Here is a 227711-nt window from a genome sequence, read left to right as displayed (position 1 = left end):
TGATCCGCAAAGCGCTCTGGCTTTCGGCAACCTCGGCATTTCTGACGCTTTTCGCCGTCGGCGGCCATGCCGAGGATCGCGTCGTCAACGTCTTCAACTGGTCGGATTACATCGACAGTTCGATCATTGACGACTTCACCAAGGAGACCGGCATCAAGGTCGTCTACGACACCTTCGATTCCAATGAAATCCTCGAAACCAAGCTGCTTGCCGGCGGCAGCGGCTATGACGTCGTCGTGCCCAGCGGCAACTTCCTGGCCCGCCAGATCCAGGCCGGCGTGTTCCAGAAGCTCGACAAGTCGAAGCTGCCCAACATTTCCAACATGTGGGACACGGTTTCGGAGCGCACCGCCAAATACGATCCGGGCAACGAATATTCGATCAACTACATGTGGGGCACGGTCGGCATCGGCTACAACATCAAGAAGGTGCAGGCTGCACTCGGCACCGACAAGATCGACAGCTGGGATATTTTCTTCAATCCCGACAGCCTGGCCAAGCTGAAGGATTGCGGCGTCTATGTGCTGGACTCGCCGGCCGACATCATCCCAGCGGCGCTCAAATATCTCGGCCTCGATCCGAACAGCACCTCACCTGACGACATCGCAAAGGCCGAGGAGACGTTGCTGAAGGTGCGGCCGTATATCCGCAAATTCCATTCGTCCGAATACATCAACGCGCTCGCCAACGGCGACATCTGCCTGGCGGTCGGCTGGTCGGGTGACGTCTTCCAGGCGCGCAACCGCGCGGTCGAGGCCAAGCAAGGCGTCGAGATCGGCTATTCCGTGCCCAAGGAAGGCGCCCAGATGTGGTTCGACCAGATGGCGATTCCCGCCGATGCGCCGCATGCCGCCGAGGCACTCGAATTTCTCAACTACATGATGAAGCCGGAAGTGATCGCCAAGTCGTCCAACTATGTGCTGTACGCCAACGGCAACAAGGCTTCGCAGCAGTTCGTCGACAAGGCGCTGCTGGATGATCCGGCGGTCTATCCGGACGCCGAGACCTTGAAAAAGCTCTATACGGTCCAGCCCTACGATCCCAAGACCCAGCGCCTGATCACGCGCAGCTGGACCAAGATCGTCACCGGCCAGTAAGCAATGCGACATGGTCCCGGCAGCCACCTGCCGGGACCATTCTTCTCTGGGGCAAGAAGCAAAAAAATAGGACGGAGTGGGACATGAAATCGCTTGGCAGCATCCGCAGGGATTTCGCGCCATGGAACGACCCGAACGCCAAGCCATATATCCAATTCGAGAACGTCACCAAGAAGTTCGGTGACTTCACCGCCGTCAACAATCTGTCGCTGACCATTTTCGAGCGCGAGTTCTTCGCCCTGCTCGGCGCGTCGGGCTGCGGAAAGTCGACGTTGCTGCGGATGCTTGCCGGCTTCGAGGAGCCCACCGCCGGCCGTATCCTTCTCGACGGCCAGGACTTGCGCGGCATCCCGCCCTACCGCCGCCCGGTCAACATGATGTTCCAGTCCTATGCGCTGTTCCCGCATATGAGCGTGGAAAAGAACATTGCCTTCGGCCTCAAGCAGGAAGGCATGCCGGGACCGGATATCGAAAAGCGCGTCGCCGAGATGCTGAAGCTGGTGAAGCTAGAGCAGTTCGCCAAGCGCAAGCCGCACCAATTGTCGGGCGGCCAGCGCCAGCGCGTCGCGCTCGCCCGCTCGGTTGCCAAGCGGCCAAAAGTCTTGCTGCTCGATGAGCCGCTCGGCGCGCTCGACAAGAAGCTGCGCGAGGAAACGCAGTTCGAGCTGATGGACCTGCAGCAAAATCTCGGCCTTACCTTCGTCGTCGTCACCCACGACCAGGAAGAGGCGATGACCATGGCCGACCGCATCGCCATCATCGACAAGGGCGAGGTGATGCAGGTGGCGACGCCGGCGGAAGTCTATGAGGCGCCGAGCTCACGCTTCGTTGCCCACTTCGTCGGCAATGTGAACATGTTCGAAGGCAAGGTCGCCGAGCGTGCGGCAAACACCACGCGCATTACCGGCGCGACAGGGGCCCAGATCGTCGTCGAAAACAGCACCGATACAAAGGCCGGTTCCGACATCGTCTTCGCCATCAGGCCGGAGAAGATCAAGGTGTCGTCGAAGAAACCGGCCGACGCAGTCAATGCGCTTGAGGGCGAGGTCTACGACGTTGCCTATCTCGGCGACATGACCGTCTACCACATCCGGCTGGATGACGGGCAGATCATCAGGGCAAGCGCGCTCAACGCGGCGCGAGTCACCGAGGACCCGCTGACCTGGAACGACCGCGCCTGGGTCTCCTTCCGGCCGGATGCCGGCGTCGTGCTGACACGGTAGGGGGCGGCCATGTCCAACATTGCACTCACCGACGCCGGTCCATCGGCCGCGGCCAAACCGTTCCTGATGCGGCTCGGTGCCGGCTTTGTCAGCCGGCTCGTCATCATCGTGCCTTATCTCTGGCTGCTGTTCTTCTTCTTCATCCCGTTCATCATCGTCTTCAAGATTTCGCTGTCGCAGTCGGCGATCGCCATGCCGCCCTACACGCCGGCGCTCGATTTCAGGGACGGCGTGTCCGGGTTCTTTGTCCGCTTCCGCGAACTCAGCGTCGACAATTATGTCTGGCTAACGCAGGACGCGCTTTACTTCAAAGCCTACGTGACCAGTGTTATCATCGCTGCTGTCTCGACGATCCTGACCTTGCTCGTCGGCTTCCCGATCGCCTACGGCATGGCCCGCGCGCCGGCGACGATCCGTCCGACCTTGCTGATGCTGGTTATCCTGCCGTTCTGGACGTCGTTCCTGATCCGCGTCTATGCCTGGATCGGCATCCTCAAGCCCGAGGGTCTGCTCAATCAGATGCTGTTGTCGCTGCACATCATCAATCAGCCACTGATCATCCTCAACACTTACACGGCGATCTTCATCGGCATCGTCTATTCCTACCTGCCATTCATGGTGCTGCCGCTCTATTCGTCGCTGGAAAAGATGGATTACTCGCTGATCGAGGCGGCAAAGGATCTCGGCTGCCCGCCGACATCAGCCTTCTGGAAGATCACGTTCCCGCTGTCGCTGCCCGGGGTCATCGCCGGCTGCCTGCTGGTGTTCATTCCAGCGGTTGGCGAGTTCGTCATTCCCGATCTGCTCGGCGGCTCGCAGACGCTGATGATCGGCAAGACCTTGTGGAATGAATTCTTCGCCAACCGTGACTGGCCGGTGTCGTCGGCCGTCGCCGTCATCCTGCTGCTGCTCCTGATCGTGCCGATCATGCTCTTCCAGCAGGCCCAGGCACGCGCCCAGGAGCAGGACAAATGAACGCCACCTGGAGCCGCTTCAACGTCACCTCGGTCGTGCTGGGCTTTGCCTTTCTCTATCTGCCGATCGTGCTGCTCATCGTCTTCTCCTTCAACGAGTCGAAGCTGGTCACCGTCTGGGGCGGCTTCTCGACCAAATGGTATGCCTCGCTGTTCCACAATCAGGGGCTGATGGACGCCACCTGGGTGACCGCGCGTGTGGGTGTCATCTCCGCCACTGTGGCAACCGTGCTCGGCACGCTGGCAGCACTGACCTTGACCCGCTACACCCGCTTCCGCGGCCGCATCCTGTTTTCCGGCATGGTGTTTGCGCCGCTGGTCATGCCGGAAGTCATCACCGGCCTGTCGCTGTTGCTGCTGTTCGTTGCCGTCGGTCTCGACCGTGGCTTCCTGACCGTGACGCTTGCTCACATCACCTTGACCATGTGCTTCGTGGCTGTCGTCGTGCAGTCGCGCCTGGTGTCGTTCGATCGTTCGCTGGAAGAAGCTGCCTTGGACCTCGGCGCAACGCCGGTAAAGACCTTCTTTCAGATCACGCTGCCGGTCATCATGCCGGCCATCGTCTCCGGCTGGATGCTGGCCTTCACCCTGTCGCTTGACGACCTGGTCATCGCCTCCTTCACCTCCGGGCCTGGCGCCACCACGCTGCCGATGAAGATCTACAGCCAGGTGCGTCTCGGCGTGACGCCGGAAATCAACGCCGCCTGCACCATCCTGATCGCCGTCGTGGCGGTAGGCGTCATCATCGCTTCGGTCGCCAACAAGCGGCGTGAGGTGCAACGCCAGCTCGACGAACAGGCCGCGCAGCGCGGTTGATTGCGTCAAACGAGGGATAGGGCGGTCCCGGTAAGGGTCCGCCTATTCGCCTGAGACGCCGCGGCTGATCGGCGAGATGAACGGCGTGCTCCAGGTGCCGCCGACGAAGAATGACGACTGGTTGGATCCCTGCTGGCCATTGACCGGTGCCGCTGCCGGGTCGGCCTGGGTGACACCCCCCGAAAGCGCCAGCCCGCGTCCGCCGTAAGAGGCGATGCCGGACAGCCAGACCTTGTATTTCGCCGAATTGGCCTCGGCCTTGTCCAGCCTTGCCACACCCTTCGAGATGGTGGCCTTGAGCTCGGCGCCGTCCATCGGCAGTGTCCCGTCCGAGACGTCGTCGAGCGCGAAGAAGCCGCCCTGTTCCGTGTGCTTCAGAAATGCCGGCAAATTGAGCCCGCTCAGCGCGCCCGGCCCGAACGTCGCAGAGACCGAGCCGTCCGCGTTCTCGAAGATCGAGTCCCAGGATTTGCCCGGCCCTTTGAGAATGACCGAGACAGTGCCGGTGCTGGCCGGCACCAGCCGCGTCATTCCGGCCGCGGTGCCGAAAGCGGCGCCGTCAATGTCGGAGGCGAGCAGCCGGATCTCGACCTGCGAGCCCTCCGGTTTGCGGTCGAAACGCAGGCTACTTTGCACGTTGCCGCCAAAGGCCGACGCATCGGAGATATCGAAGACGGCAAGCCCGTTCTTCACCTGCGCCGTGGCGGCGACGTCGGCAAGCTGGATTGCGCCGGCCGAGGCATGCGCCGCTGACAGCCTCAGATCGAGATTGATCCGGTCGGCGAAGCTGGTGTCGATTTCGCCGGGACCGGTCTCGCCGGTCGGCGCCAGCGGCGTGAAGGCCGAAAACAGCGACCTGAGGTCGAGCGTATCGAAGGCGAGTGTGCCTGATATCACCGGCAAGGCGTCGCCGAACGAAAAATCCAGCGCCCCCATTCCCGGGTTGTTGTCGAGCGTCACCGCGGTGTTTTCGAATTTGACGCGGCCGGCGGTCGCCGTGATCTTGCTCGAAATCGAGACCGAACCGATCGCCGTACCAGGAGCAATGCCGGCCTGCGACCATTCCAGCACGCGCCGCAGCGAGGGCGCGGCGAATTTCGCCTGGCCATCGAAATAGGCGTTTTGCGACATGCTGGCCGTGCCGTCGAACGAGAAGCTGGCCGGCGCTGCCTTGAACGAAAACGTGACCGGTGCGGCGCCGCCGGCAAACAGCACCAGCGGCTTGGGCGAGGCGGCATCGACGGTGACGCTCTCGCCGCGCCAGATTCCGGTCGCCGACAAGGTCGCGTTGCTGTTCATCGCTGCCCAGCTCGCCTGGCCGGACAGGCTGGTCAGCAATTCGACGTCCTTGCCGCCGACGGAGGCGACCATACGGCCGTCCCTGAATTCCACGGTGCCGAACGGATCGGCGGGCAGCTTGCTCAGATCCGGCTTCGTCGGATCGGCGTTGACCACGCCGCGCGCCGTGTCGATGGAGCGGGTGATGCGTCCGCCCGTTGGTATGGCGGGCAGGAATATGCCGTTTGCGGCGCGCTGGACCCGGATCGTCGGCCGCACCAGCCGCGCCGTCGAAAACACCACATCGCCCTGCAGCGCCGCCATGGCCGAAAGGTCGACCTCGACCCGTTCGGCCTCGATCACCGGCGGCGCGTCGGTCTCGGTCCACTGCGACAGCGTGACGTCGCTCAATATGGCGCGGAACTTCGGCCACACCTCGATGCGCGGCGAACCGGCGATGGTGACCCTGAATCCGCTCCACGCGCTCATCTCCCAGGCAATGCGATCGCGCACGATCCGGGTCGAGGCAATCAGCGGCAGAGCGGCGACGACCAGCGCGATGACGAGCACGGCAACGCCGATCGCCCATATTCCGCGCCGGATCAAAGGTGATGGCATATTGCCCCGGTTGCTTTCATTCCGATAAAAATCGTCTGACGGGTGTAACCGCCAGTCGTCACCACGCCTTCCAGTCGTCACTACGACTTAGGGCTGAGGCATTTCAAGTCTTTATGGCCCGGCGATGGCAATTGCGCACACATGGCCGAGTTTAGCGGAACAAAATCTTGCTCTGCCGCACGGTGGTAGGCATAAGCGATGCAGCTTCAGCCTGCTACGAGGCGCGGCGTTTTTGGGACAGCGCGCCTGTAAAGCTGAGGCTAGTGCATGTCGCCCGGAAGAGTGCAGCGGTTCCGGGACAACGACGTGCATCAAAACAAAAGCATATCTATCTTGCGACGCGACGGGCTTCAAGGAGGATCGATAATGGCTGCCGAAGCACCGCTCTGGACCCCGACGCAAGACCAGATCGACGCAGCACCACTGACCGCGTTCATGAAGGCAGCAGCGGCCAAAAGCGGCACATCCTTCGCCTCCTACGCCGAACTGCACCGCTGGTCGGTCGAGGATCGCGAGGGCTTCTGGAGCCTGCTGTGGGACTTTTGCGGCATTGTCGGCGACAAAGGGACCGATGCGGGCGAGCCCGTGCTCGTCGATGGCGACAAGATGCCCGGCGCATCGTTCTTTCCCGAAGCGACGCTGAACTTCGCCGAGAACCTGCTGAAGAAGACCGGTTCCGGTGACGCGATCGTCTTTCGCGGCGAGGACAAGATCGAGCGGCGGCTGTCGTGGAGCGAACTGCACCAGCTGACCTCGCGCTTTCAGCAGCTTTTCCTGTCGCTCAAGGTGAAAAAGGGCGACCGCATCGCGGCGATGATGCCCAACATGCCGGAAACCGTCGCCGCCATGCTGGCGGCCGCCTCCATCGGCGCGGTCTGGTCGTCCTGTTCCCCCGATTTCGGCGAGCAGGGCGTGCTCGACCGTTTCGGCCAGATCGAGCCGGTCATATTCATTGCGCCGGACGGCTATTGGTACAATGGCAAGGCAATCGAGGTCGCCGACAAGATCGCTGCCGTTGCAGCGAAGCTCGAAACAGTAGCCAAGGTCCTGATCGTCGACTATCTCGGTACCTCGCGTGACATCGCCGCGGTCATCGATAAGGCCGTGGCGCTCGAAGAGGCGCTGTCACCCTTTGCCGCCAAAGCGGTCACGTTCGAGCGGCTGCCGTTTGCGCATCCGCTCTACATCCTGTTTTCGTCAGGTACCACCGGCGTTCCCAAATGCATCGTCCATTCGGCCGGCGGCACGCTGGTCCAGCACGTCAAGGAACACCGGCTGCATGCCGGGCTCGTCGAAGGCGACCGCTTCTTCTACTTCACCACCTGCGGCTGGATGATGTGGAACTGGCTGGTGTCGGGCCTGGCCTCGGGCGCCACGCTGCTGCTCTATGACGGCTCGCCCTTCCACCCCGACGGCAATGTGCTGTTCAGCTTCGCAGATGCCGAGAAGATGACCTTTTTCGGCACCTCGGCCAAATTCATCGATTCCGTACGCAAGGCCGGGCTCAAGCCGATCCGCAGCCATGATCTGTCGAGTGTGCGGGCTATTTCCTCGACCGGCTCACCGTTGTCGCCGGAGGATTTCCGCTTCGTCTATGACGGCATCAAGAAGGACGTACATCTCGCCTCGGTTTCCGGCGGCACCGACATCGTCTCCTGTTTCGTGCTCGGCGTACCGACGCAACCGGTCTGGACCGGCGAGATCCAGGGTCCCGGCCTCGGCCTTGCCGTCGATGTATGGGACGATGACGGCAAGCCGATCCGCGAGCAAAAGGGTGAGCTGGTCTGCACAAAAGCGTTCCCGTCGATGCCGATCGGCTTCTGGAACGATCCTGAGGGCAAGAAATACCAGGCCGCCTATTTCGAGCGCTTCGACAATGTTTGGTGCCACGGCGACTTCGCCGAATGGACCGCGCATGGCGGCATGATCATCCACGGCCGTTCCGACGCGACGCTCAATCCGGGGGGTGTGCGCATCGGCACGGCGGAGATCTACAATCAGGTCGAACAGATGCCGGAGATCCTTGAGGCGCTGTGCATCGGTCAGGATTTCGACAATGACGTCCGCGTCGTGCTGTTCGTGCGGCTGGCCGCCGGCGTGACGCTGGACGAGGATCTGGAAAAGCGCATTCGTTCCAAGATCCGCAGCGGCGCCAGCCCGCGCCACGTGCCGGCAAGGATCGTCGCCGTCAGCGACATTCCGCGCACCAAATCGGGCAAGATCACCGAGCTTGCAGTGCGCGACGTGGTGCATGGCCGCGCCATCAAGAACAAGGAAGCGTTGGCCAATCCAGAGGCGCTGGAGCTGTTCAGGAACCTGCCGCAGCTGGCTGAGTGACGCGGCGGGATGGTTAACCAGATATGTCGGTCGAATTTACCTAGATTTCATGAGTGGTACACATTCGTAAATTTTTTGGACGGCCGGTAAGGAGTTGTTAAGGCCCGGCGTCGATAGTCGCACGTAACTTGAGGGAGAAATCCCGTTCCTCGTCCCCTGAGGATCAGATTCGCTCAAGCCCCCGTTGTGACAGCAAATCCCATTTAAGGCGTCCTGTTGGACGCCTTTTCTTTGTCCGGGATTCTCGCCCGGGAATGGCCGGCCCTATTCGGCCAGCACCCGCGTCGACGGGAAGGCGACCTCGACCAGCGTCCCTTCGCCCGGCGTCGAGGTGATGGTGAAGCGGGCGCGGTTGGCTTCCACCATCGCCTTGGTCAGCGGCAGGCCGAGACCGGTGCCGTCGCCACGCCCGCGCTTCAGCGCATTGATCTGCTTGAATGGCTTCAGCGCCTGCTCGATCTCGGCATGGCTCATGCCAATGCCGGTATCGCGCACCCGCATGACAACGTCGCCGGAGGTTTCATAGGCGGTCGACACGATCACCTGTCCGCCGGCTTGCGTATAGCGAATGGCGTTGGACAGGATGTTGAGCGCGATCTGGCGCACGCTTCTGAGGTCGGCGACGACTTCCGGCAGTCGCGAGGCGAAGCTGGAGCGAATGATGACACGCTCGCGGTTGGCCTGCGGCTGCATCATCGCCACCGTCTCGGCCAGCGTATCGTTGAGCGACACCGCCTCGTAGTCCATTTCCTGCTGGCCGGCCTCGATCTTCGAAATGTCGAGGAGGTCATTGACGAGATCGAGCACATGGTTGCCCGAGCGGTTAATGTCTCTGAGATAGTCGCGGTAGCGGTCATTGGCTACCGGGCCGAACTTCTCGTCCACCATCAGCTCGGAAAAGCCGATAATGGCGTTGAGCGGCGTGCGGATCTCGTGGCTGATGCGGGCGAGGAAATCGGTCTTCTGCGAGGAGGCGCGCTCGGCCACCGCGCGCGCCTGGGTCAGATCCTCTTCGGCCCGCTTCCACTGCGTGATGTCGCGCACCACGGCGCAGAAGCCGCTGTCATTGGGCAGCCTGCCGATGGTCATGAACAGCGGGATGAAGCGCCCTTGCGCCTCGCGCCCGATCACCTCGCGGCCATCGTTCATCACACTCGCCACGCCGGGCTCGGACAGGCCGTTCAGATAGTCGCGCGCCGCGCGCTGGCTTTCGATGGCAAACAGCGAGGCGAACGGTTTACCGGTGACGTCGTCGCTGTCGAAGCCGAACAGCGCCTCGGCCGGCCGGCTGATCGAGCGGATGTCGCCGTCGCGGCCGATCAACACCACACCATCGGTCGCGGTGTCGATGATGGTGCGCATCTCGGCAATGCGCGCTTTGAGTTCGGAGACATCGGGCTGCGTCTGCTCCTCGGCTGCGAGATGCGCAACCATCGGCGGCTCGTTATCGCCGGTACGTCGCACCACCAGCATCAGCGCCTTGCCGGCGCGCCACGGCACCGAACGCAAAATGGCTTCGATCGGAAATTCCTGGCCCTCGCGCGTCTTCAGTTTGAGTGTGTGGTCGCTTTCGCCGGCCGTTTCTGAATAGGGATCGGCAAACAGCGCGTCGAGCCCGCCGGCGTCGCTCAGGTCCTCAAGCGTGTCATAGCCGGTCAGGCCGAGGAATTCCTCATTAGCGTAATGAAGCTCGTCGCCCGAATGGATGAGCAGCGGCACCGGCAGCTTGCCGAGGATCGACGTGTCAGGGGCCTTGTGTTCATCTCCGGCCGAGAATGCCGAAGGCATGAACCCCTCAAGCTTGAGCGGCGGCACTTTCAAGCGCTGTGGGTCTGCCGGCACTGTGTCCGCATCGCCGGCCTTGTCCCCGTCTTCCACGGCCGAGTCAGTCGCCTCGTCGGACGGCGCCCAATCCTCATTGTCCTCGGCATCGCGGAAATCGGCCGACGTCATGCTGTCGTCTTCACCGGCATTGGCCGGCGTCTCGGCAACAACCGGCTGTGGCTCTGCGGCCTCGACGATCTCTTGGGCTTGCGTATCATCCGGTTCGGAAGCCGGCGCAGGTTCGTCGTTGGACGACGTTGCTTCCGTACTGTTTTCGGTGACGGAGCCTGGTTCGGGATCGGCATAGTCGAGCAGGGAGCGCGACACTGTCGGCGCCTTCGCCTCGCCTGCTTCGCCGTCCGCAAGGCCGTCGACCGGCTGCTCGCCGTCAAGCCGCGCGAGATCCTTTTCGTCCTCGGCATCGCTTTCCGGCGGTTCGGCCTCAGCCGTTTCATTTTCGGGTGCGGTTGCCGATGGTTCAGCCACGGCAGCCGGGCCGGCTTCGCCCGGACTCGAGACCTCGGCGGGCCGCCGGGCTGGCGCGGCTGTTTCAGCCTGGTTCGCCTCGACATGATCCGGCTTGAGCTCATCTGCCTTGGCCTGGTCTGGCGTTACCTGATCCGGATTGGCCGGTTCGGCCTGCTTGGCAGTCTCCGGCTGCTCCGGCGGGGGATTGTCCTTCTTCAGCCGCTCGCCGATTTCGCGGAAAGCGCTGCGCTCCAGCGTCGACAGGCCCCTCTCGCTTGTCGGCTGCTTGTCGTTGGCGGGCTGCCGATGCTCGGCCAGCCGGATGACCTTGTCGGCAAAACGACGTTCCTGCTTCGGCACGATGGTCAGCGCCGGCACTTCGCCCTCGAACGGATCGGCCGCCCTGGGAGCTTCCGCCACGGGCTGTTCCGCCACGGGCTGTTCCGGCGCCGGCTCGGCTGCTGCCGCTGGCGCGCCATTGGGGACCAGCGCCGTGCCGATTGCTTCCGGATCGACCACCGCATCGCCGGCGCGGGCGACGCCGAAACCACGAAAACCTTCGAAGGCGCGGCTGCGGCCATAGACAGGCAGTGCTGCCAGATCGACCGGTATCTTCAGGTCGGAGCCGGCAACCGGCCACAGTACCGAGCGGCCCGACCAGGTGTCGCGCCGTTCAAGCAGGCCCGCGATCTCGCCCGAGGCGTCGAGGCCGAAAATTGTCGCGACGTCCTTGAAGCGGCGGCCGATCACGTCGGCGGCGGCTTTGCCGACAATGTCGCCGAATTCCGGCGACAGCGCGCTGAACTTGCCCTCGGCGTCGGTGCGCCAGACGAAGCGCAGCGGCGGCGCCGAGCGGTCGATCTCACGTTTGGCGGGAGGCGCAGCCGGTGGGGCTGCGTCAGAGGGCAGGGCGGGCGCAGCGGCACTGCTGTCCAACTGCGCACTCTCGGCCGGGGAAACAGAGTCCGGCTCGGCCTGCGCCGGGCTGTCCGGCTCGCCCGCCTGCGGCTCTTCGCCGGCATGGAAGTACCAATGATCGTGTTGCGCCGGCGCGCTGTCATTCGCCGCCTGCTCGCGGCCGGTCGTCTGCTCGCGATGGTCCGCCTTTGTATCGGTGGACGCCGAAGCATCATGCTCGGTGGCAGCCGGACCTGTCTCCCCGACATCAGGTGCGGCCGCGAGTGGGGCGCCCTGATCCCCGCTTGCGGTGGGGTGGTCAGCCACCGCATCCACCGTTACCGCGTTCTCCGCGGCGGCTTGCGCCGGGCCATCGTCGACCTGCGCTGCAGCAGGTTCGGCATCCAGCTCGCCGACAGGATTTTCCTCACCGAGCTGATCCTCGTCGATGACCACCAGCAGATGCCTGGACTCGGTCAGGCGCGCGAAGCCGGCCGGATAGGACGTGGCGCCGCCGGGGACCAGCCGCTTGACGATGCGGTCGTCCTGGCTCGCCACGTCGGCGACAAGCGCGGCCAGCGTCTCAGGCCGGATGGCGAGCGCGCCAAAGCCATCCGAAGCCGCCTCGACAGTGCCGGCGGCGTCGACAAAGGCGATGAAATGGCCGTCTTCGGTAAAGCCGCTGATCGCGCGGGCCGTAATCTCGGCAGCACTGCGCGAGCCGGCCTGCGCTGCCGGCACCACCAGCATGATGGCGCTTTCGCCGTCCGGCATCGTCACCGCACTGGCCAGAAAGCCGACGGCGCGGCTGGTGATGCCGGTCGCCAGCCGTACCGTAATGGCGCGGTCGCTGCCGATCTGCGGGAAGCCCGCGGTCGCCATGATCTGACGCCTGGCGATCAGCGGCAGCTGTGCCGAAGCGCCGATGATGGCCTCGATATCGGGATAGCCGAACACCGCAGCGCCCGGGCCGTTGGCCCAGATCACCTGTTCGAGGTCGGCCGACAGAATCGCGATCGCGTCGCCGGCGGCGAAGCGCTGGCGAACCGCATCAAGCACGGCGACATCGAGGAAAGAGTAGTTCTCGGAAGGCATGCGCTTGGCGGACCCTTTCGGTGAAACCTCTTGGCGAACCTACAAGGCGGGCAATTTGCAGTTAACGCTTTGTTAATAAAAGCCCGCGCGGCGAAGGTCCACAAGCCATCGCGGGAAGCAGGTGGAATCTCTGGCCACTTGGTTAACAGCCTCTCGGAATACCCCTGGATAACCTCTTGGGTGACGCATGGGAAGAAATTTATGGTGCACTGCAACAAAGATATTGCATCGCACAAAAAAACCGCTATATTGCCATCATACATGAACGAGACGGCTTTTTGTCAAAGCCGCTACCCCGAAAGGATGGAAAATGACCAAGGCCAAGACCGCTGAGACCATCGAAAACGTCGAATTCCCGAGCTTCGACGCTTCCAAGGCAACCGACCAGATCCGCGCTTTCGCCGAAAAGGGGGTCGAGCAGTCGAAGGAAGCCTACTCCAAGCTGAAGACCGGCGCCGAAGAGACCCAGAAAGTCCTGGAATCGACCTTCGAGACTGCCAAGACCGTTTCCAGCGACCTGTCGCTCAAGACCATCGCCGCTCTGCGCGCCAATGCCGAAGCCGGCTTCTCGCATCTCGAGGCCCTCATCGGCGCCAAGTCGCTGTCGGAAGTGGTCGAACTGCAGACCGCCTTCCTGCGCAAGCGCGTCGAGACCACCGTCGAGCAGGCCAAGGGCTTCCAGGCTGTTGCTTCGAAGGCTGCCGAAGACGTCTCCAAGCCGGTCAAGACCGCTTTCGAGAAGGCCCTGAAGGACATCAAGGCCGCCTAATAATTGCGCACAACTCTGCGATGCATCAAAACGTCGCATTTCGTCAGACAAATAGGTGTGCGATAGAGTTGTCCAAATGAATACCCGGCGAGTGGAACCTCCTCCCTCTGCTCTCCGGGGTGACCAGCCAGCACCTCCTCCCGCTGGCTCGTAACAGGAAAAGGCCGGCACCTCCTCCCGCCGGCCTTTTTCTTTTGCCGAAGAAACCGGCGCCTGTTGGCAGAACCGGCTTTGCCTTATCAAAGGCCTTGAATTAGTCTCTGATAGACCGTATTGGACGCATCGCCGAACGACAGAGCGGATCTCGGAGAATGAATTTTCACCACGATCTGGCTCAGGCGAACGTGCCGTTGTAGCTCAGATGGTTAGAGCGCCGGATTGTGGATCCGGAGGTCGCTGGTTCGATCCCAGCCAACGGTACCACCGACCTTCCCGATAAGCGCTTGAATTCACTGGAAAATTTTGGCGAACGCTTCGTCCTGGTTGCGCTTTGATGCTGGGCGAAAATCCACACGGGGCGCGCGCCCGATACCGCCAAGCGATCAAGCGCGCCGAATCGCTGGGGTTCGTTTATCGGCCGCTTGCCGAGATTCTGGTCGCCGAGCCGCTCGACACGATCCTGCAGAGGGTCGAGCGCACGATCGGAGCACCCGCCACATCACCATCGGTAAGTCAGCGATCTGCGCCTGGGCGGCGGAAACGCCAAACGCTTGCAGTAGCTTAAGGCACAGATACTCGTTCTCGACGCTGTTGGAGAGATCGATGCCGTTCGGCAGCCGGCCGATCTGCGGCTTCAGGAGATGGGTGGTCGCCGCCGTCCCGATGGGCTGAACCAGCCTCCGTCCTTGCTCACGCTCAGCTAAAGCGTGTCACGATTAATTAGCCTCGTATCCGGCAACCTTGAAGAAGTTTCTGCATTCAGCTGGCTCGAACAGGTGGCAGATATCGCCGAGAGCTTGGCAGAGTGCGTCTTGTTCACAAGCCAGGCGAAACGCGGAAATGGCGCGCTGCCTCGCGGTGACCATGCCCCTCATCGACATACGCACAACGCGCTGACGCAACTCAAGCGGTAGCGGCTTGCCCATCGCGGTCTCCTTTCAACCGCAATGAATCACGAAGGCGTCGTAGCGTTTGGTCGGGGATGATGGTTTTGAAAAGCCCAGCCGAGTCGATTGGATGCATCGTCCGTTTTTCACAGGATGGACAACGCCTGGGATCAGTTTTACGAGTCAGCCCAACCAGCGGAGATGTTCGCGTCCCCAAATGAACAAGATGGACACCCAAAACAGCAAGGGCGGCGACGAGCGCTCGACCGCCACCAGCCTTCTGCGGCTCGGCATACGGTTGAAACTCTCCCGGCAGACGCGTGGGCTGACCTTGAAGGCGCTAGCTGCCGCCGCGAACTGCTCTGAAAGCCTGCTTTCCAAGGTCGAGAACGGCAAGGTCTCGCCCTCGCTTCCCATGCTGCACCGGCTTGTCGAGGTGCTTGGCACCAACATTGGCTGGATGTTCGAGGAATCCGATGGTGAGGAAGGCATCGTCTTTCGGGCTGGATCGCGGCCGTTGATCGCGCTCGATCCGCTTCGGCGCGGCGAAGGCATTTCGCTCGAGCGCGTCATTCCGTATTCGCCCGGCCATCTCCTGCAGTGCAACATCCATCACATCGAGGCGGGAGGTGAGAGCGCCGGCCCGATCCAGCACGCTGGCGAGGAAGTCGGCTACCTCCTGGAAGGTGCGATCGAATTGATGGTCGGCGAAAAGACGTTTCGCCTGTCGGCCGGCGATTCCTTCGTCTTCAATTCCGAACTGCCGCACTGGTACCGCAATGTCGGCGACGAACGCGCCAGCATTTTCTGGGTCAACACGCCCGCGACATTCTGATCGGGCGAGCCGCTCATTTCTCTTCGTTGATGCTAATTCAAGTCACTTGACAAGGAATCAAGTATCTTGAATTATAGCTATGCGCTCAGGCGCCAGGTGAGCCCGATCAAGGGCCTTTTCGAGAAAACCAAGGGGAACCGGAATGCGTCTTACCAAGATCCTTTCAGGCTGCGCCGCAGCCATCGCCATGACCCTCGCCCTCGGCTCTGCTTCCGCCATGGCCGAGACCTATGCGCTGGTGACCATCAACCAGCAGGCCCTGTTCTTCAACCAGATCAATGACGGCGCAACGGCTGCCGCAAAGGCTGCCGGCGTGGACCTCGTCATCTTCAACGCCAACAATGTACCAAGCGCGCAGAACGACGCCATCGAGAACTATATCACCCAGAAGGTCGACGGCATCATTCTCGTCGCCATCGATGTCAACGGTGTGAAGCCGGCCATCACCGCGGCCAAAGCCGCCGGCATTCCGGTCATCGCCATTGACGCGCAGATCCCAAATGGCGACAACGTCGCCTTCGTCGGCGTTGACAACACCAAGGCAGGCGAGGATATCGGCAAGTTCTACGCCGAATACGTGAAGACTAAGCTGAGCGGCACCGCCAAGATCGGCGTCGTTGGCGCGCTCAATTCGTTTATCCAGAACCAGCGCCTCGACGGCTTCAAGAAGGCTGTCACCGACAGCGGCCAGAAGGTCACCTTCCTCGACACGGTCGACGGCCAGAACGTCCAGGACGTCGCCCTGTCCGCCTCCGAAAACCTGATGACCGCCAATCCTGACATGACGACGCTTTACGCGACCGGCGAGCCGGCTCTGCTCGGCGCGGTTTCCGCCGTCTCCAGCCAGGCCCGTACGGGCGACGTCAAGGTGTTCGGCTGGGACCTGACCAAGTCGGCGGTGCAGGGTCTCGAAGAGGGCTGGGTGGTCGCTGTCGTCCAGCAGGATCCGGCCGGTGAAGGCAAGGCTGCCATCGAAGCTTTCGTCAAGCTCAAGAAGGGCGAGAAGATTGACCCGATCATCAACGTTCCGATCACCATCGTGACCAAGGAAAATGTCGGCCAGTTCAAGGACATGTTCAAGTAGTATCCTCCCCGGACCGCTGGGCTGCGCATTGACCCGAGGGTTGCCTGCGCAGCCCGGCGACCAATTGAACATGTCGCGCCCAGAGAATTGGAACCATGATGAGCGATGGCGAGACCTACCGCGTCAGGATGACCGGTATTTCCAAACGGTACGGCCCTATCCAGACGCTGGACGATGTCTCGCTGAACCTGAAGCCTGGCGAAGTGCTCGGTCTGGTCGGCGACAATGGCGCCGGCAAATCCACCTTGAGCAAGGTGCTGTCCGGCGCGGTCATTCCTGATGCCGGCACCATCGAGATCAATGGCAAGGCGGTGTCTTTCTCGTCGCCGGCCGATGCCCGCGCCGCGCGGGTGGAGATGGTCTACCAGGACCTTTCGCTCTGCGACACGGTGGATGTGGCGGGCAATCTCTTCCTCGGCCGCGAGCCGCGTCGCCGCGTTCTCGGCGTCCCCTTTCTCGACAACAAGCGCATGCATGGCGAGACGCGCCAGATGCTCGACCGGCTCGGCATCGTCATTGCCGATACCAAGCTCAAGGTCGAAAACCTCTCCGGTGGGCAGCGCCAGTCGATCGCCATCGGCCGCGCGGCTTCCTTCGATCCGTCGGTGCTGATCATGGACGAGCCGACGGCCGCCCTTGCGGTAGCGGAAGTCGAGGCGGTTCTGGAACTCATCCGCGCCGTCAGCGCCCGGGGCGTCAGCGTCATCCTCATCACCCATCGCCTGCAGGATCTGTTCCTGGTCTGCGATCGTATCCAGGTCATGTACGAAGGCCGCAAAGTCGCCGAGCGCAAGATCGGCGAGACCAGCATCGAGGAGGTCGTCAACCTGATCGTCGGCCGCAAATTCACCGCGCGCTCGGCCCGCGCAAGCCGCGATGAGGGGGTCCAACCATGAACGTTACCTCCGCCGGTGTTGACGCCTCGCCCAAACGCGCTCACAACAGCACGTGGAAGGATGTGGCGTTAGCCAATGGCAGCGTCGTCTCGATTGCGCTGTTCTTCATCGTCGTCTGCGTGGTCTTCTCGCTGATCACCGGTTCCTTCCTGACGACGCCCAATCTGCTCAACATCGCGCGCCAGTCGGCGCCGCTGCTGATCGTTGCGGCCGCGATGACCTTCGTCATCACCACCGGCGGCATCGACCTCTCGGTCGGCTCCGTGCTGGCGCTGACGGCAACGCTGTCGGCGGTTTTCCTGCAGGCCGACCTGCCATGGCCGCTGGTCGTCATCGCCATGCTGGCGCTTGGTGCTGCGATCGGCGCCTTGCACGGCTTCTTCATCGCCTACGAGCGGATACCGCCCTTCATCGTCACCCTTGCCGGGCTCTCCGTCATCCGCGGCGTGGCGTTGCTGATCACCGGCGGCTATTCGATCCCGGTCGAACCGACCAGCTTCTTCGTCAACATCGGCAGGGCCTGGTTTCTCGGCGTGCCGGTACCGGCGCTGCTCGCCCTTGTCGTGCTGATCATTGCCTATCTCGCCTTCAACCAGACGCCGTTCGGCCGCTATGTCACCGGCATCGGCGCCAATACAGAGGCCGTGCGCCGAGCCGGTGTCGATACGCGCTTCATGACGCTCTTCGTCTACATCCTGTCGGGCATGGCGGCGGCGGTGGCCGGCATCATCCTCGCCGCCCGGCTCGGTTCCGGCTCGTCGAATGCCGGCCAGGGTTTCGAGCTTGATGTCATCGCCGCCGTGGTGCTTGGCGGCACCAGTCTGTTCGGCGGGCGCGGTACGATCATCGGCACTGTGCTCGGCGCGTTGACCGTCGCGGTCATCGGCAACGGCTTGATCCTTGCGCATATGTCGCCCTTCCTGACGCCGATCGTTACCGGCACAATCATCCTCGTTGCCATCTGGCTGAATTTCCGGCTGTTCAAGGGCGCAACGCGGAGCCGCTGACATGGATCATCTGTTCGACGACAAGCCAAGGGAACGGGCACCGATCGGTGTTCGCTCCGGCACGGTGATGACCGTTACCGGCCCGGTTGCGATTGCCGATATGGGCGTGACGCTGATGCATGAACACATACTGCTCGATGGCGCGACGTCGTGGAAATGCCCTTGCCATCCCGACGAGAAGAAGATCGCCGAGCAGCCGGTCAGCATGGAGATCATCGGCGAGTTGCGGATGAACCCCTACATGAACCGCGACAACGTCTCGCTCGACGACAGCGACCTAGCCCTTTCGGAGTTGGCGAAATACCGGGCGCTCGGCGGCCATACCATGGTGGATGCGACCAACATTGGCATTGGCCGCGATCCGGTGAAGCTGGCGCGCATCGCCCGTGCCTCGGGATTGCGGATTGTCATGGGGACGGGCTTCTACCTGCAGCACACCCATCCCGACTGGCTGAAAGCGATGGACGTCGACGATGTCACCGAATTCCTCGTCAATGATGTCGGCGGCGGGTCGGCGCAGCCCGAAATCATTGCCGGCATCATCGGCGAGGTTGGCGTCAGCAAGGATTTTACCGACGAGGAGCGCAAGTCGCTGCGGGCCTCCGCCCGTGCGGCCAAGATGACCGGCGTGCCGCTGACGATTCATCTGCCCGGCTGGGAGCGGCTGGCGCATGATGTGCTTGACGTGGTCGAGGCAGAAGGCGCCGATCTCCGGCATACGGTGCTTTGCCACATGAACCCCAGCCACAACGATCTTGCCTACCAGCAAAGCCTCGCCGCGCGTGGCGCCTTCCTGGAATACGACATGATCGGCATGGATTTCTACTATGCCGACCAGGATGCGCAGTCGCCGTCCGACGAGCAGAATGCGCGGGCGATCCGCTCGCTGATCGATATGGGACTGCTCGACAGGATTCTGCTGTCGCAGGACGTCTTTCTCAAGATCATGCTGACCCGCTTCGGCGGTTTCGGCTACGGCTTCATCCTCAAGCATTTCGTGCCGAGACTGAAACGCCATGGTGTCGAGCAGTCGGCAATCGACACGATGCTCATCGACAATCCAAAGACTGTGTTCGCCGAGGGCCTCTGAGCCGCGGCTCCAAAACAAGATAGGGAGACTACATGTCCAGGAAGAAGGTTCTTCTCGCAGGCGAGTCCTGGGTCTCGACCGCGACCCACATCAAAGGCTTCGATCAGTTTCCCACCGTGACATATCACACCGGTGCCGATGAGTTGCTGGCCGCGCTGAAGGACAGCCTGTTCGACGTCACCTTCATGCCGGCGCATGAGGCACAGCGGAACTTCCCGCAGACCATGGAAGCGCTTTCGGCCTATGACGCGGTCGTGCTCTCCGATCTTGGGGCCAACACGCTGCTGCTTCACCCCGATACCTGGATCCACTCCAAACCGACGCCGAACCGGCTGCGCCTGTTGCGCGACTATGTCGGCAATGGCGGCGGCCTGTTGATGTTCGGCGGCTATTACAGCTTTCAGGGCATCAATGGCGGCGCGCGCTATCACAAGACGCCGGTTGAGGACGTTCTGCCGGTCATGTGCCTGCCGGTGGACGACCGTGTCGAGGTTCCAGAAGGCTATGCGCCGGTCGTCGTCGGCCCGCAGACCCATCCGATCCTCAAGGGCCTAGGCAACGATTGGCCGATCCTGCTTGGCTTCAACGAGGTCACGGTCAAGGACGGTTCGGAAGTTCTCGCCACCGTGTCCTCCGACTACCGTTCGCTGCCACTGCTGGTGGCCGGCAAATATGGCCGGGGCCGCACTGTCGCCTGGACCTCGGATGTAGGGCCGCATTGGCTGCCGCCGGGCTTCATCGCCTGGAATGGCTACAAGACGTTGTTCGAACAGATGCTAGGCTGGGCAACGGCCAGGGATTAGCCATGCGCGTCCATGTCGTCGGTAATGTTTGCGTCGATACAACGTTTCGGTTGGACCGGTTTCCGGCGGCAGGCGAAACGCTGAACGCATCGGAACATGCTGACGGACTTGGCGGCAAGGGTGCGAACCAGGCGCTGGCCGCGGCGCGCACCGGAGCCGATGTTCGCTTCCGTGCCGCGATCGGCAACGATCCCGCCGGAGCCTGGATCGCAGAGCAGTTGAGCCGCGATCTCGATGCCAGCCATCTGGCGGTACTGGCACTGCCCAGCGATCGGTCGACGATCATGGTCGATGCGCGCGGCGAAAACCTCATCGTCACCGGAGCCAGTTGCGCCGCCGCGTACAATCCTGTGGCCGACAGCGGTTTTACCCGATCGATCGCACGCGGCGATATCGTAGTATTTCAGGGCAATCTGGGTCCGGATATCACGGCCACTTGCCTGAAGGTGGCGCGGGGCGCGGGAGCGATGACGATCTTCAATCCGAGCCCGCTTACGGCCGACCACACACCGGGCTTGAGCGACGTCAGCGTCGTCATCGCCAACGCGGGCGAAGCGGCGCAACTGACCGGGGCTGGCGACCCTGCCATGGCGGCCCGCGACTTGATCCGTCAGGGCGCCGGCGCTGCCATCGTGACGCTTGGCGCACTCGGCTGCCTGGTCGCCGATGGCGAAGGACGGATCGACCGGATCGCGGCGCCCAGGGTGGCCGTGCTAGACACCAGCGGCGCGGGCGACGTCTTTTGCGGTTGCCTCGCTGGTTGCCTTGCGGCCGGCATGGAGCTCCCCGCGGCAGCGCGGATTGCGGTCCGCGCGGCCGCTGTCTCGGTCGGACGCGCCGGCACGCTTGAGTCCTGCCCCGACAGACGGGAAATGAAAGTGCTTATGGAAACGACGGAAGCGAAAACCGCATGACAAATTCCCCTAACTCCAAACCCATTGGCCAGGTCGCGGATGATGTGCTGCAGTCGATCTTCGGCAGGAGCAAGGTGGTGATCGGCGTTGTTCACCTTGCACCCTTGCCGGGTGCGCCGCGCTACGATGGCGAGGCGGTCGAGGCCATATATCAACGCGGCCTCGACGGTGCGAAAGCCTATCTGCATGGCGGTTGCGACGGCGTGATCGTCGAAAACCACGGCGACGTGCCTTTTGCCAAGCCGGATGACATCGGGCCGGAAACCTCCGCCTACATGTCTGTCGTCTCAGACCGGATCCGCAGAGAACTCGGCCGGCCGATCGGCATCAATGTGCTTGCCAATGCCTCCATTCCCGCGCTTTCGATCGCCAGTGCCTCCGGTGCTTCCTTCGTGCGCGTCAATCAATGGGCCAACGCCTATGTCGCCAACGAGGGCTTTATCGAAGGCGAAGCGGCGCGCGCCATGCGTTTCCGCGCTAGGCTTCGGGCCAACGGTATCCGCATCTTCGCCGACGCGCATGTCAAGCATGGCGCCCACGCGATCGTCGGCGACCGGCCGATCGAGGAGCAGGTCAAGGACCTCGTGTTCTTCGATGCCGACGCTGTGATCGCCACCGGCCAGCGCACTGGCCACGCCGCCGACCTCAGCTACATCAGGATGATCAAGGACGCCGCCGGACTGCCGACGCTTGTCGGCAGCGGGGTGACACCCGACAACGCCAACGATATCTTGGACATCGTCGACGGCGTCATTGTCGCCAGCTCGCTGAAACATGATGGAGTGTGGTGGAATCAGGTCGATCCGCAACGGGTGAAGGCCTTCATCCGCGGCCTCAAGCGGTGACTTTAGTGCCGGAGATCGACGGCGAGCGGCTGCTGGGCCGGCTTGATGCCTTCGCCCGGATCGGCGCGACGCCAGCCGGTGGCGTAAACCGACAGGCGTTCAGCATCGAGGATCGCGGCGCCCGGCGCCTGTTGGCGGAATTGGCGCTCGCGCGCGGCTTCGCGGTTTTCCAGGACGCCATGGCAAACCTTTTCATCCGCCGCGAGGGCACGGATGCCACCCTGCCGCCGCTGCTTATCGGCAGCCACCTCGACAGCCAGCCGACCGGCGGGCGCTTCGATGGAGCGCTCGGTACGCTTTCCGCCTTCGAGGCGCTCGAAGCGCTGGAGGACGCGAGGGCCGAGACTCGGATGTCGATCGAGGTCGTCGCCTGGGCCAATGAAGAGGGCAGCCGGTTTACGCCGGGTGTCATGGGCTCCATGGCCTTCATCGGAGCCGACATTTGCGCATGGCGGTCCATAGTCGGTAGCGACGGTGCGTCCCTCGCAGAGGAGCTCGGGGCAACGATCTCCGCCTTGCCAGAGGCAACCCTTCGCCCCCTCGGCATGCCGATATCCGGCTACATCGAGCTGCATATCGAACAGGGACCATCGCTGGAAAAGGAGCGGTTGCCGATCGGTATCGTCACAGCCGTGCAAGGTACGCGCTGGCTGGAGGTCTGCATTGAGGGCGCCGCCGGTCACGCCGGTACAACCGGCCTCGCCTACCGTAGGGATCCGATGGTCGCGGCCGTTGCCGCGATTCACAGGCTCCAGACGACGATCATGCCGATCGACAGCAGGGCAAGGCTGACGGTGGGCCGGGTGACCGCCCAGCCGGGATCGATCAACGCCATACCGCAGTCTGTGGTCTTCGCCGTCGATATCAGGCATCCGCGGGTAGAGCGGCTCGATGCCATCGAAGCAGAACTGCGCCAGGTGTGCGCGGCGGAGGCAGAAGCTCAGCATTGCACGGTAACGATCAGTCGGTCGTTCGACATGCCGGGGGCAGCATTCTCTCCCGATATGGTCAAAACCGTCGAGGAGGCCGCCAATAGCCTAAAGCTGCCGCACAAACAGATGATCTCGGGTGCATTCCATGACGCGCTGTTCCTCGCCCGGGTGGCGCCTGCCGTGATGATCTTTGTGCCGTGCCGTGACGGGCTGAGCCACAACGAGGCGGAATATGTGGAGCCTGCCCACGCGGTTACCGGCGCGCGGGTTCTGCTTCAAGCGGCCACCGTCGCCGCCTCTTAGGCAGCGACGGTGGCACAGGCGTGCTGGCGTGAAGAGGCAACCCGTGGGACTTCCTGGTGCCCGTCCGTCATTTCGTGACGTCGGCGGGCTGCAACGGGTGGTCAAGGCCGCCGAGCTGCGGCGGATTGATCGCGGACGTACGATCGGCCCACATTCAACACCTGACCCAGCAGAAAAGCCCACCAGATCCCTGGGCCGTCATTGACGCCGTGGGCGATAGGCGGTGACGATCTCGTCGACTTACCGAGATGGACGATCTGCTGGGCTATCGCCTCGGCCACCGGCAGGAAATCCCCACGCCCGCCATAGAGCTTGCCCGTGTCGATCGCGAGCAACTGGCGCCGTCCAGCCGTCCAGCGCTGCTGGACGTTGTCGCACTCGAGGCGTCCACAAGGATGCGTGTGTCCCAACTGTCGCTGCGGTTAATCCTAAAGCCAATGTCGCGCACCATGGAAAGAGACAATCCCGATTGGGCACCCAGAAACTGGTGATGCCGCCGGCAAGGGAAGCCGCTTCGTAGTATTGCGCGACGGCGACGCCAGGCATCATGGCAACGAACCTTATTGCCCAAAGGCATCGGCGCTTTCAAAAATGTCGATAGATGACTGCGAGCCGTTTTGATCCTTCCCGGCCATCGCCAGATGGACGTTGCTACCGCACATTAGCAGAACCGGATTTTTCTCGCCAAAGGCGAAAAATCGAAACGTCGTTCCTTATCTCTATAGATTTTGTCGAATATCGTCTGCCCCGGTTTGGAAATGACCGATGCGCATGCAGGGTCTGGGAGATTGATGAGTTGGCAAGGCTATCGGTTCTCGGAATATCCGGCGGCGTAAGCACGCCATCGCGCACAACCGCGGTGGTGAACGCGCTGGTCAAGGACGTGGCGCTGCGCGTCCCGGCAGACACGGGCCTGATCGAAATCACCGAGGCGGCGCCTTCGCTTTTTGTCGGACTGTCCCGTGGCGCCCTCGGCGCGTCCGGCGAAGCGATTATCCAGCGTGTCGAGAAGGCCGATCTGCTCGTGGTCGGAACGCCTGTCTATCGGGCTTCCTACACCGGCGCCCTCAAGCACCTGTTCGACCTCGTCGACTATCGCGCGCTCGCCGGCAAGACCGTGCTTCTCGCGGCGACAGGCGGAAGTCCATACCATGGCCTGGTTCTCGAACATCAGTTGCGGCCATTATTCGGCTTTTTCGGCGCCGTCACCGTACCGACCGGCGTCTATGGGGCGCCCGACGATTTCATCGGCGCCGAAATCGTCGGCGAGGCGATACGCGAACGCATTTCACGGGCCGCATCCGAAGCGGTTTCACTGCTCAACTCCAACCATGCAAATGCCGCCGCCGCAGCGCGCGTCGGCTGAGCCAACCAAAAAGGGAACAACGACATGACGTCTCATTCCGACGGCCTGAAATTCGCCTACTGGGTTCCGAACGTCTCCGGCGGCCTGGTCATCTCCAACATCGAGCAGCGGACCGGTTGGGACATCGACTACAACCGCAAGCTCGCCCAGATCGCCGAGGCCAACGGCTTCGACTACGCACTGAGCCAGATCCGCTTCACCGCCGGCTACGGTGCCGACAACCAGCACGAATCCGTGTCGTTCAGCCACGCACTGCTGGCCGCCACCACAACGCTGAAAGTGATTGCCGCCGTCTTGCCCGGTCCATGGAACCCGGCGCTGGCGGCCAAGCAGATCGCCACCATCAACCACCTGACCAATGGCCGCGTGGCCGTCAATGTCGTCAGCGGCTGGTTCCGTGGCGAGTTCGCCGCCATCGGCGAGCTGTGGCTCGACCATGACGAGCGCTACCGCCGCTCGGAGGAGTTCATCCGCGCGTTGCGCGGCATCTGGACCGAGGACAATTTTACGCTGAAGGGCGACTTCTATCGCTTCACCAACTACTCGATGAAGCCGAAGCCGATCGATCCGCAGCCCGAGATCTTCCAGGGCGGCTCGTCGCGCGCCGCGCGTGACATGGCTTCGCGGGTGTCCGACTGGTATTTCACCAACGGCAACACGCCCGAAGAGATCAGGAAGCAGGTCGACGATATCAAGGCCAAGGCGAAGGCGAATGGCCACAAGGTGAAGATCGGCGTCAACGCCTTTGCCATTGCTCGCGAAACCGAGGCGGAAGCACGCGCCGTGCTGGACGAGATCGTCGCCAAGGCCAATCCCGAAGCGGTGCAGGGCTTTGCCGACCAGGTCAAGAATGCCGGCAAGGCCTCGCCGGAAGGCGAGGGCAACTGGGCGAAGTCGTCCCTCGAGGATCTCGTGCAGTACAATGACGGCTTCCGCAGCAATCTCATCGGCACGCCGGAACAGATCGCCGAACGCATCCTCAAGCTGAAGGATGCCGGCGCCGACCTGATCCTGCTCGGCTTCCTGCATTTCCAGGAAGAGGTCGAGTTCTTCGGCAAGCGCATCATCCCGCTGGTGCGCGAACTGGAAGCGGCGCGTGACAGGGAGCTTGTCGCCGCCGAATAGGCCAGGGCGCGGCCTGCGGGCCGCGCACTCCTTGAAAATCAGGAACGTGTCATGATTGGTGCTTCGCTGGGAGCCGCCGCATACGAGCGTGCGCCCGAAATCCCCGGCATTCTTGCTGGCGCTGGTCCACTCACGGACACGCGCCCGGCGCGCCTGTCGGCAAAGGTCGATGCGATCCTGACTCTGAGCGGGATTGGCATTTCGTTCGGCGGCGTCACGGCGCTGAGCGATGTCGATCTCGAGGTCAAGAGCGGCGAAATCCGCGCCGTGATCGGCCCCAACGGCGCAGGCAAATCCTCGCTGATCAACATCATCAGCGGCCTCTATCACGCCGACCACGGCAAGATCGCGATCGCCGGCCAGTCATTCTCCCGTGTGCCCGCGAACCGTCTGGCACGTCTGGGCGTCGCGCGCACCTTCCAGAACCTGGCGCTCTTTCCCGGGCTTTCCGTGCACGACAACATCGCGTCGGGCCGCGTCCACACCAGGCGCGCCAGTTTTGTCGAACATATTGCCGGCCTGCCACGCGCCAGGCGCGAAGACGCTGCGATTGCCGAAAAGGTCGACCAGACAATCGCCTTCCTGCATCTGGAAACGGTCGCCGATCAGCTGGTCGCGACGCTGCCCTACGGCTTGCAGAAGCGGGTCGAACTGGCGCGAGCGCTGGTTGCCGAGCCGAAGATCCTGCTGCTCGACGAACCGATGGCGGGCATGACGGCGACCGAGAAAGCCGAGATGGCCGGGTTCGTGCGCGCCGCGCGCGACCGGCATGGCGTCACCATCATCCTGATCGAGCACGACATCGGGGTCGTCATGGGCCTATCCGACCGCGTCGCCGTGCTCGATTACGGCCGCAAGATCGCCGACGGCACGCCGGCCGAAGTGCGCGCCGATCCGGACGTGATCCGGGCCTATCTCGGCACCGCCGAGGGCGAGGATGGCGAGGGCATCTGATGAGCTACTATGATTTTCTCTTCGTTGTCGAAGTGCTGGTCGGCGGCCTGTTGTCGGGAGTCATGTATTCGCTCGTCGCCATCGGCTTCGTGCTGATCTACAAGACGTCGGGTGTGCTGAACTTCGCGCAAGGGTCGATGGTGCTGTTTGCGGCACTCACCTTTGTCAGCCTGGTCGAACGCGGCATCCCGTTTGCGCTTGCGCTGCTCATCACCTTCGCAGTCATGGTCGCGCTGGGTTTCACCATCGAGCGAACCGTGCTCAGGCCGCTGGTGAACCGCTCGCCGATGACACTGTTCTTGGCCACGCTTGGCCTGTCCTACATCATTGAGGGCGCTGCCCAACTGATCTGGGGCACGCAGGTGCACGGGCTTGATCTCGGCATCGACGACACGCCCTTCGAGGTCGGCGGCATCCTGATCTCGTCGTTCGACCTTCTGGCAGCTGGCATCGCCGCAGCGATGGTGGCGGGCTTGAGCGCCTTCTTCTATTGGACCCGGATCGGGCTGGCGTTTCGCGCCGTCGCCGACGACCAGTTCGCGGCCCTTGCCGTCGGACTGCGGCTGCCGCGGATCTGGGGAACGGTGTGGACGGCCGCGGGCTTCGTGGCGCTGGTCGCGGGACTGCTGTGGGGTGCCCGCCTCGGCGTCCAGTTCTCGCTGTCACTGATCGTGTTGAAGGCGCTGCCGGTGCTGGTGCTTGGCGGCTTCGATTCCATCCTTGGCGCCATCGTCGGCGGCCTGATCATCGGCGCCAGCGAAAAGCTCGCCGAGGTCTATCTCGGCCCCTTCGTCGGCGGCGGCATCGAAGGCTGGTTCGCCTATGCGCTGGCGCTGGTCGCGCTGCTGGTGCGTCCCTCCGGCCTGTTTGGCCAGAAAACCGTCGAAAGGGTCTGACCGATGGCCGTGCAAGCGCTCGACGCCGCCAGGCTTCCAATCGACTGGCAGAAGTTCGCCCGGAAATTCGCTTTGCCGGCCGTGCTGATCGTCGTCGCCTACGGCCTGATCCCGGCCTATGCCTCGAGCTATCTGGTTGAGGCGATCCTGCTGCCGTTCCTGGCGCTCAGCCTGGCGGCAGTCGGCCTCAACCTCTTGACCGGCTATTGCGGCCAGCTTTCGCTTGGCTCCTCCGCTTTCATGGCGGTAGGCGCCTTCGCCGCATACAATTTCAACCTGCGGGTGGAAGGACTGCCGCTGGCGGCGACCATGATCCTGGCGGGAATTTCGGCCGCCGGCATCGGCGTCATCTTCGGATTGCCGAGCCTGCGCCTGCGCGGCTTCTATCTCGCTGTCTCGACGCTGGCCGCCCAGTTTTTCGTGCAGTGGGCGTTGACCAAGTTCGGCTGGTTCTCCAACGACAATCCGTCCGGGGTGATTTCCGCGCCGCACCTTGCCGTCGCCGGGTTTTCGCTCGACGGTGCCGCCGGACGCTATTTACTTTCCGTCACCACCGTCGCCTTGCTGACGGCACTGGTCTGGCGGCTGGTCAACAGCGCCACCGGCCGCAATTTCATCGCCGTGCGCGACAATGAAACCGCCGCGCGCATCATTGGCGTGCCGGTGCTGCGGACCAAGCTGCTGGCGTTCGCCATTTCGTCCTTCATCATCGGCGTCGCCGGCGTGCTGTGGGCCTTCACCTATCTGCGCACGGTCGAGCCGGCCGGCTTCAATCTCGACCGCTCGTTCCAGATCCTGTTCATCATCATCATCGGCGGGCTGGCTTCGATACGCGGTGCGTTTCTGGGCGCCGCATTCATCGCCGTCTTCCCGCTCGTTCTGTCTCGGCTCGGCGCCTTCGTGTTCGGCGGCCTGTTCGATTCTGGTGTGCTCGATATGAGCCAGCGCATCGTGCTTGGCGCCCTCATCATCATATTCCTCATCGCGGAACCGAACGGGCTGTCGGCCCTCGTCGACCGCCTGAAACGACGGATCGGCTCAAGGTCCAGCTGAGCGCCGCTCGACATTCTCTCACGGACCCAAAACCTCAGGAGACGCAACTCATGACCTTCTTCAGTCACCTCAAGAAAGCGGCGATCGCCACCGCTTTCGTGCTCGGCGCGACAGCCGTCCATGCCGACGAACAATATTTCCCGCTGCAGAGCTACCGCGTCGGCCCCTATGCCGCGGGCGGCACCGGCTTCTTCGGCGGCTTCATCGACTATCTCAACCTGATCAACATCCGCGACGGCGGCGTCAATGGCGTCAAGCTGACCTGGAGCGAGGGCGAAACCCAGTATGAGGTCGAGAAGGGCGTCGAGGTCTACGAACGGTTGAAGAGCAATCCCGGCATCGCCGCCTGGAACCCGCTCTCGGTCGGCATCGCCTACGCCATGATCGACCGCATCACCGACGACAAGGTGCCGCTTATCACCATCAATCACGGCCGCACCGACACCACCGACGGCCGGGTATTCCCTTACGTCTTCCCGCTGCTGCTCAACCCCTACAGCGAAACATCGGGCATCGTGAACTACATCGCCTCCAAGGAAGGCGGCCTCGACAAGCTCAAGGGCAAGAAGATCGTCGTGCTCTATCACGGCTCGCCCTACGGCAAGGAGACGATCCCGATATATGAGCTGCTGTCGCAGAAATACGGTTTCGAACTGTCGCAGATCGAGGTCCCGCACCCCGGCAACGAGCAGCAGGCACAGTGGCTGACGATCCGTCGCGATCGTCCCGACTATGTCGTGCTGCGCGGCTGGGGCGTGATGAACCCGGTTGCGCTGAAGACCGCGCAGAAGACCGGCTTCCCGGCCGATCACATCGTCGGCAATGTCTGGTCCAACTCTGAAGAGGACGTCATCCCCGCCGGCGACGCCGCCAAGGGCTACACCGCCATCACCACCCAGGCGTCTGGCGCCGACTACCCGGTCGTCAAGGAGATCGTCAAGACGGTCTACGACGCCGGCAAGGGCAATCTCGAGGACAAGAGCCGCATCGGCTCGGTCTACCACAATCTCGGCATCGTCAACGGCATCCTCAATGTCGAAGCCATCCGCATCGCGCAGGCCAAATTCGGCAATCGCACGCTGACCGGCGATGAGGTCCGCTGGGGCTTCGAACACCTCAAGCTCGACCCGGCGCGCGTCGAGGCGCTCGGTGCCAAGGACCTGTTCCACTCGATCAACGTCTCCTGGGACAATCACGAAGGTGATGGCTACGTGACCTTCCAGCAGTGGGACGGCAAGAAGTGGAACGTCGTGTCCGACTGGATCGCGCCGGACTGGAAGCTGCTGCGCCCGATCATCGAGAAGTCGTCCGAGGCCTATGCCAAGGAAAAGGGCCTCAAGATCCGCACGGCCGAAGACGCCGATGCGGTGGTCAGCAACTGAGTTTGAAGAGCTCACGGCCGGCCCGCGGGCCGGCCGTGCCATCCATCTTCGCAGCGGAGTTATCGATGTCCAGCCCGGAAAATCCGATCCTGTCGGTCAGCCGCGTCGAGGCCGTCTACAATGGCGCCATCGCCGCTTTGCATGGCGTTGACCTCTCGGTCGGCAAGGGCGAGATCGTTGCGCTGCTCGGCTCAAATGGCGCCGGCAAGACGACGTTGTTGCGAGCCGCATCCAATCTTCTGCCGGCAGAGCGCGGCGCCGTTACCGCCGGCCGGATCATTTTCGATGGCGAGGATGTTTCAAGGGCAAGCCCCTCGCACCTTGTCCGCAAGGGCCTGGTCCAGGTTCTCGAGGGCCGGCACTGTTTCCGCTCGCTGACGGTCGAGGAGAACCTTCTGACCGGTGCGCTCGGGCGTTCATCCTCGCGCCTTGGCGTGAAGGCCGACCTTGAGCGTGTCTACGCGCTGTTTCCGAGGCTTCTCGAGAAACGGCGCACGCGGTCCGGCCTCACCTCCGGCGGCGAGCAGCAGATGACGGCGATCGGTCGCGGGCTGATGTCGCGGCCGAAACTCTTCGTGCTCGACGAGCCTTCGATGGGGCTCGCGCCGCTGATCGTCGACGAGATTTTCAGCGCTTTGAAGCGGCTCAATCGGGACGAGAGTCTTTCGATCCTTGTCGCCGAGCAGAATTCGGCGGTGGCGCTGAAATATGCCGACCGCGCCACCGTGCTCGAAAACGGAAAAAGCGTGCTGGAAGGGTCGGCTGCCGACCTGCGCCAGCGCGACGACATCAAGACCTATTATCTCGGCGGCGCGCCGCTCCCATTGCAACACTTTCCCCAGGAGACAGCAGCATGACCATCCAATCCAAGCAGCCGTCCGACGCGCGCGTCGCCGTGCCTCCGGTCGAGCGCCCCTCGGCCAAGGCGCATATCATCAAGACCGATGCCGAGGCGATCGCCATCGCCGAAAAACTTGCCATTGAATTCACCAGGGAAGCCTCGAAGCGGGATCGCGAGCGCATCTGGCCGAAGGAAGAGCTGGATGCATTTTCGCAGAGCGGCTTGTGGTCGATCAATGTGCCGAAGGCCTATGGCGGGCCGGAGGTTTCCTATGTGACGCTGTCGAAGGTGATCACCATCATCTCGGCGGCTGATCCCTCGCTTGGCCAGATTCCGCAAAACCATCTCGGCGTGGTCGCCGCCATCCGCACGGTTTCGGACGAGGCGCAGAAAAGGCTGCTCTTCGCCGAGGCACTGTCCGGCACGCGCTTTGGCAACGCGTTTTCCGAGTTCGGCTCCAAGCGTGCCGCCGACTTCGAGACCAAGTTCGTCGATGCCGGTGACCATGTCGTGGTCAACGGCCAGAAATTCTATTCAAGCGGCGCCCTGCTCGCCCATCTGGTGCCGATTGTGGCGCTCGATGACGAGGGGCGCGCCTGGTATGCCATCGCCGATCGCGGCGCGCCCGGACTGACCGTCATCGATGACTGGTCGAGCTTCGGCCAGAAGACGACGCTCTCCGGCACGGTCCTGCTCGACAATGTGAAGGTGGCGAAGACGCATCTCGTCCCCGGCTACAAGGGGTACGACAAACCGACAGCCGACGGACCCATCTTCCAGATCATCCAGGCGGCGGTCGATCTCGGCATCGCCAAGGCGGCGATCGACGAGACGGTCAGCTTCGTGCGTACCAGGTCGCGCGCGTGGATCGACAGCGGCGTCGATCATGCCTGGCAGGATCCCTATACGATCCAGGCGATCGGCGACCTTCGCCTGCGCGCCAATGCGGCCGAGGCTATTCTGGAAAAGGCCGGCCTTGCGGTCGACCGCGCCGTGGCCGATCCTAACGCGAAGACGGTCGCGGAAGCGCAGATCGCGGTCGCCGAATCCAAGATCCTCACCACCGAGATCGCCATAAACGCCACCAACAAACTGTTCGAACTTGCCGGCACGCGATCCACGCTGGCCGAGCACAATCTCGACCGCCACTGGCGCAATGCCCGCACCCACACGCTGCACGATCCGGTGCGCTGGAAATACGCGATCCTGGGGAACTATTACCTGAACGAGGTGAACCCGCCGCTCCACGCCTGGAGCTGAGCGGGAACGCCGTAAAGTCACAAAGGACTATTCATGAGCGCTGCCACCCCCTCCAGGATTAAGGTCCTGTGGTTTCTCCCGACGCATGGCGACAGCCGCTATCTCGGCACCTCCGAGGGCGGCAGGGCGGTCGATCTGCCCTATCTCACCCAGGTCGCCAAGGCCGCCGACGCCATCGGCTATTATGGCGCGTTGCTGCCGACCGGGCGCAGTTGCGAAGACAGCTGGGTGGTGGCGTCGGCGCTGGCGCCGCTGACGCAGCGGTTGCGCTTCCTCGTCGCCGTGCGGCCGGGTCTGCAATCGCCGACGCTCGCCGCGCGCATGACCTCGACACTCGACCGCATCTCCGGCGGGCGCCTACTGATCAACGTGGTCACGGGCGGCGATCCGGTCGAGAACAAGGGCGATGGCATATTCCTCAGCCATGACGAGCGTTATGAGGTGACGCGGGAATTTCTCGACATCTACAAGGCCGTGCTCAGCGGCGAAACCGTAGCCTTCGAAGGCAAGCATTTCCACATCGAAGATGGCAGGTTGCTGTTCCCGCCGGTGCAGACGCCGCACCCGCCTCTCTATTTCGGCGGCTCGTCGGACGCGGCCAATGCGGTCGCCGCCGAGCAGATCGACAAATACCTCACCTGGGGCGAGCCGCCGGCGGACGTCGCCGCCAAGGTCGAGCATGTGCGCGGCCTTGCCGAAAAGGCCGGCCGCGAAGTGAGCTTCGGCATCCGATTGCATGTCATCGTTCGCGAGACCAATGACGAGGCCTGGGCCGATGCCGATCGGCTGATCAGCCGCCTCGACGACAAGACGATCGCCGAGGCACAGAAGGTTTTTGCCCGCATGGATTCGGTTGGCCAGTCGCGCATGAGCCGGTTGCATGGCGGCAGCCGCGACAAGCTCGAAATCAGCCCGAACCTTTGGGCCGGCGTTGGCCTCGTGCGCGGCGGCGCCGGCACTGCCTTGGTCGGTGACGCGGCGACCGTGGCAGAACGGATCGACGAATACCGAAGGATTGGCATCGATACCTTCATCCTGTCCGGCTATCCGCATCTGGAGGAAGCCTATCGCTTCGGCGAACTGGTGCTGCCGCTGCTGCCGCTCGATCACGAAATCTCGACCCGGCCGACGACGGTGAACATGGGACCGTTCGGCGAAACGGTGGCCGGAGATCATCGACCATCGGCGCTGCGCGCGAGCCAGTCTTGAGCGCTTCCCGCAGGGCTGGGAAACTGACGGTCGCCATCATTGGCGGCGGCTTTTCCGGCGCCGCAACCGCGTTTCACCTGGCGCGGCTGCTGCCCGCCGATGCAGCCAATATCGTGGTCGTCGAACCGCGCGAGGCGCTCGGCTATGGTCTGGCCTATTCGACGGCCGATCCCTCGCACCGCATCAACGTGCGGGCGTCCAGGATGACGCTGATCTCAGGTGAGGAGGGCCATTTTTCCGACTGGCTGGAGCAGACCGGCGCTATTCTGGACGATACGCAGGCCATCGCCGCCAGCGGCGCGATTTACCCGCAGCGTCGGGTCTTCGGCCGCTATGTCGAATCCCACCTGCAGCCCTTCCTGCAAAGCAAGGCGATCCGCCATGTCAGGGCCGAAGTTGCTTGGGTCGAGCGCAGTGGCGAGGGCTACCGGCTTGTCCTGTCCGATGGCGCAACGCTTTCCGCCGATGCTGTGGTGATCGCGGCGACGCATCCATTGCCGGCCCTCCCGGCGCCGCTGCGCAGCGTGGCCTCAGTCGCCGGATTGGTGGCCAATCCCTACGACCTCGAACGGCTGCAGGCGATCGGCCGCGACGACCGTGTTCTCATTGTTGGCACCGGTCTGACCTCGGCCGACGTCATTGCAGCCCTCGACCGTAGAGGTCATCGCGGCCGCATCACGGCACTGTCGCGCCATGGCTATCGCTCGCATGTGCAGGCCGCCATGCAGGGCGACCCGATAGGCGACTTCACCAGCCTGCCTTTACGCAGCGCCACGGTGCTGCTCAGGCGCATCCGGGCCACGATCGCGGCAGCGACGCGACAGGGCGAAGCCTGGTATCCGGTCCTCGACGCTGTCCGGCGTCAGGGGCAGTTGATCTGGCAGGCCTTGCCGCTCGCCGAGCAGCGCCGCGTGGTGCGCCATCTTCGCGCGCTCTGGGACGTGCATCGTTTCCGCATCGCGCCACAGGTAGCAGTCGTGCTGGATCGCCGCCTTGACGAGGGGACGCTCGCTTATCGCGCCGGATCGATTGTCGAGGCCGAAGAGGCCGACGGACGTATCCGCGTCACGCAGCGGTCAAGGCGCCGACACGACCTCATCGTCGAGACGTTCGACAGCGTGATCGTGACGACCGGGCCGGCGCATGCGGACATTCTTCGCACCAACACGGCGATTGCCGCCCTTGGACATCTGGGCCTGGTCCGTCTTGACCCAACCGGCCTTGGTCTCGACACCGACAGCCACGGCCGCGCGGTCGGTAAGTCAGGTCACCCGGCCGACACTATTTTCATCAGCGGACCGCTGGCGCGCGGCAGCGTCGGCGAGCTGATGGGCATCCCTGAAGTCACCGCCCATGCCGAGAGCATCGCCACCGAAATTCACCAATGGTTGGGATACCAGACGGCGTTGCGTCGCAGGGCGTCGTGAAGCTGCAAACACGATGAGGCTATCCAGATGACACTAAGCGAACGCATTCTCTCGGATGAAACCCGATCCCCCTGAAATTTGCGATGCGACACCTGGCCGGAGCCGTGTCCGTGGTCACCGCAGGCATTGGCGACGAGCGGACAGGCGCAACAATCACCACCGCCCATTCCCTGTCGGTCGAACCGGAGGTAATGGTCGTCAGCATCAACCTGAGTTCGTCGACATGGGCAGCCATCAGCCGGCATCGGCACTTCTGCGTGAATGTGCTGCGCGCCGACCAGATTGCGATTGCCGACCGTTTTGCTGGTCGAGGCGGCCTCAAGGGGCAGGCTCGCTACGAGGGTGCACGCTGGTCCACCCTTGCAAGCGGCGCATTGGCGCTCGAAGGTGCGCTTGCCGCGGTCGATTGCACCGTCGAGGATACGATAGTTCGCCATAGCCATGCGCTAATCCTCGGCAGCGTTAGGCATGTGGTGAGCGGAGAGCCTGGCCCGGCGTTGATCTATCATCGCGGCGCCTTTCTGACAGCCATGCAAATCTCGGAAAAGTGACGCTCGCGATGCTTGGCCTTCTGGCATACCAGAACCGCGAATGATCCGCGGCGCGGTAGACGTAATTCAAACAACGGATGCCTTGAACCTCCGCAGATCGCCGACTGCACCAACGATTAAGAGGCTTGCTGATCGGAATCGTCGCAGGTCCTTCCTGGGCATTACTATCCGCGCCGATAAGCGGACGTAAAATGGAGGACACGCCACGAACGGCTTGCGTCACCCCCCGAGGCAGTTTGCGGGCGCCGACCGGGCGGGCGGGTTGTATGATGCCCGGCGTGTTGGCCGGTTTAGAATGGAAGCTTGATTTCGCCCACCGAGAGAGGCCTACCGGCCGCTATGAGCGCCGCAACCGTCTCTCTGTCCTGTTGCCGGCGCTTCACGAGGCGGTTCAGCACCCTGTCGAGAGATATCGCCCCGGCGCCGGCTACGGCCAGGACGAACATGCCGCCCGCTATGGCGAGATCCTTTTCGAGATGCAGCAATTCGTTCTGGTTGGCGAAATTGGTGTGGAACAAAGCTGCCGTTGCCAAACAGAACAGTCCGAGCGCCACCGCGCCCAGACGCGTCAGCAGACCAAGGCCGACCGAAAAGCCAGCTCCCAGCTGCAGCGCTATGGTGGCTATTAAAAGCGGCAGGCTGACGCCGAGCGCCGTCATCGCCTTGGCTGCACCGGCGAAATGCGTCGCCAGCTCCAGGCCTTCATGCACGAAGAGCAATGAGAGCAGCAGGCGACCCGTCAGCAGGGTCAAGTCGGTGAGATGTGGTTTCCAGGCGGTTTGTCGTTGTCACCATGGGCTCCATGGGAAAGGAGCAGGCGCCTTGCAGCGCCTGCCTGGTTTTACTTGGTCACCTTGGTGTCGATGGCCTGGTGGAGGTCTTCGAGTTCTTCACAGCCGGCGGGACACAGCTTCTGCAGCGACGCCAACTGCTCGTTGGCCTTGGCCATGTCGCCGGTCTCTACATAGAGTTCGCCCAGATATTCGCGGGCGCCCTTGTGGTCGGGCTTCAGCTCGAGCGCCTTGTTGTAGTAGGTCAGCGCGGTGGTGAAATCGCCGGTCTTGCGCAACGTGAAGCCGAGCAGGTTGTAGACGTCGGCCTGCTGGTTGTCCTGCGCGAGATCACGCAGATCGGCCAGCGCGCCCTTGTAGTCCTTGACCGCGATCTTGGCCTGGACGGCGGTGAGGTCGGGTGCATCGGTGCCCTCGATGTCGTCGACCGCATAGGCCGGCATGATAGTGGCCACGGGAACGATGGTCAGCACGGCAATGGCGCCAAGCAGGCCAAACAGGGCGTGCTTGCCCAGATAGGATTGTTTCATCATCTTTCTCGCTTGGGTTGGGAGCTCGCGCTCAAATCTGAACTGGGGTGAAACCATAGGCATTGCCGTCTTTCACGAAGACGCCGGCGCCGGGGAACGGGAAGTGCGAACCCGAAACACGGATTTTGTCGGCGATCACCCGGTCGATGATCTTGTGGCGGGTGGCGACAGCGGTCGGCCCGTCCTGGTCGTAACTGCCCTGCCACTCCGGATGCGGCGCCAGAAGGGCGGGCACATACATGGTGTCGGCCGAGATCATCAGCTGTTCCTTGCCGGAGTTGGCGAGGTAGACCGAATGTCCCGGCGTGTGGCCGGGCGCAGCGATGATCTGGATGCCGGGTGCGACTTCGGCGCCGTCATTGACCAGCTTCCAGTTCTTCCATTTCGGAAAATTTTCGGCGATGCGCTTGCCCGCCGGCTTGCGGCCTTCCGGCAGCTTGGCCAGCCGGCTGGGGTCGGTCCACCAATTGTATTCCGTGGCGTTGACGATCAGCTCGGCATTGGGGAACACCGGTGCATCGGTCCCCTTTTCCATCAGGCCCCAGACATGGTCGGGGTGGAAATGCGAGATCATGATGGTGTCGATCGTCTTATAGTCGATGCCGGCGGCGGCCATGTTGGCCGGCAGATGGGTGGCATTGGTCTGCCATTGGCCGACGCCCGATCCGGCATCCATCATGATCAGCCTGCCGTTCATCTTGAGGACGATGACGGTGAGCGGGATGGGCATGAAGTCTGTCGTCAGGCCGGCCTTGGCAAGCGCTGCCTTGGTGTCCTCGACGGAAACATCCTTGATGAAGGCCGGGTCGTGCGGCTTGCGCCAGATGCCGTCATAGATGGCGGTGACCTCGATATCACCGACCTTGTATTTGTAGAAGCCGACGGTCGGCTCGACCGACGTTTCGGCGAAGGCGGGACGGGTGAATTCCAGCTTGCCGGCCAGACCGAAGGCGGTCGCGGCGAGCGTGGTTCCAAGCAACGTGCGACGTGTCATCATGAACATAGGTGATCTCCTGCAGCCTTATGGGGTGATGATGGAGAGCCAAAGGTTTGGCTCTCCATCGTGAGTGGTAAGAGAAGATGTTCGGAAGGGTGCCTTCAGCGGCCCCAGATGCCGTCGTTGTTGTGCCTGGTGATGATGTCCTGAACCGACCCCTGGCGCGGCCCGGTCGTCACCATGGTGTCGACGCCGGCTTGGCGCGGGGAGGTGGAAATGGAAGCAGTGGCATTGGTGTCAACGGTAGCGACCGGCTGATTGGAGTTGTTGCCGCCATGGTCGCTGCCGGCAAAGGCAGCGGTTGAGGCAAGCAGCATGGCAGCCACGCTGAGAGCGAGCTTGGTCATTTCGGTAGATCCTTTTTTCGTTTCTTGGGTGCGTGCCGGGAAATTGGCCCCGCTAACAACAAGACCCAGCAGGACATCCCTTTATTCCCGGGCGGCGCGAAATTCTTTTGAGATTTCCCGAAAACAGGGGCCGGCGTCCGCCCCGAACTGGAGCCGACGCTGCACGAGGACGCGTTCGACGTCGGCGCCATGCTGCTGCCGTGGTCTGTCACCCGGGCAGGAACGTCACGGCTAGCGCAGGTCGGCACTCGATATCGGTTGGAGTGCCGACGGTCGGTTATCAGCCGGGGACGACCGCGGCGCGGAAGCGCGCCACGAAGTCGTCGAGCTCCGGCCGCTCCATGTCGGAAATCGCCCAGTATGAGAAGGCGCCATCGCTCCAATGCACAAGCGAAAAACCGCCCTCCGAGAGATCGACCGGGTCGGTAACCACCCCGGCATTTTGCGGCTCGGCCACAAGGGTGATCAGATGTTCGCGGTGGCGATAGACCAGCGCTGGCACCGCCCGGCCGCCGATGACCTCGACCCTGCCACCGATGAGTGCAAATCCGTCCTTGGCCATGTCCGGCGCCGGCGGCGAAAGGCCGAGCCTTGCATCGAGCCATGGCTTTACCGTGTGCCGGTCCGACGAGACGACATCGACAGGGCTGGTCGCCAGCAGGCTGCGTTGGTGGCCGCTGGCTACCCCTGCGGCAAAGCTGTCGGCTACGCTAGGCTGCATCGCCCATTGCGTCGCGCCGCTGGCCAGAACAGCGCTGATCATGATCGAGGCCGCCATGGTGCGCCAGTCGAATGATCCGAAGTTGCGCGCCGACCACCACGTTCGAGCGCACTTCGCCCGTATCGGCGCTCTGGGCCGCAGCACCTCGACGCTGCCGGATGCTGCCATGGCTGCAATGCGCGCGCTGAACTCGTCGCTCACCTGGGGCTTCGGAAGCCTGGCCACAGCCCCTTGCAAGACCATGATGCGGGCATGTTCGGCCGCCAGCTTGGGATCGGCCGCGATGCGCCGCTCGACAGCCATGGCCGCGGCGGCGTCAAGCTCGCCATCTATCAGCGCGTGCAGCATCAGGTTCATGCCTGCGGCGTCCTCGGGCAATCCATCGTTGTGCGCACTCATTGCGCCCTCCCAAGGTCAGAGATCAGCAGGCCACGCGCCCGCGCCAGCCGCGACATCACCGTGCCAATCGGCACGCCCAGCATGGCTGCGATATCGCGGTAGGCGAGGCCATTCACGTCGCGCAGCACGAGCGTTTCTCGAAAGGGTTGCGGCAGGGCGGCGATCGCCGCCTCCAGGGCCGCCACGTCTGTCTTGGCGATCAGGCTCGCCTCCGGGCTTTCGCTCTCACTCAGATCGACTGCGTGAGCGGCGCTCACCTCGTCGAGATCACCGAGGTCGCCCACCGAGACGATGCTGCGCGGGCGATTGCGCGCCAGCCATGTGTAGCACGAGTTGCGAACGATGGTGAGAAGCCAGGCACGTGCATTGCCGCCGGCATAGCTTGCGATGTTGGCATGTGCCTTCATGCAGGCGTCCTGCACGACATCCTCGGCGTCGGTGGCATTGCCGGTCAGCCAGCGGGCCAGCGAAAGCGCGTCGGCGAGATGGGGCATTACCACTTCGCCGAAGCGGTCGGCCCGCGCATTGCTGCTCAGCATCGGTACACCGTCATATGCGCCTCGCCTTGAGCTCGTGTATGTGGCGAGAATGGTCTGCCTTGCGATCGAACCCAGAGGAAACATCCCGGGTCGCCAACTGCGTTGAATGTGAGGGCAAACGTCGCATCGGTGTCAATCACACACTGGACCGCAAACATGCATCCAGATGGATGCTTCTCGAGCACAAGCATTGCCGAATTCACGACCCATTTCGCATCCGCGGCACCTGAGCTTTCCCGATCCCGACCGCGGCAGCACCTTCGGCAGACAGGTGAGCCAGCCGGCCGCAGGCGGCCGACCTATCGCCTTCCAGAGGTCCTGGAACGCGTCGACCGATACCGTCGTGCTCGGCAATGTGTGGGTTTGCAGTGCGGCGTTCCTTCAAGGTCAATCAGCAGCTCATGCATGGAGGACCAGGGCAAGCGGCTTTTTATTCCCGGACAGCGTGATTCTTTCTCGGCAATGTGATTGGTCCGGGCGCCCTGGTTTTGGCATTGCGTTTGATGAAACTACTCGATCGTCCAGTGTCAATCCCAGTCCTGCAGCAGAACCAGCTTATTCGTGAGATGCACTACTGGCTGCTGATAGGTCGCCACGGTGCAGGCATCCACGCGCTCGGGAATCACCGACAGCCATGCAAGCCGCATCGCGCCGGCCGTCGCGCTTATCACCCGCGAGGGATGTTCGAAACAGCTTTGGCAAGAGCCAGATCGCGGCCTAGGTCACGAGCTTAGACTGCCTCCAACCTTGCTGGGGTGGTGCCGACTCCGTGATTGAGAGCGGCATGGAACGGCTGAAACGTTTTTGCGCGGGATTGTAGCAACAACGTGTCGAATTTGGTAACTGCTCGTACGCGAGCCGCTCGCCCCTGGTACTGGGCAAGCGATCTGCACCGGGCAAAAGGGGCAGGGGCTTGAGTACACAGGTTGCGGCGACGGCCAACTGTACGATCCGAATTCGGGCCATGGGATGGATTCCTTGGTTTGGGAATGGGACTGCTCGCTCGCACCCTTGCCCTCGTCACGACGGTGCTAAGGCTGCGGCGGCAGTTAACGTTTCGACCTACTAGGCCTTCATACACGAGGAGCCATTGCGTCGCGCCGGTGGCCAGGAGGTTCGTGGACACGCCAAGCTGCGTGGGTAGTAAGATACTCGATGCCATCACTACGCGGGATTGACGGGTTGAGTGTTCCCGGACTGAAGTTTTTGGACAGGTGGGTTGCCGAGCAATTCCCCATTGCGGCGCCAGACGATCCGATCGCCGCCAGCGACTTGGCAGATCAATTGATGAAAGCGCCGAGAAGCGGCATCGTAGCGCCGGCTTCAACCGCGTGTGGTTATGTACCATGAAGTAGCAGAAAATGTGTTACGCGTTGCGATACCTATTGTGATACAAATTGCCCACCGTTACGAATACAATCCTGTAGAGCCGAAGCCGATCCAGCCAACGGTACCATCGAATTTCCCGCTAAAGTCTTGATTGCCGATCCCGGCGATCCACGGGAGATCAAGACCTGTATGGCGCTGTCGGCAGGGCAGGAAGACCCTGACTGCACACACACCGCGGTGCAGATACCCGCGCCGCATCTAAGGTTTCATTTTACTCCAGCGGTTCGTCGGTCGGCCGAGGCGTCGTGCCTGCCTGACGAGGACGGCCGGCATTGCGATTTGCAACGCGGCTGTCGAGTGGCGATCTGGACGCTTCCTGGGCGCCAGCGGTCTTGGTCGCCGTCGGCTTGGCGCCGGAATCGCTGTCTTCAGCATCGCGACGGGGATGTGGCAGGCCGGCGGCCTCAGGCGATCTGACCGAAGGTGTGGCGGCCGGGTTTGTCGATGCGGGTTTGTCCTTGGCCATTTTCAACTCTCGCCTTTTCAGCATGCAGACGGCCGGACAACAAAGTCGGGCCATTGGACAGAACGGTCAGCCGTGCGGGCGCATCACGACTTTGATGCAGCCGTCCTCCTTGTCGCGGAAGGTTTTGTAAAGTGCGGGCCCGGCCTTGGGGCCAGCCCGATGGGTGATCACGAATGACGGGTCGATATCGCCGTTCCGAACTTTCTGCAGCGATGTCGCGTTCATCCTGGATCGTCGGATCGGCCACCTGTTCGCAACGTATGTCGCCTTTGCCGTGCCATGTGAGGGCCTCCATGTGCTGTTCCTTGACGACAAGCTCTGCGAGCCCGAACTTGGCTTGATGTGAAATGTTCCCGCTTCGAACGAGCATCCTGCCTCAACCCTTGGCGGCCGAGCCGGGTTCGGCCATGCCGCAATGCTGCTCGTCAGGGTGCCGGCCGGCGTGCCATGCGCCGCTGCAACCTGCAGCTTGTTTTTCCAGCCGCTGATCGCCTGCTGCCACCACCGCATCCCTGATCGCTTCGCAGGGCAGAGGTTTGGCGCAAGCGCAGGATCTGCTATCGCGCCAGAATCGCGGCGACAACGAACACGACGGCGGCAACGACGACAAGCGCGACAATGGCCAGCACCGGGCCGTTTTTACTCGGGGCCGGGGCGCGCTCGTCGTCCGGCCGCCGCATCGCATTGGCGAAGCTTGCTTGATTAGCGAAAGCCGGCGTGCCCGTCGCTGCGGGAACCGGCACGGCGCAGGTGTCTGCTGCTTCGGCATCGGTTTCCATAGGCGCCGCCGCCGGGTCGAATCCCGGCGTCTTGTCCTCTGTCACCCCAGACTGAATATCGCCTCTGTCTTCGGCCGGGTTACGTTCGACGTTCATGATGATGCTCCTGCCGCTGGCCCGGGCTTCCCCAACCGCGAGCGGATCAGGATGTTCCATCGGGCGGAATCGCCAACAACGAGGAGCAAATTCAGATAGCCTTCAAACAGATGTCCCTGGTGGCAACGCGAGCCTTGCAACCGGTCAGCACCGGATTGGTGGTCTCGTTGTAGTCGGCCATGGTCGGCAACGCGGCAGATTCGGCAAAGTTCCAGTCTGGCTCGCAATGCCCGCTTACGCACACCGCCGCTCGTTGACCTTGAGCTGGCTCGTTCCAGCCACTCCAACCCAAATTGCCAGTCCGGCTCCCGGCGGCGCGCTGTTTGGATTCCGTGGGAACATCAACAGCGCCAGCGAGTTCGGTATGTGCAGCGAGTTCCCTGTTCGCCGCATGGCCAACATCCGGAGCTCTTGACTGCCCGCGTCTTCGCTCCTGGAGCGCGGGCCACTCCACTTAGCCCAAGGTTGCGATCATGAGCAGAAACATTCCGGAAAAGCGGGCCAGGCAGGGTGGCTTGGGGCGACCGGTCCTTGGCGTGCTCTTGGCAGGCCTTGTCTTGGCGCTCGTTGCCTGGGGGATCGCTGAAATCTATGGCGAGCAGGCTAAGACACCGGCGACACAGCAAAACAGCCGGGTTCCATCGCCAGATACTTACAGCCCAAATCCTGGCCAAACGGACCCTGCAAACTCCAAGGCCGATGATGTGAATGGCGAACCGGTGGACCGAAATCCCAAGCTCGACAAGGATCCCACGCCGCGATCAAGCACTGGCGGGGATCAGCCAGGAACGCCGCCAGCTCAACCTGCTTCGCCATAGCGTTCGCACTAGTTGATAAACACAATTCAAACAGATGCGGAAATGTGGAGCGGCGATTTCAGCCAATTTCAAGAGCCGGGTCTGTCAATAATCGCCGGCGCTCTCTGATAGCTGGGGAGCCACAAAACCTCCGCTGATTCTTACCGCTTGCTGGATGGCACTGGCGGCTCCAGACCGACTGCGCGCTGTGTCACGCCCGCAGACCTTTGCACCTCTGGGCGCTTTTGAACTTGCAAGTCGATGGAATCGGGCAAGCTGGGTGTAGATGATGCAGTCGTCATCTTATCGAGGTGCGGCAGCAACACCATCTTTGCGTAGCGTGGAGGAACCAGATGGCCTCCGAAAACAGCGAATATCCCGCACACGAATAAAGCGAGAAGCAGGGCCGTAAGCACATCTGTGAAAATCTCGACAAATCTCATGTGCTCGCTCCGCGCGTAAGGATCCCGCCGCGCTCTCGACAGTAAGAGCGGCGGGATCCTCAACCGGCGATGAAGGGACTTTGATCGACGGTCTTCTCCTAATGTGGCTTCCGGTTGCGTGTTCCCTGGTTCGGACCTTATCCACCGACTATGGGACTAAGGTCCCGAACCTAAATGGAACCAATGGGGAAGAGCGGAATCCATGTGCCTTTAAGAGGCTCCAACCAGAGGGCACGACGGCTGATCGTCAGCCTCCCGCCAGAGACAGTCCACGGGCGCGCTCGCGCAGCAACGCAAGCAGTTCGTCGCGCCGTGGCTCCGGCGTGTCGACGGGTAACACCAAACACAAGGTCCTTTTGATGACTCCGTGGCCGTCACGGATCGGGGCCGCCATGCACCAGGTGAAACGGTCGGCCAGGGCTGTGGTCTCGCTGAAACCCTGCCGGTGGGCCAAGGCAACATCGGCAAAGAATTCGGCTGGTGCAATGATGCGGCCGTCGGGAAGCTTGTAGTCGCCAGATGGGATGAAGTCCCTCAACTCTTGCTCGTTCATATGGCCAAGGAGCAGCCGCCCGGATGCCGTCCATGGGATCGGCACCTCGACCCCGACATCGCTTGAGATCCGGAACGGGCCCGGCGAATCTCGGCAGTCAAGAACGACGTATTTGTTGCCACGCAGGCCGCATAGCTGGACCGTCTCGCCTGTCTCGGCGGCCAACTTATCCAAGGTCTCGATGATGCGACGGTAATGGGCGTTGTGATGTGAGTAGGCCCAGCCGAACAGATGCATGGCGCGTCCGAAATAGACGTAACCTTCACCGCCGACGTTTTCGAGCATTTCGGCGTCGAGCAGGCTGTTGACGATCTCGTAGGTGGTCGAACGCGGCGCGCCGATCATCTTGGCGATGTCGCCGACGCGCATTGGCGCGCGGTGCCGCAGCAAAGCCTCGAGCAGCATGATGACGCGGTCAATGCCGCGTCGTCGTTCGCCATTGCGCGGCTCCGCGCCGGCTTCCTTCCCGATCGCATCGTTAGTGCCGTCGCTCATGACCATCCGCCAAAATCATTTCGGTTCTCGTCTCAAGGCCCTTGAAAGATGTCAAGGCTCGGTCTAGCATCCAATTTGTCCGATATACAGACACGTTGTCTGAAATACCAGACAAATTAACGAGCCTGACGCAGAGAAATCCCGAGGGGACACACGGTTTCCAGGACCCGGCGACCGACGGGTTTCCTCGCCCTTGTTCTGCACGTCGAGGCCACAACCTCTGAAGGGAACAGTCATGATGAAATCACCGTTTTTCGCATCCGCCAGCGCGCTTTGCCTCGGTCTCGTGCTGAGCTTTGGCGCCGGCTCGGCAGCCAATGCCGCCGCCAACTGCATCAAGGGCGACCGCAAGGCGCCGTACACGATCGGCTGGGCCAACATCTATTCCGTGCCGACCTGGATGAAGCAGACCCAGGGCACGATCGAAGCCGAAGTCGAGAGCCTGAAGAAGCAGGGACTGGTTGACAAGCTCGTCGTCACCGACGCTCAGGGCGATGCCAACGTCCAGATCCAGCAGATCCAGTCGATGATCGATTCCGATGTCGACGCCATCATCCTGATCGCCGGTTCGTCGACCGCACCTGCACGCGTTCTGGCCGATGCCTGCGCCAAGGGCATCGCCATCATCAACTTCGACAGCCTCGTCGATACCGACAAGGTCACCGCCAAGGTCAATACCGATTCTTCGCAGTGGGGCGACCAGGCGGCCAAGTTCCTGATCGACGCTATCGGCGGCAAGGGCAAGATTCTCATCCTCAACGGCCCGGCCGGGGTTTCGGTCAGCGATGACAGGCGCAAAGGCGCCGACGCTGAGCTCAAGGCCCATCCCGACGTGACGGTGCTTGCCGAGACCAACACGCCCTACAACGTCGCGCCGGCACAGGAAGCCGTCACCAGCCTGCTCTTCGCCAACCCCGAGATCGACGGCATCCTGTCGCTCGGCGGCGCTCTGTCGGCAGGCGCCGTGCTGGCCCTCGACAAGCAGGGCCGTGAACAGGTGCCGATCACCGGTGAGAACGCCCGGCAGTTTTTGGAACTCTGGAAAGAAAAGGGCTTGAAGAGCTGGGCGACGATGCAGCCGAACTGGCTCGGCGCCTTCGCCACCTACACCGCCGTTCAGGCGCTGGAAGGCAAGGATGTGCCGGCTTTCGTCAAGATTCCGCTGCCGGTGATCGACAATTCCAACATCGACGAATACCTCGCCCGGGCCAAGGACTTCCCGGCTGACGGCTACATCTTTTCTCCTTACGATGAGGAGCTGTTCAAGAAGCTGCTGGCTCAGAAATAAGCCTGAAGGGTTGTAGCGTTGACAACCATGGCTCCGCTGCTCGCGGCGCGCGGGGTGTCGAAGTCTTTCTTCGGCAACCCCGTCCTGCGCGACGTTTCAATCGCTCTCCAGCCGGGCCGCGTGCATGCGCTGCTCGGCGAGAACGGCGCCGGAAAGTCGACCTTGATCAACCTTTTGTCCGGCGCCTTGAGACCGGATGGCGGGACGATCGAGGTCGATGGACGCGCGGTCTCACGCATGACGCCAGCTGTTGCGCGGCAGGCCGGCATCGCCGTCGTCCAGCAGGAACTCAGCCTGACGGCCAGTCTTTCCATCGCCGAAAATGTTGGTCTCGGCGCCTATCCCAAACGGTTCGGCCTGATCGACTACCGCGAACTCGCTGCGCGGGCGAGGGCCGCATGCGAACTTGTCGGGCTGCACGAGCCGCTGTCGACGCCGGTCGGGAATCTGTCGCTCGGCCGCCGCCAAATGGTGGAGATCGCCAAGGCGCTCTACCGCCGGCCGCGCGTGCTCATTCTCGACGAACCGACATCGTCGCTATCGGCAACCGAAACCAAAATCCTCACCGATCTGCTGCAGCGGTTGCGCGGCGAAGGCATCGCCATTCTCTACATCTCGCACCGACTGAACGAAGTCATGGCGCTGTGCCAGCACGTCACCGTGCTGAAGGACGGCACCTGCACGGCCGACCGCACCCTGGAAGGCACCGACGCCGCCGGGTTGGTTCGGCTGATGGTCGGCCGCGATCCCGGTGATCTTTTTCCGCAATGGCAGCCTTCCAGTTTGCTTGCCGACGCTATCTCCGTCCGAAATCTTTCGGCCGGCCTGATGCGCGACGTCGATCTGGATATCAAAACGGGCGAAGTGCTTGGCATTGGCGGCCTGGTCGGGCAAGGGCAGGAAGATCTGCTGCTCGGTCTCTACGGCGCCATTCCGGCACGGACGGCGTCGGCGACCGTCAACGGCGCCTCCGGCCTGCCCGGCGGCGTGCCGAAAGCCAACGCGCTGGGGCTGGCCTATGTGCCCGCGGATCGCAAGCGCGAGGGCCTGCACCTGATCCATCCCATCATCACCAACATGATGCTGCCCGCCTTTGCCAGGCTGCCGGCGCTGAAGCTGCGCAGCCGCCGCGCAGAGCGCGAGACGGCCAAAAGCCTTGCCGCCCAACTCGGCATCAAGGGTCACCTCGGCCGGGCGGCGCAGGCTCTATCGGGCGGCAACCAGCAGAAGGTGGCGCTGGCGAAATGGATGCCGCACGACCCGTTGGTGCTTCTGCTCAACGATCCGACGCGCGGCGTCGACGTCGAAACCAAGCGTGAGATCTACATGATGCTTCGCAATTTCGCCGCCGCCGGCAAGGCGGTCGTGCTGCTCAGTTCCGACACGCCCGAACTCGTGCACCTTTGCGACCGTGTAGCCATCGTCCGCGAAGGCCGCATCGTCGCCATGCTGGCGCGTGGAGCGCTGAGCGAGGAAGCCATCGTCTCCGCGGCGATGGGCGCCGAACAGCGGAAGGTTGCGGCATGAACACATCTTCCTCCGCCCGGCAGACCGGCGCGCTCTACTGGCCGGTGCAACTGCGTCGCAATGTCGGCGTGCGCAGCCTGTTTGCCGTCGTCCTGGTGTTTCTCATCGCCTATGGCGTCCTCTTTCCGGGTCTGTTCACGGCGTCCGGCTTCGCCAAATTCACGCAGAGCTGGTTTCCATTGGCTCTGGTCGCGATGGCGCAGGCGATCCTGATGCTCACCGGCGGCATCAGCCTGGCCATCGGCGCGACGGTCAGCTTGGGCGCGGTCATCGCCGCGACGACGATGGCCGGGCCGCTGGGCGTCGCCGGGGGCACTGCCGCGGTGGCGCTGACGGGCCTCGGCATCGGGGCGGCGACCGGCTTCATCGTGGTACGGCTTCGGCTGCCGGCCATCGTGGTGACGCTTGCCGGGTCGTTCATCATCGGCGGCGCCGCACTGCTGATCCTGCCGCGGCCCGGCGGCGCAATCCCGGCGTGGCTGTCCGACCTGCTTGCCGGCAACACACCGGCGGCATTCGTGCTGCTGGTGCTCATCGTTCTCCTGTGGAAGCTCTATCTCGCCACGCCGCTTGGCTTGAGCCTCTATGCCGCCGGCGAGAATCCGGTCGGCGCCTATCGCTCCGGCGTGCCGGTCGACGGCGCGCGCATTGCGGCCTATGCGATCAGCGGTCTGCTCTCCACCGGCGCCGGCTTGTTCGTCGCCGCACAGACCGGTTCGGGCGACCCGGTCATCGGCGCCGCCTTTACCCTGAACTCGATTGCCGCTGCGGTGCTCGGCGGCATCGGCTTCCTCGGCGGCCAGGGCACGATGCGCGGCGCGCTTGCCGGCAGCCTGCTGCTCAGCCTGATGATCAGCGTCATGTTCTTCCTCGGCTTCACGCCGGTCGCACAATATGTGGCCCAGGGCCTGATCATCATCGGCGCGGTCGCCATCCCGCAATTCCGCAAGGCACAGCAATGACAGCATGGAATGACAGCGCGGGCGGCAAACGCGCCCTGACGGTCCTGCGCAGCCGGCCGTCTCTCACCGTTGCCATCGTTGCCGCGGTCTGGATCGTGGCGAGCTTCGTTTCGCGCGGCTTCGGCGCTTATGGCCATCTGCGCTATCTGGTGGAGCTCGGCGCCGTCATCGGCCTGGTTGCCGCGGGCCAGACTTTTGTGGTGATCGCCGGCGGCATCGACCTTTCCGTCGCGGCCATCGTCACGGTCAGCGCCGTCAGCCTGCCGCTGCTGTCGTGGCAGGTGGATCCGACCGGCATCACCGCCATTCTTGCCGTTCTGGTGCTGACCACGGCAATCGGCCTGGTCAACGGGCTCGGCGTCGCTTTGCTGCGCGTCCACCCGATGATCATGACATTGGCCATGGCGACATTCTTGCAGGGTCTGTTGATCATCATCGCCGGCGGCAGCGCCGTGACCGCCGAGAACCCGCTGGTCCACTGGCTCGGCAATGGCCGGCCGGCCGGCATTCCCGCTGGCGTATTGTTGTGGGTGGTCGTCTCGGCGATCGTGCTGACCACGATGCATGCGACATCGCTCGGCGCCCGGATTTTTGCCATGGGCGCCAACCCGCTTGCCGCGGCGCTGTCCGGTGTTCCGGTCACGTCCACGACGCTTGCGGTCTACGGCATCAGCGGCTTCTGCTCGGGACTTGCCGGCGTGCTCGTGTTGGGCATGAACGGACAGGGCTATGTCGGCATCGGCGATCCCTATCTGCTCGCCTCGATTGCCGCCGTGGTCCTCGGTGGCACCTCGATCCTCGGCGGGCTTGGCACCTATGCCGGCACCATCCCCGGCGCCATCCTGCTGGTCACCATCACCGCGCTGATCACCGTCGTCAACGCATCGCCCGGCTGGCGCAGCATCCTGTTCGGCTCGCTGATCCTCGGCCTGCTGCTGCTCTCAGGCCGGGAGCAGGCGCGCCGATGACACATCGTCGAGCCGATAGATGCGCCTTGCGTTGCCGAAGAACAGCGCCGTCTGCTCGTCGGCGGAAAAGTCCGCTGTGATGGTTTTGAAGCCGTCATATATGTCATCGAACGAGGCATGCAGGCCGGCGACCGGAAAGTCGCTGCCGAACATGGCGCGACCGGTGCCGAAACAATCGATGCAATGCAGGACGACGGGCTTCAGGCTGTCGAGCGTCCAGTCATGATCGTAGGCGACCAGATCCGATATTTTGATGGCGACGTTGTCGCATTGCGACAGAAGCCGCAGCCCGTCGCGCCATCTCTGCATGCCGTCGGCGTCGCGGTCGATCGGACTGCCGCAATGGTTGAGCACGAATTGCTGATCGGGGAAGGCAGCCGCAAGGCGAGCCGCGCCGGCGAGCTGGCGCGGAAACACCATCAGGTCGAAGGCCAGCCGATGCTGGCCAAGCAAGGCAAGCCCGGCGCGCCAGGCCGGATCGTCCATGATGCCGTCACGGGCCGCAAAACGGCGGGCAGGGTCGGGATCCCAGCTCAATATGTCGCGCACGCCGGCGACACGCTCGAACGCGGCTTGCGCTTCGATCAGCGCAGGCGCCTGGCGATCGGCGAGCGGCACGTGAACGACATAGCGGGCGGCGACGCCGCGCGATTTGTCGAGTGCTTCAAGCCAGCGCGTTTCTCCGATGCAGTCGCCACTCGCCCAGCCGGCTTCGACATGGAGGGTGGCGACGACATTATGCCCTATGGCATCGCGCGCATAATCCCCGGGCAGATAGTTCCGCCGCAAGGGGCCAAGCTCGCCGAGGCCGCCGCGCTCGCCGGCCGTGGCGCCGAGCCAGGGATGCCGTCCCAGGCTGAGATCCCAAAGATGATGATGGGCGTCGATGATCGGTCCGGCGTAAGGTTCTGGCACGTATCTCTCTCAGGCTGTGACCGGCGATCGATTCTGGCTTCGTTCTGCGACGGTGAAAGGGTTAGCATCGGATGACTGAAAACTCACCGGTTCCAGCCCTTTCGGTGCACGAAAATTTTCAGCTCGACGACCGCATCCGCGGCGTGCCTCCCGGCACAACCGGGCTTGACAGCAGCCTTGTCGCGGCCGAGCACTGGCATCCCGCCGATGGACGCATGGCGCTTCCGGTGCTGACCCTCGACGAGGCGGCCTTCTCCGTCAATCGCGACCTGTTCCTGCGCTATGCGCGCGAACACAATGTTGAGATCGCTCCGCATGCCAAGACGCCGATGGCGCCCGACCTTGCCCGGTCGCTGGTCGAGGCCGGCGCATGGGGCACGACGGTCGCCGACATCAGGCAAGCGACAGTGATGCTGAAGGCCGGCTTGACACGGCTGATCATCGCCAATGAGGTTGGCGGAGCCGGCGGCGCCAACCGGCTGGCGGTGCTTGCTGGTGCCTGGCCGGATGCCGAGCTCTATGTCTTTGCCGACTCGGTCGACGCCGTGAATGCGCTTGCCGAGGCCTGGCGCGCCAATGCGGCGCTGCCGCCGCTGCGCGTGCTGGTCGAACTTGGTGCGGGCAGGGCGGGCGCCCGCACCACCGCGCAAGCCGAGGCTATCGCCGATGCGATCACGGCTGCCGGCGGGCGGCTGCTGATCGCCGGCGTTACGACCTATGAAGGGGCGGCGGCGCAACCCGAGCCCGGTCGCACCGATGAGGTGATATCCCGCCTGCTGGCAATGACCGCCGACATGTTCCTGCGGCTGCGTGCCCGCGTCGGCGGCGACGCACCGCTGATCGTCACAGCCGGCGGCTCCGCCTTCTTCGACCAGGTGGTCGCGGCGCTTGCACCCCTCGTTTCCAGCGACGGCAACGCAACGCTGGTGCTGCGCAGCGGCGCCATCTTCTTCCACGACCACGGCACCTATGACCGTTCGCTCGGCGCCCTCGATGCCCGCAAAGGTTTTGCCATAGGCGGCATCAGCGCTTCGGCGCGGCATTCCTTTCGCCCTGCGCTACGCCTTTGGGCCGAAGTGCTGTCGCGTCCGGAGCCGGGCCTTGTCATCTGCGGCATGGGCATGCGCGACGTGTCGTTCGACCAGGGCTTTCCAACGCCGCTCACCGTCTTTCGTGCCTGCAAGCCGCTGCCGATGCCGGCGGCGCGCGCCGAGGTGGTCAAGCTCAACGACCAGCATTCCTTCCTGTCGATTGCACCGAGCGACGACGTGGCCGTCGGCGACGTCGTCGAATTCGGCATCTCGCATCCCTGCACCTGCCTCGACCGTTATCGCGTGATCTTCGGCGTCGACGCGACCGGCCACGTCCGCCACGCTTTCCCCACCTGGTTCGGCTGACCAGATCCCCAAAAAGAGAACCTCGAAAGGATCCGATATGATCAAGTATTTTCAGTCCGGCTCGCGCATGTCGCAGGCAGTCGTCTATGGCGGCCTCGTTCACATAGCCGGCCAAGTGGCCAACGATCGCAAGGCCGGCATCGAAGGCCAGACCAGCGACGTGCTTGCCAAAGTCGAGGCGCTGCTGGTCGAGGTCGGCAGCAGCAAGTCGAAGTTGGTGGCGGTCAACATCTTCCTGCCGCAGATCGGTGATTTCGAGGCCATGAACAGCATCTACGATGCCTGGATCGATCCTGCCCGCCTGCCGGCGCGGGCCTGCGTCGAGGCGCGGCTTGCCGACCCTGATCTCCGCATCGAAATCACCGCGGTCGCGGCGGTCTGACCATGCACACCGGCCTCGCCCACACGCTCGATTTCGACCGCGACGGCAAGACGCTCAGCCATCTAAGCATTCCGTTCTCGATCGATCGCTCGCCCTACTTTCAGGTCAAGGTGCCGATCTGCCTCATCCGCAATGGCGACGGCCCGTCACTGCTTTTGATGGCCGGCAATCACGGCGACGAATATGAGGGCGAGCTGTCGCTGGCAAAACTGGCGCGCCGGCTCGATCCGAAGCGGATCAAGGGCCGCATCACCATCATGCCGATGGCCAACGCCCCTGCGGTGATGGCCGCCAAGCGCTGCTCGCCGCTCGACGGCGGCAATCTCAACCGGGCGTTTCCCGGCGATCCCTCGGGAACGCCGACAAGCCGGCTCGCCAATTTCCTTGAGACGGAGCTGTTTCCTCGTCACGACGTCGTCTTCGATATCCATTCGGGCGGCACGTCGATGGAGCATCTGCCGACCGCGCTGGTCGAACGCAACGCCGATCCCGAGCGCCACCGGCGCGGCGTCGAGCTGATGCGCACGCTCGGCATGCCCTACGGCTTTATCGCTGACAACGGCCAGGCCTCGCCAACCTCGATGGGCGCAGCGCGCCGCGCCGGCGCCGTCGGCGTCAGCGGTGAGTTCGGCGGCGGTGGCACCGCAACGGTCGATTCGATGGCGATCACGGCCCGCGCGCTCGACCGTCTGATGATAGCAATGGGTGTGGTCGACGCGCCGGTTCTTGGCGCGGGCGAAAAGCCTTCGGCGCCGACAAGGCTGCTGTCCCTGTCCAGGCACAGCCAGGGCCTCTATGCCACCCGCCGCGGCTGGTTCGAGCCCGCCGCCAGGCTCGGCGACAGTGTCACTTCAGGACAATTGGCCGGCTGGTACCACGATCTCGAGCGGCTCGATGTTGCCGAGGAGGCCCTGCATTTCGCCGAAAGCGGCTTGGTGCTGTCGCGCCGGCTGCACACGATGTGTGAGGCGGGCGACTGCCTAATGCAGGTCGCAGAGCCGGTCGACGGCTGAGCCAAAGGCAGAGGATATTCCATGCAGCAACTGTCCATGTGGACCTATCCCTGGGACATCCAGGATCTCGGCCTGGAGACGGTCGAACGTGATCTTGTCGAGCGCGCCGGGCTCAACATGATCAGCCTGGCGACATCCTATCATGCCGGGCGCTTCCTGCAGCCGCGCAGCCCGCGCCGCAAGGCCTATTTCCCTGAGGACGGCACCATCTATTTCAAGCCGACCGCTGCGCGCTGGGGAAGTCTAGCCATCCAGCCCAAGGTGGCTGACGTGATCACTGAGGGCGGCGACGTGCTCGGTCAGCTCATCCGCCGTCGCGACGCGGGCGGACTAGGCGTTTCGTGCTGGACGGTCTGCCTGCACAACACCCGCCTGGGCATGCTGCATCCGCAGGCCGTCACCCGCAACGCCTTCGGCGATGCCAACTACTACAATCTCTGCCCCTCCCATCCCGATGCGCGCGCCTATGTCCGCGCGCTGATCGCCGACATCTCGCACAGCTACCGGCCGGACCGGATAGAACTTGAAAGCCCGTCCTTCATGGGCTTTGCCCATGAATACCATCACGAGAAGGACGGTGTCGGGCTGACGCCGGAAGACGATTTTCTTTTGTCTCTGTGCTTCTGTCCGTCCTGCGTCGCCCGTGCGGCAAAAGCCGGCATCGATGCCGAGGCGGCGCGCAAGCTCACCAGGCAATGGATCGTCGAGACCTGCGAGCGTGCGATGCCTGAGCGGCGCTTTCCCGATTTTCCCGCCTGCGGCATCGACGCCTTTGCCCCCTGGCCGGAGCTCCATGCCTATCTCTTGTGGCGATTCGAGCCAGTGACCAGCCTGGTCGCCGAACTGCGCGAGGTAGCCGATCCCACGACGCGGGTCGTCATTATCGATCTGAAAGACGGCTGGCTTGGCGGTTGCGATCTGGCAGCGCTGGGCAAGGTCTGCGACGGGGCGATCCTGTGCGCCTACGACATGCAGGCCGGCGATGTCGCCAGCCTGATGGCGGCCGGCCGTGCGGCACTGGGCGCGGACAAATTCCTCGGCGCCGGCTACCGGCTGTTCTATCCGGAAATGGCCCGCCCCGACATTCTTGCGGCCAAGGTGAAGCCAGCGCTGGCGCCCGGTGTCGACGGCATCAATTTCTACAATTACGGCCTCATTCCAGCCGCGCGGCTCGACTGGATCCGCGCTGTTCGGCAGCCTTGAGCCAGCCGGCCAATGCTCGCCGGCCACGAGGCGTTGAGGCCGGATTCGGGCGCGAGCGCTGCCGGGTTAATCAAATCAGCGAAACCTGAAGCCATCCATGGTGTAATCCGGGTATGCGTCCATCGTGTCGAACAGGTCGAACAGGTCAGGTGTGTCCGCCAATATTCCTGACAGAACCAGCACCGTGGCCACGCCGGCAGCAAGTCCGCCGGCGATGTCGTGTTCGACACTGTCGCCGACGCAGACCACAGTGCCGCGGTCTGGATTGCCTGCCAGCGCTAGTGCGGCGCCGAATATAGTGGGGTAAGGCTTGCCGATACGCGTGACGCTACCACCGAGGTCCTCGTAGAGATCCGCCAGCCGGCCGGCACCGAAGCGCGGCCCCACTGCCGTCAGCATGATCTTGTCAGGGTTGGTGCAGAAGCATGGCACCTGCCGCACCGCAGCCGGCGCAAGAAGTCGGCGATAGTGCTCAAGATCATAGCGGTCGCCCTCGCTGGCCGAAATCAGCACCAGCCCGGCATCGTCACCGTCCTTAGTCAATGCGAACGGCAGACCTTCGATCGCCGAGCGGTCATCGTCGCGGCTTATCAACAGGCATTTCGTGTTTGGCAGTAGCTTTCCGGATACCGCCATGTCGTGGAAGAACTCCCACGCGACCTCGCCGGAAGAAACAAAATGGTCCCAGCTTCCCGGTTCGAAGCCGAGCTTTAGCAGCCGGCTCTCGTTAGGCCCCGCCCGCTTGCCGGAGTTCGAGATCAGCACAATGGTCTTGCCGGCGCGCTTCAGCGCCGACAGTGCTTCCACTGCCCCTGGATAGGGGCTGGCGCCGTCATGCAGCACGCCGAACTGATCGAGCAGGAAAAAATCATAGCGCTCGGCCAGCTGGTTGACGCCGTTGAGGTGTTCGACTGTTTTCGCGCTCATAGAAGCCCCGCCGCGCTTGCGCCCATCAGCGCCAGCCGCGCCGTGCCGGCGGCGGCTTCGTCCGAAAGCGCCGGCAGGAAATCAACACCAAGTCTGCGCTGCCGGATCGCCGTCCAGGCGGCATTCGCCGCACCGCCGCCGACGCTTCTGACCGACGTCAGCTGCGGAGCGCCGAGCTCGGCGAGCCTGTCATAGCCGAGCGCCTCGATCGCGGCGATACCCTCCAACATGGCTTTCAGATAGTCGGCGTCCTCCACCGGTCGCGGCACAAGACGCGGCGGCAGTGCCGGATCGGCGATCGGAAAGCGTTCGCCTGCAGTGGCAAGAGGATAGTAGTCGAGGCCGGTCTCGGTCATCGGGTCGATCGCCATGCTCAGCTCGACGATGCGCGCCAGAGGGAAATGCTGTGTCAGCACCTTGCCGCCGGAGTTCGATGCGCCGCCCGCCAGCCAGACATCTCCAAGCCGATGGCTGTAGATGCCGAAGCGTGGCGCCGAGATAGGCCGGTCGGACAGGATCTTGACGGTCAACGACGACCCCAGCGCGGTGACGCCGTCGCCCATTGCCGCGGCACCTGTCGCCAGGAACGAGGCGCAGCCATCGGTCGTTCCGGCGACGACGGCGATTTCGCGCGGTAAGCCGAACATATCCGCGGCATCCGCGGTGAGTTTGCCGACGACATCGCCCGGCCTGGCGATACCGGGCAGCAACTCCATGCGCATTTCGGTGGCCGCAATCCAGTCCGGCCAGCAGCGGGCCGTGATGTCGTAACCGGTTTTCAAGGCATTGTTCTCGTCGCTGACATCGAAGCGACCGGAGAATTGTCCCGCGATCCAGTCCGCCTGATGCAGCACCGCGGCAACACCGGGCGTGCGCTGGAACCAGAGCGCCTTGGCGAGACCGGACGTCGCCCCAAGTGCGGCACTGGTCGCTGGGGCTTCGCGAGCGATCGCGACCAGAATGGCGTTGTCGGCGACCGTATCGTTGTACATCAGCGGCTCGGCCAGCGGCCGCCCGGCGCCGTCGACCGGCAGCAACGTACCTGAAGTGCCGTCAACAGCGATCGACCGGACCGCTGTTCGGTCGATGCCCGAAAGCAGTTCCGCCAGCGCTGCGCCGACCGCTGACCACCACACTGCAGGGTCGCGGGCATTCCGGCCAAACAACTCGAGCGAAACGGCGGAACGCGCGGCAATGGAAAAATCCGGACGCATGGCGACCGCGCGCGCGCCGGACGTGCCGATGTCGATGCCTATGGCAAGCGGCGTGTCAGCGGCTGGCGGCATTGAGTTTCTGGCGATACTTCTCGGCGTCCCAGTTGACCAGTTCATCGTTCTCGGCGGCGGTGAGGTAGTTCAGCCGCGCTGCAATGTCGATGCGTGCCGTCACGTCGGCAAGGCAGCGTTGCATGGCGTCGGCGCCCGCACTGGCATCGCCGCGCATCAGCACGCCCAGCCCGGGAAACAGGATCGCCACGGGGTTTGTACCGCACCGCTCGATGACGCGCGGCACATCCTCACCGGGCTTTGCCACCACCGACCCCCGACCCAGAAAGATGACGTGATCGGGGTAGAGGCTGCCCCCGGACGCCATGCGGCGGCTTTCGGGATCGATGGCGACCGCGTGCGCCTCGATTTCCGCCGGCAGCCTGTAACCGGTTTTCCCGGCCAGCGCCGCCAATCCCGCAACATCCGGTTCCGCCACTTGGCGCGCCGGCCGCGCCAGAAGCAGCGTGACGCGGCGCAGCAGCACTTCGGCCTCGGCGACGGTATCGGCCGCGACGACCAGCCCGTGATTGGCAAGGATCAGCACGTCGACCCCAGCCTGAAGCCGCTCGGCAATACCCTGGGCAAGCGGCAGGCCTGGCCGGAAATAAGGAACATACGCCCATTTGAGACCATCAAGGCGTCTGGCGGCTTCCACCTCGCAATTGGCCTGTACCGCCAGCGAAATGGTTTCGACGCAATGGACATGCAGGACGACGCGCTGCGGCATCAGCGCGTGAACGGTGGTTTCAATCGAAGGGCGCAGGCGCCGGGCGTTGAGCGTCTCGATGGCGAAGATCTGCGGCTGGTCGGCGGCGCTGTCGCGCTGTTCGACAGCCCTGAGCAGCGGCGCCATCGCCACCGGGACCATGATGTCTTCGGAGAGCGCATCCTTCAGCCATGTGCCGGAAGCCTTGATCCACAGCGTGTCGCCGGCTTTCAGCGAGGTGTTGCCGCCGGCGGCCTGGGTCAGATTTGGATTGCGCCCGATGCTGGCCGAAAGCGCCCGCAAAGCAGCCATTTCCTGCGCATCCGCATAGCTCGCCATGGCGCATTTCCTCTATCAGCTCCGTCAGCCTCGCAGCTTCGGATACCCGTCGTGGGATGTTGATGTGTATCGCAGATGCGAGCGACTTACGTCAATAGTGATCTAATGTCATCAAAGGTTCTTGCAATCGGAAAGATGTTGAGTAAGTTACGTCAAATGCCGTGGCAAAAACGGCTCCTGGGAGGAAAACGATTGAGCGACTCCGGCCGCCAGCGTCAGATCGTCGAGTTGCTGCGGGATCGCCCCTTCGCGTCGGTGCGCGAACTGCAGGAGCAGCTCGGCGTGTCGGCGGCGACGGTGCGGCGCGACATCGACAAGATCGACGAGGCCGGTGAAGCACGGAAGGTCTATGGCGGCATCTCGGCGCTCGACGGCGCTTCACAGGCGGGTGTTGCCTATGCCAGGCCCTATGACGAGAACCGCGACCTCGCGGTCGAGGCCAAGCGGCAGATCGCCGCTCTCGCGGCCACGATGGTGCGCGACGGCGATGCGGTCATCGTGCATGGCGGTTCGACCTGCTTCCACCTTGGGGTCAAGCTGGCTGAGCGCAGCATCCGTCTCTATACCAATTCGATGCCGCTCGCGGCCTATCTGAGCGACCACGGCCATTGCAGCCTGACCGTTGCCGGCGGCGATCTGCATCGTGAGCCGGGCATCATCCATTCACCGACCCAGGCGGAGCCGTTCTACGCATCGAAGTTCTTTCTCGGCGCGCAAGGCCTTGGCCAGGAGGGCGTGCTGGAATCGCACCCGCTGCTGGTCCGCTCCATCGCCGATCTCAGCCTGTGTGCCGACCAGATCGTGGTGCTGGCCGACAGCCGCAAACTGTCGATCCACGCCCGTAACATCGCGCTGCCCTTGTCGCGCATCGGCACGCTGGTGACCGATGACGGCCTGTCCGACGTCGACGCGCGCATGCTGGAAGACGCGGGCGTCATGGTGCGCATCGCTTCGGCTTCGGGAGCCATCCAGTGAAGATGGCCGTCCTCGATTTCGGCAAGACCAATTCGAAGCTGTTCGTCTTCGCTCAGGACGGGCGCATCGTCGACGAGCGCCGGACCCGGCCGAACTGGATGCGCAAAGATGGCTTCAGCGTGCTTGATGAGGCAGCACTTCACAGTTGGGCGGTTCGCGCCGTAAGCGAGGCCTCCGACGTCCATGGCGTACAGGGCGTGATGGTGTCGGGCCATGGCTGCACCTTTGCCCTGGTCGACGAGGCGGCGCTGACGCATCCGATACTCGATTACGAGCAAGAGCCGCCGGCTGATATTGCCGCGCAAATTGATCGCCTCGTTCCGGATTTCACCGAGACCTTCTCGCCGCGATTGCCGCTCGGCTTCAACTACGGTCGCCACATGCTGTGGCTACAGGCGGTGCAACCCGGTGCATTCACGGCCGCGAAATCGATCCTCGGCTATCCACAATACTGGAGCTGGCGGTTTGGCGGCCGGGCGGTCTCGGAAGTGTCCTATCTCGGCTGCCACTCGCATTTATGGGCGCCGCGCAAGCGCGACTTCAGTTCGCTGGTCGATATTGAGGGCTGGCGCGACCGGATGCCCGCTTTCGAGCGGGCGGGCTCGGTTGTCGGCGAGCAACGCCTCGGCGACACGAAGCGGCGGATCGCCATCCACAATGGTGTCCATGACAGCAATGCCGCGCTCCATGCCTATCGCCGGCAGGAGCTTGGCCCGGTCACCGTCGTCTCGACCGGCACCTGGGTCGTCGTGCTTAATCCGGATTGCCTGCTCGACGCGCTCGATGGCCAGCGCGACATGCTGGTCAATGTCGATATCGACGGCGGCCCTGTGCCGACCATCCGCTTCATGGGCGGGCGCGAATTCGCCACGATCAGCGACGGCTGGCAAGGCGCGATCGCGCCGGCGGCAGTGCAGCGGGTGATCAACGCCGGCAGCATGGCGCTGCCGAGCTTCGCGCCGGGCGGACCAATGCCCGGCCGCGCCGGCAAATTGGTCGGCCGCATGCCAAGCGCCGAGGAACGCGCAGCCGTGGCGCTGCTCTACGTCGCGCTGATGGTCGACCTCTGCCTCGACCAGATCCATTCGGACAACACCGTGATCGTCGATGGCGGACTGAACGCTGGCGGCCTGCTCGCCGGGCTAGTGGCGCAACTGCGTCCCAGCCAGGCCTTCCTGCAAGGGGCCACACTGGAGGGCAGCGCCACCGGGGCGGCGGCGCTGGCCTTCGAGACCGTCGGCCGCGAATTTGCCGCGGAAGTGCCGGAGCCCGTGCGTGCCGCAAGCTTCACCGGACTTGCCCGATATCGCGACACATGGCGTGGCCTCATCGGCGAGCAGGGCATCCCCCGCGCGGCAGCGGGAGGCGCACGGTGATTGTCGCTGCTCAGGCCGAAGTCACGCGCCAGCCAGTGCTGGAAATGCGGCACATCTCGAAGACGTTCGGGCCAGTCCGCGCCTTGCAGGACGTGTCGCTGACCGTCCATGCCGGCGAAGTCCATGCGCTGATGGGTGAAAACGGTGCCGGCAAGTCGACTTTGATGAAGGTGCTGTCCGGCGCCTATCGGCCTGATGCCGGCGGCGAGATACTGATCGACGGCGTGCCGGTCGCCACCGGCGACCCGATCAAGGCGCGGGCTCACGGCATTGCGGTTATCTATCAGGAACTGTCGCTGGCGCCCAACCTGACGGTCGCGCAGAACATCTTCCTCGGCAATGAGCCGAGGCGTTTCGGCATCGTCGACCGCGACCAATGCTACCGGCGCAGCAATGAGATCATCAAGCGTCTCGGCGTGTCCTTCTCCGCACGGGCTCAGGTTTCCAGCCTGTCGCTCGGCGAGCGTCAGCTGGTCGAAATCGCCCGCGCGCTTTCGACCAGCGCGCGCATCATCGTCATGGACGAGCCAACCACCTCGCTGACCTCGCGCGAGACCGACCGTCTCTTCGAGGTCATCGCGACGCTGAAGTCGCAAGGCATCGCCATCATCTACATCAGCCACCGCATGGAAGAGGTCTACCAGTTGGCCGACCGTGTCAGCGTGCTGCGCGACAGCGGCTATGTCGGCACACTCGAGCGCGCCGAGCTGAACGCCTCGCGCCTCGTCTCGATGATGGTTGGCCGCGACCTGTCGGCTTTTTACAGGAAGGATCATCGCCCGCCGGACAGCAAGCGCGCGGTCGCCTTGTCGGTGCGCGGCATGGCGGACGGCAATCTCCTGAAGAACTGCTCCTTCGAACTGTACAAGGGCGAGGTGCTGGCTCTGGCTGGCCTTGTCGGCTCGGGCCGCACCGAACTCGCGCGACTGATCTTCGGTGCCGACAGACGCATCGCCGGCACGCTGGAACTCGACGGCAAGCCAGTAACCATCGGCTCGCCAAGCGAGGCACTGAATGCCGGCATCGCCTATCTCACCGAAGACCGCAAGGAACTCGGCCTGTTTCTCGACATGTCGATATCCGACAACATCAGCATGGGCGTGCTGGCCAGGGATGCGCGGCCCGGCGGCTTGCGCGATTTCAAAGCCGCCGAGAGACGTGCTGCCACGGCCGTTTCGGATCTCTCCATCCGCACCAGGTCGGTACAGGCCAATGCCGGTTCGCTGTCGGGCGGCAACCAGCAGAAAGTGTTGCTTGCCCGCCTGCTCGAGACCGAGCCGCAAGTGGTCATCCTGGATGAACCGACGCGCGGCGTCGATGTCGGAGCGAAGTCGGAAATCTACCGGCTGATCGACAATCTCGCCAAAAAGGGCATCGCCATCCTGATGATCTCCAGCGAACTGCCGGAGGTGATCGGCGTTGCTGACCGCGTGCTGGTAATGCGCGACGGCACGATTGCCGGCGAGGTTACGGCGTCCAAAGACCAGCCGCTGCGCCAGGAAGCAATCATGGAACTTGCAACGGGAGCGGCCAAGGGATGACCGACAAGGCGACCGAGATCAGTGGCCAGGTTGTCGGCAGGAGCCGGCGGTTGCGCACCGCCTTCGCCGCCCTTGGCATGCTGCCGATCCTGATCCTGCTGGCGGTCGGCTTCCAGTTGATGAACGCGCGCTTCTTCACCCAGACCAATTTGCTGATCGTCATGCAGCAATCGTCGATCAACATCGTGCTGGCAGCGGGCATGACCTTCGTCATCCTGACCGGCGGGATCGACCTGTCCGTCGGCTCGATACTTGCCGCCTCGGCGATGGTGGCGGTGATGGTGTCGCTGGTGCCCGATTGGGGACTGCTGGGCGTGCCGGCGGCCATTCTCGTCGGCCTCGGCTTCGGCGTCATCAACGGGCTGCTGATCGCCTATATCAGACTGCCGCCCTTCATCGTCACGCTGGGGTCGCTGACCGCTGTGCGCGGCGTCGCCCGCCTGCTCGGCCAGGACACCACGGTGTTCAACTCGGACCTGCCGTTCGACTTCATCGGCAACGGTTCGCTGTTCGGCATTCCGTGGCTGGTCATCATCGCCTTGTCGATCGTGGTGCTGTCCTGGCTGGTGCTCAAGCGCACCGTGCTCGGCACCTGGATCTATGCCGTTGGCGGCAATGCCGAAGCGGCGCGGCTGACCGGCATCAAGGTGCCGCTGGTGCTGCTCTTTGTCTATGGCGTTTCCGGCCTGCTGGCCGGCCTTGGCGGCGCCATGTCAGCGGCCCGGCTCTATGCGGCCAACGGGCTGCAGCTTGGGCAGTCTTACGAACTCGACGCCATTGCCGCGGTCATTCTCGGCGGCACCAGCTTCGTCGGCGGCGTCGGCTCGATCTGGGGTACGCTGATCGGTGGCCTGATCATAGCGGTGCTCTCCAACGGGCTTATCTTGGCCGGTGTCTCGGACATCTGGCAGTACATCATCAAGGGATTGGTCATCATCGTGGCAGTCGCCCTCGACCGCTACAGGCTCCAGGCAGGAGCGAGAACGTGATTGACCTTGGTCGCCGGCGTAAACGACCGGTTTGTGTAACGCACCGTGAGAGGCGCGGGGCAATTGGAGGAAAGCAATGAAGACCATCGCTAAACTGCTCTGCGGCGTCGCACTCGCGGCTGCCGCCATCGCGCCCGCATCGGCCAAGGACCTCAACAAGGTCGGCATCTCGGTCGGCCTGCTCGGCAACCCCTTCTTCGTCGCGACCATCAAGGGTATCGAGGACGCGGCCAAGAAGATCAACCCGAAGGTCGAGGTAACCTCAGTGTCGGCCGACTACGACCTCAACAAGCAGGTCTCTCAGGTCGATTCCTTCATCGCCGCCGGTGTCGACGTGATCATGCTCAATGCGGTCGATGCCAAGGCGATCGGCCCGGCGGTGAAGAAGGCGCAAGCAGCGGGCATCGTCGTTGCCGCCTTCGACGTCTCGGCGCCAGGCGCCGACGTCACCGTGATGACCAACAACGTCAAGGCCGGCGAAGAGGCCTGCCAGTATCTGGTCGACCACACCGGCGGCAAGGGCGACTACGTTATCCTCAACGGCCCGGCGTCGTCGTCGATCCTGGAGCGGGTGAAGGGCTGCAAAGACGTCCTTGCAAAACACCCCGACATCAAGATCCTCTCCGATGACCAGAATGCCGAAGGCTCGCGCGACGGCGGCCTGAAGGTCTTCCAGTCGCTGCTCACCCGCTTCGACAAGATCGATGCGGTGTTTGCCATCAACGATCCGACGGCGATCGGCGCCCAGCTTGCGGCCAAGCAGCTCAATCGCTCGGAGTTCATCTTCACCGCAGTGGATGGCGCTCCCGATATCGAGAAGGAACTCGCTTCCGGCACCTCGATGATCAAGGCCTCGGCTTCGCAGGATCCCTACGTGATGGCTGGCCAGTCGCTGACGATGGCGGCTGAGCTGCTTGCCGGCAAGAAGCCGGCGGAGCCGACCGTGCTGCTCGACCCGAAGCTGATCACGGCCGAGAACCTGAAAGACTACAAGGGCTGGACCGCAGCCCGCTAAGCCTCCCAAGGCCGATGCGGCCGGGGCAACCCGGCCGCATCTCAATTCCAGAAACGGGAGACGATCATGTCGCGCATCGGTATTCATTCCTTCGTCTGGTCGGCGAGTTCGGCGCAAGGCGACCTCGAACGCACGCTGGCCAACACCAGAGAGGCCGGCTTCGACCTGATCGAGTTCTCCTATCTTGACCCGGCCAATGTCGACGTTGGCGGGTTGGCTAGGCGCATCGCCGACCTCAAGCTCGGCGTCGCGATCAGCATCGGCCTGCCGGCCGACGGCGACATTTCGAGTGCCGACAAGGCGGTTGCCGCGCGCGGCGTCGAGATCCTCAACGAGACGATCGCGCTCACCCGCGATCTCGGCGGCCAGAAGATTGGCGGCATCCTCAGCACCAGCCACGGCTTGCAGACGCAGGCGCCGACGCGCGATCAGTGGAACCGCAGCGCGGGGACACTTGCGAAGGTTGCGGAGACGGCCAAGGCCGCCGGCGTCACGCTCAATCTGGAGATCGTCAACCGCTTCGAAAGCAATCTGCTCAACACCGCTTCACAAGGCCTGGCCTTCATCGCGGACACCGGCTCCGACAACATCTTCCTGCACCTCGATACCTTCCACATGAACATCGAGGAGGGCGATGTCGGACTGGCTATCCGCCATGCCGCTGACAAGATCGGTTATGTCCATATCGGCGAGAGCCATCGCGGTTTCCTCGGCACCGGCAATATCGACTTTGCCGCCATCTTCGATGCGCTGACCGCGATCGGCTATAGGGACGACCTCAGCTTTGAATCCTTCTCGTCGAAGATCGTCGACGAGAACCTGTCACGGAAGACGGCGATCTGGCGCAATCTGTGGTCCGACAATATGGAATTGGCCCGGCATGCGCGCGCCTTCATCTCAATCGGTCTGGAGACGGCGCAGCGAAAGGCAGAGCTTGTTGCATCGAGACATCGTCCTTAGCAGGAGCGCGCTGCCAAAGCGCCAATGTTGTCGTTCATCCGGCCCGCGCCTTACGTGCAAGGAATCGACGTCGCAGGCGCTGAGTGTGGCGGAGGCAGTCGAGCGGGGTGACGCTGACGAGAGCTTTCTGATTTTGGCCCACGAAACGCAATAAAATCAACATCTTCATACGCCCTCCGGGGCCATCCGATCTCCATACTGGACGGGGATGACGTTTGACACAGCGCGGCGGAAAGAAGCAGGATGGCTGATAGAGTCGACATCGCATAATGATGTCACTATATAGCGGCGGCTTCGACCGTGTAGCTGTGGCGGTGTACCACGAAGCAGCAGAAAATGTGTTACGCGTTGTGATCCCTATTGTGATACAAATCGGCCGTCGACAGCAGGAAAAGATCGTAAGAACAATAGCATAGAGCCGAAGCCGATCCCGGCCAACGTACCACTCTATCAAACAATCAGAACGTGCTCATTGAACCCTTTCTTCATTCGGCTCTTCGGACCTCCGACAAGATCAACTTGCCGGGCGAAGCCGACTCGGTTCGAATGGCAGCATGCATCCTTTACCGGGTGCGGACGTTTACGGTTACCAACCGGCATAGCCGCCAGGGAAAAGCAGTATGAGTGAACATGCGATCGAGTTCTTGCGCGGATGGATCGGTGAAAAGGTTCACTGCCAGCACTCGCCGGTAAAGATCGAGAAGCAGGCCGAGACCCTCGCCAAGGAGTGCGCGGCCAAGGCCGCTGAGGTCGGCATTCCGCTGGAAGATATCCAGGAAGAAGTCGGCGACATCCAGGAACTGATCGCATCGCGGCTCGAAGAGGCGGCCGAGGCCGACCAGAGCAACGCGGCCAAGCCGTGACGCAACAGGCCTGGCGCCGCCAGGCCTTGTCCTCTATCCAAATCGATCTTTCAGCCAGGCCTTCGGCAGCGCCGGCACGAAATTGCCGTCGCGTCCGCTCATATCCTCATTGGCGACCATTGCATTGAGGATCGCCTCCTCTACGCCTTGCGCCACCGCATCGAAGAACGGATCGATATCGACGTCCGGGATGTAAGCGGCGTTTGCGGTTCGTCCCGACGGTGCAAGTGCTGCTTGCGGATTGGCGGTGGTGAAGGCCAGAAAAATGTCGCCCGAACTGTGGTAGCCGAAGCCGCCTGTCATGGCGATGCCGAGCGGCACGCGCTTTGCCAGCCGCTTCATCTGGTGCGGCAGAAATGGCGCATCGGTGGCGACGATGGCGATGATCGAGCCCTTTTCGGCACGCGGCGTGCCTTCGCGCATCGCCGGCTCTACCAGATCGGGCCCGACGCGGGCGCTGCGCAGTGTGAAATTGCGCCGCTTGCCGAAATTCGCCTGCACGAATACGCCGACCGTATGCCTGATGCCCTGCCACTCGATGATGCGCGATGCCGTGCCCGAGCCGGCCTTGAAGCCAAAGGCAATCATGCCGGTGCCACCGCCGACACTGCCTTCCTCGATCGCTCCACCGGCGGCACCGTCGAGCGCGGCTTCGACATCTTCGAAGCCGACGTGATGACCGTTGATGTCGTTGAGGAAACCATCATAGGTCTCCGCCGCAACCGGCAGGCCCCAGCCGCTGTCGAGCGCCGCCGGCAGCACGCGTTGCATCCAACGCAGCGTGCCGTCGCGGGTGACGCCGCAGGAATGCGTGTTGGTGATCGTGACGGGCAGGTTGAAGGCGCCGACTTCCTCGATAATGTGCGACCCCGTCAACTCGCCATTGCCGTTCTGGCTGAAGACACCGGCAAACACCGGCGTGGCGAGCTCAGCCAACGGCCGCGGCAGGATGGCGGTGACGCCGGTGCGCACCGGCCCCGTGCCAACCTCGAGCAGACCCTCGCCGGAAATCAGCGTCGCATAGCCGACCGATACGCCGGGCACATCGGTGATGGTGTTGAAGCCGCCCGGCGTGCCCTCGAAGGCAATGCCGAAAGCACGGGCGCGCGGCTTGCCCGCCGGCGTTTGAAGATGCGGGTCATGTCCGGTCATGCGGTCCTCTAAAAAAGCGAGCCCTGATTGCCCGGTTCTTTCGGTTTGCTGGCCGTCGGCTTTGCGGCGGGTTTGCTGGCGGGCGGCGTGGCCGCTGGTTTGGCAACGGCCTGCACCCGCTCGGCGTCGCCGGTCGCGACTGCATTTACGGTGCCGTCGGCGAACTCCAGCTGCAGGCCAGCGCCCGGCGCCACATCAACTGCCAGTTTGATCACCGCGCCGTCGGCATCCTTGACCAGCGCGAAGCCGCGCGCCAGCACAGCCTTGTGCGACAGCGTTGCCATCAGCCTCTCGGATTGGACGATGCGGCCGCGCAGTCGCTCCAGCCTGAGCAGTACCGCTTGCGTGCCGCGTCTCGTCAAAGCCGTCAGAAGATGCCTCTGCACGGTTTGCCGCCGTGCCGTTGGCTCGATCGTAATGCGGCCTTGCAGCAAAGCCAGTTGCTGCCTGTGCCGTTGCAGGGATGCTTTCGCACATTTTGGCAACTGATCCGCCGCACGATTCAACTCCGCGCGCCGGGCTCTCGCCAATGCTCGCAGCGCCCCTTGGGCGCGCAAAAGGTTGCGGTCGTTGGTGCGTCGCGCCTCGGCAATCCGCCGGGACAGCGTTGCCGGAGTGAGCTTCACGGCGAAGAACCGAGCTTGCTTTCTTTCGGTGGAGACCATCAGCCCCCGGCTAAGCCGGCTGGCCGCCTCGTCCAGCCGCCGTCGCGGCAGCGCCAGCAACTGGTCGGGCGAGGGCAGCGCGCGGGCGGCCGCACGCGAGGCCTGCCGCTTGCGTTCGAAATTGCGCAAGGTGGCTGCTTTGAGCCGTGCGCCAAGACTGGCTAGTGTCGCTTCGAGGTCCGCTTTCACCGGCACCGCGATCTCCGCCGCACCTGTCGGCGTCGGTGCCCGCATGTCGGCGACGAGATCGATCAAGGTCCAGTCGGTCTCGTGGCCGACGGCCGAAATCACCGGGATGCGCGAGGCAGCGACGGCGCGCGCCAGCCCTTCATCGTTGAACCCCCAAAGGTCCTCAAGGCTGCCGCCGCCGCGCGCCACGATCAGAAGGTCGGGCTGGGCAATCGCGCCATCCCAGGCCAGCGCGTTAAAGCCGTTGACGGCCGCCGTCACTTCCGCCCCCGCCGTCTCGCCCTGCACTCTCACCGGCCAGACTAGCACATGCAGCGGAAAGCGGTCCTTGATGCGATGGATGATGTCACGGATCACCGATCCGGTCGGCGAGGTGACGACGCCGATGGTGCGCGGCATGAAGGGCAGCCGCCGCTTGCGGCCGGCATCGAACAGCCCTTCGGCCTGCAGTCGCCGCTTGCGCTCTTCCAAAAGTGCCATCAGCGCCCCGGCGCCGGCGGGTTCTAGATTGTCGATGACGATCTGGTAGTTGGATTTGCCGGGATAGGTGGTGAGTTTGCCGGTGGCGATCACCTCCATCCCCTCTTCGGGGCGGAATTTCAGCCGGCTCATCGTGCCTTTCCAGACCACGGCATCGAGCCGCGCGCGGTCGTCCTTCAGGGTGAAATAGGCATGGCCGGAAGAGTGCGGCCCGCGATAGCCGGAAATTTCGCCGCGCACCCGCACATGGCCGAAGACATCCTCGACCGTACGCTTCAGCGCGCCGGAAATCTCGCTCACCGTGTATTCGGTGGCATTGGTTCGTGATTCGGATTCTGCGTCGCTCATCGGCCGATTGAGAGGCTGTTGTCGCTCCGCGTCAAGATTCCATAACTTGATCTTAAGCCTGTCCTGATTGACTCTGGGCCAAGGAGGACGCATGAGCGCCCGCAGACAACGCAGCCCGTTGACGTTCCAGGTCACCCTGACGGTGCTGACGCTTGCCGTTTTTGCACTGGCCATCGTTGTCGGCTTCGGCCTTTACGCCACCATGCAGGCCGACCGGGTCTCGCTCGAGCGGCAGAAGGTTTTCCTGGCCAACGGCCTGCAGGACCAGATCGCCGCGGTAAAGCGCGAGCAGGAAAGCGTCGCCGTCTGGGATGATTCCGTTATCAACGCCAAGGCCGGCAACCAGACCTGGATGGCAGAGAATCTCAGCGTCTGGATGTACTCGTATTACGGCCACAACCGGGTCTATGTGCTGGACGACGCCAACCGGCCGGTCCACGCCATGCGCGAAGGCAAGGTCGTGTCGCCTGCCGTCTTTGGCGAGGACGAACCCGCTTTGCGGCCGACCATCGCCAGGTTGCGCCAGATGATGAGCAAGGACGCAAGCCAGGCCGGCGCAAAATTCGTTGCCGACGATCTGGTCTCGCTTGGCGGTCAGCCTGCCATACTCAGCGTCATGCCTCTGGTGCCGAGTTCGGATCGCGTCACCCAGGCATCCGGCAGCGAATATCTGCATGTCTCCATAGAGTTCATCAACGACGCGGTGATCGGCAAGATCGCGCAGAAATATCTGCTGGCGGGGGCGCATCTCCTGCCGATGGCTCAGCCGCTTGGCTCGGCTGCCATTCCGCTTATCGACAAACAGGGTGTCATCCTCGGCTATATTGCCTGGGACCAGGAACGGCCCGGCCTGACGCTGGTGGGCAAGGCCAGCCCGGCCCTGGCTCTGGCCGCGCTGGTTGCGGCGAGCGTGCTCGCCTTTCTGCTCCGGCGTCTGCGCCGTGCGTCATCGGCGCTGCAGACCAGCCAGGCCCAGGCGCAATATCTCGCCTTTCACGACACGCTCACCGGCCTGCCCAACCGGGCACTGTTCGAGGACAGGCTGCGGCGTGCCTTGCTTACCTCCGGCAATGAAAGCAAGGTCGCGCTGCTTTATCTCGATCTAGATCGCTTCAAGCATGTCAACGACACGCTTGGTCACCCGGCAGGCGACGAACTCGTGCGCCAGACGGCGGCCAGGCTTCAGCATACGGTTCGCGACGTCGACACGGTGGCAAGACTGGGTGGCGACGAATTCGCGGTGATCCTGATCGATGTCCGCGACGTAAGGAACGCCGAGGATATTTCCGAGAGGGTGCTGCAGAAACTGCAGGAGCCGTTCAAGCTGATGGACGATCAGGTCTTTATCAGCGCCAGCATCGGCATAGCCTTGTCGACAGGCCCTGATGCCGACGCAGACGATCTGCTGCGCAAGGCCGACATCGCGCTCTACGAAGCCAAGAAGAACGGCCGTGGCCGCTACCAGGTCTTCGCCGGCGACATGGACGACCTTTTGCTGCGCAAGCGCAAGGTCGAGAGCGAGCTGCGTAGCGCGCTGAATGGCGGCACCGGTATCAAGCTCGCCTACCAGCCGGTCTTTGCCAGCGACGGCAAGACCATTGTCGGCGCCGAGGCGCTGATCCGCTGGGCGCATGAGGTCCATGGCGCACTGCCGGCGGCGCAGTTCATCGCCATCGCCGAGGAACGCGGCATGATCGGGCAGCTCGGCGCATGGGCCCTGCTGGAAGCCTGCCGCTTCGCCGTGAAGACCAAACTGCCGTGGCTCGCCGTCAATGTCTCGCCGCTGCAATTGCGCGACGCCGGCTTTGCCGAAGAGGTTGCCTCGATCCTCGCCGAAACCGGACTGGCGCCGAAGCGCCTGCAGCTCGAAATCACCGAAAACGTTCTCCTGGAAAACAACGACACCACCAGAGCGGCTCTGGCAGCCTTGCGCCAGTCGGGCGTCGGCATTGTGCTCGACGATTTCGGCACCGGCTATTCGTCGCTGAGCTATCTGCGCCGCCATGCCATCGACAAGCTCAAGATCGACCGCTCCTTCGTGCGGCTTCTCGACGGCGACGGCAATTCGGGCGCCATCGTCAAGGCGCTGATCGATCTCGCCGGCGCGCTCAAGGTCGAGGTCACCGCCGAGGGCGTAGAGACCGAGGTGCAAAAGGCGCTGCTGGTCGCCATGGGCTGCCAGCAGCTGCAGGGCTACCTCTTGTCGCCGCCGCTGGAGCCGGCGCAATTGGTGGCGCTGCCCGGCCTGTCGTCGGCCAACGCAACGACGGAGGCGGCAGCGTCGGCCTGATCGTTCCTACCAGCCAGGCAGGATCTGGTTCGGCTTGCTCCGCTTCATCTTGGCGAAGGCGAGCGAGGCGAAATCGAAGCTTCCCGTTTCTTCGCCGAGCGGCACGGAAATATTGTCGAGGCTTTCCGAGATGTGTCGGGCCAGAGCGTCGACGATTTCGGGACGCGAGGTCTGGCCGCGCATGATGCCGATGCGGCAGTCGGGCAGGGCGCCAAAACCGTCGGCTTCGCCCAGCACTCGCATGCCGGGCCGCAGCGCGCATTCCGGCAGCACCGAGATCGCCAGCCCCGACAGCACCGCGGCGGTGATGACGGTGGCCGAGAAGCTGGTGAACAGGATTCGATAGTCGCGGTTTTGCCGGTCGAGCACATCGACGGCGGCGCGCCGCCAGATGCAGTTCGGCCGGCCGAAGGCCATCGGCAGCACTTCCTGTTCGTGCGTGGCATGGTTGGCCGAGGTCACCCATAGCAGCGGCTCGCGCCGCACCACTTCCGACTGGCCGCGCGTATCGTTGTGCGTCACCAGCGCAAGATCGAGATTGCCGCGCTTGATATGCTCGACCAAGCCTGGCGTAGGCTCGCAGATGACGGTCAGTTCGACGCGCGGGTTTGACCGTGTGAAGCGTGCCATGATTTCGGGCAGGAACCGGTCGGCATAGTCGTCGGGGGTGCCGATGCGGATGGTGCCTTCGAGCCGCTGGTCATCGAAGGCGGCCAGCGTTTCGCGGTTGAGATAGAGCAGGCGGCGCGCGTAGGAGAGCAGCTTGTCGCCTTCCTCGGTCAGCCTGTTGGTGCGGCCGTCCTTTTCGAACAGCGGCTTGCCGATCCGCTCTTCCAGCCGGCGCATCTGCATCGACACCGCCGATTGCGTGCGCAGCACTTCCTCGGCCGCGCGGGTAAAGCTGCCGGTATCGGCGATCGAGATGAAGGTCTGCAACTGGTCGAGATCGAGTGGCGCTTTCATCGGTCCAATCCATCAGTAGCGTTGATGCTAAAGATTAGAAACATTCGTTGGATTAATCAATCGGTGCGTGGCAAATTCACATTGTCCACATGAAGGCATGTGAATCGAGACCGGAACGGCCGCTGTCCTCAGCGCCGATCGCCTGGTCTTGTCCAGTTCGAGTCTGAAGGAGACCGACATGACCACGTTTGATTTCGCCACCGAGACCTCGCGCATCACCTCGCGTCCGGCCGTTGCGACGCGCGTGGCCAACACTCTTCTCAATGCCTACCAGGCCTGGAAAAATCGCCGCGCCTTCTATCGCCTTGGCGAGATGTCGGACGCCGAACTCGCCGATATCGGCCTGACGCGCTCGGACCTCCATGTCGCCATCGATGTGCCGTTCGGCGCCGATCCGACCGTGAAGCTGCGTGCGATTGCGAGCGATCGTGCCGATACGATCGAAGATCTCGCCCGCCAGATAGCGTGATATCGGGCGCATTGTTTCGGTTGCCGTGAACCTTTCTCAGGCTCGCCGCGACCAACGAGTATAGCAGGCTCCCCACTCCCTGCCGGTTCCCCGCCGGCCAGCCTGCACACTGGCCCGGTCCTCCTCCAGGACCGGGCTTTTCTTTTAAAGCTCCGTGGTCATCGTGCGGTCTGCGCCGCTCGCTTCGTTCCTTGCTCCGAAGCCGCGAAGGTCAGCGCCCAACTACCGCCAACTACCGCCGGTCCATGTCCCGCTTGAACTGGTCGAAGATCGTTTCCACGCCCTTCTGATAGTCGTCGCGCTGCTGGGCGCCGGTCTCGAACATCTTGCCGAAAATATCGTCGAACGGATTGCGTGGCCTGCCGCTCGGATTGGCCTGCGGTTGCGGCGCCTCGCGCTCCTGGGGTGCCTGTCGCGGCTGGGGTGCTTGCGGCTGCTGCGGCGCCGGCTGCCCACCGGGCAGGCCGAAGCCGCCACCACCGCCTTGCCGCATCATCTCTTCAAAAATCTTGCCCAGCGGGTTGTCGCCGTAAGGGCTCTGCGTCTGTTGCGGCTGTGTTGGCTGCTGCGCCCGGCCCTGCGGTTGCTGTGCCGCGCCACCGCCGAACATGTCCTGCAACACTTTGCCGAGCGGATTGTCGCCATAGGGGTTGGGCGCCTGTTGCGGCTGGCTTTGCGGCTGTTGGGCGCCGCCGCCGAACATGTCCTGCAGCACTTTGCCCAGCGGGTTCTCACCGTAAGGATTGGGTGCTGGCTGCGGCGCAGGCTGTGCCCCGCCGCCCGCCTGCCGCATCATCTGTTCGATGATCTCGCCGAGCGGATTGCTGCCACCGCCGAAGCCACCGGCGGCCTGCATCTGACCCCCGGTCAACTGATTTGTCGTCTGTTTGAATAATCCGCCCATCACCATCGAAGCGATGGCCGGCAGCATCTGCTGCAAGATCTGCTGGCTGACGCCGGTCGCCTGCGCAGCCTGGCTGGCCACCGCGCGCGACAGCTCCTTCGAGCCGAACAGATGACCCAGAATGCCATTGCCCTCATTGACGCCTTGCGGTGAGAAAGCCCTGGTCGCGTCCTCGAAATATCTGGCGTGCTGGCCGCTCGCCATCGCCGTCATGAAGGCGCCTAGCCCATAGGGATCGGCGGTGTTGCGTTGCAGCCCTTGCGAGAAGGCCGGCAGCAGAGCGGCGACAGCCGCCTGCGTCTGCTGCATGGAAAGCCCGTACTGCTGGGCAAGCGCCTGCATGCCGTTGCCGTTCTGCGCCTGCGCCAATATGTCGAACAAGGTAGGCATCGGTTTCTCCTCCCGGAAATCCTCGAGGGAGAACCTAGTTCGTTTCGATGTTCGATTGAAGCGGCTTTTGCCGCTGCTCAAGGCGCGACGCTAATACGCATATTCCATGAACACCGGCTCGATCGAGCCGCCCCAGCGCGTGTGGTAGGCCGACAGCATTTCCTCGGCACTGGTGGTACCGCGCGCCACGACTTCGTCCAGCGTGTTGAGGAACGAGGTCTCGTCATAGCCGTCGCGGTTCTTCCTGCCGCGATTTTTGAGCCCAAGGCGCGAAATGGTCATTACATCGCGGCCGATCTCACGCAGCGTCGTGTTGCGGAACGGCGCGGAAATGCCTTGTTCCGGCACCGCATTGCGCATCGCCAGCGTTTCTTCATAGGTCCAGCTCGAAGTCAGCGCCTCGGCGGCGTCGAGCGCGGCCTCGTCATAGAGCAGCCCGACCCAGAAGGCCGGCAGCGCGCAGATGCGGCGCCACGGCCCGCCATCGGCGCCGCGCATTTCGAGGAAGCGCTTCAGCCTGACGTCAGGGAACAGGGTCGACAGATGGTTCGCCCAGTCGCCCATGGTGGGCAGTCCGTCCGGTACTTCATTGCGGGCAACGCCGGCCATGAACTGGCGGAAGGTGATGTGCGTCATGTCGTGATAGTGGCCGTCGCGGATGACGAAATACATCGGCACGTCGAGCGCCCATTCGACATAGTCGGCAAAGCCGAACTCGGGCGAGAAGCAGAATTCGAGCAGGCCCGAGCGTTGGTTGTCGGTGTCGCGCCAGATGTCGCCGCGCCAGCTCTGCAGCCCGTTCGGCCGGCTGTCGGTGAAGGGCGAGTTGGCAAACAGCGCCGTCGACAGTGGCTGCAGCTTCAGCGACACCTGCATCTTGCGGCGCATGTCGGCTTCGCTTTCGAAGTCGAGGTTCACCTGGATGGTGCAGGTGCGATACATCATGTCGAGACCCTTGGTGCCGACCTTGGGCATGTAGCGGGTCATGATTTCGTAGCGCGATTTCGGCATTTTCGGCGTCTCGGCGAGCGACCATTTCGGACTGCCGCCGAGGCCGAGAAAGCGGATGCCCATCGGCTCGGCGATCTCGCGCACTTGCGCCAGATGCGCATTGCCCTCCCGGCAGGTCTGGTGGATCGTTTCCAGCGGCGCGCCCGACAGCTCGAACTGGCCACCAGGCTCCAGCGAGATCGCGCCCTGTCCGGTCGGCTCGACCAGGCCGATGATGCGGCCGTCATCGATGATCGGGTCCCAGCCGAGCTTTTGCTGCATGCCTTCGAGGATGGCGCGGATGCCGCGCTCGCCGCCATAGGGCACCGGCGCGTTCCCGTCGACATAGAAGGGGAACTTCTCGTGCTCGGTCCCGATGCGCCACTTGTCGCGCGGCTTGTTGCCTTCGGCCAGATGCTCGACCAGTTCGTCGATGCCTTCGATTGGCCGGAAATCGGTTGTGTCGCGCGCCATGGGGCCCCCTCTGCGGCTCTCGGAGCCCGCCGGCGCTAAATGGACGAAATGTCAGCAGCCGATCAAGCGAAAAATCCTGAGCCACAGGTCAACAGGAATTGATCTTTACGCCTCTTACCAGTCTCCGACCGTCGCCTGCATCACCGCAAGCGCCGCCACCGCTGCCGTATCGGCGCGCAGGATGCGCGGTCCGAGCGGGATGGCGGTGACGAAGGGGAGCGCCCGCAGCATCTTGCGTTCCTCGTCGGAAAAGCCGCCTTCCGGTCCGACCATCAGCGCCAGTTTCTTTTCCCTCAACCCCTGCAGCGCTGGCAGTGGATTGTTGGTCGAGGCATCCTCGTCGCAGAAGATAAGCCGGCGTTCCTTGTCCCAGCCGGAGAGCAGGCGCTCGAATTTCTCGGCCTCGCGCACTTCCGGCACCGCCAGTATGCCGCATTGCTCGGCCGCCTCGACGACATTGGCGCGCAGCCGGTCGATGGAGGGTTTTGCCACTTGCGTGTGCTGGGTGATCACCGGCTGCAGGATGCCGGCGCCCATCTCGACCGCCTTCTGCACGAGATAGTCGAGCCGGCCCTGTTTCAGCGGCGCGAAGCAATAGATCAGGTCAGGCAGGGGCGGTTGCGGTCTCTGCGAGGCCAGCACCTTCAGCCGCACCGCCCTTTTCGACCTGGTGGCAATCGCCGCCGACCACTCGCCGTCGCGGCCGTTGAAGACCAGGATCTCGGCGCCTTCGCCGAGCCGCAGCACATGCATGAGATAATGGCTCTGCTGCTGGCCGGCATCGAATTCGATGCCTGCCGCGAGGTCGTCCGGCACGAACAGCCGCTGCATCTTGTAATTGGCGCGCATCGCCGAGGAATGGGCGAGGCGGTGCCTGGCGTCAAGTCTCGGCGGAACGATGCCACACCGGTTCAAAACCGTGCCGCAGCACCGAAACGGTCGTGGCCGGTGTGAGCAGGCGCAGCGACCGGCCGGCAAGGCTGTCGAAGGCCGCCGCATCGCCATAGCCTGCGAACGACCAGGGCAGCGCGTTGCCGCCGCGCAGCGCATAGGCCGAGCCGCCATCCGCGATCATCGCTCCGTCCGGCAATTCGGCAAGCTCTCCCATGGTGACATCAGGTGGCTTGCCGCCGGAAGCCAGCCGCTCCTTGTGCAGCCGCTTGTCCACCATTGGCGCGCGCGGTTCGTTTACACCGAAGACTTTGCCGAAACGCCCGACAAAATCCGTGGCTCGCTCACGCCGGCAATAGAAACAGGGACGGTGCCCGGCGGCCAGCGCCGTCACCTCGTCGAGGAAGAACAACTCGGTCCAGCCGGCCCTGCCGCCCGGCCTGTTCCTGCCCATCGGCTCGCGCCGCACATTGCGGAATTGGCAGACGCAGATGATCCAGGCCGGCAAGGCCCAACGCTTTTTCAGCAGCGTCTTGGTCTCAGGATCGTGGATGATGCCGCGATTGCCGGTGAACAGGCCGCGCTCGGATATGGCATGGATGGCGCCGAACGGATCGACCCGATTCTGCAGTGGCATAGCTCTCTCCCGAATACGCATCTTGGCTGCAATACGGGCGACATGATATCGCTCGTCGCGTCATTTCATGTCAGCAGGGTTTTGCGATGCGGGTGCTGGTGGTCCAGAACTACGACAACACCGGCCTTGGCCAGGTTGGTGCCGCGCTCGCCGAAGCCGGCGCCGATCTCGACCTGCGCCGGCCCTACAAGGGCGATGCGCTGCCGGACGACGCGACCGGACACGATGCCATGGTGATGCTTGGCGGCGGTCAGAATGCGCTGGCCGACGATGACTACCCGTATTTCCCGGCGCTGCTCGAACTGACCCGCGATTTCGCCGCCAAGGATCGCTCGGTTCTCGGTATCTGCCTGGGCAGCCAGTTGGTTGCCCGCACTTTCGGCGGTGAGAACCAGATCGGCGGCGCCTCGGAATTCGGCTGGCACAAGGTATCGCTGACGCCGGACGCCAGAACCGATCCGGTGCTTGGCGCACTTCCCCAGGATTTCCCCATCTTCGAATGGCACGACGACACTTTCGCGCTGCCGTCAAATGCGGTGCGGCTTGCCGGCAGCGAAATTGCTGAGAACCAGGCGTTCCGAATCGGCCGCGCCGTCTACGGCTTCCAGTTCCATTTCGAGGCCGACCGGCCGATGGTGAGGGACTGGAGCACGTCCTTCGCGCCGCTGATTGCCGATCGCCATCCCGACTGGCACGATCGCCTCGACAGCGAAATGGCACGCAACGGCCCCGAGGCCGACGCCGCGGGCTTGGCCATTGCCCGCGCCTGGGTGGCGACGATCTGAGACTGGCCGCGCGCAGTCAGCAATTCCAGGAAAAGTGTGAAGCGGTTTTCCGTCCGAAATTGCGTCAGATAAAAGGATAGAGCGGTTCGCCGTAGCGGCGAACCGCTCTATCCGTTGCATAATTGGCACGCGGCGGGGAATCTGCCGGGGACAACTTCTTTCGTCCTTGGTTTGTGGCCGAACGCCATCCTACAAGGCGCGCGCTATGCATCGGCAATGCAATCGCGATGAACCTTCTGTGTGATCCGCGCGACACACCGCCGATACAGAATCGACCTACAAGCGCGAAATCGTCGAAACTTTGAGACGAATTCTCGGTTTCAACCCATTGGTAACCGCCTCGTGCCCAGATGCAGGAAGCTCAACTAGAGATGACGTCCGTGAAAGCAGCGCTTCTGTCCTTTGTCATGCTGTCTGCCATCGTTTTGTGCGGTCTCGGCATTTATTCCGCCGATGCAGCCAACAACCATCAGGCCGTCGACGGCTACGGCGTCACCGCCGCGCTTCGCTAAAACGCTTTTCCCTGCACAGTCAGGATACGCTTGTCCGCGCCGTCCACGGCGAGCGCGCTGAGCATGCCTGACTGCCAGGCGAGTGTGTCGACATTGACGCGGTTCGGCATCACCTCCGCCTGCGGCACCGGTGTGTGGCCGTGCACGATCACCTTCGGGTAAAGCCCTGGATGGTTGTGGAAGACGTCGCGGATCCAGACCAGATCCTGCGGGCTCTGGCTCGCCAGCGGCACGTCAGGCCTGACGCCCGCATGGCATAAGAAGAAATCACCTGATATCAGTGACAATTGCAGCGACCGCAGGAAGTCGACATGGGCTTGCGGTACAGCATTGACCAGTGCCTGGTGTCCCCGCCGTAACGCCTCGGCCTTGCCGAACCAGCTTGCGTGTCCCGCTAGGTCGACACCATAGGATTGTGCCGTCTGCACGCCGCCATAACGGATGAACAGCCCTTCCGGGTCAGGCTCGTCGAGAAAATCGAGGAAGCCGATATCGTGGTTGCCGGCGAGCATCAGATGCCGCGGATCGCGTTTCTGTGCCTCGATCAGGAAGTCTATGACGCCCTTGGACTCTGGTCCGCGGTCGACATAGTCGCCGAGGTGGATGACGCGCCAATCGCTGGTCGGCTTGTATTCGAGTTCGCTCTCGATGCGGCGATGCATGGCGGCGAGCAGATCGAGCCGGCCATGCACGTCGCCGATCGCATAGAGGCGCATGCCATCGGGTGCGCGCGCGTCGAGGTAGTGGATGCCGGTCTCGGTCAAGGCGGCTTCGTCTCCGTGATCCAGCGAGGCTAGGGTCTAATCGGTGAACAAGACCCTATCGCCGCAACTGGTCCTTGCCCATCTCGGTCACCAGCCGTTTGCCGCACAGTGCCAGCGTGATGTCCATCTCCTTGCGGATGATGTCCAGCGCCAGGGTCACGCCTTGCTTGCCCATGGCGCCCAATCCGTACAGGAACGGGCGGCCGATATAGGTGCCCTTGGCGCCGAGGCAAAGCGCCTTCAGCACGTCCTGGCCCGAGCGGATGCCGCCGTCCATATGCACCTCGATCCTGTCGCCGACGGCATCGGTGATCTCTTCCAGCGCCATGATTGACGACGATGCGCCGTCGAGCTGGCGCCCGCCATGGTTGGAAACGATGATGGCGTCGGCGCCGGTCTCGACCGCCATCAGCGCGTCCTCCTTGTCGAGAATGCCTTTCAGGATCAGCTTGCCGCCCCAACGTTCCTTGATCCAGGCGACATCCTTCCACGACAGGTGCGGGTCGAACTGCTCCGTCGTCCACGATGCCAGCGAAGCGACGTCGCCGACGCCCTTGGCATGGCCGACAATGTTGCGGAAGGTGCGGCGCTTGGTGCCGGCAATGCCCATCAGCCAGCGTGGCCGCATGGCGATGTTGGCAATGTTGGCCAGCGTCATCTTGGGCGGCGCCGACAGCCCGTTGCGGACATCCTTGTGGCGCTGCCCCAGGATCTGCAGGTCGAGCGTCAACACCAGCGCCGAGCATTTCGCAGCCTTCGCCCTGTCGATCAGGTCGAGCACGAAATCCTTGTCGCGCAGCACGTAGAGCTGGAACCAGAACGGCTTCTTCGTCACCGACGCGACATCCTCGATCGAGCAGATGCTCATCGTTGACAGCGTGAACGGCACGCCGAATTCCTCTGCCGCCTGCGCCGCCAGCATCTCGCCATCGGCATGCTGCATGCCGGTCATTCCAGTTGGGGCAAGCGCAACCGGCATCGCCACTTTCTCGCCGATCATGGTCGATTCCAGCGAGCGGTTGCTCATGTCGACCAGCACGCGCTGACGGAATTTTATCTTCTGGAAGTCCTCCTCGTTGGCGCGGTAGGTGCTTTCGGTCCAGGCGCCGGAATCGGCATAGTCGTAGAACATCTTCGGCACCCGCCGGCGCGCCAGGTCCTTGAGATCGGCAATGGTGAGGATGTCGCTCATGGTGGTTCCTCGTTAGCCAGTCGTCTTGAAGCCGTCGTCGGCGTCGGAGCGCTGCTTAAGCCTGAGCCGCGACACGCGCTGCCAGTCGCCGCTGCGTTCGGCCTCGAGCATCGAGCGCTCGACATAGGAGATATGGTCCATCGCCGCCTGGCGGGCTGCTGAGGGATCGCCGGCCTTCACGGCTTTGTAGATCGCGCCGTGCTGGGCCAGCAGCGCCTCGCGCGCTCCGGGCACGCTGAACACCAGAAGCCGGTTCTGGAACACGCCTTCAGACAGCAGCCGGTAGCAGGAGCGCAGCGTGTGCAAGAGGATGATGTTGTGCGCGCATTCGCACACAGCATGGTGGAACTCGACGTCGATTTCCGCCTCGTCGTCGAAATCGCCGGTGCGGTGCGCCTCGTCCATGCGCGCCATGATGCGGTCGAGCAGCGCAATATCGTCCGCTGTCGCGCGCCGCGCCGCATATTCGGCCGCAACACCTTCGATCTCGCGGCGGTATTCCAGATAGTCGGTCACCGCCTTGCGGTGCATCGAGATAAGGTCGGTCACCGGCTTGGTGAACAACTGGCCGATGACGTCGGCGACATGGGTGCCGCCGCCGGCCTTGGTGATCAGCAGCCCGCGCCCTTCCAGCGCCTTCAGCGCATCGCGCAGGATCGGCCGCGACACGTCGAATTGGCGCGCCAGCTCGCGCTCGCCCGGCAGCCGGTCGCCGGTGCGCAGCACGCCTTCAAGGATCAGGCTTTCGATCTGCTGCACCACCTCGTCGGCGGTGCGCGAATGCTCGATCCTGGAGAAAATATCGCTCAACGGGGGCCTGGGAAATTGAACCGGTGTCGCGCAAGATAAAGCCAGCGTCGCCAACTGGTCAAATTATTTATCCAATTCGCCCAATCGGGTCGGTCTGCGCGTCGCGCCGGCAGGACCTACGATGCTAGACTTTGGTGTTTACGCGCCTCATGGATTGCCTTTAGAGGACGCCATCACACGAAGGGTCGAGAACAGGGGGACCACCGTGTCGGACGAGACGTCTAACCTCGAATTCCAGCCGCGCGCCCAGGGCAGCGTGATGGGCTTTCCCGCGCATGAGGGACGGCCCGGCGCGATCGGCGAGGTCCATGCCCGGCCGCATCCGCTGATCGAGAAGCCGCGCGTGCTTGTGCAACTCGCCTTCATGACCGAGGGCGGCTCCGGCGTCGACATGGCCGTGCTCTCCGAACTGTCGCGGCGCCTCGGCATCGCGGCGCCCGACCGTCATGCCCGCCACCACGCCATGAAGTGGGGCAAGGGTACGCTGCGCTGGGAGCGGCATACGGAATTCTCGACCTATCTTTGGGAAGGGCCGCTTGCCGAAAGCGGCAGGGCGCAGGAGGATTCTCCTTTCGGCAACGGGTTCTCGCCGCCGGGAACGGTGATCTCAGGCATAAGGCTGGAGATCCGCAAATGGACGCCGGCAAGCGAGAAGCTGATTGCGGCCTTCGACCCGACGAGCCTCTGCTATTCGCTGGTCGAGCGCGGCAATGCGGCCATCGTCACCGATTTCCGCCAGGACGGCGACGGCCTGACCCGCATCCTGGTGCTTGATCGCGGCCTGACGCCGGCGCGGACCGGCGCGCTGTCGCAGCGGCTGATCGACGTTGAGACCTACCGCACGCTTGCCATGCTCGGCCTGCCGCTGGCGCTGACCCTGTCGAGCCGCGCCCGCCGCATTGAAGACCGGTTGGCGCAGACCACGCTGGAAATGAAGGTCGCTGAAACCCGCGACAGCCAGACGCTGCTCGCCGACCTGACCGAGCTTGCCGCTGAACTCGAGGCTGATGCCGCCTCCAGCCTCTATCGCTTCGGCGCCAGCCGCGCCTATGACGGCATCGTTGTCGAGCGGCTGGAAGCGCTGGACGAAGAAGCCGTGCCCGGCTACGACACCTGGGGCGGCTTCCTGCAGCGGCGGGTGGCACCCGCCATGCGCACCTGCCGGTCGGTCGAGGAGCGCCAGGCCAACCTGTCGCGAAAACTGACCCGCGCCACGACGCTGCTGCGCACGTGGGTCGATGTCGAGGTCGAGAAGCAGAACCGCGATCTGCTGGCGTCGATGAACAACCGCGCCCGGCTGCAACTGCGGTTGCAGCAGACGGTCGAGGGCCTGTCGGTGGCAGCAGTGTCCTACTATGTCGTCGGCCTGATCTCCTATCTCGCCAAGGGAGCATCGATCTTCCGCCATGCCATTGCGCCCGAAATCGTCACTGCCGCGGCGGTGCCGGTCGCCATCCTGCTGGTCTGGTGGGGCGTGCGGCGAGTGAGGCGGATGCACTCCGAGCCGGCGAAACATCCGGGGGAGTAGGAGCGCACCTTACCCTCCCCCTTGTGGGGAGGGTCGATCCGCATAGCGGATCGGGGTGGGGGTGCTCGTAAAGAGCTTTCGTCGCGCGGACCCCCAACCCGCTCACTGCGTTCGCGACCCTCCCCACAAGGGGGAGGGTTAAGATTCATAGCGGCAGATTGCCGCTGCGGAAGGCCGGCAGTACGCTCTTTGCCCAATGCGGTGTTTGCAACATCCAGATGTAACTGGTAAAAGATTTTTACCAGCCAAGCGGAGAACGCCGCCGATGTCCGGCCTTGTCATGCCCAAGCCAGACGACGCCACGATGCGAAGGCGGGCGGAGATCGTCGCCGACATGCGCATCATCGTGCCGGGCGAGGGCGTCGTCGACGCCACCAATGAGATGCGCGCCTTCGAAAGCGACGGCCTCACCGCCTACCGGCAATTGCCGCTGGTCGTGGTGCTGCCGGAAACGGTGGCGCAGGTGTCGCGGGTGCTGAAATACTGCAACGACCGCAACATCCGTGTCGTGCCGCGCGGCTCCGGAACCTCATTGTCGGGCGGCGCGTTGCCGCTCGAGGATGCCGTGCTGCTGGTCATGAGCCGCTTCAACCGCATCCTTGCCATCGACTATCCCGATCGCGTCGTCGTCGCTCAGCCCGGCGTCACCAATCTCGGCATCACCACCGCCGTCGAGCAGGAGGGCTTCTACTATGCGCCCGATCCATCCTCGCAGATCGCCTGCTCGATCGGCGGCAATGTCGCGGAAAATTCCGGCGGCGTGCACTGCCTGAAATACGGCCTGACCGCCAACAATGTGCTCGGCATCGAGATGGTGCTGATGAACGGCGAGGTGGTGCGGCTTGGCGGCAATCATCTGGACTCGGAAGGCTATGATCTCCTCGGCGTCATGACGGGGTCCGAAGGCCTGCTCGGCGTCGTCACCGAGGTCACCGTGCGCATCCTGAAAAAGCCGGAGACGGCCCGCGCTCTGCTGATCGGCTTTCCGACCAGCGAGCAGGGCGGCCAGTGCGTCGCCGACATCATCGGCGCCGGCATTATCCCCGGCGGCATGGAGATGATGGACCGGCCGGCAATCCATGCCGCGGAGGATTTCGTTAATGCTGGCTACCCCCTTGATGTCGAGGCGCTGCTGATCGTCGAACTCGACGGGCCGGGCGTCGAGGTCGATCACCTGATCGGTCTCGTCGAAGCGATCGCCTATAGGAACAGCTCCACCACCTGTCGCATCTCGCAATCCGAACAGGAGCGGCTGAGTTTCTGGGCTGGCCGCAAGGCGGCCTTCCCGGCGGTCGGCCGCATCTCGCCCGACTATTACTGCATGGATGGCACCATCCCGCGCAAGGAATTGCCGGGTGTGCTCGCCGGCATGCGCGAACTGTCGGAGAAATACGGCCTCGGCGTCGCCAACGTCTTCCACGCCGGCGACGGCAATCTGCATCCGCTGATCCTCTACGACGCCAACGTGCCGGGCGAACTCGACAAGGCGGAAAGTTTTGGCGCCGACATCTTGCGGCTCTGCGTCAAGGTCGGCGGCGTCTTGACCGGCGAGCACGGCGTCGGCGTCGAGAAGCGCGATTTGATGCCGGAGATGTTCAACCAGATCGACCTCGACCAACAAATGCGCGTCAAATGCGCCTTCGATCCCAACCATCTGCTTAACCCGGGAAAAGTGTTTCCACAACTGCGCCGCTGTGCGGAGCTTGGGCGCATGCACGTGCATCGGGGGCAGCTGGCATTTCCGGATATTCCGAGGTTTTGATGGGGGCGGAATGTCTCACGTCGGCGATCCTTCGCGCCCCCCTCTGTCCTGCCGGACATCTCACCCACAAGGGGGGAGATCACCAGTCATCTCTGCCTTCGCCAACCTTCGACGTTGCTAGAGAGGCGCGGTCGCCAAAGCTGCTAATCTCCCCCCAAGTGGGGGAGATGTCCGGCAGGACAGAGGGGGCGCGAAGGAACTCGACCCATCTTCGCCATGACGACCTTCACCCCCACCACATCGGCCGAGATCCTCTCCACCGTCCAATGGGCGGCGGCGGAAGAGTCACCTTTGGAAATCATCGGCCACGGCTCCAAGCGCGGCATCGGCCGGCCACAGCAGAGCGAACACACGCTCGATCTTTCGAAGCTCACCGGCGTCACCCTCTACGAGCCGGCCGAGTTGGTACTGTCGGCCAAGGCCGGCACGCCGCTTTCCGAGATCGAAAACCTGCTCGCCGAAAGCGGCCAGCAACTCGCCTTCGAACCGATGGATTACGGTCCTTTACTCGGCGGCGAGCCCGGCAAGGGCACGATCGGCAGCGTGCTCGCCGCGAACCTGTCCGGCCCGCGCCGGCTGAAGGCGGGGGCTGCACGAGACCATATTCTGGGAATCAATGCGGTTGCCGGACGCGGCGAGGCCTTCAAGTCCGGCGGCCGCGTCGTCAAGAATGTCACCGGCTACGATCTGTCGAAGCTGATGGCCAACAGCTGGGGCACGCTGGCCGTGTTCACCGATGTCACCTTCAAGGTGCTGCCGGCGGCCGAGACCGAGGTGACGCTTGCCATGCGCGGCCTACTCGACGATGCCGCCTCTGCCGCCATGGCGCTGGCGCTCGGCTCCAGCGCCGAAGTGTCGAGCGCGGCCCATCTGCCCGAACGCATCGCCGCGCGCATTGCCGGGGGCAGTCTAGGCACTGACGCTGCAACGCTGCTGCGCGTCGAAGGGTTTGGCCCATCGGTCGCCTATCGCATTGAGGCGCTGAAGACCCTGCTGAAAAATGCCGGCCCGCTGCAGGAGATCGCAGGTGAGACATCGCATACCCTCTGGCGTGACATAAGGGACTGCACGCCATTCGCCGACCGTAGCGAAAAGCCGGTCTGGCGCGTCTCCATGGCGCCGTCTCAGGCCCATCAGATGGTGCTGACGCTGCGCATGCAGATCGGTGTCAGCGCCTTCTACGACTGGCAGGGCGGGCTGGTCTGGCTGCGCATGGAGGAGGGCGATCCCGAGGCCGCCCTGCTGCGCGGGCTGATCAGAAAGCATCGCGGCGGCCACGCGACGCTGGTGCGCGCCACCCCTTCGTATCGCGCCGCCGTTCCGGTGTTCGAGCCGCAGGCGCCGCATCTGGCCGCACTGTCGGCGCGGCTCAAGGCCGAGTTCGATCCCAAGTCCATCCTCAATCCCGGCCGCATGGCCCAAGGCTAAGATAATGCAAACCAACTTCTCCCTTGCCCAGCTTGCTGATCCGCATGTCGCGGAATCGGAGAAGATCCTGCGCAAATGCGTGCATTGCGGCTTCTGCACCGCCACTTGCCCGACCTATGTGACATTGGGCAACGAGCTGGATTCGCCACGCGGGCGGATCTATCTCATCAAGGACATGCTGGAGAACGGCCGCCCGGCCGACAAGGAGATCGTCACCCATATCGACCGCTGCCTGTCCTGCCTCGCCTGCATGACGACCTGCCCGTCGGGCGTCAATTACATGCACTTGGTCGACCATGCCCGCGCCCATATCGAGGAAACTTACAAGCGGCCGCTGCTCGACCGGCTCACCCGCGCCATGCTGGCCTTCGTGCTGCCCTATCCCGCGCGCTTTCGCGCCGCGCTGAAATTGGCGAGACTCGGCAAGCCATTCATTCGTCTGTTCGAAAAGGTGTCGGCCCTGAAGCCGCTCAGCGCGATGCTGAAGCTGGCACCGGCCTCGATCCCGACGGTCTCGCCAATGGCCTCTTCCGGCATTCATGCCGGGCAGGGGACGAAGAGAGGCCGCGTCGCCATCCTCACCGGCTGCGCCCAATCGGTACTCGACCCCGCCATCAACGAGACGACGATTGCATTGCTGACCAGGCTTGGCGTCGAGGTCGTGGTGCCGCAGGGCGAAGCCTGCTGTGGCGCGGTTGTCCATCATATGGGCCGCGAGGCAGCAGCCCTTGCCTCGGCCCGGCAGAATGTCGATGCGTGGACGCGTGCCATCGACCAGGGCGGGCTCGATGCCATCGTCATCACCGCGTCCGGCTGCGGCACAACGATCAAGGACTACGGCTTCATGCTGCGCCTCGATCCGGCCTATGCCGACAAGGCCGCGCGGGTCTCGGCGCTGGCCAGGGACATTACCGAATATCTCGCAAGCCTCGACCTGCCCGAGCCGGTGCGCAAACCCGGCACCGTCGTCGCCTATCACTCCGCCTGCTCGATGCAGCACGGTCAGAAGATCATCCGCCAGCCGAAGGAATTGCTGTCCAAGGCGGGCTTCGTCGTGCGCGAACCGCGCGAGGGGCATCTGTGCTGCGGCTCCGCCGGCACCTACAACATCCTGCAGCCGGAGATTTCCGCAAGGTTGCGTGACCGCAAGGTGAAGAACATCGAGGCGACCGACGCCGAAATCGTCGCCACCGGCAACATCGGCTGCATCACCCAGATCGCTTCCGCCGCGAAGCTGCCGGTGGTGCACACGATCAAGCTGCTCGACTGGGCCTATGGTGGTCCGAAGCCGGAGGGCGTCTCCGAAGGAAACCTGGTCGCCGCCGAGTAAGCAGCTATTCCGCTGCCAGCCGGTCCACCACGCCATACGTCGCCTGGTAGCGCGCGCGCTGGCGGCTGAGCGCGACCATTGTGTTGCGCAAGAGGATCGCCACAGTGATCGGGCCGACGCCGCCCGGCACCGGCGTGATCCAGGACGCGACTTCCTTCACGCTCTCGGTGTCGACGTCGCCGACGATGCGGCTCGTGCCGTCCGGGCCGATCTCGGAATTGATGCCGATGTCGATGACGGCCGCACCGGGCTTCACCATGTCGGCCTTGATCAGCCGCGGCTTGCCGACGGCGACGAACAGCGCATCGGCGCGGCGCGCATGTGCCGCCACCGAGCGCGTCATGTGATGGCACACCGTCACCGTTGCGCCTTCGCTCATCAGCAGGAAGGCAATCGGCTTGCCGACGATCTCGGAATGGCCGACGACGACGACTTCGAGCCCCTTGAGGTCGAGGCCGGTTTCCTTGAGCAGCTCGACCGAGGCCGCAGCCGTGCAAGGCGCGAGGTCGAGCTGGTTGTAGACGATATTGCCGATCGACGCCGGATGCATGCCCTCGACGTCCTTCAGTGGATGCACCGCCGCTTGCAGCGTCTTGATCGGGATATGCGCCGGCACCGGCCGCTGGATGATGATGCCGGTGACGCGCGGGTCGGCGTTCAGGCCGTGGATCGCCGCCTCGAGTTCGCCGGCGCTGATGTCGGCGGGGAACCGCCGCTCCTCGAAACCGATGCCGGCAAGCGCGGCCTTGGCGCGCTGGTTGCGCACATAGACATCGACGGCAGCGGTATCGCCGACGGTGATCGACACCAGCTTGGGCGGAAAACCTTCGGCGGTGGCGATGGCGGCATCCTCGCGCACGGATGCCATGATGCGCTGGGCGACCGGGCCGCCCCGGAGATAGCGGCTATCGTCTGGCGGAGACATGGCTGAACCTTTGCAGCGAGTTTGGCGCAGGGGAGTTTGGCCGTCCCTATAGCAGGGGAAATGCGGCAAGGCAGCGTGAAAGCGAACCGTCATCCCCCTGGCGCGACGTTCTGGCGCAGCCTGGCTCAGCTATAGCCGCAAAGAGAAAGGGCAGCGCGGTTTCCCGGGCTGCCCTTTCCTGACTGGCCGCATCCCCACACGGCCCGTCCCCCGTAAACTCTTCCCGATCCCTGAAGGTCTAGCCTTCTGAACCAGATGATTCGGTAGCCGACTATATCACGACCACGGTCGTTCCAACATTGACCCTCTCGTAAAGGTCAACCACGTCCTCGTTGCGCATGCGGATACAGCCGGAAGATACCGAGCCGCCGATGGTCCATGGCTGGTTGGTGCCGTGGATGCGGTATTCCGTCGTGCCGAGATAGAGCGCGCGGGCGCCGAGCGGATTCTCTTCGCCACCGGCCAGATAGGTCGGGAGGTAGCGGCCCCTGGCAGCCTCGCGCTTGATCATCTCCGCTGGCGGGCGCCAGTCCGGCCAGACGCGCTTGTTGGTGATCTTGTGCGTGCCAGACCATTCGAACCCAGGCTTGCCGGTGCCGACGCCATAGCGCCGCGCCTTGCCGTTCTTCTCGACCAGGAACAGGAAGTTCTGCGTCGTATCGATGACGATCGTGCCCGGCTTCTGCGGGCCGTCATAGGCGACTTCCTGCGGCAGATAGAGCGGATTGATCTGCGGCCGCATCACCACGCGCTTGGCCGGCGCCTGCACGGAAGCAGTGCGCACCCGATCGGGTCGCGCTGGCTGCGCATAGCGAAGGCGTGGCTGCTGCTGCACGAACTGGCGGCTCTGCCGCACGATGCCGGGCGCGCGGCCAAGCTGCAGCACCCAGGGCGCGGAAAGGTCGGGGCTCACCATCACCGGCGGCCTGTCGGCATAGCGGTCGTTGGCGGCAGACGAGGTGACGCCGGCGGCCAGAATGGCCACGGCGCCGAGCACGGAACGCAAAAAGATCTTCATCGGAACGCACCTTGATCGTCGAACGGACGGAGGCGGAACTTGCCCCCGGTTGCGCGATCCTTGGCGCGAAGCCACAACCGAAACATGAATCGGAATGCGTAAAATGCCGCTTTGTCAGTAAACCTTTTGGTGTGGTTACCGCCGGGTTCAGGAATCTGGTAAAGCCGCGGTAAATGCAGCGCGAAAGCGCGTTAACGGATGGATTGGCCATGGCGCAAGACAACACCGGACTGCTTACCGGCTCCGACGGGATCACGCGCTGCTTCTGGCACGGCAATCTGCCGGACTATCTGCACTACCACGACCATGAATGGGGCCGGCCGGTCGCCGACGACCGCAGGCTGTTCGAAAAGATCTGCCTCGAAGGCTTTCAGTCCGGCCTGTCCTGGCTGACCATTCTGCGCAAGCGCGAGAATTTCCGCGAGGCCTTCGCCGGTTTCGACTTCGACAAGGTCGCTGCCTTCACCGACGAGGATGTCGAGCGCCTGGTCGCCAATGCCGGCATCATCCGCCACCGCGGCAAGATCGTCTCGACCATCAACAACGCCAAACGGGCGTGCGAAATGGTCGACGAGTTCGGCTCGCTGGCCGCTTGGTTCTGGAAGTTCGAGCCGGGGCCGAAGGAGCGGCCGGCGGTGGTGGACATGGCGCATCTACGCGCCAACCCGACGACAGGGGTCTCGATCAGGATTTCGAAGGAGTTGAAAAAGCGCGGCTGGACCTTTGTCGGCCCGACGACGGTCTACGCCTTCATGCAGGCGATGGGTCTGGTCAACGACCATCTCGAAGGCTGCGTGTGCCGGGAGCAGGTGGAGAAGGAACGCAAGGCCTTTAAGAGGCCGAAGTAGGGCGCTGTCCCCCTACCTCCCCTTGTGGGGAGGTCGCGCCGAAGGCGCGGGTGGGGGTATCTTGGCGCCGCACCCCCACCCCGACGCTACGTCGACCCTCCCCAAAAGGGGGAGGGTAAGGAACTCACGTCCCGCTGGCGCCCGTCAGAAAAAGCCCGGCGACAATCGCCGCCAGTGCCGCAAAGGCCGGATAAATCACCAGCAATCCAGTCATCAGCGCCTCGCGCACGGTGGAGCCCTTGCGCTCGTCGGCAGTGACCTCAAACGGACCGGGGCTCGCCGTCACCTGCGCACGGCTCTCGGCCGGCCGCAGCCGGACTTCATACGAGCCCTCGTCTCCAATATCGAATTTGCGTTCCGCCGTGGTCATGGGCCCACCCCTTGTTTCGGCGCGCTTATCGGCTCTGATTGTGTCGGCACGATGCCGCGCCGATGGCGGAATTGTTTCCTTTTGGTGCGTTTTGTTTCGAATGAGAAGGAAAGAGCGCAAACCCTTGCCGCACCAAGCCGCTTCGGTTAGGACACGCCGACTCCAAATAAGTTATCGATTACTTAGCGAAAAGACCCATCCCATGGCCGACAAATCGGAAAAGACGAAAGCGCGGCTGCCGCGCGGCTTTGCCGACCGCAGCGCCGACGATATCCGCGCCGTCGAGAAGATGATGGCGACGATCCGTTCGGTCTATGAGCTCTACGGTTTCGAGCCGGCCGACCAGCCGCTGATCGAATACACCGATGCGCTGGGCAAGTTCCTGCCCGACCAGGACCGGCCTAATGAGGGCGTATTTTCTTTCCAGGACGATGATGAGCAGTGGCTGTCGCTGCGCTACGACCTGACCGCGCCGACGGCGCGCTACGTCGCCGAGAATTTTGAGAAGCTGCCGAAACCCTATCGCAGCTACCGCTCCGGCTGGGTGTTCCGCAACGAAAAGCCCGGCCCGGGCCGCTTCCGCCAGTTCATGCAGTTCGACGCCGACACGATCGGTACGCCGGGCGTCGCAGCCGACGCCGAGATGGCCATGATGATGGCCGACGTGATGGAAGCGCTTGGCATCAAGCGTGGCGACTACGTCATCCGGGTCAACAACCGCAAGGTGCTGGATGGCGTGCTGGAGGCGATCGGCCTTGGCGGTGACAACAATGCCGGCCGCCGGCTGACCGTGCTGCGCGCCATCGACAAGCTGGACAAGCTCGGGCCGGAAGGCGTGAAGCTTCTGCTTGGGCCGGGCCGATGGGATGGCGGCAAGGAAGGCGAGGGCGACTTCGCCAAGGGCGCTGGTTTGGACGACGGGCAAGCTGAAGCAGTTCTCCTCGCCACGGCAAGGAACGCACAGGTCGACCAGGTTTCCATAGTGAGCTCGAACCCGACTTACCAAGAAGGCGTCGGCGAGCTCGCGACGATTGAAGCCCTGGTCAGGGCGGCCGGATATGGCGAAGATCGCATCGCCATGGACCGCTCCGTCGTTCGTGGCCTCGAATACTACACCGGCCCGGTTTTCGAGGCCGAGCTTCTGGCCGAAATCCCCAACGAAGACGGCCAGATCGTGCGCTTCGGTTCGGTCGGTGGTGGCGGCCGCTATGACGGGCTGGTCTCGCGCTTCCGTGGCGAGCCGGTGCCGGCGACCGGCTTTTCGATCGGCGTCTCCCGCCTGATGACGGCGCTGAAGAACCTCGGCAAGCTGGACACCACCGATGTCATCGCGCCGGTCGTCGTGCTGGTGATGGACAAGGATACGGAAAGCCTCGGTCGCTACCAGAAGATGGTGGCCGATCTGCGCGCGGCCGGCATCCGCTCCGAAATGTATCTCGGCGGCGCCGGCATGAAGGCGCAGCTGAAATATGCCGACCGCCGCGGCAGCCCGGTCGCCGTTATCCAGGGCGGCGACGAGCGCGCCAAGGGCGAGCTGCAGATCAAGGATCTGATCGAAGGCGCGCGCATGTCCGCTGAAATCGCCGACAACGCCGAATGGCGCGCCGCAAGACCGGCACAGGTCACGGTGCCGGAGGCTGAGCTGGTCGCCGAGGTGAAGAAGATTTTGGCTGCGCAGGCCGCTGACCGTGCGAAGGGTGGCGCTTGAACGCCCCCCTCTGGCCTGCCGGCCATCTCCCCCTCAAGGGGGGAGATTGGATGTTGCGTAGGCTTTCGCCAATCTCCGCCGGTGAAGAAGAGGCGCTGCGCCGCAAGCTGCCAATCTCCCCCCTTGAGGGGGAGATGGCCGGCAGGCCAGAGGGGGGTGCCTCGCGCCGCCCATGACCTCCCGCCCCGCAATCGCGACGGAAATCACCAAGCTCTTCGCCACCCGCAACACCCATGCGGTCGAGGTCGCGGTGCTGCAGCCGGCCGACCCATTCCTCGATATGGCCGGCGAGGATCTGCGCCGCCGCATCTTTCTCACGGAAAGCGAGACCGGCAAGACGCTGTGTCTGCGGCCCGAATTCACCATCCCCGTCTGCCTCGACCACATCGCCTCGCAGGCCGGCACGCCGCGCCGCTATTCCTATCTCGGCGAAGTGTTCCGCCAGCGCCGCGAGGGCGGCAACGAGTTCTTTCAGGCCGGCATCGAGGATCTCGGCGACCGCGACATGGCTGAGGCCGATGCCCGTTCGCTGGCTGATGCGCATGCGCTGCTTGAGCTGGTTCTGCCGGCGCAACCTCTGGCGATCACGCTCGGCGACCAGACCATCTTCGAGGCGGTGCTGGCGGCCCTCGGCCTGCCGCGCGGCTGGCGCATGCGACTTGCGCGCGCCTTCGGTTCGGCGCCGATGCTGCAGGCAGCGTTGTCCGATCTCGCCAACCCGCCACGCAACGGTCAGCTTGACGGCGAAGTCGCGGCCCTTGTCCTAGATGGCGATCTCGAAGCGCTTTCCGCCCACATTGCCGGCGGCATGGAAGAGGCCGGCCTGCTGGCATCCGGCGGACGCGCGCCGGTCGACATTGCCCGACGGCTGATCGAAAAGGGCGAACTGCGCAGCGTGCGGCTGTCGAACGAGGCCTTTGCAGCACTCAGGGATTTTCTCGCCATCGACGTGCCGCTCGACGGCGCCAGCGCTGCGCTCGAAAGCTTTGCGGCCTCTGCCGGGCTTTCGCTGGGCGCGGCGCTGGAAAAATTCGCCGCCCGCGCCAAGGCCATCGAGGCGCATGGCCTGCCGACCAGGACAATCCGCTACGACGCCGCCTTTGGCCGTCCGCTGGATTATTACACCGGCATCGTCTTCGAGATCGCGGCTGAGAACGGCGAGCGGCCGTTGGCCGGCGGCGGCCGTTACGACCGGCTGCTCACGCTGCTCGGCGCCAAGACGCCGATCCCCGGCGTCGGCTTTTCCGTCTGGCTCGACCGCATCGAAGCGCTGCGGGGGGAGCCCAAATGATCACGCTGGCGATCCCGTCGAAAGGCCGGCTGAAGGAGCAGGCCTTGGAGGTGCTGGCCAGGGCCGGGCTTGCCGTCAGTCTGCCCGGTGACGAGCGCCAGTACCGCGCCCGCATCGACGGCACGGAGGGCATCGAGGTGGCGTTTCTGTCGGCGTCCGAAATTGCCGGCGAGATCGGCCAAGGTTCGGTCGACCTCGGCATTACCGGCGAGGATCTGCTGCGCGAAAACCTCGCCGACTGGGAGGCGCGCGCCGAAATCGTCGCTCGCCTCGGCTTCGGCCACGCCGATGTCGTGGTCGCGGTGCCCGGCATCTGGCTCGACGTCGATACTATGGCCGATCTCGACGATGTCGCCGCCGATTTCCGCCAGCGCCACGGCAGGCGGCTGAGGATCGCAACCAAATACTGGCGGCTCACGCAGCAGTTCTTCTCGCAAAAGCACGGCATCCAGGTCTACCGCATCGTCGAAAGCCTCGGCGCCACCGAAGGCGCGCCGGCGGCAGGCCTTGCCGATGTCATCGTCGACATCACCACCACCGGCTCGACCCTGCGCGCCAACCATCTCAAGGTGCTGGCCGATGGGGTTGTGCTGAAGTCGCAGGCCTGCCTCGTGGCTGCCCGGAAAGATCGTGCTGCTGCGGATGAGGCGCTAGTGCGGGAAATAGCCGCGAAGATGAGCGCGCTCCCTCCCCCTTGAGGGGAGGGAGGACAGCCGCCAAAGGCGGATGGACGGGTGGGGTCGCTCCGGCAGTGCTCGACGCGAGACGACCCAAGCCGGGTCGACCGTGAGCAAGGAAGTCGAGCACTTCGCCGAGGGTCCCACCCGCCTCGCTTCGCGAGGCACCCTCCCCGCGAGGGGGAGGGGAACCGCCTCTACTTTCCACCATCCAATCAGGCTGATAGGCTCGCCATATCCCGGGAGGAAACGGCGATGGCGATCAATCTCGACGAGCTTAAGAACGCCACCAATCTGCGCGGGCGCGGCAGGGCTTTCATCGCTCCGCTCGACGGCCGGGCACATGTGTCGGGCGACCGTTCGGTGCCGCTGCTCGACAAGACGATCCCTCAGCTTTTCTCCGGCACGGTCAGCAAATACGCCACGCAGGATGCTGCCGTCTTCGTCGGCCAGGACAAGCGCTTCACCTGGAGCGAACTGTCGGACACGGTCGATACGCTCGCCGCCGGCTTCCTGGCGCTCGGCCTCGAAAAAGGCGACCGTGTCGGCATCTGGTCGCCCAACCGCTGGGAATGGCTGGTCACCCAATTCGCCACCGCTCGCATCGGCCTGATCCTGGTCAACATCAACCCGGCCTACCGGCTGACGGAGCTCGAGTATGCCCTCAACAAGGTCGGCTGCAAGGCGCTGGTCACCGCCGCCAGTTTCAAGACCTCCGACTATCTCGGCATGATCGAGACGCTGGCGCCGGAGCTCGCCAAGGCCACCCCCGGCAAGCTCAAGGCGCAGAAATTGCCGACGCTGAAGATTGTCATCCGCATGGGCGATGACAACTCGCCCGGCATGTTCAATTTCGCCGATGTGCTGTCGATGGCCGGCCGCGACGAGCATGACAGCCTCGACCGCATCTCCGAAGGGCTGAAGCCGGGCGAACCCATCAACATCCAGTTCACTTCGGGCACGACGGGCGCGCCCAAGGGCGCGACGCTGACCCACACCAACATCGTCAACAACGGCAATTTCGTCACCGCGGCAACCAAGCTCACCGTCGACGACCGGCTCTGCATCCCGGTGCCGCTCTACCACTGCTTCGGCATGTCGATGGGCACGATGGGCTGCGTCACCAAGGGCGCGACGATGGTCTTTCCGGGCGAGGGTTTTGACGCGGGCGCCACACTGAAAGCGGTGGCGCAGGAACGCTGCACCGGCCTCTACGGTGTTCCCACAATGTTCGTCGCCATGCTCGACCACACCGACTTCGCCGGCTTCGATCTCTCCAGCCTGCGCACCGGCATCATGGCGGGCTCGCCATGCCCGATCGAGGTGATGAAGAAGGTGGTGTCGCTGATGCATATGGAAGAGGTGACCATCGCCTATGGCATGACCGAGACCAGCCCGGTGTCGTTCCAGAGCAGCGTTGACGACCCGCTGGAAAAGCGCGTCTCCACGGTCGGCCGCATCCACCCGCATGTCGAGGTCAAGGCCATCGACGCCGATGGCGCCACCGTCGCAATCGGCACGCCCGGGGAGCTTTGCACACGCGGCTATTCCGTGATGAAGGGTTATTGGGACGACGCGGAAAAAACCCGCGAGGCGATCGACGCCGATGGCTGGATGCACACCGGCGACCTCGCCACCATAGATGCCGAGGGCTATTGCAACATTGTCGGCCGGGTCAAGGACATGGTTATCCGCGGCGGCGAAAACGTCTATCCCAGAGAGGTCGAGGAATTCCTCTACCGCCATCCCAAGGTCAAGGAGGTGCAGGTGTTCGGTATTCCCGACGCCAAATATGGCGAGGAGCTGTGCGCCTGGATCGTGCTGAAGCCCAACCAGATCGCCACCGAGCAGGAGATCAAGAATTTCTGCGCCGGCCAGATCGCCCACTACAAAATCCCCCGCTACATCCGCTTCCGCACCGAACTGCCGATGACGGTGACGGGAAAACCGCAGAAGTTTCTGATGCGCGAGGCGATGGTGGAGGAACTGGGGCTGGTGGTGCAGAAGACGGCTTGAGGGTTGAACGCCGGGGGACGGGACTGCCCGGCTTCGAAACGACACTGGGGTGCTCGACAGGCTTCCGCAAGGTTCGCCGAACGCATTGGGGCTTGAATGACTGGTTTCGCACGATCAGCGACTTCCTATGCGATGCCTTTGGCCGCGCTGGCACTGGCCGTTGCGGTCAGAGCCAGCGGGCTACCGGTGGACGAAGGTTCGCCGAGCGTCAGGATTCTCGTCGGAGCGCTCTCGAGTGCGATCATGTTCATCACTATTTTCGTGGTGCTCGATCACGCCGAGGCGGTGGCCCACCGTGTGGGGGAACCCTACGGCACATTGGTGCTGACTTTTGCCGTAACGGCAATCGAGGTGTCGATCATCGTTTCCATGATGCTGCATGGAGAGAACAACCCCACGCTTGCACGTGAGTCCGTCTTCTCGACGGTGATGATTGCCTCCACCGGCGTTGTGGGGACGTGTCTCACGTTTGGCGGCTGGCGTCATCGCAAGCAGGCAATTGTCCGGCAAGGGACAAGCGCATATCTGGCGGTTCTGGCCGCACTGACCGTCATGACGCTTATCCTGCCGACCTACACGCGGACCACCGATCCCGGCACATTTTCGGCAGCTCAGCTTGGCCTTGTGAGCGTACTTTCCGTGCTGCTCTATGCAAGTTTTGTGTTCGCGCAAACCGTCCGGCACCGGGACGACTTCATCGAAGGACTGGCACACGACCTTTCGGCGCGAACCGCCCCTCACAAAAGCATCTATTCCAGCGCTCTGCTCCTGGCAATCGGACTGATCGGAATTGTCATGCTCGCCGAGCAGGTTGCCGCAAGTGTTGAAAATGCGCTCGTTGCTTACCAGGTGACCCAGGCTGACAGCATTGTGGGGGCAATGATCGCGGGTCTGGTTTTGATGCCGGAAGCCATTTCGGCGGTTCGCGCTTCACTCAACAATGAGCTGCAGCGCGGCCTGAATGTCGCAATGGGTTCGGCTTGCGCCACGATTGGTTTGACGATACCTGCGGTCGCAGCAGCCAGCCTGCTTACGGGACGAGGGTTGACCCTGGGGCTCCCGGAAGCTGACGCAGTACTTTTGGTTTTAGCGCTTTTCATATGCGGCGTAAGCTTTAGCAACGAAAGGACGACCTTCCTGACCGGAATCGTCCATGCCGTTGTATTTTTTACGTATGTTTTTCTGGTATTTATCCCTTGAGGCTTTGGTGCGGTCTGGCGACCAGCCATCAATGCGGGTATTCGCGAACGCGCCTGATTTGAGTTTCTTTTCGGGGTTCCCAAGGCGACATCCAAGACCCAAACGACTCACACCCCCAGCACCGCCGCATCCAACCCCCGAATGATCTTCGCCAACTCGACGCATTCATCATGCCGCACCTTGTTGCGGCGCCAGGCGAGGCAGATCGTGCGTTGCGGCATTGGCTCCTGGAACGGCACGATCTTGAGGTCCGGCATGGCGCTGGCCGGCCTTGCCGCCATTTCGGGGATGAGCGTGACGCCGAGACCATGCGCCACCATCTGCAGCAGCGTCGTCAGGCTGGTGGCGCCGTAGCTTGCCATCGCTACGGGACGCACGCTGCCGCACAGGGCCAGCGCCTGTTCGCGCAGGCAGTGGCCTTCCTCCAAAAGCATCAACCGCTCCAGCGCCGGGCTTTCCGGCGGCACCGGTGGCGAGGCGAAGGCTGGATCTCCGGCTGGCACGGCGAGGAAGAAGCGGTCGGCGAACAGTTCCTCGGTGACCAGGCCCGGCTGCTCGAGCGGCAGCGCGGCGATGAAGGCGTCGAGCCGTCCGGTTGCCGTGTCCTCGACCAGTGATGCCGTCACTGCTTCGCGCAGTTCGAGCTGCAGGGACGGAAAATGCCGCTTCAGCTCCGGGAGCACATGCGGCAAAAGATACGGCGCCACGGTCGGGATGATGCCCAGCCGGAAGCGGCCTTCCATGGCCGGGCGGCCGCGCCGGGCCGTCGTCTCGACGTCGCTGATGTCGCGCAGGATGCGCTCGATGCGTGGCAGCAGCGCTTGCGCCTCTTCCGTCATCCGCACCGTCTTGCCGCCGCGCTCGAACAGCCGGCAGTTCAGCCTTTGCTCCATCTCGGCGATTTGCGCGGACAGCGCCGGCTGGCTGACGCCGGCGAGTTTTGCGGCGCGGCCGAAATGCAGCGTTTGCGCCAAAGCCTCGAAATATTGCATCTGCCGCACGGTCAAGCCAATCATAAGGAAAGCCTATCGCAACAAACAGGAAAGGCAATTTGTTTTTATCGAAGAGACGGCTTAGTCTGGAACCATTCCAGAGTGGCGCGGCTCCCGGCCGGCCCGGAAAAAACAACACATAAATCAGCAATTCGGAGGCCAAGATGGACGCGATGACCGACGACAACAGCGCCGGCAAATGCCCGGTCGCGCATGGAACCTCCGCCAGGACCAACCGCGACTGGTGGCCGAACCAGCTCGACATCGGCGTTCTCCACCAGCAGTCGAGCCTTTCGGACCCGATGGGCGAAGCTTTCGACTACGCCGCGGAGTTCAAGACGCTCGACCTCGACGCGGTGATCGAGGATTTGCACAAGGTGATGACGGATTCGCAGGATTGGTGGCCGGCCGATTTCGGCCATTACGGGCCGCTGTTCATCCGCATGGCCTGGCACAGCGCCGGCACCTATCGCATCGGCGACGGCCGGGGTGGCGCCGGTGCGGGCCAGCAGCGTTTCGCGCCGCTGAACAGTTGGCCGGACAACGCCAATCTCGACAAGGCGCGCCGGCTGCTGTGGCCGGTCAAGCAGAAATACGGCCGCAAGATCTCCTGGGCCGACCTGTTGATTCTCACCGGCAACGTTGCGCTGGAATCGATGGGCTTCAAGACCTTTGGCTTTGCCGGTGGCCGCGCCGATGTCTGGGAGCCCGAGCAGGATGTCGACTGGGGTTCGGAAACCAAGTGGCTCGACGACAAGCGCTATTCCGGCGACCGTGAGTTGCACGGCCATCTCGGCGCGGTGCAGATGGGCCTGATCTACGTCAACCCGGAAGGGCCGAACGGCAAGCCGGATCCGCTGGCCTCGGCCCGCGACATCCGCGAGACCTTCGGACGCATGGCAATGAACGATGAGGAAACCGTGGCGCTGATCGCCGGCGGCCACACCTTCGGCAAGACCCATGGCGCCGGTGATGCAACACTGGTCGGCGCCGAGCCGGAAGGCGCGGGCATCGAGGCGCAGGGCCTCGGCTGGTCGAGCAAGCATGCCACCGGCATTGCCGGCGATGCGATCACGTCCGGCCTCGAAGTTACCTGGACGACGACGCCGACCAAGTGGAGCAACAACTTCTTCGACAATCTCTTCAACTTCGAATGGGAGCTGACCAAGAGCCCGGCCGGGGCCCATCAGTGGACGCCGAAGGGCGGCTCTGGCGCGGCTACGGTGCCGGACGCGCACAATCCCTCGAAGCGTCATGCGCCGGCAATGCTGACCACCGACCTCGCGCTGCGGGCCGACCCGGCCTATGAGAAGATCTCGCGCCGCTTCCACGAGCATCCGGAGCAGTTCGCCGATGCCTTCGCCCGTGCCTGGTACAAGCTCACCCATCGCGACATGGGGCCGGTCGTGCGGTATCTCGGCCCGCTGGTGCCGAAGGAAGAGCTGATCTGGCAGGATCCGGTTCCGGCCGTCGACCATGAGCTGGTCAGCGACCAGGATATCGCATTGCTGAAGGCCAAGATCCTGGCTTCGGACCTCAGCGTTTCGCAATTGGTCTCGACCGCCTGGGCCTCGGCCTCGACCTTCCGCAACTCCGACAAGCGCGGCGGCGCCAATGGCGCGCGCATTCGTCTGGCGCCGCAGAAGGACTGGGAGGTCAACCAGCCTGTCGAACTGGCCACCGTGCTGGCGAAGCTCGAAGCCATCCAGAACGAGTTCAACGCAGGCGGCAAGAAGGTCTCGCTGGCCGACCTCATCGTGCTCGGCGGCGTCGCCGCGGTCGAGAAAGCGGCGCAGGATGGCGGCAATGCGGTGAAGGTTCCCTTCACGCCCGGCCGCACCGACGCCTCGCAGGCGCAGACCGACGTCCATTCCTTTGCGGCGCTCGAGCCGAAAATTGACGGCTTCCGCAACTATGTCAGGGGCAAACCGCCGATGTCGGTCGAAGCCATGCTGGTCGACCGGGCGCAACTGCTCAACCTGACGGCGCCGGAGATGACGGTGCTGGTTGGTGGCCTGCGCGTGCTCGGCGCCAACACCGGCGGCTCGAAGCATGGTGTGTTGACCGACAGGCCGGGCACGCTGACGAACGACTTCTTCGTCAACCTGCTCTCGATGAGCACCATCTGGGATCCGGCCTCCGAGCCGGGCTCGCATGAGGTCTATGAAGCACGCGACCGCAAGACCAGGGCAGTCAGGTGGACCGCCACACGCGCCGACCTGATCTTCGGCTCGCATGCGCAGCTGCGCGCGCTGGCCGAGGTCTACGGGTCGGCGGATGCCGGGCAGAAATTCGTTGGCGATTTCGTCAAGGCGTGGACCAAGGTGATGAACGCCGACCGTTTCGACATCGCTGCCTGATGCAACCTCCCAAACGAAGGGCGCGGGCCGAGGCCCGCGCCCTTCGTTTTCGCAGGCTTCGAAATCAGTCCTTTTCGAAGATGCGTGCCTTGGCGACGACGCCAGCGATTGCGCCGCCGATCAGCGGCGCAACGATGAACAGCCAGAGCTGGCTGAGGGCTGCGGCACCGGTAAACAGCGCCGGGCCGATCGAACGCGCCGGATTGAGCGAGGTGCCGGTCACCGGGATCATTGCGAAGTGCAGTCCGGCCAGCGTCAGGCCGATGACCAGGCCGGCGAACGCCGTCGAGTGCTTCTCGGCGGTGACGCCGAGGATGACGGTGACGAAGGTGAAGGTGCCGATCAGCTCCCACAGGAAGGCCGAACTCGTCCCCCATTTCGCCACGTCCCAGCCATTGGCGCCGAAACCGGTGGTGTGCCCGCCGGTCTGGCCGGAGACGATGATCCACAGCGCCAGCGAGGCCAGAATGGCGCCGATGATCTGCGCGATCCAGTAAGGAATCACACCCTTGGCCGGCAGCCGGCCGGCAAGGAAGACGCCGAGCGTGACGGCCGGGTTGAGATGTGCGCCTGAGATGGGACCCACCGCGTAAGCCGCCGCAATCAGGCCGATGCCGAACGCCAGGCCGATGGCTTCCTGGCCCAGCGGCAAGTCGGCGAGAAAGCCACCCGTCGCCACCGACGCCGTGCCGATAAACACCAATAGAAATGTCCCTAGAACTTCCGCAAGATACGTTTTCATTGCCCTCTCCTCGTATCGATCCGTCGGTCCGCTTTTCCGCGCCGCGAATCATGGCGCAAAGAGTATTCCCAACGCAAAAGCTTGGAAAGCAGAGCAATTGCGCCACAGATCGTGCTTACGGCGGCCAGTTACCAACATTAGAGACCTTGCATATATTTGAGATTTGTTATCGCCGGCGGGCGGACATTTGCCGGCGGGGAAAATCGTCGGCCGCGAGCGGAAGGCCTCGTCGCCGCGAAATTCAAGCGGGGTTCAATCTCGACGCGAAACGCTCTAAGAGCAGGCCGAAAGATACTGTGCTCGATAGATGGAATGACGAATGCGACTGGGCGGACGGCTGGCGGCAGCCATTGAAGTGCTGGACGACATTGGCCGGCGCCACCGGCCGGTGGCCGATGCGCTGAAAGATTGGGGCCTGTCGCATCGCTTTGCGGGCGGCGGCGACCGCGCGGCGATCGGCAACATCGTCTACGACGCGCTGCGCCACAAACGTTCCGCCGGCTGGCTTTTAGGTGAAGACACGCCCCGCACCATCGGCTTCGGCGCGCTGCTCATCGAATGGGGCCAGACGCCGCAATCGCTCAACGATGCGCTCCAGGGTGACAAGTTCGCGCCGCCGCTGCTCAGCGCCGCCGAGTTGCAGGCGCTGGCCGAGCGCCGGCCTGAAGACGCGCCGGAGGCGGTGCGGGCGGACATACCCGACTGGTGCGCGCCGCTCTTCGAACGATCCTTTGGCGCAGACTGGGTTGCGGAAGGGGCGGCTTTGGCGACCCGCCCGCCGCTCGACATCAGGGTCAATACGCTGCAATCCGACCGCGCCAAAGTGCTGGCCGAACTCGCCGACACTGGCGCCAAACCGGCTGCTATCGCGCCGCAAGGCATTCGCATCCCGCCCATCGACGGCGACGGCAGGCACCCGAACGTACAGGCCGAGCCGGCCTTCCAGAAAGGCTGGTTCGAGGTCCAGGACGAGGGTTCGCAGATCGTTGCCGCCCTTGCCGGCGCGCAGGCCGGCATGCAGGTGCTCGACTTCTGCGCCGGCGCCGGCGGCAAGACGCTGGCGCTGTCTGCGGCGATGGCCAACAAAGGCCAGGTCTTCGCCCATGATGCCGAAAAGGCGCGACTGGCGCCGATCTTCGACCGCCTCCGCCGTTCGGAAAACCGCAACGTGCAGGTCGTCACCAAGCCGGCTGAACTCAGCCCCCTCGTGGGCCATATGGACATTGTGCTGGTCGATGCGCCCTGCACCGGCAGCGGCACCTGGCGGCGCCGTCCCGACGCCAAATGGCGGCTGACGCAAAGACAGCTCGATGCCCGCAAGGGCGAGCAGTCGGCGATCCTCGACGCGGCCAAGGCCTATGTCAAACCGGGCGGCCTGCTGGTCTACATCACCTGTTCGGTGTTCGACGAGGAGAATGGCGAGCAGATCGCTGCCTTCCGCGAGCGGCACAAGGGCTTTGTCCCGGTCGATCATCGCGCGCTCTGGGATGCCAGCTTCCCCGGCCACGCAGCGGCCGCCCGGATCGGCAAGACAAGCGATATCTCGCTGTCGCCGGCGCTCAGCGGCACCGACGGGTTCCATTTCTGTGCGCTGCGTCGGGCGAATTGACGCTGCGATTGACAGGCTGACATAGCGCCAGTTGCAGATGCGCGGCGTCGGCCGCCAGACGGGGTAGAATTCTTGCAAAGATATGTGTCGCCTCTGCTTTTCCTCATTCTGGTGCTCGGCGGCGGCCTGTTGATCGGCTATGCGACGTTGCCGGGTGAATGGTATGCCTCGCTCGCCAAGCCGCCCTTCAACCCGCCCAACTGGGTCTTCGCGCCGGCCTGGACGCTCCTTTATGTCCTGATCGCCGTAGCCGGCTGGCGGACATGGGAGCGGGAACGAGCAGGCGCCGCGATGAAGATCTGGGCCCTCCAGCTTGTTCTGAACTTCGCGTGGTCGCCGACTTTCTTCGGCGCCAAACAGATGGGGCCGGCACTGGTAGTGATCCTGGCTCTTCTCGCCAGCATTGCGCTGTTCATAGCCACGGTGTGGAACCGCGACCGGGTTTCCGGCTGGCTGTTTGCGCCCTATGCCGCGTGGGTAGCCTTCGCCACCTTGCTCAACGCGTCGCTGCTCCTGTTGAACTGAGTGCTTTGCTGCAGTGCAGCAAAAGCATTTGCGTGGCGTTCAGGCGTCTGCGATAAGCTTTGCAGATAAATCAGGGCGATGGCCATGGCAGCAAAGATCGTACCCGCACCCGATTATGAGGACCGCGTCAGGGCGTCGTTCGCGCGCCAGCAGGCGATGGCGACCATCGGCGCCGAACTGACGCTTGTGACGCCGGGCATCATCGAGATCGAAATGCCCTATTCCCAGGCACTGACCCAGCAGCACGGTTTCCTGCATGCCGGGGTGATTTCGACGGCGCTGGATTCGGCCTGCGGCTATGCCGCATTTTCGCTGATGCCGGAAAATTCCGGTGTGCTGACCATTGAGTTCAAGGTCAACCTCCTGGCGCCCGGCCGGGGCGAACGCTTCCTGTTCCGCGGCTCGGTGACCAAACCCGGCCGCACCATCATTGTCGCCGATGGCCAGGCGTACGCCTTTGCCGCCGATGGCGAGGCCAAGCTGATCGCGACCATGACCGGCACAATGATGACGGTGGTTGGCCGTGACGGGATAGCGGGATGAGGAGTGGTCCGTGTAACGGACGAAAAGCCCCCAAATTGGCTTTTCGAGCGACCCGGAGCCATAGCGACGGGCCGGCAGGCGACGAGAGCACCGCCCTTTCTGTTCCGCAGCCGAGGGAGTCGAATTCATGACCGGCAAAGTGTCGCGAATTGGCGGCAAGGACGTTCTTTTCGTCATGGCGGCGCAGGCCGAGTACGGTCCGCATCTGCAAAAACTGTTCACGCCGCTGATGACGGGCGTCGGCCCGGTCGAGGCAGGTGTGCGGCTCGGCGCCGAACTATCATGGCTGAAGTCTGAGAAGACGCTGCCCGATCTCGTCGTCTCGCTCGGCTCCGCCGGCAGCCGCACACTGGAGCAGACGGAAATCTACCAGGCGGTCTCGGTCAGCTATCGCGACATCGACGCTTCGCCGCTAGGCTTCGAAAAAGGCGCGACGCCGTTCCTCGACCTGCCGGTGACCCTCCCGCTATCATTCAGGATACCGGGCATTAAAGAAGCCAGCCTGTCGACCGGCGGCGCCATCATCACCGGTGCCGCCTATGACGCCATCGCCGCCGACATGGTCGACATGGAAACCTTCGCCTGCCTGCGCGCCTGCCAGTTGTTCGATGTCCCGCTTATCGGCCTGCGCGGCATTTCAGACGGTGCAGCCGACCTCAGGCATGCAGGCGACTGGACCGAATACCTCCATGTCATCGACGAGAAGCTGGCGGATGCAGTCGTGCGCCTCGAACAGGCCATCGGCTCCGGCACGCTACACAAGGAGCAGCCTGGGCAAGAGCCGGCAGCGCTCTGAAAGTCGGGCTACGCACCCCATTGCGCCGACTCGTTTCTTTCTCTAAAGGCTCGCCATGACGACAGCCAATCATCCCGATACAGTCCTGATTGTCGATTTCGGCAGCCAGTTTACGCAGCTCATCGCCCGCCGCATCCGCGAGGCTGGCGTGTTTTCCGAGATCGTGCCGTTCCAATCGGCCGAAGCTGCCTTCAAGCGCATCAATCCGAAAGCCGTGATCCTGTCGGGCGGTCCCGCCTCGACATCGGACATCGGCAGCCCACGCGCGCCCCAGATCGTCTTCGATGCCGGCGTGCCGGTGCTCGGCATCTGCTACGGCCAGATGGCCATGTGCGTGCAGATGGGCGGCGTAGCCGAAAGCTCTAACCATCGCGAATTCGGCCGCGCCTTCGTCGAGATCGAAAAGGACAGCCCGCTGTTCGAAGGCCTGTGGGCGCCCGGCCAGCGTCACCAGGTGTGGATGAGCCATGGCGACCGCGTCATCTCGCTGCCCAAGGGGTTCGAAGTCTTCGGCAAGTCGGAAGGCTCGCCCTTCGCCATCTTCGGCAATGTCGCGCGCAAGATGTACGGCATCATGTTCCATCCGGAGGTGGTGCATACGCCGGATGGCGCCAGGCTGCTCCGGAACTTCGTCCACAACATCGCCGGCATCGAAGGCGACTGGACGATGCGAGCCTATCGCGAGCATGCGGTCGAAACCATTCGCAAGCAGGTCGGCAAGGGCAAGGTGATCTGCGCGTTGTCGGGTGGCGTGGATTCCTCGGTCGCCGCACTTTTGATCCACGAAGCGGTCGGCGACCAGCTGACCTGCATCCTCGTCGACCATGGCCTGATGCGCAAGGACGAGGCCGCCAGCGTGGTGGCGATGTTCCGCCAGCACTACAATCTGCCGCTGATCCTGGTCGACGCGTCGGAAAAATTCATCTCGGCGCTGGAAGGCGAGTCCGACCCCGAGAAGAAGCGCAAGACCATCGGCCGGCTGTTCATCGAAGTGTTCGAGGAAGAGGCCAAGAAACTCGGCGGCGCCGATTTCCTGGCGCAAGGCACGCTCTATCCCGACGTCATCGAGAGCGTCTCCTTCACCGGCGGCCCGTCGGTGACCATCAAGTCGCACCACAATGTCGGCGGCCTGCCGGCGCGCATGAACATGCAGCTGGTCGAGCCGCTGCGCGAACTGTTCAAGGACGAGGTGAGGGCACTGGGCAAGGAACTCGGCCTGCCCGAAAGTTTTATTGGCCGCCATCCGTTCCCCGGACCAGGCCTTGCCATCCGCTGCCCCGGCGGTATCACCCGCGAAAAGCTCGAAATCCTGCGCGAGGCCGACGCCATCTATCTCGACGAGATCCGAAAGGCCGGCCTCTACGACGCCATCTGGCAGGCTTTCGCCGTGCTGCTTCCGGTGCAGACCGTCGGTGTGATGGGCGACGGCCGCACCTACGAATTCGTCTGCGCCCTGCGCGCCGTGACGTCCGTCGACGGCATGACCGCCGACTTCTACCACTACGACATGGCTTTCCTCGGCGCGGCGGCCACCCGCATCATCAACGAAGTCCGCGGCATCAACCGCGTCGTCTACGACGTGACGTCAAAGCCGCCAGGCACCATCGAGTGGGAGTGATTCAGGCCCACTCAAACGCCGCCGAAAACACGCCATTGTACGCCATAACTATTTGACAACACATATAAATCCATTCGGAGACAATCAGCGACAATCGGTGCGGAGATTGGATTTGACGGACCGGCTGACGGACCTTCCGCAAATTGCTAGCTCAGATTTTTCGAAGTACCGTCAGATCCAATGAGGCTCTGACGGTGTTTTTTGATGCCTTAAGGCACTGGAGATAAAACGAATGTTCTGCCGAAGAGCCTCGAAATTGTACTGACGGTACTTTTCAGGAGGTACCGGGGAATGCTGACGGACGTCGCCCTTAAAGCCCTGAACCAAAAGAGAAATCTACAAGATTGCGGACCGTGACGGCATGTATGTTCGCGTCATGCCTAGTGGCGCGATCTCCTTTCGGCTGGATTACAGGCTCAACGGAGGCCGCGAGACGGTCTATCTTGGCAGGTATGGACGGGACGGAATCTCGCTTGCCTCAGCCGGGAGAAGTGTCTCGACGCGAAGCGCGCTATTGGCGAGTGACGGTCGCCGGCGATAGAAAAGCAGCGCGACAAGCGCCGAGTTGTCACCCCGGTCTCCGGCCGACTTCAGCGCCGAAATGGCTACCAAACCAAAGCGATGCCCGGGCCTTCAAGGCCTCTTCTTATTCCGGCCAAGCCGGCCCGGAGCGCCGCATTCACTCACATCCCTTGAACCTGAGTGCAGAGTTGCCGCATCGAAGCCATTTGAGCAGCCGAGTTCGCGCCCGAACCCGTGCTGGTGCTGGCGGTCGTATCGCCAGCTGTATTCGAGGATCCCGACGTGCCGGTGGTTGTACCCGAACCAGTGCTGTTGCTGGCCGTGGTGTTACTGCCGGTCGAACCAGAGCTGCCTGAAGTGCCGGTGGCTGTGCCAGAGCCGGTGCCGATACTCGCCGTTGTATCACTGCCGGTCGAAGCCGAGCTACCTGACGTGCCGGTCATTGTGCCAGAGCCAGTGCCGTTACTGGCCGTCATCCTCGAGCAGTCGGAGCGAACCTGTGCCTGCTGTTCAGAGCTCAGGGACGACCAGTTCTTGCGGATCTCATCCTGCGACAGAAGTCTTCCCGAATTGGCGTCGCTGAAGAATGAGCCGGAGAGCTTGCTGTCCCAGCCGCTCGGGATACCGCTTTGGCCGGAGCCGGACGTAGAGCTCATACTGGACCCGGCCGATGAGCCGGACGTTCCGTTCGTGCCGCTGGATGTTCCCGACGACTGCGCCAAGGCCGCGGTGGCGAGACAGAGAGAGATCGCTGTAGCTGTCAAAATCTTACGTTTCATGTGAGTCTCCTTTGGGGTTCGACGCCGTTGCGGCGTCGAATCCTAATCCCGAGGAAAGGCACTTGTTCCTGTAAAGAGTGGAATTCGATGTCATGATCCTTGTGCACCAGCCTTGGCCTCGAATGCGATGCCGGAGCGCTTCAACGACGACTGACGCCTCAGGCGAGAGCTGTCCGCTACTGGGTGTTAGAGGCGATATGCGGAACGCTTCCCGAATAGTTGGGTGCCACCATCGGGTAATTGCGAGGCAGGTTCCATTTGGTTCGGTAATCGTCCGGATTCATGCCCAGTCGGCCAAGGTGCGAACTGCGTCGGGTCTCGGTTAGAGACAGGAGGGTGGCCTTTGCCGCGGCGTATAGCTCGACATGCGGAGCTCGTCTCGACCGCGCACACTCAATATATTTTACGATGACGCCCCCAGATGTCATATGAGCGAATGCCTTTCCGGCGAAATAAATTGCTCCCAGCAGGTCGACGCTCAGCACCTTCAGCCAGCCCGCTCTAGTGAATGCCTCAATGGTTAAAGATTATCAGGCCGGCGCGTTGTTGACGATTATCACCAACCTGCCGAACGCGTGAGCGCAAGTCGACAGCACCGTGATAGCGGCCTCCCCGGCGCGCCCTTTGTCGAACCGATGCGCGCCTTCTCGACCTTGCCTCAACCCACGTCGGCTCACCCGTGCACCTTCGGTGCCCAACCGCATGGCGATGGCCAGTCCAATGCCGCTTGCAGCACCGGTTACAATGCAGTCTTGTTATCCAGGCGCATCGGGTTCGACCGCTTTCTGGGGAGCAGCAAGTGGTTCAGTCCAGCCTTCAGCGACCCGATCCACGCTCAGCAGGCTGCGCGCATAATCCTGTTGCGCGCGAACAATGGCATCGTCTTGCTGTGAGGGAAGAAAGACCGGCAAAGCAAGGCAGACACTTTGTGTGGCCAACAGCTTGTTCCAGTTCGCGATCAGCGCCTTGAAAGCGCGCCCCACCGCCCTCGGATTTCGGTCGAGGTCATAGAGGCCGAGCGGATTGATCCGTCCGTTGTTCCCCCGAAGCGCACTGTCCCAGTCCACCTGATCCGTCAGCGAGTACCAGGTGAAGCCTACGATGGGGATGCCATCGTTGCGGATCCGCAGCACGTTGGCCCACTCTTTCCACAGCCAATAGACGGCCTCGTCTCCATTGGGGCCTTCGCTGATGTTGGTCTCCGTATGCATTACGGGAAGCCGGTAGCGGTTGAAGTACTGCCGCGTGATCTCGTGATAGCCAAACACCTCGCCGGACCCGGACGTCGTTCCGTCTGCCCAAACCCGATGTTCGTTGGTCTGGTAATAGTCGGTGCCCATCACGCAATGCCTGCGCAGATGGCTTTCCAGGAAGAAACTGTATTCTTCGGCCGTCATCCCGTTTTCGAGAAGATAGCGATAGGTGTGCGCGTCGACGTCATGACCGTAGTTGAGGTCAAGCGACAGGAAACGCTCGCTGTTGAACCGTTCCGCTCTGCCGACCGCCTCGGGAGAATCGGCGTGGAAGTATTCCGAGGATTCGCTCTGAATGAAGATGGCGTCCGGCCGCACCTCGAGAATCGCCCGCATGGCAAGCACGTTCGCCTTCACGATGTGCTTGAGGGCGGTGACGAAAGCAGTGTCGCTGCTCAGTTGTTCGTTCCACCATCCCAGCGGGCCGAAAAGGTGGCGCAGATGAACATCTCATTTATTGGGGTGAAGAGCTGGATCCACGGATAGCGCATCGCGAAATCCCTGGCGTAGTGCTCGAATAGTGTCGGAAAGTCCGGGTTCTGGAAGTTGCCAATCCAGTCCGGCACGCCAAAATGGCAAAGGTCGACGATCGGAAGAATGTCTTTCGCCTTCAGGTCCGCGAAGGTCTCATCGGCGAATGCCCAATCATAACGTCCGTCACCCAGCCATGTTTTGTGGATGGGAGGTCCGTAGCGGAGGAAATGCACCCCGAGATCCTGGACCAGTTCGAAGTCGGTGCGCCATCGTTCGTAGAAGCGGCATTTTTCCATTTCGTCGACGCGCTCCCGGCCTTGTCGAATGGTGGGGGTGCTGTTCTCGATGCCGGTGGCAAACATGAACGTGAACATTGATGGTCCTTAGCCAAGGCGGAGATGCCCGCGCTTGGTCAAACGTTCAGTGCTCGACGCAGTTCCTGGAAGACTGCTTGTCAAGTTCGGTGGGCGCCTGGCAACCACGTGCCTGAAATTGGCGGAATTCTATCCCACGGTTCAAGCGAGCAGCTTGCGCCGAACATGGTCGGACTATGCTGGACGGAGATGTCGGCTTCGGGCCAGACCAGTTGGCGTCAAACGCGCCTTTGCAAGTGAAAGCGGTACGGCAATTTCTACGAGCTCTACGCGATCGCCGCCGCCGTCCTTGGAGGGTTCTCGTGCGGGGCGGGGAAGGGTCAATCATTGGTGTGGTGCTTGGAACGATCTTGCTGCAGGTGCTTCAGAACCTTGGCAATCTTCTAGGCATTCCCTCCTCACTCAACTTTGCCGTGAGTGGATCGGTGATCCAGATCGGGGTACTGGCCGACCAGGAATACACAGAGTTTCGAAAGCGCCGCGAATTGATGCGGGGCCGGCTCGCAACCGCCGAGGGTAGGCTGTGATGCCCGAGCCGGTGAAATAGGTTGTTCACGGCAGTTGCGATCGCCGACCGGTTGGCTGCTTGCGCCCGGGGGGCAGCCGAAGGCCGGGATCTAAAACGCCGCAATATTGCCTCTCGAGCGGCTCCTGCTTCGAAGGCAGTCGCCGCAATGTCGATGCAGTCGGCTCATGATGTGCCGAGTTTCGATCTCGCATGGCGATGTAACTTATGCGATCAGCCCGTACTGCCGTGCCTTGTTGCGCAAGAACGGCAGACCGTTGCCCATTACAACCGCTTCACTCTCGGCCACCGGACGCCACACGCTGAGGCCAAACGCCAGACGCGGATCCATGTTGATGAAGCTCTCCATCGCGAGCCCGCCCTTGAAGCGGATCGCGGCCAGCGTTGCGAACGTCTCATCCCAATTGCAATTGCCCTCGCCTGGGGTGCCGCGATCAGACTCGGAGAGGTGGATATATTTGAGGTAATCGCGGGCGACGATAATACCGTTGCCCATACCTTTCTCCTCTATGTTCATGTGATAGGTATCAAGGTGCACGAACATATTGTCGGCGCCGACTCTCTCGATTAGTGCCACCGCCTGAGCCGCGGTGTTGATGATGTGGTTCTCGTAGCGGTTCACGGCTTCAACACCGAGTTCGATGCCGCGAGACTTGGCTTGCGCGGCGGCGGACGTCATCACTTTCGCAATGTTATCAAGTTCGTCCTGCGTAGGTGGCACGCCAGTACGCTCGCCGATGCCGCCATAGATTACGCCGCATAGCGCCTGGGCTCCGATGTCGGCCGTCTTGTCGATAGCCACCTTGAGAAAGTCAATCGCCTCCTGTGGGTGGCGCGATGCCCACGCATATTCGGGCAACCCTAGCGAGCACACCGCCTGCATGCCATTTGCCGCCAGCAGCTTGCGGGTGTGATCGGCATCGCAAGAAAATGGATCGGCCAGCGAAATTTCAATGAAATCGAGATCGTATTTTTTCACCGCCGCTACAGTGTGCTCGGCGCCCTCTACGGACCAACCACTCGTCCACATGCTCGTATGAACGCCAAAACCCTTCATCGTGTTATCCTCATGAAATTGAGCTGCCCGGCAGCCCACCGCAAGATCACGACGCCGATCAGCATGATGCCCCAAATGGCTGTGGCCAGGTGCTGGCTGGCGCCCAAGAGATTCAGTCCCGAAGAAAGCAACTGCAAAACGATGAGGGCTAGGAAGACCGAAACGACCTTGCCGAAGCCGCCAAACGGATTCACCCCGCCCAAGAAGCAGGCAAGCACCGTAATCAGCACATAGGACTCGCCATGGCCGACACGGACGGAATTGAATCGTGCCATCATGATAATGCCGGCCAACGCACACATGGCGCCAGACAGCGCGTAGATCAGAATGATCACGCGTCGCGTCGAGATGCCGGAATAGCGCGTCGCCTCGATGTTGGAGCCGACCATATAGTTTGAAAAGCCAAGCCTGGTTCGGGTCATCAAGACATGCCAGACGATGACTGCGCCGAGCAGTATCAGCAGCGGGACAGGAATGCCGACGATGCTGCCGTGACCCAGGGGCTGGATGAATTCGGGAAAGCCCGAAATATCGGCGCCGCGGGTCAGAAACTCGCCAAGGCCGCGCAGGAAAATCATCACCGAGAGCGAAACGAGGATGGGGTGCGCGCCGGTATAGGCTATCACCGGGCCCATGACCAAGCCGCTTGCCGTGCCAACGCCGACCGCAAGAACGGAACCGAGTAGAAAGGCATAGATGCTTGCGTCCGGTCCTCCGTTGGCCTGAAGAACCCAGGCGAGCGTGAGGCCACAGAGATTGGCCGTGAACGTCACGGCGAGATTGATGCCGCCCGAGATGATCGGCATCAACATCGCGAGCGTAAGCAGTCCAAGTTCAGGCAACTGGAAGGCCACCGATTCAAAGGTAGCTTTGGACAGGAATCGCGGCGAGAGAGATCCGAAGAATGCAATCACCAAAATCAATGCCAGCAAAAGTCCGATATTCTCGGCGCCCAACGTGCCGGCAAGACGGCGCAAGAATCCGTGCCGTAGCGCTCCAGTTTCGAGCACGCGCTGCGTCATGTACCCATCCTCTGCCGCAAGCCCGCGAGGATATGCCCGAGCGGCGCGTTGGACAGCGTGATGGCAATCAAGATGATCGCCCCGACGATCATCTTGAAAGCATAGGGAGAGATGCCGAGGAGGTTCAGCCCGTTTTGCGTCACCGACACAAGAAACACGCCAAGGATGCAACCGAGCACGGTGCCGCGCCCGCCACCCAGCCTGGCACCGCCAAGGACAACAGCTGCCAGCACGTCCAGCTCGCGCCCCACCAATGCGTTGGGCACGACTTCCTGGGAATAGTGCACCTGCACAAGTCCCGCGATCCCGGCCATCAAACCAAGCCAGCCGAAGGCAATGAAGTGCATCGCCGCGATGTTGATACCGAGGCGACGGGCGCCCTCCGGGTTATCGCCAAAAGCGTATAGCTGCCGTCCCGTGGTGGTATACCGGATAAGCCCCCAGGTGGCGGCGACGCAGACCGCCATGATCGCAACCGGCAGTGTTAGCTCGGCCCAATTGCCATTCGCCTGTTGGAACTCGAAAAGCACAGTGCGATGCGTCCACCATGCAGGCAGATTGTAGATCGATACACCGTGCGTGAAGAACATCAGCAGGCCGAAAAAAATATTGAAGGTGGCGATGGTGACAACGATTGAAATGATCTGGAAATAGTAGATGAGGCCGGCGTTCACCGCACCCAGGGCGATCCCGACAATTGCCGCCAAGGTGAGGCCGATGAACCAATCACCACCTCCCATTTGGGCTAGAGCCAGCGCCACAACGTATTGAACCACTGACGCGGCCACAGCGAAGGAGATGTCGATGCCCCCAGCGATCAACACCACCAGCAGCCCAACCGCGAAGATCAGATTTGTCGAGCTTGTGTTGAGCAGATTGAAGAGATTGGCAATGGTGAAGAATTTGTCGCTCGCAACGGAGAGACCTGCGCTCATGATGAGAAGAACCACAACGAGCCATGTCTCGGTGGGATGAGCCCGGAAGAGCTTGCCGCGGTTACGCATAGACGGCAGCTTCCAGGTCGCCGAGCGGGATGGCGTGCGGATCGTATTCGGCGACTATCTTGCCCGCAGCCATATGAAGGATACGATCGGCGTTGAAATAGACCTCCGGCACTTCATCGGATATCAGCAGAATCGCCAGGCCTTCGGCAGCGAGCTTGGCGACAATCTCGAAGATGCCGGCCCGCGCGCCAACGTCCACCCCCACGGTTGGCGAATCAAGAATGATCAGTTTCAGGCCGACCGCCAGCCATTTGGCGATGGCCACCCTTTGCTGGTTGCCGCCCGAGAGCGTGGAAATCGCATCGGTCTGCCGCCCGACTTTTATCGCCAATTCCTCGATCCAATGATTGACGAGCGCGTCCTTCTTCTCCGAGGAGATCAGCCCTCGATCAAGGATCTTGTCGAGCACCGGGATAACGGCGTTGTCGGCGATGGACTGAGCTTGTATGAGACCAAGGGACAAGCGGTCTTCGGAGAGATATCCAATACCCGCGCGGATTGCGTCGCGGTTGGAGTTCAGATGAAGAACCGTCCCGTTGAGTGCGATGCTGCCGCGGTCTGGGCGCAGCATGCCGAAAATAGAAAGCGCGAGTTCTGTGCGACCGGCGCCGAGTAGCCCGGTCAGGCCAAGCGTTTCACCTCGCCGTATTGTCAGCGAAACGTCGTCATAGTCGCCTGCGCGGGTCAATCGATCGATGTTCAACACGACGGGTGATCCACTAAGGTTTCTCGTGCTCACGGTTTGGTCGAACGTCTTGCCGGTCATCAGTTCGGTGAGGCGTGATTGGGTCATTCCGGCGGTCGGGAACACCCCAACGACCTTACCGTCGCGCAGAACGGTGACGCGACTTGAGATCTCCAGAACTTCCGCAAGGCGATGGCTGACGAAGACGATGGCCATGCCTTCATTCGAGAGTGTTCGAACGATCGAGAGCAACCGGTCTGTTTCCGATTGAGTAAGCGACGATGTGGGCTCGTCCATGAAAATAACCTTCGCATCGCCGGCGAGCGCCCGGGCGATGGCGACGATCTGACGTTGGGCGATTGCAAAGCTACGCAGAGGCGCGTCGACATCGAGGTCGGCGCCAAGCCGCGCCAACAGCCCTCGCGCCACCTCGCGAATGCGCGAATGATCGACGAGCCGAGGCATGTTGCCGAGGACAGTTCTGATCCCGATATTTTCCGCGACTGTCATTTCAGGAAACAGTGCGAGGTCCTGCCAGATGACTTCCACCCCGGCGCTGCGCGCCGCAGCCGGCGACATGATGTCGACAGACTTTCCGGCGATCGACATGTTTGCGCCGGCTAGCGGCTGACAAACGCCGGTGATTACCTTGATCAGGGTGCTCTTGCCGCTGCCGTTCTCACCGGCGATGCATTGCACTTCACCCGGGAGAACCTCGAAGGCGACATCCTGGAGGGCTCTAACGCCCCCAAATGTGACGCTTATGTTGCTAAACGACAGAACCGATGGGAGGTCCTGCGTCGTAGACGCGACGAGGTTCACGGCGGGCCCTTCTGAAATGACAAGGATGGGGCGTGCCGGGATTGATTTGCCACCCCGGCACGCCAGCCATGGTCCGCCATCTAAAGCCCTAGGGCTGCAAGACCATCGACCGTTTCGACCGTGATAGGCTGCACAGCGTCCACGATGATGGTGCCGGTTTTGAAGTCAGGGTGAACGACACCCAGACCTTCGATCGTCATGCCGTCGGTAATTTCACCGCCGCCCGCCAGAAAATCAGCCATCGTTACGAATACTTTGCCCGCTTCCAGAGGATTCCACATATAGCCGCCGTCAATAATGCCGGATTTGAGCATTGCGCTGCCTTGGCTAGGCGAGAATGAACCGACAAGAACCACCTTGTCCCCAAGCTTCTGCTCCTCGATCGCGCGTCCGGCGCCGATCGGTCCCTGACTGCCGAACGTCAGGAAGCCGCCGAGGTCAGGATTGGCGGCAAGCACATCCAGAGCCGTCTTTCGGCTGTCATCGGCGCTCTCGGCGACGCCATATCTGTCGCCAACCATCTGCATGTCGGGAAAGTTCTTCTTCAGGTAGGCGATTGCAGCATCGGCCCAGGCATTGTGTGCGGGCACAGTAAGAGAACCTACGTACACCACGTACTTGCCTTTGCCGCCCATTTTCTCGGCAAATAGTTTGGCATGGGCCTCACCGAAACCAACGGCCGAGACCATTTCGAAGTCCCAATCAGCGTTCACCTGGTCTGGCGATTCATGAGTTATAACCTTGATGCCCGTTTCGCGCGCCTTTTTTAGAACTGGCTCGAGAACGTTTGCATCATTCGGCACGACGCCAATTACGCTGACGCCCTGAGCTATCAGGTCTTCGATCGCGCGGACCTGAAGTGCCGGGTCGGCGCTGGTCGGCCCGACCATGAAGCCGTCGTCGCCAAGCTCCTTCGACTTTTCCTTTATTCCCGTTTCCATCGCATTGAACCAGGGAATACCGCCGATCTTCACGACGACTCCAACCTTGATGTCCTTCGCCAGTGCAGCATCCATTGTGGCGACCGAAAGGGCTGCGCCGAACGCTGCCGCGAGTATAGTTTTTGCTAACATTTAGTTCCTCCCTGATTGACGAGTTTTTGGGTTGCCTATTGCCCATGTCGGCTTTGTTTGGCCCGCCCCTTTGTGCCCGACGGCATTGACGCACTCGGCGCCGCATTCCTCCCAGAACGCGCCATAAAAGACTTTGAATGCCGGCCGGTCAAGGTGCTAAATAGATTTAGCAAGGCGGGTCACGCAACCAGCGTCTAAAAACATTTCTCGATCGATGTAAACGATCCGCCCTTTCGCACTCAGGCTGCACCCGTAGAAAGGACATGCGATCCCCCGCGAGCCTTGGGTGGAGGCGGTGCTGCCCAGATCCGAGGTGCTGATGAACGGAGTTGAACTTCTGCAACGATGTCTCGTGACAAAGAATTGCTAGTGGTCGATGCTCGATTTGGATGCCGAATCCCAATCTTCTTGGGCGCCGTCATGCTCTCCGGTTCGCCCAAAGCTGGTCGGTACGGTCACCAGCGGAAAGTGGTCTATCGAATAATTCTCCAGAAGCGAAAATCCTTCAGCAATCATCACCTCGACATTCTGTCGGACCATGGTCACATCGAAGGGCAAATGCGCCGCGAATGGATCCCAGTCGAAGCTTCCGACAACAACCCGTCCAAGCTCACTTGAGGCTAGGGTCGAAGTGAACCGCAATGTTCCTTCAAGAGCGGTCACGCCGTTGACGAACATACCTGAGGGCAGATGCCCAAGCTGAGCGTATCGTGCAGCGAGAGACCGAGCAGCGTTGGTCGGTGCGTATCCGCAGCAGTCAATCGTGCCCGGGCCCGTAACAATCCCATGCGCTGCCAGCGCATCGTGAAAACCCAGCAAACGGCTACGTGTTGCGTCATCATCGCTGACCCCGCCAAAGAAGAAGAGATCTTCGGTGGAGCCCCCTCGTTCTTTCAATTTCTGAACAATGATCTCTGTGAGCGCCTTGGCGCCTCCGTAGTTGTCAGAAACAACTGAGGGAGCCCGACGGCCTGGCAGATCGATGTTGATGCACCGGACGCCCGCTGCCCGGCACAGATCATTCAGCGGATCGGGGTCACGAACGCCTGCAAGGAAGAGAAATTCCACCTGCTGAGCCAGCAGGGTTTCCGTCACACTCAACTCGTTATCAGGGTTGCGATGGGTGCTGACGACGATCGGGCACAAGCGGTGGACGCGGGATTCCGCTTCAAAGGCTTCGGCCAATCCGGCGAAGAAGCGATTGCGGTAATGTGGCAAGATCATTCCAGCGAGTCCGGATCGGGAAAGCCGCAATCCTCGTGCCTTGAGGTTGACAGCATAGCCAAGCCGCTCAGCCCAATCGAGGATGGTCGCTGCGGTTTCCGCCTTGATCCGGTGCTGTTGCCACGAGCCATTGAGGACGAGACTGACCGCTGTCGGGGACAACTTTGCCGCCACCGCGATATCATAAATCGTTGACTTGCGTCGGACAGACTTTCTCGCCATTCGTGACGCTCCCACTGGCAGATGCAGTAGACGCTAGTGCGGGGTCAAGGCAACATCTCTAAATTGCGACAAACGGTTTGGAGGAGCGATCCTACGGAAAGGACGCGGCCTCTCGTGCCTCCGGTCCGGTCTCCCTGATTGTCTCGATCGTTGCAATGACAGCGCCAGGGAAATCGGCAGATTTGGGATTTTCCCTGAAGCTTTCGTTCAGCGTCCCTGGAGACACCAACCCCAGCGTTTTGGCTTTGGTCTCCCCGATGATCAATCACCTTGCAAAGGTCGACGAGAAGTTTCGATCAGTTTGGAGCCCACCGTTGGGGATGGTCGGGCGCACGCGTCACGATCAAGTCCCTCCGTTTTCGCTAGCGGGAAGATGAAAGCTTTGGGTTTCTGAGTCTCTATCTGGCCCCAAAAGGGTGCTGCCGGATGCGCCTCCGTCTCCGGGCGTTGTTTGCGTACTTGGCCGACGTGTCTTTGCTTGGCAAGTTCCTTCCGCGACAAGGATCTGCTCGACAGCATTTTCGTCGCTATTGCCAATGCGGAGCCCCGGAGGATCAAAACCGGTTAGCAGCATGATGCCGACGGTTCCGAGCAAATGACTCAGATTTCCGATTTGCACAGAGTCCCCCGGCCTGTGGCTCTCTGTGCAGCAGGCCTTGAGAGTCTGGCTCGACCTTTTTTGGAAGCTCGCCTCCAATCGCTGGACGAGTTTGGCGGCAAGGCTAGTCGTCTCCATCGGTGTTATGATCGATGCCAGGGAGGCAGCCTAGACCATGGCGTGAACTCATTGCCGTATGCTGGCAGTGCGAGGCAATTAACTGACTGCACAACATGTAAGTGCATTCGTGGATCAAATTTCCAGATAGCCAAACGGCGCGCGTGTCTCGATTAGGTGGCAAGGAGTTGCGAAAGCTATGTTCGCAGTTTGAGAATCGTCCGATATGCCCCACAACGATGCCCGCAAGACGAGCCGAGGATGATCTGACGCAATGTTCAGATCCAAGAAGGACGGTTACCTGTGACCCAGAAAGGAATCACACTAAAGGACGTCGCCGCAGCGGCTAAGGTGTCGCGCGCCACGGCCGCCCGGGCGCTCAACAGCTATGGTTACGTTGGCGACGAGACGGCGCTCCGCGTGGTTGAGGCAGCCGAAAGGCTGGGCTATCGGGCCAACCTCGTCGCGCAGGCGCTGCGCAGCGGACAATTGCCGATCATAGGCTTCGTGCCCGGCGATATCCAGAATCCGTTCTTCGCCCGAATCGCGCACGACATAGAGGTGGAACTGCGCAAGCACCGCCACAATCTTCTGATTGCCAGCAGCGAGGAGAATGTAGAACAGGAGAAAGAACTGCTTGAGAGCCTTCGCTCGCTCAGCATTCGCGGCTTCATCCTTGCCCCAACGTCTGCAACCGACAGCCAGCATATTGTGCAACTGGCCCGCGAAGGCGCACCGATCGTGCTCATCGACCGCGTGGTAAAGGACCTGCAATGCGACAGCGTCGTCGTCGACAACGAGGGCGGGGCACGCGAGGCAGTGGACTATCTGGTTGGCAACGGTCACCACCGGATCGGTCTTTTGCGCGACGAGTCACGCATCTTTACGGCACAGGAACGCTTGGCTGGCTACGAAAACTCGCTCCACTCGCATGGGATCGCAATCGATGAAGCGCTCATCGGCGTATCGCGCTCGACCGTCGAGCACGCCATCGAAGCCACGATCCGCCTGTTCAGCCGGCACAATCGCCCCACCGCACTGTTCACGGTGGACAGCCTCATGACGCAAGGCGCGCTTCTTGGCCTGCGTTCAATGGGGCTCTCGATTCCGCATGACGTGTCGGTGGTTGGCTTCGATGACTTCAACCTCGCCACGTTCACCGATCCGCAGATAACGGTCGTGGCGCAACCCATCTCCGAGATCGGACCGCTCGCCGCCAGATATCTGCTGGAGCGGCTTGCCGGCAAAAAGGTTGCACCGCGCCGTACCCGATTTCAGACCCGCTTGATCGTACGCGGATCGGTTGCCCGGCGCGCTGTGCGCTAAAGAGCAAACCCCTCGATTTCGGAGAATTTCGTCTAAAGGACTTGCCATTGGCGAAATTGCGTGCCCATTATTGCTTGTGAGATCGATCTCACATCGGGAAAACGAGCTAGACGGCCCACCGACGCCTAAGGCGGGCTAGAGGCCTGTAACATGCGAAATACAAGGAAAACGTCATGCTGAACTTCGATAGGGACCGCTTCGTGAAGATCCAAAGCGGGGCCGTCGCCGTCGCAGGTGAGGTTCGCTCACTCATGCGCACACTGCTGGCAGATGGCGTCGAGCGGCTGTTTTTCATGGGCACCGGCGGCGTGCAGCTTCTAACCTTGCCCGCGATCGAGTTGGCGCAGCGCTGTTCCACCTTCCCGGTGAGCGGTGCCTATCCGGCGCAGGTCGTGATCGATCCGCCCGCCGGTCTCGACAGCAAGGCCGTGGTGGTCATCCCGTCCTTGTCGGGCACGACCAAGGAAGGCGTCGAGCTCATGGCCTTTCTGAAAAAACGTGGTGTGCGCACGATTTCGCTCACCGGCCATTCGGATACGCCAATCGCACGGGAGGCTGACCACAATTTCACGAACTTCGCCGAAGACGACACCTCGTCGGAATCCTTCTACCTGCAGACGCTGCTGATCGTCCTGGCCCTGCTGGAAGAGCGCGGCGAACATGATGATTTTGATGGCACTGTCGCCGAACTCAAACTGCTGCCGGATCTGCTTGCCGACGCCAAGGCTGCCTTTGAGGACAGGGCGGCCGAACTGGCCCAGACAATCAAGGACGATACCTATCACATCTTCACCGGCGCCGGCTCGGTGTGGCCGGAGGCACACTATTACGGCATGTGCATCCTCGAAGAGATGCAGTGGATTCGCACCCGCCCGGTGCACGCCGCCGACTTCTTCCACGGTACGCTCGAGTTGGTCGAGCCGGGCGTCAGCGTTTTCGTGTTCAAGGGCGAAGATGCCCTTCGGCCCCTGGCCGACCGGGTCGAGAACTTCGCCAAGCGCTACACGGACCGCGTTCGCACGCTGGACGCGGCCTCGGTCAAGTTGCCGGGCATCTCCGCAAAGGTCCGCGGCATGATCTCGCCGGTTCTGCTCGCCACCTTGCTCGAGCGGCTGAGCGCCCATCTCGAGGTGCTGCGCAACCACCCGCTGACCACCCGTCGCTACTACAAACGCGTGGAATATTGATCCCCTCTCACCTCTGAAGGAGCTATCCATGAAACGTTCGCTGCAAATCGTGGCGGTCACGGTGGCCGCGGTATCATCATTGGGGTTGTCGATAAGCGGCAGTTCCGCCGCTTCGCCGGCTGTCACGGCCGACCCAAACGCCAAGGTGGAATACACCGGCACGCTTTCGGTCCTGACGAAGTTCGGGCTGCAACAGCTGTCGCCCTATTTCGTCAACGTGGCACAGGCCTATGAGAAGCTCCATCCGGATGTGAAGGTCGAACTTATCCAGGAGAGCGACGACAGCGTGAAGGGCAAGACCAAGACGCTGGTCGCTTCCAACTCGCTGCCCGATATCTATTTCTCCTGGACAGGCAGCTGGGGTGGCAATTTCGTGCGCGGCAATCGCGCCGTTGATCTCACGCCCGTCATTGCTGCCGATACCGAGTGGGGCAAGTCGCTGTCTCCAGCCGCCGTCAAGGCGTTCCAATACAACGGCAAGTTCTATGGCATTCCGCTTTACCAGGATGCCAAGTTCATGGGCTACAACAAGCAGATCTTCGCCAAGCTCAGCCTCAAGGCACCCGGCACTTTCGAGGAATTGCTGACCAGCTGCGACGCCATCCGCAAATCCGGCGTGACACCGATCTCCTTCGGCAACAAGGAGGCCTGGCCGGCAATCCACTTTGCAGGCCAGCTGCTCGCCTACAACGTGCCGCAGGGAACGCTGGAACGCGACTTCGATCCGGCCACCGCCCAATACACCGACCCAGGCTATATCGCAGCACTCAAGCAGTTCAGCCAGCTTGTCGAGCGCTGCACCGATGGCGCCGGCGTCAACGGCACATCCTATGCCTCGGCTCTCCAGGCCTTCACCAACGCGCAGTCGGCCATGTACTACCAGGAGATCATCGAGTTCGATCAGGCCGCCACGCCGGAGTCGGCGTTAAAGCCCGCCGATTTCGGATTCTTCCGGCTGCCGGTGCCCGCCGGCGCCAAGGGTGACGCCAGGTCGATCGAGGGCGCGCCGGAGGGCTACATGATCAATGCGGCATCGAAGAACATCCCGCTGGCGATCGATTTCATGAAGTTCGTGACTTCGAAGGAAAATGCGCAGGTGCTGTCTGCGCCACCCTATGGCCAGCCGAGCGCCACCATCGGCGGCGCCTCGGAATCGAACATGAGCGCGGCTGTGGTCGATGGCCTCAAGGATATCAACGCCGCCTCATACCTCATGCCCTGGCTGGATACGGCCAACCCACCGCGCGTCGCCGCCGTCTGGCTGTCCAGCCTGCAGGCGGTGGCGGGCGGTTCGATGACGCCCGAGCAAGTGATGGACGAGGTGCGCAAAGCCGCATCCGCGGCCAAATAAAGCAGGCGAGCATGGCAAGGGCCTCGGACACAGTGGACAGCGGCGCCGACATCGGCGTCGTCAGGCCGCAACGGCCAAAGAGCCGGCGGGCGCGCTTCGCCAACCTGTTGTCGTTGCGATGGGCGGCGATCGCGCTCATCCTCATCGGCTGGTTCGTCTATTATCCGATCGTCGACAATTTCATCGTCAGCACCACCGACCAGGACATCTACACCGGCGAGGTCACCAATGTCGGCCTCGCCAACTACGACCGGCTGCTGCATGACCCGGTCGTGCTGCTGGCGCTGTGGAACAACTGCCTCTACGCTCTCATCTCCGTCATCTTCCAGGTCTTCGGCGCGTTCCTGCTGGCGGCCATTATCGAGGACCTGAAAAGCGAAAGCTGGCGCCGGCTGTGGCGCGCCGTCTATTTCGTGCCGTCGGCAATCTCGATCACAGTGACCGGCCTGCTGTTTTATTTCATCTACCAGCCGCAGATCGGCTTGCTGGATGCCGCGCTCAGCCGTGTTGGACTGAGCCAGCTCGTCATGCCTTGGCTCGGCAATGAGCACACCGCCATCTATGCCGTCATCGCCATGAGCCAATGGCAGGGCTTTGGCTATTCGACGCTGCTGTTCGCCATTGCCATCCAGAAGATCCCGCGCGACCTCTACGATGCCGCAACGATCGACGGCGCGGGTCCGCTTCGCCGCCTGTGGAGCATCACCTTTCCGCTCACCCGGGAAATGACGGGGTTGATGATCATCGTCACCATCACGGGCGCGTTCCAGGTGTTCAACGAGGTTATGGTGATGACCGCAGGCGGGCCCAACAACAGCAGCCAGGTGCTGGGCACGTGGCTCTACCAGAAGGCCTTCATCGAGGACAATTTCGGCTATGGCGCGGCGATCGCCGCCGTCATCTTCATGTTGACCATGCTCACAGGTGCGGCACAGCTCTGGTACACCAAGCGCCGCCGGGTGCGGCTATGAGTGCGATGGTCGCAGCCGGTCGCAGCCGGAACGTGAATGTGTGGTCGGTCATCGCCAGGACATTGCTCTATTCGTTCCTGGTCTGCCTTGGTGTCGTCGTCATCTATCCGCTGATCTGGATGGCGCTGAGCGGCTTCAAGGACAATGCGCAGATCTTCGGCGATCCCTTCGCCCTGCCCACCCATTGGTCGTGGAACAATTACATGCAGGCATGGAACCAGGGCGTGCGTGGCTACGTGACAGTCTCGGTGCTGGTGACCGTCGCTTCGGCCATATGCACCGTCCTGATCAGCGCCTGGACGGCCTTCGGCCTGACCCGCACCAAGATGTCGGCAAAGCCGCTGGTTATTGCCATCGTTCTGGGCGGCTTGATGCTGAGCCCCACCGTGGCGATCATTCCACTGGTGAAGATGTTGCAGGCGCTCGGTCTCTACAACACCTACTGGGCGCTGATCATTCTCTACACGGCGTTCCGTGTGCCGTTCACCACCTTCCTCATCCGCGCCTACATGCTGGATCTGCCTGAAGACATCGACGAGGCGGCGACGATGGATGGCGCCAGCGAGGGTCAGATCTTCTGGCGCATCACCTTGCCGCTGTGCCGGCCGATCATCATTTCCTGCGTCATCCTGCACGTCCTGTTCGCCTGGAACGAATATCTCTTCGCCATGATCTTCACGAGCGGCTCGGATGTGCAGACGCTGCCGGTCGGACTGACGTCGATCATGGCAACCCACGGGACCAACTATGCCGTGGTGTTCGCGGCCATGACGATCTCGGCGCTGCCTATCGTGATCGTGTTCTTTGGCGCGCAACGCTATTTCATCCGTGGCTTGGCCGAAGGCATCGGCAAATAACAATTCCCGAAAGGAGCCTTCATGCCGCAGCTCGCTGCTCATCAGCTGATCGGAGCCAATTTCAGCTTCCAGCACTTCCCCTTCGATGAGGTCGCCAGGACGATCCGAGGCTTTGGCCTGCGCGAGATCGAGCTGTGGGGGATTGCCCAGCATCTGGACCTGTTCCACGCCACGGACGCACGTGTCGAATCCGTTCGCCGGGTACTCGCCGACAACGAGCTGTCGGCCTGGTGCTTTACGCCTGAGCAGGTGTTGTATCCAATCAACATTGCCTCCGGCGACGCCGCACTGCGCCAGGACAGCATCGAGCGGTTTTGCCGTGCAGCCGACATCTGCGCGGCGCTTGGCGCCCGCTATCTCTTCCTGACGCCCGGCCGGGGCTACGAGAGCGAACCCCGGCAACCGGCATGGGACCGCGCGGTCGGTTCGATCGGCGAGATCGCCCGGCGCGCCGCCGCAAACGGGGTGCGCTGCCTGCTCGAGCCGTTGCAGCGGTTCGAGAGCAACCTCGTCAATGATGCGGCAGGCCTGCGCCAAATGCTGGACGAGGTGGGCGCAGAAAACATCGACGTCGTGCTGGACACTGTCGCCATGGCCACGGCCGGCGACACCGTGGCCGGCTATGTCGACCTGTTCGGCTCGCGGCTGGCGCATGTCCATCTGGTCGACGGCACACCAGGCGGGCATCTGGTGTGGGGGGATGGTACGCTGCCGCTCGGCCACTATGTCAGCGAGCTCGCGCGCCTGGGCTATGCCGGAAAGTTCACCTTCGAGCCGTTCGGCAACGGCTCCTACGCGCTGGATCCGGTAAAAGCCTGGACACGCTGCCTTGGCGCCATCGCGCCATACCTCAATCGCGCAACGGTGCCGGCATGACGTCGAAGAAGCTTATCGCGGTCGGGGACAATTGCCTTGATGCCTATTTGACCAACAACTTGATGACGGTGGGCGGCAACGCCTTGAATGTCGCGGCGCAATGGCGGCGCAACGGCTGGTCCGCGCGCTATTTCGGCGCCGTCGGGAACGATCCCGAAGGCGACGTGGTGCTTGCCGAGCTGGCAGGTGCCGGCCTATCCCCCGACGACGTCGAACGGCGTCCCGGCGATACGGCCGTCACCTTGCTGCGCGATGAATCCGGCGACCGGAAGTTCCTGCACGAATCCTTCGGTGTGGGCGAAAACTTCATGCCGCTGCCCGCGCATTATGCGGTCATCGCCGCGGCCGACTGGGTGCATCTCGGCACCAACGCCAACAAGCACCTCGTCCAACGATTGGTAGCGGACCATGTGCCGTTCAGCGTCGATCTATCGACCGCCCATATGGCGCTGCCGCTCGACGGTGTCCCGCTTTTGTTTGCGTCCGGACCGGACGATGTCGATGTTCCCATCGAGCCGTCGCTGGGCGCGCTCAGGAAGGCCGGCGCAAGGCAGGTGGTTTTGACCTGTGGTCGACGCGGCTCGTACTTCGACGATGGCACGAATGTCGTGCATGCGCCGGCGACGCTTGTCGATGTCGTGGATACGTGTGGCGCCGGCGACAGTTTTATTGCCACCTTCCTCGCCGGCTTCCATTTCGGCGGCCTTGGCGCCCTGGAGGCATTGCACAGGGCGTCGATCGCGGCGGCACAGACCTGCACCCATCTCGGCGGGTTTCCCCAGAGACCGCGTCCGATACCCGATTGGCTGCGAGCCAAATATGCCAGCTTCATTGTCGATGCGCAGGGAGCCCAAGCGTGAGTACACTTCGTTTGCGGCAGCCTGCGGTCGCGCTTGCATCTGACCGGTCGTTTTGGCTGCAGGACATTACCGCCGCCCCTGCGACCGAGCCATTGCGAGGCGACGAGCGCGCCGACGTGGTGATCGTCGGTGGCGGCTATACCGGTCTGTGGACCGCGCTGCGGATCCTTGAACTGGCGCCGCAAACGCGGGTGGTCATCCTTGAAGCCGATCTGTGCGGATCGGGGGCCTCGGGGCGCAACGGCGGTCAGGTCCATTCATGGTTCGCCGAAATCGACCAGATCAGTGCGGTCGTCGGTCTCGAGGAAGCGCGCCTGCTGTGCGCCGACACGGTGGCATCGATCGCGGAGCTGAAGGCGCTGCAGCAAAACGGCACCATAGACATGGACCTGAGGCTGGACGGATGGTTGTGGACCGCAAGCTCCATTGCGCAGGAAGGCGCCTGGGAGACCGCCGTGGCCTTGACGGCGGCTGTTGGAGAAAACCGTTTCAGCCCGCTGACGGCCGAGGACATTCAACGCCGCACCGGTTCATCGGCCTCCTATTTCGGCGTCGTCGAGACCACCGCCGGCACGGTCCATCCCGCCAAACTTGCCATCGGATTGCGCAAGCTGGCACTGGCACGCGGCGTCATCATCCACGAGCGCAGCCCGGTCCTCGCCATCGAACCCGGCATGACATGCACGGTGCGCACGGGGCATGGCGCGGTACGGGCTGACAAAATCGTGCTTGCCGCCAACGCCTGGCTTTCGGCGCTGCCGGAACTGCGGCGGCATCTTTATGTGGTCGGCAGCGAGGTGATTGCCACTGCCGCCATTCCCGAACTGCTCGACAGCATCGGCTGGCGCGACGGTGCCTCGATCTGCGATTCCCAGGCCCAGGTGCTCTACTACCAGCGCACCATCGGGGGCAGGGTGGTCTTCGGTCGTGGCAGCGGCAACGTCGCCTTCAGTGGAAATTTCGGCGCCAGCTTCAACCGCAGCCCGGAGCACGGCCGCGACAATATGCGAGAGCTGCATCGGGTCTACCCGTCGCTGCGCGGTGTGGCGATCGAATATGACTGGTCGGGGCCGATCGACTGCGTGCCTGAACACGTTCCTGTCTTCGACCACCTGCGCGATCATCCCAATATCTTCTACGGCATGGGATTTAACGGCACCGGCATCGCGCAGACGCCGATAGCCGGACGCATTCTGGCGAGCCTGGTGCTCGAGCGAAAGGATCGCTGGAGCGAAAGCGGTCTGGTCGGCATCGAGCGGCGCATGTCGCTGCCGCCCGAGCCTTTGCGTTATCTCGGCGCCAGACTTGTCCGCGCCGCGGTGCGCCGCAAGAACGAGGCCGAGATCCGCAACCGCAAGGCCGGCAGGATCAGCAGTCTTTTGGCGGCCCTGAAGCCAGGCAGGCGCAAGAAGTAGCCGGGCATCTGGCTCATCGTCACGCTCTTCAAACCATGAGCCGGCACGTGCCGTCCCGATGACGGTGGACGCGGCATTGCGATCAGGGTGTTTGCTGGGTTGATCGACGTACATTCTTAAAGCGGAGTGCGTCGACCTTGTTCTAACGTATTCATGTGGGCGTACCGCCGCCAGGCCTATGCTTGGCGCACTTGCGGCTTTCCATCCGAGGGCGGGCCAACGGATCCGCGTGCAATGATGGCGGTCGGCAAAATGAGCTTTTCCGCCGGGCGGGAATCTCCCTTCAATCGCCGGATGAGCAATTCCGCGACGCTCTTGCCAAGCGCGTAGACGGGCTGGTCGATAACGGTGATGGGCGGCGTGGTGACGCTCGTCCAGTCCGCATCATGGAAAGTGATGAGCGAAATGTCGTCGGGAACCCGCAGGCCGCGCTCGCGGGTCACCTTGAAGATCTCCAGCGCAATGACGCTGTCGGAGGCGAGGATCGCCGTCGGCCGATCCGCCGCCGACAGCATCTCGCCGGCAACCCTGCGCGTTTCGGTGGGGCTTGTCGCGCCAAGGCGAACAAAGCGTTCTGGCCGATCAAGTCCGGCCTCTCGGCACACGGTGAGGAAACCGTCGATGCGCTCACGGACCGACGAGGTGTAGATCTGCCCGAGATCGCGGTACTCGTGCCCTTCGGCGTCGACCGCGGTTACATAGGCGATGTTGCGGTGGCCGGCATCGGCTAGAAAGCGGGTCGCCAGCATGGCGATGCCGCGATCGTCGGTCGTGACCGTATCGACATCCAGATCTGCCAGCGCCCTATCCAGCAGAGCAAGCGGTCGGCCCGAGCGGTGGATATCGCGCAGGTGCGCTATATCGCGCGATTCCGACGGCGTGACGATCAGCCCGTCGACGCGCTTGCCGATGAGCAGTTTCACGGCCGCCTTTTCCGCCTCGATCTTCTCGCCGGAATTGGCCAGGATGACGTTGAACCCGGCTGCCTTTGCCGCGTCGCTGATGCCGCGTACCGCGAGGCTGAAGAACGGGTTCTCGATGTCGCCGACAACCACGCCGATGATGCCGGAGCGGCCGGTCGTCATGCTGCGGGCGAGCTCGTTCGCACGATAGTCCAAGGCCTTGGCCGCGGCCGTGACTTCCGCGCGGATCATGTCGCTGACGACGCCGTATCCGCCGAGCACGCGCGCGGCTGTCGCTTTCGAAACATTGGCCGCGCGGGCGACGTCGCTGACCGTTATCGACGGGGTCTTGGGGGCGGTTCTTTTCATCGGATGACGACTACAAGAGTTGTTGACGGGAGGTCAACGTGGCGATAACGATTAACAAAGAGACCGGTCTCACGCAATATGAGACCGGTCTCTTTAAAAGGAGTGGAGCCGAGAGGCGTGACGGACCGTGATTTCGGCAAGGGCATGTCGGCGCGCCAGATGGCGGCTCGACGCAAATACCAAGAAGAACAGACCTTCAGAGTGGAGAAAGACATGAGCAGGAAAGAAATTCTCAAGTCGTTGATGTGCCCGGTCAGAACCGGCGCAATGGCTCTTATGGCGATGTGCGTCGGCGCCGGGCTGGTTTCAGGAGCGGCCGCCGCGGATGACAATCCCTATGGCCTCATTGATGCGAAGGTCATCAGCGTCGGGACCATGGGCGATGCCAAACCCTACGCTTTCACCCAGGCCGATGGGTCGTTCACCGGCTTCGACATCGAATTGTTCCGCAACGTCGCGAGCCGCCTTGGATTCAAGCCCGACCAGGTGACCTTCACCGGCCAGGAATTCTCGGCGCTGATGCCTTCCGTTGCAAACGAGCGCTTCGATGTCGCGGTCGCGGCAATCGGCACGACGGAAGCACGCAAAAAGACCGTCGACTTTTCCGACGGGTATATCGCAGGCTATCTCTCCGTGCTTACCGCCGACAAGGCGATCACGGCGGCGGACGGGCTCAAGGGCAAACGTCTCGGCGTCGTACAAGGCACGCTCCAGGAAATCTACGCGGCGAAGAATTTTGTCGGAACCGATCTCGTCAAATTCCCCGACAACAACTCCGCCGTTTCGGCGCTTAACAACGGAACCGTGGATGCCCACTTCCTCGATTACGAGGCCGCCAAGGACTATGGCCTTCGCTACCCGAACCTGAAGATCGCGGTCAATATTCCTTCCTTTGACGCGCCGGCCGGCTTTGTCCTGCGCAAGGGCAACGACAAGCTCCGCAATGCGCTGAACACCGCCCTTCACGCGGCCATGCAGGACGGCACCTGGAAGACGCTTTATGAAAAGTGGTTCCCCGGCTCGCCGATGCCCGACCAGTATCTTCCCAAGAAGTAGACCGTACCGGCCGCTGGCTTTCATGCTGGCGGCCGGATTACGCCTCCGTCCTTGATGCGGACGATGTGAATAGCGCAACCAAAAGGGGGGCGAATGAACTGGCTCGAAAACCTGCGGCGCAGTTTCCTCGACTGGCAGGCCATGGCGGACGTGCTGCCCAGCATGATCACCATCGGATTGAAGAACACCTTGATCCTCGCGGCCGCGTCGACGGTACTGGGTGTCATCCTCGGCATGATCCTGGCGGTCATGGGCATCTCGCAATCGCGCTGGCTGCGCATTCCGGCGCGGGTCTACACGGATATATTCCGTGGGCTGCCGGCGATCGTCACCATCCTGCTGATAGGCCAGGGCTTTGCCCGCATCGGCCGTGAAATCTTCGGCCCTTCGCCCTTTCCGCTCGGCATTCTTGCGCTGAGCCTGATCGCCGGCGCCTATATCGGCGAAATATTCCGCTCGGGCATCCAGAGCGTCGAGCGCGGGCAGATGGAGGCCTGCAGGGCGCTCAGCATGAGCTACGGCCAAGGCATGCGCCTGATCGTGATCCCGCAAGGCATCCGCCGCGTCTTGCCGGCCCTCGTCAACCAGTTCATCGGCAACGTCAAGGATTCAAGCCTTGTCTACTTCCTCGGTCTGCTCGCCTCGGAGCGCGAGATCTTCCGTGTCGGTCAGGACCAGGCAGTGGTCACCGGAAATCTCTCGCCATTGCTTCTGGCCGGCGTGTTCTATCTCGTCATCACCGTGCCGTTGACCCATGTGGTCAACTACATCGACAACTCGCTGCGGGTCGGAAAGCAAAAGGCAGGCCTCGTCATCAGCGGCCTGGCCGAAGTGAGCGAACTGGAGGGCGCCACCGGCAGTGCACTTTCGGAGGCCGGCTCTGATGCCCGCTCAGCGCTGCCCCGCTTCAAGGGCGGCAGTCTCGCCATTACCGATCTCGACATGGCCTATGGCGACCTCGATGTTCTCAAAGGCGTCAGCCTGGCAGTCAAGCCTGGCACGGTCACATGCGTGATCGGCCCATCAGGTTCGGGCAAGTCGACCCTGCTGCGCTGCCTCAACCGCCTGGTCGAGCCCAAGGGCGGTGAGGTGTTGCTCGATGGTGCGAGCATCCTGGCGATGAGGCCTGAAAAACTGCGCCGGCGTGTCGGCATGGTTTTCCAGCAGTTCAATCTGTTTCCCGACCACACGGCCCTGGAAAACGTCATGCTGTCGCTGACCAAGGTAAAGGGCCTCCCTGTACAGGAAGCTGAGCGCATAGCCGAGGCGCGCCTTGCCGACGTCGGGCTTGCGACCCGCAAACACCATCGTCCAGGGAGCCTTTCCGGTGGCCAGCAGCAGCGTGTGGCAATCGCTCGTGCATTGGCGATGGACCCGGAGGTCATCTTGTTCGATGAGGTAACGAGCGCACTCGATCCCGAACTGGTGAAGGGTGTGCTCAACCTCATGGCGGATCTCGGCCGGCGCGGCATGACAATGGTCGTGGTGACGCATGAAATGGGCTTCGCCCGCAAGGTCGCCGATCAGGTCGTCTTCATGGATGAAGGCCGCATCATCGAGGCCGGCACGCCTGCCGCGATTTTCGACACGCCGAAAAGCCCGCGTCTGAAGCACTTCCTTGCCGAAGTGCTTTGATCACGTATGAGCCCTTCAAGACGGCCGCCCAAACCAACCTCCACCAGTGAAAGATATCTCATGGCTGCATCACATCAGGTTTCCAAGGTCGTTGTTGTCGGCGGCGGCATTTTTGGCGTCTCCTCGGCCGTTCATCTTGCAAGGCTCGGCATCGAGACCGTGCTGGTCAATGATGGACCGCTCGCCAAGGGAGCTTCCGGCCGCTCGCTCGCCTGGATCAATTCGGCGCGCAGGCGCTCGGCTGAATATCATCGCCTGCGCATGATCGGTATCGACCGCTACCGCAGTTTGTCGGCGCGATGCCCGGATGCCGCCTGGCTGCGTTTCGACGGTGGCCTGACGTGGGATGCGGACGATGCCTCAAACGAGATCGCCGATGTCTTCGCTCACGAAAAACGTCTCGGCTATGATGCGCAGCATCTGTCCGCGGACGCCATAAGGTTGGTCGCGCCGGGTGTCTGCGCAAGCGCTGTCACGCCTCAAGGCGCGATCTTCAACCCTGGCGAGGGCTGGGTCGACCTGCCGTCGCTGATCGAAATATTGATCGCGGAATTCGTGGAGCGGGGCGGCCAGGTGGTCACCGAGGCCGGACGCGCTACCGTCACCGTCGCCAACGGCCGCGCCACCGGCGTCACCACCACCAGCGGGATCAGCTTCGCCGCCAACGCGGTGCTTCTGGCGACCGGTGCGGATGTGCCGCGAATGGTCGCCGTGGCCGGTCAGCGTATTGCCGATGGGACACCAATCGCGCTGCTGGTCAGGACCAAGCCAGTCGATTTGCCGCTACGCGCCGTGCTCAACACGCCGCGCGTCGCCATCCGGCCGACGCCTGATGGCGCCCTCGCGCTCGATTCTGCCTGGTCGGAAGAAGAGGTGGTAGTCAATCCGGACGGGACTTATCGCGTAAAAGCATCGACCATCCAGGGGCTTCTCGACGAAGCGTCGAATGTTCTCGACGGTCATCCGAAATTGGAATTGGAGAGCTACGGTGTCGGGCCCAAGCCAATCCCCGGAGACGGCGAGCCGGTCTTCGGCCAGTTGCGGGAGCTCGAGGGGTATTACGTCGCCTTCAGCCACAGCGGCGCAACACTTGGCTTGATTGCCGGCGAACTGCTTGCAACCGAGATCGCCACCGGAACAGAGCACCCACTCCTTGCAAGCTTTCGACCGTCTCGATTTTCACTTTAGCCCGCCAATTCGCCTCGGAATGGAATGTAATGTGGCATGCCTGGAGTTTCGCTAGCCGAGACGGCGGCCGCCTGGCCGCTTGCGCGCACCGAACCTGACACCGGAACATTTTCTCCACGTTGAAGTTGGACAGCGCCAGGACCGTCTTTCGTCCAAGCTCAACCAGCGCTGAGAAATTCCATGACCAACCAACACCCCAAGACTAAACAGCCCACGGACAAGGATCTGCGAGACAACCCGGGAATCGGCACCTCGAAGGGCGCGGTCAAGGGCGGCGATATGCTCGACGAGAACGATGCTCTCGATGGGGACAATACGTTCGAAGGCGATGTCGAGAACGACGTCACGCCTCAGGGCGGCATCAACCCTGACCAGACCGGACGCACGAACAAGTAGGAGGCACCTTGCCATGGCCGGCCGGAAGACCCACGAGCAGCAGCTGCGCATCATCGAAAAGCGCGAGAACACCAGCAATGCCGGCGACGATTTCAATGCCGAGGATGAGCTGAAGAGAACCAAGCAGGAGCGCGAGGCGCGGCAAGGCGGCGCCAATCTGCGCGACGAGGGCGTGGAATTGACCGACAAGGATGATCGCCAGATGATCCGCGGCGAAAACCAGGAGAGCGAGCACCACAAGCGCAGGCAGGACGACTAAGCCTGTCGTCTTTAAGGCTATCGAGGAGCCATGCCAGACTACCGGCACGCCAGGCACCGCATGGTCGAGGCGCACATCGCCCGCCGCGGTGTGCGCGACGAACGAGTCCTTTCGCCACTGAGGCGGAATCCCGCGCGGGAAATTCGTCGACGAGGGGTGCGAGGAGTTCGCCTATGGGACGGTCCGGGCGGCGTTGCGCTCTGGCTATAGGGACCTGCGAAGACGCGACCTGAACATCGGCCAGCTCTGCCGCGAGCGCTTTTGGCGATCAGGCAGCCTCAGCCACTACATGCAAGCTCGGCCTCGCAGCAGTTCGATGCCTTCGTCTGTTCGATCGCACCTCGCCTGTTCAGCCGCTGACTGCCGAACAGCGCCTCATCGGGTGGTACTGACACGCTTGCCTTCGGCACCTGACTAGGCGGCCTTGCCTTCGGGCACGGAACATCTCACCGACTTTCTGGTTAGGCAGGCCGGATGAAGGGAGCTTTGCGCATGGCCACTAATTTGGAAGACGGCAAGACCGCTCAGTCTTCCGACGACTTGCTTGGCGGCAATCGCGGCGGCGACAAGGACCAGCGTAAGACTGACAAGACCGCGAACAAGAGCAGCCAGGCGGCGGGATCCGCATCGCGGTAAGGACTGAGACATGCCGACCGCCGCGGACATCCTCATCGAGACGCTGATCGACTGGAACGTCGATATCATCTTTGGCCTGCCGGGCGACGGCATCAATGGCATCATGGAGGCGCTGCGCAAGCGGCAGGACCGCATCCGCTTCATTCAGGTGCGGCACGAGGAATCCGCGGCGTTCATGGCGTGCGCCTACTCAAAATGGACAGGCAAGCTCGGTGTCTGCCTCGCAACTTCCGGCCCTGGCGGCACACACCTCCTGACTGGACTCTACGATGCCAAGCTCGACCAAGCGCCGGTGCTCGCCATTACCGGCATGCAGTTCCACGACCTCATCGAGACCTTCACCCAGCAGGATGTCGACTTGACGCGCGTCTTCAGCGATGTCGCCGTCTTCAACGCGCAGGTCTCCGACGCGGCGCATATGGAAAGCCTGGCCGGTCTCGCCTGCAGGTCGGCGCTGGCACGTCGCGGCGTTGCGCATCTGTCGATCGCCAGCGATGTGCAGGAGCACACGCTCGACCAAGCCAAGCGCTCGAAGCGCAACAAACCGTCGCATACGCCGGATCGTTGGTTCGAAGGAAGCAGGCTTCCCGACGAAGAACAACTTGCGAAAGCCGCCGAGATCCTGAACGGCGCGACGAAGGTCGCGATCCTCGCCGGTCGGGGCGCGCTTGGTGCCAGGCACGAGTTGGAAGAGACGGCGGAGCTGGTTGGTGCCCCCGTCGCAAAGGCCTTGCTCGGTAAGGCTGCCTTGCCCGACGATCACCCGCTGACGACTGGCGGCATCGGAATTCTCGGCACGCTGCCGTCGCAGGAAATCATGGAGGAATGTGACGCGCTGCTCGTCGTCGGCTCGACCTTTCCCTACATCGAATACTACCCGAAGCCGGGACAGGCGCGCGGGGTGCAGATCGAGCGCGACCCGCAGCGCATCGGCCTGCGCTATCCCGTTGAGGCCGGCCTTGCCGGCGATGCCGCCGTGACGCTGCGACTGCTGAACAAGCGCCTGAAGCGCAAGGATGATCGCAGCTTCCTCGAGAAGGCGCAGGCGGGCATGCGACGCTGGCGCGAGATGATGGCGCAGTCGGAGCAAAAGGCCGCCACTTCGCTCAAGCCCCAGGTGGTCACACGCGCATTTGGGAAACGATTGCCCGATGAGGCGATCCTGGTTGCCGATTCCGGCCAGAACACCGAGATGGCGGCCCGCCATATCGAACTGCGTGACGGGCAGGCCTTCGGCGTCTCGGGCGCGCTGGCCTCGATGGCATGCGGACTGCCCTACGCGATCGCCGCGGGCCTGGCCTTTCCCGGCCGGCCGGTCTTTGCGGTCGTCGGCGACGGCGGTCTCGCGATGCAGCTCGGAGAGTTCTCGACGGCAGTTCGGTACCGGGTCCCACTCAAGGTGCTCGTGCTCAAGAACGGCATGCTCAATCAGATCGCCTGGGAGCAGATGATGTTCCTCGGTAACCCGCAATTCGCCTGCGAACTCCAGCCCATCGACTTCGCCATGGCCGCCGAAGCCATGGGCGGCATTGGCTACAGCGTCTCTCGCTCCGAGGAGGTGGAAGGCGTTCTCGACGCTGCCCTGGCTGCTGAGGGTCCGGTGGTCATCGAGGCCGTGGTCGACCCGTACGAACCGATGATGCCACCGAAGATGCCGCCGGATTATGCGAAAAATTTCCGCAAGGCGCTACCGGATACCCCCGGACGCGCGGAAATCGAGGCGAATGTGGCGCAAGAGCCGCTGAGGTCGATGATTACCGCTGGCGAGAAAGAATGACGAGCCACGCAAGAAGGAGCACGAGTTGAAGAAGACGGACAGCGGCACCGCAAATCGCGGTTCGCCGGACCTCATGGGCGGCGACCAAGCGTGCGAGTCCGAGGAATGGGGCGGTGGCTCGAAAGCCGCTAAGGGACCGATCACGGAACCGGATCGACACAACCGCAACTCCAGCCAAAAAAGGAGCTGACATGCAGGATGCCCAGCAGAAATATCCTCGGCCGCCGCTTCCCGAACAGCAGCAGGACATGCCCGGCTACACCGACGAGATGGATCCACGGCCCGACCACGGAGAGGAGAGCTATCGCGGCAGCGGTAAGCTGACGGACCGCGTCGCGCTGATCACCGGCGCGGACTCGGGCATCGGCCGGGCGGTGGCTATCGCGTTTGCACGCGAAGGCGCCGACGTCATGATCTCCTATCTTGAAGAGGACGAAGATGCGCAGGAGACGGCGCGCTTGGTCGAGGAAGCGGGGCGCAAGGCGGTGCTCGCACCCGGCGACATCTCGGACGAAATCTTCGCGCGGTCGCTTGTGCAGCGAGCTATCGATGAATGCGGGCGCCTGGACATCCTCGTCAACAATGCAGCCCACCAGGCGTCGTTCGAGAAGCTGGAGGACATCAGCGCGGAGGAATGGGATCTCACCTTTCGCACCAATGTCTATGCGATGTTCTATCTGTCCCAGGAAGCAGTGAAGCACATGGAACCCGGCTCGACCATCATCAACACATCCTCAATCAACGCGACTAGTCCCTCGCCGGCACTGCTTGCCTACGCCACTACCAAAGGAGCGATCGCCAACTTCACCGCCGGACTTGCAGGACTGGTAGCTGAACGCGGCATTCGGGTAAACGCGGTCGCTCCCGGGCCGATTTGGACGCCGCTGATCCCGTCGACAATGCCCTCTGAGAAGGTCAAGGAGTTCGGGAAGAACACACCGCTCAAGCGTCCCGGGCAACCGGCAGAGCTTGCAGCGACCTATGTGCTGCTTGCCTCGGAAGGATCGAGCTACACCACCGGCGCACTCTACGAGGTCACCGGTGGACGGCCGATGCTTTGAGCGAGCGTACCTGCCAGCTCCACGGCGCCCACTCCCGGTAGCACACTGACATGTGGCGAGGCTCATGCGCGATCAGGATCGCGGACAACCGCCACGTCCGCAAACTGGTCGAGGCGGATGCCGAAGCCTCCCACCAGACCCTGAACCGGAGGTTGGTAGACGGGAAGCTGACTTCACTCCGGGTTCAACCGGAGCGTCAGCTTTCGGGGAGGGGCAAACGCTGGGTGAATGTCCCCGATAGGCGCATTGCAGCCATGCCGCCGTCGCGTTGTGAGACTGATTTGGCGACCAGCAAATCAGTAGCCTCTACGACTCGTCCCTCTCATCGCGCAAATTAGACACAACGCGGCGGTTCTGCGACCTGCAGGCGGAGTCGGGGCAGTCGCGGACGAGCCTGTCCTTGCCGTAGCCCTTGGCCCACATGCGGTTCCGGTCTATGCCGCCGGCGGCGAGGTAGTCCATCACCGCATCGGCGCGCTGCTGTGACAGCGCCGTTTCACTTGCGCCGGGATCGTCGGCGAAACCCTGCAGCTTGAGCAGCCAGCGCGGATGCTTTGTCAACCAGGCGATCTGGGTGTCGAGGGTGGCCTTGGCGACAGAATCGAGCGCGGCCGAACCTTTGGTGAAATAGGTGCGGCGGCCGACATTGAGGATAAAATCCTCCTCGCTGCCCGGCTGCACGTTCTGGAAGCCGGCAATCTCGGCGTTGGTGACGTCAGGCGTCGACGGGGCCAGCGTGTTGCTGGTCGAGCAGGATGCGGCCACAACCAGCAGGCCGGCGGCGAGCAGCCGGCGCGTGTTTTCAATCATGCGGTTCATGATGCGCCAATCATTCGACAGTGGTGGAAGCGGGCGCCTGGTCGGCGATGTGCGGCAGGACCTCCACCGCGGTGCCGATCGGGCACCGCTGGTAGAGGTCGATGATATCTTCGGGGAACATGCGGATGCAGCCGCTGGAAGCGTCGGTGCCGATGCTCCATGGCTCCAGCGTGCCATGCAGGCGGTAGCCGATGTCGGCGCCGTCGCGGTACAGATAGAGCGCTCGCGGCCCGAGCGGATTGTTGGACGCGCCGCCCGCGATCATGGGCGGCAGGTCCGGCTTGCGCTCGCGCATTTCGGGGGGCGGGACCCATTGCGGCCACAGCGCGCGGCGATCGATCGTCGCGCGGCCGTACCATTTGAAGCCTTCCTTGCCGACGCCGACGCCGTAGCGGATGGCAGTCTTGTTTTCCATGATGAGGTAGAGGAAGTGGTGGCGGGTATCGACCACGACGGTGCCGACCGGCTCGCTGCTGAAATACTTGACGATCTGGCGATGCCATCTCTTGTCGATCTTGGCGAAGTTGGTCTTGCGATAGACGAAATCGTTATCGTTGGCGGTACCGGCGAAAAAGGATTTTGCCCCCGCGGCTTGAACAATATTGCTGGTTCCACCGACCGCGACCAGCGCCAGACCGCCGAGCACGACACCCCTGCGTGATAAAACCATCGGCAATCCCCCATGCCTTAAGCCCGGCGAACCATAGTTGAGAATGATTTCGGCTCAAAGTGGAAAAATGGTGCAGTGGGTGGGCCGCAAGCGGTCTGTCCGCTTGACGGCAAAATAGCGACTGCCCGCCGGCTCACGCCGGCGAGCTTTTTTGTGCGGACGGGAACATCCTCGCTCCAAGGGTGTTCTGTCACACCCGGCTCGTTCTTCATCGGTCGTGCCGGTGACCAAGATGTCCCCTCATTCATCATGGTCGGCCCGCGCAGCCTTGACCGCACGCGCGGGCCATCCCATCACAAGGCCCGCTGGCTCACGCTGGCGGGTTTTTCCGCGTCCATGCGCCGACACTCATCTTCGCATGCCTGTCACAACGAGCCAGGCGGATTCCAGTATCCGCACGCGGCGAGGAGGACTTGCGACATGCCTCGCTGCGGGATTTTCGCGATGAGTCTACCTGGCTCCCGCTGAACGCCATGGCCTGACCACCGGGCGCGTTGGACGACCTTCAAGTCGAAAAAGCCCGCGGCAATCGCACCTTAGGCGAAGAGGCTTTGCTTTGTTGATGCAGTTGTCATCGCATCAATCGTGGGTAGCAACGCGGTTGTTGCGTGTTGTTGGAGAGATGGGGTTTCGCGAAAAGAATGAACATGCGCAGACAAAAGAAGCGAGCAGGATGGCCGTGAGTACATCTGCCAAATATCTATTACCTCATATGCGCTCGCTCCTCGGAAGGCGATCCCGCCACCCTCTCGACAGTGAAGATGGCGGGATCTCAACCGGCGACAAGGGACTTCGATCGACGGTGGGTTTCCAATTCGGCGTCCGGCTGCGTGTTCCGCCGTTCGGGCTTCTTCCAACCGCAATCAGACGCAAGTCCTATCCCATAAGACTGATGGCCAAATTCGGAACATCCGCTGAAGCATTGCGTTCGGCAGCGTGAAACCCCAAGGCAAAGGATGACTAATCATGTCGAATTGCGAGACTGCAAAATCACATTCGTTAGGAAATCGCGTGGCTGATCTCACAGCCAAGATGCGTGAAGCGCAGATTGACGCGGGTGAAATGATGGCCTTCCACAAGGTTGCAACTATGTTGGAGGACAGCCAAGGACGTATCAATGGCGACGACTTGATCGCCGCATCCTTCGTTCTGCTGGAAGACCGAGCGCCCGAGTGACCTTGCGTTGGTCGGCTTCGATCGTTCCTCGATCAGCAATGCGAAGCCTTTTTTGTCACGGCTGGCGTCTCGCGGGACTGCGGGAATAGCTCAAGCCTAAAGGGTGCTGGCCGGGCGCCTAACAGCCAAGAGACACCGCTTCGGGATCGGCCGCCACGCGCCCGCTTTGTCCGAGGGAGGGCATTCCCTTTGAAGACAGCTACGGCGTGTCCTCGCTATCAGTGCCATGCATGCTGGAGCCATGCATGAAGGACTGGATCTCGTTCACATCGATCTTGCCATCACCATTCTCGTCAACGCTACTGAACATCCTGCCCACCGCGCGTTGAACCTCGTCCTCGGACACCGATCCGTCGCCATCGGTGTCCAACAGCCCGAACATCAGTCGCATGCCGGCACCGCGCATCATCTGATGATGCCAGCGTCCAGCCATTCTGTGTCCACGATCGCGGTCACCGTGGTTCTGCCAACGGTCGCCATCTTCATCGTGGCGGTCAGCATCCTCGTTGCGATCGCCTTGATAGTTGCGACTATCTTCCTCGCGGAAACCCTCTTCGGAACCGCGATCCTGCTGCAGTCGGTCACGGACAGCTTGCTCAACCATCTGGCGGATCATTTCGCGTGTTGGTCCATCCGCTTGTCCGGTCGCATCCGGCAACTGTCCGGCGGTCGGCGGTTCGGTTGCCGGAGCGGGTGCAGGTGTCGAGGGTGATGGTGTTCCGCTTGTCTGGGCGAGTGCGGGGGAGGTCAGGGCAATGAAAACGGCGGCCGCGGCCGTCGTGCTGTGTGGAAATCTCATGGCATGCTCCATCAGTGCTTTCGCTTGAAGGCCAAACTGGAGCTCGATGTGATTGTTCCCCGAAGGGATCAGGTCACGGCGAAGTTACTGAGGCATGCCCCCGTCTGAGGTAGATCAGGGTCTTCGCCAGGGAATAATTCGGCTCCTCTTCCCTAGGCACAAGAGGAACCGGCGCCCATTTTTGCGGGCAATGAACGTTGGACATTCGGCCTCGCCAATTTTCTGCCAGTCGATCATACCGACGCACCAATTCCCTCTGCGTCCTCTCCTTTCGTGGGACGGAAGCCGTTTCGACCGCACGCCGTCAATCGCGAATCCCGCGTCCATATGCTGCGCGGCCATGATGCATATTTTTTATGTCACGGACCTCTGTCCGTCTGGACACCATGTTAGCCAGCGCTAAATCAGAGCAATGCGACGCCTCCTGCTGGGACTTACAGTTTTTCTCTTTTGGACCACGTTGCTTCAGGCCGAGGCGTGGCAGCCCTTCGGCGTCCGACAGCTTGGCTTTAGTTTCGATATTCCTCCGAATTTCGTCCTGACCCAGAATTCGGAGCAGGGCGCGGCTTTTCAGGGCCCAAGAGACGCGTTTCTGGTCGTTTGGGGCGCGCGACTGGGCAAAGCAAGTTTTCGCGCCGAGATCGAACATCGCATGATCGAGGACGAAAAGGCCGGTTGGCGACTGACCTATCGGCGCCTAGCCCCGAAATGGGCCAGCTACTCCGGGGTCAAGAATGGCGAGATTCGCTACGTCCGTGCAATTATGGTCTGCAACCAGCGTGCCGCGCTTTTCACAATGAATTATCGGAAATCCGAAAAGAAACCGTATGACCCTGTTGTTGTGCGCATGGTCCGGTCCCTGAGAGCGGAAGGATGTTAGCCAGCAAAGAGCGAGGTTGCCGTACTGTGCTTCCCTCGGCTAAGGGCCAGTGGTCAACCCGGCTCCCCAATAGCCTCGCCCAGTCACATGAAAGCAGGCACCGGCAGATATGCGGCCGAACGTTCTCACGCTGGCTCAGCCGCTCAAAGCCCATCACCGAAAAGCTGCTTAGTGCGGTCGCCAGCTAGAGCTACCACTGAGCCATTCCCGCTGCGGCTGGGTAGCGCCTCAGTTCCGTACGCGTTCATACCAAGAACGGGCGGGGCGAACGTCCTGATAGAGCTACGGCTGTAGAAGCGCGCCGCCAAACTGCGCCCACAAGCGCTCGCACTCTCTCGCCCTTAGGCTCGGGGTACCGGGCGCGCCATAGAAGACCATGGCGCCGCGAATGTCGTATCCAAGCACCGAGGCGTTGGCCACGAACTGGATGGCTCTTCCCAAGCTGGTGATGCCGATGTCGACCTCAGCTTTGTTGGTGAGGTCGACCACGCCTACTATTTCCGCATTGGCGCTCCTGCCCGCCAAAACGGCCGTCGACATCGCATCATGCACGGCAAGAAGCATTTCGGTGAGTTGCCCGGTGGAAGGGCTCTACAAACGCTTAGACGTCAGGTTTGTTCCCAACTGGCCTTGGCGGCTTTCCGACTACCAAGACTGGGTCCCGCGGCCTCTCATGTGCGCGTAGTTGACATCGTCTGCTGGACCGAACGGTCAGGCCGAAGAGCCCAGTTCCTCTCAGCATCGAGCAGTTCATTCTGCTCAATCAAGCCATTCATAAACAGCCTGAGTATATGCGCAGCTATGCGCTCTCCGTTCTGCGAAGCAAGAGGTAGGGCGCGCTCTTTGCAGACCGTGTGACAAACCTGGGCGAGCATCTCAATCTCGCTTGGCCCCAAAAACCGACCCGGATACAACATACCGTTTTCCTGTTGGAGAGTTGGAATGGCTATCCATTACGCAGGGTCACCGGCAGCCACAATCAACTATGATAGTGAGATGTCGAGTCCCGGTGGAAAAAACAGTGAGGTCCCAAAAGCGGTCGCGCTTGTCTCCGATTGACAGATGCCTCGACGCTACACCGACCAGCGCTACCGCACCCGCTTCATCGACGCGGCTTTGCAAAGGCCTATGACCAGTTCGCTACCAGCTGCCGGACCGCCCAGGCGAGCATGCCGCCGGCCATTACCGAAAGCGCGATGTCGTGGATGAGGCAGCCTTTTCCGTATACATCCAGTTGTTACGCTGCGCATCTGCTTCGGTTCGAAAACTCGCCGCGAGCCTGGCGTGCTCGCGTGTCCGGGCCGAAAACGCCTTCACAGCCCATATGTTTATAACGACATTGATGAGGCTGCCGCCGACCTCGTTGGCATAGGATGCTTCCCGGCAAGGGCATCGACCAATGCCCCGGGGCCGACCAGCACGAACCTGCGGGGGCTTTCCCGGAACAAAGCGTCGACGATCCGGTTCGGCAGGGAAGCGGCCAAAATTCATGCCATCGGAGATGCCGAGGCAGATGACAGATGAAAGGGAAGCTGAAGATGACGAAGTCTCGCGACCGCACCGTTCCCGGCGACGGCAAGATCGAAACCGGCCCGAACACATCTCCGCAACAGGATCCGGCAGAGGGGTCGCGCGAGACAATCGATCGCGAACTCGAGCGGACAGACGACGATAATAATTCCGACGAAGCGGAACGCTTGCGCCGAGACCTGCGGAAAGGGGTGGCGGAAGAGACCGAGCTTCCCGAACGCGGCTCGGCCTGAGGATCGCCGGAACCTTGCCAAGGCAAGAGACATGGAAGGCTCGACACCGGTCGGATCGCTGCTTGCTTCGCGCCTTTAACGCACCGGCCACACAACCCATGCGCGGCGGTGACCCAGGAGACGGCGAGAACGGCCGCGCGACGGTCCACTCTGTTCCAGCAAACTCGGCTCGCCGAGAGCAACCACCTCTGGCGTGCCTGACGAGATGCCACCTGTCCAGGTCGCATGGCGCCAGGGTTCGGAAATCTCTATCAGGCTGCGCCGGCCTCCTGGCTGCGCTGCGAGCGGGCACGGTCGCGGGCTGCGGCAGTGCCTCCGGGAAAGCCGCTTCGATCGCTGTAGTCGCGTGGCTTGGTCCCGCTCCGAGAGTGGCGCGCGGTCACGCTTTTCGCAGCGATGATGTCGAGCAATGTGATGCCGGCGACCATGGCAAGCGCAAGGCCTACATTATCGCGCTTTGGGTTGCCAGGCCGATACGCTGTCAGCAATGTCGCGATATCCAGGCCGTCGCCGGCCACCCGGCTCCACAGCCCAGCTTGCTTGTCCACTGAAAGCGAGAGTATGCCGCTGCTTATTTCCCGCGGCCCATAAGCGCGGATCAGATCTTCCTTGCCGCGCATGCCGAGCGCGCCGGCAATCCGCGCGGCGCCAACCAGCTCGGCGACGCCAAGCGCGATGCTGAACCAGCCGAGCTTGCGGGCAAGGCCATCGGAGGCCCCGACCGCACTCTGCCCAGTCTTCAGCACTTTGGGATCGCCAGGCGATCGGGTGATGTTGGTAAGTTTGGCAATCACGTTCATGACGATTTCCCTACGGTTTCAGTACAACCTTGATGCAGCTGTCCTGCTTGTCGCGAAACACCTTGTACATCTCGGGTCCCTGCTCGAGCCCCACGGTATGGGTGATGACGAAGGATGGGTCGATCTGGCCATCTTCGATGCGGCGCAACAGATCCTCGGTCCAACGGTTGACATGGGTCTGCCCCATTCGGAAGGTGAGCCCCTTGTTCATTGCCTGTCCCATCGGAATCTTGTCGACCAGCCCGCTGTAGACGCCGGGGATCGAGATCACGCCGGCCGGCCGGCAGACATAGATCATCTCACGCAAAACGTGCGGTCGATCATTTTCCATCAGCATCAACTGCTTTGCGCGATCGTACACGGTATCGGGCTGGGCCAGCGAGACGTGGCTTTCCATGCCGACGCAATCGATGCACTTCTCCGGGCCCTTTCCGCCGGTGAGTTCCCGCAGTCGTTCGACGACACTTTCCTCGGCGAAATTGATGGCGATGGCGCCGCCGGCCGCGGCCATGGAAAGCCGTTCCGGCAGGCAATCGATCGCCACCACCTGTTTCGCGCCGAGCAGCAGGGCGCTGCGTATGGCCATCTGCCCGACTGGGCCGCAGCCCCACACCGCAACCGTATCGGTGGGCTCAATGTCGCACTGTGCCGCCGCCTGCCAGCCCGTAGGAAAAATATCGCCGAGGAAGAGAACCTGCTCGTCGGTAAGGCTGTCAGGCACCTTTACGTGCGTGGCATCGGCGAACGGCACACGCATGTATTCCGCCTGTCCCCCGGGATAGCCGCCGGTCAAATGAGTGTAGCCGAACAGACCCGCGGTGGTGTGCCCGAACACCTTGTCACCGAGATTCTTCTTGCGGTTTGTGCGTTCGCAAACCGAAAAGTTCTGTCGCTTGCACTGGTCGCACTCACCGCAGATTATGGTGAACGGCACGACGATGCGGTCTCCCTCCTTCAGAGCGCCGTTGACGCCCTTGCCGACCTCGACGACCTCTCCCATCATCTCGTGGCCCATGATGTCGCCAGGCAGCATGGCTGGCACATAGTTGTGGTAGAGGTGAAGGTCGGAGCCGCATATGGCACAACTCGTCACCTTGATGATCGCGTCACGTTCATCCTCAATTTCCGGGTCCGAAACCTGATCGCAGCGTATGTCTTCCTTGCCGTGCCAGACCAACGCTCGCATAGCTTGCTCCTATTTTCGCAAGATCTGTGGGTAGGGACCTCGCGCCTGTCCTAAGCGGGCCGATGCCTGGTTGGATCGACTGTGCCGCTGCTTGTCGAACCACAGGGGCGGACCGATGTTCCGGGAGCTCGAGAGAATTTTTGGGCCATTCCAGACCCGCACCTTGGAAGGATCTGTCGCGGGCACCAGCGGCCTTCGCGGGCGCGTCGGGGCACGAACCGCTGGAGCCCGACCCACGAATGGACGTTGTACCAAAAAACGTTCCGTCCGCAGGTGTCCTTCGCGGCGGCTGACACCTCATCTGCTCGATTCCCGCGGCCATAACCGGCATTCTCTTCCTCGCCCGCACAGGGTCGGCCGAAGCAGCGCTGTGACCGGAGCAGGTAGGGATGCCGCTCACCGGCGGGCGCGCAGTCCCACCCCGACGCGATCGACACGAGGTGGATGGGCGCCATCGCGACGGCGGCTCTAGCGGAGTATTTCGCAGAAATACAATGATTAGCGGCAGGGCAGACTGCTAGCCGTGCGCAGCGATGAACATGGCGACGGCCGACCGGCAATAGGATTCGACTTCGTTGTCGTCCGCTGCTCTCGCCTCATCGAAGCGTGCGATAATCAGGAGATCGGATCCTTTGAAAAGCGCGGCAAACAAGCGGGCGGACCGGAGAGGATCGGGCACGTTCAGAACCGCCTTCGCGTGCAACTGACGCAACAGGACCTCGATTTGGGCGATGACATGGGCGGGGCCGGCTTCGAAATGGAGCTTGCTTAACGACCTTGGATTCGTCTGGTCGGCCATGACCATGGCTTCGACACTGCGGACGTCTGATCTCAACAGTGTCCGAAGCAGGGATGATCCCACCGCCATGAGCTGATCTTCGATCGAACCGCCGACGCCTTCAAGAAGGGCCAGTGGCGCAAACAACTGATGGCAGCCGGCCGCGATGGCCGCGCTGAACAGCGCCTCCTTGTTCTCGAAATGCCGATAGATGCTGAGCTTGGATATCTTCGCCCGCTGGGCGACCTTGTCCAATGTGGTCGCTTGAAAACCCAATTCCACAAAGAGTTCGGACGCAGCGTCGAGTATCGTTTGGCCAAGCGCCTCGTTGGCGGGCCGGCCGCGCCGGCCCTGGCTATTTTCGGTCACGACAATTCCAGTCCTTGACAGTATCCAAATTCTCGGATTACGATACCATGTAGTTTCTGAAATGCGCAAGCCGATGGGTAGCTTTCAACCAGGTCCAACCAGCCCCTCATCCACAACACGGAGCCCATCATGGATGACGTCATCATCATCGGCGGCAGCTTTGCCGGTCTCGCCGGCGCCCTGCAACTCGGCCGTGCCCGCCGTAAGGTCACCGTTCTCGATACCGGCCTGCCGCGCAACCGCTTCGCCGGCCACTCGCATGGCCTGCTCGGCCACGATCACAAGCCACCGCTGGACATCCTGGCCGAGGCGCGGCGGCAGCTGGCGCGCTATCCCACGATCAAGCTGGTCAATGCCCGGGCCGACAGCCTCTCCGGGGCCATCGACGATTTCTCCGTCCTCACTGGCGATGGCGGAAGCCTCGGCGCGCGCCGGCTGATCCTGAGCTATGGCGTCGCCGACCAGATGCCTGATGTTCCGGGCTTTGCCGAAGGTTGGGGCACGTCCATCGTGCCCTGCCCCTATTGCGACGGCTTTGAAGTCGCCGGCCAGCATTGGGGCCTCGTCTGGTCCGGCCCACAGTCGATGAATCAGGTCAGGCTGTTCCACGATTGGACCGACAGGTTGACGGTCTTCGCTGATGGTCACGACATTCCGCCCGATATCCGGGCCGGTCTGGCGCGCCGCAACATACCTGTCGTCGACGGCCGGATCAGCGAGATCGCCCATCACGGGGGGCATAACGCCACCGTCAAGTTCGATACCGGCCCCAAGGTCGCGGTCGACATCCTGTTCGCGCATCCGCGCAACAAGCCGTCCGCAAGCCTGCATGAATCACTGGGCCTCGCCACGGTCGATACGCCCCTCGGCGCAATCCTCAAGGTCGACGAGCGCCGCGAAACCAGCATGCCCGGCATCTACGCCGCGGGCGACCTCGCCAACCCCCTCACGCCGCCATCGGTCACCCTGGCAATATCGCACGGCGCGATGGCGGGCATCTTCGCCCAGCAGTCGATGCTGGTGTGAGAGCGCAGATTCCCTTCTCCGGGGTGCCGCGGGCTATCGTATTCTGAAGGTTGCGGGCCGGTGTTACGGAACGTCGGCTCGCTCTCCCCCGAGGGGCGTCTTTGGCCGGCCAGCCTTGAGAACTCAACTGGGCTGCCTGCATGACGGCGATCGCCGACATCGGTTATCAAGCTCAATCACGCTGGAAAGCATGAACCACGTCGACGTCGACATCGACGGCGGGCTTACGGTATGGGGACCGGTGGCGGGAGATTCACCACCGCTGTCGGTACCCGATGCTGCGACGCTACTTTGCAGAACGGTCGCGTCCAGCAGCGCTTCTGGCGGAAGTCTCAGGTGGCCACGACGCGGGCCAGCAGTGACGAGGCCTCGGTACCAGCCAAGCCAAGGTCACGGACGCTGCTCATGTGATTGGCCCCGCCAAGGGTCGTGCGCGAAACAGTCAGTCCCTGTGTGTCAAGGTGGTCCGTGAAGAGTGCGGCCTGGCTGTGGAACGGCGGCGTTTCATCGGCGCCGACCAAGATATCTACGCCCACGGATGGATCGAAACTGTGATCGATGGGCGAGAATCGGCGGGCCTCCTCGTCGGTGATCGCGATCTCGGCGGCAAGGAACGACATCTGCAATGGCTTCAGGTCGTAAAGGCCGCCAAGCAGCAGCGCAGCTTTGATGCCGGAAGCCCGCTCGTCACCGTCGAAAAGCATTGTTGCCAGATGCGCACCGGCGGAATGACCGCTAACGGTCAGCAGGCCGGGATTGCCGCCATGGTGTGCGACATTGTCAAATACCCATCGCTTGGCGCGGCGCACCTGGTCGACGATCCTGGCCATCCTGACGGCCGGCATCAGCGCGTAGTCGACAATGACCGCGATCGCACCTGCGTTCGTAACGGTCTCGGCGACGTAGGAATAGTCGCGCTTGGAGAACATGCGCCAATAGCCCCCGTGGATGAACATGTGCACCGGCAGGCGGTCCCGTTTGCCCTCGGGAAAGAACAGATCCACGGTTTCGGTGGCGTCAGCCCCGTAGGCGACATCGGCGACCATGGGAACATTCGCCCTGGTGTCCTCGCTTCTGCGAACGATCTCGGCGACCATGTCGTCGAACTCGACCACATGATCGCGAATGCGAAACGGATCTTTGGCGTGATGTCCGCTCACAGGGTCACGGCGATGTACTTGGCCTCCATGAACTCGGCAACGCCATGCTTCTGGCCGCCTTCTCGCCCCAACCCGCTTTGCTTGACTCCGCCGAAGGGCGCCGCCGGATCCGACATCAGGCCGCGGTTGAGCGCGATCATGCCCGACTCGATCTTTGATGCCACGCGCATTCCTCTGGCCAGGTCGCGCGTGTAGATGTAGGCCGCGAGACCGTATTCTGTGTCGTTGGCCTTGGCGATGACCTCCGCCTCGCTGTCGAAGCGACTGATCGGCGCCACGGGACCGAAGATCTCCTCGTGAGCCATGGCAACGTCGGCCGGCACGTCCTTGAGCACCGTTGGCGGATAGAAAAAGCCTCTGCCTTCAGATACGCCGCCGCCACACAGGATTTTGGCGCCGCGGGCAACGGCGTCCTGCACAAGCCGGTCGATCTTGTGCACAGCCTTCCTGGTGATCATCGGCCCGCATTCTGTGTCTGAGTCTGTGCCCGGGCCCAGGTTGAGTGCCGCCATGCGTTTGCTCAAGCCTTCCGCGAAGGCATCATGGATGCCGGCCTGGACGTAAAGCCGGTTGGCGGCCGTGCAGGCTTCGCCGGCGTTGCGCATCTTGGCAACCATCGCACCGTCGAGGGCGGCTTCCAGGTCGGCGTCGTCGAAGACGATGAAGGGTGCGTTGCCGCCAAGCTCCATGGAACAGGAAATGACGTGCTTTGCGGCTTCGGCCAGCAGCACGCGCCCGACGCCGGTCGAGCCGGTGAAGGACAGCTTTCGCACGCGCGGATCGGCCAGCATGGCCGCCGTCACCGGTCCGGGGGTCGAGGTCGTCAGGACGTTGACGACGCCGGGCGGCACGCCGGCTTCCTCGTAGAGCGCCGCAAGCGCATAGGCCGTCAGCGGTGTCTCGCTGGCGGGCTTCAGGATCACCGTACAGCCGGCCGCCAGCGCCGGAGCGATTTTACGTGTCGCCATGGCGGCTGGGAAATTCCATGGCGTGATGAGCACGCAAATGCCGATGGGCTGGTAGTCGACAATGATCCGGTTCGCGCCCGAGGGTGCAAGGCCGAACTCGCCGCTGATGCGGACCGCCTCCTCGGCGTTCCAGCGGAAAAACTCAGCGGCGTAGGCGACTTCACCGCGCGCATCGCGCAGCGCCTTGCCGTTCTCCAGCGAGATCAGCGCAGCCAACGTCTCCATCCGTTCGGTCATCAGTTCGAAGCAGCGCCGCAGGATTTCCGATCGCCTGCGTGGCGGGGTCTCGCGCCAGCCGGCCGCCGCCTTCGCGGCAGCGTCGACGGCGGCGGCGGCATCAGTGAGCGTTGCATCGGGAACCGCAGCGATCACGGCTTCAGTCGAGGGATCGACCACTTCGATCACGCGACCCTCCGATGAAGGCCGCCAGCGTCCGCCAATGTAGAGACCGTGCGAGACCGTGGCGTAGTCGAACATATCTTGATCCTCGTCGGATATGCCTGCGGCAATGTTCATTGGATGAACTCCTGGTCGGTCACATCATGGTGGCGGACATGTCGCCGTCATAAGCAGCCCTGACCAGCCGTCGCATCGCGGCAAGGTCGAACGGGCGGGGATTGTTCTTGATCAACCGGTCGATGCCCAGCGCCTGCTCGGCCGTCCAGTCGATCTTGTCTTCGGGAAGACCCAGTTCGGCCAATGTCGGCGTGATGCCGATGGCGCCAAACAGCCGGCTCACCTCCCGGATGGTGGCGTGCGCCAAGGCATCGGCGCCGCCGCCCTGAAGGGAAAGGCCAAGAGCAGTGCCGACTTCCGCAATCTCCGCGGCTGCTGCGGCCAGGTTGTAGGCCATCACATAGGGCAGCATCGTGGCCACTCCCAGGCCATGCGGGGTGTGGGTAAGCGCGCCAACGGGATACTGCACCGCATGGGCGGCGGCCGTTCCCGCCGTACCGAAGGCGCAACCGGCGGCCAGCGCTCCCATCATGACGTCGGCGCGCGCATCCTCGTCCGATCCGTCGCGATATGCCTTTTCGAGACTGCGGCCGAGCAGCCTGATGGCCAGAAGCGCGAAATGGTCGGTCAGAGCGCTCTTGCCGATGAACACGTGCTGTTGCGGCAAATGAGGGTCGACGCCGCGTTTGGCCGCTGTATAGGCCTCGATTGCGTGCGTCAGCGCGTCGGCGCCGGCGACCGCCGTCAAGGACGGTGGACAGGTCACCGTCAGATCCGGATCGCAAAGCGCCACTGCCGCGATGAGATGCGGACTGGCGATACCCACTTTCAGCGTCCGATCCGGGTCGGAGATCACGGCGACGGGGGTCACCTCGGAGCCTGTTCCAGCCGTCGTCGGCACTGCGATTACCGGAAGGATAGGGCCGGGTACCTTGAACTCGCCATAGTAGTCCTGGAGCTTGCCGCCATGGCTGAGCAGAAGTGCAGCGCATTTGGCCATGTCGAGGCAGCTGCCGCCCCCGATTCCGATCACCATGTCGGGCTTGAAACCCTTCGCCTCCGCAATGCAGGTGGCGACGCTGTCGCGCGGCACATCCGGCAGCGTTCGGTCGAAGACCAGCGCCTCGATCGCCGCGTTGTGCAAGCCAGCCAGAATCTCGGCGAACTGCGATGTCGCCGCGAAGCGCTCATCGGTACAGACGAACGCACGCCGCCCATATTTGGTGGCAATGGCAGGCAGGACATGGCGCTGGCCTTTGCCAAACAGAATCTCGCTCGGCAGGCGCGCCGCTGCAAACAAGCTCATGCACAAGATCCTGCGAAGACGGGTTGGAAGCCGACAGGCTTGGCTTCGTGCCAGAGGCCGACCTCGGCGCTGCAGGTCATGATCATGCGATATCCCCATAAAATCGTATAGGATATAGGATTGAGTTTCGCGAAGCATCATGTTAGTGGGTGGTTCTGTCAAGAGGCAAACGATGCAGAACACGGACCTGACGGTTGACAATGAAGCCCGTGCGACCGGTCGTATTCAGCGCGCCAACAGTCTGGCTGGCGACGTTTACGAAGCAATCTTCGCGCAGCTCATGTCTTTGAGGATTGCTCCGGGATCGCGCATCACCGTCGACAATCTCGTCAAGGAATTCAACGTCTCGCATACCCCCATTCGTGAAGCGCTTGGCAGGCTGGAGGGGGAAGGGCTGGTTCTGAAAACCCACCTGATCGGCTATCGCGCCGCCCCACAAATCACCCGCCGGCGCTTCGACGAGCTTTACGAGCTGCGTCTATTGCTTGAACCTGCCGCCGCGGCCAAAGCCACCGCAACAATGGACGGCGAGCGCCTTGCCGCGCTGCAGGCGGCGGCCGGCGTCATGGCTCGGCGGGTGGGGAAAGACGAACGCCTGCGCTATTCGAACTTCGCCCGTCAGGATGCGATCTTCCACGACAAGATCGTCGAGTTCGCCCAAAACGAACTCATTCGCGAGACACTGAATCACCAGCATACCCACTTCCATATCTTCCGGCTGATGTATCACTCCAGGGTGACCGAAGAGGCGCTCGACGAGCACGAGGCTATTCTCGCTGCCTTTGCCGCGGGCGATCCGGACGCCGCCGAAAAAGCCATGCGCGCGCACATCGAAAATTCGCGGGACAGGCTCCTGCCTGCGTTCGAGTAGCCTAGCGATGTTGCTTGTCAGAGGCACCCTCAAGCGCGGCGCGCCGCTGTCCGCCCAGCCTGCCGCCTACGAATTCTATTCCCCGTTCTGAGCCGATTTCGATCCCGGGTAGCGAGGCGCGCAGTGCACCTCGCCCCTGAAACAAGCCGAGAGGAAAAGACATGCCAGCCAAAAAAATCCTGATGCTGACCGGTGATTTCACCGAGGAGTATGAAATCTTCGTCTATCAGCAGGCGATGGAAGCGGTGGGACACACCGTTCATGTCGTGTGCCCCGACAAAAGCGCCGGAGACATGATCAAGACATCGCTGCACGATTTTGAGGGCGATCAGACCTACACTGAAAAGCCCGGCCACAACGCGCTGATCAACAAGACCTTTGCCGACGCGGAGAAGCAGCTGAGCCAGTACGACGCTGTCTATTGCGCCGGCGGTCGTGGCCCCGAATACATCCGCACCGACAAGCGGATACAGGCAATGGTGCGCCATTTCCACGAGGCAAAAAAGCCGATCTTCACGATCTGCCATGGCGTCCAGATTCTGATCGCGGTGGACGGCGTCGTGCGCGGCAAAAAGGTGGCGGCGCTCGCCGCCTGCGAGCCGGAGGTGACGCTTGCCGGCGGCACTTATATCGATTTGTCTCCCACCGACGCCTATGTCGATGGGACCATGGTTTCAGCCAAAGGCTGGACCGCGCTTGCGGCGTTCATCCGTGAATGCCTGAAGGTGCTGGGAACGGAAATCCACCATTCTTGAACCGTTTGTCCCGGCGCATCCCTGAGGGGATGCGCCGGCTCCCTCAACGGCGCGGCGACTTCCGTCATTTCATCAAGTTCAGATCAGGAACCTGCGGCAGGTGTGCTCCAGAACCTTGTGCCATCATCACCTCGGACGCCTTTAAGGCGCTGCCGCATCGCGTGCGTGCACCAGCGCGCCATCCTCGTTGAGCTTTCCGAGCTTGACGGGTGCGAACCCGAGTTGATGGACTCAATGGGAGGTTGACATGAAGTCGGCGCCCGGGAGCTGTCAGGGCTTCACGAACCGAAACGCGAAGCGATCGGTCTCGCCCTTGATCGCGGGATCGAACACCTTGATCGAGTGCGGGTCATCCTTGTTCGCGAGCACGGTGCTTTCCGCGTCCAGTACGAAGCCGGCCGCCTCCACCTCCTCGCGGACGAATGCAGGGTCGATCCGATGCAGCGACCGGGTGTCGCTCGTGCCCGACCCAGTGGCGGCGGCGTGGTCGACGATAACATAGGACCCACCGGGTTTCAGCCGCTTGTAGACAGCTCGATTGAAGTCGGCCGCCGTCGCACCCTTCTTCTGGATCAAGGCGGTGTGAAGATCGTGGTAGAACAGGTGCAACCACATGACATCGGCTGGCTGCGTAATCTCCGGCATCGCGACGAGATCCGCCGAGGTGGCTTCGACGTTCTCTCGGCTCAGCTCCTTCGCGAGCGTTCGTATGAGGCCGACCGGATCGTTCTTGAAGTGGGCGACTTCGGCCGGCACAAAGCTGTAGACCCGCCCCTCTGATCCGACGATGTCGGAGAAGAGGCGCGTCCAGTCTCCGTCGCCAGGGTAACGTCGATCACGGTGGAGCCCGCCTCGATTCGTGCGAACCGGATTAATTCGGACACCTTGGATTGGTCGTACATCGAAATCTCCTTAGGAGTGGATATTCTTCTCGGTGCTCATAGTGATTTCTCCATTTGCTCGGATCGGATCGAGCTTGATCCGATCCGAGTTCCGATCGCGTGCGTCGTCTCTTTGCCGAGGACGTCGCGCTCGTCAGTCGAATTTGACCAAGTCCTTGAAGATCAGATGGCCCCATCTGTTTCCGCGCGCTTGGACCAGCAGGCCACCTTCCGACACCCCGCCGAGGTTATCGGCGCGAAACCGAGATTTCCGCAAGCTCCCCAATCCGTGTTGCGGCAGCGTCATCGTCGCTTGCCAGGAACACGACCCTCCGGCCACCATGTACGGCCGGATCCTGATCAAGCACCGGGGCGACCAAATGGTTGAAGCCCTTGACCAGTTTTGCGCCAGAGAAGGCCTGCGCGATGAACTTGGAAGAAGGTTGTCCTCCCAGTTCCTCCGGGGGCACGCCATAGGCATTGGTCACATTGATGATCGTCTTCCCCTGCCAGGTAGGGAGCGCCTTCGCGACATTCGGGTGCGCCTCGAAGCGGACAGCCAAAAAGATGATGTCCGCCTTGATGGCTTCCGCCAGTTTTTTGGGGATGATCGTGGGTCCGATCGCGGCCGCATCGGCGGCAAAGCTTTCCGGGTCGCGTGTGGTTGTAACGGAAACTTCGATGCCGTTTCGGGCAAACGCCTTGGCAAGGGCTTGTCCGATATTGCCGAATCCTACGATTGCATAGTTCATAGTACTTCTCCGATCTGGTGCTAATGCCGGGGTCAGACTTGCGCCATGCCTCCGTCGACGGCGAGATCCACGCCGGTGACGAAAGAACTTTCATCGGAGGCGAGGAACGTTACGGCAGCCGCGATTTCCTCTGGTTTGCCCCTGCGACCCATTGGGATCTGTGACGCAAACTGGGCGGCCGCTTGCTCGGCTTGCTCAGGGGTAAGGCCAGTCGTTGTCTCCAAGGCCGGCGTCTCGATTGGTCCCGGACTCATTGCATTGACGCGGATTTTGCGGTCTTTGAATTCCAGTGTCCAAGCGCGCGCGAAGTTGCGTACAGCCGCCTTGCTCGCGGCGTAGGTACTAAACCCTGGAAGCCCCAACACGTTCGACACTGAAGAATTCAGGATGATCGAACCGCCGTCTTTGAACAGGGGAAGGGCCTTCTGCACCGTAAAGAACAGACCCTTCACGTTCACATCGAAGGTCTGATCAAAATGTGCCTCGGTAGCGACGGCGAGCGGTGCGATCGTCCCCGCGCCGGCGTTGGCGAAGAGAATGTCGATATGACCATGTTTCACCTTCACGACGGCATAGAGGCGATCCAGATCTTCCAGGAGCGACACGTCACCCACGACCGTCGTAACGTTTTTCATGATGAAGGCTGCGGCCTCCTTCAACTCCTTCTCTCTTCGCCCGGTAATCACGACGTGCGCTCCTTCTTCTACGAAGCGCTTGGCTGTGGCCAATCCGATCCCGCTGCTTCCGCCCGTGATGACTGCGATCTTGCCTTCGAGTTTTTTCATAATTCTTTGTCTTTCGTTGCGCACGGGCCAGGTACGGACCGCGCTGGGGGTCAGAGTTGAGCCAGGCCGCCGTCGACGGCGACCTCGCTGGCAGTCATGAAGCTGCTGTCCGGCGACGCGAGAAAGGCGGCCACGGCCCCGATCTCCGCCGGATCGGCCATGCGCTGGAGCGGAGTCATCGCGCCGTAGGCCTTCTGGCCTTCCTCGCCCAACGCCTCCTTCGCGAGTTCGGTCGCCGTCGCCCCGGGCGACAACACGTTTACCCGGATGCCGGTGCCCTTCAGGTCCTCCGCCCAGGTCCGCGCCAGGTTGCGCACTGCCGCCTTGCTCGCGCTATAGGCAGTGAACCCCGGAGCGCCCGTGGTGCCGGCGCTCGACCCGGTCAGGATGATCGAACCGCCCTGGCTCATCAGCGGCAGCGCCTTCTGGACCGTGAAGATCGTACCCTTCACATTGGTGTCGAAGGTTTCGTCAATGTGCCTGGCGGTGATCTGGCCGAGCGGAAGCGGGCTTCCCGCCCCGGCATTGGCGAAGACGATGTCGAGGCTTCCGCGCTCGGCCTTCACCGCAGCGTAGAGTCGGTCGAGGTCGGCCTCATCCGAGACCGAGCCCATAACCGCGCGGGCATTAGGCCCAAGGTCAGCCACGGCGGCGTCGAGCGCTTCCTGCCGGCGGCCGAAGATGAAGACGAAGGCGCCCTCCTCGATAAAGCGCTTGGCTGCGGCGCGGCCGATGCCCGTAGCGCCGCCGGTTATCACAGCGGTCTTTCCATTCAGTCTGTTCATGTCATGCATCCTTCGTTTCGCCGTCTCGTGTCTTTGGCTATACGGGAAAGTCCCGCGAGAGCCTCAAGATGGGTTCGCCGAAGTCGGGCGGTGAGTGCGCAATCGCGCACATCGCTGGTGCGAAAACGATCCAATAGATGATTGAACGCCACGATGACCGCACGAACTTACGGCTGATCGTGTTAGTATGGGCTTTTGCAAGCCGCACTGCGCTGCGCAGGAATGCACCATGATCGACTGGGATGACGTCCGCTACTTTCTTGCCGCCGCGCGCGGCGGCTCGGTGCGTGCTGCCGCCGCGCACCTCGGTGTGAACCACTCGACCGTGCTGCGACGCATCGCTCAGCTCGAGGAACGCCTCGGGGCGCAGATGTTCGAAAAGCTGCCTTCCGGCTACCGCCTGACGGCTGCGGGCGAAGAGGTCCTCGATCTCGCGACCCAGATGGAAGCGTCGTCGCACCAGCTGGAGACGCGCGTCTTCGGTCGTGACCAGAGCGCGCGCGGACTTTTGCGGGTGACGCTTCCACCGTTCCTCGCCACACACCTGCTCATGTCGGATCTCGCCGACTTCGCGCGTTTGCATCGCGACATCGAGATGGAAATCTTGTCGTCCGGTGAGCTGGCAAATCTGACCAACCGAGAGGCCGACGTCGCGATCCGCATTGTCGCCGACCGCAAGACCCTGCCGCTCAATCTTCACGGCCTGAAGGGACCGGAGCTGTTCAGCGGCGTCTACATGTCTCGCGATCGACTAGCCGCGTGGCGTGCGGGCACGCTTGATCCCATCCGATGGATAGGCATAGACAATCATGGAATTCCGGACTGGGCGCGCGAGGGAGAAGTTCACGTCACGGGAGTACCGTTCAGGACACCTGACGCCGAGACGCAGATCATCGCGGCGCACCAGGGGATTGGGATAACGAAACTGCCGTGCTTCGTCGGAGATACCGACCCCCTGCTGGTGAGGGTGCCGGGGATCGACGTGCCCATGCATGGGACACTCTGGCTTCTCACGCAAGGCGAGACACGCAAGACGAAGCGGGTGCGGCTCTTCACAGAGTTCGTATCCCGCAGGCTCGCCGCGTACGCTCCGCTTCTCTCGGGGCTGTCCATATCGCGCGACTGACGCCCGGCAGATCCGCCGGCAACGCTTCCCGCAATCCGGGTGGAAGCCGAGCTGCGATCGCTTGAAGCGGCGTGTTCAATCCGCGAATCCAGTGGGAGTAGGGAAACGGCGGCAGTAGCGTAGAGGTACCAGCCTAAGCTCGACCTCTTCCCACACCATGATCAGACAACGATGCCACCGTCTTCAGCGCGCCATCGAGCATGTCGCCTTTCTCGTCTTTCAGCGCAGCTTCGCGCAACCGCCTGATCCAGTCGGCAGCGTCATCGCGGCTCCTGACCAGATCGAGCGCCGACAGCACGCGATCGAATTTGGACTGGGCGCGGAGGTGGGTGTCGCTGTAGCCCTTGATCAGCCGGCGGCAGTTCAAGATTTCGACGGCGAGCGCGTAGTCCTGAGGCGCGTGGCTGAGCGCCAGCGCATACCAGCGCTCCAGATGCGCCGTCTCGACCTTGTGGCGCAACAGGCGCCGCCGCCAGCGGCGCAGGCCGCCAATCAACCAGAGGACCGCAAAGCCGGCAAAGCTGTCGGTGCGGATGCGCCGGCCGCGATTGATGCGCCGGTCGAGAAAGCCGGCAAGTTTCGGCCGGTTCTCGATGTAGCTGCCAAACCCCGCCGGCAAGGTGCCGCAGAACTCCTCGATGCGCGGATGGAAATATTCGGTCACTTGCAGGATGGAGCCGTCCTTGACGCCCACCTCCTTGCGCACCCGCCGGTCACGCGTCGAACGTGTCTTGAGATCGGCGACGCGGATCATGTCGTCGTAGCACAGCGCGTTGGCCAGATGCTTGGCGGCAGCGATGGACAATGCATGGGCATGTTCAGCGCTATCCAGCGCGACCGCCTGGTCGAGCCGGTCGAGATACTCGCCGCCATAGGAGATGTCCTGGTAGTCGACGACCTTTCTCAGGCCCCGGAGCGCCATGTCGCGCACCGCCGCGGGCATCAGGTCGATGCGGGCGGCCAGCGCCTGCCAACCCTGCAGCAGGTTCGGCGGACCGCTCACACGCCCTGAACCCGGAGCGGGGTCGACCGTGGCCGGTTCTGCCGGCTGTGGCGCGGGGGCCGTCGTACCGCGCGCGCGGTCGTAGGCGACGGCGAAGGCAGCAAGGCTGGCTTTCGCACCCCGGCCGCCGGCGCCGATCGCTTGCTCATAGCTTTCACGCGTGAACGGCAATGCGTCGGAGCCGGCCAGCGCGCCAAGCAGACTGGCCGAGATCATTGAGCCATTGTCCGCGGCGATCTTTTCCATGTCGAAGGCGATGAAGCGTTTCGATGCAGCTTCCGCCGTCGCGCGTACCTTGGAAGACGAGGCCCGGCCGTCACCCGGCTCGATCTTTTCCGACACCGCGGCGATACGGTGCGAGGAGGTGATCAGCGTGGTGCGATCGGGCGTGACGAAGCCCCTGATGATGGCGCGGCCGGCTTCCATCAGCTCGGCGGCGATCAATATGTCGACATCGCCTTGCGAAGGCGAAAGGGCAAAGACCGGCAGCCGGCCGGTGTCGCGGGCCATCTCGACGTAATAGATCGTAGCGCCGGTGCGCTGGGCGACGCCGGCGACCGAGGTCGATTGCGCGACATAGGAATTGCGCTCGGCGACATCGGTGATCCAGTCGGCGAGCACGCCGCCGCCCTGGCCGCCGACCGCGAGCAAAGCGAGTTTGATCACCGGCTCGGTATCGGCGGCATCGGATTTCGGGCGCAAGGGCGAAGCCTGGTCAAGCATCGGCGAACGTCAACCTGCGGCTTTCACGGCGCCGCTGCAGCAGGCCGATCACGGCGCGGCGCGTGCCTTCCAGAAAACGATCCCAGCGGCGGGGATTGTGCACGACATCGGCGCGGTAGAAGGAAGGGCACAGCACCGCTGCATCCGCCACTTCACCGCAATTGCCGCAGCCGACGCAGCTCTGGTCGATCGATGCCACCGGATCGTCGCGCAACGGATCGTCGAGCGACTTTACCGACAGCGACGGGCAGCCGGACAGCCGCATACAGGCATGGTCGCCGGTGCAGATATCCTCATCGACGCCGAACTTCGGCTTGACGACGCGAGTCCCACCCTTGATCGCCTTGTCGACCAGCGGCTTTTCGCGGCGCTGGCGATTGAGCATGCATTCAGACGAGGCAACGATGACCTTGGGACCCTTTTCGTCCGTCGTCAGCGCCTCACGTAACGTGTCCTGCATCTTGGTGATGTCATAGGTGCGGTCGACATGGCGCAGCCATTTGACGCCCATGCCCTTCACCGCCTCGGTGATCGGATGCTTGGTCGACTTGGTCTTGTTGCCCGCACGCGACGACAGGATGTCCTGCCCACCGGTGGCGGCGGAGTAAAAATTGTCGACGATGACGATGACGCCGTCGTTCTTGTTGAAGACCGCGTTGCCGATCGAGGAGGTCAGGCCATTGTGCCAGAAGCCGCCATCGCCGACGAAAGAGATCGACCGCCGTTTGGCGTCGGGCGAATTGAACGCCGATGCCGATGCCGGCCCCAGCCCGTAGCCCATGGTGGTGGCGCCGAGCTCGAAAGGCGGCATGATCGAGAACAAATGGCAGCCGATGTCGGATGCGATGTGGTGGTTCCCGAGTTCCTGCTCGACCAGCTTTGTCGCGGCAAAAATCGGCCGCTCCGGGCAACCGATGCAGAAGCCTGGCGGACGTCCCGGCACGACGTTGATCAGGTCCGCGGCGTCAACGCCGTCGCCGACCTTGTTGGGCGCGCGCACCTCACCCGGCAAGAGATGCGGGGCCTCGGCGCGCAGGAAGGCGCCGATGCCGTCCAGCATGACCTGGCCGGTATATTCGCCGGCCATCGGCAGATACTCCTTGCCGACCAGCCTGGTGCCGCGCCCGGCCTTGTGCAGCATGGCGGCAAAGGCCTGCTCGATGTAGTTGGGCTGGCCCTCCTCGACCACGAGCACCGTCTGCTTGCCTTCGCAGAAGGTGAGGAACTCGTCATCGATCAGGGGATAGACGGCGTTGAGAACGTAGAGCGGCACATCCGTCTCGCCATAGGTGTCGGCAAGGCCGAGCCGCTGCAAGGCGCGGATGACCGAATTGTACATGCCGCCCTGCATGACGATGCCGACCGAGCCATGGTCCGAACCGAAGAATTCGTTGATCTTGTTCTTGGCGATGAACTCCACCGCCGCCGGCCAGCGCTTCTGCACCTTCTCCTTCTCGTGCAGGAAGGAGGCGGGCGGCAACACGATGCGGCCGGTGTCGCGGCGCGGCGCGTCGAGCGCATCGGCCACCGTCATCGGCGGGCGCTTGTTGTCCTTGGCGATGAAATGGCCATGCACATGGCAGCAGCGGATGCGCACCTGCAGCATCACCGGCGTGTTGGATGCCTCGGACAGCTCGAAACCATCCTCCACCGCCTTGACGATCGACGGCAAATTGGGGCGCGGGTCGAGTAGCCAGACCTGGCTCTTCATGGCGAAGGCATGGCTGCGCTCCTGCATGATCGAGGAGCCTTCGCCATAGTCTTCGCCGACGATGATCAGCGCGCCGCCGGTGACGCCGCCGGAGGCGAGGTTGGCCAGTGCGTCGGACGCGACATTGGTGCCGACGGTCGACTTGAAGGTCGCCGCACCGCGAATGGGGTAATGCACCGAGGCCGCCAGCATGGCGGTGGCGGTGGCTTCCGAGGCGCTCGCCTCGAAATGCACCCCGAGTTCGCCCAGAATCTCCTGTGCGTCGGCCAGCACGTCCATCAGATGGCTGATCGGCGCGCCCTGGTATCCGCCGACATAGCCGACGCCGCATTGCAGCAGCGCCTTGGTGATGGCGAGAATGCCTTCGCCCGCAAATTCCTCGCCGGCGCCGAGCCTGAGTTTTTCGACTTCCTTGGCAAAAGAGCGTTCGGCCATTTTTCCAACCTTCCGTTGCCGGCGGTGCGGCCGGCGCCTAACGTCTAGATGTCGTGCTTGCGAATGTTCTTCAGCATCTTCTGCAATGTGGCGATCAGCGCCGCGTATTCGGCGTCGTCGACATCGTCGAACATCGCCTCGAACGCGTCATGCGTTGCCGGCCAGGCGCGCGCGAACTCGGCGCGGCCGTCATCGGTCAGGAAGACATGGCGGATGCGGCTGTCTGTGACGCCTTGCTCGCGCCGCACGAAGCCTTGCCCTTCCAGCGTGTCGAGCGTGCGGCTCAAGGTCGACTGCTCGATGACGGTGTAGACCGAGAGGTCGTTGACGGTGACACCGTCGGTGACCGACAGCACGGCGAGCGTGCGGACCTGCGGAATGGTCAGGCCCTGCTTGCGGAAATCGTCGCGCAAGGTGGCGTTGTAGCGCCCCATGATGCGGTTCATCAGATAGGGCGCGAATTGCTGCAGGCCGATCTGGCCAAGCGTCGAAATGCGCTGGCGTTTTTCTGCGACCTTCTGCTCCATCACAGCCTGCCCGCCAGAAGAAAGCCGGAGCCGCCGCCGAGCCCTGCACCCGGATGGGTGGAGGCGCCGATGTGATAGAGGTTTTTGATGCCGGTCTGATGGTTGCGGCTGGTCTTGAACGGCCGCCACAGGAACGACTGGTCGATGGTGGACGACCCGCCATACGGGTCGCCGCCGACCAGATTGATGTTCATCGCTTCGAGATCGGCCGGTGAATAGGCGCGGCGCGCAATCACGCTGCCCTTGAAGCCATCGATGTGGCTGGCGAGAATGGTTTCGACGCGGTCGGCGTAGGCTTCACGCAGCGCCTCGGTCCATTGTCCGTCAGCCGGTGCATGCAGCGTGCCTGCGGCGTCGCCCTTGATGTGCCTGGGCGCCTCGGGCAGTTGCAGCCACAGGATCGCCTTGCCCTCCGGGCAGCGCGACGGATCGAGCGCATGCGGCTGGCCGACGCAGATGGTCGGCACTTCGGGCAGCATGCCGCGCGCCGCCTCGTTGCAGGCTTTCGAGACGCCATCGAGCCCCGGCGTCAGGTGCAACAATGCCACCTGGTCCAGGCCAGCACCGCGCCATGCCGGCGGCTTGTTCAGCGCATAGTGAATCTGGAAATTGCCTTTGCCGTAGCGATATTTCTGTGTCGCTTCGACATCGGCCTTGGGAGCCTCGCTGCCGAGCAACCGGTGGTAAAGCTGCGTCGGCGTGACCGAACAGATGACGCTCTTGTTTGCTGTAATCGTTTCGCCCGAGGCGAGCCGTACGCCGGTCGCGCGGCCACCGCTCTGGACGATCGAGGCGACATCGGCGACGGTACGGATGTCGCCACCACGTTCCCTTATCAGAGCTTCGAAGGCGGTGAGCAGGGTCTTCGCTCCACCCTTGACGATCGGCGCCCCGGCCGCTTCCAGCGCGAAGGCAATGACCTTGGCGATCTGCCCTGAGAAGGCGTCTTCCGGTCCGAGCCCGGCGTGCAGCACCCAGGGCGCCCACAGCGCGCGGATTGTCTCGGACCGATAGGTGCTTTCCAGCCAGCTGCGCGCCGGCACCAGTGCTTCGCCGAGAAAGGCGGCAAGGCCGCGTGGGCTGCGCCGCCAGGCATCGCCGGCCAGCAGTTTCGCCGTCGGATAGGACCACAGGCTGCCGCCGAGCAGGCCGAACAACAGGCCGGCATTGCGCTCGATGCCGCTGACATCGTCCGCATGCCGGTCGCCATCGTCGGCGGCAATCGCATTGATTGCCGCGACATTGGCGGCGCGGTTGGTGGTGAGCACTGCATGACTGCCGTCCGGCCGCAGCACGCCAGTTGGCGTGCCGGTGTGGCAGAATTCCAGCCCGTGCCTGGCGAGATCGCCGCCCAACGCCGCAAAAGCCGGCGAGGTGATGAACAGCACGAAGGTGGTTGCCATCACGTCATGGATAAAGCCGGGAGCGGTGATCTCCTCGGTACGCACGCAGCCGCCGATGCGGTCATTGCGCTCGAGGACGAGCACACGCGCCCCTTTGCCGCCGAGCATCGCCGCGCAGACCAGCGCGTTGATGCCGCTGCCAACGATGATGTGATCCGGCTGGCTCACCTTGGCGTGCTTTCACCTAGCCGTTGGATACAAGCGCCAGCGCGCGGATAGGGCTGCCGGTGCCATGCTCGATCTTGAGCGGTGCGGCGATCAGGATGGCGCCCTTTGGAGGCAACTGGTCGAGGTTGCAGAGGCTGGCGAGGCCATAGCGGTTCGCCTTGTGCATCAGCGTGTGGGCTGGAAATGGCGGCTCCATCCCGCCTGCCTTGCCGGCATCGGTGCCGATCGTCTCCGAGCCCCAGCCCTTGATATCCTTGCTGATCAGGAACTGGATGGCTTCGGCTGTCGGACCTGGCGTATGTGGGCCGGTTTCGTTGGCGTTGAGGAATTCGGCTTCCGAGCCATTGCGCTTATACCAGTCGGTGCGCATCACCACCCACTCCCCGGCGTTGATGGCGCCATGCTTGGCTTCCCACGCCTTGATGTGGTCGACGGTGAGCAGGAAGTCGTGGTCAGCGGCGGCTTCCTTCGAGCAGTCGATGACATTGACCGGACCAATGAAATTCTGCGCCGGAATGGTGTCGGTGGCGCCGTCCGGATAGTCCTTGCCGCTGATCCAATGCTGCGGCGCATCGAAATGCGTGCCCGAATGCTCCCCAAGCTTCAGCCAGTTCCATGCCCACCACGGGCCGTTCTTGTCATAACGGGAGATGTTATGGATCTCGACCTTTGGCGTGTCGACGGCAAGCTCCGGCGGCAGCTTGATAAGAGGCGTGTCGGGTCCGAGTTGCGCAGAGAGGTCGACCACCCTGATGGCGCCTGAAAGCAGCTGGCCGGCGACTTCGCCGAGGAGTTTTTGCGTGTCCATGGTCTGAAGTTCCCTCTTTCTGGTGAAGATCAAGGCTCGTCTCGGCCCTTAATATCCTACTAGACGAAAACATATGCATCTGCAATTATCTTTAAGCATAAAGGAAATGGGAACGGGGCGTGAGCGAGTTCGACGCCATCTTTGTCGGGGCGGGCCACAACAGTCTGGCATGCGCCGCGCATCTGGCGCTGAAAGGCTGGAAAACCGGGATTTTCGAGCGCAGCGCAGCAATCGGCGGTGCCGTCCAGACCCACGAATACACCCTCCCAGGGTTTCGGCACGATTTCGGTGCAATGAATCTGAGCCTGTTTGCCGGCTCCGCCTTCCACCGGAAATATGCAAATGAATTGAAAGCGCAGGGTCTTGAGTTCGCGCCGGTCGCCGACTGTTTCGCCAGCGCCTTTCCGGACGGACGCTGGTTCGGCGTCAGCAATGACTTGGAAAGGACTGCCACGCGGCTGGCCGCGTTCTCCGCCGCCGATGCCGCGACGTGGCGCAAGCTCGTTGCCGCCTTTCCTGCTGAGGCCGAGCATCTGTTCCGGCTGCTGGGATCGCCGATGAGTGCCCGCGCGCTTGCCGGCACCGCCTGGAACCTGTGGCGCAAGAAGGGCATGTCAGGCGCGCTCGATACCGGCCGGCTTTTGCTGTCGTCACCTCGCGCCTGGCTGGAGGAGACCTTCGAGTCGCCTTATGTGCGGGCAACGCTTGCCACCTGGGGCATGCATCTCGATTTCGCACCCGACATCGCCGGCGGCGCCGTGTTCCCCTATCTGGAATCGATCGCCAACCAGAGCTTTGGCATGGTGCTAGGCAAGGGCGGCGCCGACACGATCATCCGGGCGCTGGCAGGTATGGTCACCTCGGCGGGCGGCACGATCGTCACCGGGGCGGAAGTTGCCGAGATCACCGTTGCCGGCGGCAAGGCATCGGGCGTGCGACTCGCTTCAGGTGAGACACATACGGCCACCAAGGCAGTGATTGCCGGCGTCGCGCCCAGGGCGCTCACCGGCAAGTTGCTGCCCAACGGTTCCGGCGACGCCGGCTTCGACACGGCGATGCAGAAATTCAGGCACGCGCCGGGCACGATGATGATCCATCTGGCGCTCGACGACCTGCCCGATTGGCGCGCCGGCGCGGAGCTTCGGCAGTTCGCTTATGTGCATCTGTCGCCGTCGCTCGACGCGATGTCGCGCACCTATCAGCAGGCGATGGCGGGCATGCTGCCGGACGAACCGGTGCTGGTCGTCGGCCAGCCGACCGCGATCGATCCGTCGCGCGCGCCTCAGGGCAAGCATGTGCTGTGGGTGCAGGTGCGCATGCTGCCTGCCGAAATCCTGGGCGATGCGGCAGGCAGGATCGCGCCCGCGCATTGGGATCAGGTCAAGGATGCCTACGCCGAGCGCGTGCTCGACATCATCGAGATATACGCACCCGGACTGCGCCCGAAAATCCTCGGCCGTGCAGTGTTCTCGCCAATCGACCTCGGGCGTGAGAACCCCAATCTCGTCGGTGGCGACCAGGTCTGCGGCAGCCATCATCTGGCACAGAATTTCCTGTTCCGCCCGGCGCGCGGTTATGCCGGCTGGAACACGCCGGTCGGCAATCTGCATCTCATAGGCGCCGCGACATGGCCCGGCGCCGGCACCGGCGCGGCCTCCGGCTTCATGCTCGCGCAACAGCTTGGCGGGAGGTAGCTCGCAAGATTTCATGAAGGCGACGAGAGGCAAGGCGCTGCTGCCCACGAAGCCCGGATCGATAAACTGATAGTGCCGCGCAAAGACAACAAAACCAACAAGGGGAACGACCATGACAATCAACAGACGAGAATTGCTGGGATACAGTGCCGCGGCACTTGGGGTGGCGGCGATCGGCCTGCCTGAGATCGCCAAGGCGGCAGCGGGCGAGCTGACCATCGCCTATAACGTCAACCTGCCGTCCTGGGATCCGACCACCGGACCCTCGGCCGTCAACCCGACGATCCAGGGCCTCTACCAGTCGGTGTTCGACCAGTTCATTCCGCAAAAGCCGGACCTGTCCTTTGCGCCTGGCCTGCTCACCGAATGGGGCTGGAACGAGGATCGCACCAAGGTGACGATGACGGTGCGCGAAGGCGTGACCTGGCATGACGGCTCGCCCTTCACGCCCGAGGACGTGGTCTGGTCGCTGCAGCGGGCGGGCGACGAAAAGACCGGCAATCCGATCCAGTTCGTCTGGAAGAACGTCAACAATTTCAAGATCGACGGCAACAAGATCACCGGCGACGTCGTGCAGTTCGATCCGGTCTACTTTAAATGGATGTCGTTCCTGACCGGCTACATCCTGCCGAAGGCCTATTATGAGAAGGTCGGCGCCGAAGGTTTCGAGAAGGCGCCGATCGGCACCGGCCCTTACATGGTGGAAAAATTCGAGCGAAATGCTTTCCTCCGACTGAAGGCCAACCCGCACTATTGGGGCGACAAGCCGGCCTTCGAGAATGTGACGATCAAGTTCGTCACTGATGCGGCGAGCCGCGTTGCCGAAATCGAATCCGGTTCCTCGCAGGTGACGCTGGAGGTCCCCTATGAAGAGTATGACCGGCTGATCGCCAAGGACGGGCTTGCCGGCTCGTGCAAGCCCGTTTCCGACATCGGCATGATCTTCTTCAACGACATCGAAGCGATGCTGGACAAGAACGTCCGCCAGGCCGCCGTCATGGCTGTGGACAAGGAGCTTCTGGTCAAGCGGCTGCTGCGCGGCTATGGCCAACCGATCGCTACGCTGGAGACCCCGGAGTACACGGCCTTCGACGCCTCGATCAAGGTCGAGCACAATCCGGAAAAGGCCAAGGAGCTGCTCGCGGCTTCCGGCTATTCGCCGGAAAAACCGGTCAAGTTCACCATCCAGACGACCAAGGGCTTCAAGCCCAAGGATTATGAGATGATCCAGGCAATCGTCGGCATGTGGCGTAAGGTCGGCATCGAGGCGACGATCGAGGTCTACGAGATCGCCAAGCACTATGAACTGCGCGCCGCCGACAAGCTGGCGCCGGCCGCCTTCTACAATTGGGGCAACGCCATCGGCGACCCGACGACGTCGACGGGTTTTGCCATGTATGGGCCGAGCCCGCACTCGGTGTGGGACAGCCAGGATCTGATCGACATGATCAATCCGCTCTGGGGCGAGAAGGACGAGGCCAAGCGCATCGCCGGCTGGAAGGCTGTCGACAAGTATATCGCCGAGCAGGCCTATGTGCTGCCGCTGATTCAGTATGCGCAACCTATCGTGCATGCCAAGGGCGTCAACGTGGTGCAGCATGTGTCCGGCGCGCTGCTGCCGGCGCTGATGACCCCGGCCTGATATCGGCTTGTGGGCGCCACCCTTCGCTGAGCGGCCCCCTCATCCGGCCCTTCGGGCCACCTTCTCCCCGCTGGGGAGAAGAGACCAGCTCAGCTGTCCGTGACCTCTTCTCCCCTCGGGGAGAAGGTGGCCGCGAAGCGGACGAATGAGGGGGCTCTTCGTTAGAAACGCACTGGGCCAACACCAGAATGCTCCTGCAACGATTCCTGATCCGTCTGCTGACGATGCTGATCACGCTGTTCGGCGTGGCTGTCGTCGTCTTCGTCGTGATCCGCGTCGCGCCTGGTGACCCGATCGCCATGATGCTGCCCCCCGGTGCGACAGATGCCGACATCGACCGGCTGCGTGCACTCTACGGGCTCGACAAGACCATCGTGCAGCAATTCTTCATCTGGCTGTCCGGCGTCGTCAGGGGCGATTTCGGCACCTCGATTTCGCTCAGGCAAGATGTGCTCAGCCTCGTCTTCAACCGCTTGCCGGCAACGCTGGAACTCGCCATCGTCGCGCTGATCATGGCGGTTGGGCTCGGCGGCACGACGGCGATCCTCGGCGCCCGCGAACGTGGCACGGCGGTCGAAGCCGGCATCGATATCGCCAGCGGTGCCGCCCTTTCCATTCCCGATTTCCTGTGGGGCCTCGTGCTGATCCTTTTGTTTGGCGTGCTGGTGCCGATCTTCGACATTTCCGGCCGCGTGTCGCCGCAGCTCGACCTGCCCTTCGTCACCCAGTTCTATTTCTTCGAGAGCTTGCTTCGGCTGCGCCTCGACCTGACCTGGGATCTCCTGAAGCACATGCTGATGCCGGCTGTGGCGCTGGCGCTGCCGCTGGCCGCAATCATCGCGCAGTTGCTGAAACAGTCGCTGAAGGAAGTGCTGGACCTCGACTATGTCGTGCTGGCGCGGGTGAAGGGGTTTTCGGAAACGCAGGTTATCTTACGCGAGGCGCTGAAGAACGCTGCCTTGCCGACACTGACTCTCGTCGGCGTCCAGTTCACCTTCCTCATCGGCGGCACGGTCATCGTCGAGCGGCTGTTTTCCTACGAAGGGCTCGGTAACATGGCGATCGATGCCGTCATCAACCGCGACCTGCCGCTGATCCAAGGCATCGTGCTGGTGTTCGCGCTGCTGTTCGTGCTGATCAATCTTGGCGTCGACATGATGTACGCGCTGCTCAATCCGAGGCTGCGCCATGGATGAGGCACGCATCGCCTGGCGCGGACTGGGCCCGAGGCTGTGGCTGGCCGGCGGCTGGCTGCTGCTGGCGCTGCTGGCCGCGATCTTCGCGCCGCTGGTCGCACCGCAGGACCCGCTGGCGCAAGACCTGATGCTGGAACGGCTGCCGCCATTCTGGATGAGTGGTGCGGAATCCGGCTATTGGCTGGGCACCGACAGCCTCGGCCGCGATCTCCTCTCCCGGCTGATCTTCGGCGGCCGTATCGCCTTCATCGTCGCTTTCGCGGCGGCGATCGCCGCCTGCCTTGTCGGCTCGACGCTCGGACTGGTCGCCGGCTATTTCGGCGGCTGGGCCGACCGCATCATTTCACGCATCGTCGACGTCTGGATGGCATTCCCGCCGGTGCTGTTCGCCATCCTGCTGGTCGCGGTGCTCGGCACCGGCCTCAGTTCCGTCATCCTCGCCATCGTCGTAATCGACTGGACGCGCTTTTGCCGGGTGATCCGCGCCGAAGCGATGGGCCAGTCGCGCATGGACTATGTCGAGAACGCCCGCATCGCCGGTTATGGCCGCATCGGCATCATGCTGCGCGAGGTGCTGCCCAATGTGGTGCCGTCGATCGTGGCACTGCTGTCGCTGGAGATGGGCATCGCCGTCATCGTCGAGGCCATCCTGTCCTTCGTCAATCTGTCGATCTCGACCGACGATCCGACCTGGGGCGGCATCATCGCCGAGGGCCGGCTGTCGATCCATCAGGCCTGGTGGGTGCTGGTGTTTCCGCTTGTCACGCTGATCCTCACCGTGCTGTCGTTCAGCCAGTTCGGTGAGGCGCTGAAGACACGCTTCGATCCGGTGCTGCGATGAGCGCTTGCCTGGATATTGCCAATCTGAGCGCCGTGCTGCCGAACGGCCAGCGCGTGCTGCGGTCGGTGTCGCTCTCCGTGCAGCCGGGTGAGGTGCGTGCCCTTGTTGGCGAGAGCGGCGCCGGCAAGACGATGATCGGCAAGGCGGTGCTCGGTGTGCTGCCGTCAAGCGTGCGCATCGTCGAAGGCGCCATGCAGCTCGAAGGCGAAGACCTCGGCAGGCTGCAGCCCAAGGCAAGGCGCACGCTGATCGGCGCTCGCACGGCGCTGATCCCGCAAGATCCGTTGACTGCGCTCAACCCGTCGCGCCGCATCGGTCCGCAGATGACTGACCGGCTGGTGCGCATTCTCGGCTGGAACGGTGACAAGGCGGACAAGCGTATCCGGCAATTGTTGGATGAGGTGCAGATCCGCGATCCCGACCGGGTGCTGAAATGCTATCCGCACGAGCTGTCCGGCGGCATGCGCCAGCGTGTGCTGATCGCCGCCGCCTTCGCCGCCGAGCCACGGCTGATCGTTGCCGACGAGCCAACAACCGCGCTCGACGTGACCGTGCAAAAGCAGATCCTGCGCCTGATCGCCGAGTTGCAACGCGAGCATGGCACCGCGATCCTGTTCGTCACCCACGATCTCGGCGTCGTTGCAAAGATCAGCCAGCAAGTGTCTGTGCTCTACGCCGGCAAGGTGGTGGAAGAGGCTGATACAGCCGCTCTCTTCGCCGCGCCTGAGCATCCCTATACGCGGGCATTGATAGCCGCCACGCCACGCTACACCCATCCCTTGGCCTCGCTGAAGCCGGTGGACGAGACCGTGCTGGCCGGGCTTGCCGCCGAGATCGGCGCGGCAGACCAGGCGTGGAGGCGGCCGCATGGTTGAGCCGCTGTTTTCCGTGCGCGGGCTGAAGGTGGCGCTGCCCGACATGACCCGCAAGCCGCTGATCGGCCGCGCGCCGCTGGCCGAGATTTTGAAAGGCCTGGACTTCGATCTGCCGAGAGGTTCGGTGACCGGCATCGTCGGTGAATCCGGGTCCGGAAAATCGACGCTCGGCCGCACGCTTGTCAGACTTCTGGAGCCGAGCGTCGGCAGCATCCATTTCGAGGGCCGCGATATCGCCCATCTGCCGGATGCGGAGCTGCGACCTCTGCGCCGCGACCTGCAGATGATCTTCCAGGACCCGATGTCGTCGCTCAACCCGCGTCGCACCATCGCCGGCATCATTGCCGCGCCGCTCAAGCAGAATGGGCTTGGCGACAGGCTTAGGGAACGCGTCGCCGAGGCATTGCATCGCGTCGGCCTGCCGCAAAGCTTCGCTAGTCGCTATCGTCATGAACTGTCGGGCGGGCAGCGCCAGCGCGTCGGAATTGCGCGCGCGTTGGCGCTTTCGCCGAAATTCGTGCTGGCCGACGAGATCGTCTCCGGCCTCGACGTATCGACGCAGGCGCAGATCCTCACCCTTTTGGAGAGACTGGCCGCGGAGATGGGGCTGACGGTCGCCTTCATCAGCCACGACCTGTCGGTCATCCGGCGGCTGTGCCAACAAGTGATCGTCATGCGCGAGGGCAGGATCGTCGAGGCGAGCGCCACCGATGCGCTGTTCGACAATCCCAGGGAGACCTACACGCGCGACCTGCTTGCCGCCATCCCACTGCCTGAGATCGACGCGGACTGGTTGCGGCCAGCAACGAAAGCGCCGGCATAGGACTGTTCACCCACCACGCCGAACAGCGGCTTCGGACGTGCATGAGGGCAAAATCAGCCCGCGAACGGAGGGTAATATGAACTACGCAGCCCGCGGCACGATGCTTGCCGCGATCCTGTTCTGCTCGATGGGAACGGCTTCGGCCGATGCGATCCCCGGCATGCGCGGCCACGACCACACCGGCATCACGGTGCCCGACATGAAGCAGGCAGTCGACTTCTTCACCGAAGTCGTCGGCTGCAAGAAGGCGATGTCGTTCGGTCCGTTCGCCGATGACAAGGGCACCTTCATGCAGGATCTTCTGGGCGTCGATCCGAAGGCTGTCATCGAGCAGGTCACCATGGTGCGTTGCGGTTATGGATCGAACATCGAGCTGTTCAAGTACACCGCGCCTGACCAGAAGGATTTGACTCCGAAGAACAGCGATATCGGCGGCTTCCACATTGCCATGTATGTCGATGATGTCGCCGCGGCGAAAGCCTATCTCGACGGCAAGGGGGTGAAGACGCGGATGGGTCCGCTGCCGGTCAAGGAAGGTCCGGCGGCCGGCCAGACCATTCTCTATTTCCAGGCGCCATGGGGATTGCAACTGGAGGCGATCAGCTATCCCGATGGGATGGCCTATGAGAAGGGTGCCGAGACTGTGCTGTGGAGCCCGAAGAACCCGGACAAGTGATTTCCAGAGCGCGCTTGCGGGGCCAGCCCGCAGGCGCGCCACCCGTTTCCAGCAATCGTTCCAACATGAAACTTTAAGCTTGAAATATTTTATCTCCGGCGCGATACTTGATATGCAGCAAGCGAAGAGGAGATCGCACGGATGAAGGTTGCGGTTCTCGGTGGCGGACCAGCCGGCCTCTACTTTGCCATTTCAATGAAGCTGCGGGACGCCGCCCACGAGATCACGGTGTTCGAGCGCAATCGCGCCGACGATACGTTCGGCTGGGGCGTCGTGCTGTCGGCCGAAACACTCGACAACCTTGCCAAAAACGACCCGGTCAGCGCTGTCTGGATCAAGAAGCATTTCGCCTATTGGGACGACATCGCCGTCATCCATGACGGCGTGCGCACGGTCTCGTCGGGCCACGGTTTCTGTGGCATCGGCCGCAAGCGGCTTCTGGTCCTGCTGCAGCGACGCGCGCGCGAACTTGGCGTGAGGCTGATGTTCGAGAGCGATATCGCCGACCCTCAGCCCTATATGGAGACGCATGATCTGGTCGTCGCCGCCGATGGGCTGAACTCAAGGGCGCGCAACACCTTCGTCGAAGTCTTCAAGCCCGACATCGACACCCGCAAATGCAAATTCGTCTGGCTCGGCACCAACCAGAAATTCGACGACGCCTTCACCTTCATCTTCGAGAAGACCGAGCATGGCTGGGTGTGGGCGCACGCCTATCAATTCGACAGCGAGACAGCGACCTTCATTGTCGAGTGCAGCGAACAGACCTGGGCTGCCTTCGGCTTCGGCGCCATGTCGCAGCAGGAATCCATCGCCGTCTGCGAGCGCATCTTTGAGAAACATCTCGGCGCCCACGCGCTGATGACCAATGCCAATCACATCAGAGGTTCGGCCTGGATCAATTTCCCGCGCGTGCTGTGCGAACGCTGGTCCTACAAGAACCTGGCTCTGATGGGCGACGCGGCGGCCTCGGCACATTTCTCGATCGGCTCCGGGACCAAGCTCGCATTGGAAAGCGCGGTGGCGCTGGCCGAATATGTCAAAACCGAACCGGACCTCGACGCCGCCTTCCGCAAGTATGAGGATGCGCGCCGCACCGAGGTGCTGAAGCTGCAGTCGGCGGCGCGCAATTCGCTGGAGTGGTTCGAGGAGGTCGAGCGCTATCTCGGCCTCGATCCGGTGCAGTTCAATTATTCGCTGCTGACCCGCTCGCAACGCATCAGCCACGAGAATTTGCGGCTGCGCGATGCCAAATGGCTTGAGAGCGCCGAGGAATGGTTCCAGCGCCAGGCGGGGGCAGGCGGCAACAGGCAGCGCCGGGCGCCGATGTTCGCGCCGTTCAAGCTGCGCGACATGCAGCTCAACAACCGGGTCGTCGTTTCGCCGATGGCGCAGTACAAGGCCGTCGATGGCTGCCCGACCGACTGGCATTTCGCCCACTATGCCGAGCGTGCGAAGGGCGGCGCCGGGCTTGTCTATATCGAGATGACCTGCGTCAGCCCGGAAGGACGCATCACGCCCGGCTGTCCCGGCTTCTATGCGTCCGAACATGAGGTGGCGTGGAAGCGGCTTGTCGATTTCGTCCACGCCGAGACCGAGGCGAAAATCTGCGCGCAGATTGGCCATTCCGGGGCCAAGGGCTCGACCCGTGTCGGCTGGGAGGGCACCGACGTGCCGCTCGCCTCGGGCAATTGGCCGGTCATGGCGGCCTCGGCGATTGCATGGTCACCTGAGAATCAGGTGCCGAAAGCCATGGACCGTGCTGACATGGACAAGGTGCGCGACGAGTTCGTGACCGCCACCCAGATGGCCGATCGCTGCGGCTTCGACATGCTGGAGATCCATGCCGCGCACGGCTATCTGCTGTCGTCCTTCATCACGCCGGTCACCAACCGGCGCACGGATGAGTATGGCGGTTCGCTGGAAAATCGCATGCGCTATCCCCTGGAAATCTTCCATGCGGTGCGTGCCGCCTGGCCGGCGCGAAAGCCGATCTCGGTGCGCATTTCGGCCAATGACTGGGTCGGCATCGAGGGTGTGACGCCGGCCGATGCGGTGGAGATCGCGCGGATGCTGCATTTGGAAGGCGTCGACATATGCGACGTCTCGGCGGGCCAAACCTCGATTGCCGCCAAGCCTGTCTATGGCCGCATGTTCCAGACGCCGTTCTCGGACCGTATCCGCAACGAGGTCGGCATGGCGACGATGGCGGTTGGCAACATCTACGAGCCTGACCATGTCAATTCGATCCTGATGGCTGGCCGCGCCGACCTGGTGGCACTGGCACGGCCGCATCTCGCCGATCCCTACTGGACGCTGCATGCGGCAGTGACGCTCGGCGACCGTGGCGTCAAATGGCCGGATCCCTATCTGCCCGGACGCGACCAGATCTACCGGCTGGCCGAGCGCGATGCGGCGGCGGGGCTGAAAGTATGACGACGGCCTTGGCGATTTCAGGCAAACATGCGCTGGTCACTGGCGGCGGCTCCGGCGTCGGCCGGGCCATCGCGCTCGTGCTGGCCGAGGCCGGCATAGAGGTGACCATATGCGGGAGGCGCGACGCCGAGCTTGCCAAGTTGGCCGGCGAGAACGACCGCATCCACGCCATGTCAGCCGATGTCACCGACGAGGCGGCGATGATTTCGCTCTACGCGCAAGCGGAAGCCGTGCGCGGCCCGTTCGACATCGTCGTCGCCAATGCCGGCATGGCCGGCAGCACGCCGGCGCACAGGACCTCGCTTGCCGACTGGCAGCGGACGCTCGACGTCAATCTGACCGGCGCCTTCCTGACGGTGAAGCCGGCGCTGGCCGGCATGGCCGCGCGCAAGGCGGGCCGGATCGTCTTCGTCGCCTCGACCGCAGGGCTGAAAGGCTACGCCTATGTCGCGCCCTACGTGGCGGCCAAGCATGGGGTGGTCGGGCTGATGCGGGCACTGGCGGCCGAGACGGCGAAATCCGGCGTGACCGTCAACGCCGTTTGCCCGGGCTTCGTAGAGACCGACATGCTGGCGGACTCCATTCAGCGCGTCGTCGAAAAGACCGGCCGCTCAGTCGAGCAGGCGCGGGCGAGCCTTGCCTCGACCAACCCGCAAGGCCGTTTCATCCAGCCGCAGGAAGTTGCCGCGACGGTGCTCTGGCTGTGCGGCGATGCGGCTGCGTCGATTACCGGACAAGCGATTTCGATCTCAGGAGGCGAAACATGGTAGCCGGCCCATTGCCCGCGCCGTCGGGACCCGGCAAGGACCGGCTGCGTCTCTGGATCAGGCTGCTGCGCGCCTCGCGCACGATTGAGGCGGAACTGCGCGAGCGGCTGAAGAAAGAATTCGATACGACACTGCCGCGTTTCGACGTCATGGCCGCCCTCTACCGCGCGCCGGAAGGCATGCTGATGAGCGATCTGTCGCGCTTCCTGCTGGTCTCCAACGGCAATGTCACCGGCATTGTCGACCGGCTGGTTTCGGAAGGCCTGGTCGCGCGCGCGCGCCGCAATGGCGATCGCCGCACATCCATGGTGCGACTGACCGATGAGGGTTCCAGATCCTTTGCCACAATGGCCGCGGCGCATGAGGGTTGGATCGGCGAATTGCTGGGCAAGGTCAGCGAGGAGGATGCGCGCCGGCTGACCGGCATGCTGACCTCGTTCCGCAGCAACTGGGAGGGACGCGAATGAGTTCGATGGCCGGCCTCAAGCCGAAGCACTTCCTGTGGGAGGTCGAAGGCAGGATCGCCAGGGTGCGGTTAGACCGGCCGGAGCGCAAGAATCCACTGACCTTCGACAGCTATGCCGAACTGCGCGACACATTCCGCGACCTCGTCTATGCCGACGACGTCGACGCCGTGGTGTTTCTGTCCAATGGCGGCAATTTCTGCTCGGGCGGCGATGTCCACGACATTATCGGCCCATTGGTCAAGATGGACATGAAGGAGTTGCTTGCCTTCACCCGCATGACCGGCGATTTCGTCAAGGCGATGCTCAATTGCGGCAAGCCGATCATCGCGGCGGTCGACGGTGTCGCGGTCGGCGCCGGCGCCATCATCGCCATGAGCGCCGACATCCGCATCGCCACGCCGGAGGCCAAGACCGCTTTCCTGTTCACCCGCGTCGGGCTTGCCGGTTGCGATATGGGCGCGTGCGCGATCCTGCCGCGCATCATCGGCCAGGGCCGTGCCGCCGAATTGCTCTACACCGGCCGCACGATGACGGCAGCGGAAGGCGAGCGCTGGGGCTTCTACAACAGGCTTGTCGATGCCGCAGTGCTCGAGGCCGACGCGCTCGAGATGGCGGCGCGCATCGTCTCGGGCCCGACCTTCGCGCACGGCATCACCAAGACACAGCTCAACCAGGAGTGGTCGATGGGGCTCGACCAGGCGATCGAAGCAGAAGCGCAGGCGCAGGCGATCTGCATGCAGACGCGTGACTTCGAGCGCGCCTACAAGGCCTTCGTCGCCAAGAAAAAACCGGTGTTCGAGGGCAATTGATGGCTGACAGGAGTTTCCTCAACTGGCCGTTCTTTGAAGATCGCCACCGCGAATTGGCCGAAAGGCTGGAAGCATGGTGCGCCAGGAACCTGCCGGTCGATCACCATGACGTCGATGCCGCCTGCCGCGAGCTGGTGGCCAAGCTTGGCCGCGACGGCTGGTTGAAGCCGACGGCGCTTGATACGGACAATCCGGGACCGCTCGATGTCCGCACTTTGTGCATCATGCGCGAGACGCTAGCGCGCCATGACGGGTTGGCCGACTTTGCCTTCGCCATGCAGGGGCTCGGCACCGGCGCGCTCAGCCTGTTCGGCACGCCTGACCAGCAGCAATGGCTGGCAAAGACCACGGCCGGCAAGGCGATCTCGGCCTTCGCGCTTTCGGAGCCACGCTCCGGGTCGGATGTCGCCAACACCGAAATGACGGCGATCCGCGATGGCGACTTCTATATCCTCAGCGGCGAGAAGACCTGGATTTCCAATGGCGGCATCGCCGATCTCTACGTCGTCTTTGCCCGCACCGGCGAGGCGCCGGGCGCCAAGGGACTTTCCGCCTTTCTCGTACCCGCCGACGCCAAGGGGCTTGGCATCGCCGAGCGCCTTGAGGTGATCGCTCCGCATCCGCTGGCGCGGCTTTCCTTCGATCAGGTGCGGGTGCCGGCTTCGGCGCTGATCGGCAAACCGGGAGACGGCTTCCGCATCGCCATGTCGGTGCTTGACGTGTTCCGCTCGACGGTCGGCGCGGCGGCACTCGGCTTTGCCCGCCGGGCGCTGGACGAAAGCATCAGCAGGGTGGCCGAGCGCAAACTTTTCGGCGCTCCGATGGCAGAGCTGCAGATGGTGCAAGGCCATATCGCCGACATGGCGCTGGACATCGATGCCGCAGCGCTGCTGGTCTACCGCGCTGCCTGGACCAAGGACATGGGCGCGGCTCGTGTCACCCGCGAGGCGGCGATGGCCAAGCTGTTCGCCACCGACAAGGCGCAAGAGGTGATCGACAAGGCTGTGCAGCTGCATGGGGGGGACGGCGTCCGCAAGGGCCATATCGTCGAGAGCCTCTATCGCGAGATCCGCGCGCTACGCATCTACGAGGGCGCATCCGATGTGCAGAAGGTGGTGATCGCACGGCAGGTGATGGGTGCGGCCTGACGGCGATGTATTTGATTTGAGATTGATCTTTAAGAATACCGGGGAGGCTTGAAAATGCACGAGATCCTGCAGCCGGAGGGCTGGGCGAAACCGGTCGGCTACGCCAACGGCATTGCCGCGCGCGGCAGGCTCGTCTTCGTGGGCGGACAGGTCGGCTGGAACGGGCAGTGCCAGTTCGAGACCGACGATTTCGCCGGCCAGGTGCGGCAGACGCTGCAAAACATCGTCGCCGTGCTGGCGGAAGCCGGCGCGGAGCCACGGCACATCACCACGATGACCTGGTATTTCACCGACAAGGCCGAATATCTCGGCAATCTCAAGGGTATAGGCGAGGCCTATCGCGAGGTGATCGGCCGGCATTTCCCAGCGATGGCCGCCATGCAGGTGGTGGCGCTGGTGGAAGATCGCGCCAAGATCGAAATTCAGGCAACCGCCGTCATTCCGGATTAACGAATTCGTTATTCCCGGATTGTCAGCAGCGCAGCCCCGCCCGCTTCAGCAGCGGCAATACGTGGTCGCAGAAATAGGGCAGTTCCTGGGTGTAGTTGACGAACGACAGCGCGATGCCCTGGTAGCCATGCCCGGCTATTGCCGCCATCTCGGCGGCAATCGTTTCCGGCGTTCCAACCAGCGGGTAGGTGCCGGCGCCGCCGGCGAAACGCTGCCGGTAGCGGTCATAGGCATGCGGGTCATGCGACTGCGAGAACTCCTTCTTGCCTGCCATATGAGCATCGACCGCATCGTGGTCGACCAGATCGACGGCATAGCGCGTGTAGTAGGCCTGCGCCTCTTCCATGGTTGGACGGCAGACGACATGCGCCACCGTGTAGACGCCGACGTTGCGGCCAACCTTGTCGGCCCGCTCGCTGATGTCGGCGACATGCTTGCCGGCATCGCTCATTTCCGAAAAGGTCGTGAACAGATAATCGCATCGGGCGGCGGCGAAATCCCGGCCCGGGCCACCGAAAGCAGCGTTCATGGTCACCGGGCGTGGAACCTGCAGGCTCGCCGGCCGGCTCACCGCCTCCTTGAGGCGATAGTAGGTGCCTTCATAGTCCAGAGGCTGGTCCGAGGCGTAGAGCTTTTCCAGGATTTCGATCCATTCGGCGGCCTGGTCGTAGCCCTTCTCGACCAAAGGCGTGCCGAACATGCCGAATTCCTTCGGGTTCCAGCCGCAGACGATGTTCAGGCCGGCGCGGCCCTGGCTGATATGGTCGACAGTTGCCAGCGCCTTGGCGGCATAGAGCGGATGCACCAGCGGCACATGCACGGTCATGAACAGGCCGATCTGCTCGGTGGCCACCGCCAGAGCTGCTGCCCAGGTGAAGGTCTCGAACGACCATTCGCGCACCTTGTTGCGGCCGCCAAAGCCACGCCAGCGCGCGATCGGCAGCATAAATTCCAGCCCGGCGCGGTCGGCGATCTGCGCCGCCGTCAGATTGTCCTGCCAGCTTGCCGTCCAGCGTTCCGGCACATCGGTGATGGCCAGACCGCCATCGGCATTGGTCGAAAAGACGCCGAGCTTCAGTTTGTTCGAGCCGTGCAGGGGATGCGTTTTGATCATCATGGGAACTCGTGGCGGGAGACCGACACGCTAGGCCCGCGCAAAAATATTTCAAGCCTGAAATAGCTTCGCCTCGCCGCCGATTGCGGATATGAATTTGGAGGGGAAAAGGGGATGGATATGAGCGCGTTCCGTCAGAAGTGCATCGGCAAGACCAATCTCGTCGGCTCCTTCGCCGCTATTCCCCATCCCGTCGCCGTCGAAGTGATGGCGCTCACCGGCCTCGACTTCGTCTGCATCGACTGGGAACATGCCCAGATCGCGCGCGACACGATCGAAACCATGGTGCGCGCGGCCGACGTGCATCGCGTGCCGGCCATGGTGCGTGTTCCCGGTCATGCGCCGGAAGCTATCCAGGCGGCGCTCGACAGCGGCGCACAAGGCGTGCTCGTGCCGCGCGTCTCGACCGCTGCTCAGGCCGAGGCGGCGGTGAAAGCCTCGCGCTATCCGCCGCTGGGCGAGCGCGGCGTCGGGCCTGGCCGCGCGGCCGGCTATGGCTATCGCATTCCCGAATATCTGGCCGCGGCCAATGACAGGGTGGTCGTCGCGGTCCAGGTCGAGACATCGGAGGGGCTGGCCAACATCGAGGCGATCGCGGCCATAGACGGCATCGATGTGGTCTTCGTCGGCCCCGGCGATCTCTCCGTGTCGATCGATGCGATCGGGCCGAAAGGCGTGGACAAGCTCAATGAGGCGATCACAAGGATCATCCGCGCGACCGTCGCGCATGGCAGGACATCGGGTATATTTTGCGCCAGCCCACAGACGATCAGCCAGTGGGCCGCTATCGGCGCGAGCTTCTTCGTGCTGGCCAGCGATACGATGTTTCTTGGCGCCGGCGCTGCGGCCAACTGCACCGCTGCGCGCGCCGAGCTGCGGTAGACGGGCGGGATCGGGCAAAAACTTTTTAAGCTTAAAACTTTTTCCTTGAAAAGCGCAGCACATTGGATAGCATCCAAACTCGATGGCGACTGTCGTGCCGGTGGGGCTTGCCGGGCAGTCCGTCGCGGTGCTCCGGGTGGGAGGGGTTTCAGTCCTTGTCGTTCATACTGCCCCAGTCATCGTCCAGCGCGCGTTATGCTTTCGACGGCGTACGTGCCCAGATCCGTGACCTGCACACCGAAAACATTGCCAACCTTGCCGTGCGCGCCCGAGAACTGGGCGACGTGATCGCGCTCTGGTACGGCGAAGGCGACATGGTGACGCCGGCCTTCATCCGCGACGCGGCGAAGGCTGCCTTCGATGAAGGCCAGACGTTCTACGTCCCCAACATGCGTGGGCACGCCCTACTGAACGAGGCGCTGTCGGAATACCAAACGCGCATTCACGGCCGGTCGATCCCGATTGCGCGCACCACCGTCACGCCCGGCGGCATGCAGGCGCTGTACCTGGCGCTGGAACTGCTGGTCGATACCGGCAGCAACGTCGTCTATGTCGCGCCGCAATGGCCCAACATCCACAACGCCATCCATCTGATCGGCGGCGAGCCAAGGCCGTTTTCGCTCCACTTCAAGGGCGACTGGCATCTCGATCTCGACCGGCTGTTCGCCACTTGCGATGCGCGCACACGCGCGATCTTCCTGTCGACGCCGTCCAACCCGACCGGCTGGACCGCGTCGCGCGAGGAGATGCAGGCGCTGCTCGACTTCAGCCGGCGCACCGGCATCTGGATCATCTCCGACGAGGTCTATGGCCGGCTCTATTTCGACGGCAATGTTGCTCCTTCCATCCTGCAGATCGCCGAGGATGGCGACCGGGTGCTGTCGGTCAACAGTTTTTCGAAAGCGTGGGCGATGACCGGCTGGCGCATCGGCTGGCTGACGCATCCGTCGGGGGTGGCCGACCAGCTTGGCGCCATGACGCAGTATATCAACAGCGGCACCGCCGCGCCTATCCAGGCAGGCGCTGTCGCCGCCATCCGCCAAGGCGAGCCGCTGGTCGAGGAGATCAGGCAGCGGATCAAAACCGGCCTCGACCTTGCCTATGACAGGCTGGCCCAGATTCCCGGCATCATCCTGCCGACGAAACCGCGCGGAGGCATGTATGCCTTCTTTGCCATGGACGGCGAAAGCGACGCCCGGCAGGCCTGCGTCAGGATACTGGAGACGGCGCGCGTCGGGCTGGCTCCCGGCCACCTCTTTGGAAATTCGGCAGCGGCCTTCCTGCGGATGTGCGTGTGCCGTGAACGCGACCAGATAGCGACCGCGCTCGAGCGCATGGTCGCCGCCATGAATTGACGCCCCGCTGGGAGGTGGGACGGCAACAAACCGTGCGGGAGCAAACCCGCCCGATCACAACCAGAGGGAACACAAAATGAGCTTCACTCGTCGCAACCTGCTTCTTCTCGCCGCCACGATCGGCATCGCTGCCGGCCCGGCCACCGCCTTTGCCGCCGATGTGCTCAATGTCGGCGCCTACCCGACCAATCCGCCCTTCGAATACAAGAACGAGAGCGGCACGTTCGAGGGCTTTGAAGTCGACATCGTCAACGAAGCGGCCAAGCGTGCCGGCATGACCACCGACATTGCCGACCTCGGCTTCCAGGCGCTGTTCGCGGCTGTCAGTTCCAATCGCATCGATGTCGCGATCTCCTCGATCACCATCACGCCGGAGCGACTGAAAACGCTGTCCTTCACCCAGCCCTATTATGACTCCGACATGGGCATTGCGACGAAGACCGATAGCGCTGTTAACACCGAGGCCGACCTCAAGGGCAAGATCGTCGGCGTGCTTTCAGGCTCGACCGGCGAGACCTGGGTCAAGGCGCATCAGGAGGCTGGCGGCTACAGCGACGTGAAGGGCTATGACACGCAGCAGAATCTGCTGCTCGACCTCAGCGCGGGCCGCGTGGACGCCGCCGTCAGCGATATTCCGGGCATGGAATACTCCTTCACCAAGATGAAGGACCTCAAGGTCAAGCAGCGCATCAAGACCGGCGAACAGTACGGCCTGATGATGAGCAAGGACCATCCGCTGCTCGGCAAGCTGAACGACGCGCTGACCGCGATGAAGAAGGACGGAACGCTGGCCGCGATCCACAAGAAGTGGTTCGGCAGCGACGCGCCAGCCGATTCCTCGACGGTCAAGGAAATGCCGCTGCCCAAGGCCTGACCGGCAATGCACTTAAATCGTGCCGGCTCCCGGGCCGGCACGATTCATTTCACGCTCCGGCGCCTGCTGCCGCACGGATAGCCTCATGGGAGGCAAGGTCGATTGGTTTTAACTTGAGCATCCTTTGCTCTGGGGTTCGGGAACGCTCCCATGTCGCTAATCGACACCTTCTTCAATCCTGACGTGATCATGTCCAGCCTGCCGGCGCTGTTGCGTGGCTTCCTGAACACGCTGCTGCTCGGCATTTTGAGTATCGGCATCGGCATTCCCATCGGCCTGGGGATCAGCCTGTTGCGGCTCTATGCGCCGAAGCCGCTGCGCTGGCTGGCGGTCGGCTACACCGACATCTTCCGCGCCCTGCCGGTGCTGGTGGTGCTGATCCTGATCTATTATGCGCTGCCCTTCCTCGGCATCCGTCTGTCGTCCTGGGCCTCCGCCGTGACGGCGTTCGCCATCATCATGTCGGCCTATTCAGCAGAAGTGTTCCGCTCCGGCATTGAGAGCATTCCGAAAGGCCAATTCGAGGCAGCACAGGCGCTCGGCCTGCCTTTCCTTTTGACCTTGCGCAAGGTGGTGCTGCCGCAGGCGATCCGCGTCGTCATCCCGCCGATGACCAGCAATTGCGTCTCGATGTTCAAGGACACGTCGCTCGCTTCCACTGTTGCGCTGCCTGAACTGTTGAAGGAAGCGACCAACGCGCAGTCGCTCTATGCCAATCCCTCGCCGCTGATCGGCGCCGCTTTGGTCTATCTCATCTTCCTCTGGCCCATGGTCCGCCTCGTCAGCCTGCTCGAAGACCGCTTCAAGACCGAGAAGACGCGCTGACCTCATCAACCGTCCCGCTTCCCAAGCCATTCGCAGGAGATACAGTTGAGCAATTCCCAAGCCGCCGGCGGCTTTCCGGTCGACACCATCCGCGCCATGTTTCCGGCCTTGCAGCGCGCCGGTGATTTCATCTTCATGGACAACGCCGCCGGCGCGCAGATCCCGCAGAGCGTGCTCGACGCGGTGACCAATCACCTGGTCTCGCACAATGTGCAGCGTGGTGGTCGCTATGGGCGCTCGGTCACGGTCGACCAATCGGTTGCGGATGCTCGGACGAGCGTGGCCTTGCTGATCAACGCCTACAGTCCGTCGGAAATCTGCTTCGGCATGAACGCCACCTCGTTCATTCGCCTGGTCAGCCTCGGCATCGGCCAGATGCTGGCCAAGGACACAGAGCGCGACGAGATCGTCATCACCGATATGGACCACGACGCCAACATCGCCACGTGGCTGGCGCTGGAGCCCGCCGGAGCCAAGTTCAAATGGTGGCGCATGCGCGAGGACGGCAACCTGCATGTCGACGACCTCAAGCCGCTGGTTTCCGATCGCACCCGTCTCGTCGCCTGCACGGTGACCGCGCATTCGATCGGCTCGATCGTCGACGTCGCTTCGGTGGCCGCGATCGCGCATGCGGCCGGCGCCGAAGTGTTCCTTGACTGCGTGCATTACGGACCGCACGGGCTGATCGACGTGCGGGCCTGGGACTGTGATTATCTCGTCTGCTCCGGCTACAAGAATTTCTCGCCGCATATGGGCTTTCTGTGGGGCCGCTTCGAAACGCTGAAGCGGCTGCCGACCTTCCGCGAGGATTTCATCCCCGACGAGCCGCCTTACAAGGTCGAGGCAGGCACCTTCATCTACGAGAACGTCTCAGGCATGGATGCCGCAGTGCAGTACCTGGAACTGATCGGCCGCAATCTGGCGCCCTCCAACAACCGCTCGCGGCGCGACAACATCGTTGCCGGCATGGGCGCCATCCGCGATTACGAAGTGCTCCTGGCGCGTGAGATGCTCGCCGTGCTCAAGGGATGCAATGCCACGATCTACGGCGTCGCCGAGGAAGCCCGCATCAACGAACGCGTGCCGACATTCTGCTTCAACATCGGCAAGCTGTCGCCGCAGCGGATCGTCGAGGAAATGGCTGACATGCAGATCGGCATCCGCGACGGCCATATGTATGCGCCCCGGCTGATGAAGCGTCTCAACCTGTCGATGGACAGCGGCGCCATCCGCGCCTCGCTGGTCCATTACAACACGGTCGACGAGGTCAGGCGTTTCGGCGAGGCACTGCGCGCCGTCATCGCAAGGCTGTCGTAGCTGGTCCTTAAACCTCTCCGGCGCGGAACATCGGCCCGCCCTTGTGGGCCGGGAAGCCATAGCCGTTGATCATCACCAGATCGATGTCGGAGGCACGCGCCGCGATGCCTTCGGCGAGTAATGCCTTGCCCTCGTCGGCCATTGCCGCCAGCAAGCGCGTGACGATCTCATCGGGCGAAAAGCGGCGCGGCACGATGTCCTTGGCCGCCCGAACGGCCTCGATCAGCGCGGCCACTTGCGGGTCGCTCCTGCGCTCGCCGTCGGAATAATCGTACCAGCCGCGCCCGGTCTTGCGGCCGAAGCGGCCGGCCTCGCACAGCCGGTCGGCGATCTCGACATAACGTGCTTGCGGATCGCGCATCGCCGCCTGTCGCTTGCGCCGCGCCCAGGCTATCTCCAGCCCAGCCATGTCGTTGACCGCGAAGATCCCCATCGGGAAGCCCCAGGCCTCCAGCGCGGCATCCACCTCTTCCGGTGCTGCGCCATCCTCCACCATGAACTCCGCCTCGCGGCGGTAGGCCGAATAGAGGCGGTTGCCGATGAAACCCTCGGTAACGCCGCACACGACAGGCAGCTTGCCGAGCTTCCTGACGAACGCGATAGCCGAGGCGAGCACATCGGGCGCCGTCGCCGCGCAATCCACCACTTCGGTGAGCCGCATGACGTTGGCCGGGGAGAAAAAATGCAGGCCGGCGATCCGTTCGGGCCGGGCGGTTGCCGAGGCGATCTCGTCGGGGTTGAGGTAGCTGGTGTTGGTCGCCAGTATGGCGTCGGGGCGGACGATACGATCAAGCTTCCGGAAGAGTTCGGTTTTTACCGCGAGATCGTCGAACACTGCCTCGATGACCAGATCGGCCTGCACCAGCCTGCCGGCGTCACTGGCCGCTTCAAACCGGCTCAGCGCCTCCCTGCGGGCATGATCGGTGAGTCGGCCGGATTGGACCGACTTGTCGAGAAGGCCGGCGATCCGCTCGTATCCTTTTGCCGCGGCGTCGTCGTTCTGCTCGATGCCGATTACGCGATAGCCGGCATTCAAGGCCGAGACCGCGATGCCTGCACCCATCAGGCCGGTTCCGACGATACCGACGGTCTCGACCTTGCGAGGCGTGATACCCTCCAGCCTGTCGACTTTGCTGGCTTGCCTCTCGGCAAAGAAGACGTGGCGCAACGCTGCCGCCTCGCGAGAATCCCGGAGGCGCAGGAAGGTCGCGCGTTCGTGCACAAGACCGTCCTCAAGTCTGGCCGTGGACGCGGCCCGGACCAGTCTCACGGCCTCTGCAGGCGCGATCTGTCCACGGCTGCGGGAAAGCACCTTTCTTGCGGCTGCCGCGTCGGCCTCAGGTTGCGAGCGCGGGACGGAAAGCGCACCCGTGCGCCGCAGCGGTTGGCCAACGAGACGGCGGGCGACATCGAGCGCGCCTTCGGGAAGATCGTCCGCAATGGTATCGATCAGACCGAGAGCGAGAGCTTCGTCGGCATTTGCGGGCCGACCCGTGCCGATCAGGTCAATTGCGGCGACCGTGCCGATGAGGCGGGGCAGGCGTTGGGTTCCGCCGGCCCCGGGCACTAACCCGAGCTTGACCTCGGGCAGGCCGAAGCTGGCCGCCTTGCTGGCCACCCGGTAGTGGCAGGCCAGCGCAATCTCGCAGCCGCCGCCGAGCGCCGCGCCGCCTACTGCCGCGACGATCGGTTTGGCGAAGCTCTCCATCGCTTCGATCACGTCAGGCAGTGTGGGCCCGATAGCGGGCTTGCCGAATTCCTTGATATCGGCGCCACCGATGAAGGTGCGCCCAATGGCGGTCAGCACCACGGCAGACACTTCATCCGACGCCGCACGCCCAAGCGCAGCCATCAGTCCGGCCCTGACATGGAGGGACAGCGCGTTGACCGGCGGATTTTCGATCGTGACGATGAGAACGCCATCGACGATCTTGCCTGTGACACTCTCGGAAAATCGTGCTGTGTTCATGGAGTTTTATTCCGGAACAACGGCAAATCTTCCTCCTCCTTCTGCTCTCCGCCAAATGCCGGTGTCCCGGCTCGGACGGATGAAGCGCCATGGATCTTCAAAATAATTTCAAGCTTAAAATAATTAGAATTCGAAAAACTTCAAGCCTACCGGAGTCGACTGCAAAAGGCGTCGCTACCACGACGGTGATCGGTCAGACTTGACGGTTGCACTGCGGTGCCGGGTCAAGGCGAGTTTGTGGAAACCTTCGGCAGCAGGGCTTTGAAATAGTCGATCGTCTGTTGCAGCCCGGCTTCTAAAGTCACCGTCGGCTCCCAGCCGACAAGCCTTTTGGCAAGGGTGATATCGGGCTGGCGGTGCCGCGGATCGTCTTGCGGAAGATCGCGGTAAATTATATCCGAACCTGATCCGGTCATCTGCGTCGTCAGTTCGGCCAAGCGCCTGATCGTTACTTCCCTTGGATTGCCGATGTTTACTGGACCGGTCACCTCCGGCCCCGTATCCATGAGGCGCAGCATGCCGCTCACCAGGTCGTCGACGTAGCAAAACGACCTTGTCTGTGAGCCGTCGCCGAAAATGGTTATCGGTTCACCACGAAGCGCCTGCACGATGAAATTTGAGACAACCCTGCCGTCTGCCGGGTGCATGCGCGGCCCGAACGTATTGAAAATCCGCGCGACCTTGACCCACAAGCCATGTTGTCGGTGATAGTCGAAGAACAGCGTTTCGGCGCAGCGTTTGCCTTCATCGTAGCATGAGCGCGGCCCGATCGGGTTTACATTGCCCCAGTAACTCTCGGGCTGCGGATGCACAGACGCGTCACCATAGACCTCACTGGTGGAGGCCTGAAAGACTTTGCATTTCAGCCGCTTTGCCAATCCAAGAACATTGATGGCGCCGTGCACGGCGGTCTTGATCGTCTGAACCGGGTCGTACTGGTAGTGAACAGGCGAGGCCGGACACGCCAGGTTGTAAATCTCATCGACTTCGACGTAGAGCGGAAAGGTCACGTCATGGCGCATGAATTCGAAGCGGGGATGCTTGGCCAAATGGTCGATATTGCGCTTTGATCCGGTGAAAAGGTTGTCGACACACAAGATTTCGTCGCCTCGTTCCAACAGGCGGTCAATAAGATGCGAGCCGATAAACCCTGCGCCCCCGGTAACGAGAATGCGTCTGCGGCTGTCATAGAGTCTGGCCAATTTCTGCTCCCAGGCAAATGCTGATCGACCAGATATCGGTCGCCACACGCAGGATACGACGTGTCCGCAGCCAATGCACAAGGACCAAACTGAAATTTCGCAGATCCGCTCGGTGCCGATGCGAATTCCGATCCCGGCATTTGGTTTGATCAGAAGGCACGATTGAGGCCGATAGTGGCCTATGGATTGGCAGCAGAGAATATCAGCCCTGTCGTCAGGGCCGCCGCTGCGTAGATGGCCGGCAGAACCTGACGGTTCACCCCAATCCGCAGCAGAGAGTGGCTCGAAACCCGGTCCTGCTGGATTTTATCCACAACATCGATGGCATCGGCGGATGGCAACATGAAAATGGCAACGACCATTTTTCGTGAGACATTCCTCTTCGCGATAGAGCATCGTTGAATTGGCCAACAGCCTGCCATACAAGCACGTCGGCTCAACAGGTGGCTCGAGGAACCCCACGGATGTCCGAACGCATTGCAGTTATCGGCCTGGGTTATGTCGGCCTGCCGGTAGCCATTGCCTTTGGGAAGGTTTTCCCCGGCACCATAGCTTTTGACATCAGCGAGCGTCGGATCGGGGAATTGCGTGGCGGCGTCGATCGTACGGGGGAAGTTGACGCAACGGCGCTCAAGGAGACCTCGATAGGGCTGACCACCGACCGGGAGATGTTGAAAGGCGCTACTTTCTTCATCGTCGCCGTGCCAACCCCTATCGACGCAAATCGCGCTCCCGATCTAGCTTCTTTGAAACTGGCGTCCGAACTCGTCGGCGAGGCGGTGAGCAAAGGCGCCGTCGTCGTTTTTGAGTCGACAGTCTATCCAGGTGTGACCGAAGATTTCTGTGGGCCGATCATCGAGCAGGTTTCCGGCCTGCGACATCCCCGCGACTTTGCCCTCGGCTATTCGCCCGAACGCGCCAACCCCGGCGATCGGGAACACTCGCTGCAAAAGATCGTCAAAGTCGTCTCCGGCGAGAATAACGAGACGCTGGAGCGCGTCGCGAACGTTTATGGCCGTATCATCGATGCCGGCGTCTACCGCGCCCCGTCGATCAAGGTGGCCGAGGCAGCGAAGGTTATCGAGAACACCCAGCGCGATCTGAACATCGCGCTGATGAACGAACTGGCAATGATCTTCGAGCGGCTCGATATCCGGACGCAGGATGTTCTTGATGCTGCGTCGACGAAATGGAACTTCCTTCCCTTCAAACCGGGGTTCGTCGGCGGCCACTGCATCAGCGTCGATCCATATTATTTGACCGCCAAAGCCGAGGCCGAAGGTTACCATCCGCAGATCATCCTCGCCGGACGTCGCATCAATGACGGCATGGGGGCCTTCGTCGCCCAGCAGGTTGTCAAACGGCTGATTGGTTCTGACACGCCCGTCAAAGGGGCTTCTGTCGGCATTCTCGGGCTGACATTCAAGGAGGACGTGCCGGATTTGCGCAACAGCCGCGTTTTCGACATGGTCAAGGAACTAAGGCAGTTCGGAATTGTCCCCAAAGTCCATGATCCCCTTGCCGATGTCGAAACCGCTCGGCGTGATCACGGCGAAACAATCCTGCCGCTCGATGAGATAAACGATTTGCAGGCGCTTGTTCTGGCGGTGCCTCACAGGCAATATCTCACCAACGAAAGAGCGCGTCTTTTTCAAATGATCAGGCCGGGGGGGACACTGTTCGATGTCAAGTCGGCCATCAAGCCCAATGAAGTTCCCGACAACATAAAATACTGGAGCTTGTAAAGCTCGCCTGAAATTAACGCTAGGATATGCAGTGACATCAAGCAGGCCGATACTGATCACCGGCGCAGCCGGGTTCATAGGGTTTCATCTTTGCCTGAGGCTGCTTGCCGAAGGAGGCCAGGTTATCGGCCTCGACTCCATGAACGAGTATTATGACGTCAGCCTGAAGCAGGCTCGTCTCGAGCGGCTGAAAGCGTTTTCGAATTTTTGTTTCGAGCATGCCGATCTCACGGAGCGGGACCGTATTTCGGAGCTCTTCCTTTCGGCCGCGCCGGAGGTTGTCGTCAATCTCGCGGCGCAAGCCGGCGTACGCTATTCGATCAGCAATCCGCACGCCTATGTGGAAAGCAACCTCAGCGGCTTTGTCAACATCCTGGAAGGATGCCGGCAGGCGTCCGTCGGCCATCTGGTCTATGCATCGTCGAGTTCGATTTATGGCGGCAGCACCCGCATGCCGTTTTCCGTGCACGATCCGGCGGACCATCCGCTCAGCCTTTACGCCGCAAGCAAGAAGGCGAACGAGCTGATGGCGCACACATACAGCCATCTGTTTGGACTGCCGACCACCGGGCTGCGTTTTTTCACCGTCTATGGTCCGTGGGGGCGGCCGGACATGGCGCTGTTCATCTTCGCCAAGGCTATCCTCGCCGGCGAGCCGATCGAGGTCTTCAACTATGGCAACATGCAGCGGGATTTCACCTATATCGACGACATTGTCGAAGGTATTATCCGCGTCATGCAGCAACCCGCGACACCCAATCCTGAGTGGAAAAGTGTCGCGCCAGACCCAGCGACCAGCAACGCCCCGTTCAGGATTCACAACATCGGCGGCAATTCGCCCGTTCAACTGAACCGATTGATCGAGGTGCTCGAAGACGCGCTGGGACGCAAGGCAAACCGCAACCTCAGGCCACTTCAGCCAGGCGACGTTCCGGCAACTTTCGCCAATGTCAGCTCGCTCGAGGAGGCGACCGGCTTCAAGCCCAAAATCCCGATCGAAATAGGGGTTCCGCGCTTTGTCGAATGGTACCGGGAGTTCTACCGAGCATGATCGGACGCTTCGCCACCTGGAGGCGGCTGGCTCCTGACCAGCCATGGCTGGCGCATGCCGCTCGGAAAACTCAATAAGCCGCAGCCGAACTGGGTGTTGCCTGAAGGCGGTCAATATCTTTCCGGGGCGGCGCACCGAACAGGCGACGATATTCTCGGCTGAACTGCGAAGGGCTGTCATAGCCCACCGCGAACCCGGCCGTGCCTGCGTTTGCGCCGCCGGCAAGCATAATCCTTCGCGCCTCCTGCAGGCGCAGCTGCTTCTGGTATTCGAGCGGGGTCATGCGCGTAATCGCCTTGAAATGGGCATGAAGGGACGACGCGCTCATGCCTGATGCCGCCGCAATCTCTTCGATGCGCAGTTGTGCCTGGAAATGATTGCGGATCGTGGCGATGGCGCGGCTGACCTGGTTCAGGTGGCTGTCCACCGACGCCATCTGGCGAAGCGTGTCACCGTGCGGTCCGGTGAGGAGCCGGTAAAGGATTTCGCGTTCGATCAGCGGCGCCAGCACGGTGACGCTCTCGGGGCGATCGAGCAGCCTGACAAGCCGACAGGCGGCATCAATCAGGTCGGGGTCACTTGGATAGGCAGCTAACACCGGCAGATCCCTGCTGGGGGATGCACGTCCTTCTTTCACAAGCAGTTCGGCCAGCGCGGTGGAATCAAAATCTATCTTGCAACAGAGGTAGGGCGCCGCCGGGCTCGCCTCCAACACATGCCCGACCAGCGGCAGGTCGACCGAGACGAGCAGGTAGCTCGATGCGTCATAGACCACGCTCTGGTCGGCCAGCGAGACGCGCTTCGATCCTTGGGCGATTATGCAAAGCGACGCCTCGTAGACCGCAGGCACGGGTGCACTGGGCTGGTTGGCGCGAATGAGCGACAGCCGCGGCACCGCAGTGCCGGCCATGCCAGATTTCGGCGCAAAGCGGGTGATCAGCTCGGCGAGTTCATTGATTTTCTCCATGCCGCATAAATCTTCATGGCGCGAAATGTTGCAAGGCATTTCGAGTTCATTTGGAGGATCGTGCAAACTCTTTGGACGATCACGCTACCGGCCTTTGCCGGTTCGCGCCATCTATCTCCCCGTCACCGCAGCGAAAAAGGAACGATCATGACGGGACTTAAAGACAAGGTTGTACTCATCACCGGCGCCTCCAGCGGCATCGGCGAAGCGACGGTTCGGGAACTTGCCGGTGCCGGCGCCAGACTGTTCATCGGGGCCCGCCGCACCGAGCGGCTCAAGGCGCTGGCCGCAGAAATAGGCAAAGGCGTCGCGTGGCGCGAACTCGACGTGACTGACGCGGCGAATTTCGACGCCTTTGCCGATGCCGCTCATGCCGAATTCGGGCAGATCGATGTGCTGGTCAACAATGCCGGCGTCATGCCGCTGTCGCCGCTTGCCGCGCTGAAGCGCGATGAGTGGTCTCGCATGATCAATGTCAACATCGGCGGCGTGCTGAACGGGATCGCCGCGGTGCTGCCGCGCTTCGTCGCCCAGAAGAATGGGCATATAGTCAATGTCGCCTCGGTCGGCGCGCATATCGTGCTGCCCACCGCGGCGGTCTATTGCGGCACGAAATATGCCGTCTGGGCAATCACGGAGGGGCTGCGGCAGGAGCATGACGACATCCGCGCCACGATCATCTCCCCCGGAGTGACCGCAACCGAACTGGGCGACGATATCAGCGATCCTCAGGTCGCCACGGCTCTGAAAGAATGGCGGCAGAAGTCGCTCACACCGGACGCCATTGCACGGGCGATCCGTTTTGCGCTTGATCAACCCGATGGCGTCGACGTCAACGAAGTGATCGTGCGGCCAACCGCTGCCAATATGTAGAACTTGCTGCCGGATGCCGGCTTTCGGCGAGCTACGGCGCTCTCCAAGATCCGGCAAACGGCCCACCCCTTAATGCACCACCGCCCTCAGCCTCTGGCGCAACTCCCGCGGGCCACATCGTACCGGCTCTCGAACGCGCGCGAAAAATGCGCACTCGAATTGAACCCGCAGGCAAAGGCGATTTCCGAGATCGTGGGCGACGCGCGGGCGGGCGACAACAATTCTTCCTTGCTGCGCTCCAGCCGCCTGTCCCAGACGAAGCGTTCCGGTCTCGCGGCAAGGCCGGTGCGCCGCTGGGAACTTAACCCGCTAATCATCTCCCCTGCGACGGTAGAGATGTCAGGCTTCGCCGGCCAGGCGCGCTGAAATCAGCCGCGCCGCCTGGATCACCGCTTCGCCCTGGCTGGCTGCCATGCTGTCATCGGCGCGTGACACAGGCGAGGCCACCGCGAGCGCACCGAGAGGACGCCCATCGGAGCCGAGGATTGCCGCGGCTATGCTGTGCACGCCTTCTTCATAGCCTTGGGAGCTCGAGGAATAGCCGCGCTTGGCGGCAAGCCGGATCGCCTTCATCAGCCTTTCGGGCTGCGTCACCGTGTGTGGCGTGAAGGTCGGCAACGGCTTGTCGACATAGGCCTCGGCCGCTTCCCGAGGCGAAGCGGCGAGAAAGGCGATGCCGGAGGCGGTGCCGTGCAAGGGCAGCACCTGGCCGACATCGACATTGACCCGGTTGGCCTTTGCCGAGAGCTCGACATGGACCGTCAGCAGTGCGCCGGCGCTGAATTCCGACAGATGCACCGTCTCGCCGGTTTCCAGCGCCAGCTCGCGAACCACAGGTGCTGCCACGCGCACGAAGGGAAAATGCGCGTCGCGAAAGCGGGCCAGCCGCGACAGGCCGGCGCCGAGCCGGTAGCGGCGGCTTGCCGGCTCTTGTTCGATCAGGCGGTGGTCGGCCAGCGCCATCAGCAGGCGCCGCGCCGTTGCCTTGTCGAGGCCGGTTTTGCGGGCGAGCTCGGACAGGCCGATCTCCGGTTCGCCGAGCGTGAACTGCTCCAACAGCGATATCGCTTTGCCGACTGTGCTCATCGTGCATCCTCAAGATACTTCGCATGGGACGGAAGCCAATCCACCTTGCAGTCCGCTCATAGCACGTAAATTGGTGGTTCAAATAACGAACCGTTTGGAAGCGACAAAAAACACCAGCAAGTTTCGCGGCGACATCAATCTCGATGCGCCGCGCCGTGCGGGGTGATGCTGCGCGGCAACACCTATCAACAGGTGGATCAACTCGGCGGCGCCGTGCCTGGCCGGCGTGTCGGCCCAAACGCCTGATCCTGGCCGGCGCGGAAGCTTCAACTCTGCCCCAGCTGCGCGCGGCGCCAGGCGGCGGGCGCCTGGCCAACCCGCTCCCGAAAGAAGCGTGAGAAATAGGCCGGATCTTCGAAGCCGATTTCGTAGGCGATGTCCTCGACGGTGCGCACGGTGAACAGCAGCAACCGCTTGGCCTCCAGCAACCGTCGCTCGCCCATGAGCCGCTTGACGCCGCTGCCAAGCACCGTATGGGCGGCCTTGTCGAGAAGATGCGGTGTCGTGGCCAGCGCCCCGACGTAGCGGTCGACGGGCCAGTTGTCGCGGAAATGCGCATCGACCAGACGGCGCAAGCCGCGCGCCAATGCAGCATCGGAAGAACCGGTGGCATCCTTCACCTCGGGACCAAGGCGCGCGATGTGCGAGAGCGCGACGGCGATCAGCGCCGGCAGGGTCTTGTCACTGCCGGCCTGCGCCTCGGCATATTCGGCGGCGATCATCTCCAGCACCGCCGCCAGCCTTTTCCACGCGACGTGCTGAGGAAGGCTATCGGCAAAGACCGGCCGGTCCAATGGCAGCAGGCTGTGAGCGGCTATTGCCGCAAGCGCATCATCGGCGACCGAAACGACGATGGCGTCGGTGCCGGGCCCGATCGAGAAGCCATGCACGATGGTGCTCGGCACGAAGCTGACGGCCGGTGCCGAAAAGTCCCAGGATTGGTCTTCGATGCGGTAGGTGCCGGAGCCGCTGGTCCAGTAGGTGATCTGGCCCATTTGCGGATGCTTGTGCGCGGCAACCTGGCCGAGATGAATGTTGCTGCGCGCAAGCACCGTCTCGACATGCAGGAAGCCGACATCAAGCGGCCGCACCGGCTCGCCATAGACAAAGAAATCAGGAATGGAATTGAGGCTCATGGCGCCGGAAAAAGTCCAATCGGTTTTGCCGTTACGTCCTAACCGATCCTTGCCAGGAGCGCTAGAGTTGATGCCATAAGTGGAGGAACATCATGCGATCGGAAGACTTTCGTGCCGACAATGGGCGCCCGTTCACCGGGGCCGAGTATCTGGAGAGCTTGCGCGACGGCCGCGAGGTCTACATCAACGGCGAGCGCATCGCCGATGTCACCACCCATCCGGCGATGCGCAATTCGGCGCGGTCGCTGGCGCGCCTCTATGATGCGCTGCACGATCCCAAGCGGCAGGGCACGCTGACCTCGCCTACCGATACCGGTTCGGGCGGCTACACCCACAAATATTTCCGCGTCGCCAAATCCTCCGGCGAACTCGCGGCCCAGCAGACCGCGATCGCCGAGTGGTCACGCATGTCCTATGGCTGGATGGGCCGCACGCCCGATTACAAGGCGGCACTGATGAACACGCTCGGCGCCAATGCCGACTGGTACGGCCCGTTCAAGGACAATGCGCTCGCCTGGCACAAGCGTGCGCAGGAAGCCGTGCTGTTCATGAACCACGCCATCGTCAACCCGCCGATCGACCGCCACAAGCCGGCCGAACAGGTGAAGGATGTCTTCGTCCACATCACCAAGGAGACCGACGCCGGCATCTATGTCTCCGGCGCCAAGGTGGTGGCGACGTCCTCGGCGCTGACCCACTACAATTTCCTGGCGCAGAGTTCGGCGACGGTCACCGAAGATCCGTTGCTGTCGGTCATGTTCATCGTGCCGATGAATGCGCCGGGGGTAAAGATGTTCTGCCGCGCCTCCTATGAGCAGACGGCCAACACGGCGGCGGCTCCGTTCGACTATCCGTTGTCGTCGCGCTTCGACGAGAACGATGCCATCCTGGTGCTCGACAATGTCTTCATCCCCTGGGAGGACGTGCTGGTGCTGCGCGAGGCGCAGAAAATCCTGTCCTTCCATCCGGCTTCGGGCTTCATGCATGGCTATTGCTTCCAGGGCTGCACACGCTTTGCCGTCAAGCTCGACTTCCTCGCCGGCCTGCTGGCAAAGGCGCTGCGCGCCACCGGCGGCGATGCCTTCCGCGGCAACCAGGCGGCGCTGGGCGAGGTAATCGCGCTCAGGCACATGTTCTGGAGCTTTTCCAACGCCATGGCCTACAATCCGATCCCCTGGGCGAATGGCGCTGTCCTGCCCAACCTGGAAGCAGCCCTTGCCTACCGGACTTTCATGTCGGAAGCCTATCCGCGCGTCATCGACACGGTGCGCCGGGTGATCGCCTCCGGCTTGATCTACCTGCCGTCATCGGTGCGCGACTTCAACAATCCCGAGATCGACAAATACCTCGCGCAGTATGTGCGCGGTTCCAACGACATGGGCCATGTCGAGCGCATCAAGATCATGAAACTGTTGTGGGACGCGACCGGCACCGAGTTCGGCGGCCGCCACGCGCTCTACGAACTCAACTATGCCGGTGCGCCGGAAGAGGTGCGGCTGCAGGTGCTGAAGGGCGCCGAACGCGGCGGCCGGCTGAAGGCCATGGAAGAACTGGTCGATACCTGCATGGCCGACTATGACGAGAATGGCTGGACGGGAGATACCTGGCTCAATCCGCTCGCTTCATCGGCGGGGTGATGTCAGATGGCCACGCAGATTTCGAAGGCCGATTTCCGCGACGCCATGGCAAGGGTCTGCGCGCCGGTCAACATCGTCACGACAGATGGCCCGGCCGGGCGCGGCGGCTTCACCGCCACCGCCATGTGCAGTGTGTCGGACGAACCTCCGACACTGCTGGTGTGCATGAACGGCCGCTCGACGCAGGCGGCCATGTTTCTCGCCAACCGGCGCTTCTGCGTCAACGTGCTGACGCATGACCATATGCACCTGGCCGGCAAGTTCGCCGGGGCGACCAGGGACATGGAGGCGCGCTATTCGGCGGCGCGCTGGCAAACGCTGACCTCGGGGACGCCGGCGCTGTCGGACGCGATCGTCAATTTCGATTGCCAGATCGAGGATGTGCACATCGTCGGCACGCACAATGTCATGATCGGCCGCGTCATCGATGTCAGGCACGGCAGCGGCGGCTCGGCGCTGCTTTATGTCGACCGCAATTACACGCAGCCGACGCGGCTTGGCAGTTTTGGCGGCTGAGCGGGAGCAGTCAGTTCTCGCCGGCGATCAGGCTCTCCAGCAGATCGAGCAATTGCTCGAGCCTCTCATGTCCGAAGCGCTGTTCGATGTCGCGGTAGATGACGAGGCGTTCCGGCGACAAGGCATCGATCAGGGCGGAACCCGCCGGGGCGATCGTCAGCACGACACGGCGGCCATCGCCTTCCGCCTTGTTGCGGGTGATGAATTTTCGGCCCTCGAGCGTCTTGATGATGCGTGTCAGGCTGGGCGGCAGCACCGAAGCGCGATCGGCAAGTTCCGTCGCCTCGACAGGGCCGGCCTCGCTCAGAACGCGCAGCACACGCCATTGCTGTTCGGTCACGTCATGCGCCGCCAGCATAGGGCGAAACCGCGCCATCACCACTTCGCGGGCATGGAGCAGCGCCATCGGCAGAGAACGACGGGTGTTTTCAGGCAGCAAGAAGCAGCGTCCCCAATGATGCGGGCGGTCGGCGGGACCGCACGCCAAAACCTGACCTTTCCATCCCGTATCGTCGCCTCAACTTGGATGCAAGGCTTGACTTCAGTGATGCTGCATGTAATTAACGCGTTAACTACAACAGTGGAACAATCCGGGGAACGAGACGCGGTGCCTCACTTTTCCATCGAGTATTCGGCCAACCTCGATGCCAAGGTCGACATGAGCGAATTGTGCGCGCTGGTGTTGCGCACCGTGCTCGGCACCGGGCTGTTTGAAACCGGCGCGGTGCGGGTGCGGGCCTTCCGTGCGGAAGCCTATGCCATCGCCGACAGCCTGCCGGAAAACGCCTTTCTCGACATGTCGTTTCGCATTGGAACCGGCCGCAGTGCCGAGGACAAGAGACGAACCGGGGAGGCGGTCTTCTCCGCCGTGAGCGAATACCTCGCCCCCCTGTTCGAGACCCCGCATTTCGCTCTTTCCCTGGAGATCAGGGAAATCGATCCGGTCCTGAGCTGGAAGAAAAATGCAATCCACCCGCGACTGCGCGGCAAGTGACGGAAGCTGATATGTCCGACCTCGAAGGCAATCTGAAAAAGGCCGAGGCCTATCTGGCCCGTTTCAAGCGCGACGGCGTGCTGAACCAGATCGGCGGCGAAGCGGTGCCGGCGGTGGATGGCTCGACCTTCGAGAGCATGTCGCCGGTCGATCTCAAGCCGCTGGCCAAGGTCGCGCGTGGCAGTGCCGCCGATATCGACCGCGCCGCCAAGGCGGCAAAGGCGGCGTTCCCGGCCTGGGCCGCCATGCCGGGCGACGGGCGCAAGAAGCTGCTGCACAAGATAGCCGATGCGATCGAAGCGCGCGCCGAGGAGATCGCCTTCGTCGAGTGCATGGACACCGGCCAGGCGCTGAAATTCATGGCCAAGGCCGCGCTGCGCGGCGCCGAGAATTTCCGCTTCTTCGCCGACCGCGCGCCGGAAGCGCGCGACGGCGAGACGCTGCGCACGACAGGCCAGGTCAACATCACCACGCGCGTGCCGATCGGCCCGGTCGGCATCATCACGCCGTGGAACACGCCGTTCATGCTGTCGACATGGAAGATCGCGCCGGCGCTGGCGGCAGGCTGCACCGTCGTCCACAAGCCGGCCGAATTTTCGCCGCTGACCGCTCGCCTGCTGGTCGAGATCGCCGAGGAGGCCGGCCTGCCGAAAGGCGTGTGGAACCTGGTCAACGGCCTCGGCGAGCACGCCGGCAAGGCGCTGACCGAGCACCCTGACATCAAGGCGATCGGTTTTGTCGGTGAGAGCCGCACCGGCTCGATGATCATGAGACAGGGCGCCGATACGCTGAAGCGCGTGCATTTCGAACTGGGCGGGAAGAACCCGGTGATCGTCTTCGCCGACGCCGATCTCGAACGTGCGGCGGATGCGGCCGTGTTCATGATCTACTCGCTCAACGGCGAGCGCTGCACCTCATCGTCGCGGCTTCTGGTCGAAGCCTCGGTCTACGACACATTCACGGATCTGGTTGCGGAGAAGGCAAAGCGCATCAAGGTTGGCCATCCGCTCGATCCCAAAACGGTGGTTGGTCCGCTGATCCATCCGGTGCACGAGGAAAAGGTGCTTTCCTATATCGAGATCGGCAAATCGGAAGGCGCGGTGGTAGCCGCCGGCGGCGGCAAGTTCGCCGGTCCGGGCGGTGGCTGCTATGTCAGCCCGACGCTGTTTACCGGCGCCACCAACAGGATGCGCATTGCCCAGGAAGAGATTTTCGGGCCGGTGCTGACTGCCATTTCCTTCAAGGACGAGGCCGAAGCGCTGGCGCTGGCCAACGACACCCAATACGGCCTGACCGGCTATCTCTGGACGTCGGATGTTACCCGCGCCTTCCGCTTCACCGATGCGCTGGACGCCGGCATGATCTGGGTCAATTCGGAGAATGTGCGGCATTTGCCGACGCCGTTTGGCGGCGTCAAGAATTCCGGCATCGGCCGCGACGGCGGCGACCATTCCTTCGATTTCTACATGGAGACGAAGAACATCGCCTTCGCCACTTCAGCGCACGCGATCCAGAAACTCGGCGGCTGACCGGAGGACATCGGATGCCACTGCCCAAACCAAACCTCTATCCCGCCTTCAACATCGTGCGCCTCAGCCATGTCGAACTGGCGGTCACCGACCTTGCGAAATCCCGCGCCTTCTATGTCGACACGCTCGGCCTGCAGGTTACCGACGAGACATCGGACGCCATCTATCTAAGGGCCCTGGAAGAGCGCGGACACCACTGCATCGTGCTGAAGAAGGCCGGCAGCGCCGAAGTCCGCGATCTCGGCTTCAAGGTTTTTTCGGATGAGGATCTCGACAAGGCCGAGCATTTCTTCAAGGCAAAAGGCCTGCCGGTCGAGTGGGTCGAGCGACCGTACCAGTCGCGCACCTTCCGCACCCGCGACCCGCACGGCATTCCGCTCGAGTTCTTTGCCCAAATGGAAAGGCTGCCGCCGATTCATCAGAAATATGCGCTCTACAAGGGCGTGAAGCCGCTGCGCATCGACCACTTCAACTGCTTCTCGCCCAATGTCGACGAGTCCGTCGCCTTCTACAACGAGCTTGGCTTCCGCGTCACCGAATACACCGAGGATGCCAGTAGCGGAAAGCTGTGGGCGGCCTGGACGCACCGCAAGGGCGGCGTCCACGACATCGCCTTCACCAACGGTGTGGGTCCGCGCCTGCATCACGTCGCCTTTTGGGTGCCGACACCGCTCAACATCATCGACCTGCTCGACCTGATGGCGACGACCGGTTACCTCGCAAACATCGAGCGCGGCCCAGGCCGGCACGGCATTTCCAACGCCTTCTTCCTCTATGTTCGCGATCCCGACAATCACCGCATCGAGATCTACTGCTCGGACTATCAGACGGTGGATCCGGATCTTGAGCCGATCAAGTGGGACCTCAAGGACCCGCAGCGCCAGACGCTGTGGGGCGCGCCCGCGCCGAAAAGCTGGTTCGAGGAGGGTAGCATCTTTGCCGGCGCGGCCGCGCGCCAACCGGATTTGACGGCGTCGCCGATCATCGCACCGTGACCACAGACGCGAACCTGACGGAGACCGGGATGACTGCACATGGGCGGCTCGCCACCTTCACCGTCGGCGGCAAGACGCGCTATGGCGTGGTCACAGATAAGGGCGTCGTCGACCTGTCGGCGCGGCACAGCCAGTGGCCGACGCTGCGCGAAGTGATCGAGGCCGGCGTGCTACGGCGGCTGGCGGAAGAGGCCGAAGCCTACGCCGTCGATTTTCCAGTCGGCGCCATCGCTTATGAAATCCCTGTGCCGTCGCCGGAAAAGATCATCTGCGTCGGCGTCAACTACCCGGACCGCAACGAAGAGTACAAGGACGGCCAGGCCGCGCCTTCCAACCCGTCGCTGTTCATCCGCTTCCCCCGCTCCTTCGTCGGCCACGACGCGCCGCTGGTGCGGCCGCCGGAATCGCCCCAGCTGGACTATGAGGGCGAGATCGTCATCGTCATCGGCAAGGGTGGACGACGCATCGCCGAGAGGGATGCGCTTGACCATATCGCGGCACTATCCCTGTGCAACGAAGGCACCATTCGCGATTGGGTACGGCACGCCAAGTTCAACGTCACGCAGGGCAAGAATTTCGACCGCACCGGCTCGCTCGGTCCGTGGCTGGTGCCGTTCACCGACGAGGCGCAGATTGCCGACATCGCGCTGACCACCCGCGTCAATGGCGAATTGCGCCAGCAGGACCGCACCAGCCGGATGATCTTCTCGTTCCGCAAGATCATCGCCTATGTCTCCACCTTCACCACGCTGGTGCCAGGCGATATCATCGTCACCGGTACGCCGACCGGCGCCGGCGCCCGCTTCGACCCGCCGATCTGGCTGAAGCCGGGCGACGTGATCGAAGTCGAAGCCGACGGCATCGGCGTGCTCCGCAACGGCGTCGTCGACGAGGCAGCATCGTGACCCCCGAGCAAGTTGAAGATGCCGCGGCAAGGCTGTTCGAAGCCGAGCGTTCGCGCCGCCAGATCCGTCTGCTCAGCCTCGACTTTCCCGAGGCAACGATGGAGGACGCCTATCGCGTCCAGGCAGCGCTGGTGAAACGCAAGACCGATGCCGGGCTGACCCCGAAGGGCTGGAAGATCGGCCTGACATCGAAGGCGATGCAATATGCGCTCGCAATCGACACGCCGGATTCGGGCGTGCTGTTCGACGACATGTTCTTCAACGACGGCGCGACGATACCCGTCGGCCGCTTCATCCAGCCGCGCGTCGAGGCCGAGATAGCCTTCGTCATGAAGGCCCCGCTGAGGGGCCCAGGCGTGACCATCTTCGACGTGCTCAACGCCACCGATTATATCACGCCGGCGCTCGAAATCCTCGACACGCGCATCGAACGCGTCAATGCCGAGACAAAGAAGGCGCGCACTTTCTTCGATACGATTTCCGACAACGCCGCCAATGCCGGCATTGTCATCGGCGGCCGGCCGCAACGACCCGATGAAGCCGATATGCGCTGGATCGGCGCCATCGTCTCGCGCAATGCGGAGGTCGAGGAGACCGGGCTTGGCGCCGGCGTGCTCAACCATCCCGCGATGGGCATTGCCTGGCTGGCGGACAGGCTCGCCCGCTACGGCATGTCCATCGCGGCCGGCGAGGTGGTGCTGTCCGGATCGTTCGTGCGCCCGGTCGAGGCGCGGCCCGGCGATACGATCGTCGCCGACTTCGGCAGCTCGGGAACGGTCAGCATCCATTTCGCCAAGAGCTGATGGCTCTCATCGGCTCGTCAGTTGGGCTGTTCGCCGCGCAAGTAGTCAATCACCACATCGGCCGCGATGGTCGACATGCGCAAGCCGACATCCCTGGTGATGTCGCCTTCGACGCGGCTTTGCACCCAGCCAAGAAACGCGAAGGCACGCAAGGCGGCGAATAGAGGCAATGCGGCGATGTCCTGCGGGGTCAGCGCACGCTCTTGCTGGTAGCCGTCAAGCAAAGCGGTCTCGATCAGCGGGTAGATCGCCTCCTCGCGGTTCTGGTAGAGGGCGACGGCAAGGTCGTACATGTGCCAGCCATGGCCGCAATCGTCGAAATCGATGATGCGCACCGCGCTGTCATGGATGAGCACGTTTTCGCGCACCAGATCGGCGTGGATGATGCCGAAATTGCGCGCGCTGCGCTCATGTTGCGACAGCGCCTTCACTGCCTTGTCGCGCGCCTGCAAGACCAGCGCGCGGCGAGGACCATCGAGAAAGGGCGAGGTCTCGAACCGGCCCCAGACCGGGTTCGCACCGAAGAAGCCGTCGAAGTTCCAGGCATGGCGGGCGAAGCCCGCGGGCGGCGTCCACGAGGCAGTGACATTGTGCATATGGGCGATGGTCCGCCCGATCGCCGTGAAGATCTGGATCGACTGGTCGGCCGTGTAGACCAGTGGCACGCCGCGTGCGCCCACGGCGCGGCCCTCCAGCCAGCTCAGGCAATCGGCCTGCCGGGGCTGCGCCGAGGTGGCCGTGCTGACAAGCACGAACGGATCGCCGGCCTGTGTTGCGACGCAAGACGGCGTGGCGACGCCGGCGGATTGCAGGAAGCCCATCCATTGCAGTTCCGAACGCAGCGCGGCGTCCGTGTGGTAGCCGAGCCGGTGGATGCGCATGGCTGCCGGCTGGCCATCCGGCAGCCGCACGCGGAAGACGGCGTTCTCGCGGTGCTTCAGAAGTTCCGGCTCAGAGTTGCGGACGCCCCAATGTTCGAGCGCACGCCTGGCAAGCTCCGTGACATCGGCTGCCGTTTCGGGCTCGCATTGGGTGGAAACAGAATTCACGCCGGCACTCCGCCGACTTCGCCCAGCACCTCGTCCAGCAGGCCGATCAGGAAGTCGGCATTGTCGCGCGAGAACGGCATGGGCGGGCGGATCTTGAGCACATTGCCGTGGATGCCGGTCTTGCCCATCAGCACGCCGCGATGGCGCATGCGGTTGGCGACCTGCTCGGCAATGTCGGGCGCCGGTTCGCGCGTGTCGCGGTCGTGGACCAGCTCGGCGCCGAAGAACAGTCCGGCCCCCCTGACCTCGCCGATGCACTCATGCCGATCGGCCAGCGGGCGCAGCAGGCCAAGCGCATAGGCGCCGACGTCTTGCGCGTTGGCGACAAGGTTTTCCTGTTCGATGACGTCGAGGACGGCATTGGCGACCGCGCAGGAGACCGGGTTGCCGCCAAAGGTGTTGAAGTAGCGGAACGCGTCGCGGAAGGCCGCAAGTAACTCCTTGGTGGTGACCACGGCCGCGATCGGATGGCCATTGCCCATCGGCTTGCCCATGGTGACGATGTCGGGGACGAAGCCGGCGCGCTGATGGCCCCAGAAATGGCTGCCGGTGCGGCCGAAGCCGGGCTGCACTTCGTCGGCGATGACCAGACCACCGGCTTCGCGCACGGCCCCCAAGGCGTCGTCGAAAAATCCGGTGGGCAGAGCCGAGAAACCTTCATTGGCGAGCAGCGGACACAAGATGATGCCAGACAGGCCAATGCCGTCCTGTGCCAGCGAAGCGATCGCTTGACGCACGGCGTCGCCAAAGGCCTTGCCATTGGCCATCGCATCGGGATGGCGATAGCTGTCGGGGGCCGGCACCAGCCTGACATGGGGGGCGCGGCCGCGGATCGGAGGCATGCGCGTGCTGAGCTGCGAAACCGCCGCCGTGTTGCCATGATAGGTGGCGTCGGTGGCGATGATGCCCATATTGCCGGAGGCGGCCTGCGCCATGCGCAGCGCTATGTCGTTGGCCTCGCTGCCGGTACAGGTCAGGATTGCGGTGGCGAGGCTTGCATCGAAGGTCGCCGTCAGCCGCTCGACATAGTCGAGAATTGCGGTGTGCAGATAGCGTGTGTGGGTATTGAGCAGGCTTGCCTGACGGCACAAGGCCTCGACCACATGCGGGTGGCAATGGCCGACATGGGCGACGTTGTTGTAGGCATCGAGATACTTGCGGCCGTCGGCATCGTAGAGCCAGACGCCTTCGCCGCGCACCAGGTGCACGGGCTCGTCGTAGAACAATTGCGATTTCGCGCCGAGCAGGCGGGCACGCCGCTTGACGAGCGCTTCCTCGCTCGGGTTCTTCTCAGATTGGGTCATTGCGTACCAAACTCCATTGCGTCAGCGGGTCTACCAGGCCCTCGACAGACCTGCATCGATGGCCTCGCCGATCTTTGCCACGTCGGCGGCGCCGATGATCAGCGGCGGCGACAGGATGATGTTGTTGCCGGACACGCGCAGCATGACGCCGGCGTCATAAGTGGCTTCCGAAACCACGGCCATGGTCTTCTTGTCCACCGGCTTTTTCGTCGTGCGATCGGAGACCAGCTCTAGCGCAGCCATCAGGCCCTTGTACCTGATGTCGCCGACGATCGCGTGCTTGGCTTTTAGCCCCTCCAGCGTCGCCGCGAGCTCGATGCCGCGCGCGGCTGCGTTCTCGTCCAGGCGAAGCCGTTTGGTCTCGGCAAGTGCAGCCAGCCCTGCCGCGCAGCCGACAGGATGGCCGGAATAGGTATAGCCATGACCGATCGCCCCGAAGCTGGTCTTGTCGGCCTCGAAGACGTCGGCGACCTTGGCGCCGATCAAGGTGGCGCCGAGCGGGAAATAGCCCGAGGTGATCGCCTTGGCGATGGTCATGAAATCCGGCTTCACGCCGGATAGCCGCGAACCCGACCAGGCGCCGGTGCGACCGAAGCCCGTGACCACCTCGTCGGCGATCAGCAGGATTTCGTGGCGGTCGCATATCTCGCGCACCAGCGGCATGAAGCTGTCATGCGGAACGATGACGCCGCCGGCGCCGAGAACCGGCTCCATGATGAAGGCGGCAATGGTGTCGCCGCCCTGGAAGGCGATCTCATCCTCCAGCGCTTTGGCGCACAGTTTGGCCAGCCGCGCCGGATCGGTCTCATCGAACGGATTGCGGAAGGTCCAGGGTGCGGGAATGTGGAAGACGCCGGGCATAAGCGGCTCATAGTTGCGGCGGAAATTGGCGTTGCCGTTGACTGACGCGCCACCGAAATGGGTGCCGTGATAGCCCTTCTTCAGCGCGAGGAATTTTGTCCGGTCGCCCTGGCCGCGGATCTTCCAGTATTGGCGGGCGAGCCGCAGTGCGGTTTCGACCGAATCCGAGCCGCCCGAGGTGAAGAAGGTCCGCACCATGCCTTCCGGTTCGAACCATTCGCTGAGTTCGTAAGCGAGCTCGATCGACGGGCCGGTCGACGTGCCGCGAAACCCGGAATAGTAGGGCAGGGCGCTGAGCTGGTCGGCGATGGCCTTCTTGATCGGGTCGCAGGAGTAGCCGAGATTGACGTTCCACAGTCCGCCAACCGCATCGAGCACGGTGTTGCCGTCGATGTCGGTGACCATCACGCCTTCGCCTTTCATGATCACCTTTGGCGGGTTGGCCCGCATCTCGGCCGGGTGTGCCATCGGATGCCAGATCGGCTTGGCGTTTTTCTCGGTGAGGAAATTGATGTCGCGCATCGCAAGGCTCCGCAAATGTCTCAGGGGATGAGGTCGAAATGGCCGAGGGCCTCGGCATAGGAAAGTGCCGGCCGCGCGACGTCGAAATGAACGGTGCGCATGCCGGCGGCACGGCCGCCATCGACATTGCGCTGCTGGTCGTCAACGAACACACAGGCGCCGGCAGGCAGGCCGAGCGCCTCGGTCACCAAGGCATAGGCGCGCGGATCGGGCTTGAGGATGCGGGTATAGGTGGCGTCGACGATGGTGTCGAACAGCTCGAGCAGCGGCAGCCGCTGACGGAAGCCGGCGCCATAGAACAGATCTAGCTCGTTGGACAGGATCGCCAGGCGAAATCCCGCCGCATGCACGGTCCGGATGGCGCGGACGGCTTCGGGCCGCACGATCTTTTCCGGCTCGGCTCCGCGTGCGCGCTGGACGAATGTCTCCATCGCCTGCCAGTCCTCGCCGACGAGCCGGCCGACTTCGCTGGTGCGGGTGCGCCAATAATCGCGCTCGCTGATCTCGTCGGCCTGCATGGAGCGCCACAGCGGATCTGAATCCGGGTCGAACGGCCCGTGCCATTGCAGCGTTCCCGGCGCGAGGCCGAGCGCCTGTTCGGTCAAGGCATGGGTCTCGAAAAGGGTCCGGGTGACGACGCCGCCGAAATCGAGGACGAGCGCCTGGGCAGGAACAGCGCTCACGCAGCCACTCCCTTGGCCGGCATGCCGCGCGGGATGATGCCTTCCTCGACCCAGCGGTCGAAGATTTCGAGCGCCTTGCCGACGAACTCGTCGCTGTTGATGTGGGCGTCGATCTCGTGGAACTCGACGCCGGCGGGAATGGCCTTGCGCATCTCATCGGTGAACGCCGCGAGGGCTTCGGGTTCGTACAGCGGCTCGCCCTGCGCATCCCATTCCTGGATGCCGCCGGAGGGCAGGATGAAAGCGGAGCGCCCCTTCGACGCGCCGATCTTGGCGGCGATGGTCCTGGCGACTTCACGGCGGTCGTCGGCATCGACGGTGATCGAGGCGATCAACCTGTTATGAGCATGGAATGGCCGCTGCGCGAACTTTGTCGGCAGCGCCTGCCAGGTCGGCAAATCGACCATGTCTACGGCGCCAGGGGCTGCGATCTGCGGAATGCCGCGGGCGCCGGCATTCTCGAGCCGGTCGGCGCCGGAGCTGACGACCGAGCCGGCAAGATGATTGGTGATCTCCTGCAGGCTGAAGTCGAACACCGCGCAGAAATGGTCCTGGCTGGCGATCGATTCGAAGGCCCGGCCGCCCATCCCGGTGGTGTGAAAGACCGCGACATCATAGCCGCGCTGCTCCAACGCCGGCTTCAGCGTCTTCATATAGCGCAGGCAACTGCTGCCCAGAGAAGTCATGCCGATGGTCGGCCCGACCGCCGTGGCGGAAGCACGGGATGCAAGCACGATCCTCGCCGCACCGACGACCGCGCCGCAGGCCTGGGAAAGGACCAGCTTGCAGATGGTGTTGAGGCCGTAGAGCCCGCCTGCCCACAGGATCATCATCAGGTCGGGCGCGACACGCTCGGGCGGAATGAGGTGCGAGTAGGCGATGGTCGAGACGACGAATTTCGGCACGCCGAGCGGCAGGCACAGCGCGACATCGAGCGCCAAATCGGTTCCCATCGAACCACCGATGGCGATGAAGGCGTCGATCTCGCCGCGCTGATGAAGCTGGCGCACGAGCTGAACGGCGCCGACTGCCATCAATGTCATGGCGGTGTTTTCATCGCCGCTCGAGACGATTTCGGCCATCGTCACGCCAGCGGCCCGCGCAACGGCATGCTTGTCGTGATCGGGACTATAGGCGGGGTCGCCCAGCACGCTGACATCCATCATCACGGCGCGGCCACCCGATGCCTCGATGCACGCTTTCATGAACAGCAGTTCGTCGGTCTTGGTGTCGCCCGTGCCGATGACCAGGATGCGGGGCGTTGCCATACTTACAGACATCAGGCCTGCCTCCTCAGGGTTTGCAGGTTTTCGCCATTGAGGCGCATCGAAATCTCCCGTGCCGCGGTCACAACCGCAAGCCCTCGTTCCACGATCGCAGCCGGTGTCGTCCTGGCCTTCGGGGCTGCCACCGCAATTGTCCCCAGCGCAAGTCCGTTGGCGGCGCGGATTGCAGCCGCGACGCCGATCACGCCGTCCTCATGGCCCTGGTCGCAGATCGAATAGCCGCGGTCGCGCGCCTCGCCGATCGACTTTGAAATGGCGGCCGGCTCGACGAGGGTATGATCGGTAAAGGCCTCAAGCGAACCTGTCAGGCATGCTTTCACGGTCGCGTTGTCGGCGAAGGCGAGATAGGCGATGCCGGAGGCGGTGGAATGCAGCGGCAGAAGCTGGCCGACATCGATGTTCACCCGGTTTGCCCAGCTTGAATGCTCGACATGGACGGTGATCAGCCTGTCGACGCCGAATTCCGACAGATGCACCGTCTCGGTTGTCGAACCCGCCAGATCCTGCGCCACGGGAATTGCCGTTTGCAGGAACGGGAAGCAGGCTTCGCGGATACGCGCCAGCCGCGACAGGCCGGCGCCGAGGCGATAGTGCCGCGTGCCGGCATCCTGCTCGACGAAGCCATGGCCGCCCAGCGCCATCAGCAGCCGCCGCGTCGTCGCCTTGTCGAAGGCGCACCGCCGCGCGAGATCGGAAAGTCCGAGCTCGGGCTCGTCCGCCGTGAACAGCTCCAGAAGTGAAATCGCCTTGCCGACCGTACCCATCCTGCCTCCCGCTCGGATAGAAACTTAATGTGTGAATTAACTTGACAGGCATCCGCATTCTTTGCAAGTCTATATTCAAAATAAGGGTTCAAATAATGAACCGATGGCATTCAGGCAACAGGCCGAGCGGCCGCGAACCCAGGGGTTCGTAAGACTGGAGGGACAAATGTCAGCAGTTTCGGAACAGGTGCCCGCCAACAGGCTGCGCAAGAACAGTCTTGGCGTCGGCGCTATCACCTTCATGGTGATTTCGGCGGCGGCGCCGCTCACCGCGGTCGCCGGCGGCACGCCGCTCGGCATGCTTATGGGCAATGGGGCGGGCTTTGCCGGCACCTATCTTATCGTGACCGTGTTGCTGCTGCTGTTTGCGGTCGGCTACGTCGCCATGTCGCGCCATGTCGGCAATGCCGGCGCCTTCTATGCCTATGCCGCGCGCGGGCTGGGCGGTTTTGCCGGCGGCGCAACCGCAATCATCGCGATCCTGTCCTACAACGCCATGCAGATCGGGGTCATGGGCCTGCTGGGGGCCGCGACCGCCGGCCTGTTCGCCGGCTGGGGCATCGACCTGCCCTGGTGGGTGTGGAGCTTCATCGCCGTTGCCATCGTCGCGGTGTTGGGCTACCGCCAGGTCGACCTGTCGGCCAAGATCCTGACGGTGCTGGTGCTGTGCGAATACATCGTTGTGCTGGTGCTAGACCTCGCCATCCTCAAGACCGGTGGCGACAGTGGTCTCTCTGCGGCGCCGTTCAGCTGGAGCCAGATCGTCAGCGGCTCGCCCGCCATCGCCATCCTGTTCTGTTTCGCCGCCTTCATCGGTTTCGAGGCGACGACGATCTACGCCGAGGAAGCCCGCGACCCCAAGGTGACCATTCCGCGCGCCACCTATTTCTCCGTGCTGCTGATCGGCGTCTTCTACATGGTCACGGCCTGGCTGATGGCGGTCGGCGCCGGCGTCGACAAATTGTTGCCGGCACTGCAGGCGCTTCAGGATCCGACGACTTTCCTGTTCGGCCTGTCCGACCGCTACGCCGGAACCATGCTGTCGCACGCCATGGGCATCCTGTTCGTGTCGAGCCTGTTTGCCGGCGTGCTGGCGTTCCACAACGCGGTTGCCCGCTACATCTACGTCTCGGGCCGCGAGAAGCTGTTGCCTGAAGCGATCGGCGTGACGCATTCAGTGCACCAGAGCCCGCATGTCGCTTCCGTCATCCAGAGCGTGTTGGCAGCGATCGTCATCGGACTGTTCGCGATACTCGGCCTCGATCCGGTTCTGGCGCTGTTTTCCTGGCTGACCAATGTCGCGACGCTGGGAGTCATCGTCATGATGGCGGTGGCCTCGCTCGCCGTGGTGATGTACTTCCGCGCCAACCCGTCGACGCAGGAGAATGCGCTGAAGACCACCATCCTGCCTGGGCTGGCCTTCATCGCTTTCGTCGTCATCATCTACCTGATCGTCATTAATTTCGGTGGCCTGTCGGGCGCCAGCGGCTTCCTCGGCGCGTTGCTGCCGGGGTTGGTGCTGATTGCCGCGGTGGTCGGCCTGCTGCTTGCCGGTGCGTTGAAGAGCCGGGATCCGGTTGCCTTCGAAAATCTCGGCGTGCCGCTGAAGGACTAGGACAAAGGACAAGGGGGTAGCGCGTTCGGCGCCGCCCCTTTCCATCGCAAGGGAGTAACGGCGTTGAGCTTTGCCGAGAGCATCACCGTTGAGGCGCTGGAAGCCGATCCGTATCCGATCTATGCGAAACTGCGGCGCAGCGCGCCTGTCGCTTTCGTGCCGGCGGTCAATCTCTGGTTCGTCACCCGCTGGAAGGACGTCGAGACCGTCGCAAAGTCACCCGACATCTTCTCCGCCGTCGTCGGTACGTCTCCGGTCGAACGCTCGTTCGGCAAGCCGACCATCCTGACCACCGACGGCGAAACGCATAGACAGCTGCGCCAAGGCGTCGATCCGAAATACCGGCCGCGCACCGTCGCCGCCTATGCCGGCGATCTCGTACGGTCGATTGCCGAACCTTTTCTCGACCGGATCGCCGAACAAGGCTCCGCCGAGCTGATGGCGGATTATTTCGAGCCGGTGTCGACGCTCAGCCTGGCGCGCTCGCTTGGCCTTGCCGACATCGACATGCCGACGCTGCGCCGCTGGTTCTATGGCCTTGCGCAGGGCGCCATCAATTTCGAGAACGACCCGAAGCGGCAAGAGATCGCCGACGCGATCAGCGCCGAGGTCGGCGCAGCCATCCGGCCGACTCTGGATAGATTTGCGCGCGCACCCGACGACTCGGCGCTATCGCATATGCTGCATGACGGCATGCCGGAAGGCACGACGCGGCCGATCGATTTCTTGATGCCAAGCATCAAGGTCATTCTGCTTGGCGGCATGCAGGAGCCCGGACATGGTGCCGGTTCGATCCTCGCCGGCCTGCTTGCGCATCCCGAACAATTGCGGCAGGTGCTCGCCGATCCCGAGACCTTTGTGCCCAGGGCTGTCGATGAAGGCTTGCGCTGGGTGGCGCCGATCGGCACCCAGACGCGGCAGACGACGCGGGCGGTCGAGCTTGGCGGCGTAACCATCCCTGCCGGCGCCGCGGTCGCTGCACTTGTCTCCTCGGCAAGCCGCGACGAGAGCCGCTTTGCCGATCCAGACCGCTTCGACATCAACCGCAGGGAAGGCAATCATGCCGCCTTCGGCTTTGGTCATCATTTCTGTTCGGGCCGGTTTTTCGCGCGCGAGCAGATGTGCCTTGCATTAAGGCTGCTGCTCCTGCGCTTCCCCGATCTCAGCCTGGTGCCGGGCAAGGTGCCGGTGTTTCGCGGCTGGGAATTCCGCGCGCCAACCACGTTGTATGTTTCCCTGGGAGTCCGCCACCAATGATCAGCCAGAATGCCATCGACGCGCTGCGCAAGACGGAGATCGGCGAGCGGGGCTTGTTTATCGACGGCGTACAGGCCGCAGCGACGAGCGGCGCGACGCTGGCGGTGATTTCGCCGATCGACGGCCGCCCTTTTGCCAGCATCGCCGACGGCAATGCCGCCGACATCGATCGCGCGGTCCGATCGGCGCGAAAAGCATTCGAGAAGGGTTCATGGTCGCGCGCCGCCCCTGCCTTTCGCAAGAAGGTGCTGACGAAATTTGCCGAACTGATCGAAAAACATGTCGATGAGCTGGCGGTGCTTGGCGTGCGCGACAACGGCACCGAGATCGGCATGGCCTACAAGGCCGAGCCGCTGTCGGCGGCCGGCACCATCCGCTACTACGCCGAGGCGATCGACAAGGTCTATGGCGAGATCGCGCCGACGGCCGACAATGTGCTCGGGCTGATCCACAGGGAGCCACTCGGTGTCGTCGGCGTCATCGTGCCGTGGAACTTCCCGCTGATGATCGGCGCCTGGAAGATTGCGCCCGCACTGGCCACCGGCAACAGCGTCGTCGTCAAGCCGCCGGAGATCGCCTCGCTGACCTTGCTGCGGCTGGCCGAACTCGCAAGCGAGGCTGGACTTCCCGAAGGCGTGTTCAACGTCGTTACCGGGCATGGTGCTGTCGCCGGCGAAGCGCTTGGCCTCCACATGGATGTCGACGCCATCGCCTTTACCGGATCGGGGCCGGTCGGCCGGCGGCTGCTCGAATACTCCGCCCGTTCCAATTTGAAGCGGGTCTTCCTCGAGCTTGGCGGCAAGTCGCCCAACATCGTCTTTGCCGACGCTCCGGACCTGAAGCAGGCGGCGGTCGTCTCGGCCAACGGAATCTTTCGCAATTCAGGCCAGGTCTGCGTTGCCGGCTCGCGTCTGCTCGTGCAGTCGTCGGTCTATGATCGTTTCATGGACGAACTTGTCTCGGCAACCACGCTGCTGAAGGTCGGCGACCCGCTCGATCTCGCCAGCGATGTCGGTGCGGTATCGAGCGCCGAACAGCTGGACAAGAATCTCGGCTTCGTCGCCATGGCGCAAGCCGAAGGCGCCCGTCTCGTCGCCGGCGGCAAACGGATACTGACCGAGACCGGCGGCAGCTACATGGCGCCGACGATCTTCGAGAACGTGACGCAAGAGATGCAGCTGGCGCGCGAGGAGGTGTTCGGACCTGTGCTCGGCGTGATGCGTTTCGAGACCGAGGAGGAGGCGGTGCATCTCGCCAACTCCACCGTCTACGGACTTGCCTCGGCGGTGTGGACCGCCAATCTTTCCACGGCCCATCGCATGGTGCGCGCCATCAACGCCGGTGTCGTCCACGTCAACACCTATGGCGGAGCCGATATCACCGTGCCGCTTGGCGGCGTCAAGCAGTCCGGCTTCGGTCGCGACAAGTCGCTGCATGCGCTGGAAAAATATATCGACCTCAAGACCGCCTGGATTGCGCTTTGAGCCTCGCGGAAAGGCCAACGTATCTGCCCTTTTCGTTAAGCCTGGCCTCAGGAACGCCACGCTGGTGCTGGTTGGCGGCGATCGCGTCACCGCTATCGGCAGTTCCGACTAGCGTGGTGTCGTGGGTCCACGCCTCGCGCGGAAAGCCGTGTTGCGACCGGCCGGTATCACAGCGTCCTACTCCGTTGTGCTCGCTTTTTTTCTGCGCCGATTGGTGTGCGACTGGGCGACGGCCATTCGTAATTCAGGTGTGATCTCCAAAGGCGCATTCTCTGTCCCATGCGGGTCTTGCAGCCCCTGGACGTGGACGGTCGGGAATGGGAGTTCGATGCCCTGCTCCTTGAAGGCCTGGCGGAGGCGCAAAAAGAACCTGCCTTTCATGCTGAAGGCGCCTCCAGGTCTGGTCGTGACCTTGACCCTCAAGACGATGCCGTACTCGCCGAACTCCTGCACCCCCTGCATCTTGATCGGTTCGATCACCCAGTGTTTGAACTCCGGATCATCCGCCAGTTCCAGGCCAATTCGCTTGATCAGTTTGCGGGCGAAGTCGATATCGGTGTCATAGCCAACGGTGATGTTGAATTTGTCGGTGACCCAGTCACGGCTCTGGTTCTGCACGGCGCCGAGTTCACCGAAAGGTATCGTGAACAGCGGACCACGATGGTGGCGCAGCTTCACCGAGCGCAGCGAAAAGCTCTCCACCGTACCCCTGTAGCTGCCCGATGAAATGTATTCGCCGACACGGAAAGCATCGTCGAGCAGATAAAACACGCCAGAGATCACGTCCTTGACGATGGTTTGCGCGCCAAAACCCACGGCGACGCCGACGACGCCGGCGCCGGCGATCAGCGGGCCGATCTGGATTCCGATCGAAGCGAGCATCATCAGCACCGCCATCACGATGATCACTGCTAGCAGAATGTTCTGGATGATCGGCAACAGCGTGTGCAGCCGCGCCTGATGCGGATCGAGGGTGAGGATGTCCTCCTCGCCCATCACCGCTTGCGGTATCGCGACGCCCAGCTTTCGTTCGATCAGAGCTTTGATGATCGACCAGCCGAAATCGGCAGCAAGGGCAATGACCACGACGTTGATCAAGCCGCGCAATATGAGCATGGTGGTCGTATCGCTGCCGCGCATGGATTGCATGTCCAGGCCCAGTACGCGTGCGAGAAGGTAAGCCGCCGCGAGGATGAAAATCATCCGGATACCGCGATCGATGACAGCGATCGTCACCGCCGGGATCGTCGGCCGGCCCGCATCTTCCGAACCGGGCCGCAGGACGAAATTAACCCCGCGCTCTGTCAGCACAATTGCCAAAGGCAGGAAGAATGCGGTGAAGGTAAACCAGAAGAATGTGTAGAGGCCGGCAATGCGTTCGAGGAACAGAACGACGAAATAAGCCGTCAACAACCATGTCACTGCCGTGTGACCGCTGTGGCGCGCGCCGTCTCGCTGCGTTCTTGGCCGACGCCAAATGGCCAGCAGGAAGAGCAACAGCAATATGAAATCGGCGCCGACGGACAGGACCATCATTCCGTCCTGGTCTATGCCGAGACCCGGCAAGAGGACAAACGCGGCGGCGAAGAAGGCGAAAACGCCGACGATCCGGGGCAGCCAATAAGCCCAATGGTCAGCAGCTCCGTTGGTGATCGGCAGGGCACGAACCTCGATGGCGTGCTCGACCTCCATGAAAGAAGGGACGAGTGTGGCCATCACGTATAGGCGCACAGCCCACGTAAAGACCGCAGCCATCAGAAATGTCAGCACAATCTCGCGGATGAGCGCTGGCCAGTCGAACAGCATGAACGCACCGGCGCTGCCCAGCGCGAACGAGCCGATCATCATGCTGGAATAAAGCGTGCGGCCGCCGATCTTCTTGGCCCGCCCGATGGGCGTATCTCTGGGTTGCGCGATGATCCAAAGACGAAATGGACGGGTGAGCTTGTATATTGCCCAGGTGAGCGCCAGGCCGGCAGCGATAAAGATCGCAATCAGCACCAATATGCTGACGGGGCCCTTGCTGGACATATCGTCCATGGTATTGGCCCGGACGCGCGCGAACTGGTCCGGCAGCGAAGGCAAGGTTCGCACGATCTTTTCGATGTGATGCTTGATCCGATCGAGCGTCGAGGACGCCATAGTATTCATCTGGCCCGGTGCGGCCACGGCGTCGGCCGGCGGAGCGCTAGTCTCGGCAGGCGCTTCCGTCGATCCTGCGCCCTGATTTCGTTGCTCGGCCACCCAGGCCTTCACCGACGGATCGTCGAGAAGCTCGAACAGCTGTTTGACCTTGTCGGGCGTGACGGCGGCCGGTGCCTGGGCCTGTGCCGGACCAGCCAACAGGAGGGCGATGCCAAGGACGAGTGGCCCGGCTATCAGGACGAACATCGCCGTCAGGTTCCCGGGACGCCGTGCTGGGCGCGCCGGCTCCCTGGCCCCCAATCGTCGTTTCATGAGCAGCATCGTGCGGTAACCTTCCGGTCAGATCGGCGAGCAAGGACAGCTATGTCCGTCGTTGCCCCCACCTTTAACAAGCCGATGTTGCGGTGCAAGTCTCATCGCACCTAGACCGTTGGGTAGGGCACCAGGCGACCGGCAAGGCTGTCATCACCAGTGCCAGCGTTGCGCTGCATTCCTTGTCCCGACCACCTAGACCGGGTCGTTGTCGGTCGTCGGTTGCTCCGCGGCGGGAGCCTGTGACCATGCCGCATTGCACAATTTTGCGACCTTGCCCACAATGCACGCATGGTCCGCAGCTCACTCGCCGTCCTGGTCATCGACGAAAACCGTATCCGCGCCGCGATCATCGAGGCAGGTTTGCGCGAGGCCGGCCACGAGCGGGTCACCGTCATCCACGACGTGACCGGCATTGCGCGGCGCATCGCCGAGATCGAGCCGGACGTCATCGTCATCGACCTGGAAAACCCGAACCGCGACATGCTGGAAAACATGTTCCAGCTGTCGCGTGCGGTGAAGCGGCCGATCGCCATGTTCGTCGACCGATCGGACCAGGCATCGATCGAAGCGGCGGTCGATGCCGGCGTTTCGGCCTATGTCGTCGACGGCCTCAGGCAAGAGCGCGTCAAGCCGATCCTGGACATGGCGGTCAGCCGCTTCAACGCTTTCTCGCGCATGGCGCGCGAGCTGGAAGAGGTTCGAGGGGAGCTTGAGAGCCGCAAGGTGATCGACCGTGCCAAGGGCATCCTGATGAAGTCGCGCGGCCTGACCGAAGAGGCCGCCTACACGCTGCTGCGCAAGACGGCGATGAACCAGAACCGCAAGATCGGCGACATTGCCCAGAGCCTGGTGACTGCCGCCGGGCTGCTCGGGCCGTCGGAGGACGAATGAGCATGAGCGCCGAGCACCAGATCACCGCCGGCTTCATGCCGCTCTTCGACAGTGCCGTGCTGGTTGCGGCGGGTGAGCTTGGATTTGCCGCGCGCGAGGGCATCGATCTCACACTGCACCGCGAGACCTCCTGGGCCAACATCCGCGACCGCATCGCCATCGGCCATTTCCACCTGGCGCACATGCTGGGGCCGATGCCGCTCGCCTGCAATCTCGGGCTGACGCCGCTTGCTTCCGAGACCATCGTGCCGTTTTCGCTCGGGCTTGGCGGCAATTGCGTCACCATCTCCAACGCCGTCTGGGAAGGCATGGCGGCACACGGCGCCATACCCGATCTCGAGCCCGCGCGCGCGGGCGCAGCCCTTCGTGCCTTCATTCGCGAGCGCGCCGGGGCTGGCGGCGATCCGCTGCGCTTTGCCGTGGTGCACCCGCATTCGGGGCATAATTACGAACTGCGCTACTGGCTTGCCGGATGCGGCATCGATCCGGAGCGCGAGATCGAGATCGTCATCGTGCCGCCGCCCTTCATGGCCGATGCGCTGGCCGCTGGGCGGATCGACGGCTACTGCGTCGGCGAGCCCTGGAACAGCGCCTCGGTCGCTGCCGGCACCGGCCATATCGTCACCGTCAAGGCGCTGCTGTGGCGCAACAGTCCGGAGAAGGTGATCGGCGTGCGCAAGGCCTGGTCGCAGGAGAACCCGGTCGCGCTGGCAGCATTGCTGCGCGCGCTGCATCATTCGGCGCGCTGGTGCCAGGATCGGGGCAACCACGCCGAACTGGCTGGTGTGATGGCTCAAGCTGGCTTCCTCGGCCTGCCACCAGCTGTCCAGATGCCGATCCTGACCGGCCATCTTGAACTGGGCGGCGGCGCCGAACTGGATGTCGACGACTTCTTCCTGCCCTTCGACAAGGCGGCGAACTTTCCGTGGAAGAGCCATGCGCTGTGGTTCTATACGCAGATGGTGCGCTGGGGGCATGTCGAGCACACGCCGGAAAACCTTGCTATCGCCCGTGACTGCTACCGTCCCGACCTCTACCGCTCGGCGCTAAAGCCGCTTGGCGTTGCACTTCCCGGCGCCAATGCGAAGGTCGAGGGCGCGCTTAAGGTCGCCACGGCTGTCGGTGCGACCGGGGCAGGCTTGGTGCTTGGGCCAGACGGCTTCTTCGACGGTCAGACCTTCGACCCCGACGAGATCGACGGCTATATAGCGCGCCAGAAAGCCGCTCGCGCGGAAGCCTGATCATTCTCGCGCCATTCTTGTGCATTGCACAAAAATGTGCGTGCGATTGCTGTAATGAACAATCTTTGACCTGCTTGCGATGTCGCCTCGCGTGCCGGCGTCTGGCGCGTAATGTTGATTTCATTTAGGTTTTTCGTTTCACTCAGAACTGGCACGGTTCCTGCTTTGAATTAGCCAGGCCCTTCCCGGGTCACGGAACAGGCGTCCAATGGCGGGCGCCACAGGCAAAGCTGCCGCTCAGGTCAACGACGCGATCCCGGATGTACGGACGCGCGAGGCCTGGACGGCGGCTTTTTTGTTTTGGGCCACTCGACGAAGCGTTCAACCGGAGATCACGATGAAAGAAAAATAGGGAAATGGATCGGGACGGGAACATCGCTCAAGGATGTGACGCGCCGCGATTTTCTTGTCAGCAGCGCCATGACGGCCGGCCTGTTCGTGGCGGCCCGCAAGCTCTTCCCCTCGGGCGCCTATGCCGCCACGACCGCTCCGGAGGTCACCGGCGCCAAGCTCGGCTTCATCGCGCTGACCGACGCGGCGCCGCTGATGATCGCCAAGGAGAAGGGGCTGTTCGCCAAGTTCGGCATGCCCGACGTCGAGGTGCTCAAGCAGGCCTCCTGGGGCGCGACGCGCGACAATCTGATGCTCGGCGGCGAAGCCAACGGCATCGACGGCGCTCACATCCTGACGCCGCTGCCCTATCTCATGCACATCGGCAAGGTGACGCAGAACAACCAGCCGATGCCGATGGCTATCGTGGCGCGGCTCAACTACGACTGCCAGGGCATTTCGGTTGCGCAGGAATACGCCGGCACCGGTGTCGGCCTCGACGCCTCCAAGCTGAAGGACGCCTTCGCCGCCAAGAAGGCGGTCGGCAAGGAAATCAAGGCCGCCATGACGTTCCCGGGCGGGACCCATGATTTGTGGCTCCGTTACTGGCTGGCCGCCGGCGGCATCGATCCCGACAAGGACGTCTCGACCATTGTCGTGCCGCCGCCGCAGATGGTCGCCAACATGAAAGTCGGCAACATGGACGTGTTCTGCGTTGGCGAACCGTGGAACGAACAGCTCGTCCACCAAGGCGTTGGTTTCACCGCCGCCACCACCGGCGAACTGTGGAAGGGTCATCCCGAAAGGCGCTCGGCCTGCGCGCCGAATTCATCGACAAATACCCGAACGCCACCAAGGCGATCGTGATGGCCGTCATGGAGGCCCAGCAATGGTGCGAGGCCACGGAGAACAAGGACGAGATGGCCGCCATCATCGGCAAGCGGCAATGGATGAACGTGCCTGTCGCCGACATTATCGGCCGCCTCAAGGGCGACATCAACTACGGCAACGGCCGCGTGGCCACCGGCACTGACCTCTACATGAAATTCTGGAAGGGTGGCGTCTCCTATCCCTACAAGAGCCACGACAGCTGGTTCCTCGCCGAAAACATCCGTTGGGGAAAATTCGCGCCGACCACCGACATCAAGACGCTGGTCGATCAGGTCAATCGCGAGGATATCTGGCGCGAGGCGGCGAAGGATCTCGGCGTTGCCGCAGCCGATATTCCGGCCTCGTCGTCGCGCGGCGTCGAGACCTTCTTCGACGGCAAGATTTTCGACCCGGCCAACCCGTCGGCCTATCTCGACAGCCTGAAGATCAAGGCATCGGCTTGACCAGCGCAAACGGCGCGTTCCGCCGTTTGTCGCCCCAGCGCAACGGCGCTTCGCCGTTGTCGCCCGCACCGACCCCGGAGTTATACCCAGACATGTCCATCCAAGCCATTGAGGAAACCACGGTGAAGGCGTTCCCCGCCAAGCCTGCCGCAGTCATCGCTTTCACCGCCAAAGCGCGGCGCCGCTTCGACCCGATCGCGATCGCCGGCAGGCTGGCCACCGCCCTGGTGCCGCCGGTCATCGTTATCGCCTTCATGCTGGTCGTGTGGCAGATCGCCTGCTCGTCGCCGACCGCCAGCCTACCGCCGCCCAGCCAGGTGTGGAACGAGGCCTATGACCTGATCGCGCATCCGTTCTTCAACAACGGCCCGCAGGATATCGGCCTTGCGTGGCGGGTGCTGATCTCTCTGCAGCGCGTCGCCATCGGCTTCGGCCTGGCGGCGATCGTCGGCGTCGCGCTCGGCGCCCTGGTCGGCCAGTCGATCTGGGCCATGCGTGGCCTCGATCCGGTGTTCCAGATACTGCGCACCGTGCCGCCGCTGGCCTGGTTGCCGCTGTCGCTGGCTGCTTTCCGCGATTCCAGCCCGTCGGCGCTGTTCGTTATCTTCATCACCTCGATCTGGCCGATCATCATCAACACCGCCGTCGGCGTGCGAAACATTCCGGAAGACTACCGCAACGTCTCGCGCATCTTGCGGCTCAACCAGTTCGAATTCTTCGTCAAGATCATGGTTCCGGCCGCCGCACCCTACATCTTCACCGGCCTCAGAATCGGCATCGGCCTGTCCTGGCTCGCCATCGTCGCCGCCGAAATGCTGACCGGCGGCGTCGGCATCGGCTTCTTCATCTGGGACGCCTGGAACTCGTCGCGGCTGCCCGACATCATCGTCGCGCTCGCCTATATCGGCGTCACCGGCTTCTGCCTCGACCGCCTGGTCGCTGCGGTCGGCGCTTTCGTCACCCGCGGCACAACGGCAAAGTGAGGAGAGGGCGATGACGGCCTATCTGAAGCTCGACCATATCGACAAATCCTTTGCCCGCGGCGGTCAGGTCAGCGAGGTGCTCAAGGACATCAGGCTGACCATCGACAAGGGCGAATTCGTCTCCATCATCGGCCATTCCGGCTGTGGCAAGTCGACCTTGCTCAATCTGATCGCCGGGCTGACCAAGGTTTCCGCCGGCGCCGTGCTGCTTGAAAACAAGGAGGTCGACAGCCCCGGACCCGAGCGCGCCGTGGTGTTCCAGAACCACAGCCTGCTGCCATGGCTCACCGTCTACGAAAACATCAGCCTGGCGGTGTCGAAAGTCTTTGGCCGTTCCAAGAGCAGGACCGAGCGACATGACTGGATCATGCGCAATCTCGATCTCGTGCAGATGGCCCATGCCAAGGACAAGCGGCCGGCCGAAATATCGGGCGGCATGAAGCAGCGCGTCGGCATTGCCCGGGCGCTTGCCATGGAGCCGAAGATCCTGTTGCTCGACGAGCCGTTCGGGGCACTCGACGCGCTGACGCGCGCCCATCTGCAGGATGCGGTTATGGACATCCATTCCAGGCTCGGCTCGACGACGATCATGATCACCCACGATGTCGACGAGGCGGTGCTGTTGTCCGACCGCATCGTCATGATGACCAACGGTCCGGCGGCGACAATCGGCGAGGTGCTTGCGGTGCCGCTGCTGCGGCCGCGTCGACGCGTCGAACTCTCTTCCGACCGCACCTTCCTGCGCTGCCGCGAAGCGGTGCTGAAGTTCCTCTATGAACGCCACCGCTTCGTCGAAGCCGCGGAGTAACGCCATGACCGAAAAACTCGTCATCATCGGCAACGGCATGGCCCCCGGGCGCATGCTGGAGCATCTGCTCGAACAGGCGCCGGGCCGCTACACCGTGACCATTTTCAACGCCGAGCCGCGGGTGAACTACGACCGCATCATGCTGTCGCCGGTTCTCTCCGGCGAAAAGGCCTATGAGGAAATCATCATCCACGGCGACGGCTGGTACATCGCCAACAACATCACCCTCTACAAAGGTCACAAGATCGTCGCCATCGACCGGGCGGCCAAGACAGTCACCTCCGATCACGGCGTCACCGAGCCTTACGACAAGCTCGTCATCGCCACCGGATCGGTGCCCTTTATCATTCCGGTGCCCGGCCATGATCTGCCGGGGGTGCTGACCTATCGCGACCTCGACGATGTTCAGGCCATGATGCTTGCCGCCCAGTCGCGCGCCAAGGCCGTGGTCATCGGCGGCGGCCTGCTCGGGCTGGAGGCGGCAGCAGGTTTGAACGCCCAAGGCATGGACGTCACCGTGCTGCATGTCATGCCGACATTGATGGAGCGTCAGCTCGATCCAGCCGCCGGCTATCTCCTGCAGCGCGCGGTGGAACAGCGCGGCATCAAGGTCATCACCAAGGCCAACACCCAGGCGATCACCGGCAACGGCAAGGTCGGGCAGGTGGAGCTTGCCGACGGCACTATTATCCCGGCAACGCTGGTGGTGATGGCGGTCGGCATCCGGCCGAATGCGGCGCTGGCCAGGGAGGCCGGCATAGCCGTCAATCGTGGTATTGTCGTCGATGCCGGCATGCGCAGCAACGACCCCGACATCTACGCGCTCGGCGAATGCGCCGAGGTCTACGGCCAGGTCTACGGGCTGGTCGCGCCGCTCTACGAGATGGCGCGCGTTGCCGCGAACCAGTTGGCCGGCAACGAGGCAGCGGCCTTCGTCCACATGGACACGCCGACCAAGCTCAAGGTCACCGGCATCGACCTGTTCTCGCTTGGCGACTTCGCCGAAGGCGAGGACCGCCAGGAGATCGTGCTGCGCGATGCCGCCGCCGGCGTCTACAAGCGCCTTGTGCTCAAGGACGACCGCATCATCGGCACCGTGCTTTATGGCGAGACGGCGGATGGGGCCTGGTTCAACGATCTCAAGAAGAAGCAGACCGACATATCGGAGATGCGCGACACGCTCATCTTCGGCCAGTCCTACCAGGGGGGTGCCCCGCTGGACCCTATGGCGGCCGTTGCAGCCTTGCCGGATGATGCGGAAATCTGCGGCTGCAACGGCGTTTGCAAGGGCAAGATCACCGGCGCGATCACGGCCAAGGGCCTGGCTTCGCTCGACGACGTGCGCGCCCACACCAAGGCATCGGCTTCCTGCGGTTCGTGCACCGGGCTGGTCGAGAAGCTGATGGTGCTGACCATCGGCGACAAATACAACCCGGCCGCCGTGCAACCGATGTGCGGCTGCACCACGCTCGGCCATGACGAGGTGCGCCGGCTGATCATCGCCAAGAGCCTGAAGACCATTCCCGCCGTCATGCAGGAGCTGGAATGGACGACCTCCTGCGGCTGCGCAAAATGTCGGCCGGCGCTCAACTACTACCTCGTCTGCGACTGGCCGAACGATTACGCCGACGACTATCAGTCGCGCTTCATCAACGAACGCGTCCACGCCAACATCCAGAAGGACGGCACCTATTCGGTGGTGCCGCGCATGTGGGGCGGCGTCACCAACGCCGCCGAACTGCGCGCCATCGCCGACGTCGTCGACAAGTTCGAGATACCGATGGTCAAGGTCACCGGCGGCCAGCGCATCGACATGCTGGGCATCCGCAAGGAGGATCTGCCGGCGGTGTGGGCCGATCTCGGCCAGGCCGGCTTCGTCTCAGGCCATGCTTACGCCAAGGGCCTGCGCACGGTGAAGACCTGTGTCGGCTCCGACTGGTGCCGCTTCGGCACGCAGGATTCGACCGGCCTCGGCATTCGCATCGAGAAATTCATGTGGGGCTCGTGGACCCCGGCCAAGGTTAAGATGGCGGTGTCGGGCTGTCCGCGCAACTGCGCCGAGGCGACCTGCAAGGATGTCGGCGTGATCTGTGTCGACAGTGGCTACGAGATCCATTTCGCCGGCGCCGCCGGCCTCGACATCAAGGGCACCGAAGTGCTTGGCCTGGTCAAGACCGAGGACGAGGCGCTGGAGCATATCGTCGCGCTGACGCAGATGTATCGCGAGCAGGGCCGCTATCTCGAGCGCATCTACAAATGGGCCAAGCGCATCGGCATCCCCGAGATCAAGCGCCAGATCATGGACGACGGTGCAAAGCGCAAGGCCTATTACGAGCGCTTCGTCTTCAGCCAGAAATTCGCCCAGGTCGACCCGTGGTCGGAACGCGTCTCCGGCAAGGACAAGCACGAGTTCCGGCCAATGGCTTCTGTCGGGTTTGCGCAGGCGGCGGAGTGATCAAAATGGACTGGATATCGATCGGCTCACTCTCCGACATCCCGCGGCGTGGCGCGCGCTGCGTCGACACACCCGAGGGTAAGATCGCCGTCTTCCGCACGCAGGACGATCAGGTCTACGCCATCGACGATCATTGCCCGCACAGAGGTGGGCCGCTGAGCCAAGGCATCGTCCACGGCACCGCCGTCACCTGTCCCTTGCACAATTGGGTCATCTCGCTGGAGACGGGCAAGGCGCTCGGCGCCGACGAGGGCGCCGTGCGCACCATTCCTGTGCGGATCGAAGGCGAGCTCCTGTTCATTGCGCTGAAAGCGCTGGCCAGCCGCGCGGCCTGAAGCATGGAACTGGGCGAAGCGCGCGAGGTGAGGACCACCTGCCCCTATTGCGGGGTGGGTTGCGGCGTGCTGGCGAAAGTCGCCGCGGACGGTGAAGTCAGCGTCCGCGGCGACCCCGAACATCCAGCTAACTTCGGCCGGCTCTGCTCCAAGGGCTCGGCCCTGGCCGAAACCATCGACCTCGACGGCAGGCTGCTCTACCCCGAAATCCACGGTCGCCGTACCGGCTGGGACGAGGCGCTCGACCGCGTCGCTTCGACCTTTTCGCAAACCATCGCCGAGCACGGTCCTGACTCCGTCGCCTTCTATGTCTCCGGCCAGTTGCTGACCGAAGACTACTATGTCGCCAACAAGCTGATGAAGGGCTTCATCGGCTCGGCCAACATCGACACCAATTCGCGGCTATGCATGGCCTCCTCGGTTGCCGGCCACCGCCGCGCCTTCGGCTCCGACACCGTGCCCGGCACCTACGAGGATCTCGAGCTCGCCGACCTGATCGTGCTGGTCGGCTCCAATCTCGCCTGGTGCCATCCCGTGCTCTTCCAGCGCATCGCGGCGGCCCGGGAAAAACGACCGGAGATGAAGGTCGTGCTGGTCGACCCGCGCCGCACCATGACCGCTGATATCGCCGACATTCACCTGGCGATCGCGCCGGATGGCGACGTTGCTTTGTTCACTGGTCTGCTCGCCTGGCTCGGCCAGCACAACGCACTCGACCGCGCTTACATCACCGCCCACACGACCGGCTTCGGGCAAGCGCTCTTCGCTGCCTCGAAACTCGATCTTGCCGGCGTTGCCGCCGCCACCGGCTTGAGCGAAGAGGAGCTTGCCCGCTTCTATAGCCTGTTTGCCACCACCGCAAAGACAGTGACGGTCTACAGCCAAGGCGTGAACCAGTCGTCTTCGGGCACCGACAAGGTCAACGCCATCATCAACTGCCATCTCGCCACCGGCCGCATCGGCAAACCTGGGGCAGGACCGTTTTCAGTGACCGGCCAGCCCAACGCCATGGGCGGCCGCGAGGTCGGCGGCATGGCCAATATGCTGGCCGCCCATATGGAGATCGAAAACCCCGAGCACCGCGACCGCGTGCAGCGTTTCTGGAATGCGCCGGCCGTCGCCCCAAAGCCCGGTCTGAAGGCGGTCGAGATGTTTCAGGCGATCGCCGCCGGCCGCATCAAGGCATTGTGGATCATGGCCACCAACCCGGTCGACTCGATGCCGGATGCCGATGCCGTCGAGGCGGCGATCAAGGCTTGCCCGTTCGTCGTGGTTTCGGATGTGCTGGCGAGCACGGACACCATGCGCCACGCCCATGTGCGGCTGCCCGCCGCCGCATGGGGCGAGAAGGACGGCACCGTGACCAATTCAGAGCGCCGCATCTCGCGCCAGCGCAGCTTTCTTGCTGTGCCCGGTGAGGCGCGGCCGGATTGGTTGATCGTCGCCGAGGTGGGCAAGCGGATGGGGTTTGACGAGGCGTTTTCCTATTCGTCGCCAGCGGAAATCTTCGCCGGACACGCCGCGCTGTCCGGGTTCGAGAATGACGGCGCACGGGATTTTGATATTGGCGCTTATGCTGGTGTTGATAAGGAGGCCTATGCAGCGCTTGAGCCTTTCCAATGGCCGGCGCCGAGCACAGCCACCCCCCTCTGGCCTGCCGGCCATCTCCCCCGCAAGGGGGGAGATCAGCCGTCGCCTCGGCCTTCGCCAATTATCAACGATGCAGAAGATATGCCGGCGTCAAAGCTGCCAATCTCCCCCCTTGCGGGGGAGATGTCCGGCAGGACAGAGGGGGGTGTTCAAGCGGGACTTGACCCTTCCAGCACCCGCTTCTTCGCCAACGGCAATTTCTACAATCCCGACCGCAAGGCCCGCTTCATCGCCATTCGTCCCATCGTCGAGACACGCACCAGCCCGGACTATCCGCTGATCCTCAACACCGGCCGTGTTCGCGACCATTGGCACACGATGACCCGCACTGGGAAAAGCCCACGTCTCTCCCAGCACATGGCCGAGCCCTTCGTCGAGATCCACCCGGCGGATGCCACGCATCACGGCATTGGCGACGCCGACATTGTGCGCGTCTCCAGCCCGCGCGGCGATGTGCTGGTGCGCGCGCTGGTGACGGCACGCCAGCGCCAGGGCAGCGTGTTTGCGCCGATGCACTGGACTGACCAGTTTTCGGCAAAAGGGCGGCTCGACACGCTGACCGCGCCTCTGACCGATCCGGTTTCCGGTCAGCCTGCGCTGAAACATGTCGGCGCCCGCATCGAGAAGTTCGCCGCGAGAGCCTTCGGCTTCGCCGTGGTGCGCCGCAAGCCGGTGGCGTTCGCAGCAGATTACTGGGCCGTGGCCAAATGCAAGGGCGGCTGGCGGGTGGAGCTTGCCTTTGCTGACGACGACATCGACTGGGCTGGTTTTGCTGGTTCGCTTTTCGATGTTCCCGTAGCCGATACGCTCGCTTATCACGACCGCGATACCGGCCAGCATCGTATTGCTGCCTTCGACGACCAGCACCTCGCCGGGGCTTTGTTTATCGCGTCGGGACCGGTGGCGGTTTCGCGGGGTTGGGCGGCACAGCAACTCCAGGAGGTTCACACCAGCCAGCGCGAACGCTTCAGGATCGTCGCCGGTCGCGCCGGCGCCGATCGGCCCGATGCGGGCGCGACCGTCTGCTCCTGTTTCAGCGTCGGGGTCAACCAGATCGCGGCGGCAGTGGCAGCCGGGTGCGCGACAGTCGAAGCCATAGGCGGCGCCCTGAAGGCCGGCACCAATTGCGGCTCCTGCCGGTCCGAGATCCGGGCGGTCATCCAGGCCAATCGGGTTCAGGCTGCGGAGTAGATGCGGCTGGATGGGGAGGGGATCTGACGATATCCTCTTGGGCCAGTGTGGCGGTCCTTTTCGGGTCGCTGTGAGCGCGCCGGCAGGAGGATCACCTGGCTTGGCTGTCTAATCCAGCCGGTCGCGCAGGATGCTCCAGGGGAGCAGCATATTCGGTGCATAGCGCACGAGGTTGTGCAGCGGGATCGGCGCTGGCGGTGCGAAGGGGAGCGGCAGATATCGGGCGTCCGTTCCGCTCGCCCAGTCCGCCAGCACTCTGCCCATTACCGTGGTCATGGCGATGCCGCGGCCGTTGCAGGCGAAGCCGGCGATCAGGCCCGGGCCGAGGTCGATGAGGCGCGGCAGGAAATCCGGCACCACCGCCGCCACGCCTGTCCAGCTGTAGGCAAGCGGCGGCAGGTCAGGCAAATCGAGATGCCTGGCGAGCCGTCGCCAGATCGTTTGCGGCATGCGCGTCTCAGCGCCGGCTCCGACGACATGCATGCCGCCGCTGATCAGCCGGTTCTGGCCATCGAAGCGGCACGTGAACAGGTTTCGCCTGGTGTCGCCGACGCCCTGGCCGCCGGGCAGCAGGCGCGCGCGTATGGCCCGCGACAGCGGCGCAGTGGCGATCTGGAAGACTTTCAGCGGGATATAGGTCCGCGCCAGTGTCCGGTTCAGTGCCCCGCCATAGGCGTTGGTGGCGATCACCACCTTGCCCGCACGCACGGCGCCGGATGCGGTCGTCAAGGTCCAGCCATCCGCAGCGCGGTCGATGGAAGCGACGCGCGTCTGCTCGAAGATCCGCGCGCCGGCTTTTTCGGCGGCATCGGCCAGGCCGCGCGCATACTCGACCGGATTGAGGACGCCGCCCGAGTTATCCATCCAACCGCCGGCGTAGCCGCCGATACCGGTGAGCGTCGTGACCGCCTTGGCATCGAGCGTTACGGTCGGCCTGCCCCGCGCCGCCCATTGCTCGGCGCGCGATCGCGTCTTTTCCAGCGCGGCGGACGAATGCGCCGGCTGGATCCAACCGTTCTGCACAGCGTCGCATTCTATGCCATGCCGCTTGATCAGCCCGAAGACCAAGTCGGCGCTGCCGGCGGCGAAGTCAACCAGGCACCCGCCGCGCTCGGGTCCGAGTTCGGCGATGATGTCGTCTGGATCCCGCTTGGCGAAGTTCGGAACGACGAAGCCGGCATTCCGGCCGGTCGCACCCCAGGCAATGAATTCGGCTTCGAGGACCGCGACCGAAAGCCCCTTCTCGGCGGCATGCAATGCCGTCGACAGGCCGGAAAAGCCGCCGCCAACGATTGCGAGATCGACGTCGAGCCCGCCTTGCAGCGTGCCCCGGTCGCAGCGGTTGCGGCTGACGGCATGCCAGAGTGAAACGCCATGCACGTCTTGCCGGATCATGGCATTCATGGTCCGGCCTCGTTCTCGCTGGCCGCCGCCTTTTTCTGTTTGCCGGGGTTCGGCCGGCGCGGCCGATCGCCGAACAATCCGTTCGGCCGGATCAGCAGGATGACGCACAGCATGACGCCGATGGCGACGATCTGCAGCGAGGCCGCGCGTGCTTGCTGCTCGGGCGCAAACAGCACGCTGGTCAGCGTGCCCGACCCCGCCCATATCGCCCAGACCAGGATGCTGCCGGCAATGGCGCCGGCATTGCTGCCCGAGCCGCCGACGATCAGCATCACCCAGACCTGGAAGGTCAGGATCGGCAGATAGTTATCGGGCGCGATGAAGCCGGTGAAATGCGCCTGCAAAGCGCCGGCCAGCGCCATGATGGCGCCGCCGACGGCAAAGGCCTGGACGCGGTAGAAGCGCGCGCTCTTGCCCAGCGAAATCGCCGCTCGCTCGTCCTCGCGCAGCGCCTTGAGCACGCGGCCCCAGGGGCTGCGCGACAGGTGCTCCAGAGCGAGATAGGCGATCAGCGTCACAGCCGAAACGACGGCGAGGTTCGACAGGTTGAACAACAGCGGCGTTTCGGCAAGGCCGCCGAACGGGCGCGGGATGAAACCGATGCCGAACGGGCCGCCCGTGAGTTTTTGCGCGTTGAGCGCGACCAGCTGCACGACGACGGCGACGCCGAAGGTGGTGATCGCCAGGTAGTCTGATCGCAGACGCAGCGTGGCCATGCCGGTAATTGCTGCGGCGATACCGCCGACGATCATGGCGCCCGCCCAGCCGGCCAGGATCGGCAGACCGAAGCCGCCGAAGCGCGCGGCATCGTCCGGGGTCGTGAGCAGCGCCGATGTATAGGCGCCGATGGCGACGAAACCGGCAAGACCGACATTGAAAAGGCCAGTCAGCCCCCACTGCAGATTGAGCCCCAGTGTGACCAGCGAAAAGATCAGTGCGGTGGTCAGGAAGAAGGCGCCGTAGCCGAGCAGGTCCATCAGCGTTCCCTCACACCAAACAGCCCGATCGGCCGCACGAACAGCACCGCCATCAGGATGATGAAGGAGATTGCGGCGCGCCATTCGGCGCCGATCAGCTGCACCGCACCGGCTTCGGCAAGGCCAATGATCAGGCCGCCGAGCACGGCGCCCGGTATGCTGCCGATGCCGCCCAGGATGGCGGCTGCGAACATCGGTAGCAGCATGTCGAAGCCCATGAACGGGCGGATCTGCACCAGAATGCCGATCATCACGCCGGCCACGCAGGCCAGCGCCCCGCCGATGATCCAGGTGACACGCACAACGGAGGCAACGTCGATACCGACGATGCGGGCCAGCGCTGCATTCTGGCTCAGCGCCTGCATGGAGCGGCCGGTCTGCGTGCGTGTCATCAACAGATGCACGCCGAGCACCAGCACGGCGGTCAGCAGCAGAAGCGCGATCTGATCGGGCGTGATGCGGATGCCGAAGCCGACCGGCATGGCGATCTGGATCGCGCGGCTGAAATAGGTCGGGCGTGAGCTGAAGGTGAATTCGAGCAGGCTGCGCAGTGCCATCGAGGCGCCGAAGCTCGCCATCACCACGATGATCGCTTGCCCCTGCGAGCGAAGCCGCGAAAACAGCACCTTGTCGAGCAACAGCGCCAGCAGGGCGGTGAAAGCCATGCCGACAAGCAGCGCAACCAGCAGCGGCCAGCCGAAGGACAGCGGACCAATGGGCGCCACCTTGCCGAACATCGCGCCGATGGCGCTGACGACGGCGAGCGTCGCATAGGTGCCCCAGGCCATGAAGTCGCCATGGGCGAAGTTCGAGAAGCGCAGGATCGAGTAGGTCAGCGTCACGCCGATGGCGCCAAGGCCGATCATCGAGCCGGTCAGCAGCCCATCGACGACAAATTGCAGGCTCATGCCGCGCCTCCCTTGCCGACGGGGGACGGGCGTTGGCCGAGATAGAGTTCGGCGACGACAGGATCGTTCCACAATTCGGATGCCACACCCTCGTGCCGGTCCCTGCCTTCGACCAGCACATAGGCGCGGTCGCCGATGGCAAGCGCTGCCTTGGCGTTCTGTTCGACCAGCAGGATGGTGACGCCGGACCTGCGG

General features: G+C 63.0%; 204 protein-coding genes, 1 tRNA gene and 7 pseudogenes (2 of these 212 running past the window's edge). 130 read left to right on the top strand and 82 right to left on the bottom strand.

Annotation, left to right across the window (positions count from 1 at the left end; all coding sequences use genetic code 11):
* The 4 genes from NKL04_RS18795 to NKL04_RS18780 form a co-directional block, all read left to right on the top strand.
* Positions 1–1097, top strand: the 3' portion of a protein-coding gene (locus tag NKL04_RS18795; RefSeq protein WP_023689323.1) for a polyamine ABC transporter substrate-binding protein. It extends 1 nt beyond the left edge of the window; the window shows 1097 of its 1098 coding nt (coding positions 2–1098); only part of the start codon is in view: it crosses the left edge, with 2 bases visible at positions 1–2; its stop codon occupies positions 1095–1097.
* Positions 1098–1180: 83 nt separating this feature from the next.
* Positions 1181–2320 (top strand): ABC transporter ATP-binding protein, encoded by a 1140-nt coding sequence (locus NKL04_RS18790; protein ID WP_023697298.1) that lies wholly within the window; start codon positions 1181–1183, stop codon positions 2318–2320.
* A gap of 9 nt (positions 2321–2329) precedes the next feature.
* Positions 2330–3295, top strand: a complete 966-nt coding sequence (locus tag NKL04_RS18785) for an ABC transporter permease subunit (protein ID WP_031195899.1) — start codon at positions 2330–2332, stop codon at positions 3293–3295.
* A complete protein-coding gene (locus NKL04_RS18780; protein ID WP_023669326.1) occupies positions 3292–4110 on the top strand; it encodes an ABC transporter permease in 819 nt (272 codons plus the stop codon). The genes NKL04_RS18785 and NKL04_RS18780 overlap by 4 nt, the downstream gene beginning before the upstream one ends.
* 42 nt (positions 4111–4152) lie before the next feature.
* Here the strand turns inward: NKL04_RS18780 and NKL04_RS18775 are convergent, their stop codons facing one another.
* A complete protein-coding gene (locus NKL04_RS18775; RefSeq protein ID WP_023681868.1) occupies positions 4153–6006 on the bottom strand; it encodes an AsmA family protein in 1854 nt (617 codons plus the stop codon).
* A gap of 366 nt (positions 6007–6372) precedes the next feature.
* Here NKL04_RS18775 and NKL04_RS18770 point away from each other — a divergent pair, with 366 nt between their 5' ends.
* Positions 6373–8343 carry an acetoacetate--CoA ligase gene (locus tag NKL04_RS18770; RefSeq protein WP_023701804.1) on the top strand — a complete coding sequence of 657 codons (1971 nt, stop codon included), beginning with the start codon at positions 6373–6375 and terminating at the stop codon, positions 8341–8343.
* Between the two features lie 264 nt (positions 8344–8607).
* Here the strand turns inward: NKL04_RS18770 and NKL04_RS18765 are convergent, their stop codons facing one another.
* The gene (locus tag NKL04_RS18765; protein WP_023701803.1) at positions 8608–12627 is read right to left on the bottom strand and encodes a PAS domain S-box protein; all 4020 of its coding nucleotides are present in this window, start codon (positions 12625–12627) and stop codon (positions 8608–8610) included.
* A gap of 310 nt (positions 12628–12937) precedes the next feature.
* Here NKL04_RS18765 and NKL04_RS18760 point away from each other — a divergent pair, with 310 nt between their 5' ends.
* Both NKL04_RS18760 and NKL04_RS18755 read left to right on the top strand, forming a co-directional pair.
* The gene (locus NKL04_RS18760; protein WP_023701802.1) at positions 12938–13396 is read left to right on the top strand and encodes a phasin; all 459 of its coding nucleotides are present in this window, start codon (positions 12938–12940) and stop codon (positions 13394–13396) included.
* A 346-nt stretch (positions 13397–13742) separates the two neighbouring features.
* Positions 13743–13819: transfer RNA gene (locus NKL04_RS18755), tRNA-His, on the top strand.
* A 452-nt stretch (positions 13820–14271) separates the two neighbouring features.
* On the opposite strand, the gene NKL04_RS18750 is transcribed toward NKL04_RS18755, so the two are convergent.
* Positions 14272–14481: a hypothetical protein gene (locus tag NKL04_RS18750; RefSeq protein ID WP_023701801.1), complete on the bottom strand. Its 210-nt coding sequence runs from the start codon at positions 14479–14481 to the stop codon at positions 14272–14274.
* A 178-nt stretch (positions 14482–14659) separates the two neighbouring features.
* Between NKL04_RS18750 and NKL04_RS18745 the strand changes: the two genes are divergently transcribed.
* The 21 genes from NKL04_RS18745 to NKL04_RS18645 all read left to right on the top strand — a co-directional run bounded on the left by NKL04_RS18745 (position 14660) and on the right by NKL04_RS18645 (position 35215).
* A complete protein-coding gene (locus NKL04_RS18745; RefSeq protein WP_023672469.1) occupies positions 14660–15277 on the top strand; it encodes a cupin domain-containing protein in 618 nt (205 codons plus the stop codon).
* Between the two features lie 142 nt (positions 15278–15419).
* Positions 15420–16361: an ABC transporter substrate-binding protein gene (locus tag NKL04_RS18740; protein WP_023701800.1), complete on the top strand. Its 942-nt coding sequence runs from the start codon at positions 15420–15422 to the stop codon at positions 16359–16361.
* Between the two features lie 95 nt (positions 16362–16456).
* A complete protein-coding gene (locus tag NKL04_RS18735) occupies positions 16457–17257 on the top strand; it encodes an ATP-binding cassette domain-containing protein (RefSeq protein WP_502896657.1) in 801 nt (266 codons plus the stop codon).
* Entirely contained in the window at positions 17254–18264 is a 1011-nt protein-coding gene (locus tag NKL04_RS18730; RefSeq protein ID WP_023701798.1) for an ABC transporter permease, read from the top strand. The genes NKL04_RS18735 and NKL04_RS18730 overlap by 4 nt, the downstream gene beginning before the upstream one ends.
* A gap of 1 nt (position 18265) precedes the next feature.
* Entirely contained in the window at positions 18266–19354 is a 1089-nt protein-coding gene (locus NKL04_RS18725) for a phosphotriesterase family protein (protein WP_023701797.1), read from the top strand.
* 32 nt (positions 19355–19386) lie between these two features.
* Positions 19387–20157, top strand: coding sequence for a glutamine amidotransferase (locus tag NKL04_RS18720; RefSeq protein WP_023701796.1), 771 nt, complete (start codon positions 19387–19389; stop codon positions 20155–20157).
* A gap of 2 nt (positions 20158–20159) precedes the next feature.
* Positions 20160–21071 (top strand): ribokinase, encoded by a 912-nt coding sequence (locus NKL04_RS18715; protein WP_023701795.1) that lies wholly within the window; start codon positions 20160–20162, stop codon positions 21069–21071.
* Entirely contained in the window at positions 21068–21916 is an 849-nt protein-coding gene (locus NKL04_RS18710) for a BtpA/SgcQ family protein (protein WP_023701794.1), read from the top strand. Before NKL04_RS18715 ends, NKL04_RS18710 begins: the two co-directional genes overlap by 4 nt.
* Positions 21913–23151, top strand: coding sequence for a Zn-dependent hydrolase (locus NKL04_RS18705; protein ID WP_352723954.1), 1239 nt, complete (start codon positions 21913–21915; stop codon positions 23149–23151). The genes NKL04_RS18710 and NKL04_RS18705 overlap by 4 nt, the downstream gene beginning before the upstream one ends.
* A gap of 248 nt (positions 23152–23399) precedes the next feature.
* Entirely contained in the window at positions 23400–23642 is a 243-nt protein-coding gene (locus NKL04_RS18700; protein ID WP_023701792.1) for a hypothetical protein, read from the top strand.
* 305 nt (positions 23643–23947) lie between these two features.
* Positions 23948–24517: an FMN reductase gene (gene msuE / locus NKL04_RS18695; RefSeq protein ID WP_023670623.1), complete on the top strand. Its 570-nt coding sequence runs from the start codon at positions 23948–23950 to the stop codon at positions 24515–24517.
* A gap of 24 nt (positions 24518–24541) precedes the next feature.
* Positions 24542–25642, top strand: coding sequence for a dimethylsulfone monooxygenase SfnG (gene sfnG / locus NKL04_RS18690; protein ID WP_023701791.1), 1101 nt, complete (start codon positions 24542–24544; stop codon positions 25640–25642).
* A gap of 51 nt (positions 25643–25693) precedes the next feature.
* On the top strand, positions 25694–26596 hold the full coding sequence (locus tag NKL04_RS18685) for an ABC transporter ATP-binding protein (protein ID WP_023670621.1): 903 nt from the start codon (positions 25694–25696) through the stop codon (positions 26594–26596).
* Positions 26596–27492: a branched-chain amino acid ABC transporter permease gene (locus tag NKL04_RS18680; RefSeq protein WP_023701789.1), complete on the top strand. Its 897-nt coding sequence runs from the start codon at positions 26596–26598 to the stop codon at positions 27490–27492. The genes NKL04_RS18685 and NKL04_RS18680 overlap by 1 nt, the downstream gene beginning before the upstream one ends.
* A gap of 3 nt (positions 27493–27495) precedes the next feature.
* On the top strand, positions 27496–28545 hold the full coding sequence (locus tag NKL04_RS18675) for a branched-chain amino acid ABC transporter permease (protein ID WP_023701788.1): 1050 nt from the start codon (positions 27496–27498) through the stop codon (positions 28543–28545).
* A gap of 50 nt (positions 28546–28595) precedes the next feature.
* Entirely contained in the window at positions 28596–29927 is a 1332-nt protein-coding gene (locus NKL04_RS18670; RefSeq protein ID WP_023701787.1) for an ABC transporter substrate-binding protein, read from the top strand.
* Between the two features lie 65 nt (positions 29928–29992).
* Positions 29993–30784, top strand: coding sequence for an ABC transporter ATP-binding protein (locus NKL04_RS18665; RefSeq protein ID WP_023723373.1), 792 nt, complete (start codon positions 29993–29995; stop codon positions 30782–30784).
* Entirely contained in the window at positions 30781–32028 is a 1248-nt protein-coding gene (locus NKL04_RS18660; RefSeq protein ID WP_023701785.1) for an SfnB family sulfur acquisition oxidoreductase, read from the top strand. Before NKL04_RS18665 ends, NKL04_RS18660 begins: the two co-directional genes overlap by 4 nt.
* Before the next feature lie 33 nt (positions 32029–32061).
* Positions 32062–33237, top strand: a complete 1176-nt coding sequence (gene ssuD / locus NKL04_RS18655; protein WP_023701784.1) for an FMNH2-dependent alkanesulfonate monooxygenase — start codon at positions 32062–32064, stop codon at positions 33235–33237.
* Positions 33234–34664, top strand: a complete 1431-nt coding sequence (locus tag NKL04_RS18650) for an FAD/NAD(P)-binding protein (protein WP_023701783.1) — start codon at positions 33234–33236, stop codon at positions 34662–34664. The genes ssuD and NKL04_RS18650 overlap by 4 nt, the downstream gene beginning before the upstream one ends.
* A gap of 83 nt (positions 34665–34747) precedes the next feature.
* On the top strand, positions 34748–35215 hold the full coding sequence (locus NKL04_RS18645) for a flavin reductase family protein (RefSeq protein ID WP_084568573.1): 468 nt from the start codon (positions 34748–34750) through the stop codon (positions 35213–35215).
* Between the two features lie 290 nt (positions 35216–35505).
* Here NKL04_RS18645 and NKL04_RS18640 read toward each other — a convergent pair whose 3' ends face one another.
* The 6 genes from NKL04_RS18640 to NKL04_RS18615 all read right to left on the bottom strand — a co-directional run bounded on the left by NKL04_RS18640 (position 35506) and on the right by NKL04_RS18615 (position 39539).
* Complete coding sequence (locus tag NKL04_RS18640; RefSeq protein ID WP_352723950.1) at positions 35506–35967, bottom strand: DoxX family protein; 462 nt, start codon at positions 35965–35967, stop codon at positions 35506–35508.
* Positions 35968–36056: 89 nt separating this feature from the next.
* Entirely contained in the window at positions 36057–36536 is a 480-nt protein-coding gene (locus NKL04_RS18635) for a tetratricopeptide repeat protein (protein WP_023727739.1), read from the bottom strand.
* Between the two features lie 31 nt (positions 36537–36567).
* Positions 36568–37539, bottom strand: a complete 972-nt coding sequence (locus tag NKL04_RS18630; protein ID WP_352723949.1) for an MBL fold metallo-hydrolase — start codon at positions 37537–37539, stop codon at positions 36568–36570.
* 95 nt (positions 37540–37634) lie between these two features.
* Entirely contained in the window at positions 37635–37880 is a 246-nt protein-coding gene (locus NKL04_RS18625; RefSeq protein WP_023701273.1) for a DUF680 domain-containing protein, read from the bottom strand.
* Between the two features lie 280 nt (positions 37881–38160).
* Complete coding sequence (locus NKL04_RS18620; RefSeq protein WP_352723948.1) at positions 38161–39000, bottom strand: anti-sigma factor family protein; 840 nt, start codon at positions 38998–39000, stop codon at positions 38161–38163.
* Complete coding sequence (locus NKL04_RS18615; protein ID WP_023827593.1) at positions 38997–39539, bottom strand: sigma-70 family RNA polymerase sigma factor; 543 nt, start codon at positions 39537–39539, stop codon at positions 38997–38999. The genes NKL04_RS18620 and NKL04_RS18615 overlap by 4 nt, the downstream gene beginning before the upstream one ends.
* 503 nt (positions 39540–40042) lie before the next feature.
* Between NKL04_RS18615 and NKL04_RS18610 the strand changes: the two genes are divergently transcribed.
* Positions 40043–40273, top strand: coding sequence for a hypothetical protein (locus tag NKL04_RS18610; RefSeq protein WP_373432864.1), 231 nt, complete (start codon positions 40043–40045; stop codon positions 40271–40273).
* An 866-nt stretch (positions 40274–41139) separates the two neighbouring features.
* On the opposite strand, the gene NKL04_RS18605 is transcribed toward NKL04_RS18610, so the two are convergent.
* From NKL04_RS18605 to NKL04_RS18585, 5 genes and pseudogenes are all read right to left on the bottom strand, one after another.
* Positions 41140–41394 carry a hypothetical protein gene (locus tag NKL04_RS18605; RefSeq protein ID WP_023701276.1) on the bottom strand — a complete coding sequence of 85 codons (255 nt, stop codon included), beginning with the start codon at positions 41392–41394 and terminating at the stop codon, positions 41140–41142.
* A gap of 66 nt (positions 41395–41460) precedes the next feature.
* Positions 41461–41589: pseudogene (locus NKL04_RS18600) on the bottom strand (glutathione-dependent formaldehyde dehydrogenase); the annotation flags it as partial.
* 181 nt (positions 41590–41770) lie between these two features.
* Positions 41771–41896, bottom strand: coding sequence for a hypothetical protein (locus NKL04_RS18595; RefSeq protein ID WP_280938716.1), 126 nt, complete (start codon positions 41894–41896; stop codon positions 41771–41773).
* Between the two features lie 55 nt (positions 41897–41951).
* Positions 41952–42269 carry a hypothetical protein gene (locus tag NKL04_RS18590; RefSeq protein ID WP_031195897.1) on the bottom strand — a complete coding sequence of 106 codons (318 nt, stop codon included), beginning with the start codon at positions 42267–42269 and terminating at the stop codon, positions 41952–41954.
* Between the two features lie 1487 nt (positions 42270–43756).
* The gene (locus NKL04_RS18585; protein WP_023670582.1) at positions 43757–44557 is read right to left on the bottom strand and encodes an IclR family transcriptional regulator; all 801 of its coding nucleotides are present in this window, start codon (positions 44555–44557) and stop codon (positions 43757–43759) included.
* A gap of 235 nt (positions 44558–44792) precedes the next feature.
* Between NKL04_RS18585 and NKL04_RS18580 the strand changes: the two genes are divergently transcribed.
* Genes NKL04_RS18580 through NKL04_RS18565 form a run of 4 tightly spaced genes read left to right on the top strand, consistent with a single transcriptional unit; the run spans position 44793 to position 49302 of the window.
* Positions 44793–45845 (top strand): ABC transporter substrate-binding protein, encoded by a 1053-nt coding sequence (locus tag NKL04_RS18580; protein ID WP_031209427.1) that lies wholly within the window; start codon positions 44793–44795, stop codon positions 45843–45845.
* Between the two features lie 27 nt (positions 45846–45872).
* The gene (locus tag NKL04_RS18575; RefSeq protein ID WP_196815217.1) at positions 45873–47372 is read left to right on the top strand and encodes a sugar ABC transporter ATP-binding protein; all 1500 of its coding nucleotides are present in this window, start codon (positions 45873–45875) and stop codon (positions 47370–47372) included.
* Entirely contained in the window at positions 47369–48334 is a 966-nt protein-coding gene (locus NKL04_RS18570; RefSeq protein WP_023686801.1) for an ABC transporter permease, read from the top strand. Before NKL04_RS18575 ends, NKL04_RS18570 begins: the two co-directional genes overlap by 4 nt.
* Positions 48331–49302 carry an ABC transporter permease gene (locus NKL04_RS18565; protein WP_156951482.1) on the top strand — a complete coding sequence of 324 codons (972 nt, stop codon included), beginning with the start codon at positions 48331–48333 and terminating at the stop codon, positions 49300–49302. The genes NKL04_RS18570 and NKL04_RS18565 overlap by 4 nt, the downstream gene beginning before the upstream one ends.
* On the opposite strand, the gene NKL04_RS18560 is transcribed toward NKL04_RS18565, so the two are convergent.
* On the bottom strand, positions 49276–50217 hold the full coding sequence (locus NKL04_RS18560; RefSeq protein WP_023701281.1) for an amidohydrolase family protein: 942 nt from the start codon (positions 50215–50217) through the stop codon (positions 49276–49278). The genes NKL04_RS18565 and NKL04_RS18560 overlap by 27 nt on opposite strands.
* A gap of 71 nt (positions 50218–50288) precedes the next feature.
* Between NKL04_RS18560 and NKL04_RS18555 the strand changes: the two genes are divergently transcribed.
* The 4 genes from NKL04_RS18555 to NKL04_RS18540 are packed head-to-tail and all read left to right on the top strand — an operon-like array spanning position 50289 to position 54212.
* Positions 50289–51614, top strand: a complete 1326-nt coding sequence (locus NKL04_RS18555; RefSeq protein WP_031209428.1) for an alanine racemase — start codon at positions 50289–50291, stop codon at positions 51612–51614.
* A gap of 37 nt (positions 51615–51651) precedes the next feature.
* Positions 51652–51996: a RidA family protein gene (locus NKL04_RS18550; RefSeq protein ID WP_023686804.1), complete on the top strand. Its 345-nt coding sequence runs from the start codon at positions 51652–51654 to the stop codon at positions 51994–51996.
* A 2-nt stretch (positions 51997–51998) separates the two neighbouring features.
* Positions 51999–53009, top strand: coding sequence for a succinylglutamate desuccinylase/aspartoacylase family protein (locus NKL04_RS18545; RefSeq protein ID WP_023686805.1), 1011 nt, complete (start codon positions 51999–52001; stop codon positions 53007–53009).
* Positions 53010–53030: 21 nt separating this feature from the next.
* On the top strand, positions 53031–54212 hold the full coding sequence (locus NKL04_RS18540; RefSeq protein ID WP_023807587.1) for a hypothetical protein: 1182 nt from the start codon (positions 53031–53033) through the stop codon (positions 54210–54212).
* A gap of 75 nt (positions 54213–54287) precedes the next feature.
* On the opposite strand, the gene NKL04_RS18535 is transcribed toward NKL04_RS18540, so the two are convergent.
* From NKL04_RS18535 to NKL04_RS18525, 3 genes are read right to left on the bottom strand one after another with little or no spacing between them, the layout of a single operon-like run.
* Positions 54288–55139: a TIGR01459 family HAD-type hydrolase gene (locus tag NKL04_RS18535; protein WP_023701283.1), complete on the bottom strand. Its 852-nt coding sequence runs from the start codon at positions 55137–55139 to the stop codon at positions 54288–54290.
* A complete protein-coding gene (locus tag NKL04_RS18530) occupies positions 55136–56425 on the bottom strand; it encodes an FGGY-family carbohydrate kinase (protein ID WP_031199271.1) in 1290 nt (429 codons plus the stop codon). The genes NKL04_RS18535 and NKL04_RS18530 overlap by 4 nt, the downstream gene beginning before the upstream one ends.
* A complete protein-coding gene (locus NKL04_RS18525; RefSeq protein WP_023670571.1) occupies positions 56409–57452 on the bottom strand; it encodes a class II aldolase/adducin family protein in 1044 nt (347 codons plus the stop codon). The genes NKL04_RS18530 and NKL04_RS18525 overlap by 17 nt, the downstream gene beginning before the upstream one ends.
* Before the next feature lie 192 nt (positions 57453–57644).
* Between NKL04_RS18525 and NKL04_RS18520 the strand changes: the two genes are divergently transcribed.
* The 7 genes from NKL04_RS18520 to NKL04_RS18490 all read left to right on the top strand — a co-directional run bounded on the left by NKL04_RS18520 (position 57645) and on the right by NKL04_RS18490 (position 65171).
* On the top strand, positions 57645–58427 hold the full coding sequence (locus tag NKL04_RS18520; protein ID WP_023701285.1) for a DeoR/GlpR family DNA-binding transcription regulator: 783 nt from the start codon (positions 57645–57647) through the stop codon (positions 58425–58427).
* Positions 58424–59803, top strand: a complete 1380-nt coding sequence (locus NKL04_RS18515) for an FGGY-family carbohydrate kinase (protein WP_023701286.1) — start codon at positions 58424–58426, stop codon at positions 59801–59803. Before NKL04_RS18520 ends, NKL04_RS18515 begins: the two co-directional genes overlap by 4 nt.
* 44 nt (positions 59804–59847) lie before the next feature.
* Entirely contained in the window at positions 59848–61344 is a 1497-nt protein-coding gene (locus NKL04_RS18510; protein WP_050587408.1) for a sugar ABC transporter ATP-binding protein, read from the top strand.
* On the top strand, positions 61341–62333 hold the full coding sequence (locus NKL04_RS18505) for an ABC transporter permease subunit (protein ID WP_023701287.1): 993 nt from the start codon (positions 61341–61343) through the stop codon (positions 62331–62333). The genes NKL04_RS18510 and NKL04_RS18505 overlap by 4 nt, the downstream gene beginning before the upstream one ends.
* Before the next feature lie 76 nt (positions 62334–62409).
* Entirely contained in the window at positions 62410–63348 is a 939-nt protein-coding gene (locus NKL04_RS18500) for an ABC transporter substrate-binding protein (RefSeq protein ID WP_023670567.1), read from the top strand.
* A 66-nt stretch (positions 63349–63414) separates the two neighbouring features.
* On the top strand, positions 63415–64308 hold the full coding sequence (locus NKL04_RS18495; RefSeq protein WP_023701288.1) for a sugar phosphate isomerase/epimerase family protein: 894 nt from the start codon (positions 63415–63417) through the stop codon (positions 64306–64308).
* Between the two features lie 620 nt (positions 64309–64928).
* Positions 64929–65171 carry a DUF768 domain-containing protein gene (locus tag NKL04_RS18490; protein ID WP_023670565.1) on the top strand — a complete coding sequence of 81 codons (243 nt, stop codon included), beginning with the start codon at positions 64929–64931 and terminating at the stop codon, positions 65169–65171.
* A 33-nt stretch (positions 65172–65204) separates the two neighbouring features.
* Here the strand turns inward: NKL04_RS18490 and NKL04_RS18485 are convergent, their stop codons facing one another.
* Positions 65205–66323 (bottom strand): DmpA family aminopeptidase, encoded by a 1119-nt coding sequence (locus NKL04_RS18485; protein ID WP_023701289.1) that lies wholly within the window; start codon positions 66321–66323, stop codon positions 65205–65207.
* A gap of 8 nt (positions 66324–66331) precedes the next feature.
* Entirely contained in the window at positions 66332–68005 is a 1674-nt protein-coding gene (xseA, locus tag NKL04_RS18480) for an exodeoxyribonuclease VII large subunit (RefSeq protein ID WP_023701290.1), read from the bottom strand.
* A 91-nt stretch (positions 68006–68096) separates the two neighbouring features.
* Between xseA and NKL04_RS18475 the strand changes: the two genes are divergently transcribed.
* A complete protein-coding gene (locus NKL04_RS18475; RefSeq protein ID WP_032997307.1) occupies positions 68097–70295 on the top strand; it encodes a bifunctional diguanylate cyclase/phosphodiesterase in 2199 nt (732 codons plus the stop codon).
* A 6-nt stretch (positions 70296–70301) separates the two neighbouring features.
* On the opposite strand, the gene NKL04_RS18470 is transcribed toward NKL04_RS18475, so the two are convergent.
* Positions 70302–71258 carry a LysR substrate-binding domain-containing protein gene (locus NKL04_RS18470; RefSeq protein WP_023695095.1) on the bottom strand — a complete coding sequence of 319 codons (957 nt, stop codon included), beginning with the start codon at positions 71256–71258 and terminating at the stop codon, positions 70302–70304.
* Between the two features lie 178 nt (positions 71259–71436).
* Here NKL04_RS18470 and NKL04_RS18465 point away from each other — a divergent pair, with 178 nt between their 5' ends.
* Positions 71437–71727 (top strand): DUF1127 domain-containing protein, encoded by a 291-nt coding sequence (locus NKL04_RS18465; protein WP_023692355.1) that lies wholly within the window; start codon positions 71437–71439, stop codon positions 71725–71727.
* 232 nt (positions 71728–71959) lie between these two features.
* On the opposite strand, the gene NKL04_RS18460 is transcribed toward NKL04_RS18465, so the two are convergent.
* The 4 genes from NKL04_RS18460 to NKL04_RS18445 all read right to left on the bottom strand — a co-directional run bounded on the left by NKL04_RS18460 (position 71960) and on the right by NKL04_RS18445 (position 76013).
* Complete coding sequence (locus NKL04_RS18460) at positions 71960–73021, bottom strand: DUF937 domain-containing protein (RefSeq protein ID WP_023701292.1); 1062 nt, start codon at positions 73019–73021, stop codon at positions 71960–71962.
* Positions 73022–73111: 90 nt separating this feature from the next.
* Positions 73112–74485, bottom strand: a complete 1374-nt coding sequence (locus tag NKL04_RS18455; RefSeq protein ID WP_023670558.1) for a glutamate--cysteine ligase — start codon at positions 74483–74485, stop codon at positions 73112–73114.
* A gap of 114 nt (positions 74486–74599) precedes the next feature.
* The gene (locus NKL04_RS18450; RefSeq protein ID WP_023692352.1) at positions 74600–75334 is read right to left on the bottom strand and encodes a 16S rRNA (uracil(1498)-N(3))-methyltransferase; all 735 of its coding nucleotides are present in this window, start codon (positions 75332–75334) and stop codon (positions 74600–74602) included.
* Between the two features lie 31 nt (positions 75335–75365).
* Positions 75366–76013, bottom strand: coding sequence for a hypothetical protein (locus tag NKL04_RS18445; RefSeq protein WP_023692351.1), 648 nt, complete (start codon positions 76011–76013; stop codon positions 75366–75368).
* A gap of 86 nt (positions 76014–76099) precedes the next feature.
* Here NKL04_RS18445 and NKL04_RS18440 point away from each other — a divergent pair, with 86 nt between their 5' ends.
* Both NKL04_RS18440 and NKL04_RS18435 read left to right on the top strand, forming a co-directional pair.
* Positions 76100–76798, top strand: coding sequence for a type 1 glutamine amidotransferase (locus tag NKL04_RS18440; protein ID WP_023701293.1), 699 nt, complete (start codon positions 76100–76102; stop codon positions 76796–76798).
* A gap of 371 nt (positions 76799–77169) precedes the next feature.
* A complete protein-coding gene (locus NKL04_RS18435; protein ID WP_006206855.1) occupies positions 77170–77310 on the top strand; it encodes a hypothetical protein in 141 nt (46 codons plus the stop codon).
* Here NKL04_RS18435 and NKL04_RS18430 read toward each other — a convergent pair.
* Genes NKL04_RS18430 through NKL04_RS18420 form a run of 3 tightly spaced genes read right to left on the bottom strand, consistent with a single transcriptional unit; the run spans position 77307 to position 80076 of the window.
* The gene (locus NKL04_RS18430) at positions 77307–78074 is read right to left on the bottom strand and encodes a metallophosphoesterase family protein (protein ID WP_023681837.1); all 768 of its coding nucleotides are present in this window, start codon (positions 78072–78074) and stop codon (positions 77307–77309) included. The two genes, NKL04_RS18435 and NKL04_RS18430, sit on opposite strands and share 4 nt — an antisense overlap.
* Before the next feature lie 55 nt (positions 78075–78129).
* Complete coding sequence (locus tag NKL04_RS18425) at positions 78130–79266, bottom strand: alpha-hydroxy acid oxidase (RefSeq protein ID WP_023701294.1); 1137 nt, start codon at positions 79264–79266, stop codon at positions 78130–78132.
* 12 nt (positions 79267–79278) lie between these two features.
* Positions 79279–80076, bottom strand: a complete 798-nt coding sequence (locus NKL04_RS18420; RefSeq protein WP_023695102.1) for an FCD domain-containing protein — start codon at positions 80074–80076, stop codon at positions 79279–79281.
* A gap of 205 nt (positions 80077–80281) precedes the next feature.
* Here NKL04_RS18420 and NKL04_RS18415 point away from each other — a divergent pair, with 205 nt between their 5' ends.
* From NKL04_RS18415 to glcF, 4 genes are all read left to right on the top strand, one after another.
* On the top strand, positions 80282–81604 hold the full coding sequence (locus NKL04_RS18415) for a DUF3422 family protein (RefSeq protein ID WP_352723939.1): 1323 nt from the start codon (positions 80282–80284) through the stop codon (positions 81602–81604).
* A 265-nt stretch (positions 81605–81869) separates the two neighbouring features.
* Entirely contained in the window at positions 81870–83366 is a 1497-nt protein-coding gene (locus NKL04_RS18410; protein ID WP_023701295.1) for an FAD-linked oxidase C-terminal domain-containing protein, read from the top strand.
* 216 nt (positions 83367–83582) lie between these two features.
* Positions 83583–84794 carry an FAD-binding protein gene (locus tag NKL04_RS18405; RefSeq protein ID WP_023681833.1) on the top strand — a complete coding sequence of 404 codons (1212 nt, stop codon included), beginning with the start codon at positions 83583–83585 and terminating at the stop codon, positions 84792–84794.
* A 4-nt stretch (positions 84795–84798) separates the two neighbouring features.
* On the top strand, positions 84799–86124 hold the full coding sequence (glcF, locus tag NKL04_RS18400) for a glycolate oxidase subunit GlcF (protein ID WP_023681832.1): 1326 nt from the start codon (positions 84799–84801) through the stop codon (positions 86122–86124).
* A 4-nt stretch (positions 86125–86128) separates the two neighbouring features.
* On the opposite strand, the gene NKL04_RS18395 is transcribed toward glcF, so the two are convergent.
* Complete coding sequence (locus NKL04_RS18395) at positions 86129–87049, bottom strand: bifunctional 5,10-methylenetetrahydrofolate dehydrogenase/5,10-methenyltetrahydrofolate cyclohydrolase (protein WP_023670547.1); 921 nt, start codon at positions 87047–87049, stop codon at positions 86129–86131.
* A gap of 271 nt (positions 87050–87320) precedes the next feature.
* On the bottom strand, positions 87321–88067 hold the full coding sequence (locus NKL04_RS18390; protein WP_023670546.1) for a L,D-transpeptidase: 747 nt from the start codon (positions 88065–88067) through the stop codon (positions 87321–87323).
* 209 nt (positions 88068–88276) lie between these two features.
* Here NKL04_RS18390 and NKL04_RS18385 point away from each other — a divergent pair, with 209 nt between their 5' ends.
* Complete coding sequence (locus tag NKL04_RS18385; protein ID WP_023670545.1) at positions 88277–88915, top strand: DNA-3-methyladenine glycosylase I; 639 nt, start codon at positions 88277–88279, stop codon at positions 88913–88915.
* A gap of 124 nt (positions 88916–89039) precedes the next feature.
* Here NKL04_RS18385 and NKL04_RS18380 read toward each other — a convergent pair whose 3' ends face one another.
* Complete coding sequence (locus tag NKL04_RS18380) at positions 89040–89285, bottom strand: hypothetical protein (protein WP_023701296.1); 246 nt, start codon at positions 89283–89285, stop codon at positions 89040–89042.
* 202 nt (positions 89286–89487) lie between these two features.
* On the opposite strand from NKL04_RS18380, the gene hisS reads away from it, so the two are divergent.
* From hisS to NKL04_RS18355, 5 genes are all read left to right on the top strand, one after another.
* Positions 89488–90993, top strand: coding sequence for a histidine--tRNA ligase (gene hisS / locus NKL04_RS18375; protein WP_023701297.1), 1506 nt, complete (start codon positions 89488–89490; stop codon positions 90991–90993).
* 172 nt (positions 90994–91165) lie between these two features.
* Positions 91166–92284, top strand: coding sequence for an ATP phosphoribosyltransferase regulatory subunit (locus NKL04_RS18370; RefSeq protein ID WP_023667715.1), 1119 nt, complete (start codon positions 91166–91168; stop codon positions 92282–92284).
* Positions 92281–92982: an ATP phosphoribosyltransferase gene (gene hisG, locus NKL04_RS18365; RefSeq protein WP_023701298.1), complete on the top strand. Its 702-nt coding sequence runs from the start codon at positions 92281–92283 to the stop codon at positions 92980–92982. The genes NKL04_RS18370 and hisG overlap by 4 nt, the downstream gene beginning before the upstream one ends.
* Positions 92983–93216: 234 nt before the next feature.
* Positions 93217–94977 (top strand): AMP-binding protein, encoded by a 1761-nt coding sequence (locus NKL04_RS18360; protein WP_023667717.1) that lies wholly within the window; start codon positions 93217–93219, stop codon positions 94975–94977.
* Positions 94978–95073: 96 nt separating this feature from the next.
* Positions 95074–96177: a calcium:cation antiporter gene (locus NKL04_RS18355; RefSeq protein WP_023701299.1), complete on the top strand. Its 1104-nt coding sequence runs from the start codon at positions 95074–95076 to the stop codon at positions 96175–96177.
* 107 nt (positions 96178–96284) lie between these two features.
* Here the strand turns inward: NKL04_RS18355 and NKL04_RS18350 are convergent, their stop codons facing one another.
* The gene (locus NKL04_RS18350) at positions 96285–97193 is read right to left on the bottom strand and encodes a hydrogen peroxide-inducible genes activator (protein ID WP_023667719.1); all 909 of its coding nucleotides are present in this window, start codon (positions 97191–97193) and stop codon (positions 96285–96287) included.
* 140 nt (positions 97194–97333) lie between these two features.
* Here NKL04_RS18350 and katG point away from each other — a divergent pair, with 140 nt between their 5' ends.
* Positions 97334–99529 carry a catalase/peroxidase HPI gene (gene katG / locus NKL04_RS18345; protein WP_023667720.1) on the top strand — a complete coding sequence of 732 codons (2196 nt, stop codon included), beginning with the start codon at positions 97334–97336 and terminating at the stop codon, positions 99527–99529.
* A gap of 64 nt (positions 99530–99593) precedes the next feature.
* Here katG and NKL04_RS18340 read toward each other — a convergent pair whose 3' ends face one another.
* Positions 99594–100271, bottom strand: coding sequence for an MIP family channel protein (locus tag NKL04_RS18340; protein WP_023686840.1), 678 nt, complete (start codon positions 100269–100271; stop codon positions 99594–99596).
* Between the two features lie 319 nt (positions 100272–100590).
* Between NKL04_RS18340 and NKL04_RS18335 the strand changes: the two genes are divergently transcribed.
* From NKL04_RS18335 to NKL04_RS18305, 7 genes and pseudogenes are all read left to right on the top strand, one after another.
* The gene (locus NKL04_RS18335; RefSeq protein ID WP_023701301.1) at positions 100591–101880 is read left to right on the top strand and encodes an RsmB/NOP family class I SAM-dependent RNA methyltransferase; all 1290 of its coding nucleotides are present in this window, start codon (positions 100591–100593) and stop codon (positions 101878–101880) included.
* A gap of 84 nt (positions 101881–101964) precedes the next feature.
* Positions 101965–102405: a TspO/MBR family protein gene (locus NKL04_RS18330; RefSeq protein ID WP_502903343.1), complete on the top strand. Its 441-nt coding sequence runs from the start codon at positions 101965–101967 to the stop codon at positions 102403–102405.
* An 84-nt stretch (positions 102406–102489) separates the two neighbouring features.
* On the top strand, positions 102490–102948 hold the full coding sequence (locus NKL04_RS18325; protein WP_023701303.1) for a PaaI family thioesterase: 459 nt from the start codon (positions 102490–102492) through the stop codon (positions 102946–102948).
* 127 nt (positions 102949–103075) lie between these two features.
* Entirely contained in the window at positions 103076–103744 is a 669-nt protein-coding gene (locus tag NKL04_RS18320) for a 5'-methylthioadenosine/S-adenosylhomocysteine nucleosidase (RefSeq protein ID WP_023701304.1), read from the top strand.
* A 55-nt stretch (positions 103745–103799) separates the two neighbouring features.
* Entirely contained in the window at positions 103800–105362 is a 1563-nt protein-coding gene (guaA, locus tag NKL04_RS18315; protein WP_352596970.1) for a glutamine-hydrolyzing GMP synthase, read from the top strand.
* A gap of 291 nt (positions 105363–105653) precedes the next feature.
* A pseudogene (locus NKL04_RS18310) lies at positions 105654–105884 on the top strand (Arm DNA-binding domain-containing protein); the annotation flags it as partial.
* Positions 105885–106124: 240 nt separating this feature from the next.
* On the top strand, positions 106125–106667 hold the full coding sequence (locus NKL04_RS18305) for a protein TonB (RefSeq protein WP_245260041.1): 543 nt from the start codon (positions 106125–106127) through the stop codon (positions 106665–106667).
* A gap of 172 nt (positions 106668–106839) precedes the next feature.
* On the opposite strand, the gene NKL04_RS32120 is transcribed toward NKL04_RS18305, so the two are convergent.
* The 3 genes from NKL04_RS32120 to NKL04_RS18285 form a co-directional block, all read right to left on the bottom strand.
* Positions 106840–107181 (bottom strand): SDR family oxidoreductase, encoded by a 342-nt coding sequence (locus tag NKL04_RS32120; protein ID WP_502896635.1) that lies wholly within the window; start codon positions 107179–107181, stop codon positions 106840–106842.
* Positions 107182–107418: 237 nt separating this feature from the next.
* Positions 107419–108273: a glycoside hydrolase family 1 gene (locus tag NKL04_RS18290; RefSeq protein ID WP_023699915.1), complete on the bottom strand. Its 855-nt coding sequence runs from the start codon at positions 108271–108273 to the stop codon at positions 107419–107421.
* 38 nt (positions 108274–108311) lie between these two features.
* A complete protein-coding gene (locus tag NKL04_RS18285) occupies positions 108312–108764 on the bottom strand; it encodes a family 1 glycosylhydrolase (RefSeq protein ID WP_023699914.1) in 453 nt (150 codons plus the stop codon).
* 246 nt (positions 108765–109010) lie between these two features.
* Between NKL04_RS18285 and NKL04_RS18280 the strand changes: the two are divergent.
* Positions 109011–109291: pseudogene (locus NKL04_RS18280) on the top strand (ABC transporter permease subunit); the annotation flags it as partial.
* A gap of 204 nt (positions 109292–109495) precedes the next feature.
* Here the strand turns inward: NKL04_RS18280 and NKL04_RS18275 are convergent.
* From NKL04_RS18275 to NKL04_RS18250, 6 genes are all read right to left on the bottom strand, one after another.
* Entirely contained in the window at positions 109496–110347 is an 852-nt protein-coding gene (locus NKL04_RS18275) for a sugar phosphate isomerase/epimerase family protein (RefSeq protein WP_023667739.1), read from the bottom strand.
* Positions 110344–111369, bottom strand: coding sequence for an ABC transporter permease (locus NKL04_RS18270; protein WP_023699912.1), 1026 nt, complete (start codon positions 111367–111369; stop codon positions 110344–110346). The genes NKL04_RS18275 and NKL04_RS18270 overlap by 4 nt, the downstream gene beginning before the upstream one ends.
* The gene (locus NKL04_RS18265; RefSeq protein ID WP_023667741.1) at positions 111366–112373 is read right to left on the bottom strand and encodes an ABC transporter permease; all 1008 of its coding nucleotides are present in this window, start codon (positions 112371–112373) and stop codon (positions 111366–111368) included. Before NKL04_RS18265 ends, NKL04_RS18270 begins: the two co-directional genes overlap by 4 nt.
* Positions 112366–113880 (bottom strand): sugar ABC transporter ATP-binding protein, encoded by a 1515-nt coding sequence (locus NKL04_RS18260; RefSeq protein ID WP_050593528.1) that lies wholly within the window; start codon positions 113878–113880, stop codon positions 112366–112368. The genes NKL04_RS18265 and NKL04_RS18260 overlap by 8 nt, the downstream gene beginning before the upstream one ends.
* A gap of 80 nt (positions 113881–113960) precedes the next feature.
* Positions 113961–114953, bottom strand: a complete 993-nt coding sequence (locus tag NKL04_RS18255; RefSeq protein ID WP_031209051.1) for a substrate-binding domain-containing protein — start codon at positions 114951–114953, stop codon at positions 113961–113963.
* A 366-nt stretch (positions 114954–115319) separates the two neighbouring features.
* The gene (locus NKL04_RS18250; protein WP_023667744.1) at positions 115320–116399 is read right to left on the bottom strand and encodes a LacI family DNA-binding transcriptional regulator; all 1080 of its coding nucleotides are present in this window, start codon (positions 116397–116399) and stop codon (positions 115320–115322) included.
* 1018 nt (positions 116400–117417) lie between these two features.
* Here NKL04_RS18250 and NKL04_RS18245 point away from each other — a divergent pair.
* The 8 genes from NKL04_RS18245 to NKL04_RS18210 all read left to right on the top strand — a co-directional run bounded on the left by NKL04_RS18245 (position 117418) and on the right by NKL04_RS18210 (position 125957).
* On the top strand, positions 117418–118440 hold the full coding sequence (locus NKL04_RS18245; RefSeq protein ID WP_031209049.1) for a LacI family DNA-binding transcriptional regulator: 1023 nt from the start codon (positions 117418–117420) through the stop codon (positions 118438–118440).
* Positions 118441–118613: 173 nt separating this feature from the next.
* The gene (locus NKL04_RS18240) at positions 118614–119627 is read left to right on the top strand and encodes an SIS domain-containing protein (RefSeq protein ID WP_023699905.1); all 1014 of its coding nucleotides are present in this window, start codon (positions 118614–118616) and stop codon (positions 119625–119627) included.
* Between the two features lie 28 nt (positions 119628–119655).
* Positions 119656–120978: an ABC transporter substrate-binding protein gene (locus NKL04_RS18235; RefSeq protein WP_023699904.1), complete on the top strand. Its 1323-nt coding sequence runs from the start codon at positions 119656–119658 to the stop codon at positions 120976–120978.
* Positions 120979–120989: 11 nt separating this feature from the next.
* The gene (locus NKL04_RS18230) at positions 120990–121949 is read left to right on the top strand and encodes a carbohydrate ABC transporter permease (protein ID WP_023699903.1); all 960 of its coding nucleotides are present in this window, start codon (positions 120990–120992) and stop codon (positions 121947–121949) included.
* Positions 121946–122806 (top strand): carbohydrate ABC transporter permease, encoded by an 861-nt coding sequence (locus NKL04_RS18225; protein WP_023714949.1) that lies wholly within the window; start codon positions 121946–121948, stop codon positions 122804–122806. Before NKL04_RS18230 ends, NKL04_RS18225 begins: the two co-directional genes overlap by 4 nt.
* Positions 122807–122827: 21 nt before the next feature.
* Complete coding sequence (locus NKL04_RS18220) at positions 122828–123682, top strand: sugar phosphate isomerase/epimerase family protein (RefSeq protein WP_023699901.1); 855 nt, start codon at positions 122828–122830, stop codon at positions 123680–123682.
* On the top strand, positions 123679–124542 hold the full coding sequence (locus NKL04_RS18215) for a PfkB family carbohydrate kinase (protein ID WP_023699900.1): 864 nt from the start codon (positions 123679–123681) through the stop codon (positions 124540–124542). Before NKL04_RS18220 ends, NKL04_RS18215 begins: the two co-directional genes overlap by 4 nt.
* Positions 124539–125957, top strand: coding sequence for an NAD(P)/FAD-dependent oxidoreductase (locus NKL04_RS18210; protein WP_031209047.1), 1419 nt, complete (start codon positions 124539–124541; stop codon positions 125955–125957). The genes NKL04_RS18215 and NKL04_RS18210 overlap by 4 nt, the downstream gene beginning before the upstream one ends.
* A gap of 176 nt (positions 125958–126133) precedes the next feature.
* Here NKL04_RS18210 and NKL04_RS18205 read toward each other — a convergent pair whose 3' ends face one another.
* A complete protein-coding gene (locus NKL04_RS18205; protein WP_023699898.1) occupies positions 126134–127228 on the bottom strand; it encodes a LacI family DNA-binding transcriptional regulator in 1095 nt (364 codons plus the stop codon).
* A gap of 267 nt (positions 127229–127495) precedes the next feature.
* Between NKL04_RS18205 and NKL04_RS18200 the strand changes: the two genes are divergently transcribed.
* From NKL04_RS18200 to NKL04_RS18165, 8 genes are all read left to right on the top strand, one after another.
* Positions 127496–128284, top strand: coding sequence for an ABC transporter substrate-binding protein (locus tag NKL04_RS18200; protein ID WP_502903346.1), 789 nt, complete (start codon positions 127496–127498; stop codon positions 128282–128284).
* A 93-nt stretch (positions 128285–128377) separates the two neighbouring features.
* Positions 128378–129919, top strand: coding sequence for an amino acid ABC transporter permease/ATP-binding protein (locus tag NKL04_RS18195; RefSeq protein WP_023699896.1), 1542 nt, complete (start codon positions 128378–128380; stop codon positions 129917–129919).
* 60 nt (positions 129920–129979) lie between these two features.
* Positions 129980–131107, top strand: a complete 1128-nt coding sequence (locus NKL04_RS18190) for an NAD(P)/FAD-dependent oxidoreductase (protein WP_023699895.1) — start codon at positions 129980–129982, stop codon at positions 131105–131107.
* A 180-nt stretch (positions 131108–131287) separates the two neighbouring features.
* Positions 131288–131503: a hypothetical protein gene (locus NKL04_RS18185; protein WP_023667757.1), complete on the top strand. Its 216-nt coding sequence runs from the start codon at positions 131288–131290 to the stop codon at positions 131501–131503.
* Positions 131504–131516: 13 nt separating this feature from the next.
* Complete coding sequence (locus tag NKL04_RS18180; RefSeq protein ID WP_023699894.1) at positions 131517–131762, top strand: hypothetical protein; 246 nt, start codon at positions 131517–131519, stop codon at positions 131760–131762.
* 492 nt (positions 131763–132254) lie between these two features.
* Positions 132255–132398, top strand: coding sequence for a hypothetical protein (locus NKL04_RS18175; RefSeq protein WP_023818614.1), 144 nt, complete (start codon positions 132255–132257; stop codon positions 132396–132398).
* Between the two features lie 10 nt (positions 132399–132408).
* On the top strand, positions 132409–134175 hold the full coding sequence (locus NKL04_RS18170) for a thiamine pyrophosphate-dependent enzyme (protein WP_023699892.1): 1767 nt from the start codon (positions 132409–132411) through the stop codon (positions 134173–134175).
* Between the two features lie 191 nt (positions 134176–134366).
* Positions 134367–135236, top strand: a complete 870-nt coding sequence (locus NKL04_RS18165; protein ID WP_023667763.1) for an SDR family oxidoreductase — start codon at positions 134367–134369, stop codon at positions 135234–135236.
* Positions 135237–135542: 306 nt separating this feature from the next.
* Here NKL04_RS18165 and NKL04_RS18160 read toward each other — a convergent pair whose 3' ends face one another.
* Together NKL04_RS18160 and NKL04_RS18155 are read right to left on the bottom strand one after the other, a co-directional pair.
* Positions 135543–136055 (bottom strand): OmpA family protein, encoded by a 513-nt coding sequence (locus NKL04_RS18160; RefSeq protein WP_023699891.1) that lies wholly within the window; start codon positions 136053–136055, stop codon positions 135543–135545.
* Between the two features lie 10 nt (positions 136056–136065).
* Entirely contained in the window at positions 136066–136725 is a 660-nt protein-coding gene (locus tag NKL04_RS18155; protein ID WP_031209043.1) for a L,D-transpeptidase, read from the bottom strand.
* Between the two features lie 1011 nt (positions 136726–137736).
* Here NKL04_RS18155 and NKL04_RS18150 point away from each other — a divergent pair.
* On the top strand, positions 137737–137901 hold the full coding sequence (locus tag NKL04_RS18150) for a hypothetical protein (protein ID WP_023667766.1): 165 nt from the start codon (positions 137737–137739) through the stop codon (positions 137899–137901).
* 199 nt (positions 137902–138100) lie between these two features.
* Here the strand turns inward: NKL04_RS18150 and NKL04_RS18145 are convergent, their stop codons facing one another.
* Entirely contained in the window at positions 138101–138712 is a 612-nt protein-coding gene (locus tag NKL04_RS18145; protein ID WP_245271344.1) for an EF-hand domain-containing protein, read from the bottom strand.
* Between the two features lie 400 nt (positions 138713–139112).
* Between NKL04_RS18145 and NKL04_RS18140 the strand changes: the two genes are divergently transcribed.
* Entirely contained in the window at positions 139113–139580 is a 468-nt protein-coding gene (locus NKL04_RS18140; protein WP_023667769.1) for a hypothetical protein, read from the top strand.
* A 282-nt stretch (positions 139581–139862) separates the two neighbouring features.
* On the opposite strand, the gene NKL04_RS18135 is transcribed toward NKL04_RS18140, so the two are convergent.
* Positions 139863–140120, bottom strand: coding sequence for a hypothetical protein (locus NKL04_RS18135; RefSeq protein WP_245260390.1), 258 nt, complete (start codon positions 140118–140120; stop codon positions 139863–139865).
* Between the two features lie 998 nt (positions 140121–141118).
* On the opposite strand from NKL04_RS18135, the gene NKL04_RS18130 reads away from it, so the two are divergent.
* Positions 141119–141343 (top strand): hypothetical protein, encoded by a 225-nt coding sequence (locus NKL04_RS18130; protein ID WP_155922421.1) that lies wholly within the window; start codon positions 141119–141121, stop codon positions 141341–141343.
* Positions 141344–141594: 251 nt separating this feature from the next.
* On the opposite strand, the gene NKL04_RS18125 is transcribed toward NKL04_RS18130, so the two are convergent.
* The 3 genes from NKL04_RS18125 to NKL04_RS18115 all read right to left on the bottom strand — a co-directional run bounded on the left by NKL04_RS18125 (position 141595) and on the right by NKL04_RS18115 (position 144476).
* Positions 141595–142143, bottom strand: coding sequence for a hypothetical protein (locus NKL04_RS18125; protein WP_023699887.1), 549 nt, complete (start codon positions 142141–142143; stop codon positions 141595–141597).
* A gap of 10 nt (positions 142144–142153) precedes the next feature.
* Entirely contained in the window at positions 142154–143329 is a 1176-nt protein-coding gene (locus NKL04_RS18120; protein ID WP_023682758.1) for a zinc-dependent alcohol dehydrogenase, read from the bottom strand.
* Positions 143330–143846: 517 nt separating this feature from the next.
* Positions 143847–144476 carry a TetR/AcrR family transcriptional regulator gene (locus NKL04_RS18115; RefSeq protein ID WP_023699885.1) on the bottom strand — a complete coding sequence of 210 codons (630 nt, stop codon included), beginning with the start codon at positions 144474–144476 and terminating at the stop codon, positions 143847–143849.
* Between the two features lie 129 nt (positions 144477–144605).
* On the opposite strand from NKL04_RS18115, the gene NKL04_RS18110 reads away from it, so the two are divergent.
* Entirely contained in the window at positions 144606–145502 is an 897-nt protein-coding gene (locus NKL04_RS18110; protein WP_023699884.1) for an NAD(P)/FAD-dependent oxidoreductase, read from the top strand.
* Between the two features lie 332 nt (positions 145503–145834).
* Here NKL04_RS18110 and NKL04_RS18105 read toward each other — a convergent pair whose 3' ends face one another.
* From NKL04_RS18105 to NKL04_RS18095, 3 genes are read right to left on the bottom strand one after another with little or no spacing between them, the layout of a single operon-like run.
* Positions 145835–146617 (bottom strand): alpha/beta hydrolase, encoded by a 783-nt coding sequence (locus NKL04_RS18105; RefSeq protein WP_348529181.1) that lies wholly within the window; start codon positions 146615–146617, stop codon positions 145835–145837.
* A 41-nt stretch (positions 146618–146658) separates the two neighbouring features.
* Positions 146659–148107, bottom strand: coding sequence for an NAD-dependent succinate-semialdehyde dehydrogenase (locus NKL04_RS18100; RefSeq protein ID WP_245271347.1), 1449 nt, complete (start codon positions 148105–148107; stop codon positions 146659–146661).
* A gap of 58 nt (positions 148108–148165) precedes the next feature.
* On the bottom strand, positions 148166–149392 hold the full coding sequence (locus NKL04_RS18095; RefSeq protein WP_023699881.1) for an iron-containing alcohol dehydrogenase: 1227 nt from the start codon (positions 149390–149392) through the stop codon (positions 148166–148168).
* 172 nt (positions 149393–149564) lie between these two features.
* On the opposite strand from NKL04_RS18095, the gene NKL04_RS18090 reads away from it, so the two are divergent.
* Both NKL04_RS18090 and NKL04_RS18085 read left to right on the top strand, forming a co-directional pair.
* Entirely contained in the window at positions 149565–150263 is a 699-nt protein-coding gene (locus NKL04_RS18090; protein ID WP_023699879.1) for a GntR family transcriptional regulator, read from the top strand.
* Between the two features lie 161 nt (positions 150264–150424).
* The gene (locus NKL04_RS18085; protein ID WP_023667783.1) at positions 150425–151018 is read left to right on the top strand and encodes a DJ-1/PfpI family protein; all 594 of its coding nucleotides are present in this window, start codon (positions 150425–150427) and stop codon (positions 151016–151018) included.
* Positions 151019–151288: 270 nt separating this feature from the next.
* On the opposite strand, the pseudogene NKL04_RS18080 reads toward NKL04_RS18085, so the two are convergent.
* The 4 genes and pseudogenes from NKL04_RS18080 to NKL04_RS18065 form a co-directional block, all read right to left on the bottom strand.
* Positions 151289–151920, bottom strand: a pseudogene (locus NKL04_RS18080) (class I SAM-dependent methyltransferase).
* A 133-nt stretch (positions 151921–152053) separates the two neighbouring features.
* Positions 152054–152651: pseudogene (locus tag NKL04_RS18075) on the bottom strand (NADPH-dependent F420 reductase).
* Between the two features lie 32 nt (positions 152652–152683).
* Positions 152684–153436, bottom strand: a complete 753-nt coding sequence (locus tag NKL04_RS18070; RefSeq protein ID WP_023667786.1) for an SDR family NAD(P)-dependent oxidoreductase — start codon at positions 153434–153436, stop codon at positions 152684–152686.
* Positions 153437–153486: 50 nt separating this feature from the next.
* Positions 153487–154221 carry an SDR family NAD(P)-dependent oxidoreductase gene (locus tag NKL04_RS18065; protein WP_023699875.1) on the bottom strand — a complete coding sequence of 245 codons (735 nt, stop codon included), beginning with the start codon at positions 154219–154221 and terminating at the stop codon, positions 153487–153489.
* 229 nt (positions 154222–154450) lie between these two features.
* Here NKL04_RS18065 and NKL04_RS18060 point away from each other — a divergent pair, with 229 nt between their 5' ends.
* On the top strand, positions 154451–155347 hold the full coding sequence (locus NKL04_RS18060; protein ID WP_023699874.1) for a LysR family transcriptional regulator: 897 nt from the start codon (positions 154451–154453) through the stop codon (positions 155345–155347).
* 133 nt (positions 155348–155480) lie between these two features.
* On the opposite strand, the gene NKL04_RS18055 is transcribed toward NKL04_RS18060, so the two are convergent.
* From NKL04_RS18055 to NKL04_RS18035, 5 genes are read right to left on the bottom strand one after another with little or no spacing between them, the layout of a single operon-like run.
* Positions 155481–157073, bottom strand: a complete 1593-nt coding sequence (locus NKL04_RS18055; protein WP_023699873.1) for an indolepyruvate oxidoreductase subunit beta family protein — start codon at positions 157071–157073, stop codon at positions 155481–155483.
* Positions 157066–159219, bottom strand: a complete 2154-nt coding sequence (locus NKL04_RS18050; protein ID WP_023699872.1) for a thiamine pyrophosphate-dependent enzyme — start codon at positions 159217–159219, stop codon at positions 157066–157068. Before NKL04_RS18050 ends, NKL04_RS18055 begins: the two co-directional genes overlap by 8 nt.
* A gap of 44 nt (positions 159220–159263) precedes the next feature.
* Positions 159264–159746, bottom strand: coding sequence for a MarR family winged helix-turn-helix transcriptional regulator (locus NKL04_RS18045; RefSeq protein WP_023699871.1), 483 nt, complete (start codon positions 159744–159746; stop codon positions 159264–159266).
* A complete protein-coding gene (locus tag NKL04_RS18040; protein WP_023699870.1) occupies positions 159746–161317 on the bottom strand; it encodes a phytoene desaturase family protein in 1572 nt (523 codons plus the stop codon). Before NKL04_RS18040 ends, NKL04_RS18045 begins: the two co-directional genes overlap by 1 nt.
* Before the next feature lie 16 nt (positions 161318–161333).
* A complete protein-coding gene (locus tag NKL04_RS18035) occupies positions 161334–162125 on the bottom strand; it encodes a cyclase family protein (protein ID WP_023708108.1) in 792 nt (263 codons plus the stop codon).
* Positions 162126–162244: 119 nt separating this feature from the next.
* Between NKL04_RS18035 and NKL04_RS18030 the strand changes: the two genes are divergently transcribed.
* The 14 genes and pseudogenes from NKL04_RS18030 to NKL04_RS17970 all read left to right on the top strand — a co-directional run bounded on the left by NKL04_RS18030 (position 162245) and on the right by NKL04_RS17970 (position 175949).
* Complete coding sequence (locus tag NKL04_RS18030) at positions 162245–163819, top strand: phytoene desaturase family protein (protein ID WP_023699869.1); 1575 nt, start codon at positions 162245–162247, stop codon at positions 163817–163819.
* Between the two features lie 112 nt (positions 163820–163931).
* A complete protein-coding gene (locus NKL04_RS18025; RefSeq protein WP_023686913.1) occupies positions 163932–165461 on the top strand; it encodes an ABC transporter substrate-binding protein in 1530 nt (509 codons plus the stop codon).
* A gap of 33 nt (positions 165462–165494) precedes the next feature.
* A pseudogene (locus NKL04_RS32115) lies at positions 165495–165607 on the top strand (endonuclease domain-containing protein); the annotation flags it as partial.
* A 42-nt stretch (positions 165608–165649) separates the two neighbouring features.
* Positions 165650–166657, top strand: coding sequence for an ABC transporter permease (locus tag NKL04_RS18020; protein ID WP_023699867.1), 1008 nt, complete (start codon positions 165650–165652; stop codon positions 166655–166657).
* Positions 166650–167498 carry an ABC transporter permease gene (locus tag NKL04_RS18015; protein ID WP_023699866.1) on the top strand — a complete coding sequence of 283 codons (849 nt, stop codon included), beginning with the start codon at positions 166650–166652 and terminating at the stop codon, positions 167496–167498. The genes NKL04_RS18020 and NKL04_RS18015 overlap by 8 nt, the downstream gene beginning before the upstream one ends.
* Positions 167495–168373: an ABC transporter ATP-binding protein gene (locus NKL04_RS18010; RefSeq protein WP_023695186.1), complete on the top strand. Its 879-nt coding sequence runs from the start codon at positions 167495–167497 to the stop codon at positions 168371–168373. The genes NKL04_RS18015 and NKL04_RS18010 overlap by 4 nt, the downstream gene beginning before the upstream one ends.
* The gene (locus NKL04_RS18005; RefSeq protein ID WP_023699865.1) at positions 168366–169196 is read left to right on the top strand and encodes an ATP-binding cassette domain-containing protein; all 831 of its coding nucleotides are present in this window, start codon (positions 168366–168368) and stop codon (positions 169194–169196) included. The genes NKL04_RS18010 and NKL04_RS18005 overlap by 8 nt, the downstream gene beginning before the upstream one ends.
* A gap of 76 nt (positions 169197–169272) precedes the next feature.
* On the top strand, positions 169273–169872 hold the full coding sequence (locus NKL04_RS18000; RefSeq protein ID WP_023699864.1) for a VOC family protein: 600 nt from the start codon (positions 169273–169275) through the stop codon (positions 169870–169872).
* 141 nt (positions 169873–170013) lie between these two features.
* Entirely contained in the window at positions 170014–172308 is a 2295-nt protein-coding gene (locus NKL04_RS17995) for a bifunctional salicylyl-CoA 5-hydroxylase/oxidoreductase (RefSeq protein ID WP_352723917.1), read from the top strand.
* On the top strand, positions 172305–173078 hold the full coding sequence (locus NKL04_RS17990) for an SDR family NAD(P)-dependent oxidoreductase (RefSeq protein ID WP_023699861.1): 774 nt from the start codon (positions 172305–172307) through the stop codon (positions 173076–173078). The genes NKL04_RS17995 and NKL04_RS17990 overlap by 4 nt, the downstream gene beginning before the upstream one ends.
* On the top strand, positions 173072–173542 hold the full coding sequence (locus NKL04_RS17985) for a MarR family winged helix-turn-helix transcriptional regulator (protein ID WP_023699860.1): 471 nt from the start codon (positions 173072–173074) through the stop codon (positions 173540–173542). Before NKL04_RS17990 ends, NKL04_RS17985 begins: the two co-directional genes overlap by 7 nt.
* Positions 173539–174351: an enoyl-CoA hydratase family protein gene (locus tag NKL04_RS17980; protein WP_023726255.1), complete on the top strand. Its 813-nt coding sequence runs from the start codon at positions 173539–173541 to the stop codon at positions 174349–174351. Before NKL04_RS17985 ends, NKL04_RS17980 begins: the two co-directional genes overlap by 4 nt.
* The gene (locus NKL04_RS17975) at positions 174351–175499 is read left to right on the top strand and encodes an acyl-CoA dehydrogenase family protein (protein ID WP_023699858.1); all 1149 of its coding nucleotides are present in this window, start codon (positions 174351–174353) and stop codon (positions 175497–175499) included. Before NKL04_RS17980 ends, NKL04_RS17975 begins: the two co-directional genes overlap by 1 nt.
* A 54-nt stretch (positions 175500–175553) precedes the next feature.
* Positions 175554–175949 carry a RidA family protein gene (locus NKL04_RS17970; protein ID WP_023682729.1) on the top strand — a complete coding sequence of 132 codons (396 nt, stop codon included), beginning with the start codon at positions 175554–175556 and terminating at the stop codon, positions 175947–175949.
* A 22-nt stretch (positions 175950–175971) separates the two neighbouring features.
* Here the strand turns inward: NKL04_RS17970 and NKL04_RS17965 are convergent, their stop codons facing one another.
* The gene (locus tag NKL04_RS17965; RefSeq protein WP_352446560.1) at positions 175972–177063 is read right to left on the bottom strand and encodes an LLM class flavin-dependent oxidoreductase; all 1092 of its coding nucleotides are present in this window, start codon (positions 177061–177063) and stop codon (positions 175972–175974) included.
* Positions 177064–177183: 120 nt separating this feature from the next.
* Here NKL04_RS17965 and NKL04_RS17960 point away from each other — a divergent pair, with 120 nt between their 5' ends.
* The 5 genes from NKL04_RS17960 to NKL04_RS17940 all read left to right on the top strand — a co-directional run bounded on the left by NKL04_RS17960 (position 177184) and on the right by NKL04_RS17940 (position 182316).
* Positions 177184–177945 carry an HpcH/HpaI aldolase family protein gene (locus NKL04_RS17960; protein WP_023686922.1) on the top strand — a complete coding sequence of 254 codons (762 nt, stop codon included), beginning with the start codon at positions 177184–177186 and terminating at the stop codon, positions 177943–177945.
* 155 nt (positions 177946–178100) lie between these two features.
* Positions 178101–179300: a pyridoxal phosphate-dependent aminotransferase gene (locus NKL04_RS17955; protein WP_023699854.1), complete on the top strand. Its 1200-nt coding sequence runs from the start codon at positions 178101–178103 to the stop codon at positions 179298–179300.
* 76 nt (positions 179301–179376) lie between these two features.
* Positions 179377–180174: an ABC transporter substrate-binding protein gene (locus NKL04_RS17950; RefSeq protein ID WP_023699853.1), complete on the top strand. Its 798-nt coding sequence runs from the start codon at positions 179377–179379 to the stop codon at positions 180172–180174.
* A 150-nt stretch (positions 180175–180324) separates the two neighbouring features.
* The gene (locus NKL04_RS17945; protein ID WP_023667812.1) at positions 180325–180999 is read left to right on the top strand and encodes an amino acid ABC transporter permease; all 675 of its coding nucleotides are present in this window, start codon (positions 180325–180327) and stop codon (positions 180997–180999) included.
* A gap of 45 nt (positions 181000–181044) precedes the next feature.
* On the top strand, positions 181045–182316 hold the full coding sequence (locus NKL04_RS17940; protein ID WP_023699852.1) for a cysteine desulfurase-like protein: 1272 nt from the start codon (positions 181045–181047) through the stop codon (positions 182314–182316).
* Between the two features lie 7 nt (positions 182317–182323).
* On the opposite strand, the gene NKL04_RS17935 is transcribed toward NKL04_RS17940, so the two are convergent.
* The 3 genes from NKL04_RS17935 to NKL04_RS17925 form a co-directional block, all read right to left on the bottom strand.
* A complete protein-coding gene (locus NKL04_RS17935) occupies positions 182324–184285 on the bottom strand; it encodes a 3-hydroxyacyl-CoA dehydrogenase NAD-binding domain-containing protein (protein WP_023699851.1) in 1962 nt (653 codons plus the stop codon).
* Positions 184286–184509: 224 nt separating this feature from the next.
* Positions 184510–185487 (bottom strand): UDP-glucuronic acid decarboxylase family protein, encoded by a 978-nt coding sequence (locus tag NKL04_RS17930; RefSeq protein WP_023667815.1) that lies wholly within the window; start codon positions 185485–185487, stop codon positions 184510–184512.
* Between the two features lie 179 nt (positions 185488–185666).
* On the bottom strand, positions 185667–185849 hold the full coding sequence (locus NKL04_RS17925; protein ID WP_023667816.1) for a hypothetical protein: 183 nt from the start codon (positions 185847–185849) through the stop codon (positions 185667–185669).
* Between the two features lie 102 nt (positions 185850–185951).
* Between NKL04_RS17925 and NKL04_RS17920 the strand changes: the two genes are divergently transcribed.
* Together NKL04_RS17920 and NKL04_RS17915 are read left to right on the top strand one after the other, a co-directional pair.
* Positions 185952–187232 carry a nucleotide sugar dehydrogenase gene (locus NKL04_RS17920; RefSeq protein ID WP_023686926.1) on the top strand — a complete coding sequence of 427 codons (1281 nt, stop codon included), beginning with the start codon at positions 185952–185954 and terminating at the stop codon, positions 187230–187232.
* 31 nt (positions 187233–187263) lie between these two features.
* The gene (locus tag NKL04_RS17915; protein ID WP_023667818.1) at positions 187264–188283 is read left to right on the top strand and encodes an NAD-dependent epimerase; all 1020 of its coding nucleotides are present in this window, start codon (positions 187264–187266) and stop codon (positions 188281–188283) included.
* Positions 188284–188353: 70 nt separating this feature from the next.
* Here the strand turns inward: NKL04_RS17915 and NKL04_RS17910 are convergent, their stop codons facing one another.
* Positions 188354–189250 (bottom strand): AraC family transcriptional regulator, encoded by an 897-nt coding sequence (locus NKL04_RS17910; protein ID WP_023667819.1) that lies wholly within the window; start codon positions 189248–189250, stop codon positions 188354–188356.
* A gap of 147 nt (positions 189251–189397) precedes the next feature.
* Here NKL04_RS17910 and NKL04_RS17905 point away from each other — a divergent pair, with 147 nt between their 5' ends.
* Positions 189398–190123, top strand: a complete 726-nt coding sequence (locus NKL04_RS17905) for an SDR family oxidoreductase (protein WP_023682721.1) — start codon at positions 189398–189400, stop codon at positions 190121–190123.
* Between the two features lie 86 nt (positions 190124–190209).
* Here the strand turns inward: NKL04_RS17905 and NKL04_RS17900 are convergent, their stop codons facing one another.
* From NKL04_RS17900 to NKL04_RS17890, 3 genes are all read right to left on the bottom strand, one after another.
* Complete coding sequence (locus NKL04_RS17900) at positions 190210–190440, bottom strand: helix-turn-helix domain-containing protein (protein WP_023708113.1); 231 nt, start codon at positions 190438–190440, stop codon at positions 190210–190212.
* A 22-nt stretch (positions 190441–190462) separates the two neighbouring features.
* On the bottom strand, positions 190463–191209 hold the full coding sequence (locus tag NKL04_RS17895) for an IclR family transcriptional regulator (RefSeq protein ID WP_023667822.1): 747 nt from the start codon (positions 191207–191209) through the stop codon (positions 190463–190465).
* Between the two features lie 266 nt (positions 191210–191475).
* Positions 191476–192345 carry a helix-turn-helix domain-containing protein gene (locus NKL04_RS17890; protein WP_023699850.1) on the bottom strand — a complete coding sequence of 290 codons (870 nt, stop codon included), beginning with the start codon at positions 192343–192345 and terminating at the stop codon, positions 191476–191478.
* Between the two features lie 92 nt (positions 192346–192437).
* On the opposite strand from NKL04_RS17890, the gene NKL04_RS17885 reads away from it, so the two are divergent.
* Entirely contained in the window at positions 192438–193982 is a 1545-nt protein-coding gene (locus NKL04_RS17885; protein WP_023699849.1) for a 4-hydroxyphenylacetate 3-hydroxylase N-terminal domain-containing protein, read from the top strand.
* A 6-nt stretch (positions 193983–193988) separates the two neighbouring features.
* On the top strand, positions 193989–194498 hold the full coding sequence (locus NKL04_RS17880) for a flavin reductase (protein ID WP_023699848.1): 510 nt from the start codon (positions 193989–193991) through the stop codon (positions 194496–194498).
* 10 nt (positions 194499–194508) lie between these two features.
* Here NKL04_RS17880 and hpaR read toward each other — a convergent pair whose 3' ends face one another.
* Positions 194509–194904, bottom strand: coding sequence for a homoprotocatechuate degradation operon regulator HpaR (gene hpaR / locus NKL04_RS17875; protein ID WP_023695202.1), 396 nt, complete (start codon positions 194902–194904; stop codon positions 194509–194511).
* A gap of 201 nt (positions 194905–195105) precedes the next feature.
* Here hpaR and NKL04_RS17870 point away from each other — a divergent pair, with 201 nt between their 5' ends.
* From NKL04_RS17870 to hpaH, 5 genes are read left to right on the top strand one after another with little or no spacing between them, the layout of a single operon-like run.
* Positions 195106–195492 carry a 5-carboxymethyl-2-hydroxymuconate Delta-isomerase gene (locus NKL04_RS17870; protein WP_023695203.1) on the top strand — a complete coding sequence of 129 codons (387 nt, stop codon included), beginning with the start codon at positions 195106–195108 and terminating at the stop codon, positions 195490–195492.
* A gap of 11 nt (positions 195493–195503) precedes the next feature.
* Positions 195504–197021: a 5-carboxymethyl-2-hydroxymuconate semialdehyde dehydrogenase gene (gene hpaE / locus NKL04_RS17865; protein ID WP_031209034.1), complete on the top strand. Its 1518-nt coding sequence runs from the start codon at positions 195504–195506 to the stop codon at positions 197019–197021.
* Between the two features lie 14 nt (positions 197022–197035).
* Positions 197036–198016: a 3,4-dihydroxyphenylacetate 2,3-dioxygenase gene (hpaD, locus tag NKL04_RS17860; protein WP_023699846.1), complete on the top strand. Its 981-nt coding sequence runs from the start codon at positions 197036–197038 to the stop codon at positions 198014–198016.
* 29 nt (positions 198017–198045) lie between these two features.
* The gene (locus NKL04_RS17855) at positions 198046–198921 is read left to right on the top strand and encodes a fumarylacetoacetate hydrolase family protein (protein WP_023735687.1); all 876 of its coding nucleotides are present in this window, start codon (positions 198046–198048) and stop codon (positions 198919–198921) included.
* Complete coding sequence (gene hpaH / locus NKL04_RS17850; protein WP_023699845.1) at positions 198918–199724, top strand: 2-oxo-hept-4-ene-1,7-dioate hydratase; 807 nt, start codon at positions 198918–198920, stop codon at positions 199722–199724. Before NKL04_RS17855 ends, hpaH begins: the two co-directional genes overlap by 4 nt.
* A gap of 17 nt (positions 199725–199741) precedes the next feature.
* On the opposite strand, the gene NKL04_RS17845 is transcribed toward hpaH, so the two are convergent.
* From NKL04_RS17845 to NKL04_RS17820, 6 genes are read right to left on the bottom strand one after another with little or no spacing between them, the layout of a single operon-like run.
* Positions 199742–200773, bottom strand: coding sequence for a phosphotransferase enzyme family protein (locus NKL04_RS17845; RefSeq protein ID WP_023699844.1), 1032 nt, complete (start codon positions 200771–200773; stop codon positions 199742–199744).
* Positions 200770–202077, bottom strand: a complete 1308-nt coding sequence (locus NKL04_RS17840; RefSeq protein WP_023699843.1) for an aminotransferase class III-fold pyridoxal phosphate-dependent enzyme — start codon at positions 202075–202077, stop codon at positions 200770–200772. Before NKL04_RS17840 ends, NKL04_RS17845 begins: the two co-directional genes overlap by 4 nt.
* Before the next feature lie 30 nt (positions 202078–202107).
* Complete coding sequence (locus tag NKL04_RS17835; protein ID WP_352723907.1) at positions 202108–203460, bottom strand: aminotransferase class III-fold pyridoxal phosphate-dependent enzyme; 1353 nt, start codon at positions 203458–203460, stop codon at positions 202108–202110.
* Positions 203461–203480: 20 nt separating this feature from the next.
* Entirely contained in the window at positions 203481–204143 is a 663-nt protein-coding gene (locus NKL04_RS17830) for an HAD family hydrolase (protein WP_023699840.1), read from the bottom strand.
* On the bottom strand, positions 204140–205423 hold the full coding sequence (locus NKL04_RS17825; protein WP_031209030.1) for a Tm-1-like ATP-binding domain-containing protein: 1284 nt from the start codon (positions 205421–205423) through the stop codon (positions 204140–204142). Before NKL04_RS17825 ends, NKL04_RS17830 begins: the two co-directional genes overlap by 4 nt.
* The gene (locus NKL04_RS17820) at positions 205423–206193 is read right to left on the bottom strand and encodes an IclR family transcriptional regulator (RefSeq protein WP_023699838.1); all 771 of its coding nucleotides are present in this window, start codon (positions 206191–206193) and stop codon (positions 205423–205425) included. Before NKL04_RS17820 ends, NKL04_RS17825 begins: the two co-directional genes overlap by 1 nt.
* 166 nt (positions 206194–206359) lie before the next feature.
* On the opposite strand from NKL04_RS17820, the gene NKL04_RS17815 reads away from it, so the two are divergent.
* From NKL04_RS17815 to NKL04_RS17805, 3 genes are all read left to right on the top strand, one after another.
* The gene (locus NKL04_RS17815) at positions 206360–207808 is read left to right on the top strand and encodes an APC family permease (protein ID WP_023699837.1); all 1449 of its coding nucleotides are present in this window, start codon (positions 206360–206362) and stop codon (positions 207806–207808) included.
* A 63-nt stretch (positions 207809–207871) separates the two neighbouring features.
* On the top strand, positions 207872–209065 hold the full coding sequence (locus tag NKL04_RS17810) for a cytochrome P450 (RefSeq protein ID WP_023699836.1): 1194 nt from the start codon (positions 207872–207874) through the stop codon (positions 209063–209065).
* Positions 209062–210549: an aldehyde dehydrogenase gene (locus NKL04_RS17805; protein WP_023699835.1), complete on the top strand. Its 1488-nt coding sequence runs from the start codon at positions 209062–209064 to the stop codon at positions 210547–210549. Before NKL04_RS17810 ends, NKL04_RS17805 begins: the two co-directional genes overlap by 4 nt.
* A 177-nt stretch (positions 210550–210726) precedes the next feature.
* Here NKL04_RS17805 and NKL04_RS17800 read toward each other — a convergent pair whose 3' ends face one another.
* Positions 210727–213015 (bottom strand): mechanosensitive ion channel family protein, encoded by a 2289-nt coding sequence (locus NKL04_RS17800; RefSeq protein WP_245266055.1) that lies wholly within the window; start codon positions 213013–213015, stop codon positions 210727–210729.
* Between the two features lie 282 nt (positions 213016–213297).
* Between NKL04_RS17800 and NKL04_RS17795 the strand changes: the two genes are divergently transcribed.
* The 8 genes and pseudogenes from NKL04_RS17795 (at position 213298) to NKL04_RS17760 (ending at position 224227) form a co-directional block, all read left to right on the top strand.
* Positions 213298–213900, top strand: a complete 603-nt coding sequence (locus NKL04_RS17795) for an ANTAR domain-containing response regulator (protein WP_023667842.1) — start codon at positions 213298–213300, stop codon at positions 213898–213900.
* A gap of 2 nt (positions 213901–213902) precedes the next feature.
* Positions 213903–215141 carry a CmpA/NrtA family ABC transporter substrate-binding protein gene (locus NKL04_RS17790; protein WP_023699831.1) on the top strand — a complete coding sequence of 413 codons (1239 nt, stop codon included), beginning with the start codon at positions 213903–213905 and terminating at the stop codon, positions 215139–215141.
* Positions 215142–215561: 420 nt separating this feature from the next.
* Positions 215562–216805 (top strand): annotated as a pseudogene (locus NKL04_RS17785) (CmpA/NrtA family ABC transporter substrate-binding protein).
* Between the two features lie 92 nt (positions 216806–216897).
* Complete coding sequence (ntrB, locus tag NKL04_RS17780; protein ID WP_023682697.1) at positions 216898–217788, top strand: nitrate ABC transporter permease; 891 nt, start codon at positions 216898–216900, stop codon at positions 217786–217788.
* Between the two features lie 10 nt (positions 217789–217798).
* Positions 217799–218596, top strand: coding sequence for an ABC transporter ATP-binding protein (locus NKL04_RS17775; RefSeq protein WP_023667847.1), 798 nt, complete (start codon positions 217799–217801; stop codon positions 218594–218596).
* A 4-nt stretch (positions 218597–218600) separates the two neighbouring features.
* On the top strand, positions 218601–221051 hold the full coding sequence (gene nirB / locus NKL04_RS17770; protein WP_023686953.1) for a nitrite reductase large subunit NirB: 2451 nt from the start codon (positions 218601–218603) through the stop codon (positions 221049–221051).
* 5 nt (positions 221052–221056) lie between these two features.
* Positions 221057–221386: a nitrite reductase small subunit NirD gene (nirD, locus tag NKL04_RS17765; protein ID WP_023686954.1), complete on the top strand. Its 330-nt coding sequence runs from the start codon at positions 221057–221059 to the stop codon at positions 221384–221386.
* A 3-nt stretch (positions 221387–221389) separates the two neighbouring features.
* On the top strand, positions 221390–224227 hold the full coding sequence (locus NKL04_RS17760; protein WP_023699829.1) for a nitrate reductase: 2838 nt from the start codon (positions 221390–221392) through the stop codon (positions 224225–224227).
* 108 nt (positions 224228–224335) lie between these two features.
* Here the strand turns inward: NKL04_RS17760 and NKL04_RS17755 are convergent, their stop codons facing one another.
* The 4 genes in view from NKL04_RS17755 to NKL04_RS17740 are tightly spaced (each overlapping or abutting the next) and all read right to left on the bottom strand, a layout consistent with a single transcriptional unit that may run on beyond the window.
* Entirely contained in the window at positions 224336–225631 is a 1296-nt protein-coding gene (locus tag NKL04_RS17755; RefSeq protein ID WP_023699828.1) for an NAD(P)/FAD-dependent oxidoreductase, read from the bottom strand.
* On the bottom strand, positions 225628–226611 hold the full coding sequence (locus tag NKL04_RS17750) for a branched-chain amino acid ABC transporter permease (protein ID WP_031209028.1): 984 nt from the start codon (positions 226609–226611) through the stop codon (positions 225628–225630). Before NKL04_RS17750 ends, NKL04_RS17755 begins: the two co-directional genes overlap by 4 nt.
* Positions 226608–227516 (bottom strand): branched-chain amino acid ABC transporter permease, encoded by a 909-nt coding sequence (locus tag NKL04_RS17745; protein ID WP_352723902.1) that lies wholly within the window; start codon positions 227514–227516, stop codon positions 226608–226610. The genes NKL04_RS17750 and NKL04_RS17745 overlap by 4 nt, the downstream gene beginning before the upstream one ends.
* A protein-coding gene (locus tag NKL04_RS17740) for an ABC transporter ATP-binding protein (protein WP_023699824.1) crosses the window boundary here: on the bottom strand, positions 227513–227711 show its 3' end. The gene runs 551 nt beyond the window's last position; 199 of the gene's 750 nt are visible here — the last part of the coding sequence; its start codon lies off the right edge, out of view — the gene reads right to left on this strand; the stop codon is at positions 227513–227515. The genes NKL04_RS17745 and NKL04_RS17740 overlap by 4 nt, the downstream gene beginning before the upstream one ends.

This window comes from Mesorhizobium sp. C264A (assembly GCF_040324515.1).
Taxonomy (GTDB): Bacteria; Pseudomonadota; Alphaproteobacteria; order Rhizobiales; family Rhizobiaceae; genus Mesorhizobium.
The sequence above is the reverse complement of the archived record's forward strand: the minus strand, read 5'-3'. Positions and strand labels throughout refer to the sequence as shown.

What these genes read in the sequence shown, in the direction of transcription:
- NKL04_RS18790 (WP_023697298.1), top strand. Translation starts at nt 1,181, where the DNA reads ATGAAATCGCTTGGCAGCATCCGCAGGGATTTCGCGCCATGGAACGAC.
- NKL04_RS18785 (WP_031195899.1), top strand. Translation starts at nt 2,330, where the DNA reads ATGTCCAACATTGCACTCACCGACGCCGGTCCATCGGCCGCGGCCAAA.
- NKL04_RS18780 (WP_023669326.1), top strand. Translation starts at nt 3,292, where the DNA reads ATGAACGCCACCTGGAGCCGCTTCAACGTCACCTCGGTCGTGCTGGGC.
- NKL04_RS18775 (WP_023681868.1), bottom strand. Translation starts at nt 6,006, where the DNA reads ATGCCATCACCTTTGATCCGGCGCGGAATATGGGCGATCGGCGTTGCC.
- NKL04_RS18770 (WP_023701804.1), top strand. Translation starts at nt 6,373, where the DNA reads ATGGCTGCCGAAGCACCGCTCTGGACCCCGACGCAAGACCAGATCGAC.
- NKL04_RS18765 (WP_023701803.1), bottom strand. Translation starts at nt 12,627, where the DNA reads ATGCCTTCCGAGAACTACTCTTTCCTCGATGTCGCCGTGCTTGATGCG.
- NKL04_RS18760 (WP_023701802.1), top strand. Translation starts at nt 12,938, where the DNA reads ATGACCAAGGCCAAGACCGCTGAGACCATCGAAAACGTCGAATTCCCG.
- NKL04_RS18750 (WP_023701801.1), bottom strand. Translation starts at nt 14,481, where the DNA reads ATGGGCAAGCCGCTACCGCTTGAGTTGCGTCAGCGCGTTGTGCGTATG.
- NKL04_RS18745 (WP_023672469.1), top strand. Translation starts at nt 14,660, where the DNA reads ATGAACAAGATGGACACCCAAAACAGCAAGGGCGGCGACGAGCGCTCG.
- NKL04_RS18740 (WP_023701800.1), top strand. Translation starts at nt 15,420, where the DNA reads ATGCGTCTTACCAAGATCCTTTCAGGCTGCGCCGCAGCCATCGCCATG.
- NKL04_RS18735 (WP_502896657.1), top strand. Translation starts at nt 16,457, where the DNA reads ATGATGAGCGATGGCGAGACCTACCGCGTCAGGATGACCGGTATTTCC.
- NKL04_RS18730 (WP_023701798.1), top strand. Translation starts at nt 17,254, where the DNA reads ATGAACGTTACCTCCGCCGGTGTTGACGCCTCGCCCAAACGCGCTCAC.
- NKL04_RS18725 (WP_023701797.1), top strand. Translation starts at nt 18,266, where the DNA reads ATGGATCATCTGTTCGACGACAAGCCAAGGGAACGGGCACCGATCGGT.
- NKL04_RS18720 (WP_023701796.1), top strand. Translation starts at nt 19,387, where the DNA reads ATGTCCAGGAAGAAGGTTCTTCTCGCAGGCGAGTCCTGGGTCTCGACC.
- NKL04_RS18715 (WP_023701795.1), top strand. Translation starts at nt 20,160, where the DNA reads ATGCGCGTCCATGTCGTCGGTAATGTTTGCGTCGATACAACGTTTCGG.
- NKL04_RS18710 (WP_023701794.1), top strand. Translation starts at nt 21,068, where the DNA reads ATGACAAATTCCCCTAACTCCAAACCCATTGGCCAGGTCGCGGATGAT.
- NKL04_RS18700 (WP_023701792.1), top strand. Translation starts at nt 23,400, where the DNA reads ATGGACGATCTGCTGGGCTATCGCCTCGGCCACCGGCAGGAAATCCCC.
- sfnG (WP_023701791.1), top strand. Translation starts at nt 24,542, where the DNA reads ATGACGTCTCATTCCGACGGCCTGAAATTCGCCTACTGGGTTCCGAAC.
- NKL04_RS18685 (WP_023670621.1), top strand. Translation starts at nt 25,694, where the DNA reads ATGATTGGTGCTTCGCTGGGAGCCGCCGCATACGAGCGTGCGCCCGAA.
- NKL04_RS18680 (WP_023701789.1), top strand. Translation starts at nt 26,596, where the DNA reads ATGAGCTACTATGATTTTCTCTTCGTTGTCGAAGTGCTGGTCGGCGGC.
- NKL04_RS18675 (WP_023701788.1), top strand. Translation starts at nt 27,496, where the DNA reads ATGGCCGTGCAAGCGCTCGACGCCGCCAGGCTTCCAATCGACTGGCAG.
- NKL04_RS18670 (WP_023701787.1), top strand. Translation starts at nt 28,596, where the DNA reads ATGACCTTCTTCAGTCACCTCAAGAAAGCGGCGATCGCCACCGCTTTC.
- NKL04_RS18665 (WP_023723373.1), top strand. Translation starts at nt 29,993, where the DNA reads ATGTCCAGCCCGGAAAATCCGATCCTGTCGGTCAGCCGCGTCGAGGCC.
- NKL04_RS18660 (WP_023701785.1), top strand. Translation starts at nt 30,781, where the DNA reads ATGACCATCCAATCCAAGCAGCCGTCCGACGCGCGCGTCGCCGTGCCT.
- ssuD (WP_023701784.1), top strand. Translation starts at nt 32,062, where the DNA reads ATGAGCGCTGCCACCCCCTCCAGGATTAAGGTCCTGTGGTTTCTCCCG.
- NKL04_RS18645 (WP_084568573.1), top strand. Translation starts at nt 34,748, where the DNA reads ATGCGACACCTGGCCGGAGCCGTGTCCGTGGTCACCGCAGGCATTGGC.
- NKL04_RS18635 (WP_023727739.1), bottom strand. Translation starts at nt 36,536, where the DNA reads ATGAAACAATCCTATCTGGGCAAGCACGCCCTGTTTGGCCTGCTTGGC.
- NKL04_RS18630 (WP_352723949.1), bottom strand. Translation starts at nt 37,539, where the DNA reads ATGTTCATGATGACACGTCGCACGTTGCTTGGAACCACGCTCGCCGCG.
- NKL04_RS18625 (WP_023701273.1), bottom strand. Translation starts at nt 37,880, where the DNA reads ATGACCAAGCTCGCTCTCAGCGTGGCTGCCATGCTGCTTGCCTCAACC.
- NKL04_RS18620 (WP_352723948.1), bottom strand. Translation starts at nt 39,000, where the DNA reads ATGAGTGCGCACAACGATGGATTGCCCGAGGACGCCGCAGGCATGAAC.
- NKL04_RS18615 (WP_023827593.1), bottom strand. Translation starts at nt 39,539, where the DNA reads ATGCTGAGCAGCAATGCGCGGGCCGACCGCTTCGGCGAAGTGGTAATG.
- NKL04_RS18610 (WP_373432864.1), top strand. Translation starts at nt 40,043, where the DNA reads ATGAAACTACTCGATCGTCCAGTGTCAATCCCAGTCCTGCAGCAGAAC.
- NKL04_RS18605 (WP_023701276.1), bottom strand. Translation starts at nt 41,394, where the DNA reads ATGGCCAAGGACAAACCCGCATCGACAAACCCGGCCGCCACACCTTCG.
- NKL04_RS18590 (WP_031195897.1), bottom strand. Translation starts at nt 42,269, where the DNA reads ATGAACGTCGAACGTAACCCGGCCGAAGACAGAGGCGATATTCAGTCT.
- NKL04_RS18585 (WP_023670582.1), bottom strand. Translation starts at nt 44,557, where the DNA reads ATGAGCGACGGCACTAACGATGCGATCGGGAAGGAAGCCGGCGCGGAG.
- NKL04_RS18580 (WP_031209427.1), top strand. Translation starts at nt 44,793, where the DNA reads ATGATGAAATCACCGTTTTTCGCATCCGCCAGCGCGCTTTGCCTCGGT.
- NKL04_RS18575 (WP_196815217.1), top strand. Translation starts at nt 45,873, where the DNA reads ATGGCTCCGCTGCTCGCGGCGCGCGGGGTGTCGAAGTCTTTCTTCGGC.
- NKL04_RS18570 (WP_023686801.1), top strand. Translation starts at nt 47,369, where the DNA reads ATGAACACATCTTCCTCCGCCCGGCAGACCGGCGCGCTCTACTGGCCG.
- NKL04_RS18565 (WP_156951482.1), top strand. Translation starts at nt 48,331, where the DNA reads ATGACAGCATGGAATGACAGCGCGGGCGGCAAACGCGCCCTGACGGTC.
- NKL04_RS18555 (WP_031209428.1), top strand. Translation starts at nt 50,289, where the DNA reads ATGACTGAAAACTCACCGGTTCCAGCCCTTTCGGTGCACGAAAATTTT.
- NKL04_RS18550 (WP_023686804.1), top strand. Translation starts at nt 51,652, where the DNA reads ATGATCAAGTATTTTCAGTCCGGCTCGCGCATGTCGCAGGCAGTCGTC.
- NKL04_RS18545 (WP_023686805.1), top strand. Translation starts at nt 51,999, where the DNA reads ATGCACACCGGCCTCGCCCACACGCTCGATTTCGACCGCGACGGCAAG.
- NKL04_RS18540 (WP_023807587.1), top strand. Translation starts at nt 53,031, where the DNA reads ATGCAGCAACTGTCCATGTGGACCTATCCCTGGGACATCCAGGATCTC.
- NKL04_RS18535 (WP_023701283.1), bottom strand. Translation starts at nt 55,139, where the DNA reads ATGAGCGCGAAAACAGTCGAACACCTCAACGGCGTCAACCAGCTGGCC.
- NKL04_RS18530 (WP_031199271.1), bottom strand. Translation starts at nt 56,425, where the DNA reads ATGCCGCCAGCCGCTGACACGCCGCTTGCCATAGGCATCGACATCGGC.
- NKL04_RS18525 (WP_023670571.1), bottom strand. Translation starts at nt 57,452, where the DNA reads ATGGCGAGCTATGCGGATGCGCAGGAAATGGCTGCTTTGCGGGCGCTT.
- NKL04_RS18510 (WP_050587408.1), top strand. Translation starts at nt 59,848, where the DNA reads ATGCGGCACATCTCGAAGACGTTCGGGCCAGTCCGCGCCTTGCAGGAC.
- NKL04_RS18505 (WP_023701287.1), top strand. Translation starts at nt 61,341, where the DNA reads ATGACCGACAAGGCGACCGAGATCAGTGGCCAGGTTGTCGGCAGGAGC.
- NKL04_RS18500 (WP_023670567.1), top strand. Translation starts at nt 62,410, where the DNA reads ATGAAGACCATCGCTAAACTGCTCTGCGGCGTCGCACTCGCGGCTGCC.
- NKL04_RS18495 (WP_023701288.1), top strand. Translation starts at nt 63,415, where the DNA reads ATGTCGCGCATCGGTATTCATTCCTTCGTCTGGTCGGCGAGTTCGGCG.
- NKL04_RS18490 (WP_023670565.1), top strand. Translation starts at nt 64,929, where the DNA reads ATGAGTGAACATGCGATCGAGTTCTTGCGCGGATGGATCGGTGAAAAG.
- NKL04_RS18485 (WP_023701289.1), bottom strand. Translation starts at nt 66,323, where the DNA reads ATGACCGGACATGACCCGCATCTTCAAACGCCGGCGGGCAAGCCGCGC.
- xseA (WP_023701290.1), bottom strand. Translation starts at nt 68,005, where the DNA reads ATGAGCGACGCAGAATCCGAATCACGAACCAATGCCACCGAATACACG.
- NKL04_RS18475 (WP_032997307.1), top strand. Translation starts at nt 68,097, where the DNA reads ATGAGCGCCCGCAGACAACGCAGCCCGTTGACGTTCCAGGTCACCCTG.
- NKL04_RS18470 (WP_023695095.1), bottom strand. Translation starts at nt 71,258, where the DNA reads ATGAAAGCGCCACTCGATCTCGACCAGTTGCAGACCTTCATCTCGATC.
- NKL04_RS18465 (WP_023692355.1), top strand. Translation starts at nt 71,437, where the DNA reads ATGACCACGTTTGATTTCGCCACCGAGACCTCGCGCATCACCTCGCGT.
- NKL04_RS18460 (WP_023701292.1), bottom strand. Translation starts at nt 73,021, where the DNA reads ATGCCTACCTTGTTCGACATATTGGCGCAGGCGCAGAACGGCAACGGC.
- NKL04_RS18455 (WP_023670558.1), bottom strand. Translation starts at nt 74,485, where the DNA reads ATGGCGCGCGACACAACCGATTTCCGGCCAATCGAAGGCATCGACGAA.
- NKL04_RS18450 (WP_023692352.1), bottom strand. Translation starts at nt 75,334, where the DNA reads ATGCGCGCCAATTACAAGATGCAGCGGCTGTTCGTGCCGGACGACCTC.
- NKL04_RS18445 (WP_023692351.1), bottom strand. Translation starts at nt 76,013, where the DNA reads ATGCCACTGCAGAATCGGGTCGATCCGTTCGGCGCCATCCATGCCATA.
- NKL04_RS18440 (WP_023701293.1), top strand. Translation starts at nt 76,100, where the DNA reads ATGCGGGTGCTGGTGGTCCAGAACTACGACAACACCGGCCTTGGCCAG.
- NKL04_RS18435 (WP_006206855.1), top strand. Translation starts at nt 77,170, where the DNA reads ATGACGTCCGTGAAAGCAGCGCTTCTGTCCTTTGTCATGCTGTCTGCC.
- NKL04_RS18425 (WP_023701294.1), bottom strand. Translation starts at nt 79,266, where the DNA reads ATGAGCGACATCCTCACCATTGCCGATCTCAAGGACCTGGCGCGCCGG.
- NKL04_RS18410 (WP_023701295.1), top strand. Translation starts at nt 81,870, where the DNA reads ATGTCCGGCCTTGTCATGCCCAAGCCAGACGACGCCACGATGCGAAGG.
- NKL04_RS18405 (WP_023681833.1), top strand. Translation starts at nt 83,583, where the DNA reads ATGACGACCTTCACCCCCACCACATCGGCCGAGATCCTCTCCACCGTC.
- glcF (WP_023681832.1), top strand. Translation starts at nt 84,799, where the DNA reads ATGCAAACCAACTTCTCCCTTGCCCAGCTTGCTGATCCGCATGTCGCG.
- NKL04_RS18395 (WP_023670547.1), bottom strand. Translation starts at nt 87,049, where the DNA reads ATGTCTCCGCCAGACGATAGCCGCTATCTCCGGGGCGGCCCGGTCGCC.
- NKL04_RS18390 (WP_023670546.1), bottom strand. Translation starts at nt 88,067, where the DNA reads ATGAAGATCTTTTTGCGTTCCGTGCTCGGCGCCGTGGCCATTCTGGCC.
- NKL04_RS18385 (WP_023670545.1), top strand. Translation starts at nt 88,277, where the DNA reads ATGGCGCAAGACAACACCGGACTGCTTACCGGCTCCGACGGGATCACG.
- NKL04_RS18380 (WP_023701296.1), bottom strand. Translation starts at nt 89,285, where the DNA reads ATGACCACGGCGGAACGCAAATTCGATATTGGAGACGAGGGCTCGTAT.
- hisS (WP_023701297.1), top strand. Translation starts at nt 89,488, where the DNA reads ATGGCCGACAAATCGGAAAAGACGAAAGCGCGGCTGCCGCGCGGCTTT.
- NKL04_RS18370 (WP_023667715.1), top strand. Translation starts at nt 91,166, where the DNA reads ATGACCTCCCGCCCCGCAATCGCGACGGAAATCACCAAGCTCTTCGCC.
- hisG (WP_023701298.1), top strand. Translation starts at nt 92,281, where the DNA reads ATGATCACGCTGGCGATCCCGTCGAAAGGCCGGCTGAAGGAGCAGGCC.
- NKL04_RS18360 (WP_023667717.1), top strand. Translation starts at nt 93,217, where the DNA reads ATGGCGATCAATCTCGACGAGCTTAAGAACGCCACCAATCTGCGCGGG.
- NKL04_RS18355 (WP_023701299.1), top strand. Translation starts at nt 95,074, where the DNA reads ATGACTGGTTTCGCACGATCAGCGACTTCCTATGCGATGCCTTTGGCC.
- NKL04_RS18350 (WP_023667719.1), bottom strand. Translation starts at nt 97,193, where the DNA reads ATGATTGGCTTGACCGTGCGGCAGATGCAATATTTCGAGGCTTTGGCG.
- katG (WP_023667720.1), top strand. Translation starts at nt 97,334, where the DNA reads ATGGACGCGATGACCGACGACAACAGCGCCGGCAAATGCCCGGTCGCG.
- NKL04_RS18340 (WP_023686840.1), bottom strand. Translation starts at nt 100,271, where the DNA reads ATGAAAACGTATCTTGCGGAAGTTCTAGGGACATTTCTATTGGTGTTT.
- NKL04_RS18335 (WP_023701301.1), top strand. Translation starts at nt 100,591, where the DNA reads ATGCGACTGGGCGGACGGCTGGCGGCAGCCATTGAAGTGCTGGACGAC.
- NKL04_RS18325 (WP_023701303.1), top strand. Translation starts at nt 102,490, where the DNA reads ATGGCAGCAAAGATCGTACCCGCACCCGATTATGAGGACCGCGTCAGG.
- NKL04_RS18320 (WP_023701304.1), top strand. Translation starts at nt 103,076, where the DNA reads ATGACCGGCAAAGTGTCGCGAATTGGCGGCAAGGACGTTCTTTTCGTC.
- guaA (WP_352596970.1), top strand. Translation starts at nt 103,800, where the DNA reads ATGACGACAGCCAATCATCCCGATACAGTCCTGATTGTCGATTTCGGC.
- NKL04_RS18285 (WP_023699914.1), bottom strand. Translation starts at nt 108,764, where the DNA reads ATGTTCACGTTCATGTTTGCCACCGGCATCGAGAACAGCACCCCCACC.
- NKL04_RS18275 (WP_023667739.1), bottom strand. Translation starts at nt 110,347, where the DNA reads ATGAAGGGTTTTGGCGTTCATACGAGCATGTGGACGAGTGGTTGGTCC.
- NKL04_RS18270 (WP_023699912.1), bottom strand. Translation starts at nt 111,369, where the DNA reads ATGACGCAGCGCGTGCTCGAAACTGGAGCGCTACGGCACGGATTCTTG.
- NKL04_RS18265 (WP_023667741.1), bottom strand. Translation starts at nt 112,373, where the DNA reads ATGCGTAACCGCGGCAAGCTCTTCCGGGCTCATCCCACCGAGACATGG.
- NKL04_RS18255 (WP_031209051.1), bottom strand. Translation starts at nt 114,953, where the DNA reads ATGTTAGCAAAAACTATACTCGCGGCAGCGTTCGGCGCAGCCCTTTCG.
- NKL04_RS18250 (WP_023667744.1), bottom strand. Translation starts at nt 116,399, where the DNA reads ATGGCGAGAAAGTCTGTCCGACGCAAGTCAACGATTTATGATATCGCG.
- NKL04_RS18240 (WP_023699905.1), top strand. Translation starts at nt 118,614, where the DNA reads ATGCTGAACTTCGATAGGGACCGCTTCGTGAAGATCCAAAGCGGGGCC.
- NKL04_RS18235 (WP_023699904.1), top strand. Translation starts at nt 119,656, where the DNA reads ATGAAACGTTCGCTGCAAATCGTGGCGGTCACGGTGGCCGCGGTATCA.
- NKL04_RS18230 (WP_023699903.1), top strand. Translation starts at nt 120,990, where the DNA reads ATGGCAAGGGCCTCGGACACAGTGGACAGCGGCGCCGACATCGGCGTC.
- NKL04_RS18225 (WP_023714949.1), top strand. Translation starts at nt 121,946, where the DNA reads ATGAGTGCGATGGTCGCAGCCGGTCGCAGCCGGAACGTGAATGTGTGG.
- NKL04_RS18220 (WP_023699901.1), top strand. Translation starts at nt 122,828, where the DNA reads ATGCCGCAGCTCGCTGCTCATCAGCTGATCGGAGCCAATTTCAGCTTC.
- NKL04_RS18215 (WP_023699900.1), top strand. Translation starts at nt 123,679, where the DNA reads ATGACGTCGAAGAAGCTTATCGCGGTCGGGGACAATTGCCTTGATGCC.
- NKL04_RS18205 (WP_023699898.1), bottom strand. Translation starts at nt 127,228, where the DNA reads ATGAAAAGAACCGCCCCCAAGACCCCGTCGATAACGGTCAGCGACGTC.
- NKL04_RS18200 (WP_502903346.1), top strand. Translation starts at nt 127,496, where the DNA reads ATGGCTCTTATGGCGATGTGCGTCGGCGCCGGGCTGGTTTCAGGAGCG.
- NKL04_RS18195 (WP_023699896.1), top strand. Translation starts at nt 128,378, where the DNA reads ATGAACTGGCTCGAAAACCTGCGGCGCAGTTTCCTCGACTGGCAGGCC.
- NKL04_RS18190 (WP_023699895.1), top strand. Translation starts at nt 129,980, where the DNA reads ATGGCTGCATCACATCAGGTTTCCAAGGTCGTTGTTGTCGGCGGCGGC.
- NKL04_RS18185 (WP_023667757.1), top strand. Translation starts at nt 131,288, where the DNA reads ATGACCAACCAACACCCCAAGACTAAACAGCCCACGGACAAGGATCTG.
- NKL04_RS18180 (WP_023699894.1), top strand. Translation starts at nt 131,517, where the DNA reads ATGGCCGGCCGGAAGACCCACGAGCAGCAGCTGCGCATCATCGAAAAG.
- NKL04_RS18175 (WP_023818614.1), top strand. Translation starts at nt 132,255, where the DNA reads ATGGCCACTAATTTGGAAGACGGCAAGACCGCTCAGTCTTCCGACGAC.
- NKL04_RS18170 (WP_023699892.1), top strand. Translation starts at nt 132,409, where the DNA reads ATGCCGACCGCCGCGGACATCCTCATCGAGACGCTGATCGACTGGAAC.
- NKL04_RS18165 (WP_023667763.1), top strand. Translation starts at nt 134,367, where the DNA reads ATGCAGGATGCCCAGCAGAAATATCCTCGGCCGCCGCTTCCCGAACAG.
- NKL04_RS18160 (WP_023699891.1), bottom strand. Translation starts at nt 136,055, where the DNA reads ATGAACCGCATGATTGAAAACACGCGCCGGCTGCTCGCCGCCGGCCTG.
- NKL04_RS18155 (WP_031209043.1), bottom strand. Translation starts at nt 136,725, where the DNA reads ATGGTTTTATCACGCAGGGGTGTCGTGCTCGGCGGTCTGGCGCTGGTC.
- NKL04_RS18145 (WP_245271344.1), bottom strand. Translation starts at nt 138,712, where the DNA reads ATGGAGCATGCCATGAGATTTCCACACAGCACGACGGCCGCGGCCGCC.
- NKL04_RS18140 (WP_023667769.1), top strand. Translation starts at nt 139,113, where the DNA reads ATGCGACGCCTCCTGCTGGGACTTACAGTTTTTCTCTTTTGGACCACG.
- NKL04_RS18135 (WP_245260390.1), bottom strand. Translation starts at nt 140,120, where the DNA reads ATGTCGACGGCCGTTTTGGCGGGCAGGAGCGCCAATGCGGAAATAGTA.
- NKL04_RS18130 (WP_155922421.1), top strand. Translation starts at nt 141,119, where the DNA reads ATGACGAAGTCTCGCGACCGCACCGTTCCCGGCGACGGCAAGATCGAA.
- NKL04_RS18125 (WP_023699887.1), bottom strand. Translation starts at nt 142,143, where the DNA reads ATGAACGTGATTGCCAAACTTACCAACATCACCCGATCGCCTGGCGAT.
- NKL04_RS18120 (WP_023682758.1), bottom strand. Translation starts at nt 143,329, where the DNA reads ATGCGAGCGTTGGTCTGGCACGGCAAGGAAGACATACGCTGCGATCAG.
- NKL04_RS18110 (WP_023699884.1), top strand. Translation starts at nt 144,606, where the DNA reads ATGGATGACGTCATCATCATCGGCGGCAGCTTTGCCGGTCTCGCCGGC.
- NKL04_RS18100 (WP_245271347.1), bottom strand. Translation starts at nt 148,107, where the DNA reads ATGTTCGACTACGCCACGGTCTCGCACGGTCTCTACATTGGCGGACGC.
- NKL04_RS18095 (WP_023699881.1), bottom strand. Translation starts at nt 149,392, where the DNA reads ATGAGCTTGTTTGCAGCGGCGCGCCTGCCGAGCGAGATTCTGTTTGGC.
- NKL04_RS18090 (WP_023699879.1), top strand. Translation starts at nt 149,565, where the DNA reads ATGCAGAACACGGACCTGACGGTTGACAATGAAGCCCGTGCGACCGGT.
- NKL04_RS18085 (WP_023667783.1), top strand. Translation starts at nt 150,425, where the DNA reads ATGCCAGCCAAAAAAATCCTGATGCTGACCGGTGATTTCACCGAGGAG.
- NKL04_RS18070 (WP_023667786.1), bottom strand. Translation starts at nt 153,436, where the DNA reads ATGAAAAAACTCGAAGGCAAGATCGCAGTCATCACGGGCGGAAGCAGC.
- NKL04_RS18065 (WP_023699875.1), bottom strand. Translation starts at nt 154,221, where the DNA reads ATGAACAGACTGAATGGAAAGACCGCTGTGATAACCGGCGGCGCTACG.
- NKL04_RS18060 (WP_023699874.1), top strand. Translation starts at nt 154,451, where the DNA reads ATGATCGACTGGGATGACGTCCGCTACTTTCTTGCCGCCGCGCGCGGC.
- NKL04_RS18055 (WP_023699873.1), bottom strand. Translation starts at nt 157,073, where the DNA reads ATGCTTGACCAGGCTTCGCCCTTGCGCCCGAAATCCGATGCCGCCGAT.
- NKL04_RS18050 (WP_023699872.1), bottom strand. Translation starts at nt 159,219, where the DNA reads ATGGCCGAACGCTCTTTTGCCAAGGAAGTCGAAAAACTCAGGCTCGGC.
- NKL04_RS18045 (WP_023699871.1), bottom strand. Translation starts at nt 159,746, where the DNA reads ATGGAGCAGAAGGTCGCAGAAAAACGCCAGCGCATTTCGACGCTTGGC.
- NKL04_RS18035 (WP_023708108.1), bottom strand. Translation starts at nt 162,125, where the DNA reads ATGGACACGCAAAAACTCCTCGGCGAAGTCGCCGGCCAGCTGCTTTCA.
- NKL04_RS18025 (WP_023686913.1), top strand. Translation starts at nt 163,932, where the DNA reads ATGACAATCAACAGACGAGAATTGCTGGGATACAGTGCCGCGGCACTT.
- NKL04_RS18020 (WP_023699867.1), top strand. Translation starts at nt 165,650, where the DNA reads ATGCTCCTGCAACGATTCCTGATCCGTCTGCTGACGATGCTGATCACG.
- NKL04_RS18015 (WP_023699866.1), top strand. Translation starts at nt 166,650, where the DNA reads ATGGATGAGGCACGCATCGCCTGGCGCGGACTGGGCCCGAGGCTGTGG.
- NKL04_RS18010 (WP_023695186.1), top strand. Translation starts at nt 167,495, where the DNA reads ATGAGCGCTTGCCTGGATATTGCCAATCTGAGCGCCGTGCTGCCGAAC.
- NKL04_RS18005 (WP_023699865.1), top strand. Translation starts at nt 168,366, where the DNA reads ATGGTTGAGCCGCTGTTTTCCGTGCGCGGGCTGAAGGTGGCGCTGCCC.
- NKL04_RS18000 (WP_023699864.1), top strand. Translation starts at nt 169,273, where the DNA reads ATGAACTACGCAGCCCGCGGCACGATGCTTGCCGCGATCCTGTTCTGC.
- NKL04_RS17995 (WP_352723917.1), top strand. Translation starts at nt 170,014, where the DNA reads ATGAAGGTTGCGGTTCTCGGTGGCGGACCAGCCGGCCTCTACTTTGCC.
- NKL04_RS17990 (WP_023699861.1), top strand. Translation starts at nt 172,305, where the DNA reads ATGACGACGGCCTTGGCGATTTCAGGCAAACATGCGCTGGTCACTGGC.
- NKL04_RS17985 (WP_023699860.1), top strand. Translation starts at nt 173,072, where the DNA reads ATGGTAGCCGGCCCATTGCCCGCGCCGTCGGGACCCGGCAAGGACCGG.
- NKL04_RS17980 (WP_023726255.1), top strand. Translation starts at nt 173,539, where the DNA reads ATGAGTTCGATGGCCGGCCTCAAGCCGAAGCACTTCCTGTGGGAGGTC.
- NKL04_RS17975 (WP_023699858.1), top strand. Translation starts at nt 174,351, where the DNA reads ATGGCTGACAGGAGTTTCCTCAACTGGCCGTTCTTTGAAGATCGCCAC.
- NKL04_RS17970 (WP_023682729.1), top strand. Translation starts at nt 175,554, where the DNA reads ATGCACGAGATCCTGCAGCCGGAGGGCTGGGCGAAACCGGTCGGCTAC.
- NKL04_RS17965 (WP_352446560.1), bottom strand. Translation starts at nt 177,063, where the DNA reads ATGATCAAAACGCATCCCCTGCACGGCTCGAACAAACTGAAGCTCGGC.
- NKL04_RS17960 (WP_023686922.1), top strand. Translation starts at nt 177,184, where the DNA reads ATGAGCGCGTTCCGTCAGAAGTGCATCGGCAAGACCAATCTCGTCGGC.
- NKL04_RS17950 (WP_023699853.1), top strand. Translation starts at nt 179,377, where the DNA reads ATGAGCTTCACTCGTCGCAACCTGCTTCTTCTCGCCGCCACGATCGGC.
- NKL04_RS17945 (WP_023667812.1), top strand. Translation starts at nt 180,325, where the DNA reads ATGTCGCTAATCGACACCTTCTTCAATCCTGACGTGATCATGTCCAGC.
- NKL04_RS17935 (WP_023699851.1), bottom strand. Translation starts at nt 184,285, where the DNA reads ATGAACACAGCACGATTTTCCGAGAGTGTCACAGGCAAGATCGTCGAT.
- NKL04_RS17925 (WP_023667816.1), bottom strand. Translation starts at nt 185,849, where the DNA reads ATGGTCGTTGCCATTTTCATGTTGCCATCCGCCGATGCCATCGATGTT.
- NKL04_RS17920 (WP_023686926.1), top strand. Translation starts at nt 185,952, where the DNA reads ATGTCCGAACGCATTGCAGTTATCGGCCTGGGTTATGTCGGCCTGCCG.
- NKL04_RS17910 (WP_023667819.1), bottom strand. Translation starts at nt 189,250, where the DNA reads ATGGAGAAAATCAATGAACTCGCCGAGCTGATCACCCGCTTTGCGCCG.
- NKL04_RS17905 (WP_023682721.1), top strand. Translation starts at nt 189,398, where the DNA reads ATGACGGGACTTAAAGACAAGGTTGTACTCATCACCGGCGCCTCCAGC.
- NKL04_RS17900 (WP_023708113.1), bottom strand. Translation starts at nt 190,440, where the DNA reads ATGATTAGCGGGTTAAGTTCCCAGCGGCGCACCGGCCTTGCCGCGAGA.
- NKL04_RS17895 (WP_023667822.1), bottom strand. Translation starts at nt 191,209, where the DNA reads ATGAGCACAGTCGGCAAAGCGATATCGCTGTTGGAGCAGTTCACGCTC.
- NKL04_RS17890 (WP_023699850.1), bottom strand. Translation starts at nt 192,345, where the DNA reads ATGAGCCTCAATTCCATTCCTGATTTCTTTGTCTATGGCGAGCCGGTG.
- NKL04_RS17885 (WP_023699849.1), top strand. Translation starts at nt 192,438, where the DNA reads ATGCGATCGGAAGACTTTCGTGCCGACAATGGGCGCCCGTTCACCGGG.
- NKL04_RS17880 (WP_023699848.1), top strand. Translation starts at nt 193,989, where the DNA reads ATGGCCACGCAGATTTCGAAGGCCGATTTCCGCGACGCCATGGCAAGG.
- hpaR (WP_023695202.1), bottom strand. Translation starts at nt 194,904, where the DNA reads ATGGCGCTGCTCCATGCCCGCGAAGTGGTGATGGCGCGGTTTCGCCCT.
- hpaE (WP_031209034.1), top strand. Translation starts at nt 195,504, where the DNA reads ATGTCCGACCTCGAAGGCAATCTGAAAAAGGCCGAGGCCTATCTGGCC.
- hpaD (WP_023699846.1), top strand. Translation starts at nt 197,036, where the DNA reads ATGCCACTGCCCAAACCAAACCTCTATCCCGCCTTCAACATCGTGCGC.
- NKL04_RS17855 (WP_023735687.1), top strand. Translation starts at nt 198,046, where the DNA reads ATGACTGCACATGGGCGGCTCGCCACCTTCACCGTCGGCGGCAAGACG.
- NKL04_RS17840 (WP_023699843.1), bottom strand. Translation starts at nt 202,077, where the DNA reads ATGACCCAATCTGAGAAGAACCCGAGCGAGGAAGCGCTCGTCAAGCGG.
- NKL04_RS17835 (WP_352723907.1), bottom strand. Translation starts at nt 203,460, where the DNA reads ATGCGCGACATCAATTTCCTCACCGAGAAAAACGCCAAGCCGATCTGG.
- NKL04_RS17825 (WP_031209030.1), bottom strand. Translation starts at nt 205,423, where the DNA reads ATGTCTGTAAGTATGGCAACGCCCCGCATCCTGGTCATCGGCACGGGC.
- NKL04_RS17820 (WP_023699838.1), bottom strand. Translation starts at nt 206,193, where the DNA reads ATGGGTACGGTCGGCAAGGCGATTTCACTTCTGGAGCTGTTCACGGCG.
- NKL04_RS17815 (WP_023699837.1), top strand. Translation starts at nt 206,360, where the DNA reads ATGTCAGCAGTTTCGGAACAGGTGCCCGCCAACAGGCTGCGCAAGAAC.
- NKL04_RS17805 (WP_023699835.1), top strand. Translation starts at nt 209,062, where the DNA reads ATGATCAGCCAGAATGCCATCGACGCGCTGCGCAAGACGGAGATCGGC.
- NKL04_RS17800 (WP_245266055.1), bottom strand. Translation starts at nt 213,015, where the DNA reads ATGCTGCTCATGAAACGACGATTGGGGGCCAGGGAGCCGGCGCGCCCA.
- NKL04_RS17795 (WP_023667842.1), top strand. Translation starts at nt 213,298, where the DNA reads ATGGTCCGCAGCTCACTCGCCGTCCTGGTCATCGACGAAAACCGTATC.
- NKL04_RS17790 (WP_023699831.1), top strand. Translation starts at nt 213,903, where the DNA reads ATGAGCGCCGAGCACCAGATCACCGCCGGCTTCATGCCGCTCTTCGAC.
- ntrB (WP_023682697.1), top strand. Translation starts at nt 216,898, where the DNA reads ATGTCCATCCAAGCCATTGAGGAAACCACGGTGAAGGCGTTCCCCGCC.
- NKL04_RS17775 (WP_023667847.1), top strand. Translation starts at nt 217,799, where the DNA reads ATGACGGCCTATCTGAAGCTCGACCATATCGACAAATCCTTTGCCCGC.
- nirB (WP_023686953.1), top strand. Translation starts at nt 218,601, where the DNA reads ATGACCGAAAAACTCGTCATCATCGGCAACGGCATGGCCCCCGGGCGC.
- nirD (WP_023686954.1), top strand. Translation starts at nt 221,057, where the DNA reads ATGGACTGGATATCGATCGGCTCACTCTCCGACATCCCGCGGCGTGGC.
- NKL04_RS17760 (WP_023699829.1), top strand. Translation starts at nt 221,390, where the DNA reads ATGGAACTGGGCGAAGCGCGCGAGGTGAGGACCACCTGCCCCTATTGC.
- NKL04_RS17755 (WP_023699828.1), bottom strand. Translation starts at nt 225,631, where the DNA reads ATGAATGCCATGATCCGGCAAGACGTGCATGGCGTTTCACTCTGGCAT.
- NKL04_RS17745 (WP_352723902.1), bottom strand. Translation starts at nt 227,516, where the DNA reads ATGAGCCTGCAATTTGTCGTCGATGGGCTGCTGACCGGCTCGATGATC.